Source organism: Massiliimalia timonensis, from assembly GCF_900186585.1.
Taxonomy (GTDB): Bacteria; Bacillota; Clostridia; order Oscillospirales; family Ruminococcaceae; genus Massiliimalia; species Massiliimalia timonensis.
In genome coordinates this window covers 57,672-288,357 of record NZ_FYDD01000003.1, presented here as the reverse complement: position 1 = coordinate 288,357, position 230,686 = coordinate 57,672, and the positions used below count along the sequence as shown (strand labels likewise).

Here is a 230,686-nt window from a genome sequence, read left to right as displayed (position 1 = left end):
ATATTTGGCTGATCCAGAATCAGGCCCTTGCCCTATTTTTGAGGTAGGGCAGGAATTTCTTCTGGAACGAAGCGATGCCCGCGATGATTTCTGGCATATGCTGGACGGAAAATTTTGTTCCGAGGCTTGGGATTGTATCAGCCGGTATGTATATACAGCGCTTCAGGGCGGCTCCATTATGGACGGCTGGACCAAAGATGAAAAAGTAATGATCGCATGCTGTAACGACGGGACCCGACCCGTTATCTTTAAGATCGAACGGCTGGACGGAAAAGAGCAAAATAAAAAGGAGAGGCAGAAATCCTGCCTCTCCTTTTTCGCTGATCAGTCCCGCTTCTGCCAGATGATCTCCTCCGGCTTTCTGCTTTTCAGGCTTTTAGCAATCAAAAATTTGATCCGGATCCCCTGTTCGCAGAATTTGCGTTCATGCTCTGTGTCAATATTTCCACCATAATCCGACTGATGCAGATCTCTGGTCAGGTAAGCCACTTCAAAACCAGCATCTTTTAAATAACCTAATGTGTCCTCAAACAGATCATCGTCATCTGTTTTAAAATGAAGCTCTCCGCCAAGCCGCAGGAAGGTTTGGTACTTTTCCAGCTGCCGGGTATGGGTCAGCCGCCTTTTATGATAGCTTGGCTTCGGCCATGGGTTACAAAAATTGATGTAGATCCTGTCGACAACGTCCTCTTCTTTCATGATATTAAGGATCCGCTCAATATCATAGGCTGTCAGCACTACATTCTGCGGCTTTTCTCCTTTTTGTGCAAAAACTTCTTCAATGTTTTTAACTGCGCTTGCCAGCACAAGGCTTTTCATATCGATCGCCAGATAATTGATCTCCGGGTGTTCCGCCGCCAGCCGCGCAATAAAAGTCCCTTTCCCGCAGCCCAGCTCCAAATGCAAAGGCTGTTTTTTGACAAAGCAATTCTGCCATGCGCCATTGGGACGAAATGGGTCGTCATAAAAATAAGGGCAGCGGTCCAGCACCGGCTGTGCCCAAGGTTTATTTCTCATTCTCATAAGTCGTTCTCCTCTTGCAATTCATCACCTGCTTATTATAGCAAATCCTTTTTTCCCTGTAAATAAGAAAACACTCTGCGGAAAATTCCGCAGAGTGTTTTCTCATGAAAAGAAGGGGACAATTTATTAAAAATTTCGTGGTACGCATCATTGGGTTCCAAGGGTTACTTCCCTCTCATACTAAGAGGGTGCCCCAAATCAAAACGATTTATGCACGGGCTTTGTTTTCCCCTTGGATTGATTTTATTATACCAAGCAGTTGTGAGGAAATATGGGCGAAAATGTGTTATTTTTGTAAATGTTATAAGAAAATAATAAAAATAAGAATATGGCAGTCATATGGTCTATCCAGTCATGGAACAGTATTGTGAAATCCCTGTAAATCCCTACTAAAAAGGCCATTGCCGCTAATTGACAGCCGGAAGCAAACGATTATTTTCACCGCCGTCAAAAACTCCCCGCAAAAACAACGGTTGTTTTTGCGGGGAGTTTGCAAATCCCTGATCATTGCAGCGGTGAATCTTTCCGCCTGCGGTCAAAATATTTTTTTGTTTCCGCGACCACGACCCCATTCAGGGCAAAAATCGCAATCAGGTTCGGCAGAGCCATCAGTCCGTTGAAAATATCAGCGATGGTCCACACCGCAGAAATAGTCATATACGGTCCAATGAACACGCACAAAATATAGAGCCAGCGGAAACCTAGAACCAGCTTTTTCTTCCCGCCGGACAGGTATTCCAAACAGCGTTCACTGTAGTAGTCCCAACCTAAAATCGTAGTAAAGGCAAAGAATACTAAACAAACCATCAAAATAAAGGAGGCAATTCCCGGCGCAAAGGGCAGTCCATCCTGAAACGCCTTGGTAGTGACCGAAACGCCCTCCAGCCCAGTGCTGTAAGCGCCTGTCAACACGATCGTCAAACCGGTCAACGTACAGATGATAATGGTATCAATGAAAGTACCGGTCATGGTAACCAGCCCCTGACGGACCGGTTCCTTCGTTTTTGCAGCCGCAGCGGCGATCGGTGCGGAGCCAAGGCCCGCTTCATTCGAGAAAATACCGCGTGCGATCCCCATCTGCATCGCTACCATGATAGAGCCCAAAGCGCCCCCGGCAACGGCACGTAAACCAAACGCACTCTCAAAAATCGTTTTCAGCGCGCCGGGCACGGCCTCAATATTACAAACCATCACGGTCAGGCAGAACAGCACATAAATGATCGCCATAAACGGCACAACGATTTGTGAAACACTGGCGATCCGCTTGATCCCGCCGATCACGACCAGAGCAACACACAAAGTCAGAATCAGCCCCGCGATCACAACAGTCCAGGAATATTCCATTCCAAACAGGGTAACGGTCCAAGTAGAATCCGGGTCAAAAAAGTTGCGTACTGCATCGGCAACACCGTTCACCTGGGTAAAGGTACCGATCCCAAACAGCCCAACACACATCCCAAAAAATGCAAAGATCTTAGCCAGCCATTTCCAACGCTTGCCCATACCGCGTTCAATGTAATAAAACGGTCCGCCCAAAGCATGTCCATTTTCGTCTACAACACGGTACTTTACAGCTAAAAGACCTTCTGAATATTTGGTTGCCATTCCAAACAAGGCGGCGATCCACATCCAAAATAAAGCGCCCGGCCCCCCAGTCACCAGTGCTGTAGCAACGCCGACAATGTTCCCGGTACCGATCGTTGCGGACATTGCCGTACACAACGCCCCAAAGCTGGATACCTCTCCGTCGCCGCCCTTTTCATTCTTCACCATAAATTTCAGTGCTTTTGGCAGATGGCGGATCTGCAAAAAGCCCAAACGGATGGTCAAAAATAATCCAGCCGCCAAAATCAGAACGATCAGGGGGACTCCCCATACAAAATCGTCAATTTTTTTCAATACGCTTCCGATCGCGTCCAGCACAGATCCCTGTGCTAAAAGGGTAACATTCATTTTTTCTTTCTCCTCCTGCGTGTTTTTGACAATAAAAAAAGCCGAAAACAAACTGTTTCGGCCCTCACGAAGAGTAGACATCAAGCTGTATTTCCGCCCTGTCCTTTTGCCTGAGAGATTGGAAAAAATAATTTTTTCCGTACACCTTCGGCGCCCGCCTTTTTGATCGGGACTCTCCAGAGAAACCGTCAATCCTAAAATTGACGGTTTATATTTTAACATATTATTCACTTTTTTGCAACAGTAAATTTAAAAAAGCGACAATTACCGGTATGCCTTTGCCGTGATCAATTCAATCCGGCTGCTCAAATATCCCTCTTTCCTTTCCTGCGGATGGGAATAATCAGTGGAAAGATATTTTTTGTTGTCATCCGCAAACACAGTAACGATCGTCTTATCGGCCCCCTGCATATTCTGCGCCATGACAGCCCCCAGAAAATTTGCACCGGACGAAACGCCTACGCCGATCCCCAATTTTTCAGAAAGCATCCGCGCCATAATGATCGAATCCACATCATCCACAGAAACAATTTCATCCATCTCGTCAAGGTGGACGATGCTTGGGATGAACTCGTCCGAAATTCCCTGTATCTTGTGCGCCCCAGTCTTATACCCGGTGGACAGGGTCGGTGAATTGAGCGGCTCCAACGGATGGATCTTACAAGAGGGGTTTTCTATCTTCAGCCGTTTTCCGATCCCCATCGCCGTTCCGCCAGTACCTACCCCGGCAACAATGCCGTCCGCGCACAGCCCCAGTGCGGCTAACTGGCGTACGATCTCTTCCCCAGTCATCACGATATGCGCCTGCACATTATCTTCATTAGAAAATTGTTTTGGCAGGAATACCCCGCCCTGTTCGGCCAGTTCTTCTGTCATCCGGATCGAGCCTAAAAAACCGCCCTGTTCTTTGGATACCAGACGGACCTCGGCCCCGTAGCTCTGCATCAGATTGATGCGTTCCTTGCTCATCCAGTCCGGCATGTAGATCACCACCCGGTGCCCCAAGTAGCTCCCCATGGCGGAAAAGGCGATCCCCGTATTGCCGCTAGTCGCTTCGGCGATCAAATCGCCCGGCTGGATCGTCCCATCTTCATACGCCTTTTTCAAAATATAATATGCCACCCGGTCCTTAATACTGCCGGAGAGGTTATAATATTCCGCTTTTGCAAAAATCCTCCGCACCTGCCCATCAAACCGGAACACGATCTCCAGCAGCGGAGTGTTCCCGATCATGGGGGCGATCTGTTCAAATTTCTCTTTGATCTGAGCTTCCATAGCACGCCTCTTTATCTTCATCAAATTTCCAATAAAAATTTTAGCATTTTAACAAGTAAAAAGCAAGTCAAATTTTTCACAAACGGGTTTTAGGAAACATCCGCTTTCCTTATTGTATGAAAAGGCCTCCGGAAAAGTTTCCGGAGGCCTTTGGCTTTTATTTTTTATTCCGCTGTTTTGCACGCAAAGAGTTGTCTAAGATCGCTTTCCGCAAACGGATATTTTCCGGCGTCACTTCTACCAGTTCGTCATCCGCAATAAATTCCAAAGCCTGCTCCAAGCTCATGATTTTCGGCGGGACCAGACGAAGCGCGTCATCAGAGCCAGAAGCGCGCATGTTGGTCAGCTGCTTCTTTTTACAGACGTTGACGACTAGATCCTCCGCCTTTGGGGACTGTCCTACGATCATCCCTTCGTAAACCGGCACGCCTGCGCCAATAAACAGGGTCCCGCGTTCCTGTGCGTTAAACAGCCCGTAAGCGACTGCGGTACCGCTTTCAAATGCCACCAAAGAACCGGTGTTCCGGTTCTGGATCTCCCCTTTAAACGGCTGGTAGCATTCAAAGACAGAGCTCATGATCCCTTCGCCCTTGGTATCGGTCAAAAATTCGTTTTTATAGCCAAACAGGCCACGAGCCGGAATCAAAAACTCGATCCGCATGCGGCTTCCCTGCGGCGCCATATGCTGCAATTCTGCTTTCCTAGCGCCCATTTTTTCCATCACAGCGCCCATGTACTCTTCCGGCACGTCCACCACCAGGCGTTCAATCGGCTCGCATTTCTTCCCGTCAATCTCCCGGTAAAGGACGCGCGGGGTGCTTACCTGTAATTCATAGCCCTCCCTGCGCATCGTTTCGATCAAAATAGAAAGGTGCATTTCTCCCCGCCCGGCTACGATAAAACTATCGGTCGTATCCGAATCAGTCACCCGCAGGGATACATCCTTTAAAAGCTCCCGCTGCAAACGGTCGCGCAGCTGCCGGCTGGTAACGAACTTTCCTTCTTTCCCTGCAAACGGAGAATCATTGACCGAGAACGTCATCTCAACAGTCGGCTGGGAGATCGCAGAAAATTCGATCGGTTCCACTGCTTCCGGGTCGCACAGGGTATCCCCAATGGTCAGATCCCCGATCCCGGAAATACAGACAATATCCCCCATCACAGCGGTATCGCACGGAACACGCTTTAAACCCTCGATCTGGTACAGGTTCACGACCCGTCCCTTATACTGCCGTTTTGGGTTGTGGTAATCGCAGACCATCACTTCCTGATTCTGCTTCAGGGCGCCGCGGTCGATCTTCCCGATCGCGATCCGGCCCACGTATTCATTATAATCAATGGAAGACACCAACATCTGGAACGGTTCCTCCGGCTCGCCCTCCGGTGCCGGGATATGTTCCAAAATCGCATCGAACAAAGGAACTAGGTCGGTTCCCGGCTGGGTATAGTCCACCGTAGCGGTCCCTTCCCGTCCGGAGCAGTAAATGACCGGGCTGTCCAGTTGTTCGTCGCTGGCGTTTAAGTCCATCAGCAGTTCTAAAACCTCGTCCTCGATTTCGTCAAGACGCGCGTCAGGACGGTCGATTTTATTGACGACAATAATGATCTTGTGCCCAAGCTCCAGCGCCTTTTGCAGCACGAAACGGGTCTGCGGCATGGTGCCCTCAAACGCGTCTACCAAAAGCAGAACGCCGTCCACCATTTTTAAGATACGCTCCACTTCCCCGCCGAAGTCCGCGTGCCCCGGCGTGTCGATAATGTTAATTTTTACCCCGTTGTAGTGTGCCGAGGTGTTTTTAGCCAAAATGGTAATTCCGCGTTCCCGCTCCAGGTCGTTGTTGTCCATAACACGGTCCTGGACTACCTGATTCTCCCGGAACGCTCCGCCCTGCTTGAGCATTTCATCGACCAGCGTCGTTTTCCCATGGTCAACGTGGGCGACAATCGCAATATTTCTTAAATCTTCTCTAATCAAAATCGTTCCCTCTTTTTTTATCCTATTTTACATCTTCCCCATTATAAGGCCTTTTACGCTTATTTTCTACTTTTTTGACAATATTTTTTGAAAAATCGTAACAATGTATACAAAGAACTATGAAAACACAGACCCCTTTTGTGAAGATTTTAAAATTGTCAGAAAAGGGGGAGAACACTTAAAAAATGCTATGCAGCCCTCCCTGCGGTATGATATAATAATTTGTGTAAAAATTTTAGAATGATACAGATGTTGGAGTGGTAACATGCAAAAAATGTTAGGATATATGCGAAAGGCGATCCACGAGTTTGACCTGATCCAAAACGGCGACAAAATCGCGGTCGGCGTTTCGGGCGGGAAGGATTCTGTGGTCCTTCTCAAAGGGCTGGTGCTGTTAAAACGGTTCATCGGCATCGAATACGATTTGGTCGCCATTACTCTGGATCCCTATTTCGGCGGCCAGCCTACCGATTATACCCCGGTGCGGGAGTTCTGCGAGGAAATGGGTGTGACCTATGTGTTAAAGCCTACCCGTATCGGAGAGATCGTATTCGACATCCGCAAGGAAAAGCATCCCTGCAGCCTGTGCGCAAAAATGCGGCGCGGGGCGCTTCACGACGCCGCGCTGGAATACGGCTGCAACAAGGTGGCGCTGGGTCATCATTTTGACGACGTGGTAGAAACTTTTATGATGAACTTGTTCGTGGAGGGGCGCCTCGGCTGCTTTGCGCCTAAAAGCTACCTGTCTACGAAAAAGCTGTGGATGATCCGTCCTATGGTATTTGCGCCGGAAAAGGAGGTGCGGAAAGCCGCTTTAAAAAATAATTTTCCGATCGTGAAATCCAAATGCCCGGCAGACGGGCAGACCAAACGGGAAGAAATGAAAGAGTTCCTGCGGGAGCGGGAGCGCGCTGACAATGGGTTCACCTTCCGGATGTTCGGCGCTATGCGGCGGGCTGGCTTAGACGGCTGGGGCTTCCCGGAAAAGCCGAAACAAAAAGGTTGATCAAAAAACACAGCGGAAATTATTTGTTGATTTTTCCCCAAAAAGCATTTGGCTGTAAAGTTTCTTTGGCCGTGTAAAATGAAAGTATACTGATACAAAAAGGACGCCCGGTGTTGGGCGTCCTTTTTTCACTTTTCAACTCAATGAAAATGGTCCATCTGCTGGTTAATCCGATTTTGCTCCTCAAACATCTGATGATGCATCCTTGCCTGCTCTTCCAATAAACGAACCTGCTCCTGCTGCTGGCGAAGCTGTTCCTCCTGAAATAAACGCTGCTGTTGCTGAAGCGTCTGCTGCCGACTGTTTTCAGCAGCATTCCCATGTTTCCCGCGACTGACGATACTGGCAATGATACTGATCAATACCACAATAAAAACAAGGACGATCATCACCGAAAGGACTTCAAACATGATATTCCCCCATTCCAATACTTTTTACAAATCACAAAAGCTTACCTGCCTGCGGGTATACCGCGCCAACGCGCTGAATCCCGCTTCTTTAGCCATTTGGCAGGCAATGTCAAAATCTGCTCCCAAATCTGCCGCCTTATGCGCGTCTGAACCAATTGTCAAAATTTCCCCGCCCAATTTCCGGTAAAGGGAAAGGATCTTAAATGCCGGGATCGTTTCTCCCATCCCCTGACGAACGCCGGAGGTATTGATTTCGATCCCTTTTCCCCGCTCGATCAGACGTTTTAAGATCACTTCCAATTCGTCTGGGTAGTCCAGCAGGCTCACCCGCTGTCCCTGCCGGGCCGCATAACGCTTGATCAGATCCAAATGCGCCAGACAGTCAAAATCGCCCTCGTCTGCAAGGCGATATAGGTTTTCCAAATTCATGCGGCAAAGCGCTTCGTTTTGCCCGCAGGTGTAATCCCGTTCGCTGAAATCTATATCATCGACCTTGTGCATGGATCCCAGCACAAAATCAAAATCCATTACGCGCAGCACTTCCTGTGCAAACGCCGGGTCCAGATGAGGCTGCCCCAGTTCGATCCCGCTTTTTAACGTGATCTTTTCCCCATATTCCTTTTGGCATTGTTCAAACCGTTCCCGGTACTGCTTTAAATAGGGGATCGTAAACTTGCCGAGCGGGGAATACTTCGACCCCTGAAAGCCGGGAGTGTAAATTTCAAAGTGATCGGTAAACGCAAGCTCCTCCAGCCCTTTTTCCAGCGCGGCATCACACAGCTCCTCCATGGTATTCATCCCATCGGGTGAAACGGTGGTATGCAAATGGTAATCCGCCATTCCCTGTTTCATAAGCAGCCTCCCTTCCTATACTTCTATGGCTATTATAACCAAATCGTCCCCAAACCGGCAACCGTCAAACTGTACGAATTTTTCTAACATGGTGCGAATTGTTGACTTTTTCGAAAAAGATGGATATAATAAAACTAATTTCATGAATCAAATTGGCTGTGAAAAGAAGAGTAAGCTCTGCGCGCTTTTTCAGAGAGTCCGGGTCGCTGGGAACGGACAAAGCAGACTGGGCTGAAGATGGTCTTGGAGCTGCGCACCGAAAGGATCTCCCTTTAGGCTGCGACGGTGTTGCCCGTTACCGCAATATGCTGTCGAACAAAACTGTTCCGCAGCAGATGAGTCCTGCCGCTGCAAGGCACAGGAAAATTGAGGTGGTACCGCGAAGGCTTTTGCTCTCGTCCTCGAAACGATGTTTCGGGAACGGGAGCTTTTTTATTTTCCCACAACCGCCAAAAAAGTTCATGCAACAAAAAAAGGAAAGGTGACTTTACTGTATGAAAGAGAAATTTTATTTGACCACTGCGATCGCCTACACATCCAGAAAGCCGCATATCGGCAATTCCTATGAAATTGTTCTGACTGACGCGATCGCGCGTTTTAAACGGCTGATCGGCAACGACGTCTTTTTCCTGACCGGCACAGACGAACACGGGCAAAAAATTGAAGAGATCGCCAAGGAAATGGGGATCACCCCAAAAGCTTATGTCGACCAGATCGCGGGCGAGATCCGCAAAATCTGGGACCTGATGGACTGCTCTTACGACAAATTTATCCGCACCACTGATGATTACCACGAAGCGGTCGTGAAGAAGATCTTCAAAAAGCTGTACGACCAAGGCGATATCTACAAAAGCGAATACGAAGGCTGGTACTGCACCCCGTGCGAATCCTTCTGGACAGAGACTCAACTGGCAGACGGCTGCTGCCCGGACTGCGGCCGCCCGGTAAAAAAGACAAAAGAAGAAGCTTACTTCTTTAAGATGAGCAAATACCAAGACCGCCTGATGCAGTACATCGAAGAGCATCCCACCTTTATCCAGCCGGAATCCCGCAAGCGGGAGATGGTCAACAATTTCCTCAAGCCGGGACTTCAGGATCTGTGCGTATCCCGAACCTCTTTCAGCTGGGGGATCCCTGTTGATTTCGACCCAAAGCATGTGATCTACGTTTGGATCGACGCTCTCACAAACTATATCACTGCGCTGGGCTACGACCCGGACGGCAGCAGCGAGCTGTTCCAAAAATACTGGCCGGCCGACGTGCATATCATCGGGAAAGACATTCTGCGTTTCCACACCATTTACTGGCCGATTATGCTGATGGCGCTGGACATCCCGCTCCCTAAACAGGTATTTGGGCATCCTTGGCTCCTTTCCGGAAACGACAAGATGAGCAAATCCAAAGGGAACGTGATGTACGCAGACGACCTTGCGCGCCATTTCGGGGTGGACGGCGTGCGGTATTACCTGCTGAAGGAAATGCCTTACGCGCAGGATGGGACCATCACCTACGAAAATATCATCGCACGGTATAACTCCGACCTTGCAAACACGCTGGGCAACCTGGTTAACCGCACGGTGGCAATGTCCAACAAATATTTTGACGGCGCAGTGAAAAATACCAGCGTCAGCGAACCGGTGGACGAAGAACTGGCAAACGCCTGCTTAACAGCGGTCAAGGAATACACCGACCTGATGAACCAGTTCCGGGTCGCCGACGCGCTGGAAGTGATTATGAACGTCGCGCGCAGAAGCAACAAATATATTGACGAAACCGCGCCTTGGACACTGGCGAAAGAGGAATCAAACCGTCCACGCCTGCAAACTGTATTATATAACCTGCTGGAAAGCATCCGCTTTATCGGCGTAATGATCTCCCCGTTTTTGCCAAAGACTTCAGAAAAGATTTTTGAACAGATCAAGACCGACATCACCTGCTATGATTCGCTGAACGCCTTCGGCAAATTGAAGGAGGGAACGGTGGGCACGGCTGTGCCGCTGTTCGCGCGGATCGACGAGGCGAAAAAGCTGGAGGAGCTGGAAGCGGAAATCGCAAAAGCCCAAGCTGCCGATGCCCCGAAAGAAAAGGAAAGCAAAGATCAACCGGAGGGCGTTATGATCGGGATTGAAGACTTTGCCAAGGTGGAGCTGAAAGCCGCAAAGGTCCTTTCCTGCGAACCGGTAAAAAAATCTGACAAACTGCTTTGCCTCCAGCTGGACGACGGTACCGGCACTCCCCGTCAGGTCGTTTCCGGAATCGCCGCCTGGTACCGCCCGGAAGACCTGGTCGGCAAAACCATTATAGTGGTTGCAAACTTAAAACCTGCAAAACTACGGGGCGTCCTTTCGAACGGCATGATTTTAGCCGCCGACTGCGACGACGCGGCAAAGGTGCTGTTCTTAGACGACAGTATCCCCGCCGGCGCTAAAATCCGGTAACATCTTTTTACGGAGGTTTTCAATCATGCAGCATCACGGCACACAACCTATCACAACATCACGCTTACTTCTCCGCCAATTTACCCTTTCCGATGCAAAACCCATGTTTTCCGGCTGGGCCGGCAACCCCAAGGTGACACGGTACGTTACCTGGAACTGCCATCGCTCTGTTCAGGAAACAAAGGGGCTGTTAGAACAATGGATCAAAGCTTATCAGGACCCTTCGTTTTACGAATGGGCGATTGTAGAAAACGCCTCCGGCCGGCTGATCGGCTCCATTGGGGCGGCTGTGCAAGGGGATTCTTCCGCCTGCGAGATCGGCTACTGTATAGCTCCCCGTTTTTGGAACCAGGGATTTGCAACCGAAGCGTGCCGGGCGGTGATTGCCTATCTGTTCGGCTGCGGGATGCAGTCGATCGACGCACTGCACGACATCCGCAACCCATCCTCCGGCAGGGTAATGCAAAAATGCGGGATGCTGTACCGGGGGGATCGGTCTGCATATCTTCCCGCCAAACAGGAAACGGTTTCCTGCCATTATTACGAAATTTTAAAAGAAGGTGATCCGCACCGATGAGTTATCAAAATATCTTCGATTCCCATGCCCATTATAATGACGAACGCTTTGACGGGATTTTGGAAGAAACCATCAGCAGCATTCAAAAAAATGGTGTTGCGGCAGTCCTAAACGCGGGCTGTGATCTCCCCTCTTCCTATTCCGGTGTAGAACTGACAAAACGGTATCCGTTTTTCTATTGCAGCGTGGGGATCCATCCGCACGACGCCCAGAATTGCCGGGATGGTTACTTGAAGGAATTAGAAGCCCTTGCCAAAGAGGAAAAGGTAGTGGCCATCGGGGAAATCGGCTTAGATTACCACTATGATTTTTCCCCGCGCGACCTTCAGAAAAAGGTGTTTGCCGAACAGCTCCAGTTGGCAAATTTCTTAGATCTGCCGGTCATCATCCATTCCCGGGAAGCGACCGCCGACACCATGGAGCTGCTTCAAAAATACCATCCCCACGGGGTGGTGCACTGCTTTTCCGGCTCTTCCCAAACAGCAAAGGAGATCCTTTCTTTAGGCATGTATTTGGGCTTTACCGGAGTGGTGACCTTCAACAATGCCAAAAAGGTGCTGGAAGCGGTCAAGGCGACCCCTGCTGACCGGCTGCTGTTGGAAACCGACTGTCCTTACATGGCGCCTGTACCGCACCGCGGCAAGACCTGCACCTCGGATATGATCGCCTTTACCGCCGAAAAAATTGCGCAACTGAAAGAAATGGACACACAGGCGCTGATCGACCAGGCGCATCAAAACACCCTGTCCTGCTTCGGGATCAACAAATAAAAGGAGCTTTCCCATGAACATTGCAAACCTTTTTCAAAGCAAAAAGATCGTTTATTCCCTGGAGGTTTTTCCACCGAAAAAGACGTCCTCTGTTGATACGATCTACAATACACTGTATGGCCTGCGCGGATTGCCGGCCGATTTTATCAGCGTTACTTACGGGGCAGGCGGTTCCGATACCCAGCGCAGTAAAACCTGCGAGATCGCTTCCCTGATCAAATCAGAATACCAGATCGAGCCTGTTTCCCACTTAACCTGCCTCAACTCTACCAAAGAGGATATCAGGCAGACCTTGGATTCGCTAAAGGCAAATGGGATCCAGAACATCCTTGCCCTGCGCGGCGATAAGGGACCGGCCGTGACCCCGAAAAATGATTTTACACACGCAAATGAATTGGCAGAATTTATTAAGGCCTATGACCCCTCCTTTAATGTGCTGGGCGCCTGTTATCCGGAATGCCACTGCGACAGTGAAACCATTGATCAGGATATTGAAAACCTGAAGCTGAAAATTGAAGCAGGGGCCTCCCATCTGATCACTCAGCTGTTTTTCAACAATAACCACTTCTATGAGTTTATGGACAAGGCCATCCAAAAAGGGATCACCGTCCCTATTTCCGCTGGGATCATGCCGATCATCAATAAATCACAGATCGAACGCACCGTTTCCATGTGCGGCGCAAGCCTGCCGCGGGCGTTCAGCACCATGATCAACAAATATGCCGACGACCCTCAGGCGCTCAAAGACGCCGGGATCGCCTATGCGGTCAATCAGATCATCGACTTGATCTCCAATGATGTGCGGGGCATTCATCTTTACACCATGAACAATGTAGAAACCGCTTCCCGCATCACGGAAAGCATAGAAAATATTATCAAAAGCCAAAACCGGATCACAAAGAGGTAACGGCGGTGCAGACATTGATTCAAACTCTAAACCGGGACGAGATCCTGCGTTATCTTGGCTATCAGGGACAGGATATCTCCCCTGCGCTGGAGGACACGCTTCACCGGTGCATGGGGCGCACACTGGAAATGATCTCCCCCAAATCCCTTTACCGCCGGTTTAAAATTGAACACCGGGAAAACGGGATCGCCGTTCTTGGCACGCCTGTTTTTCTGTCCGGGCAGGACATCCGCCGGCATTTGGAAAACTGCGAAGAAATTTACCTACTCTGCGTAACGGTGGGACTGGAGATCGAACGGGAGATCCGTACAGCAATGTTGCTTTCTCCAGACGAAGGAGTTATTTTGGACAGCTGCGCCACCACTGCGGTAGAGGCTTTGGCCGACCTGGCAGAACGGGAAATCGCCGCACAGTGCAAAACAGAGGGGAAAAATATCACCTGGCGTTTTTCCGCCGGCTATGGGGATCTCCCGCTGGAAACGCAAAAGGAGATCATCGCCGCTATGGACACTCACCGGAAGATCGGGCTTTCCCTGACGGACAGCCTGCTGATGACCCCTTCCAAATCGGTCACTGCAATCATCGGCGTGACCGATACCACCCGCGATCCCCGGCCGAATAAATGCGATTACTGCAACAACCGGGCACACTGCGCTTTCAGAAAGAGAGGAACACAATGTTGAAAACTGATCATGTTATTTTACTCGACGGCGCTATGGGCACCATGTTACAACAGTCCGGCGCAGAGATCGGGAAAGTGCCGGAGGCGCTGAACCTGACTGATCCGGAGGTAGTAAAAAAGATCCACCGCCAGTATATTGAAAGCGGTTCTGATATTATTTACGCCAATACGTTCAGCGCGAACCGCTACAAGCTATCGCACTGTGAATACAGTGTAGAGGAGCTTATTGGGGCCGGGGTGCGCAACGCAAAAGAAGCCGCGCAGGGCAGCCCTGTGAAGGTCGCACTGTCCGTCGGGCCGATCGGCGAACTGCTGGAGCCGAACGGAAACCTTTCCTTTGAAAGCGCATACGATATGTTCCGTGAAATGGTCGTCTGCGGGGAAAAGGCCGGGGCCGATCTTGTCGTGTTTGAAACGATCACCGACCTGCTGGAGATGAAAGCCGCCCTGCTGGCCGCAAAGGAAAACACCGACCTGCCGGTGTTCTGCACCATGACTTTTGAGCAGAACCACCGCACCTTTACCGGCGTATCGATCGAAGCCATGGCAACGACCCTCACTTCCTTAGGGGCGGACGCCATTGGGGTAAACTGTTCCCTTGGCCCGAAAGAGATCCTCCCCATTGCAAAAAAGCTCAGCGAATGGACCCCCCTGCCGCTGATCGTAAAAGCCAATGCCGGACTGCCGAACCTCAATTCCAATACCTATGATATTTCTGCTGAAGAATTTGCAGAAACCATGGAAGAATACCTTTCCTTTGGCGTTTCCATCATCGGCGGATGCTGCGGCACTACCCCGGATTATATCCGCTGCCTAAAAGAACGGCTGAAAGGAAAAATGATCGGAAACCGGGAGTATCTCCCCCGCTCCGTCCTGTGCAGCGGCAGTCAGGCCGTGGTAGTCGACGGGGTGCGCGTGATTGGCGAGCGCATCAATCCCACTGGGAAAAAGCTCTTTAAAGAAGCGCTTCTCAACCACAATACAGGTTACATTTTAACGCAGGGGCTGGAACAGGTAAAAGCCGGCGCCCAGATCTTAGATGTAAACGTAGGCTTGCCGGAAATTGACGAAAACGCCATGATGATCGAGGTAGTAAAGGGCTTGCAGAGCGTGCTGGACACTCCGCTGCAAATCGACTCCTCCCACGCTTCGGTGATTGAAAACGCCCTGCGTATCTATAATGGGAAAGCGATCGTCAACTCTGTAAACGGGGAACAGCAGGTGTTAGACCGCATCCTTCCGGTCGTCAAAAAATACGGTGCCGCGGTCGTTGGGTTAACACTGGACGAAAACGGCATCCCAAACGAAGCACAAAAGCGCTTTGCCATTGCGCAGCGGATCGTAGAAGCCGCAAAGGGCTATGGCATCCCAAAAGAGGACGTCTATATCGACTGTCTTACCCTGACCGCCTCTGTCCAGCAAAAGGAAGTGCAGGAAACGCTGAAGGCGGTTCAAATGGTAAAGGAGAAGCTGGGGGTGAAAACCGTACTGGGCGTATCCAACATTTCGTTTGGGCTTCCAAACCGGGAGCTGATCAACCACAGCTTCCTGCTGCTTGCCATGGCGCACGGCCTAGACTGCCCGATCATCAACCCGAATATCCGCTCCATGATGGATGCCGTCGACGCTTATAATGTTCTTTATAACCATGACGCCGGCGCTAAGCAATATATCGAACGGCACAATACCGCAGCTCCCGCTGTGACACCTGCCGCTAAAAAAAGCGATATGACCCTGCCGGACGCGGTCATCGGAGGCCTGAAAGAGATGGCCGGGAGGTTGACCCAGGAGCTGCTGCAAACAACCGATCCGCTGGAAATCATCAACCAGATGCTGATCCCTGCCCTGGACCGGGTTGGCGACGACTTTGAAAGCGGGAAAATCTTTTTGCCGCAACTGATTCAGTCTGCGACAGCCGCGCAGGCCGGGTTTGAACAGATCAAGCTTTCCCTTTCTAAAAAGCCGGCCGCAGAATCCGTTTCCAAAGGGAAAATCGTGCTGGCAACAGTAAAGGGCGACGTGCACGATATAGGAAAAAATATCGTCAAGGTCATATTGGAAAACTACGGATATGACGTCGTAGACCTTGGAAAAGACGTCCCTATTGAAACGGTGGTGCAGGAAACCATCCGCACCGGCGCAAAATTGGTGGGATTAAGCGCTTTAATGACCACCACCGTAGTCAGCATGCAGCAAACGATCGAGGCGCTGCACCAAAGCGGCGCGGACTGCAAAATATGGGTGGGCGGCGCTGTGCTTACCGAAGATTATGCCATGAAGATCGGCGCGGATTTTTACGCCAAAGACGCGAAGCAGTCAGCCGATATCGCCAAAAAAGTATTAGGATAACAGGAGGCTCCCTGCCATGTGGGCTTATGAAAGCAATTTTTATCAAATCTATCCGCTGGGGTTCTGCGGCGCTCCGTGGTACAACGATCGGAAAACTGTGCCGAGAATCTGCAAGGTGCTGGATTGGACTGATCATCTCAAACGACTTCACATTGACGCGGTCTATTTTTCCCCGGTGTTTTTGGCGGATCATCACGGGTATGATACCTGCGATTACCGGCAGATCGACAACCGGCTGGGAACGAACAAGGATTTTGCCGAGGTATGCCGTACCCTGCACCAAAATGGGATCAAAGTCGTGCTGGACGGTGTGTTCAACCATGTGGGCCGCGGGTTCTGGGCATTTCAAGATGTAAAAGAAAAACGATGGGATTCCCCTTATAAAGATTGGTTCTTCCTGAATTTTGACGGGGATTCCAACGATCACGACGGCTTTTGGTACGAAGGCTGGGAGGGGCATTTTGACCTCGTCAAATTAAATCTGCGAAATGAAGAGGTGGTGTCCCACCTGCTGGACTGCGTGAAACAGTGGATCGAAGAATTTGACATCGACGGGCTCCGGCTGGACGTGGCCTATTCACTGGATCATGACTTTATCCGTCGTCTGCGCAGCCTTACCGACAACTTAAAACCCGGCTTTTTCTTAGTCGGAGAAATGATCCATGGCGATTACAACCAGATCGTCAACGACCAGATGCTCCACAGCTGTACGAACTACGAATGCTATAAGGGGCTGTATTCCAGCTTTAATTCCATGAATCTGTTCGAGATCACCCATTCCCTGCTTCGGCAATTCGGCCCGGAAAGCTGGACGCTTTACCGCGGAAAGCACCTAATGAATTTCGTGGATAACCATGATGTTTCCCGCATTGCCTCCATGCTGCAAAACTCACAGCATCTTCCGCTGATCTATGCCCTGTTGTGTGGAATGCCCGGCATTCCCTGCATTTATTACGGAAGCGAATGGGGCGCCCGCGGCGACAAGGCGCAGGGGGACGAATCGCTCCGTCCCTCGTATAAAAGTCCGGAATGGAACGACCTTACTGAGTGGATCGGGAAGCTCATGGCGGCCCGCCAAAAAAGTGAAGCCCTTTGTTACGGGGATTTCAAAAGCCTGCTGCTGACAAACCATCAGGTCATTTTTGAACGGTGCAGCGAACATCAGAGAGTCCTTGTAGCTATCAACGCTTCCGCAGATCCTTTCACCGCGCATTTTCATGCCGGATGCGGCCGCGCGGTGGACCTGATCACCGGAGCACCGCACGATTTCGGCGGCGGAAGCGAACTGCCCCCTTACAGCGCATTTTTCTGGGAAACAGAGGCATAAGGGTTGACAGCCGTGAAAAGTTTGGATATACTTTAAAGTGATAAAGCAACCCGCTGGCATCTTCGGATTGCCGGCGGGTTTTGCGATCTTTGAAAAGAGGAACGAGAATGAATATTGCAGTAATCGGGTTAGGGTTGATCGGCGGTTCTTTTTGCAAGACCATCAAACGGTATACAAAGCATCTTTGCATGGGATATGACCTATACCCGGAAGTGACTGAACAGGCTTTAAAAGAGGGAGCTATTGACAGGGACATTTCCCCTCAGGAACTTCAGCAGGCTGACTTTATCATTGTCAGCCTGCATCCCACGCAAACAGTTTCCTTTTTACAGGAACATGCAAAATATATCGCCCCTGGAACGATCGTAATAGATACCTGCGGGGTGAAAGAAAGTATTCTTGACGGGGTGGAGGCGCATCTGTGCGAACACCGTATCAAATTTGTGGGCTGTCATCCCATGGCAGGCCGGGAGTTTTCCGGCTTTTCCTATGCGCTGGACAACCTTTTTGACCATGCCAGCTTCATCATCACTCCCACTGCGCAGACCGACCCTGTGGCAGTAGAACAGGTACAGGCCTTTGCGCAGGAACTCCATTTCGCAAAGGTAGTCCTCTCCACTCCAGACGAGCACGACCGGGTGATCGCCTTTACCTCACAGCTGGCTCATGTTGTTTCCAACGCCTATGTCAAAAGTCCGGTTTTGGGGTATCAAAGCGGGTTTTCCGCAGGCAGTTTTTTGGATTTGACCCGTGTTGCTAAGCTAAACGAATCTATGTGGACCGAATTATTTTTGATGAACCGGCCTTCCCTGCTGATCGAACTGGAAAACCTGATCCGTCACCTAAACGAATACCAGCAGGCACTGGAGCAAAACGACAGGGAACGCTTAAAAACCCTGCTGCGGGACGGACGGATCCTAAAAGAAGAAAGCCTGAAAAGGGATCAGTAAAGAGGTAGAAAATAGATGTGTAAGCCATTGAACGAACTTTCCCTGCATCAGCTCTGGCAGCTTTTCCCGATCCAGCTGGTACCGCACAATCCTGCTTGGAAGGAACAATACCACCAAGAAGCCGGCCGGTTAAAAGCCCTGTTTGCCAACGATATGCTGTTCCGGATCAGCCACATCGGCAGTACCGCTGTACCGGCTATTTGGGCCAAACCGATCGTGGATATTCTGGCGGAGTTTGATCCGAAAGCCTCTCTCTCTTTGCTTGTCCCTCAGCTGGAAGAAAACGGCTGGATCTGCATGTCAAAAGCCCCGAACCGTATCTCCTTGAACAAAGGGTATACCGAACAGGGATTCGCACAGCAAGTATTTCACCTCCATCTGCGCCGCGCGGGGGATTGCGACGAATTGTATTTCCGGGATTATCTCAATCATTGCCCCGAAACCGCGAAAGATTACGAAGCGCTAAAGCGCACCCTGTGGAAAAAATTTCAATATGACCGTGATGCCTACACAAGCGGTAAAGAGAAATTCATAACGGTCTGTACCCGGAAAGCCAAACAGATATTTCCCGGGAAATATGAACTCGCTTCAAAATAGGTCGGTTACCTTATCGGATGAGGGAAAATATCCCTGTTTCCCAAAACTGCGCGCTTTCATTTTCGCGGCGGTGTTACTTTCAAAAGATGGTCGTCTATTAAAACTCCTGTGTTCAACAGAACTATAAAAAGAGGCGGTGCAGCTGCACCGCCTCTTTTTGTTTCTCTTATTCTGCTTCTGCGACCGCTTCGACTTCAACCAATACGTTTTGGGGAAGTTGTTTCACAGCAACACAGCTTCTTGCCGGCTTTTCTGTCATATACTTTCCGTAGACTTCGTTAAAAGCAGCAAAATCCGCCATATCACTTAAAAAGCAGGTAGTTTTGACCACTTTTTCAAAAGAACTGCCTGCTTCTTTTAACACTGCCCCCAAATTCTTCATCACTTGTTCAGCCTGTGCCTCAATGGTCTCAGCTTCTACATTTCCACTCGCCGGATTGATCGGAATTTGACCGGAGGTAAATACCAATCCACCGCATTTGATCGCCTGTGAATACGGCCCAATCGCGTCAGGCGCCTGATTCGTGTACACTTTTTCCAACATTGTAACCTCTCCTCTTTATTTTACAATATCAAAGCCGGCCTCTATCAATGCCCGCTTGATTTCCTCTACATGGTCATGGTCTCTGGTTTCCATTACCAAATGCAGGTAACACGCATTAATATCCATATCCAAATCTGCACGGTCATGGTGTACCGCAACCACATTTCCGCCCTTTTGGGCAATAATATCAGAGATCATGCTCAGCTGCCCTGGTTTATCCATCAACGCAATGGTAATGTCCGCACTTCGTCCGGCTTTTAGTAGCCCCCTGTTGATTACACGGGACAGGATCGTTACATCGATATTCCCGCCGGACACCAAGCAGACTACCTTTTTCCCTTTTACCGGAACTTTGTTAAACATTGCCGCCGCAACAGAAACAGCCCCAGCCCCTTCTGCGATCAACTTCTGCTGTTCGATCAAGGTAAGGATCGCGCTGGAGATCTCGTCATCTGTCACTGTTACGATCTCGTCCACATACTTGCTGCAAATCTCATAAGTATGTTCTCCCGGGGTTTTTACCGCGATCCCGTCTGCAATAGTGGAAACTTCGGTCAGGGTTTGGATCTCGTGCCCATGGATAGAATTAAACATCGAGGGCGCGCCCGCCGCCTGTACCCCATATACTTTGATGTCCGGATTCAAGGATTTTACAGCATATGCCACCCCAGAAATCAATCCGCCGCCGCCAATCGGCACAATGACCGCATCCATTTTAGGAAGCTGTTCCATCAGCTCCAAGCCAATCGTCCCCTGTCCGGCAATGACCAGTTCATCATCAAATGGGTGAACAAAGGTATACCCCTTTTCATCCCTTAACTGCAATGCCCGCTGATAGGCGTCATCGTAAGTCCCTTTCACCAGACAGACGTCAGCGCCATAACGCTTTGTCGCCTCCACTTTGGAGATCGGCGCCCCATCCGGCAAACAGATCAGGGATTTGATCCCGTTTTTGGTCGCCGCCAAAGCAACACCCTGCGCGTGATTGCCCGCAGAGCAGGCGATCACGCCGTGGGATTTTTCCTCGTCACTGAGCTGGGACATTTTGTAATAAGCCCCGCGCACTTTAAAAGACCCTGTTACCTGCAAATTTTCGGTTTTCAGGTAGATCTCACTTTCCGGGTTTAAGTTCGGCGCATGGATCAGATCTGTGGGCCGTATCACCTCCTTCAGCACATAGGAGGCATGGTAGATTTTGTCCAAGGTCAACATATTATTTTCTCCTTTCGATCATAAGGATCCTTTCATCGTTTCCAGCCCAATAAAAAAGCCTTCATCTCTAAATCAGAGACGAAGGCCTAACATTCAGCTTCCGCGGTACCACTCCGGTTGCCGTTTTTACAACGGCCGCTTACAGCGTCCAACAACGCATTCCTCCAGATAACGGTGAGAAAATCCGTACCCGTCTACTCCCTGCAAAAAAGGTTTCGGGGGTCTGCTCCGAGGCGATGTTCTGTCCGCATTCCTGTTGCCTTGCAGCACCCGGCAACTCTCTGAAAGAAAGAGGCGGAAGACCTGTCCTCATCAACACATTTTCTTTGTTACTATTACTATAACGCGAACCTAGCTATTTGTCAAGCCGCTGTCAGCGTACCAGTCCCGGCAGTTTTACACGTTCCATCACCTTCAGCATGCCATACAGCAGCATTACCTCGATCGGGAACAGAATCGCTGCTTTCATGATCCGTGCTGGGAAAAACACCATGTAGCCTTTTCCATACATCATGGAAAGCCACAGCGTGCCTAGGATCAACTCCACCAGCGCCACACAAAGCCGCGCCAAAATCGTGCGCTTCAAAGACGCCGGTTTCTTATAAAGCACAAATCCATAAATGCAACCGCTTAAACATGCGTTTATGGTAAAGCCCGGGAAAAACGCGCCGCTCGGCTTGATCACCAGATTCAATAAATCCCCGGCCGCAGCCACGATCCCCCCAACCACCGGACCATACAGCGAACCTGATGCCGCGATCGGAAGATAGGAAAAACTAAGCCTCAGCGAATTTGTGATCTGAATCGAGAAAAACAAAAACAACAGGATATTCAATGCCAGCAGCATAGCTGCGATCGTCATTGATTTTACGTTTTTCAGTTCCAGAGCGGATGATTTTACTTTGCCAAAAATAGAATTCATGTCATGACCTCCTTCACAAAATTTTGCTACAATAACGGAGGCACTCCATTATGCAGCAGCGGGATGCGAACCTTGTACCGCAAGTAACCTTACCTTTCGTCTATATGACAACTCCCCGTTCATACAGCACTTAACGCACAAGATCCTACTCTGCCATCAATTCTTTTGGTACTTTTATTGTATCAAACTAAGGTATAATACGCAATGTCTGTTGTACACAAAAAGAGAGGAAGCAAACCAAAATTTTTCATGGATATTAAAGCATCGAAAAAGCTGGCAGAAATTTCTGCCAGCTTTTTATCGTTAAATCACAATCCCGCCGTTGACCTGTAATACCTGTCCTGTAATAAACCCAGCCTTTTCAGATGCCAAAAAGAAAGCCGCTTCCGCTACATCTTCTACCGAGCCGATCTTCATCAGTGGTGTTTCCTCGCGCAGGGCTTCCAGATCTTCTTTGGAAAGCCGTTGGTTCATCTGGGTCGCGATCACGCCCGGGGCAATGCAATTCACAGTAATCCCAGACGGACCCGCCTCTTTTGCCAAAGCCTTTGTAAAGCCGATGACAGCCGCCTTGGAAGCAGAATAGGCTACTTCGCAGGAGCCGCCCGTTACTCCCCACATGGAGGACAAATTAATGATACGGCCTTTCTGACGCCGTATCATTCCCGGCAAAACTGCCTGCGTACAGGAGAACATCCCGTCTACATTGATCGCAAACACATTACGCCATTCTTCCCAAGTCGTATCCTGAACCAGCTTCTGCAAGGCGATCCCCGCATTGTTGACCAAAACATCGACCGCGCCAAAGTTGTTTTCTACCTCCTGCACCATCCGTTTGACCGCTTCATGATCGGCAAGATCGGCGCGGACAGGAAGAATTGTAAAGCCCTGATGCTCCGCCTCCTGCACCAGCTTTTCCATCTCTGGTCCAGAACGGCAATAGTTCGCCGCCACTTGATACCCCTTTTTTGCAAACAATAGGGCTATTTCCCGGCCAATTCCCCGTGAAGCCCCCGTCACCAATACTGTCATTGTTTGAACCTCCGTCAGCGCAGGTAATAATTGGAGAACTTGTCCCCTACGATCAAATCATAGGTCAGGGTGTCCAGCACCTCATTGCTGTATTCACTCTGAAATTCCATGGTATAAACCGGGTCCTTTTGGAACTGCTCCAACATAATATCAATGATCTCATTTTTTGACAGCCCGATCTTGTCAATCAAAAGCCAAGGCAGATAAAAGGATGAAACGTATTCTTCGCCGTTCGTATCAAACTGGAAGTCATAGTTGCTCCACACAAAATAATGCTGCTGATACATGGTACGGCAATTCGACGCGTCGATAGAAAGCCGGTCATATACGCTGTAGTTTTCCGTAAAGCTTGGATAATGATCCCCCACATAAAGGACGATCGTTGGTTCATCAATCTGCTTTAATTCTTCCATCAGTTTTCCAAGCGCCTCATCCGTTTGCGCGACACCGTCCATATAATAATCGAATTCGCTTTTTGAACCTGTATGATAAGGCATATGGTTCTGCATCGTAGTCAAATGGATATAGCTTGGCTTCTCATCAATTAAAATCTGCTCCACAGCCTTTTCATAAGCAGACTGATCGTCAATATACCCATGGAACCGGCCTGGATTAATAAACGAATCTTCAAAATATAGCCGGTCATATCCAAAATAAGGATATAATTCTGCCCGACGGTAAAGCTTTGAGGTATACGGATGGATATAGGTCGTAGAGTACCCCTCAGAGCGATAATAGGAAGCAACCGTTGTTTGTTCTTCCTCTGTCATCAGTTTCTGAGGGGATACTGTGCCGTTCAAAGATTTGATCGGAAGCCCAAACTGAAGTTCAAATTCTGTTCGGACCGTATATCCGCCAAAAGTCGGTACGATCGCATTCCCGGAAAAACCTTCCTTACGGAACTGATCAAAATTTTTATAATAAGAGTCTTCGATCTGCAAATCCTCAAACACTCGGAAATCCGCATAGGATTCGCTCATGATCGTAATCACATTCGGCTTTACCGAGGTCTGGGGCTTGGTATCCACCGGGTTAACGCTCAATGTTTCTATTGATTCTTCCGAATAGTTATCCGGCGCCTGAATATTTGTCGTTTGGATCACGTCAGAAAGATTTTCCACTAAAAACGCAATCATACTGTTCTGTTCAAATTTTTCTTCCTGAACAAAGTTGTTGTTGATCCCACCATGCTCTATCCCAAATACATCATAAACTGTGGAAGAAAATCCCGGAAAGAGCACAAACAGGACCGCGATCATCAAACAACTGGAACAGCCTGGAATAATATGTCGTTTTGTTACTGGGATTTTTGGATTCAAAAAAAACAGGCCCGCACAATAAAGAGCCAAAACCAGCAAGGTGATAAACTGAAACGCATAGAGATGGATCTCTGCAAATTCCATCACATCTCCAAGGTTTGTTACCACGCTCAAATCATATAAGGTAAAATGGGAACCGCTGGACTGGTAACGGTAAAACTCTATGCAGGAAACCGTGTACCAAAACAGGCTGGTTACGGCAGCTGCGGGTGCGAACCGCCGGAACAGCAAGCTTAAAATCCCGTAAAGGAACACAACGACCAATACGTCAAACAGCAGTATGCCAGGGGTTTCCAGAAATAATTTTCCGATGATCCCCCAATCGCCGCTTTGGTTCACCTCGGCCATTAAAACTAAACATAAAGGAAACAAGCATGCTAAAATCATAGCTGTAATCTTAGTAGGTCTTTGTTCTCTGAATCGTGTCAATCGAGCTTGCAATCTGTTTCCCGCCTTTCTTCCAAATTTGCCCACACTGTACTAATTGTTGTAGTACAGTTAGTATATCTCTAAATAAATCAAAAGTCAATATCTGTTCTCCACAACGATCACATATGGATGAAAAACATCTTGTATACTATAACAAAGACGGCTTTCAACCCTTGTCGAAAGCCGTCTTTGTCTGCTTATTCAGCTTTTGCTTCTGAAGAAGTTTCCGAAGTTGTCGTTTCGGAAGATGTATCCTGGCTGGAATTTTCGGTTCCAGCTTCAGAATTTATACTTTCTTCGCTTGTCTCCTCTGCTGGAACAGAGGTGTTGTCCAAATCAAGATTTCCGTTCTCTACCGATTGGATCCAATAATCCCCATCCTTCGTTTTCTGGTAATGGTAGATCATGGTTTTATTGATCTCTCCGCTTTGCGCATTCTCTGTGATATCCCAAAATGGTCCCGGCAGGATATATCCTACCTCTACGACATAATCGTCCCCGCTGTGCGTTACAGACTGTACGCTTGGAGCGTATGGCAGCACCTGCGGCATTTCAGGAATATAGTACAGATGCTTGTCCTCGTCGTACATGACGGTAAAGTCCGTATCAGCAAGCTGTTGGTGGACAATTTCCACATTCGTACCAAATAATTTTCGGATATACACTTCAATATCCGTATCCGGAACTGTCATGGTACCAAAGTCATCCTGCTGGTACTTGTCCTTATTTTCCTCATTCATCATGAAATTCCAAATTCCTGCGGCAATTACGACCTTGCTGTCCAGCTTGTCCACACTTTCAAAGGTCGGCACATCAACCACCACCAACGGATAGGTGATCTTATTAAACTCTTCTTTCACACTCTTCTGAGAGAAAATGTCGCTGACAGCGCCCCAGCCAAAATATCCAACCGCGATGACCCCGACCACTGCGAGCAAAGTCATAACTACCCCTAACAGAGCAAACCGGTGTTTCTTCCCGTCTGTACGCTGGGAAGGAAGCTCAGCCGGGTCAATTTTTAACGAGGTGGCTTCCTCTTGTTTAGCACTTTCTTTTTCTGCTTCCCGCTGCGGTTCCGGCTCAGCCTTTTTGGCCTCTTCTGCCGCTGGCTCGTCAATAACCGCCGGAGCCGCCAGTGTCTCATCAGGGATCTGGATCTCAAAAGTCCCGGTTACCGGATTTTTAGGTATCTCTTCTATGCTGTGCTTCGGGATTTCGATCTCAAAGGTATTTCCCTTTTCTGCTTCATCTGGAACATCGACCAGTTTCTGAACAGCAGGAATCTCCTGCGTCAAATTTTGTGGTACAGGCTCTTCCTGTTTTTCCTCTTCCTTTTCCGGGGCAGGCGCTTTTTTCTGTTCCGGTGTTTCTACCACAGAAACAGGCTGCCTCGCCGTTTTTGGCATTTCTTCTTGCTTAGGCTCTTCTGAGGTCTCTGGCGCTGGCTGTTCCTCTGCCCTTTCCGCCGTTTCCTGTGCCTCATCATGCAAAAAGCTCAATCCGCCCCAATCAAAATCGGAAACCTCCGATTGGATCTCCCGGATCAGGGCGTCAATATCCAAATCCTCCAGATTTTCACCAGAAGTTTTTTCTTCCGGTTTTTCTGCTGTTTCAGCCGGGGAGCCGGCAGTTTCAATCGGCTCCATTTTTTCTTCTTCCCCAGCAGGTATTTCCTGTTTTTTTACATGCTCCGCTTTTGCATTTGGGATCGCGATCCCAAACACCTCGTCAATTTCTGCCTTCGGAGTTTCCTGCTTTTTCGGCTGTTCCGCCGAAGCTTCAGCCGCTTCCGCAACCGGTTGCTCGGCCACCGGAGTTTCCTCTTGCTGCTCTTTCTCAATAGCCGCACGCTGCTGGGCCTGCTTTTGAGCAAGCGCTTCTACCTCGCTGCGGTCGATCTCTACAGTAAAAGAGCGGAACCGTTCCTGATATTTTGGCCGGTTATTCGATACCGGCGGAACTTGCGGCTGTGCGGGAACCGGTTCTTGTTCCGCTGGTTCCTGTTCCAGCTGCGGCTCGGCTTCCGGTTCTTTTACACTATGCTGCAGCTCCTCCTGCTGCGCCTGCGGCTGCTCTTCCACAGGAATACGCAGCGGTTTGGGCGGTTCCTTTGTTTCCGGCTCTTCCCCGGCTCTTTTGTGGACCGCGTTCAGGATACTGTCAAGATCGTCTGCATTCAGCAAATCTTTAAAGTCTTCTGAGTCAATCAAAGAATCGACATCATTGTCGTTTAACATCCGGTCAAGTTCCGCATCGTCAAACAAACGGTCAATGTCGTCCATACTCATGCCCAGTTCCTGGTCCTTGTCTTTTCCAAAATCTGACATAAACTGCCTCCTGTAATGTTCTATCTGATCTGACCATTCCCGGTCACGATATATTTTACGGTAGTCAATTCCCGCAGTCCCATTGGGCCGCGCGCATGTAATTTCTGAGTCGAGATACCGATCTCAGCGCCAAGCCCAAACTCTCCCCCGTCTGTATAACGGGTCGAAGCGTTGACATAAACAGCGGCAGCATCCACCCGCGCAGTAAATTCCTGCACATTTTGGTAGCTGTTGGTCACAATGCACTCCGAATGATGGGTCGTATACTGGGCAATGTGTTCAATCGCCTGCTCCAGATCATCGACCACCCGAACCGAGACCTTGTAATCCAAAAATTCTTTGGCATATTCTGCCGGAGTAGCCTTTAGCACCTTCCCGCCCAGGATCTCTCTGGTACGGTCGCATCCATAGATCACGACGTCATGCGCCGCAAAAGCCGCCGCTGCCTTAGGTAAAAATGCCGCCGCAATGTCCTTGTGAACCAGCAGGCTTTCGCAGGCATTGCATACCGACGGACGGCTTGTTTTCGCATTATCTGCGATCCTGACTGCCATCTCCAAATCAGCGGAAGCATCCACATATACATGGCAGTTTCCCACCCCGGTTTCGATCACCGGAACGGTGGCGTTTTGCACAACGGTTTGGATCAGCCCTGCCCCGCCCCGCGGGATCAGGACATCCAGGTACTCGTTCATCTTCATCATTTTCACGGTTTCTTCTCTGGAAAGCTCTGTCAAAAGACAGATGCAGTCCGGATCAAGCCCGGCTTTCGCCAGTGCGGAACGCATCAATTCCACCAATATGATGTTGGTGTGGATCGCTTCCTTTCCTCCGCGCAGGATCACTGCATTCGAGGATTTCAAACACAGTGCCGCCGCGTCTACGGTCACATTCGGACGGGATTCGTAAATCATCCCGACCACGCCCATCGGGACCCGTTTGCAAAGGATGTTTAATCCGTTTGGCAAAGTACGTCCATGATCTACCACCCCAACAGGGTCTTCCAGATCTACAACATGCCGCACCGCCTGTGCGATGTCACGGATCCTAGCCTCGGACAAGCGAAGCCGGTCGATCATTACCTGAGAGATCCCGTGCTCTGCCGCCGCCTGGACATCCTTTTCGTTTTCTGCTAAAACTGCGCCGCTCCGCGCTTCCAATTCCTCTGCAATGAGAAGCAGCGCCCTGTTTTTCTGGGCTGTCCCCACAACTGCCAGCGAAGCACTGGCACATTTAGCGCGGTGCCCTAATTCATAAATCAGTTCAGAAGCCATCTTCTAAACCTCCCTTATTGGTCGGAACCTGTTCCGTTCTGTAGAGAACCAAACTGAGTCCCCACGGTTTTTCCATCAAACAAATCATATAAAGCTTCCGGTTTTTGCCCGTTTAAAATCACCATCGGGAACCCATAGCCGTTGGCAAGCTCCGCTGCATTCAGCTTGGTCACCATCCCACCGGTTCCCAAAGAAGAGCCTCTTCCCCCGGCCAGCTCCCGGATCTCCTGTGTTACAGAAGGAACATAGGGGATCATCTTGGCATCCGGATAACGGTGCGGATCCTTATCATAAAGTCCGTCAATATCAGACAGGATCACCAGCAACTGCGTATTGCACAGCTTCCCGACGATCGCGGAAAGCGTATCGTTGTCACCAAACTCGATCTCTTCGACAGATACGGTATCGTTTTCGTTTACAATCGGCACAACGCCCAATTCTAAAAGCCGTTCAAAGGTATTGGTGACATTGGTTTTCCGATAATCATCTTTGATAGTGTCCTGTGTCAAAAGCACCTGCGCCACCTTGTGGCGGTGTTCTGCAAACAGCTTATCATAAATATACATCAGTTCGCACTGCCCTACCGCGGCACACGCCTGTTTTGTCGGCGTGTCAGACGGGCGTTCGCGCAGGCCCAGTTCGCCTACGCCAACCCCAATCGCCCCAGATGATACCAGTACGATCTCTTTTCCTGAATTTTTTAGGTCTGCCAGCACTTTCACCAGCAGCTCGATCCGGCGGATGCTCAACGCTCCATTCGGATAGGTCAGGGACGAGGTCCCCACCTTAACAACGATCCGTTTTGAATCTTTTAATCCAGACACACTTTACCATCCTTCTGTCCAAGCTCTAAGATCTCCCGCCCCTGCAAGGAACTTAAAATGTACGCGGCGGGAATCAGCGCAATGATCGGAAAAACCAAAACACTTGCCAACACCAGGGGAATCAACGCGAAATAAGCAGTTAGGGCCTTGCGCCTCCTGCCCCTCATACAGCGGGCGGATAAACGCACGGCTTCACTCATTTTTAAAGAAGGTGTTTCAAACCATAAATAATAAACCAGATAATATTTTAAATTTAGATAAAACGCAAGAACAAAACCGCCAATCATAAACAGGATCCATATTACATACAGCATCCCGTACAATGTACCCAGCAACGCATTGCCCGGATAGGACAAAACCTCCAGCAAGCCCTTTACCAAAAAGCTTGGCAGTAAGCATACAATATACCAGAACAGTTTCTTCATTCCTAGTGACAAACGCAGCCACAGGGCTTTTCTATACATCCTGGGGGTATCAAACATGGAAAAAATATACCGCAAAGGCCATTCTTTCCCAACGGAAACCCCATAAAACCACCGGCGTATTCCTAACTCAAAAGGGAATACCACTGCGCAGAACAAAAGCGCGCCGACAATCAAAAAAGCCCATTCCTTGGTAAGGAGGCTTTCCTCGGTCCAGATCGCACGGTACCGAATCTCATAGTTCATGCCGATCAGCTGGGAAATAAGCGCGAAAAGGAACATCAGCGCAATCATACTCATACTGACCGCAGTCATGCGGGTAACATGATTTTTTAAAACAAAAAAGCCGTTTTGATATAAGCCTTTGTCTTGATCCATTTTCCATCGTTCCTTTTCTATCTAAGGGGGCCTTTTTTTGACAGAAAGAATCCCTTATCTTATTTATTTTAGCAAAGCTCACCCACGATGTCAACTAATCCGATCCAATTCCCGCAAAATCGAGGATTTTCCGTTATTTTTCCGGTACGTCAATGAAGTGATAAAGCTTCGGGTCAGATACCTCGCCGGTGCCGTAAGGCAGCTTATCACAGATCTCAAACACCTGCGAATCTCCCCAAAGCGACGCGTTTACCAGCACCGAATACCCTTTCCCGTTGTCCACCGCCCATTGCGCGGCCGTACGGGTAGGGATCCCGCACATGGACAGCAGCGACATCATCACCCCGCCATGCGTTACAACTGCGGCATCCGATATTTTCCGCCGCATCATCTCCAGCACGATCTCATGGAATCCCGCCTTGATCCGGGTGCCAAATTCCATCATGTTCTCCCCGCCCTCCGGCGCCTGCGCCATGTTCGTGGAAAGCCATGCAAGAAAATTAGGATCGTCTTTTAATTCTTCTACCGTTTTGTTTTCATAAATTCCGAAATTATATTCCTTCAGCTGTTCTACGACCTGCGGCTCAATGCCCGGATAAAGCAGCTCCGCCGTTTGTACACACCGGGTCAGGGGGCTTGTGTAAACAGCCCCGACATTTGGATATTCATATTGCTCCGCCATATTTTTTAGATTCTGTTTCCCCTCTTCGCACAGCGGGATGTCTGTCACTCCAACATAACGTCCCTGCACATTGGCATCGGTCAGCCCATGCCTGAGCAGATAGATTCTATAAGTCCGCATAAAGATCCCCTCAATCACATTAAGATATCGTCATTATTATAACGGAAACCATAGAAAAATTGGTGGTTTTTTTGTAAACAAGCGATTTTTTGTACTATTTGCCTAATTTTCTCTTAAAATTTTATCGACAAAAACTTTACTTTTTCCGCAAAACGTCTTTACAAAATGTATCGGTTATAATATAATTTACTATGCGTTAATCTTTTTAAAAGGAGGCGAATAACCGTGAACAGCGATTTTCCTCGCATTCTCACCCTATTGAGGAAAGAACGGGGCATCAGTCAAAAGCAAGCTGCCGCTGAACTGAATATCTCCCAGGCTTTATTATCTCATTATGAAAAAGGGATCCGGGAATGTGGGTTGGATTTTGTTGTGCGGACCGCAGATTTTTACGGCGTCTCCTGCGACTATTTGCTGGGGCGTTCTCCAGAGCGCACCGGCGCTACCCTTTCTGTGGACGACCTCCCCGAATCGGATACGGCGGCAGACAACCGTCTTTCCCGTGGAAGCATCCTCCCTGTGCTGAATAAAAAGCTGATCGTCAATTCGCTGACGATCATCTTTGACCTGCTTCAGAAACTAGACCAAAACGCCGTCACTACAGAGGTTTCCAACTACCTGATGCTCAGCGTATACCATATGTTTCGGATGCTGTACCGGATCAATCCGAAAAATGAAAGCAACCTTTTCACGATCCCACAGAATATTTCTTCTCAAATGACTACTGCACAAATGATCCAGTGCGAAGCAAGGCTTCGATCCATGATCGAAAATACAGAAAATAAAAAAGAGTATAAATTCGACCACGAAAAGCTATCCATCTCTACAGAATCACTGCAGCAGAATTATGCGCAGCTGACTTCTTCCTTATTAAATTTGATCAAAAACAGCGAAGGGCTGTTAAAATAGTACAGATATAATTTTTCTTTGAATGATAAAAACGGCACGGTCATCATGATGACCGTGCCGTTTTTATCAGGCGTTTCCCCAAAACCCATCGGTGCTCCAAACTTTCGGTTTTATCATCCCATTGCTGTATTTCTTAAAAAACCGGATAAATTCTTTTGGATCAAAGGCGCCATTTTTTATGATGATCTCCTGCTTCTGGTTTCCCAGCTCTACCAAATACCCGGTTTCAAAATAGCCGTTGCGAAGATAGAATTCCTTGCGTTTTAACCGCTGCTGAAAATTATTTGCGTTCTCGTCACAGCGTTCGATCGTGATCACAATTTTGTTTTTAGGGTAACGTTCCAGCACTTTTTCCAAAATATTCCCGCCGTAGCCTTTAGAACGGAGTGCTTCCTCCACTGCAAAAAACATGACAAAGGTAAGATTCTCTGATGTCGCCATATAAACAAAACCACACAAGGTATTCCCATCGTAAAAGGAGAGAAAATCTGTATTTTTCATCTTTGCCATGATCAGCATCAACCAGTAAGGCATACGGTCTTCCTTGGCAAAGGCCTGCATATAAATTTCCTTGACCCTGCCCTTATCACAGCTTGTCAGCGTAACAGGCATTGCTTTTAGTTCCATTTCTTCTCTCCTTTTCATTTTTATTAGTTTCATTATATCATATTCCTGCTATAATAGCGAATCTTTTACAAAAAAACACAGCCGCTTGATAAGCGGCTGTGTTTTTTACGCCTGTAGCGTGGCAAAGGTATATCCTTTTGCCCGTACTTGGTCAATGAAATCCCCTAAGATCGCTGTATTGGTGGAAGAAACAGCGTGCAGCAAATAGATCGCCCCATCGTGCACTGAGGATACAGTCTTTTCTAACGCCATGGCCTTATCCGGCTGCGCGTCAACCTCCCAATCCTGATATGCAAAGCTCCAAAAAATGGTATCATAGCCCAGTTTTTGGGTCAAAGCAAGAGTCCGTTCCGACCATTCCCCTCTCGGCGGGCGGAATAATGTCATCTGGTAATGAAAGTTTTCGCTGACATAGTCATGCAGGCCGGCGATCTCCTGTTTTGCCTGCTCCAAGGACACGCTTGGCATCGAAGGATGGTTGACTGTGTGGTTGCCAACAACATGCCCTTCGTCGATCATCCGCTGAATCAGATCCGGATTTTCCTTGACATAAGGCATTGTCACAAAGAAAACGGCCGGGCACTCTTTTTCCTTAAGTACATCAAGAATCTGAGCGGTATATCCATTTTCATACCCCTCGTCAAAGGTTAAGTAAACTTCCTTTTGTTCATCCCCGATAAACTGTGCGGCATATCTTCCATACTGTTCCTGAAAAGTAAGGCAAGATGTGGGACGATTTGCATCGTCCACATCTTTACCCTGCCCCCATCCATGGGAAGCATTATCTAACGCCTGTAGTTCAGCTTCGTTTACGCTGACATTTTCAAGGCTCCCCGCAGCGGGCAAAGCCGCTGTTTTCGAGGTAGTATCGCCGCTGTTCAGATCACTGTCAGTCTTGTCATCATCACCGTGCGTAATGTCACTGACAACGTCTTCCGTTCCGCTGATTACATCGCTGACAACATCATTAACATCGCTTAAGACATCATTTGTCCCATCGCCAATGTCACTGACAACATCTTCAACAACGCCATTGCTGTTGGTAGAAGATGTATTTTTATCGTCGTCATCGCTAGAGCTGCATGCTGTAAACAGCAGGCTTAGGGAAAGCGCCATTGCAACAAATTTCCATTTTTTCATAAATATCCTCCCATAGCGGTTCAAAAACCGCTGTTGTTTACAATATTTTTGATATTGCAATAGTATTGTGCGCACATTCATCCTTAATATTCCCAAACACTTTTTTACGGAATAATTTTATCCTTTTTGCCCATTCTAATGATAATAATGTATACAGGAGGAAATTTATCAATGAATGCTCTTTCCATCCGCTCTATTCACGGCCGCCAAATTTTTGATTCCCGGGGAATGCCAACCGTAGAAGCTGAAATCGTACTGCATAACGGGGTAAGAGCTTCTGCCTCTGTGCCGTCCGGTGCCTCCACCGGTCGTTTTGAAGCGTGCGAACTGCGGGATAACCTTGCCGAATATCACGGAAAAGGAGTTTCGTCCGCAGTAAACCACATCAATACGCCGATACAAGAAGCATTAGTCGGTGAAAGCTGTGACGACCAGTGGACTCTTGACAACAAGCTTATGGTATTGGATGGTACACAAAATAAGTCAAAAATCGGCGCAAATGCGATCTTGGCAGTTTCCTTAGCCTGCGCCAAGGCTGCAGCAAAAGCGTATGGCCTGGAGTTATTCCGCTATCTGGGCGGCTTACAGGCCAACACCCTCCCCATTCCCATGATGAATATCTTAAATGGCGGTGCTCATGCCGGAAATAATCTGGAAATCCAGGAATTTATGATCGTCCCGGTAGGTGCGCACTCCTTCACAGAAGCCATGAAGATGGGGACCGAGATCTACGCATCGCTTCGGAATTGCCTGAAAAAGAAAGGTCTTTCGACCGGCATCGGTGATGAAGGCGGCTATGCGCCCGACCTGAACGGCGATGAAGAAGCGCTCTCCCTATTGATGGAGGCGATCCAGTTGGCCGGATACCAACCCAACTATGATGTAAAAATCGCCTTAGACGCCGCGGCCAATGAATGGTACAAAAACGGGCATTATATTTTTCCCAAACTGCAGAAAAAAATTACCCAAAGCGAGCTAAAGGGATATTGGGAAGAACTTTGCCAAAAGTATCCGATCTATTCTATCGAAGACCCCTTTGCTGAGGAGGATTTTCCCGGGTTTTCCGAGCTTACTGCCAGCCTTGGCGGTTCTGTACAGATCGTTGGGGACGATTTGTTTGTTACCAACCCGGACCGTTTGCGTCAGGGGATCTCCTCGCTTAGCGGAAATGCCGTCTTGATCAAGCCGAATCAGATCGGAACCCTCACTGAAACGCTTTCCACGATCCGTCTGGCAAAGGAACACGGATACGGTGTGATCCTCTCCCACCGCAGCGGGGAAACAGAGGATACAACGATCGCCGACCTATCTGTCGCGGTCAATGCAGGGCAAATCAAAACCGGCGCACCTGCCCGTTCCGAACGGGTGTGCAAGTACAACCGGCTGCTAAAAATCGAATCCTTGATCAGCGGCAGCGAATACCCCAAAAAGTAATTTTTGGGTAAATAAAAAAGCCGGTACGGAAAATCCGTACCGGCTTTTTTATTTACTTAGCCTTTATTTTTAAACAAGTCCATGATGACGTCGAAATCCATGTCATTCTTTTTATTTTCATCCTGTGCTGGCTGTGTTTCTGCTTCCGGAGCAATAAACTGCTCCTCTTCATTTTCAAAGCCAGTGGCGATCACTGTGATTTTCATTTCATCCTGCAAGGAATCATCAAACGCGATCCCCCAGAAGATATTCGCATCCGGATGCGCCGCGTCAGAGATAATGGACGTTGCAACATCTGCTTCTTCAAATTCCACGTCGGACGGAGCAGTGATGTTGATGATGATACCTTTCGCACCGTCAATGGTGGTTTCAAGCAACGGGCTGGAGATTGCAGCCATAGCCGCATCGTGCGCCTTGTCCTTCCCCGTGCCGGCGCCAACGCCCATGTGAGCATATCCCGCATCTTTCATAACCGCGCTGACATCTGCAAAGTCAAGGTTTACAAACCCTGCAATATTGATCAGGTCAGAAATACTCTGAACACCCTGTCTTAAAATATCATCGGCAGCCGCAAATGCTTCTTTTAAGGTGCGGCAGCGATCGGTAATATTTTTTAACCGTTCGTTCGGGATCACGACTAAAGAATCTACATGCTTGCTCAGTTCAGCAAGCCCCTCTTCCGCGTTGGCCATTCTGCGCTTGCCTTCAAATGCAAACGGCTTGGTAACAATACCAACCGTTAAAATCCCCATTTCTTTGGCAATCTCTGCCACGATCGGAGCAGCGCCGGTTCCTGTTCCGCCGCCCATCCCAGCTGTGATAAAGATCATTTGGGTGCCTTTTAAAATCGCTTCGATTTCTTCCCGGCTTTCGTCCGCTGCACGGGCGCCTTTTTCAGGATCTCCGCCTGCGCCTCTGCCCTTGGTCAGTTTATCGCCGATTTGAATTTTGTATGTAGCTTTGGAGCGGTCTAAAACCATGCGGTCTGTGTTCAAGGAGATAAACTCCACGTTCTGGATCCCACATTCTACCATTCGGTTCACTGCGTTTCCGCCGCCGCCGCCAACACCAATTACCTTAATGTTTACAACATCATTATCATTTGTGTCCAGAGCAAAGGTCATATTTTTATCCTCCTATTGATGATTTCTATCTATCTCTAACTTTGAAAGAAATATACAATCAATCCATTTTCATCATATTGCTTTTATTATACAAGATAATTAGAAAAAAATCTAGTATTTTATCGCAATTTATGCTACAAAATTTTAAATTTTTTTACGCGTTTCTTAGCAAAGGTATGCAAAACAGACCTTGTTACTCTGTTTTTTCCTTTTTTTGGTCGGTGTCCTTGGAAGAAGCTGGATCCGCTGCGGTTTGTGTGCCTTTTGGCAATACTTTTTGCAGATCTTCTCCAGTCTTTGGCTGAAAATATGCTTTCCCGCTGATCGACAGATCCAAAACCCCGCTTTCCGCTTCCCCGATCTCCTCATTGAGCACCTGTTTGGCAAGCAAAAGCTTATCCTCCAAACCAATGGTATTTCCAATAACCAGTGAAATACGGTTGTTTAAATTCACTTTGATGTCCACACCATTTTTCATGGCAACTCCATTGACCGGGCCGATCTCATGTTCTGTTAAGCTTTCCAGCAGGCTTTCAAATTCCTGGTAGGCCTCATTCCCGGTCACAAAATCACCCACCTTTTGTTTTGACAGGTCGATTCCGCTTAGGATCATGATGTCCTCATATCCATCTGTAGAGGAAACGATGTTGATCAACCGCCCGCCGGAGCTCAATACATAATACTGCCCGCCGGAATATAACAGGACGGAAGGCTCGGCCGGCTTTAACCGGAACCTCAGGGTTTCCGGCAGAGCGCGCTCCACAGAAACAGAATCCAGGTCAATCGCTTTGGACAAGATCTCCTCTTCCATTTTACGCAAATTCAGTCGGAACAGGTTGTCCCCCACGGAAACGCCGCCTAATTTCGACATCTCCTCCACAGAATAAGCCTTATCCCCTGTCACTACGATCGTTTTGATATTGAAAAACACCGTAACGGAAAGAGTGATCCCTGTTACCAGCACAAAAAACAGCAGAATCATAAAATACAGGGTATGGTTGCGTTTCCGGCGCTTTTGATGGCGCCGGCTGTTCGCTTCCCGTGCCTGATCTCTCAGTTTTTTCCTGCTTTTTTCCCGTGTTTGCGGCAGCTTTTTTAGCTTCGCCTGTACTTCTGCTTCCCGGCGCTGCTGCAATCTATCCCGCGCCGCCGGATTCATTGAAATGACGCGGACCGGTTCTGCCGGATCATGTTTTTGTACTGCCGGGCGCTTAGTACGTTCCTGCGGAACAGGTGTCCTTCTTGGCTCCGGCTTTGGCGTCCGCTGTGTATGTACCGGCTGTTCCCGTGATGAACGAGCAGAGGTATTTGTCTTATTCAATTTTGTCTTTTTTAACTTCTGCTTTTTCATGGGAATTCCTGCCTTTAATTTTCTTTTTTCCGTTTCATGGACCCGCCTAATTGGGTAATATAACGTTCTGCGTCCTCATAACCGCGTTCAATGTGATGGATATTCCGCAGGGTGGTGACCCCCTGCGCCTTCAGCCCGGCGATCATCAATGCGGCCCCGCCCCGCAAATCCTCTGCGCGGACGACAGCGCCAGTCAGCCGGCTTACTCCGTTGACAACACAGACACGCCCTTCCACCTTTATGTCGGCGCCCATCCGGCATAATTCCGGAACATGCTTGTAGCGGCTTTCAAAAATATTTTCCACAAACATGCTGCTGCCATTGGCTACAGTCAGCGCCGCCATCAGCGGCGCCTGCGCGTCTGTGGGAAAGCCCGGATATGGCATGGTACGGATGTTCCGCACGCTTTTCAGCATCTTCGGCGCCTTTAGATAAATACTGTGGGGACTCGCTGAAACAGTGTTCCCCATCTGCTCGAAAATTGGGAGCATGCATTCTAAATCACTGGAATTGACCCGCTTTAACAGCACTTCACCACCAGTGACCGCACCACAGCACAGATAAGTCGCCGCCACGATACGATCCGGGATCACACTGTGTTCCGTTGCAGAAAGTGAATTTACTCCTTCGATGACAATCGTGCTTTTCCCAGCCCCGCTGACCTTTGCCCCACAGCGATTCAAAAAGTCGGCCAGATCTACGATTTCCGGTTCTTGGGCAGCGTTATGTACCGTCGTTATCCCTTCGCTTAGAACACTTGCTAAAAGGATATTTTCCGTTGCCCCCACACTGGGAAACGAAAGGGCGATCTTGGTCCCCTTTAGCCTTCCCTGCACCGAGCAATGCAAAAATCCATATTCATCCTGAATATCCGCGCCTAGCTTTTCCAGCGCCTCCAGATGAAGGTCGATCGGACGCGGGCCAAGCTCGCAGCCGCCCGGCATGGATAATTTAGCCTTCCCCATCCTTGCCAGAATCGCCCCAAGAAATACGATCGACGAACGCATTTCCTGCATCAGCTCTTCCGGAATATCCCACCGGCTCACATCGCGCGAATCAACCGTCAGGGTATTCCCCTCCCTGGTCACCTTGCAGCCCAGATAGCGCAGGATCTCAACCGCTGCATCCACATCGCTCAGCCGGGGACAGTTGTGAATAATATGTTCCCCTTTTCCCAGCAGGGTCGCGGCAAGGATCGGAAGTGAGCTATTTTTTGCTCCCTGAATGTCAATCTCTCCTGCCAGTCTGCGCCCGCCTTCAATTTCAAAAACGCTCATACCGAAACACCCTTTCAACCAGCATAAAATTCATATCGTATCCTATGCAGGAAAAAGAGAGTTGGTGAAAGCCAAAAATCAGATTAAACCGCAAATCAGACGGTAAATCCGTTCTGTACTGTCCAAAATAGCAAGTTTTGAAGCGTTTTTCCCTAATTGCGCCAACTTTTCCCGGTCTTGGTAAACAGATTCTACCATCCGCAGGAATTCTTCTTTCTTATAGTCCTTTTCTTCGATCAGCATGGCGGCCCCATGGTTCACCAACACCATTGCATTATGGAATTGATGGTTTTCCGCTACATACGGCGACGGGACCAAAATAGAGGCTTTCCCCGTGGCCTGTAGTTCGCTCAAGGTAATGGCCCCGGACCGGCAAATCACCAGATCCGCCGCCGCTAGACAGGTCGCCATGTTATTGATGTATTCCCGCACATCAATGTTCGGGTCGGCTTTCTCCGCCTGCAACGCAGACAGGTCGATCCCCCGTTCTTCCAGCATTTGCGGAAAATGTTCCACCCCCAGCCTGCCATAACCATGAATGTGATTGATCTTGTTTTTCTGATAATTCCATTCTATGAGGTCTGCCGCCGCACGGTTGATCACCTTTGCCCCAAGGCTCCCTCCAAAGGAAAGGATGCACACCTTGTTATCCATTCCCAAATCCCGGCGCGCTTCTTCTTTCGTTTTAAAGATCACGCTCTCCCGGATCGGGTTGCCGACGACCTCACAGCGCGCAGAAGGATCGAAATGCTGTTTCGCCTCTTCTACCGCCAGCAAAGCAACGTCTACTTTTTTAGCAAGCAGCTTATTGGTCACGCCCGGAAAGGCATTCTGCTCGTGGATCATCGTCTTGATCCCCATCTTCGCGCCGGCCAGCACAACAGGTCCGCTGACGTATCCGCCGGTACCGATCACGATATCCGGCCTAAAGTCCTTGATGATCCGCTTTGCCACAAAGTCAGCAGTAATGACATGGTAAACAGTCTTTAAATTAAACAGGATATTCTTGGCCGACATCTTCCGCCGGAAACCGCTTACCTGCACCGGAGCAAAATCAAACCCCGCCTGCGTCACAAGCTGCGCCTCCATCCCATTGGGCGTCCCCGCGAACAGGATCTCCGACGCAGGATCCTGCGAACGGATATACTGGGCGATCGCAATCGCCGGATTGATATGTCCGGCCGTCCCGCCGCCTGCTAACAATACTCTCATGATCATTTCCCCTGTTTTCGATTCATTTTATCTTTCTACGGCTTTTCCATCACCGAATGCCTGGAGATATTTAACACGATCCCCATTTCAATCAGCTGCAACAGTAAAGCGGAACCCCCGTAACTGAAAAACGGAAGGCTGATCCCGGTATTGGGGATCGCATTGGTCACTACGCCAATGTTTAACAGCGCCTGCAATCCGATTTGTATCGTAATTCCGATCGCGAGCATCGCCCCAAATTTATCCGGAGCCTGGTTCGCAATAGAAAACCCACGGTATACCAGCAGGACGAACAAGGTGATCACCAATACCGCCCCGATCATTCCAAGCTCCTCGCAGACGATCGCAAAAATAAAATCGTTTTGCGGTTCGGGCAGATACAGGTACTTCTGCTGGGACCCTCCAAGGCCAAGCCCCATCACTCCGCCGGACCCAATGGCGATCAGGGACTGGCAGGTCTGCCATACGTCCCCGTGGATATTGCTGTTGCTGAACGGATCCAGCCAGTTATGGATACGGTCGGCCATATAAGAAACATCCTTTAACAGGATGATCCCAACGACCCCTAACGCGCCGATCGGCAAAAGCATCAGAAAGTACCGCAGCTTCGTGCCGCCGACATACATCATGATCACGCCGATCCCGGCAATGATCAGCGACCCGGACAAGTGCGGTTCCAGCATGACCAGCCCGATCGTCGCCATTAAAATCAGTGCGAACGGGACGACCCCATACCGTATCGTGCCCATCTTCTCATAGCTTTTGGAAATCAGCACCGAGAAAATCACGATGATCGCCATTTTCATGTATTCGGAGGGCTGGAACGTCCCAAGCGGTCCCAAATAGATCCATCGTCTTGCACCGTCGTGCTCAAAGAACAAAACGATCACCAAAAGCGCATAGCCAAGCAGGGCGATCGGCACGACAAATTTTTTATAAAGCCGGTAATCAATTTTGGAAACGATCATCATCGCCACAACGCCGACGACGGCGAACATCCCCTGCTTTTTAATGTATTTTAAGCTGTCGTGGTCATAGTAGAGCGCGTTTGCATAACTTGCAGAAAATACCATGATCAGGCCAAACGCCAGCAAAATCAGCACAATAAACAAGAATGCTGTATCCATCTCTCCAATGGAACGCTTACGCGTTTTTACCTGTTTACGCACCGTTTTTTCCCGCTGAAGCAGTGGCTTTCTTACTTCTTTTCTCGCAACCGTATGGGAAGTCTGCAAAACACTCCACCCTCTTTCTTCTATAAAATTAGTATAACAGAAAATCCTTCCATTATCAGCCTGTGTTTAGATAGGAAGGGCAAAATAACCGATTACACAAACGATCAGAGTCACCAGAGAAAATACACCTACGATCTTCACTTCGCTCCAGCCGCTCATTTCAAAATGGTGGTGGATCGGGCTCATTTTAAAAATGCGTTTCCCGGTCAACTTAAAGCTGATGACCTGCAAAATAACAGAGGCAGCTTCTCCCCAGTAAATAAAGCCCACGATGAACAAAAGCAACGGCATATCAAGCCCAAAAGCAAGCGCTACCACACAGCCGCCCAAAAACATGGAGCCGGTATCGCCCATAAAGACCTTTGCTGGGTGGAAATTCCATACCAAAAAGCCCAGACAGCCAGCCGCAACCGCAACTGCAAACAGCCCTAAGTAAGGAAGGGACAGTTTCATGGTATACACCATAAAAGCAAGCGCAAAGACAAAGGTAACGGAAGATGCCAGGCCATCTATTCCATCCGTTAAATTTACCGCGTTCACGAATCCGACAATCAAAACCACCATAAACGGGTAATAAAACCACCCAAAATCAACCTGCCCCAAAAACGGGATCTCAACAATAGTGGACAACGCTCCAGCCATTTTTAAAATGAAGAGATAACCGACAGAAAGAACAAACTGCACTAACAGCTTTTCCCGTGCCCGCAGCCCTAGATTCCGTTTTTTGACCACTTTGATATAGTCATCCACATATCCCATCAGGCCAAACCCCAGCGCCATCACAACACCGGCGACCAGCTTAATACTTTGGATCTGGTCGATCTGGAAATCAAACGCGATCAGCGCTGTGATATATCCGGCTATGACCGCCACAATGATACCGATGATGAACATGATACCGCCCATGGTCGGCGTTCCGTTTTTCGCCTGATGCCAGGTTGGGCCGATCTCCTTGATCGTCTGCCCATATTTTAGCTTTTTCAGGTACGGCACCAGAAAAATCCCCAGTGAAGCTGTTAAGCCAAATGCGATCACTGCGGTCAAAATGGTTGCCACCCCGCTGCTTCCCAATGTAATTCCCATCTTTATTGTCCTCCTGCCTTTTCAAATGCCGACTCGATGACCGATTCCAAATGCATCCCGCGGCTTGCTTTTAAAATTACGGCGTCGCCGGGACGCAGTACGCGATGAAGCCAGTTCACCGCCTCTTGAAGCGAGGTACAGCTTTCTGCCAAATCAAATCCAGCTTCCAAAGCGCCCCGCGCGATCTGCTTTGCCTCTTCTCCATAGCAAAGAAGCCCGGAAAGCCCAGCCTTAGCCGCAAGCTTTCCCACCTTATAGTGCATTTCCCCGGAACATTCTCCCAATTCCAGCATATCTCCCAGCACAGCGTACCGTTTCCCTGAACAGCTGATCGTCCGTATCACCGAAAGCGCGGACTGCATCGAATCCGGGCTGGCATTATAGCAATCGGCGATCACCTTGATTCCGTCATATTCCCTCACACTTTGGCGCAGGCCGGAATTTTGATATTCCCCAACCGCCGCAACGATTTTTTCCGGGGCGATCCCCGAAAACATTCCAACCGTAAAGCCCGCCAATGCGTTATAAACATTATGGATCCCCACTGCCGGGACCATGGCGGGATACCGTTCCCCGCCGCACACGAAATCGAACCGGGTTTTATCCCCGTCTTCTTCGATATGCTCCGCAAATACAAATCCGTCCTTCTGTTCGATTCCGAACCAGACAGCCCGTTCTCCCAAGGAGTCCCGCACGCTTTGCAGCATATCGTTATCTGCATTTAAAACGATCTTGCTGTTCGGGGACATACCATCTAAGATCTCCAGTTTAGCTTTTAAAATATTTTCACGGCTCCCCAGATTTTCCAGATGGGAGACCCCAACGTTTGTGATGACTGCCAGATCGGGTTTTGCAAGCTGCGACAGATAGCTGATCTCCCCTAAAGCAGACATCCCCATCTCGATCACAGCAGCCGTATGCTGCGGTTCTAGCCCAAACAGGGTCATGGGCAGGCCGATATCGTTGTTAAAATTCCCTTGTGTTTTGTGGACGCAAAACCCCTGCGCCAGCACCGCGGCGATCATTTCCTTGGTCGAGGTCTTTCCCACACTCCCCGTCACGCCAACGGTCAGCAGGGAAAATTTTTGGCGGTAATAGGCGGCCAGCGTACCCAGCGCGAGCCTTGTGTCAGGCACTTGAATGACAGGGCAGCTGCATTCTACCGGACGGTCGCTGACAACAGCCCGTGCCCCGGCTTCTATTGCCTTGGAAATAAAATCGTGCCCGTCAAACCGTTCCCCTTTCAGCGCAAGGTAAAGGCTCCCCCCGCGGATTTTCCGCGTATCAGTGGAGATCTCGTCTACTCTGATTTCTCCGCCGAAAGTCAACGTCCCGTCAACCGCTTGTGCAATTTCCTGTAGTGTCATGCTCTGCACATGTGTTCCCCATTTCTCTGTTTAGTCAATTTTTTCCGCGATCTGCGCAACCACTTCCCGTTCGTCATAGTGGATCGTTTCGTCTTTTAATACCTGATAGGTTTCATGCCCTTTTCCTAAAAGCACAATAATGTCATCCTGCCGGGCGTGCTCCATCGCATAACGGATCGCTTCTGTCCGGTCAGTATATTTCACATATTCAGCTTTTTTGCTAAAGCCCGGCAAAATATCCGCGATGATCGCCTCCGGATCTTCGCTTCGCGGGTTATCGGAAGTCACAATGATAAAATCCGCGTATTTTTCACATGCTTTCGCCATTAACGGACGTTTGGTGCGGTCGCGGTCGCCGCCGCAGCCAAATAGGGCGACCACGCGCCCCTTCGCTACCGCTTTCAGGCTTTGCAGAATATTTTCGATCCCATCCGGCGTATGGGCGTAGTCACACACCACCATATACCGGTCGTTGGAGTAGATGATCTCACATCTGCCCCGCACGCCTTTTACCTCTGCCAGCGCTGAGATGACCGTCTGCATGGAGATCCCCAGCACCGTACAGATACTGATCGCCGTTAAGGCATTCTCCACCGAATAAAGCCCCGGGATCGCAAAGGTGACCTTGCTGGTGATCCCGTCACTGGTCATGCGGAACTGCACCGAACTTGCGGTACACTCCATATCACTGGCATAAAAATCCGCCTCTGGGTCAGACACTGAAAAGGTGACCGGCCGATCCGGCAGTTCTTCTGCCAAACGTTTCCCATAAGGGTCATGAATGTTGACGACATTGATATTTCCCATGGAAAACAGCTTTTTTTTCGCCTGAAAATAATCTTCCATGTCTTTATGGTAATCCAAATGGTCCTGCGTCAGGTTGGTAAACGCGCACACCTCGAAAGCGCAGCCGTAAATCCGGTCCTGTGCCAGCGCATGGGATGAAATTTCACTCACTACGTACTGGCATCCCGCCTCTTCCATTTCCTTTAATGTCTTTTGAAACATATAAGCGTCCGGGGTGGTGTTCGGGTTCGGCTTCACTACATCCCCGTATTCGATCTGTATCGTCCCGATCAGCCCGGTCTTTAACCCCGCGGTTTCCAGAATATGCTTGATGATCGTCGTAGTGGAGGTTTTCCCGTTGGTCCCCGTCACCCCGATCAGTTTCAGTTTCCGGGAAGGGTACCCAAAAAACGCCGCGCACAAAAGCGCATATGCTTTTTTAGTATCCTTTACCAGCAGCTGGCGCTGTACCCCCATGTCCCGGCTCACTACCACGCCGCAGGCACCCCGCTTTAGGGCGTCTGCCACAAATTGGTGGCCGTCAACGTTGGTTCCCGGGATCGCCACATACAGATCGCCCGGTTCTATGAGCTTGGAGTTATTTCGGATCTCCCGCACTTCACAATCATGATATGGGGAAAATAATTCGATCTCTTCCATCAATTCTGAAAGCTTCATACAGACTTCCTCCTGCTTTGCTTATAAAATCAGTCAACTACTTCCACTGCGTATTGGATCGACACGATCGTTCCTACCGGAACTTCTTTTCCTTCTTCTACGCTTTGGGAAATGACTTTTACATTCGAGCCAGTCGTTGACCCGCCCTCCAAGCTGACATTCAGCCCGGCATTGATCAGCTTCTGGTTCGCTTCGGAAGGCGTCAGCCCAATCACATTTGGCACTGTTGCCTTTTGGGCCACACTGTCCGTTTCCGTATATACAATGACTGTACCGCCATCCGCAATGCTGCCGCTTCTTGGCATCTGGTCCACTACCTTATCCCCGTCGCCGATCTTCTTTATGTTCAGGGATTTTTTCGCCAATGTGTTTTTGGCGTCTGTCACCGTTTGCCCAATCAGGTTTGGTACAGATTCTTCCATATTTTCAAGGTCCTCGTCAGAATACTGCGGGGAGATACCCATGTAAGACAAGGTATCTTTGATGATAGAACTCATAGCAGGACCACACACTGCACTTCCGTAGTAAGAGCCGACTGTCGGGTTATCTGCAACTACTAATACCGCGATCTTCGGATCGTCCGCAGGCGCGAATCCGACAAAGGATGAAACGTGTTCTTTACTTTGGTTCGCCTTCTGTGAGGTACCGGATTTTCCTCCAATCCGGTATCCTTTGACATATGCCACTTTATTATTTTCCACCATTGCTTCCAGGCAATCGCGCATTTTAGCAGAAGTTTCTTCCGAGATCACCTGGCGTTTTACTGTCGGTGAGGTAGTTTCCAGAACGTTTCCGTCCTGATCCAGCACTTCTTTAAGCAGATATGGCTGCATCAGGTACCCGCCGTTTACTGCTGAGGAAACAGCGGTGATCAGCTGGATCGGGGTGATCGCAGAAGTCTGGCCGAACGAAGCGCTGGCCAATTCTACCGGACCCAGTTTATCTTCTGTATAGTAGATGCTCTTCTGTGCCTCTCCGGGCAGGTCGATTCCCGTACCCTCTGTCAATCCAAATTTTTGGAAGAAATCAAAGAAATTATGCGCCCCCATCTTGGCGCCCATAGTCATAAAGGCTGGGTTGCAGGAATTAACGATAGCGCCCTTAAAATCCAGATGCCCATGCCCAGTACGCTTATTGCAATGGATATTGGTTCCCGCTACATTCAGCACCCCTGTGCAGTTATAAGTGCTGTCCAGCGTCGCAGCGCCTGTTTCCAAAGCAGCAGAAGCAGTGACCACCTTAAAGGTGGAGCCCGGTTCATACAGCCAGCCAATCGCTTTGTTGCTCCACTGTTCGGAACGAAGCTGAGATTTTACCTTGCTGATCTCATCTTCTGATTTATTTTCGCTTTCTGCTTGGGCCAATGTTTCTTTTAACTGGTCAGAAAAAATGGTACTTGGATTATTGGGATCATAATTATTGCTGTTCGCCATTGCAAGGATTGCCCCGGTATCGACATCCATAACGATCGCCAGCGCCCCGCCGCTTGGGTCGTGCAGCTTTACGATCTCATCGACCTGCTTTTCTGCAAAGCGCTGGATATTCTCATCAATCGTTAAAACAACGCTGTTTCCATCCACCGCATCGTATTTCTGCTCAAAGCTGGTGGGTATGGTATTCCCCAACCCATCGGTCGCACTCACTATTTTACCATTTGTACCCTGTAAAATACTGTCGTATTCCAGTTCTATCCCATAAAGCCCCTGATTGTCCGTGCCAGTAAAGCCCAGTACGTTGCTTGCCAATTCATTGTTCGGGTAGTACCGCTTGGTATCCTCGATCAGAGAAATGAAGGTAAAGCCATTTTCCGAGATCATCTTCCGCACTTCATCGGCAACGGTTTTTTCTACCTTCTTTTTGATAACTTCATATTGGTTATCCCGATACGCCTGCTCCAGCACCTTGTCATAATCCAGCTCCAGAATGTCGGAAAGTCCTTTTGCAACCGCCTCTTTCGCCAGCATCACGCAACTGTTCTGCTTGGAAAAGTCTTGGATTTTTTTCACCTGGGCGTCGGTCAAACTGCTTTTGATCAGCACAAATCTCTGGTCTTTGTCCAGCCGTTTCCTGATCTTCGCCTGATCTGATTCCAAAATCCCGGCTAAGCTTGCCGCCAGGGTGTCCTTCTGTCCTTCCGGGATCGAATCAATCTCCACATATACCTTATCATTTTTGACAATAGAAGGCGCCAGCACAACGGTCCAAACGGTTGCGCTCTGCGCTAAAATACTCATGTTTGTGCTGTAAATCGAACCGCGGTTTGCGTTGATAACCTGAGTAGACATCTGCTGTTTTGCCGCAAATTCCTGATAAAAATCCGCCTGCACCACAGAAGCGTCAAACAGTCTTACCCCTACATACAATAACAGCACGGCCAGACAGAGCGCTACAACACGGTTAAGACGGTATTTCATAATATTTGTCATTGGCTGGTTTGCCTGCTTTGGTTTTGCCAAATCAAGACCCCCTATCTATCACTAAATTTCGAAAAGCTCCCGTTTCAAGGATAAAAGGGTTCCACCAGCGTTTTTACAATGGTGATGAACCCTTTCAGTCTGTATATCATATTATGTTAGCCTAAAATGTATTCCTTGATTTGTTCCAGCCAACCTGCTGCCTGATCTAAAAACGACTTTTCAGAATCCGTCACTTCAACTTTATTTGGTTTTTTTACCCGAATACAGTTTACCTGGCTGGAATCCGGCTCTACCAAACCATATTCCTCCGTCGCCGTGTCCTCGATGGATTTCAAGGAGGACAAACTTTCCGATTCCAGATTCAGCTGGGCGGAAATGCTTTGTAGCTCTTCCAGATCGCTCCGCGCCTGAAGCATGGCGTTGTTTTCCTCTGTCAGCTGCACCTTTGCGAACATCAATGCGCCGCAGAGCACCACGATATATCCCAAGCAGAACAGCGATTTACCAATCTTTTTTGGTTTTGCCGCTGTCTGTGTTTTTTCCAGTTGTCTGATCCGGGGCTGTTTATCCTGTTGTTCTTCCGTATCAAAGCTGCGCAGCGCATAAGCAAGGTTATCTTTCTGCGTCATCTTTTATTCCCCCTTAATTTTATTCTTCCTCTAATTTTTCCAGTACTCTCAATTTGGCACTGCGGCTGCGGTGGTTCACCGCAAGCTCTTCCTCTGACGCCGTGATCGGTTTCCGGTTGACCAGCCTTGCCTTGGGCTTTCTGCCGCAGACGCACTGCGGAAAATCCGGCGGGCAGATACAGCCTTTGCACCACTCGGCATATTTTTGCTTTACCATCCTGTCTTCTAGGGAATGGAAAGTGATGATCACCATCCTCCCCCCCGGAACAAGCAACCGGAATGCACGTTCCAACGCTTCCTCCAAGGCGTCTAGTTCCGCGTTCACCGCGATCCTAATCGCCTGAAAGGTTTTCTTTGCCGGGTTTTTATTTCGTCTGGCACTGGCCGGCATGGAAGATTTAATAATCTCAGCCAGTTCCATAGTAGTCTCAATTTCTTTGTCTTGACGGTATTTTTCAATATGTACCGCAATGCTGTGGGCAAATTTTTCTTCTCCATACTCCCGGATGATCCGGGTCAGGTCCTCCACGCTCCAAGTGTTGACAAGGTCCTTCGCACTCGGTCCGCTTTGGCTCATCCGCATGTCCAGTGGCGCATCCTGATGATAGCTGAAGCCGCGTTCTCCGCAGTCCAGCTGGTGGGAGGATACTCCTAAATCCAGCAGTACCCCGTCGATTTTATCAACGCCGCGCTGCGCAAGCGCCTCTTCCATATTGCGGAAGTTCACATGGATCACCTCCGCGCATGGGAAACCTGCCAGCCGTGCCGAAGCGGTTTTTACTGCGTCAGGGTCTTGATCCAATGCAAATAACCTGCCGGTGGTCAGCCGTTTGGCGATTTCAGCGGAATGCCCCGCCCCGCCAGCTGTGCCATCTACATAGATCCCCTCCGGCTTGATAGCAAGTCCGGTCATGCACTCCTCCAGAAGCACTGAAACATGGTGAAAATCCATTTTCCTTTTCCCTGCTTTCCTGTTAAATCCCAAGTTCGTCCACGATCTCCGCAAGGTTTTCCGCATCGATCGTTTCCATGACGCTGCCCCAGTTTTCCTGGCTCCAGATCTCGCAGTTCTGCGAAACGCCTACAATGACGACATCCTTTTTCAGCCCGCAGTACTCCCGCAGGTTCTGAGGCACTAAGATCCGTCCCTGCTTGTCCGGAATCACTTCCACTGTGCTGGAAAAAAGATGCCGGCGGATGTTGCGCGCTTTCGCCATAGGCAGTGCGTCGATCTTTTCCACCAGTTCGTCAAACTTATCTACAGAATAAACATTCAAACAGGTATCCGTCAGGCTTTTGGCTAAGATCAGCTTTTCGCCAAGCTCTTCCCGCAGCTTTGCAGGGAAGTTGAGCCTGCCTTTGGCATCAATGGTGTAATTATATTCACCACTCAGCATCTTCCCCACCCCCTGACGACTTCTAGTAGATTTTAGGTCTGATTAACCACTTTTCTCTACTTTTACCCACTTTTATTCTTATTATAAACACTTGCGTCCTGAAATGCAACCCATTATGAGAAGTTTTCAAAATTTTTTCATTTCTATTTTCTGGAAAAGGGGGATTTCCTGAAAAAATTCCTGTTCACCCTCCTTTTATCAACCGCATAGGATATAGAAACTGACCATCAACGGAGGAGATTCGTTTTGAAACATCAAATTAAGAAACCAACCTGTGTCCTTGCGGGCGGGGATTTGCGCCAGGCGTATCTGGCAAACCTCCTGACCGAGGATATGGATGTCAGCGTTACCGCAATGGGAGAGGATCCCTCGCTATTTTCTCCCCACGTTGCAGTCAACAGCATCCCCGCTTCTCATCCTGATGTATTGGTCCTGCCAATGCCGGTATCAAATGGAAGCATGCTTAATGCGCCGCTCCAAAAGGAGCCTGTGCCGCTGGCTGAAATCTTGCCGCTGGCAGGGCCAAACACCCTTGTCTTCGGCGGAAAGGTCAGCGCAGAATTGGAGCACAGCCTATCCCCTTGCAGGGTATATGATTACTTGGAACGGGAGGAGCTTGCCGTCCTCAATGCGGCAGTGACTGCCGAAGGGACATTACAACTTCTGCTGAGCGAACTGCCAGTCACCATCTTAGGACTGAATGTTTTAATCGTAGGGAGCGGCCGTATTTCCCGTGCGCTGCGCACCCGGCTTTCTGCTTTAGGCGCAAAGGTCACAGTCAGTGCCAGAAAACACGCCGACCTTGCTTGGGTCGAAGCCGAAGGCTGCCGCCCTTTGCCAGTTGCCTCCCTTTCTGAAGAGATCGGGCAGTTTGACGCGGTGATCAATACCGTTCCTGCAAAGTTATTTGACGAACCATTATTAAGGAAGCTTTCCAAACACGCCCTGCTGATCGATTTGGCCTCCAAGCCGGGCGGCGTAGACTTTGAAGAGGCGAACCGCCTTGGGATCAAAACTATTTGGGCATTGTCCCTACCAGGGAAAACCGCCCCTATCACCTCCGGTGAAATCATCTGCCAAACGATCCGAAACATCATGAAGGAGGAACAGCATGAGTAAACCAAAACTTGGCTTCTGCCTGACCGGGTCCTTCTGTACCTTTCAGGCAGTGATCGAACAAATGAAGATTCTCAGCGAAACATATGACATCCTGCCCATCATGTCCTATCACGCCTATCAGCTTGACACCCGCTTTGGAAAAGCGGCTGAACATATCAAGACCATCGAAGCGATCTGCGGTAAAAAAATCATCCACGACCTGCCCTCCGCCGAGCCGATCGGCCCCCAAAAGATGACCGACCTGATGCTGGTGGCGCCCTGCTCTGGGAACACCCTTGCAAAGCTTGCGCTGGGGATCACCGATAGCCCGGCTTTGATGGCGGTAAAATCCCATTTAAGAAACAATAAGCCAGTAGTGATCGCCGTATCCACAAACGATGCCCTCAGCGGAAGCGGAAAGAATATCGGTGCCCTGTTAAACCTGCGAAATTATTATTTTGTTCCGTTCTGTCAGGATAACTGTACGGCAAAGCCGACTTCGATGGTCGCCGATTTTACGAAAATCCCGGAAGCTCTGGCCGCTGCCCAGGAACACAGACAGCTCCAGCCCATCGTCTTTTAAAAAGAAAAACGCGCAAAAAAAGGACACAGAATTTCTTCTGTGTCCCATTTTATGACGCAATAAAAAAGGGTTATTCTTCGGGGGCAGTTTCTTCCAATTCTTCTTGATGAAGCGCTACTTCCCGTTCATAAGCTTCCAGGATCGCGGTCTCCATGTACTCGCGTGCCTGCGCAGAAATCGGGTGCACCACATCGCGGAACGTCCCGTTTTCCTCCCGCCGGCTTGGCATTGCCACGAACAAGCGGGTCGGCCCTTCGATGACCTTGATATCATGGATCGCTAACAAGTCATCGACTGTGATTGAAACAACTGCTCTTAGTCTGCCGTCATGTAATAGTTTTCTGATTCTAATATCTGTAATATTCATTTTCCGTCGCTCCCTTTTGTTCAGTATGTGACTATCATAAACGATAAACTTTAAAAGATTACGATAGAAATGTTTACATTTTTTGAACATTTCAAAACTTTTTACAGTTTTCGACGAAATTTCTTAATTTAATTAAATTTTTGCTTCAGAAACGAAAGTTGTGAATTTCGCTTTTTTTGTGATATAATAATAAGGACTGAAAAACAGAAATGGGAAGGGTTTGGTTGTTTTGAATTTGAACGACAGTGTTTTAAAAGATAAAAAACATATTCATTTTATCGGGATCGGGGGTTCCGGCATGTACCCCCTGGCGCAGATCTTGCATGCACAAGGATATTACCTGACAGGTTCGGACAACAACCCCACCGACACCTTAGACCGCATCCAGGAAATGGGCATCCCCGTCATGCTTGGACAGCGGGCAGAAAACATCAAGGGCGCAGACCTGATCGTACATACGGCTGCGATCATGGCAGACAACGAAGAACTGATTGCCGCAAAGGCGAGCGGCGTACCTGTTTTGGAACGAAGCGACCTTTTAGGGATCCTGACCGGGCATTTTCAGAACACCATCTGTGTCAGCGGAACACACGGTAAAACCACCACCTCCAGCATGCTCACCCAGATCATGATGGATGCCAAAGCCGACCCGACTGTAGTCATTGGAGGAAAGCTCCACACGATCGGCGGCAGCGGCCGGATCGGGAAAAGTGAAAATATGATCTGCGAAGCCTGTGAATTTATGGATCATTTTCTAAAGCTGAAACCGGATATTTCCCTGATCTTAAATATCGACGAAGACCATATGGAATATTTTAAAACACTGGAAAACCTGATCGCATCGTTCCGGACATTCGCTGGGAACGCGCAAAAATTCGCGGTCGTCAACGGAGACGACCCCAACACCCGCTGCGCGGTGCGCGGACTTGAAAAACCAGTTGTGACCTTTGGGCTTTCCGATGCGAATGACTACTATCCTCAGAATATCACCATTCTGGACGGGGTCCATTCCCGTTTTGAGCTGATGCACAAGGGAAGCAGGCTGACCGAAATCGACGTTTTTGTACCGGGACAGCACAATGTCCTCAATGCGGTGGCCGCTTGTGCCTGTGCAGTCGAGTCCGGGATAAAGCCAGAGCTTCTGAATCTTGGAATGTCTAACTTCAAGGGGGCCTGCCGCCGGTTTGAAGTGCTGGATCAAATAAACGGCATCACCGTCGTAGACGATTACGGCCACCATCCGGCAGAGATCAAAGTAACGCTGGAGGCAGCCAAATCCATGAACTTCAAGCGGGTGATCGCAGTGCACCAGCCCTTTACCTATTCCCGTACCGCACGTCTTTTAGATGATTTTGCAAAGGTGCTGTCGATCGCCGACCTCACTATATTGAGTGAGATCATGGGTTCACGGGAAAAGAACACGATCGGTATTTATACAAAGGATCTGGCTGAAAAAATCCCCGGCTGTGTCTGGTTCCCAGAGTTTGAAGAGATCTCAGACTATGTCGTATCTATTGCGAGGCCGGGTGACATCATCATCACCTTAGGCTGCGGCGATGTCAACAAATGCGCGCATCTAATCACAGAAAAGCTCAAACGCAAGAATAGATAAAAGCAGTTACTACTAGGATAAGCCCTTACCTTATAAAAAGTGAGGTTCTTATGCATGCTTTCAAACAGGGGCCATCAACGGATAGTACCTCCGGGCAACAAAAAACAGCAGCCAGCGTATACGCTGGCTGCTGTTTTTATCATCTGTGTCATAAAAAGCTTGCAGGCTTTCTCTCCCGCTTCTCCATTTCGCGTTCTGTTCCCCGTCAACATCCAATGTTGCCTAAGCACTACATATCTATCAGGACCCTTTCGTTTCCAGAAACACGTTCTAACACTTCCTGCCACATTTCTTCCCCTAGCTCAAGCTGAAAAAGCTCCTGCTGTGTCTGGCTCATCCGCTGGGGATATAGGATAACTTTTTCGCCAATTTGGGCAATCAAGGTGCTTTTTTCTTCCTGCGCTGGTGAACCCTCCTGAATTTCAGAGACCGTAATGACCCCGGAAGAAAAATCCTGTTCAAGGACACCGCCGATACCGCTTAACTGTCCTGACAGATCTCTTTCCATAGTTTCCATTTCTTCCGGGGAATAGTATTAAACATCGATATCATCCATGCCGTAAGTATAACTCTGGTAAAGGTTGTATAGCAAGGGCATTATCGTCTGCTGCCCACAGATATTCCTTATCGATGATTTCTTTTATTTCAGACAACTTTTTCACATCTTTGACTGCCAAAGGCAGATGCCGAAATCCCATCACGCCTCCAAATATAAGTCCTGAAACCAAAAGCGCTGCGATAACACCAGTAAGCTCCCCTTAAAAAATCCTTTTTTCGATGCAAATCTCTCAATTCCATTTTTACTTTTACACAAGCATACTATTCAATTTATTTTTAATATCACAACATGTTAGATTTATAGCTATTTTGTATTTATCAGACACACTCTCCAGTGTTGATAGCAATTGCATATTAAACTTCGCAGGCTATATATCCCGGGAGGAGCACGCCATAAAGCAGCCTGTTTAAGATCATTGATTATAACTTTGCCCATCAGCGTGAAATAGAAATATTGGAATTTTCTTGCCCAAATTTTTGACCGTTGGATCCCAGGTGCAAACTAGACTAAAAAATATGTTTTGGCTGTCTTAGGCGATGATGATTCTGGTCGATTGCTTAACGATATAATTTAAAGCGGATACAGGGACAATTTACCCTAGTATCCGCTTTCGGTTAGGCTCTTTTGTTTTTTATTGCAAAGATGAAATGATGCCAAATGCGATCGCTCCTGCCGAAAGAAACGTCATCAGCCCATAGGCCCATCTGTTCCAGTTCAGCACCCGTCTACCGCCAAAGGATTCAAACGGGTAACAGGGAATCATGCGGTAAAACAAAAATAACGCGCTGATCTGCCCTAACGCTAATATATGCCCGCTGTCCGACCCGATCAGACCGGTCAACAGCATGATAATCAACAGTACCAGCCACTCAAGGAACGCCACAACGCCCAAATCCCGGCGGAACGCCTTCGTATTTTCATAATGCCGCGGATACCAGTTGCCGATCATGGGATAGGCTCCAAACAGATTGATCACCGCACAAATCGCTGCCCCGCCGTTATTGTGCCGGAACGTCCAGCCGCGTTTTGAAAATCGGGTGCCAAGGAATCCGGTCACGATCCCGACCACTAACAAAAGCAAAAAGGCCGCAGCAAACTCAAAAAAATAGTGTGACCGGAAAACGCCGGCCGCTCCGATCAATATCAGGTTTGAAAGCAGATATGCGAAAACCTGTTTTCCCGTTCCTTCTTTTCCAGAAGGGCAGGAACCGTCCTTTAACGCCACGTAGTATTCCATCCCGATCCCAATACAAAAGGGGGTGGCAAAGTAATGCTTCAGCATGCCGCCAAAGCCAAACTGCCGCACCAGTTCCGGCAGGCTGACCCGGCTGAATCCGTTTTTCAAAAACAAGCTCCAAGAGCTTACGTTGTCGTCCTTTACGATTGCCGTCAGGGCGTCACAGCCCTGTTTCCACAAAAAGCTGACGGCCTTTCGGTACAGGACCGTTCCAATCCCCAGCCCATGAAATTCAGGGTCTACAAAGGCATAATCCACATAACCGGTCTTGTTTCCCTGATGATCTAGGAATTTATATAGGACCGCCCCTACGATCCTTCCATCCAAAACTGCCACTAATGCCTGCTTTGGTTTAGGTACCCATAGGCTTTCAAATCCCGTAAAGGCCCTTTTCCCGATCTCTTTTACCGTTTTTTCCTCGCCGGCTGCCATTTCCCGCACCGTGATCTTATCCATTTTTTACCCCTTTCGATCAATCTGTTTTCCGCAAACGGTGAGCCACTGTTTTGTCGAACCGGAATATAAAATCACCGGCTCATCGTGCCGCCTGTCAAACATACCGCGGATAGCCTGCCATGTCTGTCATGATGAATCAGTATATCATAAAACCAGCTGTTTTACAATTTTTGATGGAAGATTTTTCTATCTTTTTACATAAGGTAAAGCCGTATAAAATAAACCGCGGTATTTTTCTTCAGCCAATTTTCAAAAGGGCAAAAAGCAGGTTTGCTTTTTGCCCTTTTTCTTATTTTTTATTTTTCCTGATCCAGCAGATCACAAACAGCACCAAGATCGTCACAACAGCCAGCCCTGCCAGCAGCAGCCAAAGGTCCACCACGACCTGCCAAACCGACTCCCACCGAGCTATTTCGAGCATTCCTTGTTCCCCCTTGCCTGTTCTACGATTCCTTCCTGCTTACAATCCCATAATATGATTTGGAAGTAATCAGATATACCACCACATAAAACAACGCGAACAACAAATACGACCCTACCGTGATCCCGATCAAAAGCCATGTGTTCGTCAGGCTGAACAATGCCAGAAGCTTATGGATCAGCGGGAACGCAAAGCCCACATGCACGCCCGCCGCGATCAGCGGCAGAAAAAAGACGGTAAGCACTTGGGAATTGACGCTTTTCTTGATCTCCTTTTTCGTCATTCCCACCTTTTGCAGGATCTCAAACCGTTTCTGATCCTCATAGCCTTCGGTAATCTGCTTATAATACATAATCAGCACCGCGCCCAGAATAAAGACGATCCCTAACAGCACGCCCAGAAAAAACAATCCTCCGTACAGGGCATAAAATCCGGTGCGTTCCTCTGCCACACCTTCCACCGTAACCTTCGGAAAGGCTTCGTCCTCCCCTAACTGCTGGATCGACTCCCGCAGCGTCCCGGTAAGCAAAAGCTGCGTTTCATCATCACAGCTTAAATCAAAACCATAGTAGTCATGTTTATAGGAGCGGTTATCTCCATAAATTTCTGCCTGCGCATCAAAGATCTGCTCCATTGCCTCAAGGTCAGGGACAAATAAATACAGCGTGGATATAATTTGCATTGCGTCTGTGCCGTTGTCCACGAAATCCGGGATGACCTTTTTCACATTCCAAGTCCCGCCGCCCTGAAGAGTAATGGTATCATACAGATATTCCGAGCCCTTTGTATTATAGATCATTACCTCATTTTCAGCCAGTGTTTCCTCTTTGCCCATCAGGCGGTTATAATCCTCCAGCGGCACAACGAACAACTGACGGATGTTCTCTGTATCTGCCAGTTCCCAACCGGACAGGCTATTCTGGTCAAAGATCACTTGGTCCTCTTGAAAATAGCCGCCCACATCCAAATACCGGTAATGCAGCAAATCCTTTTCGCTTACATGATATTGTTGCAGCGTATCAGAAATCGCCTGATGCACCGTTTCCACGCTTTGATCTTCCACAGAAAAGGTGTCTATCACAATATTTCTGGGATAACGGTTTCGCATACTGTCCTCAGTTCCCAAATACAGGCACACGGTAGAGGAGAGCATCACCAGCACCATGGTTGACAAAATACAGATGGACGCCAGCCCTGCGCCGTTTCTCTTCATCCGGTAAACCATAGATGAAACCGAAACAAAGTGGTTGGTCTTATAGTAATAGCGCTTATTTTTCTGCAAAATCCGGCACAGGGCCACCGAGCCTGCAATAAACAGCAGGTATGTGGCGATAATGACCATGATGACCGCCACAAAGAACCAGATCAGCGCGGACATCGGGTCTTTGATAGAAACCGCCAGATAATAGGCCCCCGCTAAAATGATCAGCCCCAAAAGCGCAAACACCCAGTTAACGCGCGGCGGTTTTTCTCCCACCGTTTCACTGCGCAGCAGTTCTACTGGATTTGCCAGCCGGATCTGCCGCAGAGCGTTCAAAAAGATCAGTAGAAAGATCAGACAGAATACGCTAACAGTCTGCACGATCACAGAAAAGTCGATCGAAAAGGAAAAGTTTACTTCCCCCTGCAAAATGTGAATCATCACCAGTTCAGCGATTTTGGAAAACATAATTCCGCAGAACAGCCCCGCCGCCAAAGCAATCACCGCAATGATCAGGCATTCAAAGAACAAGATCCTGGCCAGATTCCATTTTCCCATCCCTAAAATATTGTAAAGCCCAAACTCTTTTTTCCGCCGGCGCATTAAAAAGGAATTGGTGTAAAACAGGAAAACTAAAGAAAAGAACCCGATCACCCCGCAGCCCATCTGCAGGATCATCTGCATTTCGTTGCCGCCCCGCAGGTCGCGCACACTGTCATTCACAGACAGGAACGAAACAATATAGTACATCATCACCATCCCGATACAGGTGAGGATATACGGAATATAGGTTTTCCGGTTTTTGGAGATCCCGGTCATTGCCAGTTTTGGATAGAATCCGTGTTTCATTGTCTGTCACCGCCCGTCGCAAGAATGGTCAGCGTGTCAGAAATTTTCTGGTAAAGCTGTTCGTTGGTGCTGTTTCCGCGGTAGATCTGGTGGAACACCTCGCCGTCCTTGATAAACAGGACGCGCTGCGCGTGGCTGGCCGCCTTGACAGAATGGGTCACCATTAAAATCGTCTGCCCATCCTGATTGATTTCAGAAAACAGCCGCAGCAGCTCGTCCGTAGACTTGGAATCCAGCGCCCCGGTCGGTTCGTCGGCTAAGATCAGCCTTGGATCGGTGATCAGCGCCCTGGCAACCGCCGCACGCTGTTTCTGCCCGCCCGAAACCTCGTATGGATACTTGGAAAGTAGGTCAGAGATCCCAAGCTGGGAGGCAATGGGCAAAAGACGCTGACGCATTTCCTTGAATGCCTTTCCCTCCAGAACCAGCGGCAGGAAGATGTTATCCTGCAAGGAAAAGGTATCCAGCAAATTAAAATCCTGGAATACAAACCCCAGATTATCGCGGCGGAATGTTGCAACATCGGATTCCTTGATTTTGGAAAGATCCCGTCCGTCCAACAAAACCGTGCCGCCGGTCGGCTTATCCAGAGCCGCTAAAATGTTGAGCAGCGTTGTTTTCCCAGAACCGGATTCCCCCATGATCGCGACGTATTCCCCTTTTTCCACGCTGAAATTTACGTTTCTCAGCGCCTGGACCTGATTGCCGCCAAAACGGGTGGTATATATTTTTTTTAGATTACTGACTTCTAATAGTGGCATCGTGTATCCCTCCATGTTTTTCTTTCAAGCTTATTGTAACAAAAAAGAGAAATGCCCTGCCATAGATTCGGCTTACATTTCCCTTTGTTCATCTTACATTTTTGAAAGAAAGGTCATTCTACCTGCAACTGGGCGCTGTTTAGGTTGATGTGGATCACCGTTCCTTCTCCAACACTGGAAGTCGCCCAGATCCTGTGTCCCAGATTTTCACAGATGCGGCGGCACAGATAAAGCCCGATCCCGCTGGCTTTTTTATCGCTCCGGCCATTATATCCCGTATAGCCCTGTTCAAAAACGCGCGGCAAGTCTTCTGGCGCGATCCCGATCCCAGTATCCCGGATGCAAAGCGTTTTAGGGCTTTCCACCTCAATGGTGACGGAGCCTGTTTTGGTGTATTTCAACGCGTTGGAAAGCACCTGCTCAATCACAAACAGCAGCCATTTCTCATCAGTCAGTACCTTGCAGTGAAGGGGCTGGTACGCCAGTTTTAATTTTCTGCGGATAAACTGGGAGGCAAAGCGCTTCACCGCCTGCCTTACGATTCCATCCAACTCATATTCCGCCAACACATAATCGGTGGAGCTGGAATCCAGTCTCAGCACCATCAAAACCATTTCCACATACTGCTCAATACGCATCAAATCGTCCCCGATCTCACGGCTGAACGGGGTGTCCTCATTTTGCAGGTTCAACCGCATGGAGGCAATAGGGGTTTTGATCTGGTGCGCCCAAATCGTGTAATACTCCACCAGCCCGGTGTAGCGATGGTTCATCTTGTCGTTCAGATCCTTTTTTGCTTCAAACAATAGCCGCACCATCTCCTGATAATCTGTTTCTAAAAGCCCGGCGGGAACAGGAAGATGTTCACAGTTTACTAAAATTTCCTGCATCAGGTGCTTTAACGCCCGGTGTTTTTCCACAAAGTTTTTAAAATCAAACAGCATGATTCCAATGCCCAGACAGGCGCAAAGCCCAGCCGAATAGAGCACTGCAGAAAGGGGCAACTGATATAATGCAAAGGTAACGCCAAAAATAAGGACAAATAAAAGGAAAACCGCAATCACTTTTTTATGTTGTTTAAGATATTGCCAAAAGTATTCCATACCATTCCCTTCCTATTCCACCAGATAGCCCATCCCTACCTTGGTGGCGATAAAATCGCACAGCCCGGCCGCGGCCAGCTTTTTCCGCAGCCGGTTAACGTTGACGCTCAAGGTGTTTTCATCCACAAAGCTGTCGTCCTCCCACAGCTTTTCCATCAGTTTTTCCCGGCTTACAACCTTCCCCTTCTGCTCCATTAAGGCCTGCAAGATCCGGTACTCGTTTTTTGTCAGCTCCACGCGTTCCCCCTGATAAGTCAGGCTTGCGTCCGAGGTGTTGAGCATCGCGCCGCGGTGTTCCAGCACCGTCACCTGCCCGCCGTAATCATAGGTCCTACGCAGCACCGCCTGGATCTTTGCCATCAGCACGCTTTGGTCAAACGGCTTAGCCAAAAAGTCGTCCCCGCCCATATTGACAGCCATGATGATATTCATATTATCAGAAGCCGATGAAATAAAAATCACCGGCACCTTGGAAACCTTCCGTATCTCGCTGCACCAATGGTACCCGTTAAAAAACGGCAGGGAGATGTCCATTAAAATCAGGTGCGGCGCATATTCAGAAAACTCTGCAAGGACATTTCGGAAATCCTCCACACGCCTCGCTTCCAGATCCCACGACTCGATCTGTTTTTTGATAGCCATGGCAATCCCCAGATCATCCTCTACAATCAGGATTCTGTACATCGTCTTTCCTCCCTGTTCTTTGGATTTATTCTGCCAATCCCTGAACCTCCGCCAGTTCAAACGGGATCACCTTTTTCAAATCTGCCAGGCTCATTTCCACCTGGTACCCAATCTTCCCCGCGCTGAAAATAATGGTATCAAACTGCCCGGCAGACCGGTCGATCACCGTCCGAAAACGCTTTTTCATCCCAATCGGGGAACAGCCCCCGTGGATATATCCGGTCAGGGGAAGCAGTTCTTTGGACGGAATCATTTCAATGCTCTTTTCCCCCACGCTTTTCGCCGCCAGCTTCAGATCCAGTTCCCCGCATACCGGCACTACGAAAACATAATACCGTTTAGAATGTCCCCGGGTCACCAAAGTTTTAAACACCTGACGTTCATTTTGTCCCAATACGCCCGCCACTTCCTGCCCGCTTACTGCGTCTGTACCAGCATAACAATGGCTTTGATAGGGGATTTTTTTCTGTTCCAGCAAGCGCATAACATTTGTTTTTTCCTCCAAAAAGACCGCCTCTTTTCCTGTACGCTTTTCTTAGGTTAGTATACCACAAAGCCTGTCCCTTGACAATTTAGGGAATCACAAAAAGTTTTAAAAATAGGGATTGTTTTTTGACTGATTCCGCGCTATACTGATAATAACGGCAGAAGTTATAAAACGCTAACCTGCCAAAAAAGGAGTGGAAAATGATGCTGAACGAAAAAGTAGCACAACTATTAAACACACAGGTCAATAAAGAATTTTATTCCGCTTACCTGTATCTTGACTTTGCCAATTTTTATGTAGAACAGGGGCTTAACGGCTTTGCCAACTGGTATCAGGTCCAGGCGCAGGAGGAACGCGACCACGCTATGCTGTTTATCCAGTACATGCAGAACAATGACGCAAAGGTCACCTTGGAAGCGATCGACAAACCTGACATCGCGTTACATGAAAATATAGATGCTTTAAAAGCCGGTTTTACCCATGAGCAGTATGTCACCGGCCTGATCCACGCCATTTATGAAGCGGCCTATGAAGCAAAAGACTTCCGTACTATGCAGTTTTTAGATTGGTTCGTGAAAGAACAGGGCGAAGAGGAAACCAATGCCAGCGATCTCATTAAAAAAATGGAGCTGTTTGGTTCCGACCCAAAAAGCCTATATATGTTAGATCAGGAAATGGCGGCCCGTACCTATACAGCACCGTCCCTGGTTTTATAAGAGTCAAAAACAGGAAGCCTTTTAGGCTTCCTGTTTTTATTTATTCCCGCGCTGCCCGCAATCGGAATAATCCGCCTCGGCTGCCAAACACTAATACCGAGGTGAAGGACATTGAATTATCCTAATTTACATTCCCTGCTTACAGGCAGCAGCAGTTCCAGAAAATTTTTTACGAGTCTTCCGGTCCAAACACAGATACAACTCCATCATATGGACAGATCCATTCACTCAGCGGCTGAGCTTCATCGTGCGGTTCCGCTGATCGAGGTCATGCGCCGGCAAACAGAAAACCGTGGTGCCGGGCCGTTTTCCATCTTGTAAACATTGACAAGCCGCTGACTGTTGTCAGCGGCTTGCCGTCTTTTCGTCAGCTTGAATCTTTGACTGGAAAACGATATAATAGGGAAAGCAAACAGGAGGAACTTCCAATGAAGACGATCGCAGTCATAGATGATGATATTTATATTGGGAATATGCTGGAAGAGGTGCTTATCAATGAAGGCTACCGGGTTCTCCGCGCCTATTCCGGCACAGAAGCCGTGCTTCTTCTTTCCACACAGACGCCAGACCTTGTTTTATTAGACCTTATGCTTCCCGGTATGGATGGCGAACAGGTGCTTTCCCATATCCAGGGGATCCCTGTTATCATCCTCAGCGCCAAGGCAGAGGTCGACGACAAGGTGCGCCTGCTTTTGGTCGGTGCAGCCGATTACGTAACGAAGCCTTTTCAGGTCAAAGAGCTGTTAGCGCGAATCACAGTACAGCTGCGGCTCCATCCTAAAGCCAGTTCAGAGAACTCCTCTATTTCTTTCGGACAGATCGTTTTATCCCCTGACACGCACAACGTTACTGTTCAGGGAAGATCTGTCCGGCTGACGCGCACGGAATTTGCTATCCTAAAAAAGCTGATGCAAAATCCCCGGCAGGTGATCACCAAAACCCAGCTTTTAGACGAGATCAGTGAGGATACGCCCGATTGTATGGAAAGCTCGCTGAAGGTCCACATCAGCAACCTGCGCAGAAAACTGCGGGAAGCGGACGGTAAGGATCATATCGAATCGGTTTGGGGAATTGGCTTTAAAATGCGTGAGGAACCGATCTTTCCTATTTCTTAACCATTTCCTTAACCGCTTTCTTAACCATTTCGCGGTATGATGGGACACAACAAAGGAGGAAACCATATGGAATATGTATTAACTGCCTCGTCCCTTTCCAAGCGGTACCGTGATTTTAAGGCGCTGGACCAGTTGGATCTGCATGTAGAAAAAGGTGCGATCTATGGGTTTGTCGGAAAAAACGGGGCGGGAAAAACCACCTTGATTCGTCTGATCTGTGGGCTGCAAGACCCGACTGACGGAGAGTATACCCTGTACGGGATGAAAAACACAGATCCTGGCATTGTAAAGGCGCGCCGCAGAATGGGCGCCGTGGTGGAAACACCATCTATTTATCTGAATATGACTGCCAAAGAAAATCTTCAGGCGCAGTACCGCATTTTAGGGCTGCCCTCATTTGAAGGGATCGATCAGATCTTACAGTTGGTCAATTTAGCGGATACCGGAAAGAAAAAGGCAAAAAACTTTTCACTTGGGATGCGCCAAAGGCTGGGGATTGCCATTGCGTTGGCAGGGAGCCCCGATTTTTTGGTTCTTGACGAGCCGGTCAACGGCCTTGATCCTCAGGGGATCATTGAGATCCGGGAACTGATCTTAAAACTAAACCGGGAACATCAGATCACTTTTCTAATCTCCAGCCATATCCTTGATGAGCTTGCACGCCTGGCCACCCACTACGGGTTTATCGACAATGGCAGAATGCTCAAAGAAATCAGCGCCAAAGAAATGGAGGAATCCTGCCGAAAATGCCTCAGGGTAGAGGTATCCAACATGGAGGCGCTAGCACGAGTCATGCAGCAGCTTGGCGCCGAATATAAAGTGATCTCTCAAACGCAGGCCGACCTGTTTGGGGAACACAATATCAGCAAGCTTACCATTGCCCTTTCTCAAGAGGGCTGTATTGTTCACCGCATCTACGAAAAGGATGAAACGCTGGAAAGCTACTATGTAAATCTGGTAGGAGGTGGACGGCATGATTAGGTTACTGCGAGCCAATATGGGACGATTAAAAAAAGAAACCGCTTTTTGGGCGGCCATTATTTTCATGGTATTTTACGCGCTTTGCGTCTGCTTGATGGCCAAATACAGTATGGACCTCAACGACAATTCCCTGCCCCTGGATGGATTATTTTTATACGGCTATGGGCTGACCGGGCTGATCGCTGTTCCCGGGCTGGTGATGGCGGCGGTGTGCAGCCTGTTCGTCGGTACAGAATACAGTGACGGCACCATCCGCAATAAGCTGATCGTCGGGCACTCCCGCGCTGGGATCTACCTGTCCAATTTTATCACCTGCGCAGCGGTCGGCATTGCGCTAAACCTTTCTTATGCCCTTGTTGTCTGCGCTGTGGGGATCCCCCTGTGCGGATGGTTTACCGCTTCTGCCGGTACGATTTTATCCCTGATCGCCGACGGCGTCTTAATGCTGATCTCTTATGCCGCGATCTTTACCATGGCGGGGATGCTGATGCAAAATAAAACCTTGGCTTCCATCTTCTGTATTTTAGGGGTGGTTGTCAGCATGTTCCTTTCCTTTTATCTGGGCACCTGCATTGCCCAGCCGGAAATGATCGACACCCTCCAAATTATTGACGGCGAGCAGGTCATGAAAAGCATGCCCAATCCCCGTTACCTAAGCCAAACTGTCCGGAATATCTACCAATTCATCATCGACTTTTTACCCTCTGGACAGAGCGTGCAGATCTCTGGACAGACTGCCCCTCATCTGGGCTTGATGGCCATGTATTCTTTGGTTATTATCATCTGCTCCAATATCATTGGAATATTTGTATTCCGCAAAAAGGATATTCAATAAAAAGGAGGATCCGTATGGCCGCCCTGCTTTGCGCACTTTGTGCGGTGCTGATCGCTGTTGTTATCGTTTTATCAGTGAAAATCTACCTGTTGAAAAAATCAGCGGAGGAAATCCGCACCGGATTTGCGCAAAAACTGGCCGAGGACACCAATACCGTGATCTCCTTAAGCAGCTTTGACCCTGCTATGCAGAGGCTTGCCGAAGATATCAACAGTCAGTTAAAAACGCTTCGTAAAGAAAGGCTGAGATGCCGGCAAGGAGATCTGGAACTGAAAGAAGCAATCACCAATATCTCCCATGACCTGCGGACCCCTCTCACTGTCATCTGCGGCTATATGGAATTGCTGGAACGTGAAACCCTTCCGCCCAAGGCACAGCATTCCTTAAAAATCATCTCGGACAGGGTGGAAGCGTTAAAACAACTGACAGAAGAACTATTTCAGTATTCTGTTATTACTTCTGCCGCACAAACTAGCTGCGCCCAATCTGTTTCCTTAAATCAAATATTAGAAGAAAGCCTGGCCGCATATTATGAGGTATTAAATCAACGGCATATCGTTCCTGAAATCACGATCCCGGAAGCCCCGGTCCTTCGCAGGGCAGACCCCAGTTCCCTTTCCCGGATCTTTGGGAATATCTTAAGCAATGCGGCCAAATACAGTGACGGCGATCTTCAGGTAACGCTGCATCCCTCCGGGGAAATCGTATTTGCCAACACCTCTCACGCTTTAGATGGGATTTCTGTGGGACGGTTGTTCCACAGATTCTTTACAGTAGAAAACGGGAAAAACGCCACTGGTCTGGGACTTTCGATCGCCAAAACACTGACCGAACAAATGGGCGGCACGATCCGGGCGGATTATACGGCTTTCCGGCTGATGATCACCGTTCATTTCCCCAAATAAAAAGGCTGTACAACAAGTACAGCCTTTTTATTTGGGGATCAGCACTATTTTATTCCATAAGGTTTCGATCTTTCTGCTTTTTCCAGCAAAAGATTTGTCATGTCCTTTGATGAATCAAGAAAACCCGGAGCGTTTCCGGACTTTCTATGTAAATATTACGCTAATGCTTTGCCTAGCGCTTGGCATGCCTGTTGGACGTCTTCATCCGGCGCTTCATTGCAGATCACGCTATCATGCGCAAGGTTTGCACCATCGCCGCGGCAGGTGTCTTCCCATGTGCGCATCCATTCGCCATCTCCCCAGCCATAGGAACCGAACAGTGCGATCTTTTTCCCGTTCAAATCCGCTTCACAGGCGGTGAACATCGGTTCAAATTCACTCTCCTCCAACTGCTCCGCCCCCATAGACGGGCACCCAAATGCCACTGCATCAAATTCGGACATCTGCCCAGCCGAAAATTCAGCCGCGGTAAACAGCTGGACCTCTGCGCCAGCTTCTTTCGCACCCTCAACGACCTGCTGCGCCATCATTTCCGTGTTTCCGGTGCCGCTCCAATATACGACTGCAACTTTGCTCATGATCTAAGCCACCTCTCTTTAAAATTATATGTTAAACAGCTACTGTAAGCTGCAACACGCTTCTTCCCTGTTGGAACAGTTTTTTATAGACGGTCTGACACTTTTTAAATTTCCGAAACATCCGGATCGCCTCGCATTCATTGCAATACACCTTCCAGCATCCAGAGCATTTGGAATTCCTCCCGTCGTTCTCGATAAAACCCACAACATCCCCCAAAGGGTATCCTAAAAACAACCCAATCTCATGTGGAAAGCAGTCGCTGTTTTTGAATCTCTCCTGTAAATGGAGGAGCACCTGCTCCAACGAAAACCCGGCTTCATATCCGTACTGCGTCAAAAAATCAGCTGTATCCCGGCGATCGAGATCTTCCTGCAATTTGTTGGGACGGTACACATAGATCAGGGCTTTTTCTGCCCGTTCTTTCAGGATCACTACGGATACCCCTTTTTCTGCCAGTTGGCAGTTCCAAAGCTTTACCTGTTCTTTTAGTGAATCCTCTTTTTGATAAGAATAGCAAAATAGATTTGCCGTTTTTAAGGACGCAAGCGTCGGAGAACAGTGTTCAATCAAAAATTGCTCTAGCATCTTTCAACCCTCGTTTTATCTTTCATATATCCGGATAAAACATGATGGAGCGCTGTGGCACTGCTGGTATGCACCCGCAGTGTTGGGATCTGGTTCTTTTTTGCCTCCTGAAAGGCGCTGATCACCATTTTATGAGAAACTGTATTGGTAAAAAGGATCAATAAGTCAGGGCAGCCCATTTTTTTCTTAAATGCACCCTTTTCTTTGGTAAACACCTTCGCTTTACACCCATACTCCTTGCAAATATCCTGATATTGACAGCTCATTCTTTCGTTTCCGCCTACAATGACAACGCTCATTTTCTAGCCTCCTTTTCTTGTAGTTTAACCCATTTGGGGGTGGATTATAAAGAAATTACATTCCGTCAATCCGCCCGCAGCTTATATCTGCTGCGAAACAGAAAAGTAACATATCAAATAGTTAGTTTAGACTAACCACTTGATATGTTACCATGAATTTCCCATATTGTCAACTATGTTTTTCAGCAAATTTGAAAAAATGAGCACAAACAAAGTCCCCGCAGCCTTTTATGGCTGCGGGGACTTATGAAAGGATGTAATAAAACTAGAACGCTACTTCAGTGCCATAGTAAATGCAGGTGAACAATTTTTCCATTTCCTCCTGCGTTGGGATCCTTGGGTTGGAACCAGTGCAGGCGTCACCAATCGCATTTTCAGAGATCGCAGAAAGTTTTTCTTTAAATTCTGCTTCGTTGATGCCGAACTCTTTCAAAGTCTTCGGGATACCCAATCTCTGGTTGAATTCGTCGATCCTTGCGCAAAGCGCATCAATACCGTCAAGGCCAAGCGCGTTGGCAATATCCTCGTATCTCTTGGCGGCCCTCATATCTTTGGCATTATATTTGATGACATACGGCAGGTAAATAGCATTTGCACAGCCGTGCGGGATGTGCCCCGTGCTGAATGCAGCGCCGGTTTTATGCGCCATAGAGTGAACAATCCCCAGCAGCGCATTGGAAAATGCCATACCAGCCAAACATTGCGCATAGTGCATCTGTTCTTTCGCATTGCTGCAACCGTTGTAAGAAGCCGGCAGATACTGCATGACCATCTGGATCGCTTTGATGGCAAGCGGATCCGTGAACGGAGACGCGACAGTGGAAACATAGGCCTCGATAGCGTGAGTCAAGGCATCCATTCCGGTATGGGCAACCAGCTTCTGCGGCATCGTTTCAGCCAGATCCGGGTCAACGATCGCGACATCTGGAGTAATATTAAAGTCAGCCAAAGGATATTTGATCCCTTTTGCATAGTCGGTAATGACAGAAAAAGCGGTTACTTCTGTCGCAGTGCCGGAAGTGGACGGGATCGCAAGGAATTTTGCTTTCTGTCTTAAAGTTGGGAAGCTGAACGGGGTGATCAAATCTTCAAAAGTAACTTCTGGATATTCATAGAACGCCCACATTGCTTTTGCCGCGTCGATCGGGGAACCGCCGCCGATCGCAACGATCCAATCCGGTTCAAACTCGCGCATTGCCGCCGCGCCTTTCATTACAGTTTCTACAGACGGGTCCGGTTCTACCCCTTCAAATAACTGAACTTCTAAACCTGCTTCTTTCAGGTTTGCTTCTACTTTGTCTAAAAAGCCAAAGCGCTTCATAGAACCGCCGCCAACAACAACGATCGCTTTTTTCCCAGTTAAGTTTTTCAGTTCTTCCAGGGTGCCTCTTCCAAAATAGACATCTCTTGGCAATGTAAAACGAGCCATTTTCTTTTCCTCCATCCGTAAATTCAAGTTTTTTCTACTCACGGTAGCCACCTTTTCCACAAATCGTATAGGGAATCGGTCTACTTTTCGTGAATATACCGAATTTTTTGTTCGTTATTATTTTAACATTGAATAATCGTACGTGGTAATATATAATAGTTATCATAGATATATCGAAAATGAATACAGTATTTTGAGAAAAGGCAAAGGAGGGAAATTTTTGAACCTGCAGTACCTGCGTTATGCAATCGAGGTAGAAAATGCCGACTCGATTACCAAAGCTGCCCAAAACCTGTTTATGTCACAGCCGAATTTAAGCAAAGCGATCCGGGAACTGGAACAGGAGCTTGGGATCACCATTTTCCGCCGGACAACTCGCGGCGTTGTCCCTACCCGACAAGGAGAGGAATTTCTGACCTATGCCAAGACCATTGTGTCCCAGGTGGATGAGCTGGAATCCCTGTACCATACCAAACAGTCGGATATTTTTAGCTTGACTGTATCTGTTCCGCGCGCCACCTATCTTTCTGTCGCGTTTGCAGATTATTACAATTCTTTAGAAGCCCACGGGCGGGTCAATATTCATTTTAGAGAAACCGGCTCTGTCAACGCGATTCAGGACGTCAGCACTAAATTTGCCGATTTTGCGGTGATCCGGTACGAGGTCATCTATGAATCCTATTTCCTTTCCTTGCTGGCCGACAAAGGCTTGCGCCATGAACCGCTGCGGGAATTTGAATATCTTTTAATGATGTCAGACCAGCATCCGTTAAGCGGGTATTCGGAAATCCCCTACCATCTGTTAAACGGCTACACGGAGATCATCCACGGCGATATTCAGGTCCCTGCGCTGTCCGTTTCCCAAATCAAGCCCAATGCGGAACTGAAAACTCCCCCAAAACGGATCTACGTTTACGACCGCGGCAGCCAAATGGATTTTTTACAGCGAATTGACGGAACCTATATGTGGGTGTCTCCTGTGCCCCAGTCCATGCTGGACCGGTATCACCTGGTCACCCGGCCTTGTCCCAACGCGAAAAACAAAGTGCGGGATGTGCTGATCTATCAAAAAAACCATTTCTTCCATGACGCCCAGCGGGATCTAATCCAACGACTGAAATCCCATCTGGGCGAAGCATAAATTTTGGAAAATAGCTGAAAATTTCTCACAAAACTCTCACAATGTTATGGTACTCTGAACTGGAAAGCGAAAGAAAGGAGTACCGCAATGAAAAAATGGAGCTTCTTACGGAAGAAAAAAGAACAGCCCGCCAATCCTCCAGAAGAACCCGCGACCCGCAAAAGCAAAGCGGAAGAGGAGGAGGAATACCAAAAATTGATTCAGCAGTTTTTGGAACACAGCAAAACTGGAGAACAGCCTTGAACATAATCAAAGGACAGCGGAGATTCCGCTGTCCCTTTTTCGTTTACAGATATGCTTCCACAATATGATCCGCCAGTTCATCCAGCACGCCCATATCGTAAAACAGCTGCAGTGCCGCATAACGGTTTCTCAGGTCTTTCGCAAACCGTAAAATATCCCGGATCTCACCTTTGTCAAAACCATACCCTTCCGGTGAGGTCAGACCATTTAATTGCCTTAACAGTCCGGCGGTGGTATCAGTATCTTTCACGACTTGCTCCAGCATCACCCGAAGCTGATCCTGTTTTTCCTCGATCGCGTCAATTCGCTTAAGCACCTGCTCCGGTTCATTCTGCCCAACTTTTTGGTACAGTGAGATCACCTCATCCGCCGCAAGGCCAAAGGAATGCCGGATCTCCTGCTCCCATTTCTGATAATCAAACTGCTTGGCGTGTTCCCTCGCCTTGTCAAAATTCCAATCCATCTCCAAAAATTTCCGGTACATGTCGTGGATCAAGCAGGTGGCCATCCCAACATTCGTTCCGTGCAGTTCTCCATATTCTCCTTTAAAGATGGATTTCATCTCCAGAAAATGGGCGATATGATGCTCCGAGGAGGAAGCCGGGCGGGACACTCCGATATAACTCATCGCGATCCCGATCAGTACCAACGATTCCATGAGGTACTGCAAGGCCTCCGGTTCCCTGCGGATCAGTCCGGGCACGTTGTCCACACATTTTTGGACGGAATACAGCACCAGATCGGCAACCTCTCCGCAATAATATTCGCCGTAAAGCATATGCGACATTTTCCAGTCGTTGATCGCGATATATTTTCCGATAATATCCCCCAAGCCTGCGCCGATCATTTTAGTCGGGGCAGTTGCCAGCAGCGCTACGTCACCGATGATAGCGTTGGCACAGGCACAGCTATAGGTGATTTTCAGATTATTGTGGATCAGCGGAGAAACGTTGGAGGCATAACCGTCCATAGACGGCGCGGTCGCAACAATATAATAAGGGATCTGCGCATGGAACGCAACAAACCGGGTGATGTCATTCAATGACCCGGAGCCGACAGTCACGATCAAAGACAAGCCTTCAAACAACGCGGCCTTCAGTTCTTCGGCATACTGTTCCTCCGCGTGCATGCTGGGGTGTGGGAAGACAAATTCTCTGACTTGAAATCCTTCTTGCTGAAGCATTTCAAATACTTTTTTCCCGCCGGCCTGATGCGTATTCACATCGCTGACCACCAAAATCTGATCCTGCTTGGGATCAAATACCCGTCCGCCGGGCAATAGCTGGTTCTTGATAAATTCCGGCAATCTCTGAAGCGCGTTGACACCGATCGCGATATTCTCAATGTTCGCGATGTGGGTCCTCCCGCAGCTGCATGGGTATTCCCGGTTGATCAGTTCATTGATGCTCTTGTCTAAAAATCCCATAACCTCAACTCCTCTTTCTGAACAAAAAGGCGGTACAAAGCGAAAGATACCCGGCATCAGGTCCGGGGCTGTTCTCTTTCACTCTGTCCGCCCTCATTCTTTTTTTAGGATACCATATCCGCCTTCTCCATGTCAACTACTTCTTCTGGCCATAATAAGCATTTGGTCCGTGCTTGCGGAAGAAATGCTTTTCCAAAAGCTCTCTTGGCATCGGCTTGATACGATCTCCCATCAGTTGTTCGGTATAAACCGCCATCATGGCGATCTCTTCTAATACTACTGCATTATGTACCGCATTGTGCGGGTCTGTTCCCCAAGTAAACGGCCCATGGTTTTTCACCAAGACCGCAGGCACATGATCGGGTTCTTTTCCCTGAAATGTTTCTACAATCACCTTGCCGGTATTCTTTTCATATTCAGAACGGATCTCTTCCGGCGTCATATCGCGGGTACAGGGGATCGTATCAGCAAAATAATCTCCGTGAGTGGTTCCGTATGGTGCGATCCCCCGGCCGGACTGCGCCCACAAGGTCGCCCAGCGGGAATGGGTGTGCACAACCCCGCCTACATTCGGGAAATTACGGTAGATCTCCAAATGGGTTGCTGTATCGGAAGAAGGGTTCAAGTTCCCTTCAACGACCTTTCCATCTAAATCCACTACCACCATATCCCCGGCAGTCATCTCGCTGTATTCCACCCCGGAAGGCTTGATCACCACCAAGCCCTTTTCCCGGTCGATCCCAGAAACATTTCCCCAGGTAAAGGTGATCAGGTGATATTCCGGAAGAAGCATATTCGCCTGATAAACGTCTTGCTTTAACTGTTCCAACATCATCTATTTCCCCTTGATCTCAATTTTCAGAGCCTTCAGGCGTTTCATCACATCGTTTGCGCCGCGCCCAAAGTAATCGTGCAGGATGTTATATTCCGCATACAGCTTATCATAGACAGCGCTGTTTTCTGGAATTGGGTGGTATTCGATGTCTTTTAAGTTGCCCATCACCTGTTCCGCTTCCAAAATGCTGTCATAACCGCCGTTTTCCTTTCCGGCCGCCAACGCGCCGAAAATGGCAGAGCCAAGCGCCGGGCCTTGGGTAGAACCTGCGATCTTAATTGGCTTTTTGATGATGTCCGCATAGATCTGCATGGTCATCGGGTCCTTTTGAGAGATCCCGCCGGACGCATAAAACTCGTGGACCGGCACGCCGTTTTCTTCAAAGGTTTCAATGATTTTACGGGTTCCGTAAGCAGTCGCTTCGATCAAAGCGCGGTAAATCTCCTCCGGCTTGGTCGCAAGGGTCATCCCCAGCATCATACCGGTCAAATCCACATCCACCAATACAGAACGGTTCCCGTTCCACCAATCCAATGCGATCAGCCCGCTTTCGCCCGGCTTTAACGCCTCGGCTTTTTCACGTAGGTAACGGTGGATATTCATTCCCTTTGCTTTCGCGTCTTCTGTATAAGCCGCCGGCAGGCAGTTGTCAATAAACCATGCAAAATGGTCGCCCACGCAGCTTTGTCCCGCTTCATACCCATAAAACCCCGGCAAAATCCCGTCTTCTACCACGCCGCAGATTCCCGGAACCAGCTTTTCCTCGTCGCTCATGAGCATATGACAGGTAGAGGTTCCCATGATGGCAAGCATTTTGCCCGGCCCGTCGATTTTCACCGCCGGCACGGTAACATGCGCGTCCACGTTGGCTACCGCCACAGCGGTACCCGGCCTCAGGCCGGTCAGCTTGGCTGCCGCTTCGGTCATCTCGCCGGCCTTGCTCCCCAGCGGGGTGATCGGGCAGTTTAATTTTTCCTCTACAAAGTTTTCCAGGCGCGGGTCTAGCGCTTTATAAAATTCTTTTTTCGGATAGCCGGTCTGCTTGTGATAGATCGCTTTGTACCCAGCGGTGCAGGAGTTGCGAGTCTGCACGCCAGTCATCTGCCAGATCACCCAGTCGGCCGCTTCCATGAAGTAATCCATATCCCGGTACAGCGCTTCGTCTTCCTCTAAGATCTGCCACGCTTTCGGCACCATCCACTCGGAAGAGATCTTCCCGCCGTAGCGTTTTAAAAATGTTTCTCCCATTTTTTCAGCGGTTTCATTTAATTTGGTCGCGTATTTCTGCGCCGCATGATGCTTCCAAAGCTTAACGTACGCATTTGGATTGGAACGGTACTGTTCCAAGAAACACAGCGGGGTCCCATCCGCTTTCACCGGCATAACAGTACATGCGGTGAAGTCGATCCCCAAGCCGATCACGTCGTCTGCGCTGACGCCCGCTTCTTTCATGACCTGCGGGATCGTTTCATGCAGTACATCCAAGTAATCCTGCGGATGCTGCAAAGCCCAGTCTACCCCTAATTTCGTGCCATCCGGCAATTCGCTGTCCATGACCGCATGCGGATAATCCAACACAGCGGACGCCAGCTCCGCCCCGTTTTCCACATTGACGATGACCGCCCTTCCGGATAGAGAGCCAAAGTCTACCCCGATGCTATATTTCGCCATGATATGACCTCCTTTTACCTGTCTCTTTTCTCATTTATTCGGTACAAAGTTGTACATACAAATTATTTGTGAATATTATACCATGTGCCTTTTGGGTTTTCAAGATAAAATCAAGATTTTTACAATTTTTTTATCGAATTCCTAACGATCAGTTTTGGCGGAAAAGAAATGCTTTTCATCGGCCGCCCAAAATTCAACCGGTCCACCATCTGAGAGGCGGCTGTTTTGCCGATCGTTTCAAACGGAAATCCGACAGAGGTGATCGAAGCGCCTCCAAACTCCGCCAGCGGGGAATTGTCGAACCCAACGATAGAAAGATCCTGCGGGATCTGTAAGCCATTTTTTTGCAGCCATTCATACAGCTTGCGGGCGATCTCATCATTATAGCAGACCACCGCAGTGTATTCCTTTAACCGCTCCAGCAGCTCCGGCGTGTGGTTTTGTGAAAACATCTGCTCCAGATCCTCGGTAACATACCAAAGCACATCGCTGTCATCGTATAAAACGCCTGCGTCTTGCAAGGTATTGATAAAGCCGCTAAATCGGAAATGTCCCTGAATATCATCTGATTTAAAGATGCCGAACACTTTACGGTGCCCCGCCTTTAGCAACGCCTGGGCCGCTGCTTTGCCCGCGGCATAATCGTCTGCCGAAACATGGGGCAGGTCCAGCGCGGAATAATATCCATTTAAAAATACAATAGGGATCTCCATCTGTACGAGCCGGTGATACAAAAACAGGTTTGGGTTTGGCAAAGCGCTTTTTGTCGGTTCTACAATGATCCCGGCCACCGGGCTTTCCAAAAGGGAGGAAAGGACATCCGCCTCGTTTTTTACCCGGTTATAGGTAATACCCAGGCGCATATGATATCCAGAATCGGTCAGCACCTGATCGATCCCCTGAATGATCTCCGGAAAAATATAACTATTCAAATAGGTGGTGATCACCGCAATATCTCTGGTGTCCCGCCTTTGTTTCGGCTGATAGGAAATATAAGTGCCGCTTCCCTGCTTTCTGGTCAAAAAACCTTCATTCACCAAGGTGCCCACAGCCTGGCGTACGGTTTGGCGGCTCATGGAAAAACGCTGTGCCAACTCATTCTCCGAAAGCAGCTTGCTGCCATTTGCAAATTCTCCGGAGCGTATCCGTTCCCGGATCCATTCACTAAGGACCATATATTTCGGCTGTCCACTCATTTCGGCCGCCCCTTTCTGTTAGATTTTCTCTTTTATTGTATCATGGTAAAGTTGTATTTACAAGATGAAATATTCTTTTAACTGGGCGGCGGTTTCCCGATACCCGGGAAACACCTGCTCCAAAAGCCTGTAAAAAGCCGGAGAATGATCCGGGTGGAAAAAGTGCGCCAATTCATGCGCAGTCACCGCATCTATCAAAGCAGGCGGAAGCTGGCAGAGGTAGCGGTTCAGGGTGATCTTCCCCTTGTGGTAAGAACAGCTCCCCCAACGGGAGGTCATATAGCGCAGACATAGCCGGGGCCTGCAAAGGCCAAGTGGTTCAAAGTGCGGAAAAACACGGTCCAGCGCATCGGTCAAAACCCGTTCGCTCTGTGCCTGATACCAGTCCCGGTACACTTTTGCGGCAAATTCTGCACTAGGGTCCGGCATGGAAACTACAGCAAGATCCCCGTACAGTTCTACGGCTGGAGCGGCGGGATAGTTCCATGCCACCCGGTATTCGGTCCCCAGCCACAGCACCTGTGTATCCTGTTCCAGTCGTTCCGGCAGGCCGATCTGCCGGCGGGTGTCCGCAAGTTGTCTGCGCTTTTGAAGCCAGGCTGCATGTTCCCTCACAAATTCCTCCGCCCGCTTTTGGGACACCCGCCGGTTTACAGTAACTGTTACTGTGCCGTCCGGCCTGATGCGCAGGGTCATATTCTTCACCTTTTTATAGATCAGTTCATACTCTATCACCGTGGCATCCGGCAAAACGACTGTTTCCATATCCTCCCGCTCTTCTCCCTGTTTTTTCTTTTTATCATACACAATCAGGGTGAAAAAATCAACGCTGGCCTGAACCAGAAGCCTGCCGGCTTTTCAAAAAAGAAAATTTTCTGTAAAATCATCAAAAAAACCATTTCCTACTTCTAATATCATTGTGAACAGATTGACAATATTTTAAAAAAAAGCTACAATAGGAAAGTAAAAATGAATTGTATTTCAGGCAAGAAGAAAGGAGTTCTTGGAATGGGTTATACGATCGCAGAAAAAATCCTGAAAGAGCATATTGTGGACGGAGAACTGAAGAAAGGGACGGAGATCGGTATCCGGATCGACCAGACCCTGACGCAGGACGCGACCGGCACAATGGCATATTTGGAATTTGAGGCAATGGGAGTCGACCGCGTAAAGACAGAGCGCAGCGTCGCATACATAGATCACAATACCTTGCAGTCCGGTTTTGAAAACGCGGACGACCATCGTTTTATTGGTTCTGTCGCCAAGAAACACGGCATTTATTTTTCACGTCCGGGCAACGGCATCTGCCATCAGGTCCATCTGGAACGCTTCGGCGTCCCGGGGAAAACCCTCATTGGTTCTGACAGCCACACCCCAACCGGCGGCGGGATCGGCATGTTTGCCTGCGGCGCAGGCGGTCTGGATGTTGCGGTAGCTATGGGCGGCGGCGCTTATTATATCACCTGCCCGCAGACCGTCCGTGTCAACCTGACCGGCAAGCTGGCGCCCTGGGTTTCCGCTAAGGACGTAATTTTGGAAGTACTGCGCATCCTCACCGTAAAAGGCGGTGTTGGAAAGGTGATCGAATACGGCGGCGAAGGCGTAAAATCCCTGACTGTACCGGAACGTGCCACCATTACCAACATGGGGGCTGAACTGGGTGCTACCACCTCGATCTTTCCGTCTGACGAAATCACCCTGGAATTCTTAAAAGCGCAGGGCCGCGCCGACGCTTGGAAAGAACTGAAAGCGGACGACGACGCGGAATATGACAAAATCGTCAACATCGACCTTTCCGCCTTAAAACCGGCGGCGGCATGTCCGCACAGTCCGGACAACATCGAGCCGATCTCGGAGCTGGCTGGTAAAAAGATCGATCAGGTATGTATTGGTTCCTGCACCAACTCCTCTTATCTGGATATGATGAAGGTGGCTTCTATCCTAAAAGGCAAGACCTGCCATCCAGACGTCAGTTTGTCGATCGCACCGGGCTCCAAGCAGGTGTTCAACATGCTGGCTGAAAACGGCGCGCTGGCGGATTTGATCGCGGCGGGCGCCAGAATTCTGGAATGCGCCTGCGGCCCCTGCATCGGCATGGGGCAGTCCCCAAACAGCGGTGGGATCTCCCTGCGGACCTTTAACCGGAACTTCGAGGGACGCAGCGGCACCGCGGACGGACAGGTCTACTTAGTCAGCCCGGAAACAGCGGCAGTCAGCGCACTGACCGGGGTGTTTACCGATCCGACTGAATATCTTGGCGATATGCCTGAGTTCAAGCTTCCTGAAAAATTCCTGATCAACGACAATATGATCGTTGCCCCGGCCTCTCCGGAAGAAGCGGACAGCGTAGAAATCCTGCGCGGCCCGAACATCAAGCCGTTCCCGGTAACCACTCCGCTGGAGGAAAGCATTCAGGCTGCAGCCGTACTGAAAGTGGGCGACAACATCACTACCGATCATATCATGCCGGCAGGCGCCAAGATCCTGCCTTACCGTTCCAACATTCCTTACCTGTCCCAGTTCTGCTTTGGCGTATGCGATTCCACCTTCCCGCAAAGGGCGCTGGAGGCTGGAAAAAGCATCGTTGTCGGCGGTTCCAACTATGGGCAGGGCTCTTCCCGGGAGCATGCGGCGCTGGTTCCGCTGTATCTGGGCGTTAAGGCGGTCATTGTAAAAAGCTTTGCCCGGATCCACCGCTCCAACCTGATCAATGCCGGGATCCTTCCGCTTACCTTTGTTCATGAAAGCGATTATGACCTGATCGACCAGAACGACGAGCTGGAACTAGCGGACATCCGCGCCTGCATTGAAAACGACAAGCCGGTAACTGTGAAAAACCTGACGAAAAACATCATGATCCCGGTCAACGCAGACCTTTCCGGCAGAAGCAAGGATATTTTGCTGGCCGGCGGGCTGCTCAATTACACCAAACAACAGGCTGAATAAAAAAGGAGGACTTTTCCATGGCAGATAAAATTCAGATGAAAACCCCTTTGGTCGAGATGGACGGGGACGAAATGACCCGTGTGATCTGGAAAATGATCAAAGATATTTTGCTTACCCCTTATATTGATCTAAAAACCGAGTACTATGACTTGGGGTTGGAATACCGCAACCAGACAAAGGACCAGGTCACCATTGATTCCGCAGAAGCCACCAAAAAATACGGCGTTGCGGTAAAATGTGCGACTATCACTCCAAACGCACAGCGCGTTGAGGAATATAACCTTTCTGAAATGTGGAAGTCTCCCAACGGGACTATCCGTGCCTTGCTGGATGGAACGGTTTTCCGCTCTCCGATCATTGTAAAAGGGATCACCCCTTATATCCCGACTTGGACCAAGCCGATCACGATCGCTCGTCATGCCTACGGCGACGTTTACAAAAATACAGAAATGGTTGTCGGCGCTGGAGACAAGGCTGAGCTGGTAGTCACCAAGCCGGACGGCACCGAAGAACGCAGCCTGATCCACGATTTCGGCACCCCGGGTATTATCCAGGGCCTGCACAACATTGACAAGAGCATCGGTTCTTTTGCCCGCGCCTGCTTCAACTTTGCGCTGGACACCCATCAGGACCTGTGGTTCGCGACCAAGGACACCATCTCCAAAAAATACGACCACCGCTTCAAAGACATTTTCCAAGAAATCTACGATGCGGAATACAAAGAAAAATTTGAAGCCGCCGGCATCGAATACTTCTATACCCTGATCGATGATGCGGTCGCACGGGTCGTCCGTTCCGAAGGCGGGTACATCTGGGCGTGCAAAAACTATGACGGCGACGTGATGTCCGACATGGTTGCCACCGCTTACGGAAGCCTTGCAATGATGACTTCCGTATTGGTATCTCCGGACGGCGTATATGAATACGAAGCGGCGCACGGCACCGTGCAACGCCACTATTACAAATACCTCAAGGGGGAAACCACCTCCACCAACTCTGTCGCTACCCTATTCGCATGGACCGGCGCCTTAAGAAAACGCGGTGAATTAGACCAGCTTCCTCAGCTTTGCGATTTTGCCGATAAACTGGAGCAAGCGACGATCCAAACGATTGAAGACGGCGTAATGACAGGGGATCTGTATTTACTTTCCTCTTTAGAAAACAAGCAGAAGGTAGATACCGAAGCATTTTTGGTTGCGGTCAACGATCGTTTGCAGGCATTGCTGAAGTAAGTTTGATTTTATTTTAAGAAAGGCGGGTATCCATACATGGCTGTCAAACCAACCGTATCAATTTCTGTAATCCGACGTCTGCCCCGTTACTATCGGTTTTTAGGCGATCTGGCCAAAGCCGGGATCAACCGGATTTCTTCCCGGGAATTATCGGAGCGAATGGGGTTAACGGCTTCCCAGATCCGGCAGGATTTAAACTGCTTTGGTGGTTTTGGGCAGCAAGGATATGGTTATAATGTGTCTTCCTTGCGGGAAGAGATCGCTAGAATTTTAGGTTTGGACAATCAATTGAACACGATTTTAATCGGCGTCGGAAACCTGGGGCGCGCAATCGTTTCCCATTTGGATTTCGGACAGCGGGGATTTAATTTAACCGCGGTATTTGACAATAATCCAGAGCTTTGCGGCACCACGATCGCTGGGATGACCATCATGGACCCCTCCATGTTAGAGGAATATTGTTCTGCCCACCCCACACAGGTGGCGATCCTAACGATTCCAAGAACTGCGGCCGAAGCGCTAAGCGAACGGCTGATCCAATGCGGGATCCGCTGCTTCTGGAATTTCAGCCATTATGACTTTAACCTGGATTACGAAAATGTTGTGGTTGAAAATGTCCATTTAACAGATAGTCTGATGACGCTTGGATATCGGGTAAACGAATATTTGCGCACCCAGCAGACAAAAACTGAAGAGTAGACGCCTTTTATAAAAATTCTATCAAAAAGCCTATGGTGTTTTACCATAGGCTTTTTGCAGATAAGGCCGTTCAAACAATAAAAAGCAGGCTCAGTGAACGGAAAATGTCTACTCTGCATCCGGCGGTCCAAATCGTTTTTCAACAGAAGTGACCGACATAAAAGGGAGGAAACGGAACCATGGGATTTCAGACATTATTTGACGCGGCCTTCAGTGTAGCAAAACCCCGGAAGCTGTCAGAAATAGCTGAAGCCGGAAGTGTTGGCGCCGCGATCTTAACAGCCGGCCGGCATATTTACACCGGCGTCTGCATCGATACAGCCTGTTCTTTGGGTTTCTGCGCAGAGCACGCGGCGGCTGCCGCTATGATCACTGCCGGAGAACAGCAGATTTTACAGGTGATCGCAGTTAATAGCGAGGGAAATATCCTCCCGCCGTGCGGGCGCTGCCGGGAATTTTTGACCCAGCTTCACCCTGATAATCACCTTGCCAAGGTCTGGCTTTCCCCGGATACCGCTGCGACCTTACGAGAACTGCTGCCTTTTGACTGGAAAGCTGTACTGTAACGGCATTTATTATTTCCATATGAACAAAAGGGGTGCGGGAACTTTCAATTCCCGCACCCCTTTTGTTCATTCTTTGCAGATTAATAGGTCCTCCCGGATCATTCCATACAGATCGCAGTCTTCAAAGCCCTGATGGCTTCTGTATTTTTGTCTGGAATGCCCCTCCAGGCACATCCCGGCCTTTTTCATCACCCGACCGGAAGCGGGATTGTTCACAGAATGATATGCCTCCACACGGTTGAGTCCAACCTCCAGCAATGCAAAGGAAAGCACCCTTCGCAGCGCCTCTGCCGCAATCCCGCGCCCCCAAAACGCTCTTCCAAGACAATAGGAAACCTCAGCCACTGAATCATATTCATGAACCAAAAGTCCAATCGCCCCGATCACCTGATTTTCCCTTTTTTGTGTAATAGCCCAATGATAAAAATCCTCCCTTTGGTAGGACTTTTCCACTTCCCGAAGAAAAGCCCTTCCCTGTTCTACGGTTTGATATGCATCCCAGCGCATATACCGAGCGGCCTCCAAGTCAGACAGCCAATTTTCAAATGCCGCCTGCGCGTCAGCTTCTTCAAATCTGCGCAATACCAAACGGGAAGTTTCCAATGCGCATGTTCCTTTATGGTGCATGGATCTCTCCGCTCCTGACTAGATACTCATTCATTGTTGATAATCACCTTAATTGTTTCGTTTGGATGTTCCAGCGCCCAGCAAAATGCCTCTTCTGCTTCTTCCAATGTATATCGCTGTGTGATCATTTCCCTGCCGTTGATCCTGCCGTCGCCAAGCCAGATCAAGGCGGTGTCAAACGCATTCGCATACCGGTTCACACTCAGATAAACCAACTCTTTGTCTATCATATCTGCAATGTTCATTTCTACGGTATTCCCGTTCGGCCAGCCGACCTGTACAGCACACCCGCCCGGCCTCGTTACGGTAAAAAGCTGAGCTGTTGTGACCCGGTTCCCGGCTGTTTCAAAGACTACATCACCCAGATTATCCATCGGTGTTTCGGTACTGCCGGCATGGATCACCTCGTCGGCACCCATCCGTAATGCTGCCTGCAGCCGTTCTTCCACCACGTCAACGCAGATCACCCTTCCGCCGCCTGCCGCTTTGAAGGCTTGTACTGTCAGCAGTCCAATCGGTCCGGCGCCCAGCACAACGCCAGTCGCGCCCAAACGAAACTGCGCCCTCTGAACCGCGTGAATCGCTACGGCGGCCGGCTCGGCTAGGGCAGCCTCCTCCATGGAGAGGTCTTCCGGGATAGGAAATACATAATTTTCGTTGACACAGATATAATCGCAAAACGTCCCATTGATCGGCGGTGCAGAAAGAAACACCACCTCTGGGCACAAATTATACCGTCCAGCTTTGCAGAAATGGCAGTGCCCGCAAGGGATCCCCGGCTCGATCACCACACGGGTCCCTTCCGCATAACGTTTTGCCTCCGGACCATTCTGAATAATGGTTCCGCTCGCCTCATGGCCGGGCACATATGGCTCGTCGACCACAAAGTTTCCTAATCTTCCTTCATGGAAAAAGTGAATGTCAGAGCCGCAGATGCCATTGGAGGCAATCTTGATCAATACCTCATTCCCCTTTGGCGCAGGAGCCTCCTCCTTCACCAAATACAGATGATGCTCCTTGTTTAAAAAGAGCCTCCGGTTTATTTGTTTCATCTCTATTCCCCCTTCTCAAAAACACGGCCGATAATATGTCGGATGGAATGTCTAAAAGCCGTGCCATTATTTTCTGCTGTGGGCTAGCCCTCAGGCGCCCTTTGGCTGGATTGTATCATATGCGCTGGCAAATGTCTACCTAAATTTTTGATAAAATTTCAACCTTATTGTTGTTAGAACTGTCTTGATCGTTTTTTATCTTCCATGATTAAAAGGGATGGCTAAAAGAACTAATCTTTATTTCATTTTCTGCCATTGAAAATTTGCTTCAAAATATGCTATGATATATCATAGGTTTAATATAATACAAATATATTTTGGGGATACCGCATAAGAGCATGTATTCTGATTTTTATTAGTTTCATGTGGGTAAACGCTTTTGCATCCAGCATTTTTTGTAAATATTGTTCCGGCAAAAAATACGGATGCTATCAGGCGAAAGCCACATCTGGAAGGAGTTTTACTATGGGTTTGATCAAAGCCGGCGTCGGCGCATTCGGTGGTTCTCTTGCGGATCAATGGAAAGAGTTTTTCTACTGTGAAGCAATCGACAAAGAAGTATTAGTAGTGAAAGGGCAAAAACAGATCAGTGGACGTTCCTCCAATACAAAGGGGAACGATAACATCATCTCCAACGGCAGCGGTATCGCCGTGGCGGATGGACAATGCATGATCATTGTAGAACAGGGCAAAGTGGTAGAGGTCTGCGCTGAGCCGGGTGAATTTACTTATGACAGTTCTTCCGAGCCAAGTATTTTTTCTGGAAGTCTTGGCAGCAGCATTTTAGAAAGCTTTAAAACGATCGGAAAACGCTTTACCTATGGCGGAGATACCGGCAAAGACCAACGGGTCTACTACTTCAATACCAAAGAGCTGATTGACAATAAATTCGGCACGCCCAACCCGATCCCTTTCCGGGTAGTAGACGCAAAAATCGGGCTGGATATTGATGTGGCCGTACGGTGCTGGGGCGTATACTCTTACAAAATCATCGATCCCCTCCTGTTTTACGCAAATGTGTGCGGCAATGTCGAGCAGGAATACACCAGAGAGGAGATCGACAGCCAGTTAAAGCACGAATTTATTGCGGCTTTAAATCCGGCATTTGGAAAACTGTCTGAGATGGGGCTTCGTCCCAACCAGATCGTGACCCATAATACTGATTTAGAACACGCCATGAATGAGATCCTGTCATCCAAATGGGGTGAGACCCGGGGCTTAAAGGTGGTCAGCGTGGCGCTGTCGTCGGTCACCCTGCCGGACGAGGACGCCGAACTGATCAAACAGGCTCAAAGGACCGCAATCATGCGCGATCCAACCATGGCGGCGGCAACTCTGGTCGAAGCGCAGTCTGACGCTATGAAAGCGGCGGCAGCCAATGAAAGCGGCGCAATGACGGGCTTTATGGGATTTGGCATGGCACAGCAGGCAGGCGGCGTCAATGCGCAAAACCTTTTTGCGATGGGACAGCAAAAGGCGACTTCTTCTGGATCTGCTCCGGAAACATGGAAGTGCTCCTGCGGGGCGACAGCAGCCGGGAAATTTTGCCAGAACTGCGGGGCAAAACGACCGGAACCTGTACAGGCAAGTGAATGGCAGTGTTCCTGCGGAGCAACTGCCAACGGGAAATTTTGCCAGAACTGTGGGAAACCCAAACCTGTGGATACCGGTTGGATCTGTGACTGCGGAGCTGTAAATCAAGGCAAGTTCTGTCAAAACTGCGGTTCTAAAAAGCCGGCAGGGGCTCCCCTGTACCGCTGCGATAAATGCGGCTGGAAACCGGCAGACCCGACGCATCCTCCAAAATTCTTTCCAGAATGCGGAGATGCATTTGATGAAGATGATCAGGAATAAGAGTCTCGTGCTCTGCATGAACATCGATCATTAAAAAGGGCTTTTTCTTTATCAGTCAATATTAGGGGTGTTGCCCGCTGTGGCATAGCCCATAAAAGGAGGATCATCAGTGGCGGTTCTACAGCAATACAAATGCCCTTGCTGCGGTGGGGCGATCGAATTTAATATAGGTGCGCAAAAGATGAAATGCCCGTATTGCGACACCGAATTCGAGATGGAAACGCTTAAAGAATATGACGAGGAACTGAAAAACGATAAAGCGGATGAAATGCAATGGGAAACACAGCCCGGAAGTGAGTGGCGGGACGGAGAAACCGATAACCTGCGCTCCTATATTTGTCAATCCTGCGGCGGAGAGATCGTGGGCGATCAAAATATGGCAGCGTCCTCCTGCCCTTACTGTGACAATCCCATAGTGGTTATGGGACAGTTTTCCGGCGCTTTGCGTCCTGATTATGTGATCCCGTTTAAACTGGATAAAAATTCGGCAAAGGCTGTTTTTAAAAAGCATCTAATCGGAAAACGTCTTTTGCCAAAGGTTTTTAAAGATGAAAACCACATCGATGAAATCAAGGGGATCTATGTGCCTTTCTGGCTTTTTGATACCGATGCCGAAGCCAGCATCCGGTATCGTACAACAAGGGTACATACTTGGAGCGACAGCAATTACAACTACACTGAAACCAATTATTACTCGGTATACCGTGCCGGCTGTATCGGCTTTGAACGGATCCCGGTAGATGGTTCTTCAAAAATGGCAGATGACCTAATGGAATCCATTGAGCCCTATGACTTTTCTGAGGCCGTAGATTTTCAAACTGCCTACCTTTCTGGATATTTCGCAGATAAATATGACGTTGACGCGGGGCAAAGCATCGACAGGGCGAATGAAAGGGTAAAACGTTCTACCGAAGAAGCGTTTGCCAGTACCGTAATAGGATACACCACAACGGTCACTGAATCGAGCAATGTCCGTCTTTCAAACGGGCAGGAAAAATATGCTTTCTATCCAGTATGGCTGCTCAACACGACCTGGAACGGGCAAAGGTTCACCTTTGCTATCAACGGTCAAACCGGAAAATTTGTCGGCAACCTGCCGGTAGATAAAAAAGCCGCGAGGCTGTGGACATTTGGATTAACCGCTTTATCCAGTGCGTTGATTTACGGTGTGGCATGGCTTTTATGGCTTGCCGGGATCTTATAGAAAGTCAACCCGGCCCTTATTCCCCAAGAAAGGAGTGCTTTCGCTTTGCGAAAGCGATGGTCATCAGTATGAAAAAAATATTATCTTTCGCATTGTGCGCCTTCATCTGCTGCCTGTTTGCCGCTGTTCCGGCGCTGGCTGCAAACGAGGGATACAAGCGTTTGATGGATGAGGCCGATCTTTTAACATCTGCTGAGGAATCTGCCTTGCTTGCCGAATTAGATGAGATCAGCGAACGGCAGGGCATGGATGTTGTCGTTGTCACCGTGTACAGTCTGGAGGGCAAGAGCCCCATGAATTATGCAGATGATTATTTTGATTACCATGGATATGGCCAAGGAAACGATCACAGCGGGGTATTGCTGCTGCATAGCCCGGAGGAACGCGACTGGTGGATCTCCACCTGCGGCTATGGGATCGAAGCCTTTACCGATGCAGGGATTGACTATATCGGCGAGCTGATCACGCCAAATCTTGCCGACGGCGATAATGCCGCGGCATACCATACCTTTGCCGAACAGTGTGATCGTTTCATTTCACAGGCCAAGACCGGTGAGCCTTTTGATACCGACAGTCTTCCCCGTGAACCGTTATCCTGGATATGGATCGCAGTTTCTATTGCAGCCGGGTTTGTAATTGCCCTGATCATCGTTGGTTCTATGAAATCAAAGCTGAAAATGGTACGCTTTCAGGCGGGGGCCAATAGTTATCTCCGCCAAGGCAGTATGAACGTAACAGAAAGCCGCGACCTGTTCCTCTACCGGCATGTTTCCCGTACTGCGAAACCAAAGAGCAGCTCCTCCGGCAGCAGTACTCATTCCAGCTCCTCCGGCAGAAGCCACGGCGGAGGCGGCGGTAAATATTAAATGGAAATAATTTAATTGTTGCAAAAAACGCATTGGCCTAATAGGGCCAATGCGTTTTTTGTTCTGTATTCCGTAAAAAGCTTCGTTCCTTCAGCAAACCAATCAGCGGCTGCAAGAAAACTACCAAGCTGCAATCATAACTATTGAAAAAGCTGTTAATCGATTCTGACTCGTTGTCCGCGCAATTCTTTTTGCAGCGCCTTAATATCAACATTTCGCGGCAAGACATCCTGCCGGATAGATAATGCGCTGGCAGTACCTGCCGCCTGCCCTGTCACCATAGCAAAATCTACCTGCCGGGTAATCGTGGTAGCCCGCCTCATAGAGGAACAGCAACGGCCGGCGACCAGCAGGTTTTCCACTTCTACCGGAACAGTGATGCGGTAAGGCACCTGAAAATATGCCTCTGTAAAGGCTGGAAGCACTCCTTCCGCGCCGTCCATGCAGACAGGGTAAACCCCGACAGAGTCCTCAAAACGCTTTTCATCAAACACATCTTTAAACTGCATTCGGTATTCCCCAACGATCCTTCTTGTTTCACGGATGCCAATGGACATGGCAAAATTGCGGAGCTTGGCGTTTTCAAACCCCTTTTCATATTTACGAAGGATCGGGATAATTTCGACAATGCTTTTCCGTGACTCGATCTCTGCCTTAGTTAGGCTAAGGACATCTGTCCCATCAGCCGGATACCAACAATGATTGAGCGCCGTCAGTTCATTTTTTGTCTTATAATTATAAATAAAGGATTTGTTCGTATATTTTGGCATTATTTCTCCTGCCTCGCGGGCCTTTTGAATGCCATGGTACATTTTTTTGTGCATCACAGGATGCCTCTGCGAAGGATCAGAGTCCGCTTCTGCCTCCACAGCGTCAACATCAATATCTGTAACGCCGTAAACAAGGGTAGCCCCCAGCAGTTCCCCAATGCCAAGCTCCCCAGTTGGTTCCTCCGCCATGACGCAGGACACTCCCGCGCGGTAAGCAATATCTGCGTCTCCAGTGCAATCGACCACCCGCTTGGCTAAAATCGCCTGCCTGCCCGACTTTGATTCTGTCACGATCCCGATGATTTTGTTCCCATCCATCAGCGGCATAACGCCCATGCAATGTAAAATCGGGGTAACGCCATTTTCCTGTATGTATTCATCGGCTATATATTTAAACATCTCTGTATGATAGGCGATCGAAACAGCAGGCTTGAAAAAACTCTTTTGCACAGCCCCCATTGCGATCATCTTCTGGTCAAGGTCTTCAACTACGCCGCCGGGCATCGTTGTGCGTTCTTCCCGCCACCAAGACGGCGGCTCCATCGAGGAAATCGAAATCAGCCCGCCCAAACATCCGTATTGTTCCACAAGGATCGTTTTAGCGCCGGTCCTTGCCGCGCCCACAGAGGCCGCGATCCCAGCCGGCCCTCCTCCAACGACTACTACATCTGCTTTCATCAAAACCGGAATTTTGTGTTCCGGCTCTGTGATCATTTCACACATATTGCTTCCTCCTATCCCGAAGCTAAAAAACTTGGACTCCCTGCTGCTGTAAATTTTTTTGCAACAGGTCGATTGAAATATCCCGAACCGGCACTTTCTTTTGAATCGACAGCGCGCTGGCAATTCCCGCGGCCTGGCCAGTGATCATGCAAAAATCCACGCCACGCGTTGTGTGGGTCGCATCTTTTGTGGCGGAAACCGACCTGCCAGCCACCAGCAGGTTTTCGATCCCTTGAGGGAGCATAATGCGGTAAGGGATTTGAAAATGAGCACCCGTTAATGCGGCCCTGCATATTTTGGGCCCATCCATGCAAACCGGATATACCCCTACCGAATCATCAAATTGCCGCTCGCCGGTAATGTCCTCCATGGTAAGCTGATAATCCCCAACGATCCGCCTTGTTTCCCGAATCCCCACTGCGGCGGCAAAATGCCGCAGGCACGCTTCTTCAAACTCCGGCTCATATCTGCGCAGAAGCTCTAAGGTATCCAGCGCCTCTTTCCGGGAAAGAATTTCCGCCTCGGTAAGACTGAGCACATCATTTCCATCAACAGGGACCCGGACCCTGTTGATAGCCGTCACCTCGCCCTGCGTCATCCGGTTAAAAATGATCTGGTTTTGGAAGCCGTGGGGCGGGATCGGGTAATGGTTTTCCCGTGCTTTTGAAAAACCATCGCTGATAAATTCATGTCGGATACGATCGAGCATTTCTGGATGCTCCTTCAAATTCTCACGGACTTTTGGCACATTTACATTGGAAGCGCCAAAAATCAACGTCCCATACATCATATTTTCCTTTTCATCACCGCCTAGACTGCATTTTTCAAATGGCGCACCGCATTGGGCGGCAATATCAGCGTCTCCGGTGCAGTCGATCACCCGCTTTGCCAGAATCGCCTGCCTGCCCGATTTTGATTCGGTAAAAACACCTTTCATGCTGTCATCTTCCATATACGGCTCTGTGACAAGGCAGTGATAAATAGGGGTTATATGGTGTTCCTCTAACAGTTCATCTATTACGAATTTAAGCGTTTCCGTATCGTAATTATACGAGGCGGAGGGCTCAAATAAAGGCTTTTCAGCCGCTCCGCAGGCAAGCATTTTTTGTTCCAGCAATGCCTGCACCCCACCTGGCATTACGGTATCCTTCTGCCTGCACCAAGAGGAGGGCTCCATGTTGCAGATGGCCGGAATCCCGCCTAAAAAGCCATAGCGCTCTGCAATGATAACAGAAGCGCCGGCATCCGCCGCGCCAATTGCGGCCGAAATCCCTGCCGGTCCCCCGCCGACCACCAGTACATCTGCCAAAGCTAGGACTGGGGTCTGTCGGGAAGGCTCAGTGATTTTTTCAGTCGTTTTTCAGTTCCCTCACATTCGTCAAGACTAGTCTTTAATTCCCGTTGTGGCGATTCCCTTGACAAAGTATTTCTGTGCGCTGATAAACAGGATAAAGATCGGAATCAGTGATAAAACAGATCCGGCCATGATATATCCGATACTGCTTGTTTTCAGCCCTTTAAATTCCATAACTCCCAGCGGGATGGTATAAAGAGGACGGTCAGTAATAAACATCAATGGGTTTTCATAATCGTTCCAGCAAAAAACAAAGGTAAATACGGTAAATGCCGCAATTCCGGCGGAGACCAGCGGAACCGCGATCCGCCAAAACAATCGAAATTCATTGCATCCGTCAATTTTACCCGCTTCAAACAATTCGCTTGGCAAAGAAGAAAAATATTGTTTGAGCAGAAAGGTCCCAAATGTTGAAATGCTGTTTGGAAGAATGAGCGCCCAAAAAGTATTATAAATCCCCAAAAAGCGGTAAATAACCAGCCGCGGCACCAAAAGCATCGTGTTGGGGAACATCAGCGTTGCCAGATACAGAAGAAAGATGATATTTTTCCCCTTAAAATTGATCCTTGCAAAGGCATATCCGGATAACAGGCTGGTAATTACCCCGCCGATCGTCGATAAAACAGTTACATAAATGGTGTTGCCATAGTACTGATAAAACGGCAGTATCCCAGACCAGACATTTGTATAGTTGGAAAGGATCGGATCTTTCGGGATCCACTGGATCGGAAAGGTAAAAATGTCGCTTTCCGGTTTAAACGAGGCCGACAGCATCCACAGAAACGGCAAAATCATAGTTAGGCCAACCAGCAGCATTAAAATGGTCAAAAGCAGCTTAACGACCTTTTTTCCTTTTAATCCCATATGGGTTTTGGGTTGCATCGCAAAACCTCCTTCCTATTATCCTTCATGGACCCATTTGTCCGAAAACTTGAGTTGTATGAATGTGATGATGAATACGAAAAGAAACAGGATAATAGACGCACTGCACGCATAACCGATTTTATTGTATTCTACCGCCTGCTCGTAAACATAATATACGGTCACCATGGTAGAATCCCCCGGCCCGCCGGTGGTCATGACCTTTACCAGCGTAAACACATTAAACGAACCAATAATACAGTTGATCAGGACGAAAAATGTAGTGGGCGAAACCATTGGGATCGTAATTTTGAAAAAGCATTGCACCGCATTTGCTCCGTCAATTTCTGCGGCCTCGTAAAGGCTTGCCGGGATACATTGCAGGCCGGCGATAAACAGCACCATATAATACCCAACCGCCTGCCATACCCCAATGATCATCAAAGCCGGCAAGGCTGATTTGGAAGAAGTGATCCAGCCCGGAACATTTTCTATCCCAACGCTCCTCAGCAGGCTGTTGATCGGTCCATAGTTGGGAGAATATAAACTCGTCCAAACCATAGCGACCGCAACCATAGAAGAAATATACGGCATGTAGATCATTAGCCTTACCAAACTTCTGCAATGGATTTTGTCATTGATAATAACAGCAAAAATTAACGCCAGCACCACAGTAAACGGCACGACGATCACTGCATATTGGAACGTGTGCAGCAAGGAGGTCAAAAAAGTGTCATTATGAAAGAGCTCTATAAAATTATCTATTCCAGCAAATTTGATCCCCGAAAACCCAGAAACAAGATTCCACTCGGTAAATCCAAGTAAAAAAGAACAGATGATCGGTAAAAACCGGAAAATGACAAACCCGATAAAGCTTGGCAGCAGAAAACACCAGCCAATGAGCGTGCTTCTGCGCCTGCTCCTTTTGGCGACCAGCCTGTTCAAGTTGGATATTTCGTGACGGTCTAGTTTTGTTGCTATTGTCACAGTATCACCCCCTATGTGATAAAATTCCCCTGAACAAATGGGAACTAAGTCCCATTTGTTCAGGCAGATGGAAATTATTTTGCTTTTGCAATCAATTCGTCTGCATTTGCTTTCAAATCATTTATTGCTTCTTCCGGTGTTTTCTCATTAAAGAAGACCTGCTCGATCTGTTTATCCATCTCGCCTACAATTTCGGACTGGGCAGTTGCTATCGTGGTAAATTTCAGGCCAGGAACACGGGCGATCTCACTTTCCGGGCTGGTGTAAGCATGCAGCATTTCTTCGGTGCTGACTCCATCACAGGAATAAATTTTGTCAATACAGATTTTTTCAATTTCTTCTGTCGGGAAATATGAAGCGGTTGGCTGCATGTATTTTTCTGCCACGCATACGTCGGGGCGTTCAATACAATACCATTTCATAAATTCAAAGGCTGCATCCTTATTTTTGCTGTTTGCTACCATGCTTAAATCACTAAATTCATACATCGTCTGCAACGGGTCGCCTTTCTTTTCTACCGGCAAGGTAACAACGCCGACCTCAAAATCATGGGCGTTATCCGGTAAAGACCCCCAGTTTGAAACCGGATAGGTCGCAACGATATCCATAGCATATCCGCCCTGATAAAACAGCGCGATTCGGTTTGCCTGCGCGTCTAGACTAGCCTCTGCAAACTCGTTAAATGGTTTTTGGGCACCTGCCTCCTGAAGGTCGTACAGCCACTGCAAGCTTTCTAAAAACGCGGGGTCATCAAAATTGCTGGCGCTTCCGTCTTCCTTATACATCGCATTAAGGCCCAGCTTCAAACCAGCCCGGTAATACCATGCTTCTTTGGGCATAAAACAGGTGCCGTATACGCGGTTCACCCCTTCGCCAGATGAAACTTTCTTCGCGATCTCATCAAATTCATCCCAAGTCCAGCCCTCCTGCGGATAATCGACTCCTGCTTCATCAAAGATAGATTTGTTATACATAACGGCAAACATCTTGTTCGCATATGGCATAGAATAATGGTCGCCGTTCACAGTAGTGATTTCGCTGGCCGCCGCGCCGAACACCTCTTCATAGTCAAGGTCGTTTTTCTCAAAATACTGGTCCAAGCCTTCCAAAAGGTTGTTTTCTACCCTTAGCTGCAAATGATCCGTAGACCACTGTGAAGTAACATCCATCGGCTCATTTGCCATGAGCATTGTGTTCATCTTGATCATTGCGTCTGGTGAATCAGGAATCGGCTTATATGTAAGGTGTATGTCGTCGTGGGTTTCATTAAATGTTTTTTCCATCAGCTCCATTTCCGGAACAGGAGTCCAGTGGTAAAAAATCACTTCTGTCTTCCCGTCTGCAGTTTTCCCACCTCCGCTTGTGTCTGGGGCGTCAGAAAAATCACCGCATCCAGTTATCATTCCAGCCGCAATACCGCCCGCCAGAATCATCGACAACAGTTTTTTATTCATTTGTGTCTGCCTCCTTCATAACTTTAAAATTTAAGCTTGCTGCGCCTATCAAGATTACCGTAACTTCAGCTGTTCCAGAACACCCGCCTAAAATCCCCTAACCCAAAATGAACTTTGCCGGCATTTGCATTTTATATTAAGGGATTTTATATAGCGGACTTTCGTTTCCTATCATCCTTCTGGAAAATATCGCTATGGGTAACAGTAATTTTGATAATCAAAATTGGATCTTAATATTTCGCTTGCGTTTATACTGTATTATTTTACGAGGATAAAAATATTTTTGTGTATATTTTTCTGTTCATTTTAATAATAAAAAGAATATTTTGTTATATAAAATATTCTTTTTATACAAAAAATAGAACATAAAAGATAAGAATTTTGTATTCTTCCTTTGATGTTCTATTTTTATTCCTTAATTTTGAGATCGAATCAAAATATTTGACCCTAATAATTTGGACAGCTTATCGGCAGTTTGTATTAGGAAGCTAAGATTTTTTTGTATTTTTTCATCCGTCATTCTAAAAATCGGCCCTGTTACACTTAATCCCGCGATGATTTTTTGGGTATAATCCCGGATCGGGACGGCGATGCAGCGGGCTCCGATTTCACATTCTTCGTTGTCAAACGCATACTGGTTTTTTCTAACGATCTGCAGCGTTTCCATTAGCCGCCCCTTGGAAACGATCGTTTTTTCTGTAAAAGACGGAAGCCCCTTTTCGGCAATCAGCTTATTGATATACCCCTCATCATGATCCAACAAAAGCAGCTTCCCCACACCGGTGCAGTGCATGGGCGCCCGGCTTCCGATCCTCTGCATGGTGCGCAGCATCTGATCAGGGCCAGAGATAAATCCAATATACACGACTGTCATATTTTCTTCGATCGCCAGACAAACCGATTCGCCAAACCGTTCAGAAATTTGTTTCATATATGCCTGGGAAATATCAAATAGCCGGATTTCCTCGCTGACCATATTTGCAACCGAACAAATTTTAAAGGTCAAATAGTATTGTAAGGTGGCTGGATTTTGCGCAACATATCCGCAATCCATAAGGGAAACAAGAAAGCGCAGCACTGTGCTGGAATTTGAACCCAAGGCCTGCGCAATATCCTGTAGCCGCATCGGATTGCGGTTACGGGCAAGCAGTTCGATCATCCTCATTGTTTTTTCTGCCGAATAATTTTTTGCGGTCGGTTTATCAGATTGTTTCATGTTTAAATCCTCCAGTTATGATTCAAAAGCTGACTGTAATTTAAAAATAATCTTTTGAATCAGTATTACAGCACACGGTTTTAATCAGTCAAATTTCATTTTAACTATTAAAATACAAAAAAATTATTTGATACACTGTTTTTAAATGAATATTCTAATGATTTGACGAATATTCAAAATCTATTTTTAATAAATAAAACTAAGGGCTTTTCTTTCGTGACAGGTTATAAAAAGTTAAAAGAAAGGAGGAAAACATTTCTATCCATAAAATTTAAGATTAAATGGGGTGGTAAAACGCAAAAATTATAATTTTATGGCCGCACATTACAGACTTCGTGGCATTTTAAAGCGAGCCGCCAGCAATTAACAGCCAAACAATAGAAAAAACAGTTAGAACCGTATCAGTTGATACTATAATGATACGCCTGTTTCAAAGCAGGAAAGGAGCGTGGAGTGATGAATGGAAAAACAGTCCGAGACTGTGCGCATGAAATACCAGTATTGATGGAGTGCGACGTACTGGTAGTGGGCGGAGGCCCTGCCGGAATGGCGGCTGCTGTTGGTGCAGCACAGGCTGGCGCGAACACAGTTATTATGGAGCAATATGGGTGTCTGGGCGGAAATATCACGCTCAGCGCAGTGGAAACGCCTTCCTGGTACCGGCAGGAAAAAACCACTATGCCGGGCGGTGTCGGAACAGAGATCGAAAAACGAATGATCGCTCTCGACGCAGCGGTTCGGACCTCCTTTCGTCCATCTGTAGGGTATTCATACGACACAGAAGTATTCAAATATATGGCGGATCAGATGATCAAGGATTACCGTATCACACCGCTTTATCATTGCCTTGGCACGATCCCTTATATGCAGGGTCATACTGTATGCGGCGTGATTACCGAGTCTAAATCCGGAAGAACAGCGGTTTTGGCCAAACGGGTAATTGATTGTACCGGGGACGGCGACATCATGGCCCGTGCAGGTGCCCCATACGAAAAAGGAAGCCCGGAAAACGGGCAACTTAGCGCCGGAACGCTAAAATTTTTCCTAACTAATGTAGACATTCCCAAATTGGAAGCGGCAATGAATGAAGATCCTATGAGCCGGGATCCCTATGTACATAAGCTGTTTTATAAAACATTTCAAAAGGCGATCAACGCAGGAGAAAAGCCGCTGGAAAACAGCCTAAACACCATGTACTATACTCCCATGCCTCCTCACGACATCAATGTCAATCTGGCCACTTATGACCGGGAGCTCGATGGAACAGATGTGCTCAGCCTGACCAGATCGGAAATCAAGCTGCGCAAGGAGGTTATGAAAGTAATCAAACGGTTTCATCAGTATGGAAATGAAGAAGGCCTTGGAAAGGCAAAGCTACGGAACTTCGCTATGACTGTTGGTGTCCGTGAAACCCGTAGGCTTGTATCAGAGCACAGGATAACAGGACGGGAAATCTTGGAGGGAGAGCGGTTCGAGGATACAGTTGGTATTTTCCCGATTTATATGGACGGAGAAAATATCAAGAAAATCCCCTATACCGATGAATATTTTCAGATCCCATTTCGGATCATTGTTCCTCAAAAAGTAGAAAACCTGCTTTGCGCAGGGCGTTGTGTATCCTGTACAAGAGACGCTGTTCCAACAACACGACAGATGGATTTTTGTATGGTGACTGGCCAGGCCGCCGGGGTTGCAAGCGCACTTTCTATCCAACAGGAAACGAGCAGCCGGAGCGTATCCATCTGTTCGGTGCAGCAGGAGCTGGAGCGCCAGGGAGTCAGGGTATTCTAACAAGGAAAGCGAGGGGTAAGCATGAGCCGATCAATTTTTGAACCAGAAGCACAAATTCCGGTCCTTGCCGAATGCGATGTTCTTGTTGTTGGCGGAGGGCCTGCCGGGATCGCTGCCGCTGTCGGCGCAGCACGTACAGGAGTAAAAACGATCGTTGTAGAGCGCTATGGATGCTTAGGCGGTATTTTGACTACCTGTTCCATGGAAACACCGGCATGGTGGCGGGATGAAAAAGCAGTTATGCCGGGTGGAATCTTTGCAGAACTAGATGACCGTTTAGTAAAAGCAGGTCTTAGCCAACATTGCTTTTTCCGCCCCGGTACGGGAAGGGCATATGACACAGAAGCATTAAAATATGTTGCAGATGAGCTTATAGAAGAGAACGGTGCGTTCTCTATCCTGCATTGCTTAGGGGTTTCCCCCATCATGGATGGAGACCAGATCACAGGCGTTGTCACGGAATCAAAATCTGGCAGGCAGGCAGTTTTAGCCAAACGGATCGTAGACTGTACCGGAGATGCAGATATTGCTGCCAGAGCCGGGGCAGCCTTTGTCAGCGCAGAGGAGCCCACCGGATCACTTCCAGCAGGGCAGCTATATAACGGCACGATCGTCTATGGGTTGAGCAACGTTGATACCAGACGCTTTGAGGAAGACGTGGATCGCGATCCCATGTCCCGTCACCCGATTCTTCACCGGCTTTGCCATCATTATCTTGACGATGCCGAACGTGACGGGATCCCTGTTCCGGAAGGGATGCGCAAAGGGTTCGTTTATAACATGGTGGAAACGGATGCGCTCCCGGCCCTCAACCAGACACAGCTCCCGGTAAATGGAACAGACGTTATTAGCTTGACTCAAGCTGAAATCCTGGGAAGAGAAGCCGTTATGAAAACCATTCCAATCTATCGGAAATATGCCCCAGGGATGGAACATGCCCGGTTACGGTATTTTTCTATGGGCATCGGCATCCGGGAAACACGGCGGATCGTTGGGGAATATACGCTAAACCTGCATGATATCTTTGAGTCAAAGGAAAATTCGGAGTCGATCGGAGTATATCCGTTCTGCTGCGATGGCGCTGAGGGGACCATTCCCGCCTCTACTGACCGGCATTTTCAGGTGCCCTATCGTATCACAGTTCCGCAAAGGGTGGAAAACCTTTTGGTGGCCGGCCGCTGCGTATCCGCACAGCGCCGCTGCTACGGGGTTTCCAGAATGGTGAATTTTGCTATGGTGACCGGCCAGGCCGCCGGAACAGCAAGCGCGGTCGCAGTAAAAGATGGTGTGTCTTCCCGCGATGTCAATATCACTGATCTACAAAAAGAACTACAACATCAAGGGGTAAAAATAAAATAAACTGATCACAGAGGATAAAGGAGAGAGCATCATGAAAATGAAGGCATCAGAGGCAATTGTAAAAATGATGGAAATGGAAGGGATCACCGATGCATTCGGCATCCCCGGAGCAGGGATCAACGGGCTATATAAATATATGGCGCAGGCGAATATCCGCCATTACTGCCACCGCCATGAGGAGGCTTGTGTCCATGCGGCCGGAGCATATTTCAGGGCAAGCGGACGAATGGCAGCCGCGCTTTGCACTTCCGGCCCGGGGGCAACCAATTTTGTAACTGGAATCTATACCTGCAATATTGACAGTATCCCTGTTTTGGCAATCACTGGCCAGGCCGTCCGGGCACAACTGGGGAAAGATGCATTTCAGTGTGTGGACATTGCAAAAATTTGTGAGCCTGTAGCAAAGAAAACCTATTGCATAGTAGATCCAGAAGAGGTCCCAGTTGTTTTTTCTGAAGCGATACGCATTGCCAAGGAAGGAAAACCGGGCCCTGTTTTGATCGACCTGCCGCTCGACGTTCAAAATGCAGAGATCGACTTCGAGCCTTCTGCATACCAGCCGCAGTCTTTTCAGATCCCCTCCCCGAAGCCTGAGGAGATCGCCACAGTCCTTGACATGATCCAAGCAGCGAAAAGCCCGGTTATGATCATGGGCGGCGGCGTGATTTTAGCGGAAGCCGCAGAGGAATGCGTCCGTTTGGCAGAACAGCTTAATATTCCGGTCATCACAACTTATATGGCAAAAGGCGGGATCCCGGCAGGACATCCGTTAAATGCGGGGCACTGTGGAATCCAAGTGGGCCAGCCCATCGGCAATAAGGTGTTCCTGCAATCTGATTTGGTGCTTGGGATCGGCTGTCGGTTCAGCGACCGCCATACAGGAAATTTAGATACTTATGTAAAGGGAAGGAAGTTTATCCACATCAATATCGCAGAGCAGGAGATCGGAAAAATTTTGACGCCTGAGCTGGGAATCGTCGCAGATGCAAAGCTGACAATTGAAGCGATGCTAAACGAAGCAAAGACAAGAAATATTTCCATAAGCCCTCAAATCGTGCCGCAGCTTCCTGCGCTGAGAAAGGAACTGGCTAGAAAGGTGGATTATGATTGTAAACCGATCAATCCACACCGTGTATTCGGGGAACTGAACCAATTCTTTGGAGATGAGACTATTTTTACAACCGGCTGCGGGATCACGCAAATCTGGTCGGGGCAATTACAGGATATCAACCTACCGAGAAGATACTTGCCCTCCGGCGGTTCCGGCACATTAGGATATGATATCCCGGCTGCCTTTGGGGCAAGTATCGCAACCGGAAAACGCGCAGTGGCTGTGATGGGTGACTTTGGTTTCACCTTCCATGTACAGGAGCTGGCGGTTTGCGCCAAAAACCACATCCCAGTCATTGTAGTGATCGTAAACAACGCCTATCTAGGGCTGATCCGCCAAAACCAAAAAGGGGCATACGGCTATGAATATGCAGTAGAAATGTCTGAAAACCAAGGAATGGTCGACTATGTGAAGGTAGCAGAGGGGTTTGCCTGCTACGGGGAACGGGTGTTTGACCCGGCTGATATTCCAGCAGCTTTACAGCGTGCAGTCGATAGTGGGAAACCGGCGGTAATTGACATCATCTGTGACCCTCAAGTGGACTGCTCTATGGGCACCTCATTGGATAATGTAAAGGAATTTGTCTATTAAAGCGATCGTAAAATACCATGGCTGTCTTGCTGCGGCTAAATCAAAATACCCAAAAGTAACCGTTCTTTAAAAGGATAACGCTGTCGCTGTTAATCTAGCATTATATCAATAGCCCCCGGCATAAGCCGGGGGCTATTGATATAATACCTAAATTGCGTCGTAACTCTCTCAGGATCATGACAATTCTACGATCGCATAGCCATTGATCTCTGGAATTGTAACGCTTCCGTTCTCCATGGGCAGCGGAATATTTTCCGGAACAAGCCTGGCCGACGAAAACGCCTTTGGCAGTTCTAATTTTAATGTCACGTTATGCAAAACCGTTCTCTCTTCAACAATGTCAATAGTCGCGCTCTTCCTTACTGGAATGTAAGATAAAATATGAACAGCCGCGCGGCCTTTGTCCTCCTGATCTAATAGGCTAACCGTCATGGTAGACGGACCGTTATGACGAACCAAGCGCGTGGGCAGTAAGCAGTCGATCGCGTTAGAAACCAGCTTTTTGCACCAGAACGGAGCATTGCTTCGATACTGCCCAAACAGAGGATGGCTAAATAAAATTACATTTCCGTTTTTCACCGCCGCAGGATATGCCGCCCCTTTTGCAGAAGGCGTATATCTGTGCGAGCAGAAACGGTCTCCCTCCCGTTTAAAGTATGGCGCACGGGCGGTCAAGATCGTTTTACCCGCAGTTGGGTCTAAAGATACGCCCTGCTGATAGATCACATATTCATTCTCCGGCTCCAACCCAGCCGCAAGCGCTCCAGCTGTAACGATGAAATCCGGATATTGTTCAGTTTCTCCGCAGTATTCTGTGCCAAAACAGGACGGATACTTATTTTCCTCAGATAAACCGCCCTTTGCGCAGGCAATGATCCTGCCGCCTTGTTTCACGTAACCGTCTAATTTCTTTCGGACAGATTCTGTAACCACAAAATCATCCAGCAAAAACAACAAAGGGTAGGCAGAAAAATCCATCTCTGAATCGATCACATCAAACTGGATCGCCAGTTCTTCCAACATCTGTGAAGCCCCCATCAGGCTGTCAGATAGCTGCTGTTCGTAATTTGGATCTTCATTAGTCAAAACCGCCGCTTCTACAAGCGCCTTAGACGGCCTTGCCCACTCTTCCCGTTCTTCCATTTGCCCAAATACATTTCCGATCAAACGATAAGCGGCCTTTCCAAGCGTTCCGTTTGGTTCCAGCTGGTCTCCAATCGAAGCCGCAAAGCCATAGCTCAACATGCGGAAACATTCAAACTCCAATGCAGCAAGATTTTTCAAGCTATGGAAATCGCCCCATTCGGTGTGGAATTTTCCGGTCATCCCCATGCAGTCTTTCCCTAATGTCCGGGCATAGCGTGCGGTAATTGGAAAATGCAAATACCCCCACGCGCCGGACGCCAGGCTTTCCAGTTCAAAATGAGAATATGCGTCCCTGCTTTCTTTGGTGCAAGGGCCAATATGTCCTGCATTATAGAAGATCGTACAATCTTTTTTGTATTTATGCACGACTTCGCTCATTTCCCTTTTAAAACGATCCATCACGAATTTTGCAAATCTGCGGACCGCCATATCGTCAGCGGCGTCTATCTGAATATTTCACGCTATGAGGGCCATCGATACGCTTTTGAGATCCACCAGTACACATAAGTGATCCACCATTGATCAGTTCATGCAATAGATCCGCCCCGATGCCGAGAGGCCAGGTTTTTACTTCAGCTATTCTTTTGTAGAATCTTTATTGGAGAAATAGTCTCCGATTCTATGAAAGGAGGCCGAAAACATGGCCAAAAAGATTAACGTGAAGCTGATACTGGAGCTTCGCAGTGCCGGGATGGGGCGGAATGCAATCGCCGCCAGCAGGCACATTTCAAAGAACTCTGTCGGTGATGTGTTCCACATCGCTGACAGGATGGGCATATCCTATGAGGACATCGCCCAGATGGATGAGGATACGGTTTACCGCAAGTTTTATCCGGACAAGTTTGCCCTGGAAAGCTTGTATGACAAGCCGGATTACGAGTATGTCCATCAGGAACTGAAACGTACGGGCGTGACGCTGAAGCTCCTTTGGCAGGAATACCAGGACAAATGCAGGGCGTCTGGCAACATTCCCATGGGATATACGAAATACTGCCAGGGCTACAGCGAATACACGATTGTAAACAAGCTTACGAACCACCTGGAACATAAGCCCGGCGTTGCTGTGGAGGTAGATTGGTCAGGGCCTACCATGACCTATGTCGACACTTCCACAGGGGAGATCGTAACCGTATACCTGTTTGTAGGGACACTGCCCTACAGCCAGTACTCCTACGTGGAACCCTGCCGGGACATGAAGATGGACAGCTTTATCCGCGCCCACATCCACATGTATGGGTTCTTCGGCGGGGTTGCCACGCGTCTTGTCTGCGATAACCTGAAGACGGGCGTTGTATCCCATCCCAGAGAAGGGGAAGTTGTCCTGACTGCGGATTATGAAGCCCTGGGCAGCCACTACCAGACAGCCATCATGCCGGCAGGCATCTGTAAACCCAAACAGAAAGCTTCCGTGGAAGGCACAGTGGGGAAGATTGCAACAGCGATCATCGCACGGCTGAGGAACGAGACTTTTTACAGCTTTGAGGATCTGAAAGCTGCCGTTGCAAAAAAGCTCTACGGCTTCAACCACGATAGTTTCCAGAAACGTGAAGGGAGCCGCTATGACGCTTACCTGGATGAGAAGCCGTTCCTGCATCCACTGCCGTCTGTCCCTTATGAGATCGCCACGTGGGTCTATGGCAGGAAGGTAAACATCGACTACCATGTCGTCTTTGAGTATAACCGGTACTCTTGTCCTTACCAGTACGCCAGGAAGAGTGTTGACCTAAAGGTTACGGACAGCACCGTGGAGATCTACAGCGGTTCTGCTCGCATAGCCACGCATAACCGCTTCCCGGCTGGCCGGAGGAACCAGTATTCCACCCATCCGGAAGATATGCCGGATAAGTTCAAGTTTTCCCCATGGGATGATATCCGGATCAAAAACTGGGCACGATCCATCGGCGATTATACGGTACAGGCGATTGACCGTATCTTTGAGGGGGTTCCCATAAAAGAACAGGGCTATAACCCTGCGCTGGCCGTCCTGAGACTGAGCAACAAATACTCCGAAGCGCGCCTGGAAGCTGCCTGTGAGTTTGCCATCACCAGCGGGATTAAAAAGCCCCGTTACCACCATCTTAATTCGATCCTTGCATCCAATCAAGATGAGATTTACGTAGAGCGCAAAAAAGCAAATGCAAAGGACCATTCCCAGATGGGATACCTGAGGGGAAGCAGCTATTACGGAGGTGGCAGAGATGATCAATGAAGAGACCAGGCGCAAGCTGCGTGAAATTAATCTGGGCGAGGCAATCAAAGGGCTGGAGGTACAGCAGGCGGATCCTGCGACAATAGCCCTGCCCTTCGATGAAAGGATGCAGCGGCTGGTGGACTACATTTACCAGGAGAAATACAATGGGAAGATACAGCGGCTGATCAAGTCAGCAAAGCTCCGTTTTCCGCAGGCAAACCGGCAGGGAGTCATCTATGCCAGCCGCGGATTAAACAGGGAGCTCATTGAGAACCTGTTCAGTGGCCAGTACATCGGTTTGCACCAGAGCATCATCCTCCAGGGATTTACCGGTTCAGGGAAGACCTACCTGGCCTGTGCCCTGGGAAAAGAAGCCTGCCTGAACCATGTCAGGGTACGGTATGTCAGGCTGCCTGATCTGCTAATGGAGTATGGGGACTCCACCGTAGTTGCCGGGAATCAAAGGAAGCTGCTTGAACGTTACAGCCGGATACCTCTCCTGATACTGGATGAGTGGCTGGTGTCTGACATATCGGATGCGGAACTCTACTTCCTGTTTGAACTTATGGAAAGGCGCTCGGATACAACCTCTACCATCTTCTGTACACAATACCGCAAGGATGACTGGGTGAAACGTCTGGGCGAAGGAGTACGGGCAGAAGCGATTGTAGACCGTTACGCATACACAGCCTTCTGGATTGAAACTGGCAGCACCAATATGAGGGAATACTGTGCCAAGCATAAAAGGTAAAAAACACACCGGTGGATCCCAAAAGCGTATTGCTGGGTCTGAGAGAAAAATCAGTGGGTCTGAGCAAAGCTCAGACCCGGATCCCTTGGCGTGAAATAATCACTATCCCCAGCTTCTTCATTTCAGCGCGGCAGGAAGCGCACCAGCAAGGACGGATCCCAACAATATCAAAGAAAATACCATCCAGCTCATCACCCAGCAATTCACAGACTTCGGCCGTATGCGCTTTTAAAAATTCCCAATAGCTGGTATTCACACAAAGCGACTGATAAAAACCCGGCTCGGTGAATGGGCCGCCTTCATGAGAACCGTCTTTTTTACGGATCAGCCATTCCGGATGTGTGCTGGCAGAGTGATAATCCCACTGCACCGTAATATATACCGGGGCGTTGATCCCCTTTTTATGCAAAGCCCTTACCTGGTCGAGCAAAAGGTTTTTATATTCAAGATGTGGATGAACAAGTTCCGGAAATCGTTCCGACGGGTAATAAAGCCAGCCGTGATGGCAGCGTGCAAATACAGTCATAGAGTTGACATGGGCTTCTTTCACTGTGTTTGCAAAGTCTTGCGGATCAAACCGCGCCCCGATCCCCGGGATATTTTCTGAGGTGTGGAAGTCAAGGTGTACTTGACGGGAACAAAGTTGTTTCATAGCGTTTTTCCTTTCACTTCAAATTTTTATAGCCAGATCAGCCTAGGCCAAAACAACATAAAGGGGGCCGTGCCCTTTTTCTATACAGTTTGTTTCGCCGCAGATATACCCCATACTAATACCCAGTCTTTTCTTGAGCATATCTTCCTTGTTGTCCGCGCCCGCCGCTTCATTTGATTCTATTGTATCACAAATCCTGCCACAATCAACTTTGTAAAAATATTTTTGATAAATGATTTCTCTCATGTCATTCTAAAACAAAGGTATCAAAAAGAAAGCCTTTCATAAACTAAGAAAAAAAGTTTACAGAAGGTTGGTTAAGTGATGCTTGTTTTTTAACTGCACGTTTCGTATAATATTTGAAGAATAGGAGGGTATTTTGATGATTCTATATTTTTCAGGAACAGGAAACAGCGAATATGTGGCAAAGCGAATCGGCAAAGAAACAAACGATACTGTGATCAATCTTTTTGAAAAAATCCGAAACAATGATATTTCAGAAATGTATTCGGAAAGCGCTTGGGTGGTCGTTGTTCCCACCTATGCATGGAGAATCCCTCGTTTGATAGAGAAATGGCTGGAGCAGACAGCACTTAACGGAAACAAGAATATTTATTTTGTGATGACCTGCGGCGAAAATATTGGAAATGCAGGCAAATATCTGGAAAAGCTTTGTCTCAAAAAGAAAATGAGCTATCATGGGTGTATGGGGATTATCATGCCGGAAAATTACATTGCGTTATTTTCTACGCCGAATGAAGAAACCGCATTACAGATTATTGAACGGGCGGAAAGCGTAATCGATCAAGCTGCAGCTCATATTAAAAGAGGAAGCTTATTTCCTCAAGCCAATATTTCTTTCAAAGATAAAATAATCAGTGGCATAGTAAATGATTTTTTCTATCCAACAACGGTTCATGCAAAAAAATTTTACGCGACGGATGATTGTATATCCTGCGGAAAGTGCTCCAACGTATGTCCGCTTCATAATATTCGTATGAATAACGGAAGACCTATATGGGGAAATCACTGCACGCACTGTATGGCCTGTATCTGCCGTTGTCCAACAGAAGCGATCGAATATGGAAAGCACAGCCAAGGGCTGCCTCGCTATTTTTGTAAAAAAGAAGTCTAAGAAAAAAGACTGTCCCGTATTGGGACAGTCTTTTTCTCTAAAATTGATCTTCTGTTTTTTATAATGCAGCCAGCTTTTTCAAGATCGCTTCTGCCGCTGCGCATGCCGGACAATCACAATAGCAGGAGCCATTTGCCTTGATCTCTTCTGCGTGAGCTTTAATATTTTGGGCAGCATCTTGTCCAAAATACTCCTCCCCTGTTTCAGAACCCGCAAAACCGATCAACTGATCGATCGGCATAATATCCGCTTTTAGTTCGTTCATATACTTTTCTGTTTCTGCCGCTTCGTTTTCTGTTCCGACCGCTTCAAGCCAAGTCGCGGCCACTTCCTTTAATTCTGCGCAGCATGTTGGCGACTGGACTAGTTCCTGTGTTTTTTCTTTCATAAACTGCAGCAATTCCTTTTCCATAAACACAACATCTCCTTTTCCCATTCAAATATTCCCTTACGGAACTTTATCTACCACAATCATATTGTATTCCAGTGCTTTTGTCAATCACTTAGAGATACAGCAGGATAAAAACCATTTTCCTAAGACCTCGCCATGAAAGCGAGCATAGCCGGCATATTGTAAGGTCAGCCTGCTCCATAAGAATTTTCGTTTACCAGCAAACCGTTTGTTTCACTTGGCACTATGGCCGCCAAAAACCTCAAACTGCATGGTTTCCAGCTTGGAGTCGATCATCGAGATCTCCTCCGGAGCCAGAATAATATTTCCCGCCTCAAAATTTTCCCGCAGCCGTTCCGGTTTTCCGGAGCCGGGGACCGCTACAATATAAGGCTTTTTGCAGAGCATCCAGGCAAGAGAAATTTGTCCCATCGCAACATGCTTTTCTTCTGCTATATCAGTGAGCAGCGCTAAAAGATCCTTTGCTTTTTCATAGCCTTCTTCCCCATTTCTTTTCTCCTTCGTCTCGCAAAGTTATATATGTGCATTTGGTTTCAGCGGGCCGTAGAAATAGCTGGCCGTCATGCCGCCGTCGACCAGGAAATCTGCACCGATAATAAACGCACCCTTGTCACTCATAAGCAATTCTGCTACATTTGCGATTTCATCCGCCGTTCCGGGACGGCCCGCCGGGCAATTTTCAAACATATTCTTATAAAAATCTCCGCGGGGTCCATTAAATTCATCAATAGCAAGCGGCGTCACAACGATCCCAGGAGAATACGCGCCACCTTTGCACTCCATTTGACCGCCTCTGCCATAACACGCCTCTCATTACATCGCTTCGCCAGCTGATAGGCATGGAGGGTATCCCTGATATTTTCCGGCCGTAAAAGCTCTAACGCCAGCAGTTATTCACAGGGGGTACAGGCAAGCTGCTCATCCTCTTTTTCTGTCAAAGCTGGCATACGATGCCCGGACTGGCTGGAAATGATTATCTCCACACCGCCGGGAGCAATGACCTTTCCTGCCTCCTCTAGCAGCACGGCAGTCCCATAGAGATCAACCTTCAAAATCGCCTCAATGGGAACCACTCCTGCTGCATTTATCAGCATTGTGACAGCGCCATACTTCTGTCCTTCCGCATAGATCCATTTCTACCGGTGTTACACCAAAGCCTGCGCCTTTCATGACTTCAGTCGTTTTTTGGGTATTTTCCAGTTTTTTATCACCCACAATGATCTTCTTATCATATCCTATTCTACGGGCGATCGCCATTCCGATTTGGCCTGCGCCTACCCATAATAAGACTTCTTTTCTCATATTTTTGTCTACAGCCCCTCATCCCATACTTCCTTTGCCATGTAAAACGCCGCCCATGCTTTGGGCCAACCCGCATAGAAAGCGGCATGGGTCAAGACCTCCGCGATCTCGGCTTTAGTGATCCCGTTTTTCTTTGCATTTTCTAGATGGAAACGGAACGAGGAGTCCACCAGCCCCTGAGCCATCAGCGCTACAACAGTCACAAGACTGCGGTCGCGCAGGGAAAGCTCCTGCTCTCTGCTCCATACTTCCCCAAACAACACATCATCATTCAACTCAGCAAATTTCGGCGCAAATGATCCAAGGGAATCTCTGCCCGCAGTTTGTTTTACCGCCATGTTGCATTCTCCTTCCGCTACTTTAATTTCTTATATTCTACATCGGCTACCGGTTCGCACCATTCATTTCCTGTTTCCTCACCGGGGACCTCAACGGCCAGATGGGAAAACCAACTGTCCGGAGCAGCCCCGTGCCAGTGCTTTACCTCCGGGGGAATCACCACTACATCGCCTGGATGCAGTTCCCGTACTTTTTCTCCCCACGCCTGATAATATCCGCGTCCAGCAGTACAGAGCAGGATCTGCCCGCCTCCGCTTTTCGCGTGATGGATATGCCAGTTGTTCCGGCAGCCTGGTTCAAATGTCACATTTCCGATCGCTACCCCTTCTGTGGTGAGCATATTCAGATAACTCTGTCCAATAAAAAATTTTCCAAACGCCGTATTTTCTTCCCCGATCGGGAAAATCGAACCGTCGCTGAATCCTTCTTTCGTCATGATCCTTTACCTCCTGATAATAGCCTCTGTTTCTCCACGGTATCATAAGCTCTACCGTGTTCCATTTCTTTTATTCCAATACCCGCTTAAGCGATCACAGCTCCACTTATTTTTGGCTTTTCCAAATCCAGTCGCGGATCTCCTCCTCGGAATTTTGTACATTCCCTCCACGGATCTCTAACCCTTTCTTTACTATGGAATCGGGACAGAGCCGTTTTATATCTTTGATACTGCTTCCCAAACCGCTTCCCTCATGAGTGCAGAAAGGCAAAATGATTTTTCCCGCAAAGTCAAAATGCTCCAAAAAGGTGAAAACCGCCATCGGCATCGTGCTCCAATAATTGGGATACCCCAGATAAATCCTGTTGTATTGCCCGGTCTCTGCCGGATATCCTTTTAATTCAGGCCGTGCATCACGCCTCTGGTCAGCTTGTGCCTGGGCAATACATTCGTTATAATTTTTCGAGTATTCCTGCCAAGGCTCTATCTTAAACAAATCAGCACCCGTCAACCTTTGGATAATACCAGCAGCAACTTCTGTATTACCAACATTTAAATTTTGAATCGTACCGCTCACGTAATTTTCATGCCTTCTAGAAAAATAAGCAATTAAATCAGCCAAGTCCCAACGCCCCTTCCCTTGTCACTTCTATTATATCCCACACTGCCTTGACAGAGAATCTCCCATAAGTTAAACTTATATTAACTTATAGTTTATACTAAAAAAGGGGAGGCAAGGTATGTTTAATCCTCAGCTTACTGTGTTTGTCTGCGTTGTGGACTGCGGCAGCTTTACAAAGGCAGCAGAACGGCTTTTCCTTTCACCTACAGCAGTTATGAAACAAATCAACACCTTGGAAAACCATCTAGGATTAAAATTACTGCTGCGAACACCGCAGGGAGTGCGTCTTACGCCGGCTGGTGATGTGATTTATAAAGACGCCCGCTTTTTATTTGAATATTCGAAACGCTCAATAGAAAACGCGAGGAAGCTTACGCAGGTTGAAAGCTCTACGTTCTGCGTTGGAACCTCCCTATTAAATCCGGCTAAACCGTTTATGGATCTATGGTATATGGCCAACCGGGATTTTCCCAACTACAAAATCCATCTGGTGCCCTTTGAGGATAACCATGAAGGGATCCTCTCAGAAATTTCCCAGCTCGGAAAAAAATTTGATTTCTTAGTAGGAGTATGCGACTCTAAAATGTGGCTGGATAAATGCCAAATGCTGATGCTAGGGAGGTACAAAAAAATGATAGCAGTTTCTAGAGACCATCCCCTTGCAAAAAAAGAACGCCTTGAGGTTTCTGATTTATACGGGGAGACAATGATGATGGTGGCAGAGGGGGATTCCGGGGTCAATGACTTTTTGCGTAATGACCTAAAACGAAACCATCCGCAAATTCATATTGAAGACACCCCGCATTTTTATGATATTTCTGTTTTCAATCGTTGCGCAGAAACAAAAAACGTACTGCTTACGCTAGAATGCTGGAAGGACGTACACCCCGCGCTTGTGACGATTCCAGTGAATTGGAAATACAGTATACCGTATGGCTTATTGTATCCGCTGGAACCTTCCGCTGATGTTGAACAATTTGTGGATACTGTAAAAAATATTTTTAAAATACAATAAACTCTTTTTTCTGTTTGCAGAGAGCTTCAGCCATAGATACAAAAACAGCCTTCCAAAATGGAAGGCTGTTTTTATTATGACAACAGATCAGCGATAAGATTTATCAAAAATCAAAGCACAATCCTCATCGGTCATCTCGCAGGGATTGGCAAGGAAAAGGCCGCCTTGCATAGCCCGTGCGCCTTTCGCAAGCGCCATCGACTCCTCAGGCTTGAACCCATAATCACTCATACGAAGATCTGCCACGCCACAATCCTCTTGCAACTTGACAAGGGCTGTAATGAAATCCTCCGGTTTGTCAGCATCTTCTATCCCCATAGCTTTCGCCATTTTAATGAACTGCCCATCGCAGGCGTGCTTCTCAATAAAAAACTCATAAAATGCACGGGAGATCATAATAAGCCCTGCCCCGTGAGGAAGATCGTGATGATATGCGCTCATAGAGTGCTCCATAGAATGTTCGGCAGTGGTGCTGGTAAGCTGCATGGTCATTCCCGCTACCGTACTTCCGTAAGCAACACGCTCACGGGCTTCCAGATTTTTACCATCACGTACAGCAATCGGCAAATATTTTGCTATATTCTCGATGGCGGATAACGCCAGCGTTTCACTCATAATGTTTATACCGTTGCTGATCATTACTTCTGTATTATGGAACAGTGCATCAAATCCTTGATAGGCAGTGTATTTTGGCGGGACGGTCAGCATAAGTTCCGGATCGACGATAGATAAAACGGGAACAAGCCGTGGATCGCCGAAGCCAATTTTTTCATTGGTTTCCAAGTTAGAAATAACGCCCCAGCAGTTGATTTCTGAGCCGGTTCCGGAAGTTGTGGCGATAGTGACAATAGGTAAGCCCATATTGACGAGCTGTTTTCCTTTTCCTGTTCCGCCACAGACATAATCCCATAAATCTCCGGGATTTGTCGCCATAGCAGAGATAGCAACAGAAGCGTCCAATACCGCGCCTCCACCTAAAGCCACAATGAAATCACAGCCATTATCTTTGGCAAATGCCGCGCCTTCCATAATAACCTCTTTTACGGGGTTTTCCATAATCTTATCAAATACAGCGTGTTCCACTCCGGCTTTCTCAAGCTGGTCTAAGGTACGGTATAACGACCCGTTTGCTTTGGTGGAGTTTCCGTTGGAGATCAATACCATTGCCTTTTTGCCAGGCAACAGCTGATGACCCAGTTCATTTAGTTTTCCTCTGCCAAACAGCAGGTGTGTCGGATTATAAAAATCAAAATTCATCATAATTATTTTCCTCTCTTCATTTTATATCTATATCAATGCTCTGGATCCACTCGGCAACGTTTTCTTTAGAGGTATTGCCGCTGAATCTTGTACCCGAAAGCCACTCAGCCTCATCGGAAACTACTGCATGCAAATTTTCTGCACTTGAGCCAATACCACTGCTCCCGGAAGTACAAAACGGTATGATAGTTTTTCCTTCAAAGGAGTAGCTTTCTAAAAAAGTATTCATTATTTTGGGAGCCTCTCCCCACCAAATGGGATAACCGAGAAAAACTATATCATAATCCCCCATGTTTTCTACGCTGCCAGATATTACAGGGCGGGCCGATATATCGTTTTGTTCGATACTGCTGCGGCTTTTGTCATTACTGTAATTCAAATCGTCGTCTGTATAAGCAATTTCCGGGATGATTTCATATAAATCTGCTTGAAGTATCTCCGCAGTATATTCAGCTATCATTTTTGTATTTCCAGTACAGGAAAAATAAGCAACCAAAATTTTGGGGCCGTTGCCTGCCTGGCCGATCGTATCTGCTTCTTCTGAATAGCCGTCATTTTTTTCTAATGACCGTCCGCTTCCCGTTTGCACCGGGCTGTTTGTCCCACAAGCAGCAAAGAATAAGGACAAGCCCAATATGCAAATGGAGCTTAATACAGATCTCCATATTCTCATTCAAATCACCTCTTACCTCTTATCAAGTTTATATATTAAAAAGTCCAAACAATCGATCCTCTTTTGATTCTCGTGTAAGGCGTCCAGTAAGGTATCCCGATGCAAGGAAAGGAGTCGCAGCAAATCGCATTTCTTTCCGCCCTCCATTAAGGACATACACTGTATTGCCGTTTTCTGATCGCAACCGGCATCTATTAAGTTTTGATACAGAAGTCCCCAAGTATCCGATGCTTCCGCCATATGCTTTTCCTCCTACTCGCAGCGTTTTTATGAATCATCTTCCCAAAACCACCATACGCCTCAATTACGCAGAAATCTTCCTTTGCCGATCCTTTTCCCTATTAGATAGCCGCTTGTTCCGTATATTTTTATTATTTACTGCCTACTCCGAAAAGGGAGAGCTTCGGCATCAAACGCTCTTTCCCATTTCATATGCCTTCAGTAAAGCGGCATGCCCTTTGATCTCGCCAGCATCACTGACCCCTCCTCCGAAGACAGTCCCGGCAAGACGTGCTTTAGGAAAACAGGCCAGCCAACCATTTAATCCGTGAACAGCGCCGTCGATCGTGCTTTCTTCCTCCTCAGCGGCAGCAGCGAGCAGATAAACCTCCCGGAACGAATAATCGGCAGAATACAAGGGATTGCCGCGGTCAAGCATCGTTTTCATCTGTCCGCACATTTCGTAGTAATAAATCGGGGTAGCAAATACAATCGTATCAGCAACGCGCATTTTTTGTGCGATAGTGTCTGCATCGTCATGAATTACGCAACGCAAGGTTTTTTGGCAGGCAAGGCAGCCTTTGCAGAAACCGATCTCTTTGTCATAAAGGGAGATCTTTTCTACCTTATGGCCAGATTCCAAAGCGCCGCGAGCAAATTCGTTAGCCAGAAGCTCAGAGTTGCCGTTTTTACGAGGACTTGTTGAAATCACTAAAATATTTTTACACATCATCATACCTCTTTCTGGATTAAGCGCAGGGCTTGTTTTTTGTTTTTCCAGAACATGATACCTTCCCTTTTGCATTTTTGTCGTCCATAATGATCTCGCCGACCGACGGAGCATATATTGTTCCGGATAATGGGTTTTTGATGCTGACCACAGGTGTAGTAATGGTGGCGTTAACTTCAGATCTTTCAAAACACAGGTCTGCATCCACCATTTCACAGTCGATCAGCCGGAGATTTTTACAGTAGCAAAAAGGCTGTGTGCCAATAATTTTACAGTGGACCAAAGTCAGGCTGTCGGAATACCATGCAAGATATTCACCCCTGATGGTGCTGTTCTTTACCGTGACATTACTTGCATGCCAAAATGCGTCTTTGGTATCAAGCACACAATTTTCAATCGTAATATCCCTTGTATATTGAAAGGAATATTTCCCTCGGAACCGTACATCGGACAGGTAGAGATTTTCACTGCGCAGCATAAAATATTCGCTTTCGGCGGTACAACACCGCATGTTAAGATTCCGCACTGACCAACCAAATTCAGCAGAGATAATGTCGCAGTCCGCCATTGTAACATCACTGCATTCGCGCAAGGCTTTGATCCCGTGCAGCTTTGTTTTTATGATCTCCAAATGATCGGAGTACCACAGAGCTGCACGGCAAAGTGCGGTCAGCTCTGAGCGATGGATCTTTAAATGATGGTCGTGCCAAAACGGGTAGCGAAGATTGCAGAAAGTATTTTCGATTTCAATATTACTGCATTCTTTCAAAGCGCTTTCGCCGTCTGCAGGACCGTCAAAGGAACAATTTTTAAGGCAAAGGTCTTTTTCACCATAAAATGCCCGTTCTATATCAAATGTTTGATCTTCAATCAGTTTCATATTTCCTCCGAAAAAATTACTTTGATCCTCCAAAATGATGTGCTCTGCCAAGTGCTTTTCGCCAATGCGCCAACCGTCGGACCCGCTGTTACAGGTGCCAACAAGCTACAGGTCAATAGATAAAACAGTGAAACCAATACTGCCATATACCGTTTCCTAAAACCACATGTATTCATAAAACGTCCCATCAGTCAATCGCTGTAACCGTAATCGACCCGCTCAATTTTTGAATATCCTCCTCACCGGAAACCACCTCGCCCAACGTATACAGGTCGCTGTTTGCCTGAAACTGGCCGTAAAACAAAACTACATCTGCCCAAGGGGCATAGTAACACAAACTGCCTTTTTCGGCATTTGCCAGCGGTGTGTTACTGATGTCCAATTCCTTTGGGGGATAAAAAATTTTTTCGTTAGAGCCGAAATTTTGAACTTCAAGGGTCAAAGGAAGCTGGGCATACAAGTCTTTGGCAGCCTGGCTGTTGTTCAGCGTATACACAATTACCAATTCGCCGGTCCGCACCTGGATTTTTATTGGTTTCTCCTTTTCACTATCGGTATTTTCTTTTGAAAAATGGGTCTTCCTGCCTTTTTCTGCCTCAGAAAACTGATCCTGTTTTAGGCTATTTTTTCCATGACAGCCGTACATCAAGAACAATAATGGAGCGATGCATAAAAAAATAATAAATTTTTTCATTCCGTTTCCCTCGCAAAATCCTTATTATTTCTTGACTTTAGTATAATACAGAACGCAAACAATAACAAATACTTATACTAAATATATAACTATGCTTTACAGCTATATTAAATGAGTGTTATAATAAAATCAAAAAGGGGGCGCCTATATGGAATTACGGGTACTGCAATATTTTCTTGCCGTCGCGCGGGAGCAGAGCATTTCAGGGGCGGCAGAATATTTGCATCTTTCCCAGCCAACTCTTTCCCGGCAGCTCAAGGACCTGGAAGAAGAATTTGGAAAACAACTATTCATTCGCGGAAACCGGAAAATCACCCTTACTGAAGAAGGGATGATCCTGCGTAAACGGGCAGAAGAAATTATAGATCTGGTTAAAAAAACAGAACAGGAAATCACGTTGAATGATGAGGTCGTGGTTGGAGACATTTATATCGGCGCCGGTGAAACAGACGCTATCCGTCTTCTTGCAAGATCTGCACGGCAGCTACAGCAGGAGCATCCGGGTATTCGTATCCATATCTCAAGCGGTGATTCTACCGATGTTACAGAAAAGTTAGATAAAGGGCTGATCGACTTCGGTATTCTCTTTGATCCGAAGGATCTATCAAGATATAACTATCTGAAAATCCCACAAAAAGATATCTGGGGCGTTTTAATGCGGCGCGACGCGCCATTAGCAAAAAAAGAGGCTATCTGTGCGGAGGATTTATGGGATAAGCCGCTGATTCTTTCCCGGCAGCATCGAGAGGGCAGTTTTTTATCTTTATGGCTCAATCGGAATGAAATAGATCTTAATATCGTAGCGACCTATAGTTTGCTGTATAACGGTTCTATCTTAGTTGATGAAGGCATCGGATATGCTTTAACGCTTGACAAGATCATCAATACAAAAGGGAGCGATCTCTGCTTTAGACCTTTGACTCCGCTGCTTGAAGCCAGCTTATATCTTGTTTGGAAAAAATATCAGGTATTTACCAAGGCCGCAGAGTTATTTCTTGAGCATATACAAAAAAACATATCACACGATCAAGCGTAAGAAGAAAATCGTTCTAGGAAATGATTCGCAAAAAATAGAGAACCCTGTTGAGTTAGCAGTAAGATCTGCTTTCTTAACAGGGCTTTTTCAATTTATTGTCAATCGATTGTCGTTTTTTCAACTTTATCACCTATTTTTAGCTGTATGTGTGATCTGCGGCAATATTGGTATATATCATTTTCGGAAACAGTCTCCTTTTAAGGAAATCCATAATGGGAATGCTGGGATCAGTTTTATTCTAACAGCTATTATTTTTTCCTCCATTTTAACAGCAAAGCTGAATTTATAATCACAAGGACAGAGCCGGCATTGTGAGCAAGCGCACCAATAACAGGATTTAGGATCCCTGTTACCGCAAGAATAATTGCAAGGAAATTAAGCGACATGGAAAATGTCAAGTTAAGCTTGATCGTTGCCATCATCTGTTTCGAGAGTGAAATCAAATGCGGTAATTCCTTGACTTCATCATCTACAAGCGCAATATATCCAACATACGATCCTTCTATAGCTAAATAAGTTATAATGCGACCCGTCTTTTTCATGCTTGTGCAAAAACCTTTACTATCCAGAATACAAAGGAAAAAAACAAGGCGTTCACAGGTGAACCCGGGCAGAAGAAAACAATCCGTTCTCAGGGACAGCCATAAATAAAATGGCATCCATACCAGTCGAAAGAAATCGGCTATGAAAAAAGAGCCTCCGCCCCAACGGGAAGCTCTTTTTTCATATAAAATCCTTAGTACGTCTTGCAGTGCAGATCAGCCATATTTCGCCGGGCTTGTAATTGATATGCGCTCATAGGACCGGTTTATTTTCCCTATTTCCCTTTCAGCATAGACACTAGATAATGCTTCCCTATCTCCATCTGCTGAGAATAGTCCAGCCCTTGTGTCGCTATATAATATTGCTTGCAGAGTGAAATTGCCTGTAAGCTATAATTGGGGATCTGTTTCCAATATTTCTTGGCAGCGGCAATAACATCACCGGAACCATCGATCTTGTTGACCAAGCCTAACGCAAGTAATCTGTCCGCCAAAAGAGGTTTTGCCAGCATCATTTCATAACATAATTTCTTGGGAAGACTGTTTCGCACCCCCATCAGTGAAATCATGGGGGCCGTTCCATTGTACAGTTCCGGAAATTCAAAACTCGTATTTTCTGAGGCGACTGCCAAGTCACAAGCATCTATCAAGCTGACCCCGCCGCCGCCCACTTTTCCGCTGACTGCCGCAATGGTCGTTTTAGGAAACTGTACTAAAGCCTTGTGAAGGCTGGTCAAAGACCGGGCAAATTCCAGGATCTGTTCTGAATGTTGTTCATACCGGTTTCCCAAAGCCCCGCCAAAACAAAAATAATCGCAATTCCCGGCCAAAATAACTGCTTTGCAGCGATCATCCTCCGCATAACGATGAAGAATCGTTTGCAGCTGTTCCATCAATGGAATGGTAAGCAGGTTTTTGCCATCAGGTGTATTCAGCCGTATCACGGCAAACGGAAAATCTTCTTGGATTTGAATTGATCTCATGGTTCTTCCTCATCTTTGTTTACAATAAAGAGCGAATATAATCCATGATCTCAAAGGTCTTCAGCTCTTTTTGCATTTGGGCCAGTTTATCCTCGTCGATTTTATCCGCGATCGCAAAAATATAGTCCATCCAATCAAAGGTTTTTTCCATAATCATGATTGGGTCATGCCGCTGCGGGAACACATCAGCAGTGATCCAGCCGTTATATCCTACCTTTTTCAGCGCCAAGGCAAATTCAATGTAATCCCACAAATTCACTGTGCCCGGCACCATGTCCCAGTCCCAGTTGCGGAAGTTATCATTGATATGCACATAGAACAGCTTTCCCGTTTGCCCAAGGAAAGAAGCGGAATCGGCCGGCACCTCCAGCGCCTGTAACGCATGTCCAAAATCCAATGTGACTCCCACGTTTTCTTGGTTGGTCATCTGCGCCAGATAAGCCATTTTCCCCGCATTATTCAGCAGGCAGTGGATACGTGGTTCCGACTGCTTGTATTCCAAGCTGATTTTAATATCTTTCCGGTATTCCGCCGCTTCCCGAATACCTTCCAGCGTATACTGGAACGCATCCAAATAATTTAATTCAAACGGGTAATCCACCCCATCGTTTAACAACGCTGTTGTCACAGTAGAACAATCCAACGCCGCGGCATGATCCATCGCGCGTTTTAACGCTTCAACAGCTTCTCTGCGGATTTTAGGATCTGGATTGCTGAAGGAGCCATACCGCCATTTTTCTTCTCCCTTCACGTTGAGGTTCACAGTTGAAACCCCTAGCCCATAAGCGTCTAAAATATTTTTAATTTCTTTCGGGTCGGTAAAGTTCTGCGGATATACGACTTCCAGTCCAGAGCATCCCTTGACCCGGGAAGCCATCTCGATCATGTCTTTAATATCACGGGGCGGTTGGTAGTCAATAAAGCGGTCCTGTACTTTCCCCATAAAGCCAGTGATGATAGAATATTTACGTTCCATGTTTATTCCTTCTTTCTAAATATGATCATTCAAATGTGACTTTGCGTTCAACGACCTGCCCGGAATGCAGGTAAATAACTGCGGTAAAGCTCTGCGCATCTTTTGATACCCGATAGGGCCTTTGCTCCAAGGTATTGAGCGCATAAAGCATGAACGGCTCATCAAACGAGGTATACAGCAGACGGTCATTTTCGTAAAATTCAACATAGTTGATCTTTTCCGGATACAAGCTGGCCAGTTTGATATACCGGCGCCCGTCTATATGGCAGTCGGGCTCAAATCCCTGCAAATAAAATTCATTTTCCACTTCTTCCCTGCCATAGATCATCTGTTCCAGCCTGCGCGCGAAGAAATCGTCCTCTCCCGCAGTGACCGACCAGTCAGCAGGTGGTTCCTGCTTGGTCATATTGTTGTAATATCCCCACGAGGTATGGGTCACTTCGCTGACTGAAAGCTGGCCGAAGCATTGGGAATCCTCATTGCAGACAATTGGTTTATCAGGAGCATAAGCTTGGATACTGCGGATGAAATCATAGTACTCACGCCGCCTCAATCCATTCCCATGTACCAGGATCACGTCGCTGTTAGAAACAATTTCCGGCTTCCATGAACCGCCTCCACCGCTGCTGCCAACCGCGAACCGCCCTCCTGACCATTCTCTGGTCAAACGGAGCAGGGCCCCCATCCCTTCTCCGCTTGAAATAAGCGGATGCTTTTCAAAGTCACCGACATCCTGCTCATTCGCAACTTCAATGATGATATTGGAATAAGGGAGGCCTTTTAAAAAGGTACAGGCGGTCTTTACTGCTTCCCCCAGGGCAACCCCGTCCTCCAGCAAATGCGCCTGTGCCTGATAAAGGATACTTACGATCACCAGCATCCCCAATTCATCGCAGGCCTTAATAATACGGGTCAGGCGTTCACAATAACCCGGATCTATCGTTTTCCCGTCTTTGGAAAAGCAGCCGCTGTCAATAACGCTCCAATCCTCATATGTATAAATCGGGCCGCCGCCCTGAAGCCCCACGGTAATAGCACGGATCCCTTTTTTATACCATGACGGCAGGGCTTGTATCAACGCGTCCGTATGGTCGTCAGCAGAAAATATTTTTCCAAAGCGGTCATATTTCCCACGATTTTGCGGGTTTTTATCCTCGAACACACCTTGGATAAAACGGGCGTTAAATAATAAGCCATGTACTTTCGGATCACTTTTGGAAAGCTCTGTGTAGGTCTTTTGACCATTGATATAAAAATCTACGCCTTTAATAGAATAACTGGTTTTCGCCATATCATCAGCTCCTTTCTAATCAACGACCTGAGTGACCCGCCTTATGTTAGGATTGGTAAATGGGTCACAGGCGTCGACCGCCGTAGTAGACATCGAATAAAACACTGTTGGAACCTCTGCGGCCTGAAACCAGTGCTTTCGTCCCGGCTCCAGCGTCACAGTATCGCCGGGATACAGAACCTGTTCATGCCGGCAGGTATAGTATTCCCGGCTTTTTTCCGGGATCCTTCCTTCTTTCAGCGTATCCTCCCCCTCGGTATAAAGCAGAAGCTTTCCTGAGATCACACGGAAAGTTTCCTCTTTGCCCTCTATTTTCCCTACCGACTGATGCCAGTGCTCCGGCTCTGTCTGATATGGAAATAAAACGATCACCCGCGCCGCCAGCCGTTTGGTATCAAACAGGGAAAAAATCTGCGCCCCTTCTGTTGCTAAATCAGACAGTCCAAAATCGGCAACTTCGATCCGTTCTATCTCTCTTTCCTGAAATACCACGCCCGATTCCCGCATCAATTCGGCGGCCTGCTTTCTTCTGCGCTGTTGCTCTTCTCTTTTTACCATAGCGTCCTCCCTGCTTACGCGTTTACCGTATTCACGGGATTTCCCTGCTGATAGGCGGACAGGTTTTTAGCCGCGATATTCATCAATCGCAGCCTGGCTTCTTTGGTCGCCCATGCGATATGAGGGGTCAAAATGCAATTGGGAGCCTGAAGAAGCGGATTATCCTCCTGAATCGGCTCAGTGGAAACAACATCCATTGCCGCCCCGGCTATCTTCCCGGAGCGAAGCGCTGCGACCACGTCCGCCTCCACGACCAGCGGCCCGCGGGAGGTATTCAGCAAAAACACCCCCTGTTTCATCTTTGCAATCGTTTGGGCGTTGATGATCCCTTTTGTTGATTCAAACAACGGACAATGCAGGGAAATCACATCGGCAGATCGAAGCAGCTCCTCTAAGGTAACCTGTTGTGCAAACATGCAGTCCGGGGCAGGGTATTGGTCAAAATAAATGACCCGCATCCCTAAGGCGGAGGCGATTTTTCCTGTAGCTTGGCCTATTTTTCCAAAGCCGATCACCCCAAAGGTTTTTCCCGCCAGTTCAATCAATGGGTAATTCCAGTAACACCAGTCCTTACTGCCAGCCCATTCCCCTTTCCGTACCCCGTCAGAATGGGCGCCCACATGGTGGCACATTTCCAGCAGCAGCGCTATAGCAAATTGCGCAACAGCATCGGTGCCATAGGTCGGGATATTCGTTACAGTTACTCCAGCTTTTTGTGCCGCCGCAACATCTACCACATTATATCCTGTAGCAAGCACGCCGATATACTTCAAATTCGTCTTTTCAATAACCTGCTCAGTAATAGGAGTTTTGTTGGTAAAAACCACCGCAGCCTCCCCTATGCGTTCTATAACCTGCTCCGCCGGAGTCCTATCATAAACTGTAACTTCCCCAAGCGCCTCCAGCGGTTCCCAGGTCAAATCCCCTGGGTTTAGTGTGTATCCGTCTAATACAACTATTTTCATGCATCTTCCTCCTGGCCAAGCAAGCAACGGGCTGTTTCACAGATGTGTTTGGCAGTAATCCCATTCGCCGCAAGCAATGCTTCATACGGTGCAGATTCTCCAAACCGGTCCTGTACGCCGATCCTTTTCACTTTCCCCTCCCCAAGTTCAGCCGCCACCTCGCATACCGCAGAACCAAGGCCGTTTAGAATATTGTGGTCCTCTACGGTGATCACAGTCTTGCATTCCCGTAAGGCTTTTTGCACAGCTTCTCGGTCCAATGGCTTGATCGTGTGCATATCCAATAAACGCGCGTGAATCCCTTGTTCGGCCAGTTCATCGACCGCTTTCCGTGCAATGTTCACAGTATCGCCGTTCGCAATCACCGCGACGTCAGTCCCATCACGCAGTTGGTTTGCTTTTCCGATCTCAAAAGAAGCGGTTTCATCATACACTTCCTCAATCGCATCACGGGTAAAGCGCAGGTAAACCGGCCCGTCATGATCCGCTGCCGCCCGAATCAGCTTCCGTGCGGAGTGATAGTCCGCCGGCATGATGACTGTCATATTAGGCAGTGTACGCATGATACCCATATCCTCAATACACTGGTGTGAAGCCCCGTCATTCGCTGGGGTCAGTCCGCCGTGAGAGCAGGCGATTTTCACGTTCAGCTTAGGATAGCACACTTCCTGCCGGATTTGCTCACAGGCTCGCATGCTGCCAAAGGCGGCATAGGTCACAACAAACGGGGTCTTTCCCGTTGTGGCAAGCCCGGCCGCTATGCCTACGGCGTTCTGCTCCGAAATCCCGACGTTGATGTGCTGATTTGCACACTGCTGGGAAAATGGGATCGTTTTACAGGACTTGGAAACATCGCAGTCAATCACAAATATATCCGGATTCTCTAAACCAAGGGAAAGCAGTTCTTCTCCCAGCGCTTCTCTGGTCGCTTTTGCGCTCATAATAATCCTCCTTCCAATTCCCGTATCGCTTGACGGTACTGTTCGTCATCCGGGGCAATCCCATGCCACACCGCAACATTTTCCATAAAGGAAACACCTTTTCCCTTTACAGTATCACATACTATGCATTTCGGTTTCCCATTTTTCTGGGAAAGCATAAATGAAACCGCCGAAACGATCTCTTCCATATGGTGGCCATTGATGTTCACTGTCTGGAAGCCGAATGCATGGAATTTTTCTGCTATATCCGCAGAGGGCATGATGTCCTCGGTAAACCCATCATTTTGCAGGCGGTTGTGATCCACAAAGACGATCAGGTTATCCAGTTTGTATTTGTTAGCAGTTTGCGCTGCTTCCCAAATTTGCCCCTCATTGCATTCTCCGTCGCCTAACAGGGTATAGGTCATGTATTCTTTGTTGTCCCGTTTAGCTGCAAGGGCCATGCCCACAGCGCAGGAAAATCCCTGTCCCAAAGAACCGGTAGAAATATCGATCCCCGGGCACCGTTTCATATCGGGATGCCCCTGCAGCAAAGAGCCTTGTCTGCGCAGGGTTGAAACGCTGTCCTTTGGAAGAAAACCTTTCAAAATCAAAGCAGAGTAAAGCGCTGGGCATACATGGCCTTTAGATAAAACAAAACGATCCCTGTCCGGCCATTTGGGCTGTTGCGGGTCAAGTTTTAAAAAGTGAAAATATAATGCAGCCAAAATATCTGCGGCGGAAAAAGAACCGCCCGGATGTCCTGACTGGGCTTTGTAGATCATGGTCAAGGCTGTCTTGCGGATCGCTTTTGCCTGATCTTTCAAATAAGAAATATGGTCTTGTGCCATATAATCCCTTCTTTCCTAAGAATATTTAAACATAGGACGTAGTATGTATTTGAGAATTACACAGCGTACTGCTGTGTAATCCCCTATTATAGACGCTCTCTCCAAGTAATTAAAGAATCCGCGACTACCTGATGGACCCTGCGGTAATCTTTTTCACGGATACACTCTAATATCCGTTGATGGTAGACCGGCGCTTTGGAATCTAATTTTTCTAAGCATACATTCTGCCCGATCGACCGTTCAAAAATACCATACACACCTTTGGCAATACGGATAAAAAACACATTCTTACAGCTTTCGATCAAAACCATATGGAAGTTTAAATCCAATTCCTGGGCAAGACCTGTTTTTCCTTCAGCAAGGGCGACACGCATTTGCTGGATGTTTTGTTCCAGCCGCAGCATTTCTTCTTCCGTAATCTTCTCGATCGCAAGTCTTACTGTTGCATCATCTAAAATCTGGCGAAGCTCCAGCATTTCGGCGCTGGTGCTTTCCCCAGAGATCATACTGTACACCACATTGTCAAAAACGGATGGGTTTACCTGTGAGCAAACATAGGTGCCATCGCCTCGCCGGATCTCTACGATCCCCATCGCCGTTAAAATTTTAATCGCTTCCCGCAGGGAATTCCGGCTGACCTGCATTTTTTCAATCAGTTCATATTCATTGGGTAGTTTTGTCCCCGGCCGATATACCCCACTTGTAATGTCTGAAAGCAGTTGATCCATAATTAAGTCAACTACAGATCTTTTGTTGATCTTTCCGCTTTCCGGTCTGTGTGGATCCAACATCTTCAACGCCCCATTTCTTCGGTATTTCGTGGTAATATATACTTTTTCTGGCAGTGCCCTTTTCTGCTGTTTCTGTTTTGAATCAGGTGTTTTATCCAGGCTTTTGAAATGAACGAAAAAGTATACATTAAAGGGCGGCCAGGGGATTTTAATGAAACTAACAGATCATCACAAGTATTATACCGACAAAGTGGATACTGCCCATATTATATTTTTCCATTTTCGTGGAAAAATGCTCACCCCTATCTTAAACTGTCTCTATGTTCATGGATGCCTGCCGATCATCCTGCAAGATACGTCTGTTATTGATTGCATTTACCATTGCTTTGAAATTACCAGCCAACAATCTCATGACTTTGAGTATGACCTTTCCTCTTTCATTTACCAGACGGTCATTAAGATCACCAAGCCCTATTTAAGCAAAATTAACCGTTGCAGCGTCAAGGAGAATTCCTGGTTTGTAGATGCAGTTTACGTCTACGTTGACAATCACATTTACGAAAAAATCACGTTGGAACAATTAAGCGAAGAGCTGCATATGAGCAAATTTTATTTCAGTAAAGTATTTAAAAATTTCTTTAACACCTCGCCGATGCAATTTGTTCTATTCCGTAAAATCCAGCTATCTTTGAAGCTGCTGTCTGATCCCAAGCTTTCTCTCAATGATATTGCCTATACATTGGGCTTTGCTGATCTATGTCATTTTTCCAGAACCTTTAAAAATCAATTGGGCATCAGCCCAACCAGTTATAAAAAAATCCTTCGGACCGTTCCTCCTAAAGGAACTGAGGCACAGATATAGTAGATAAAACAAATGGGGAGGGCATTTTTTAACGCCTTCCCCATTTGTTTTATGACGGTACAGAGTGATATCTTGTTCAAATGTCTCTATTGTAGGCAGTATGTTGATATATATGCTCCATGTGACCAGCAACACAAATATAATCGCGCTTATCCCATTTTAATACTTCAGACGGAAAGGAATCATCATAAATTTTTATATTCACATACTCAACCGGCACCTTGTAGGGTACCCCTCAAACTTAAAGCTTACCGGCTGGTAAGTGATCATAGGGAGAAGAAGATTATTGCCGCCATGTAATTTGAGGGTTTAAAAGCTCTCCTTTGCGGAGAGATTCGTCGATCTATCTATGAAACTGCCGGAAGCTTCTGCACTTCTGGCAGCCGAAAAAAGGATAAAAACGCGAGAAAGCGGAGCCTCGGGCCTGAAAAATCAGGCCCGAGGCTCCGCTTTCTCGCTATTTGATTCGGTTTTATTTTTGGACATCCATGGTTTTTCAGATTTTGCTCCAAAAAGCCCGCAAACCCGCATGAATACTGAAAAAAATTGGGTGACATCTTTTTTGTCACCCAATCATGGTGCGAAGGATGGGACTTGAACCCACACAGGATTGCTCCCACTAGAACCTGAATCTAGCGCGTCTGCCAATTCCGCCACCCTCGCAAACAGGCTATTGCCGTGTCAACGATATATATTATACCAGAATCAAAATAAAAAAGCAAGACTTTTTTTCGATTTTTTTCATTTTTCTTTGCACCAAAAATTTTACGGCGGAGACTCCTGCAAACAAGTCCCCGCCGTTTTTGTTAATCCTCTTTTTTGTCGCTGATTTTATGGAAATGCAGTTCCTGTAAATCCAAGCCACTTTGGCCAAAATAGATCTTCAAATACTCTTTCCCCTGATCCAGTGAAATTTTAGAGGTTTTCTCAACTGTTTCGCCGCCAGTTCCCACAAAGGAGAAAGTCGCAGTGTGGTGGCGCATAGAAATGGTCACTGGAATTTGAGCAACTCCACCCGCTTCGCTAGAAGCCTTTACCGTTAATTCATAGGTCCCTTCCTTAATAGTCAGAACTGTATAGATCGTACTGGTACCGCGAGTTCCCTCGATGCCCCGAACATCTAATACCGTATCCTCGTGGATCACAAAATCCAGTTTTTCTTCAGCCGGACGATCATCTTCTTCCCCGCCATCAACATTTGTTTTCTTGCGTTCCTCGATGCAGGGTGAATTCATTAAAAACCTGCAGATATTTGCAGCACTCCGCTGCAATTCCCCGCGGGTCAGGGTGCCGTTCGCCAAAGATTCTGCCGTATTGTCATCCTGAGTGTTTTTCAGCGCGTCTACTGTCACCATAAACAGGTCGTTCTGCGCACGGACCATTGCTTTGGTATTTTTCACAGTAGCTTCTTCGTCCTCATCGTTCATCTTTGCCCACCAATCGGTCATCACGATCCCGGTAAAGTCCCATTCACCGCGCAGGATCGTCGTACACAAGTCATAGTTCCCTGCCGCCCAAATGCCATTGATTGCATTATAGGAGGTCATGATCGAACGGGCATCTCCTTCCTTGACTGCCATTTCAAAACCACGCAGGTAAATATCCCTAAGCGCACGTTCCGACATATCAGAACTGATAAAGGTACGCCGGTATTCCTGATTATTGGCACAGAAATGCTTGATCGTCCCGGTCACACCGTGTTTGTGCATTCCACGTAGCTGCGCAGCCGCCATCTTTCCAGTCAGGAACGGATCTTCCGAAAAATACTCAAAGTTCCTCCCATTTAACGGGCTGCGGTGGATATTGATTCCCGGCCCTAGCAGGGTGTCTATTCTGTTTTTATTTACTTCAGCCCCCATTTCTTCAAACAAAGCTTCATTTAATTCTTCGTTAAAGGTACAGGCCAGCAGTGTGCCGCTCGGAACACTGGTAGCACGGGTCCCGCAGTCCATACGGATGCCGGAAGGGCCATCCGCACAACAGCCTGCCGGAATCCCCAGTTCCTTTAAATGAGGCGTTAACCCGCCAAATGCGCCTGCTGTTCCCAAAGTGACTTTCGGGGAACACATCCCTTCCCCGCGCACAATACAGGCAAGATCTTCATCGGTCAGCTGGGACAAAAACTCGTCCATAGTATGTTTCCCGTCTTTGACGTCTTTCAGCTTGATCCCCAGATCGCCCTGAAAAGGAATGTCTGCCGGTCGGCGGGAGGCGATCCGTTCCATCAAGTCATAAGTACGCTGCGGTACAACCTCCATCTCCGGCATCAGCTTGCCGTCCACCATTTTAGGGTGTAGCCTTTGAAGCGGGATCTTCGGAGTCATGCACTCGGTCAAAGTTTCCACTATCTTCAGTTCGTCTACCACAAACTGGGATACTATTTGAGTATCACGGACACTGGTACCCGCATAAATCAGGTACTCTCCTGCTTCCAGTACACGGCAGGAACGATGCCCGGTCACGCCGCTGTCGTCGTATGACGCCAGTACATTTTTCGGCACAGTAACAGTCATTTCCTGTTCTTGTCCCGGTTGTAAAACATTCGTCTTGGCAAAGCCGCAAAGCACCTTGCTGGGCTGCCCCAATTTTCCCTGCGGAATCCCTGCATAAACCTGAATAACTTCTTTTCCCGGAACGCTTCCGGTATTTTCCACCGCGACTGTCACTGAAAAATCATCCACCGTTTCTTGAAAAGACACTAATTTCCAAGCAAAGGTTGTGTAAGAAAGCCCAAATCCAAATGGATACTTCACTTTTTCCGGCGCAAAAGTTTCAAACCAACGGTATCCGACATAAATATCCTCTTCATAGGCGTTTTTATCCGGATCACCGAAGTTTTTCATTGCCGGCACATCATCCAGAGAAAGCGCAATGGTATCGCTCAGTTTTCCGCTTGGGCTCACCTTTCCTGTCAATACATCAGCAACGGAATTTCCGCCTTCCTGGCCGCCCTGCCAAACATACATCACCGCGTCACAAAGGTGATCCCAGCTCATATCCTGTAAGTTGCCTACGTTCAGCAAAACTACTACCCTGTTAAAATGGGCGCGGACTGTGCGGAGCATAGCTTCTTCTCCATCAGAAAGGTAATAGCTCCCCTTTACCGCTTCGCTGTCGCGGTCTTCCCCGGCCAGCCTTCCAATGATCACCAGCGCCAGGTCAGATTTTTCGGCCGCCTGCTGCGCCAGTTCATCAGAAACTTCCATTTCTTCCTGGCAAAACGGTTCTTGCGCCCAGCCTTTCCCCTTATCAAACGGGTGGGAAATTTCCCATTCCTGATAGGTCTGGTACAGTTCTTCATTGATAGCGATCCCTTCGGCGGCACGCAGCCCATCGGGAATATCCACCACATAGTCCACGTTCACCAAACCTCCGGAACCGGTTCCGCTTTTATAGTAATTGAGCTGTATCCGCCCGAAAACAGACACGACCTCCCCTTTTTGGATCGGCAATGCCTGGTTTGCATTTTTCAGCAGCACTGCACCCTCTGTGCCTGCCGCCCGGCAAAGCTCCTGCATTCTGGTCATGATATCAGTTGCCTCCTTATGCTTTGAAATACCTATATTATACACTGTTTTTCAAGGTTGCACAACCGGCTTTTTGAAAATCTTACCATTCTGCGATAGAGCCATCCTCATGCCGCCAAACCGGATTTTTCCATTGATGCGGGGTCTTGTTTTCCCGCTCCACCAGCTCCTTGTTCACGGCAACACCGATCCCCGGCAGCTTGGGAAGCTCCACAAAGCCATCTGTAAAAGTAAAGTCCTCTGGATTGGTGATGTAATCCAGCACGCTGGCGCCGGTATTGTAATGAATCCCTATGCTCTGCTCCTGAATAAACGCATTGTAGCTGGTCGCGTCCACCTGCAGGCAGGAGGTCAGCGCGATCGGTCCCAGCGGGCAGTGCGGTGCTAAAGCCACATCATAGGCTTCAGCCATAGCGGCGATCTTTTTCACCTCGGTAATGCCTCCTGCGTGGGATAGGTCAGGCTGGATGATATCTACATAACCGCCCTGCAGCAGCCGCTTGAAATCCCAGCGCGAGAAAAGCCGCTCCCCGGTAGCGATCGGGATATTGCACGCCCTTGCTACATCACGAAAGCTTTCCATATTATCGCACAGCACCGGTTCCTCAATGAACATCAAATCAAATTCTTCCAGCTTCTTTGCCAAGATCTTTGCCATTGGCTTATGGACCCGTCCATGAAAATCCACTGCGATCCCAAAATGTTTCCCTGCCGCCTCTCGGATCGCCGCCACACGTTCCAAAACCTCGTCGATCTTTTCATAGCTGTCGACCATCTGCAGTTCCTCAGTCGCGTTCATTTTAATGGCGGAAAAGCCTTTTGCCTTCTTTTCCAAGGCATCCCGCGCAACATCGCTGGGCCGGTCCCCGCCGATCCAGGAATAGACCCGCATTTTATCCCTACAGGTGCCGCCCATCAGTTCATAGACCGGTGCCCCGTAAAACTTTCCCTTGATATCCCACAGCGCCTGATCGATCCCGGCAATAGCGCTCATCAAAACAGGTCCTCCGCGGTAAAAGCCTGCGCGGTACAGGGTGGACCACAAATCTTCGATCCGCATCGGGTCCTTTCCAAGCAGATATTCTGTCATCTCTTCCACACAGCTTTGCACTGTCTGTGCTTTTCCCTCAATCACCGGCTCACCCCAGCCAGTGAAGCCTTCGTCTGTTTGTATTTCCACAAAGCACCATCTCGGCCGCACCAAATAGGTATTTACTTTTGTGATCTTCATTTGTCATTTCCTCCTGTCCGCGGAACTTCCCGCATAAATTCCTGTACCACAACCGCCGCCTGTTCCCAGTTTCCCGCTTGCTGCAATTCGTTCGGGATCAGGTTGCTGCCAACGCCAACACCTAAAAAGCCCTGTGCAAAAAAGCTTGCCGCATTTTCCTTTTTCACCCCTCCGACCGCTACATAATCGCTTTTGTCAAAAGGGCCTTTCAAGCTCTTCAGGTAATGCGGCGGCAAATCCCCGGCAGGAAACAATTTTAATAAATCAAATCCACACCGCAGGCAAAGGCTGACATCGCTTGGCGTCATCACGCCCGGCAGCAATTTGATCCCCTGCTCCGCACAGTACTCCAGCACATCCCGGTCTGCGGAAGGGGACAGTAAAAAGTCAGCTCCTGCCTGCACCGCTTCCTTCACAAGCGTTACTGTGACCGCTGTTCCAGCGCCCACCGCCATTTTATCGCCAAACACAAGTTTCGCCGTTTCAATCTGTTTTAGCGCGTCCTTTGAATTAAGCGCGATCTCCACAGCGCCGATTCCGCCCGATAACACAGCCGACAAATATCCTTTTGTGGAATCCAGTGGTACATTGCGTAGAATGGCAACCACGGGATTTTTTTCGATCAATTTTCTCATCTCGCTCCTCCTTTTTAGCGGTATGCCGCTTTCTGCCCTGAAAGCAGCCGCGCCAACTCCTCTTTAGATAAATAGCCCTCTATATCTCCTCTTGTCTGGGTGGCCATAGCCCCGCAGACAGCACCGATCATACCACATTCTTCTAGGCTTTTCCCCTCTAGAATACCGCTTAAAAACCCAGCGTTAAAGGCATCGCCTGCGCCGATCGGGTCGATACAATGGCACGGATACGGTGGGATGGAGATCAGTTCTGTTGCAGAACACACCTCGGCCCCCTGTGACCCATTTTTTACGGCTAAATACCGAACAGTTCCCTGCCGGCACAGCATCGCCTGCAACCGCTCCGGTTCCCCCGTCCCATAGAGATATTCCGCCTCTTCCCGTCCCATCAGAAGGTAATCGGCCCGGCCGGCTAAGTCCCGGATCAGGTTGGTGTGATCCTGTCCTTTCCACAGCTTCAGCCGGATATTGGGATCAAAGCTAACGGGAACATGGTATCCTTTCGCGAGCTCGATCGCCCGGTACACGGCCTTTTTGCAGGAATCACTAAGTACCGGCGTGATCCCGGTCAAATGCAGGATCTTCGCCCCTTTGATCTGTTCGTCTGATATATCGTTTGGGGAAAGAAAGCTTGCCGCCGAGCCCTCCCGATAATAGGTGACAGTGGTTTCATTCCCCGCAAGGGTCTGCTTAAACATCACGCCTGTCCGATGTTCTCCGTCTTCTGTAACTCCGCTGATAGATACGCCCTCTGCCCGGACCGAGCGTTTCACAAACTCTCCGAACTCGTCTGCTCCCACCCGGCTGATCCAGCAGGCGGAATGCCCCAGCTTCTGCAATCCAATGGCACAGTTGCTTTCTGCACCTGCAATCTTCATCTGGAAGTCAGATTGATACCCCAGTTTTCCATCCTCCCGTGGGACAAAGCAAACCATAGTTTCCCCTAATGTGACAAGCTCCAAAACAACACCTTCTTTCATTCGTTCGGCAATCCCAAATCTGTAAACTGCAAAATCGCCTCGATCCGCTGCTTCGCTTCCTGCAGCAGCTTTTTGATCTGTTCTTCCTTTTCTGCCGTGTCCCGGAAGGTGGGGACGGCAACGCTGAGCGCCGCAACGATTTTTCCATTTTTTCTCAGCGGAACAGCGACGCAGCAAATATCTTGGTCCGATTCTTCCCTTTCACTGGAAAATCCTGTTTCCTTGCTTTGCTTTAATTGTTCCGCCAACACTTCCATATCCGTCACAGTATGCTCTGTTAAGGGCTTCAGCCCCTCCGGATACAGCTCCCGCAACATCGAAAGGGAATGGTCGGTCAAAAGCGCTTTTCCAAGACCGGTCCCATACGCCGGCATCCGCATCCCGATCCGCGAGGTCATCCGCACGGTATGTGGGGAATCGATCTTCTTTAAATACAGCACCTCACTGCGGTCTAATACCGCAAAATGGCAGGTCTCTCCACATTGATCCACTACTTTCTGCATGACCGTTTCAATTTCCTCATCTCCATCCATTTGCTTGAGATAGCTGTTTCCAAGCTGGAAAGCCATACTCCCAAGCCGGTAGCCCCGTCCGTTTGATTCTGAACACAGATATCCCCGTTCCAATAAGGTGTGCAGAATCGGAAATAAACTGCTTTTTGGCACTTTCAGCGCCTCGCTGATCTCTTTTAGGCTCAGCCCATTGGATACATGTTCCAGCAATTCCAAAATATCAAGGACCCGTGCTGTGGAACGATGTTCTGTTTCTCTCATCCCAGCCTCCTTATTCGTATATACGAATTCATTTTTAAATAGAAATGTCTTTATTTGCAGTATAGTTCTTTTCTGCATAAAAATCAAGTGGATTTTTAAAAAAATCCCGTTTGAAACAGGTCGTTCCAAACGGGAATATAGTATTTACGATGTTTTCTCTTTTTTTGGTTTTCGGCCGCTGAACAAAATAAAGCCCAGTGCGCCAATCCCCATCAAAACCGGATAGAACAAATATGGCAACAGATCCAGAGGCGTCAGTGCAAGCGCTGCCGCCCCGGAACACGCATACAAGAGTTGCGCGCCGTATGGAATGATCCCCTGCCACACCGAGGTGAAAATATCCAGTAATGCCGCTGTCCGACGGGGCGGGATAGAAAATTCCTCTGAAATATCTTTAGCGATCGGTCCAGCCATAACGATCGCAACCGTATTGTTTGCCGTGGAAACATCCACTAGGGAACTCAAAGCCGCAATCCCAAACTGCGCGCCCTTTTGGGTGTGTACATGCTTTTTGATCCCGTACAGGATAAAATCGATCCCGCCGTTGGCTTTCACCAGCCCGATCACACCCGCGACCACGATGGAAATAACGGTGATGTCATACATATTTTGGATCCCGCCGGAGCCGTCCGCACCGGAAAAAATCACCGTGAAAATATCTGTCACCGCAATGGTGCCGGTGAAAACACCGACCAAGAGCGACAGCACGATTCCCAGCACCAACACCAAAAATACGTTTACGCCAACCAAAGCCCCGACCAAAACAACGAGATACGGGACGATCTGTAGGAAATTATACTCCAAAGCTTCGTCCACCTTAAAATCCCCTCCGCTGGCCAGCACTAAAAATAGTACTAGGGTAACGATGGCCGCCGGCAGTACGATCTTAAAGTTTTCCCTGAATTTATCCCTCATGTCACAGCCCTGCGTACGGGTAGCCGCAATGGTCGTGTCTGAGATCATCGACAGATTATCCCCAAACATAGCCCCGGAAACCACCGCGCCGATACACATTGCCCCAGCGATCCCCGTTTTTTCACTGATCCCCACCGCGATCGGAGCCAATGCCGCTATGGTCCCCACCGAGGTTCCCATTGAAGTGGAGATAAAACACCCCACCACAAACAAGCCTGCAACCGCAACATTCGGCGGGAGGATAGACAGCGCAAAATTCACGGTACTGTCCGCTCCGCCGGCCGCCTGTACCGCCCCGGAAAATCCCCCGGCCAATACAAATACCAAACACATAATCATTACATTAGAATCACCCATGCTGTGCGTCACATCGTTCAGCTTGTCCTGAAAGCTGCGTTTTGGATTTTGTAAAAACGCAACGACCAGCGCGATGACAAAGCCAACCACTGCCGGCATCGCGTAAAAATCTTGAAATACGATCCCGCTGCCAATAAAGATCAGCAAAAAAACGCCGATCGGCAGCAGTGCCCAAGGATTTCCTTTATTCATGTCCACTTCCCCTTTCATTAAATTCTAGTATATCGAAAACAAACGGAATCTGCAACCATATTTCTAAAATCTTTGACTGTTTTCCATTCAAATTTTGCTGCTTTATCAAGTTGATTTGCACTTTGTCAAAAAAGGGATTGTATATTTTGGATACATTTTATACACATTTTATAAAAAGATAATTTACAATCGACATTTTTCCCGTTCTATGATATACTATCCTATGTTTGACAGAAAAATTTCATAAGGAGTGATCTCATGGAATGGATCAATGCAGTATTAGGTAATATCAGTGATTTTATGTATACCTATATTTTGATCATTATGCTGGTGTTGGTAGGGCTTTATTTTTCCTTCCGTACCAAGTTTATACAATTCCGCATGTTCCCAGAAGCGATCCGTGTCCTTTCTGAAAAGAAAAAGGATGGGAAAGATATTTCTTCGTTCCAGGCGCTGATGATCTCCACAGCAAGCCGGGTTGGGACCGGAAATATTGCCGGTGTCGCCACAGCTGTGGCCGCCTCCACAGCGATCGGCGGATACGGCGCTATCTTCTGGATGTGGCTTCTGGCTTTGATCGGCGCGGCTTCTGCTTTCATTGAAAGCACGCTGGCCCAGCTTTACAAGCAGAAACGGGGAACTGAATTTATCGGCGGACCCGCTTACTACATCCAAAAGGCGCTGAAAAGCCGCAAATGGGGCGTCGTGTTCTCGATTTTATTGATCGCATGCTTCGCTTATGGCTTTAACGCATTGCAGGCGTTCAATGCCGGCTCTTCCTTAAACTATTATATCAAAGATTATAATAGCAGTATTTGGCCTTGGATCGTCGGGGGAATTCTTGCTTTGCTGACCGCGCTGGTGATCTTTGGCGGCGTACACCGCATCAGCCGGCTGGTATCTGGGATCGTCCCGGTCATGGCTGTTATTTATATTGGCCTGGGGCTGTTTATCACCATCAAAAATATCGGTTCCGTTCCGGAAATGTTTGGAAATATCTTTTCGCAGGCATTCAATTTTGAAGCTATTTTCGGCGGGTTTGCTGGCTCCTGCGTGATGCAGGGAATCAAACGCGGCCTGTATTCCAATGAAGCGGGGATGGGCTCCGCACCCAATGCGGCCGCAGCAGCAGATGTTTCCCACCCGGTCAAGCAGGGATTGGTTCAAATGCTATCTGTGTTTATCGACACCATTTTGATCTGTTCTACCACCGCATTTATGCTGCTTCTTTCCGGTGTTCCAATTGATGAAAATGTACAGGGCATGGATTATGTTCAAAAGGCTGTCTTGAATCAGGTCGGTGAATTTGGGCCACTGTTTATTACCATTTCTATCTTCCTATTTGCATTTAGCTCTCTAGTCGGGAATTATTATTATACCGAGTCTAACTTCAAATTTATCCGTGATTCCAAAACAGGGCTTTTGATCTTCCGGATCAGCTGTGTCGCGGCGATCTTTATCGGTGCTTTAATGGATTTTACCACTGTTTGGACTATGGCGGACATTTTGATGGGACTGATGGCTATGGTAAACTTAGTCGTAATTTTCCTGCTGGGCAAAAAGGCGCTGATCGCTTTAAAAGATTATTGCGCGCAAAAAAAGGAAGGAAAAAATCCAGTGTTCCGGGAAAAGGACGTCCATGTAGGCGACCCGGAGGTATGGGATGAAAAACATGCCCAGAAATGGGAAAGTGATTAAAAACAGACGTGAAATATTCCAAGCAGTCTCCCGCCTGTTCTATTCGCCATAAAAAAGAAAGTGCGTCAATAAATTTGACGCACTTTCTTTTGATTCAATAGATGTGTTTCAATGATAGCTGTACCCTATCAGAAACCTTCACTGTATCGGCCCCAAAGATAGAGGTATACAATGTGTCATAGATCGGCTTTGAGCACTTCTCAGGAATGCAGCCGCCCCGCATTTTTCTGTTTGATTCTATATATAACAGGGTTTTTTAAAGACAACAGCAAATCAAAGGTACATTTTGTGCAACTGTCCGTTTCCATCCTTTCTTTCCTGTAAAATTTTACCTGTTTCTTTCATGACAGGAATTGCATCCTGCCAGTTCCTATGGTATGATAGAAACAGAGAACAAAATCTGGTGACATGAAGGCGATCATTACGGAACAAACATTGATTCATCTCTTTACAGAGAACCTAATGGAAAAAACCAAGCAAAACGTGATCCACTGGCGGCGGGCAAAACGCTTAGAAAGCCTGGCAGTAAAAAAACAGTTTGATCACTACCGCAACGAATATGGGCTTGACTCCCCTTCTGAAGCGTTTTTATGCGAACTAAAGGAAGGGCGTCTTTTGCTATTGCAAATTGTAAAAACCACCCTCAAACCCGGCAGTGTCATCCATGCGGAATATGATTATCGCTTATGTATCCAGCCCGGCGGCAAGGGGGATTTTTTAAGCCTGTCGGACAACGCTTCCATCAAGGTAATGGAACAGCTTTCCGAAGTGCGTTACAGCGAACGTGACAAGCGTTATTCCGACCCAGTCGGGCAGTCGCTTTTACGTTTTATCACCAGCATTTTAGAGGACCATTCCTTTTCTACCACCCACAGCTAATAAAAAAGCCTGAACTATAATTGGTTCAGGCTTTTTTATTTTCAGAGACGGATCCGCCTTTTCACCTTCAATTTGCTGAAAATGAATCCAACTACGATCGGCAGGTAAAAGGTCATGATCCTCCACAGCACAATGGTAACTGCCACCAGGCCGGCCGTTGGGAAAAACATGGAAAACAAAAGGTAAAACCCGCCCTCTGCCCCGCCGGACCCACCCGGTAAGGGAATGAAAGAAGAGATCATCAGCACGAATGCCGCCGCGCTGATAATGGTCAGGTACTGCGGGTCAGCCACGCCAAGCGCCAAACAGATGCAGTACGGCACCGTAAAGAAGATCGTAAGCTGCAGCACTGTAACAAGACAAGGCGCCAACAGCACTGTCAGGTTCTCTTTCAGCTGCCGAAAAGACGTATAAAACTCGTCCAGTTCCTTGTCGATCTTCGCCCGCATTTTGTCCCGGTCCTTCACCAAATGGAGCTTACCCAGCAAAGAAGTCAGCCCATACAGCGCTTTTTTGCTCCCCTTTGGGAAAAAACCCACTCCGATCAGCAGGAAGACCACAACGCAGTTCACTCCAAAACCCAGCAGAACAAGATATTCAAAGCTGGACACCTCAGATACAAAGAAAGAAAAGCGGAGCAAAATCAAGATCAGGGAATAGATGGTCAGAACGACCTGATATACAATAAACTTTGCCAGTAAAATGCAGGACGCCTTCCCCACCGGAATCCCGAATTGTTTTAAGCGGTATGCCTGAATGGGCTGTCCGCCGCTTGCAAACGGAGTAATGCAGTTAAAAAGCTGCCCTACCATAGAGGTTTTAATGCTTTCTGAGAAACTCAGCTTCTGGTGCATCCGATTGGCAACCAAATAAAGGGCCAAGCTTTCAAACAGCCAGTATCCGACCATGCAAAGGATCGCTCCGCCAATAAAAACCGGCTTGGCTGACCGCAGCGCGTTCCAGATATTCTGCGGCTTATCCGCTAAAAACAACGAGCCGATCAAAGCGCCGGCAAACAGAATGATGATCAGCCAGTTCCATTTTTGGTTCTTCATGTAACCACCTCTTTTTATAAAGGATCTCTCTATGCCTTGACGCGCGGAAGCTTGCTTAATTTCGGATTGATATTCGTTTCCTGCACCGCGACCGATTCATAAAAACAGCGCCACATCCTAGAAACATGGTCACGGCTGTAAAATTCGTGCCCGGCAAAGGAACGCCCAGAAGCCTCTTTGTAATATTCCGGGTCACTTTTCAGCTTTTTCAAGCACGCGATAAATCCATCGTTATCATCAGCACGGAGATAATAATCGAACAGGATATTCTCATAGATCGGCAGATCCCGCAGCAGGATCGGTGTGCCGCAATTCATGGATTCCAAGATCGTCATTGGGAACAGTTCCTCAAACGACGGCAGAAACATCACGTCAGCAAGGTTATAGAACTCATTCATGCAGCTGCGTTCGATCAAGCCCAAAAACCGGACGTTTTCTGGCGGACATTCTACAGCGCGGCGTATCTGATCATATCCTTCCGAAATTTTTCCAAACGCAAAATTTCCCGCCCATAAGAACTGAATATCCGGCATCTGTTCAGCGATCTCTAAAAATTCCAGAACCCCTTTTCTTTTTTGAAGCTGCCCTACGCAAAGCACGGTAAAGCGTTTGGGGTCTAATTGATATTTTTCCCGCAGTGCCACCTTATTTTCCATTGGAAAAAACTGTTCTTCCGATACAAAATTTGGAATATAACTGACCTTGTCCCGATCCACTCCATATGCCTCCAGCCGGTCGATAAAATACGGGTTGACCGTTACCAGATAATCCATGCTTTTATAAAAGCGCATCACATACCAATAAAAAGCTTTCTTGACCAGCGGCGGCAATTTAATGCTGTTTTCCAATGTTTCCGGCAAAAAATGCACATATCCCACGGCGGTACCCTTATGCTTCGCAAAAGGGAGCCCAAATAAAAACTGTGGGTTAATGGTATGATAATGTGTGATATCACAAAAAGAATGGCTGTTTTCCAATACAGTGAACTCATCACCCAACTGTTCTTTTACTAATTTTACCTGTTCGTCGTGCGCGGATAAAACACCCTGCCCCTGCACGGTATCTGCTTTCGACATCATGTTAATGGTGATCATGATATTTCCCCCAATCCATTTCATTTTGCATCGGCCGGCAAAGGCCGTTTCGCCTGACTGGGAACGAAAACATAAACCTTTTCGTTCTTTTCAAAAAAACTATTTGCGCCTTAAAAAAGGCGTTTTTTTTGCTCTTTTTCCCGTTCAAGCAACGAATGAAATCGTTTAGTTTATCAAAGTAATTTTATAAGGCTTCAAATTGTATTACTATCATAATACAAATGGTACAACGTTTTTCTCTACTTGTCAATAGATGTATCGAAATTGTAATCATTTGTCAATGAAGGAAAAGAACTGGTTACAAATAATGGAAGCCTCTATTCTTTGAACTATGGTTATCATATCACGCAATACTTAAGATTTTCTTAACCGGGACAGAAGAAAAAGGAAATATTTTGCGCCTCATTTCGTAAATATTTTATGGGGCTGTCCACAGGATCTCGCACCCTTGGTGGGAGGCCGCCTCCCGGTATGCTTCCCCGGGGTCAGTGTCAGTCAGTAAATAATCAATATCGTCAAACCCACAGGTACGGCATAGGTAGGAAAGGCTGAATTTACTGCTGTCACAAAGCAGCACACGCACCTTGGCATGGTGAAGCATAACCCTTTTTAGGGCGGACTGTTCGCAGGAAGCATCCATGACCCCGTTTTGCAAGGTCACCCCGCTACAAGAGATCAAGGCAAGGTCGGTATTCATCCGCTCCAGCTGCTGCACCGTATCTGCGCCGGTCACAGAATTGGACTGGCTGTTCACCATTCCGCCCATCATGTAAATCTTTGCCGGGGTCTGCTGGGAAAGCAGCATGGCGTTTTTCAGCCCGTTCGTCACCACAGAGCACGGGATCGCTTTCAGCAAAGGGATGACCGTGCCGACCGTACTGCTGGAGTCCATAAAAACCGAACAGTCCGGATGAAAAAAATCCAGCGCCAATTTTGCGATCCGTCTTTTTTTCTGGATATTCTCCTGTTCCCGCACCAGCAATGAGGTTTCGCTGTCGTTCGATTCCATCAGCACCGCACCACCATGGGAACGCTTGATCGTACCCATCTTTTCCATGACAGCCAAATCCCGCCTTACCGTTGCCGGGCTAACGAAAAGTATGGTACTCAATTCCTTTACAGTAATACTTTTTTTACGTTCCAGCAGGCTTAAGATCTGCTGATGCCGCATCTCCATTAACATACTTCGTCCTCCTAAAAGCAATTATGAGCGATTATGATTTTTTATGATCAAATTATAGCATATTTCTGCATGAACATCAATTTAAAAATCAAAGATAGACAGAAAAAAGCATGATATGGTATGATAATGACAAGAATGATTCAACGAAAGGAGGAAGGTCAATGGCAAAACGTGTTCTTGCTTTTGACTTTGGCGCTTCCAGCGGCCGGGCCATGCTGGGCACTTACCAGGACGGCATCATTTCCATGCAGGAGATCCACCGCTTTTCCAATGACCCGGTATCGGTTCGCGGAACCTTGTACTGGGATGTACTGCGGCTTTATCATGAGATCCTGACCGGGATCCAGCTGGCAGTTCAGCAGGGTGGGTTCGACGCGCTGGGAATCGACACCTGGGGAGTCGATTTCGGACTTTTAGACAACAATGGGAATCTGCTTTCCAATCCGGTCCACTACCGGGATGAACGGACAGTACATGCTCCAAAACAGGTTTTTGAAGCTGTGTCCCAATCTGAAATTTATCAGCGCACCGGGATCCAGTTCATGCGGATCAACACCCTGTATCAACTACAATACTTAAAGAAAAACGATCCGGAGCTGTTGGATTTCGCATCTCATCTGTTGATGATCCCCGATCTATTCGCTTACTTCCTAACGGGGGAAAAGCGGTCGGAGGAAACGATCGTTTCTACCAGCAATCTGCTGTCCGCCCGTGGTCACAAATGGGATACCGACCTGATGCATCGTCTAGGACTGCCTACCGATTGTCTAGCGCCTATGATCGAGCCGGGAGAGATCTACGGCACGATCTCGGAGGAGATCTGCGATAAGACCGGTTGCGGTCCGGTTCCGGTCGTTGCAGTCTGCTGCCATGATACGGCCAGCGCCGTTGTCAGCGTTCCTTCCACGGAGGAGGATTTTGCTTATATCAGCTGCGGGACATGGTCACTGTTCGGAACGGAGCTTTCGGCCCCGATCATGACGAAAGAAGCGGAACAAGCCAACTTTACCAACGAAGGCGGGTTTGACCATACCACCCGTTTTTTGAAGAATATCATGGGGCTATGGGTAATCCAGGAATCACGCCGGCAATGGCAGAGAGAGGGACAGACCTGCGGATATGACACGTTGGAAAACGAGGCGCTCGAAGCAGAGCCATTCCGCTGTTATATCGACATGGATGCTCCGGAATTTGAACTGCCGGGCAATCTCCCAAAGCGGATCCAGGAATACTGTCGGAAAACCGGGCAGTTTATTCCCCAGACCCGCGGGGAGATCATGCGCTGTATTTACCAGAGCCTCGCCATGAAATACCGCTATACCTTTGAAACCCTACAGCGCCTGACTGGAAAGGCCTTTCGTCATATCCACATGATCGGCGGCGGGATCAAAGATACCTTGCTTTGCCGCATGACGGCCGACTCCTGCAACACCACGGTCGTTTCCGGCCCAGCTGAAGCGACCGCCATGGGAAACATTGCTGTGCAGCTGATCGCTTTAGGAGAATTGTCAAGTCTTAATGAGGCAAGAAAAACTATTATCAATTCTATCTCGTCAACTACTTACCGTCCCGTACAGCCCAAAGAATGGGAAGAGGCCTATCAAGCATATCTGGCGGTAACAGAAAGGAAGGATTCATAATGTCAACACAAGCAGCTTATCAGATCGCAAAAGAACAGTACGCCAAAATCGGTGTGGATACCGACGCTGTTCTGGAACGTTTAAAGCAAATCAAAGTATCCATCCACTGCTGGCAGGGGGATGATATTGCCGGCTTCCTGTTTCAGGACAATGCGCTGACCGGCGGTATCCAGGTCACAGGGAACTATCCCGGGCGCGCTTGCACCGTTGCCCAGCTGCGGCAGGACTTTGAAAAGGCGCTTTCCTGTATCCCCGGAACACATAAATTTAACCTCCACGCTATCTATGCGGACACTAATGAAAAAGTAGACCTGAATGAACTGGAGCCGCGCCATTTCGCCAGTTGGGTAGACTGGGCAAAAGAAAAAGGGCTGGGGCTGGATTTTAATCCGACCTGTTTCTCACACCCCATGGCTGACAGCGGATTTACCATCTCCAGCGCAGATGATGCTGTTCGCCAGTTCTGGATCGAGCACTGCAAACGCAGTCGGAAGATCGGCGATTATTTTGGCCGGGAACTAGGACAAAAATGTGTGACAAATTACTGGTTCCCTGATGGATACAAGGACATCCCCGTTGACCGGGAGGCGCCCCGCCATCGTATGATGACTGCGCTGGATGAGGTATTCAGCGAGCCAATGGACCCGGCTTACAATCTGGACGCCATTGAAAGCAAGGTTTTTGGAATCGGCGCGGAAAGCTATACCGTGGGTTCCAACGAATTCTGCCTAGGATATGCCGTATCGCGCGACAAGGCCTATTGCTTGGATGCCGGGCATTTCCACCCCACGGAAGTGATCTCTGATAAGATTCCCTCTGTCTTGCTATATACCAAGGAATTACTGCTGCATGTCAGCCGTCCGGTACGGTGGGATTCCGACCATGTGGTCGCTTTTGACGACGAGTTAAACGCGATCGCGCAATCGTTGGTGCGCGGAGGGTTCTTAGACCGCACCCACATTGGCTTGGACTTCTTTGACGCGAGCATCAACCGGGTCGCGGCGTGGGTCATCGGTACCCGCAACCTATTAAAAGCCCTGCTCCGCGCCATGCTGGAGCCGACCCAGAAGCTCAAAGAAATCGAGCTATCCGGGGATTATACTTCCCGCCTTGCCTTAACTGAAGAATACAAGACCTATCCGTTTGGCATCGTATGGGACCACTACTGCGAACAAATGGGCGTTCCGGTGGGCGCCGACTGGCTGGATGAGATCCGCCGCTATGAGGAAACCATCCTTTCACAGCGTTAGCCAAAAGGGTATAACCCCCGCTTATGATACCGGGGTACTTCACTTACACCCGAAAAAACAGATAAAGAACAGAAAGGAAGCCTTTTGAACAAGGCTTGGTGATTGATATGACAAACTTTGCAGAATCGCCTTTAGTCCGCGAGATCCGGCTTTTGGCGCAAAACCTGTACCGGCTTGGCTGGGATGAAAGAAACGGTGGAAATATCAGCTGTATCATTCCGCAGGAAGAGGCGGAACAATACTTTGACCTTTCCAGGACGATTCGTACCATCTCCATGGATTTTGACGGCAGGGAGCTTGCCGGAAAACTGTTTCTGGTAACAGGGACCGGAAAGTATTTTAAAAACGTGTATGATGACCCGGAAAACAATCTTGGCCTAGTGCGTGTACGGGAGGACGGCGCAGGCATTGACCTGATCTGGGGCTACGCTGACGGCGGGCGGCCTACCAGCGAGCTTCCCGCCCACTTTATGACCCATATCGAACGGTTAAGGGTAGATCCTCTTCATAGGGTCGTATTACATACCCACCCCACCAACATCATTGCCATGACCTTTGTGCATGATCTGTCAGAACGGGAGTTTACCCGTACCCTGTGGAGAATGTGTACAGAATGTATGGTCGTTTTCCCAGACGGTGTTTCCGTTCTTCCCTGGATGCTTTGCGGGAACGACGAAATCGGCCGTGTGACCGCCGACAAAATGAAAGAATTCCGGCTTGTTGTTTGGGCCCAGCACGGGATTTTCGGCACGGGGCGCGATATTGACGAAACATTCGGGCTGATCGAAACCGTGGAAAAAGCCGCGGAAATTTATATGAAGATCGCGCATCTTCCGGTTTTGCAAACCATTACCGACGAAAACCTTTGGGAGATCGCAGACGCTTTCGGCAACACGCCGCGCGCCGGATTTTTAGATCCCAGATAACAAAACAGAAAGAGGAGCTTTAAAAAGCTCCTCTTTCTGTTTTACAGATATGCTTTTAACTGGTCGATATTGTGTTCTTCCATTTTTAAAAGCTTGTTGCCCAGCCGCTTCGCTGAATCATCTGCATTGGGAAGGTCCTTCAGTTGTTTGGTGATTTCTACGATCCCCATCGTGCTTCCCTGTGTCATCATCTCAGCCATATGAGAAGCGGAACGATCCTTGATCAAATTGAAATTGATCATCAGATCTGTTGACATCTTGGTCAACGGTCCAATTTTTTGTGCCTCCACCTTTCGCTGTTCCAATGCTTTTCTGGCTTTTTCACTGATATCACTGTATTCTGACAGTTGGTCTGTTAAAAGCGTTTCCATCTCCTTTTCTTCCGTCACTGTCAACAAATGTTTTACGGTATCTTTCCCCATAGTTGCGTTTTCATAAATAAACTGGTAAAGCTGTGTTGTTTCGTCCATATCTGCACTCCCTTTTCTTTTTTCTTAGTATCCCCGCCCGGAAAAAGGATATTCATGGAAAAAGACAGATAGAAATTCTATCTGTCTTTTTTACTGTTTATGATTCTTCCCCAAGATAAGTCACGACCTCTTCATAGGGCAAACGCGTCTTTTCCCTGTGCGTTTCATCCGCCGCATATCCAACTGCAACCAGCAAACGCGGCGGTTCCTGCGGAGAAAGCTCAAGCAGGTCACTAAGCTGTTCCGCCCCAAAGGAGCCGATCATACAGGTGGAAAGGCCTAATGCCTCTGCCTCTAGGCACAGCTGCATTACACAAAGCCCTAGGTCCAGTTCAATATCCCTGTCGCCCGGCAGGTACCGCTTTTGAACTACCACAAAGGCTGGACATGGCTCACAGAAACGATTAAATTCCCCATACTGCTGTGCGATCTTTGCCACCTGCCTGCACAGATCTTTACGGTGAACGATCACAAATTTCCACGGCTGGTGGTTTTGCCCCGACGGAGCGATCCTTGCCGCCTCCACACACTGAAACAACTCTTCTTTTCTCACAGGCCGGTCTGAAAAATCCCGGCAGCTTTGGCGTTTTCTCATCAAATCTAATAGTTCCATCACATTTACCCCTTATTTGCAATGCATAAATTGGTCTGATTCCTGCCATTTGACCGGAAGGCCCGCTCCATGGGAACAGAACACCGAATCCGCAGGATTCTCTACATCCCGTTCCGCCTCGTATCCTGCCTGAGCAATCACTTCCTGTTCATTGTGGCAGGGTTCATAGCCGTCAAAGGCCAGGCTTAAACTGCCCCGTCCGGCGGTAAAGGAGACCAGCTCCCTTTGGTAATTACGGAAAGTGGCAGCCGGCGCGCGGCCGGTTAAAAGGCTGTGATCTCCGTCCGTCTGCGGCGGTTCAAAGGTCCCGTAAAGGCGCTGTATATCAGACAGCACCCGGCCCAAATACTCGTTCGGGACGTCGATCCGAAAACGATAATATGGTTCCAGCACAACAGAGCGTCCTTTCATCAGTCCCTGCCGCACCGCACGGTAAGTGGCCTGCCGGAAATCCCCGCCTTCGGTATGCTTATTGTGCGCCCTGCCGGTCAAAAGGGTGATTTTCAGGTCCGCGACCGGAGCCCCTGTCAGCACGCCTTTGTGGACGCGTTCCAGAACGTGGGTACGGATCAGGTTTTGAAAATTGTTGTCCAAAACATCAAGAGAACACTCCGAATCAAAGGTGACTCCAGTTCCTCTGGGCGCCGGTGACAGCCGCAGGTGCACCTCTGCGTAATGCCGAAGCGGTTCAAAATGCCCCCTGCCGATCACCGGCTCTTTTAATGTTTCCAAATACAAGATCCGGCAATCCCCAAATGTTACTTCCAGCCCAAACCGATCTAAGATCACACCCTTTAAAATTTCCAGCTGGATCTCGCCCATCACCCGCAGGCTGATTTGCTGAAGCGTTTCATCCCAGGCCACTTGAAGCATTGGGTCCTCTGCCTCCAGCAGCTTCAACTGGTTCAGCACCTCGTGCGGATGCCATTTCTGGGAATCAAACAGCACCTGGGCGCTCAAAAGGGGGCGCAGTTCATAGCCCGCCTTTGAAAAATCACTGCCGATCCGGCTTCCACAGGGGACTTCCAGCCCGGTCACCATGCAGAGCATCCCGGCTTTCACCTCTGACACCGGCTGGAGCTTTTCCCCATGGCAGAGGTAAAGCTCATTGATCTTTTGCACCTCTCCCTCGACCGCACTGACCGCAATTTCCTCCTTGACCCGCAGCGTGCCGCTTTGTATCTTTAAATAGGTCCTGCGGACCCTTTTTTCATCGTACCGCACCCGGTACACATCGGCGCAAAGCGCCCCCGTATCGTCGCTCTGAGGTGCGGTCCATTTTTCCAGTCCCAGCAGCAAGGCGTCGATCCCCTCATCCTGCAAAGCGGAGCCGCAAAAGCATGGGAATATCCTCCGCTGCTGTACCATCTGCACCATTTTGTCATCCCACAGCTTTGGCTGGTATCCCTCTTCCAAATAAACTTCTAACAACTCGTCATCCCGTTCCGCGACCCGCTCCGCCAGCTCCTGAGACAAAAGCCCCGGCTTTGAATCCCCGCACCACAAAGCATCTCCGCTAAACCGGCTGTGGACCTCTTCCATCACCCGCTTTGGGTCCGCCCCAGCGCGGTCCGTTTTATTCAAAAACAGGAAAACCGGAACGCGGTGATGCTTTAACAGCCGCCAAACGGTTTCTGTATGCCCCTGGATTCCCTCCACACAGCTGATCACAAGGACCGCGCAATCCATTACCCCGACCGCGCGTTCCATCTCTGCAGAAAAATCTACATGCCCCGGGGTATCCAGCATGCAATAAGTCTTCCCGCCCAGCGTAAATACAGCCTGTCCGGAAAAAATAGTAATGCCGCGCTGTTTTTCAATTTGATGTGTATCCAGAAACGTATCCTGATGGTCTACCCGCCCCCGTTTCCGGATACTGCCGGTATGGTACAGGATCTGTTCTGCAACTGTAGTTTTTCCCGCATCCACATGCGCTAAAATTCCAACGGTCTGATTCATCGCGACACCTCTTTCTACCCTCCAGTATAGCGAAATCAAGGCTCGGAATCAAGCAAAAAAAGCGGAGCCTAAAATAAGGCTCCGCTTTTTATCAGCTTTGAACAACAAAATCAAATTGAAAAAGCCCCTTGTTCCAAAAAGCACTGGTCGGGATCATATTCTGGTTTAAATAGAGTGCCGTTTCCCCATCGGCATACAGATCATATCCTTGTTCCATCAACTGTTCTGCAATTTCCAAAGAGTTGTATTGGTTTCCTAACAACAATGCTTTTTTATTCATATCCGACACTCCTTTACTTATTGGGTTTGATTGTTTCTGTTATCTATATTATACACCAAAAGAATATTTATGCAACAAAAATTGAATTTATTTCATAAATTTCGGATAATTATACAATTATAATGAATATTATTGCATCATTATCACAAATGAAAAGCCTGCTTTGCCCAAAAAGGGCGGCGGAAATTGTTCCGCCGCCCTTTTACTCCAACCGGTTGCTGGTAATTTGATCTACCCCCCAAGAGATAAGCTGTTTTGCTGCCCCCGGATCATCACAAGTCCATACGTTTAGGGTGATCCCCTTTTCTTTTACCGCCTTTACCCGTTCTTCTGTCAAAACGCGATAGTTGATGTCCAGCCCAAAGCGATGCCTGCGCAGTTTTTCGGGCAAGGTATCCTCCCATTGTTCCGTTAAAAACTGTGCTGTGGCAGATGGCTCCTCCCGTTGCAGGCAGACAAGGTTTTCCCAAACAAAAGAGATAAACACCATATTCTCCAAAGCGTAATGCTTCTTTACGATTTGAAGGATCTCCCGAATATCTTGGACAGGATATTCATTCTTTAGTTCCAGCACGCCAACCTTTCCATACCGTCTGCAAACATCCAAATATTCATCTAGGGTTGGAATGCGCAGGTCGATCCTGCCCGTCTTGCCATTCAAGTCCTTTAGCGGCAGTTCCCTCAACTGTGCAAAAGTGGACCGTGCTACCTCCAATTCTTGATTTGCCACCCGCTTTGTGGTGTCATCATGGGTCACAACATAAAACCCATCTACGGTTTTATGCACATCTGTTTCTATCCCAAAATAACTGCGGTTCCCTGCGGCAATAAATGCCGGAAGCGTGTTTTCCGGCTCTGCTGAGCTTAATCCCCTATGGGCGATCATCTGCGCCTTTTTGTGAACATTTGAAACAGTGATCATAAAGTTTCCCCCTTACAAAGCGCCTCGCAGGCGACGAAACATATCGCGCTGGACGCTTGAAATCTGTCTGGATTCAATGATTTTTTGATAGGCTTTTTTCAATGTTTCATGGTCTAAATGCTCTGCCGAAAGCAGGGGCAGAGTCTGCTCCGGGAATTTCACATAACACTTGGACAACGCCCATGCGACCGCCATTTTCACATAATAGCCCTCATGTCTGACTGCGGCCAGCTCCTGCAATACCCGTCCGATATATTCATCGGTCAAAAAATAATCCAAAAGCATCACGACCCCGAACCGGATGGGATATTCCCCCTGGCCATGGAGATAATCCTGCAAAAAGCCCCAAACCAATTCCCGGTTGTTCTGCGTAAATTTAAGCCCGGCGCAAAAGCTGTCGCAAAGCGACCAGTTGTTGATCTTTGGCACAAATTTCCGGATCAGTTCCAGCCGCTGTTCGGCAGAAACTTTTACAGCGCCGATCAGCATCCCTTTGAGCATAACTTCCTCAAATACCGTTTCCGGTCCCTGAGCCAGCACCGCTTTCCAATCACCTTTGACATACTCTTTCGCGAGCCCGCGCAGCGTTGGCAGCCTCACTCCAAGCATAGGGAGGCCATCCAGAACCAGTTTTTGGCTGAATTCCCGGTATTCCGGCTCTGCAAGCTCTTCCAGCTTCTGCTGCAAAGAAGATCTTTCCATAGCGCGTTTCCTTTCTTAATATGTGCAGCTGACAGTCCCTTTGCTGGCGTCCATGTTGACGACGGCGCTCATTTTTAAAATTTTTGTCGCATTCTCAGCGCCTACTATGACAGGAATATCCATCGCCATCCCCGCAATCGCAGCATGGGAATTGGTCCCGTCCTCTTCTGTGATAATGCCCGACGCGTTCTTTAAAATCGGCATCAGCTTATTTGAGGTAAATGGGATCACCAAAATGTCGCCGTCCTTAAAGCGTTCCAGCGCCTCCTGCTCGGTACTGCACACGCAAAGCCGTCCACAGGTTTGATGCTGGGTAATGCCATGTCCGGAAATTAAAATATGCCCTACCACATGGACTTTCATCATGTTGGTGGTACCAGAGATCCCCAGCGGGACACCGGCCGTAATTACCACCAGATCCCCGCAGTTTAAACAGCCGGCCTTTTCCGCAGTATCAACAGCGTGGTCAAACAACTCGTCCGCACTGTTCTTTTCTTCTACCATCAGCGGGCGTACACCCCAAGAAAGGTTTAACTGGCGGTAAACCACCTCCTGCGTGGTACAGCCGATGATCGGGTATTTGGGGCGGAACTTAGAGATCATACGGGCGGTTTTACCGGATTTGGTGACCGTTACGATCGCAGAAGCGCCTAGATCATGTGCTGTGGTACAGGTAGCGTGGGAAATCGCGTTGGTAATATCCACGTTCTGTATGCCGGACATTTGGTTCAGGCGTTTGATATAGTCAATATCCTGTTCCGTCCGTTCTGCGATCTTAACCATGGTCTGCAAGGCCTCTACCGGGTACTGGCCGGCCGCGGTTTCCCCGGACAGCATAATAACGCTGGTTCCGTCGTAAATCGCATTGGCAACGTCTGTGGCTTCGGCACGAGTTGGACGGGGATTCTTCATCATAGAATCCAGCATCTGGGTTGCTGTTACAACCTGCTTACCAGCAGTGTATGCCTTTTTAATGATTTTCTTCTGTAAAACCGGGACCTCTTCCAACGGGATCTCAACGCCCATGTCCCCGCGGGCAACCATGATTCCGTCAGTGACTCTTATGATCTCGTCGATATTATTGACGCCCTCTGCGTTTTCGATCTTTGCGATAATATTCATGTGGTGGCAGTGGTGCTCGTCCAAAATCTTCCGGACCTCTAAAATATCCTCTGCGCTTCTGGTAAAGGAGGCTGCGATATAGTCAAACCCCACCTTGATTCCAAATTCAATATCTGCACGGTCACGTTCGCTGACAAACGGCATGGACAGCCGGGTCCCCGGCACATTGATCCCTTTGCTGTTCGAGATCACACCGCTGTTCAGGACATTGCAGATAATATCGGTATCTGTCACGTTCACGACCTGCAGTGCGATCAGGCCGTCATCCAGCAGTACGGTAGCGCCTGGCTGAATGTCCTTAGGAAGGTCGGCATAAGTAATGCTGACCGCGTTTTCATCTCCCGGTACTTCGCGGGTCGTCAGGGTAAAGATATTCCCCTTTTTCAGTTCCGCTTTGCCGGTTTTAAAGGTACCAATCCGAATCTCCGGCCCTTTGGTATCCAAAATCGTTGCGATCGGAAGTCCTAATTCTTCCCGAAGCTTGACTACCAAATCAAACTTTTTCTTGTGGGAAGCATGGTCGGCGTGGGAAAAGTTAAATCTTGCCGCATCCATTCCCTCCAACATCAATTTCCGCAATACCTGTTCATCGTCATTGGCAGGCCCCATCGTGCAAATGATCTTTGTTTTCCGCATAATTTCTCTCTCCTTCTCGGCACCATATTTATACGGCTTCATTATACGGGATTTTCCACAGATTTGCAACTTTACAGCAAAGGCTCAAAATTGCCGGAAATCCTTAATTTTCAAGGGGTTTTGGGGATTTTCCGTCATTTTTCTTTTTTTCCGGAAGCAATAAAATTTACCGGGGTTTTACAGGCGAAAAAATACGGCACAGTTTTTCACTGTGCCGTACAAAAACTTTTGTTTATTTCATGCCTTCTACAATGTGTTTGGTATCCCGCGCAATCAATAATTCCTCGTTGGTCGGGATGATCCAAACCTGTACTTTGGAGTCATCTTTTGAGATCTTTCCTTCATGGCGATTTAATTCCACGTTTTTGGCGTCGTCAAAGTGGATCCCCAAAACTTCCATGTTGGTGCAGACGTCATGCCGGAGCTCGTCTGAGTTTTCCCCGATCCCCCCGGTGAAAACAACAGCGTCTAAGCCGCCCATTGCCGCGGCATAGGAACCGATATATTTGCGGATCTGGTAACGGAATTTGTCAATCGTTTCCTGAGAGCGTTCGCTGCCCTCTTCAGAAGCTTTGATCAGGTCGCGGGAGTCACTGGTCACGCCGGACATCCCAAGGAACCCAGACTGTTTGTTCAAGATATTGCTCATTTCGTCCGGAGTCAGGTTTTCATGCTTCATGATATACAAAATAACCGAGGGGTCAACAGCGCCGGAACGGGTCCCCATGACAAGGCCATCCAGCGGAGTAAAGCCCATGGTAGTGTCAACACATTTCCCATTGTCGACTGCTGCGATGGAAGAACCATTTCCCAAGTGGCAGGTAACAACCTTCTTGCCTTCTACCCCGCCGATCAGTTCTGCCAAACGGGCGGTTACAAAGCGGTGAGAGGTTCCGTGGAATCCGTATTTCCGGACCTGGTATTTCTCATAATATTCATAAGGGAGCCCGTACATATAAGCCTTAGGCGGCATGGTCTGATGGAACGCGGTATCAAATACAACCACCTGCGGGGTCCCCGCCGGGAATACCTTTTGGCAGGCGCGGATCGCCTGAACATGGGCTGGGTTATGAAGCGGCGCCAAGTCAGAAATGCTTTCGATCCGGTCGATCACTTCATCAGTAGCAAGCACAGATTCCGAGAAATATTTCCCGCCCTGTACGATACGGTGGCCAACCGCCGCGATCTCAGACAGGTCTGTTACCACAGCTTTATCACCAGTAGTCAACAGTTCTACCAATTTTACAAAAGCTTCGGTATGGGTCGGAAAATCCGCCTCTTCCTGAATCGTAGTACCATCCGCCAATTTATGAGTAATCAGGCCGCCGATCCCTATTCTTTCACAGTTCCCCTTGGCAATGACATCTTCCGAAGTCATGTCGATCAGCTGATACTTTAACGAAGAACTTCCAGCATTGATTACGAGTACTTTCATAGCTTTATAACTTCCTTTCAACGATTAAAACAAGCCTGCATCTTGACAGCAAGCTTCACCATACTATATAGTAATACATGAAATAGGAAATTACAAGTATTTCCGCAAAATTTTAGCACAATTCATAGATTTACCGGACAAATTCTAAACACAATCCGTAAAGGACAGGAGGCCAAAACCATGAAAGCCGTTGGTATCATCGCAGAATACAACCCGTTTCACAACGGACATGCCTATCAGCTGCGTGAAGCACGGCACATGGGGGCAACACATTTGGCGGTCGTCATGAGCGGAAATTTCACCCAGCGCGGAGAACCGGCTATCTGCGATAAATGGACCAGGGCCCGTATGGCGCTGGAATGTGGAGCTGATCTGGTCATTGAGATCCCTGTCCCGTTTGCCTGTGCCCCTGCCCGGGATTTTGCGGCAGCAGGCGTTTTTCTGCTCTCCCAGCTTCCAATAGACACGCTTTGCTTTGGCTGTGAGTGCCAAAGCCTTTCCCATCTTTGTGCCGCTGCCCGTGCAGTAGAACAGGCAGAACGGCATCCCATGATGAAGCGTTTATTAGACGACGGGGTCTCCTATATCCACGCACGGGAGCAGGCTGTATGGGAAATAGCCGGAGAAACAGCGGCGGAGATCATCCGCCAGCCCAACAATGCCTTAGGGATAGAATATCTGCGCGCAATAGGCCGGTTGTGCCCTCAAATGGCAGCCTGGGCTATTCCGCGCTCAGGAGCCGGGCATCATGACGAGCGGCCAAACGGAGCATTTGCGAGCGCTTCTTATCTGCGCAGCCAGCTCCAGCAGGGGAACCTGCCCCAATTATCAGAATGGATGCCGAAGCAGGCCTTTGAAATTTTATCGCAGGCAGTCGCACAGGGCCGGGCCGTTACTTCTTTAGAATCATTCTCCCGTTTGCTGCTTGCCTCTTTACGGACAGCAACCCCAGAACAGCTTCGGCAGTTTCGAGATGTGAAGGAAGGTGTGGAATTCCGGATCCTGCGTGCGTCCAAAGAAGCGGCTAGTCTGGATGACCTGTTAAAGCGAACTGCTACGAAACGGTATTCTCGCGCAAGGATGAGGAGATGCCTGCTTGCCTGCCTGTTAAAAATCCCGCAGGCAGAGCTTGCTTCCCCTCCTCAATACCTGCGGATCCTCGCCTGCAACCCAAAAGGCCGAGAACTGCTCCAAAGAGCGCGCAAACGGGATACCGTTCCGGTCACACCAAAATTTGCACAGCTTTCGCACATGGGATTTTCCCAGGCAAAGCTGGAGGCGCAGGCTACCGATCTATATGCGCTGATGACAGAAAAGGCTGCTCCCGGAAATTGGGAATTTACGCAAAACCCTTGGATTCTCCTGTAATGCGCTTTCATAATCTGTCAAATTCATCCCATACTAATGATATTCCGACTAACAAAGGAGTATTTGTATGGAGTTTCTTGAAATTTTGGGACGTGCTGTATTTTCTGCGCTCGCACTATTTTTGATCACTAAGCTGATGGGATACCGGCAAATTTCACAGCTTTCTTTTTACGATTATGTGATCGGGATTTCCATTGGTTCCATTTCCGGTGTGATGGCAACTGAATTGGAAATTGATATTTGGAAGACCCTGATCCCAATGGTCGTTTACGGCGGCATCTCGATCCTGCTGTCTTGGATCACCATGAAAAGCATCCGCTGCCGCCGGTTTATTACCGGAACGCCGGTCGTCCTGTTGCAGGACGGGGAAATTTTAGAAGAGAGCCTGAAACAGGTGAAATATGACCTGAGCGATTTTTTAGGAGAATGCCGCAACGCCGGATTCTTCAACCTATCTGATTTGGAATATGCGATCATGGAGTCAACTGGAAAGATCAGTTTTCTTCCTTACGCGGACAGCCGGCCCTGTATCCCCAAGGATTTTCAGCTGATCCCACGGCGGGAAGGGCTTGCAGCCAACCTTATCATTGACGGAAAGGTAATGAAAAAACATCTGCAAGCTGTAGGCAAAGAGGAAAAGTGGCTGGAAAAACAAATTTTGGAAAGCAAGGCGAAAACCAAAGAAGATATTTTGCTTGCCACCTATGACTGCAACGGACAATTTACCGTTTACCTGCGCAATCAGGGGATCAAGGCAAAAAATGTATTGGAATAATGACTTTCCTGTGATCTTGTGATACAATAAAAGAAAAAACAGGAGGTCATTGCATGGAACCTGTCCTTTATCATGTTATCAAGATCAACGGCGATTATGCAATCATGAAAACCGAAGATGGGATCGAAAATACGGTCGCTATGGCGCTGCTCCCTATGGAGATCGCCGAAGGTGATACCGTACTGTGGGAAAATTTCACCTACTCTATCATCAAATCATAAGGAACAAAACAGGCTGCCAAAAGGCAGCCTGTTTTTAGATATTTCCCATTCTAGTTGAAATAACCCCCAGCAGTAACAGCAGGGCTGTAATGACAACACAGTAAAACAAGATCTTCTTCGGGGAAGGACCTTCTCCCTTGTCATATCCAAATAAGCCCATCCGCTTCTCCTCCGTTTATCGTTTCTGTTTTGCCATTTCCTTGACGTTCGTGTTATGCTGTTTTAGTTTTTCCTTATCTGTAACGCGGTATTTCATCAGCGCTTCATAAACCTTGTCTACATCGACATTGTTGTCTTTTTTATATCTGGGTTTTTTAAAATACTTTTTCAGCAGGTTCATCGTAATGACCGGCAATTTTCTAGGAATGTTCAGGATCGCGGTCTTTTCAGAAAAAACAACCAGACTGTCAACATCGACGCGGTAGATATTTTCTTTTTTCAGGATATGGCGCACACAGTCAATGTGCGTTTTATTCTGAAGCAGGGGATTATAAAAACGGGTCTTGTGTTCATTTACAACATTTGCCCAATCCTGATCCTTCTCTGTGCCGTAGATCTCGCCGTTCATCGCCTTGGTTTCTACCACCACGATCCCAAATTTACCGATCACAAGGTGGTCGATCTGGGTCGTTTTATCATACAGCGGCAAAAACAGGTCGTGGATGACGCGGTAACGGTTTGCAGATTTGCGGGCAATTTTTTCCAATTCCTTGGAAACCTTTTTCTCACCGTTTTTCCCAACGCGGATCTTTTTGTATTCCCTTAATTTTTTAACACCAAAATAAGCGGCCACAAACAGCACGATTACCGCAACGATCACTGTTACGACCACGATTTGATTGGTATCCATACGCATGTCCTCTCCTCAAGTTAGTAATTGTCAAAATATATTGTAACATACTTTGAATAATCTTGCAAAGAAATACCGATAATAATTCATGAAAAGTTTGCAAATCATTTGATAAACTTTGAGATTACAGGAGGTCTTTTTATGTTTGATAAAATTGCTTTGATCCTTGTTATCATCGGCGCTCTCAACTGGGGCGCCATTGGGATCTTCGGCTTTGATATCGTCGGCTGGCTGTTTGGCGGCCAGGCAGACATCATCAGCCGGATCATTTTCACCATTGTCGGCTTAGCCGGTATTTGGTGCATTTCCCTGTTGTTCCGTAAAAACGACTTGGTAGAATAGAAGAGCCCCGTCCGGAAAATGGACGGGGCTTCTCTTTTACAGGTTTTTCTGCGTAAATCCAAAAGGGATCAATTCCTTGAGCCGGTGCATTGAAAAAAGATCCTCATCCTGCACCAAAACTACCTCAAAGGTTTCGGGATTGCAAAACTCCAGCATTACCTGTAAACACACTCCGCAGGGGGAGCAAACAGCCAGCGGCAGGCTTTCGGCTTGCTTTCCACCTGCGACCGCAATGGCCTTAAATTCCCGCTCTCCCAGCTTTACCGCCTCAAAAAAAGCGGTCCGCTCCGCACAGTTAGACGGAGTATATGCTGCGTTTTCAATGTTACAGCCCCAATAGCAGTTCCCTTCCTGCGTTAAAAGAGCCGCCCCAACTGCAAACTGGGAATACGGCACATAAGCGTGTTCCCGTGCTTGCAGCGCTTTTTTGGCAAGTTCCCGGTAATCCAAAATCATTCCCTCCCGATCATTGCTGCTCCTGCATCCGGTTGACTGCGCTGAGCAGTGCGCGAATCGAAGCATCCATAATATCATTGTGAACGCCTGCGCCCCAGATTGTCTTTCCTCCGGCTTCAATCCCGACGTATGCCACTGCCCGGGAACGGGAACTGGATTCCAGCGCATGTTCAGTATATACCGCTACGGTAAAGTCCAAGCCAAGGTTTTCTTTCAACGCGTTGCTGACTGCGTCAAGGCGGCCATTTCCAGCGCCCTCTAAAACTTTTTCCTCGCCGTTGACAGAAATAGTCACCGTTGTTTTAATATCGTCAGCTTGGACAAAGTGGTTTTCGATCAAACCGTATGGTGTGGTGAGGTTGACATATTCTTTCTTGAAGATGTCATATACTTCTTCCGGCTTCAATTCTTTATGCAGATGGTCGGACACGTTTTTGACCGTATAGCCAAAGTCCTCACGCATCTTGGCCGGCAGGCTGTATCCGTAGTTCTGCTCCAGCAGATACCCGATCCCGCCCTTGCCGGACTGGCTGTTGATCCGGATCACATCGCTTTCATATTCCCTGCCGACATCATTCGGGTCGATCGGCAGGTACGGTACGGTCCAGTGCTCGCAGTTTTTCTCTTCCCGCCATTTCATACCCTTGGCGATCGCATCCTGATGCGATCCGGAGAATGCCGCAAATACCAGCTTTCCGCTGTATGGCTGGCGGTCATATACCTTCATGCCTGTCATTTTTTCATAAACGGCAACGGTTTCCGGCATATTTTCAAAGTTCAACTGCGGGTCTACCCCCTGCGAGAACATATTCATCGCCAGTGTTACAATATCCACATTCCCGGTGCGTTCCCCGTTTCCAAACAAGGTGCCTTCGATCCTCTGTGCGCCGGCCAGCAAGCCTAACTCAGAATCCGCCACAGCACAACCCCGGTCATTATGCGGATGAAGCGAGAGGATAACATTGTCGCGGTATTTCAGATTTTCGCTGATATATTCCACCTGACTTGCATAAACATGCGGCATGGAATGAGAAACAGTTGCGGGAAGATTAATGATGACCTGATTGTCAGCCGTTGGCTTCCAGATGTCCAGCACAGCGTTACAGATATCTAATGCAAATTCCATCTCGGTACCGGTAAAGCTTTCCGGAGAGTATTCAAACTTAAAATTCCCTTCGGTTTTCTGCGCATACTCGTTGAGCAGTTTTGCACCGAATACCGCAATGTCGATGATCTCCTGCTTGGACTTGCGGAACACCTGCTCCCGCTGGGCGAGAGAGGTGGAATTGTACAGGTGGACGACCGCGCTTTTCGCACCCCGTAATGATTCAAAGGTCTTTTTAATGATATGCTCCCGTGACTGGGTCAGCACCTGAACGGTTACATCGTCCGGGATCAGATCCTGTTCGATCAGGGTCCTCAAAAAATTATATTCTGTTTCAGAAGCAGCAGGGAAACCTACCTCGATTTCTTTGAACCCGATCTTGACCAGATATTTGAAAAATTCCACCTTCTCATCCAAGGACATCGGAACGATCAGGGATTGGTTTCCGTCGCGCAGGTCAACGCTGCACCAAGTAGGAGCCTGTTCCACCGTTTCTTTCTGCGCCCATTTTAAGGACGGCACCGGGGGCATAAAATACTGTTTTTGATATTTCTGATAATTTTTCATATGGTTCTTTCCTTTCCTTGCGTGTAAACTCTGACCGGGGCAGCTTTTGCCAAAAAGGCAATAAAAAAAGCTTTCACCCCTAATTCAATAGAGACGAAAGACTTGATAAAATCTCCGTGGTACCACTCTAATTCACACCAAATGGTATGCACTCATTCTCAGATACGAACGCGGCTGCGTTTTATATCCTCCCACAATAACGGTTGGGATCCGTCGCAGCCTACTAGCCAATGGCATTCAGCGCGCTACTTCAAGGCGAGTTCAAATCCTGTCAGCCATTGCCTTTCACCAGCCGGCAACTCTCTGAAAGCGTTCAGCATCCTACTATTCCTCTGCAACGTATTTTATTTTTTATTAGTATACTATATTTTTCTTTTCGATGCAACCAGCATTTTGCACAATTTCCGTTTAAAATAACAGGCAGACATTACAAAATGTCTGCCTGTTACCGGTTTCCTCTTAAATCCTTTCTTTTTTGATCCCAAATAAAACCTTTAAAATCCCGCACAAAAACTTTGGACTTTTCCATACAACGACCTTCATCACACAGACTCCCTTCCCTATGTAACGGTCAGCACGCCGGCCACGATCAAAACCGCAGACACCAATAGCAGCAGGGGATGGAACACATAAAAGAAAAGGCCTATGATACCGCATAGAATTAACGCCTTTCCCCGAACCGGCAGCCACGGCCATCGCATACGGCATACCTCCCAAACGAAAAAATCAGGCGCTTTGGTGAGCGCCTGTTACTGTATCATATGCTGCTTTTTTCATTTGGGTGAGCATCTTTTGAACGGATCACCAATAAAATGCCTTTTTTTACTGAAACGGCCGCTTTTTCCTCTGCCACCTCATTGCTTACGCCAAGCGGGAAATCGCTTGTTAAGGTGTAATCGGTCAGGGGATATGCGCCGCCCTTGATGGTGACGCCTTCACACACCTCTGTCAGAGAAAACAGGGAAAAATAACGAAAATCACTTTTAGGGATTTCAATGCTGGTATCCATCATCGCTGTCACTTCATTCTGTGCGTCTAGTAAGGTGATCTGTATCCCTTCTTTTATCATCCCTTTAAGCATCTGCACATTGGCGATCGAATGGTCAAACCGCCCGCCCAGAGCGCCGTATATCACAAACCGGGTATATCCCAGCTTCCTGCCGTGGGAAACTGCCAGATAAATATCTGTATCATCCTTTTCCGGCTTCACCCGGATCACCTGGTCAAAGTCCACTGTTTCCCGGTTAGAATCAAAATCTCCAACCAGCCAATCCGGCTTTATTCCTGCCCGCCTGGCAAGCTGGTACCCGCCGTCAGCACAAATGACAGCATCCTCTTCATCAGGGGCCACATGGATCCAGGAGACCTCCGGCGTTGGGGCGGCTCCAAAAATATAACAAGTTTTCATGTCCTTTTTCCCTTCCCTATCAAAGCTCCCATTCCTTGATCTGTTTGGCTTCTTCATACAGCGCTTTATAGCTTTCATGGCGGGAAGGCTCAATTTTCCCCTCGTCAAGCGCCTTTAAAACAGCGCAGCCCTTTTCTACCGTGTGGGAACAGCCAGTGAACCGGCAATCGGACAGATACGGCGCAAATTCCCGGAAACAATATTGTAGATCCTCTTTCAGGATCACATCATACCGCGCCAGATCCATGGTGCTGAAGCCCGGCGTATCCGCCACATAGCAGTCGAGCTCTTCCAGCCGAAACAGTTCTACATGCCTTGTGGTATGGCGTCCCCGGCCCAGCTTTTGGCTGATGTTAGCCGTCTTTAAGGCAAGCTGAGGAGCCAGACGGTTCAAAAAGCTGGATTTTCCCACGCCAGTATTCCCGGTGAAAGCGCACACCTTTCCCCGCAGCAATTCCTTTACTTCTGTAAGACCGCCATCCTCCATCGTATTTACTACAAACACCCGAAATCCGGCATGCCGATAGATTCTTCTTATCTCTTCCGGAGACTGCAGATCGCTTTTCGTAATGATCAGCATCGGTTCAATCCCCTTATGTTCACTCATCGCAAGGAATTTGTCGATCACAAAAAAATTCGGCTGAGGATCGCACACCGAAGAAACAATGCATAAAAGATCCAAATTGGCAAGCGGAGGCCGCAAAATGCTGTTTTTCCGCGGCAGGATCGTGCAGACAGTTCCTTTTCCCTGCGCATCCAGTTCGATCTCCACATGGTCCCCTACTACCGGGGAAACCTCCTTTTTGCGGAACACACCGCGCGCCCGGCATTCGTAGATAACATGACTGGAGGATTCTACATAGTAGAATCCTCCGATTGCTTTTACAAGAAATCCTTCCAGCATTGACTAATCCTCATCATCCTGCTGTGGAACTGAAGTGTCCGGTACAGAAGTATCTGGCTGGGAAGTATCCGGTTCAGATGGGCTCGGATCTGGTTCTGGTTCTGGCTCCGGCTTTTCCTTCTTTGGAATGTTCAGGTTGATGTTGACCGATCCACCCTCAGACGCCGTTATCGTTTTACTAGAGGAGTATTCTCCCGCCGATACGGATACCGTTACGTCTTTTCCTTCTTCCGCCGTAAAGTTAATAGTAAATTGGCCGGTTCCACCGGCTTTTACCGTTTTTGAATCAGATTTTCTACCCGCAGAGATGCTTACCTTCACATTTTCATCCGAAGAGTTTGTAACAGTGATGCTGGCTGTCATCTCAACAGTCGGCGCTTTTCCGGTACTGACGTTCAGGGTAATGGTGGAGCCCTCCAGCTGTACGCCGGACGGCGTCATGGAAACAACAGTCCCTTTCGGTTTGCTGTTATCCACCTTGTTCACAGTAACGCCAAAGCCCGCTAGGTCTAATGCGGCCCGCGCCTTTGATTCGGACCAGCCCACCACGTTGGGGACTTCCACCTCTTTAGAAGCGGCGCCTGTGCTGACATAGATTTTGATTACTTCATTCTTTTTGGCTTCAGAGTTTCCTTCCGGGTCAGTTTTTACGACTTTTCCGACCTCTACATTTTTATTAAACTGCGGCACGATCGCCACGGTAAAGCCGGCGTCTTCTAAAATCTGCCTTGCTTCATCCTCGGTTTTTCCGGAAACATCCGGTACAGGCGCTTTGTTCAGCCCAGAGCTAACCACCACCTTGATCTTATAACCTTCCTTAACAAGTTTCCCTTCCTCCGGAGTCTGTTCACAGATCAATCCGGCTTCATACTCATCACTGAGCTCTTCTTTTTCCTTTACGATTTCAAACTGGTCGGTATACTCCGGATCGGCGATTACTTTTTCATATTCCAGCCCAACAAGGCTTGGAACCACTACATCACCTTTCGGGTTATTTAACGCGCTGAAGAAGATGACCAGCGCAATGATCGCAATTACTACAAATGCCCCGGTCACAGCCAGCAGGATCTGCATGGTCGGGGACACCCGTTTTTTTACTACGACTTCATCGACATCTTTAAATTTAGGGTCATCTGTTTCAAAATATTTCGGGTCGTCATCGGTAAAATACTTATACTCAAAGACAATACTTGGATTGCGCTTAAACTCATCAATATCACGCAGCATTTCCGCCGCTGTCTGGTAGCGGAGATCCGGGTCCTTTTTCATGGCGCGGACCACGATTTCCTCCAGCCCTTCCGGGATCTGGTCGTTTAAACTGCGCGGAGCCGGAGCTTCGGCCTGCATCTGCTTGACAGCGATCGCCACTGGGCTGTCCCCATCAAAGGGCAGCTTTCCAGTCAGCATCTCAAACATCATGACCCCAACGGAGTAAATGTCTGTCCTTTCGTCGGTCACTTCCCCGCGCGCCTGTTCCGGGCTGATATAATGCACGGAGCCGATCGCCTTTTCAGAGATGGTGCGGCCGTTGTCTCTGGCAAAGCGCGCAATGCCAAAGTCCATGACCTTTACCGTACCATCCTGCAGCAACATCACGTTCTGCGGTTTAATGTCACGATGTACGATCCCATTATCATGCGCATGCTGCAAGGCGCGCAAAATCTGCACGGTAAAGTGGACTGTTTCTTTCCAGCCCACAACCCCCTGCTGTTCAATATATTCTTTCAGGGTGATCCCATTGACATATTCCATGACAATAAATTGTACCCGATCACCAAAGCTAACATCAAAAATCTTGACAATGTTCGGATGGCTCAGTACCGCGATCGCTTTTGACTCATTGCGGAACCGCCGCTTAAAATCCTCTTTGCTGGCGAATTCTTCTTTCAGGATCTTTACTGCGACGATCTTTTCCTCTGTGACGTCATATGCCTTATAGACATCCGCCATGCCGCCGATCCCGATCAGTTCCCGGATCTCATAACGGCCATCCAGCCTCTTTCCAATGTATTTATTCAAACCATTCACTCCTTCTCCGTTTACAGGATCACGACTGCCGTAATATTGTCAAGGCCGCCGTTTTGATTCGCTTGTTCAATTAAACGCCCGCAAATATCGCCTGGGGCTTCTGTCAGCACGATCTCCTTGATCGTATCGTCATCACAGGTGTTGGTCAGCCCGTCAGAGCATAACAGCAGCGCTGAATTGGCAATATTGCTGACCTCTATATAATCAATATCCACAAAACAACTGATCCCGATCGCACGGGTGATCATATTTTTCTGCGGATGATGATCTACTTCTTCTTCTGTTATCTTTCCTTGCTCCAACAGGGTCTGCACGACAGAATGATCTTTCGTAAGCTGGTAGATGTTCCCGTCGCGGATCAAATAGACCCGGCTGTCGCCAACATGAGCGATATATGCTTTGTCGCCGGATACCACTGCCAAAACCACAGTGGTCCCCATCCCGATATACTGTTCATTCTCCAGAGATTTATCATATACTGCGACGTTCCCCTCGCTGACAGCGGACACGATGATGTTTTTATAATCCTCGTCCGTCAGCCCCGGGCGCAGATGCTCATCTAAACTTTGGCTAATCACGGTACTTGCCACATCGCTGGCTATATTTCCTCCGTTTTCTCCGCCCATCCCATCGCATACCAGGCCGTAGCACAGTTCTTCACTAACAGAATGGAGCCTAAATTCATCCTGATTGGAAGAACGCTGCAGCCCAATATCGGTTTTTCCATATACTAACAATTTTCACTTCACCTCTGACTGATTCTCTCGTCTTAACTGACCACAGGCCGCATTGATGTCGCTTCCCAAGGTACGCCGTACCGTCGCATTAATGCCGCGTTTGATCAATTCATTCTGAAAACGGTACACATTTTCCCGTTCCGTTTTCACAAAAGAGGTTTCTTTGACCTCATTGACTGGAATCAAATTCACATGACACAGCTGACCCTTTAACTGTTCAGCCAGACGCGCCGCGTCTGCCGTGCTGTCATTTTTCCCTTTGATCAAAGCATATTCAAAGGATATGCGCCTTTTTGTTATCTTACTATAATTTTTACAGGATTGCAACAGCCTTTGGATCGGATACCTGCGGTTGACCGGCATCATCTCGCTCCTTTTTCCATCCTCCGCCGCATGCAAAGAGATGGAAAGGGTCAAGCCAAAATCATACTGTGCAAGCTCGTCGATCCGCTCCGCCAGCCCGCAGGTAGAAAGAGAGATGTTCCGCATACTAATATTAGCACCCAACGGGGAATTTATCAACTCCAAAAAACGCACCACATTTTCAAAGTTATCCAGTGGTTCCCCGATCCCCATCATCACAATGTGGGAAACCCGCAGCCCTAGATCGCGTTCTGTTTCATATACCTGATCCAAAATTTCGCTGGCGGAAAGATTGCGCACAAAACCAGCCTTCGTAGAAGCACAGAATTCACAGCCCATTTTGCAGCCCACCTGAGAAGACACGCAAAGGCTGTTGCCGTGTTTATACTTCATCAGCACTGTTTCCACACTTTCTCCGTCTTCAAGCCCATACAGGTACTTGGTCGTCCCATCCAGCTTGGAAACCAACTTCCGTTTTACAGCTACACAGGGGATACGGCATTGGGAAGAAAGCTTGTCCCGTAAAGATTTTGAAAGGTTGGTCATTTCATCAAAGCTGCGTACTTTTTTCTCATGCAGCCAGCTAAATACCTGCTTGGCGCGGAAGCCCGGTTCCCCGATCTGCTTCAAAAATTCTTCCAGCTCTGTCAGGAGCATAGATTTTAGATCAATCTTTTTCATGCTTTTCCCCCTTTCGTTCAAATAACGCGATGAAAAAGCCATCGCTGTCTATCAAGTGCGGGAAAAAGGTCAGCATGTTGCCCTTTGCCTCAGCCGCTTTTCCCCAGTCCGTTTCCAAATCAACCGGTTCAAATTCCGGATGCGCTTTTAAAAATCCTTCCGCCACCGCTTCGTTTTCCGCCCGGCTTAGTGAGCAAGTGGAATACAAAAGCCGTCCCCCCGGCTTTACATACCGGCCACCGTTTTCCAAAATCCGTCTTTGGATCTCCGGCAGGTCTTTTAAGGACTCCCTAGGCTTATATTTGATCTCCGGCTTGCGGCGGATAATCCCCAGCCCCGCGCAGGGCACATCACACAGTACCCGGTCTGCTTTAGGCAGGTCTTCCCGGTAAACGGACGCGTCGCCCACCTGCGCCTTGATACAATCTAGCCCCAGCCGTTTCGCACCATCAGAAATCAGCCTCGTTTTATGTTCGTATAGGTCAAACGCCAGAAGTTCTCCCTTGTTTTCCATCCCTTGCGCAACCGTAAACGCCTTAGAGCCAGGCGCCGAACAAAGATCCAGCACAGTCATTCCCGGCTTTGCATCTAAAATTTTGGCGCAAAACTGGGAAGAAGCATCCTGCACATAAAATAATCCTTGCTGAAATTCCGGCAGTTCGCTCAGGCTCCCGCTGTGTTCCAGCGCATAGCAGTGCTCTACCCATCTGTTTTTTTGCAGGCCCACGCCCCGCTTTTTAAGCAGGGCGCAGAGTTCCTCGTCCGATGTCTTTAAGGTGTTGACCCGCACGGTCAGCGGCGGCCGTCCCAACGACGCTTCCGCCAGTCTTTGGGCAGTATCCAAGGAATACTCCTCCGCCCACTGCTTTAACAGCCATTCCGGGCAGGAATAATGGACAGACAGCCTCCAAAACCCGTCTTCCACCGGCAGGACAACCTGTTTCCCATCCCGGATCGCCGCCCGCAAAATCGCGTTGACAAAGCCCTTTGCGCTGGTTTTCCTTGCGTATTGGCAAAGGGAAACGGTTTCATGAACGGCGGCCCGTTCCGGGATCTGTTCCAGATATAAAAGCTGGTACAGCCCCATCTTTAAAATCACTGCGACCTCAATATCCAGCTTGGCGCATTTGCGTTTGGAATATCGGTCGATTTGATACCCAAGCGTCAGATCCCGTTCGATCACTCCGTAAAACAACGCAGCCGCCAGCGTTTTTTCCTGGGGCTGTGCCCCGCATTGCTTTAAGACCCGATCCAGCACGATAGAAGAATACCCTTTATCGCGATATACCTGACAAAGCGCGTCAAAGCAAAGCTGTCTTGCGTTTTTTGCCATAAAGCTCTCCTTCTAGTCGTTTCTCCGGTTCGCCAGTAAAATCAAACGGAGCAGCTGTGCCAGCGATGTCAAAAGCGCCGCAACATATGTCAGGCCTGCCGCGGTCAGCATCTTTTTAGCTCCCCGGTATTCTTCCCCTTCTTCTAAAATATGGTCATCGGTAAGGGTGCGCAATGCGCGTGCACTGGCGTTAAATTCCACCGGCAGGGTAACCAGTTGAAACACCACTACGATGGAAAACAAAATAATCCCTGCCGATACCAGCATCGGCGCCCCCATGATCAGCCCAATAATCGCCAGAGGGAAAGCCAAGGTAGAGCCAATTTGGGTGATCGGTACGATCGCGGTCCGTATTTTGATCGGGAAATACCCGACATTGTGCTGAATCGCATGCCCGCACTCATGTGCCGCCACCCCGATCGCCGCCACAGAAGTGGAGCTATATACAGCATCCGAAAGGCGCACCACGCTTTTGCTTGGATCAAAGTGGTCAGTCAAAGAGCCTGCCACCCGTTCGATCCTGACATGGTGAAGCCCGTTGGAATCCAAGATAAACCGCGCCACCTGATAGCCTGTGTAACCTCTTGCGTTCCCGACCCGACTGTATTTTCGGAAAGCGGACGATACATTCCACTGCGCCACCGCCGCAATCAAAAGCGCCGGAACAACTAACAGCCAATAATAATGGTCAATATAAAAAAACGGCATACTTTCTTTGTTCTCCTTTTATTCGGCTCCCAAAACGGTACCCGGTTCCACCCGATGCCCGCGCAGGAAGTCTTCACTTTTCATTCGTTTAGAACCTTCAAACTGCACTTCTGTCAAATGGACTGCTCCCCCGTCGCCGCAGGCAACGACCAGCTGCTTTCCACTTAAAACAGTACCCGGTTCCGCCTGCTTGCCCGGTGCCAGTTCAGAACGGTAAACCTTCAGCCGTTTCCCGTGCAGGGTAGTCGCCGCGCACGGCCAAGAAGATAAGCCCCTAATTTGATTATGCACCATCTGCGCCGGCTTATGAAAGTCGAGCAAGGAAAGCTCTTTAGAAAGCATCGGTGCGTGGGTAGCCAGCGCATCGTCCTGTTTTTGCGGGGAAAGCTTCCCCTCTTTCAGTGCCCGCAGGGTATCCAACAGCACCGAAGCGCCGATGGCGGAAAGCCTGTCATGCAGTTCCGAAGCGGTTTCATTCTCCCCGATCGGCGTTTCCTGTTTTAACAGCATATCGCCGGTATCCAAGCCCTGCGCCATATACATGGTGGTAACGCCGGTAACTGTTTCCCCGTTGAGCACGCTCCACTGGATCGGTCCCGCGCCGCGGTATTTTGGCAGTAGGGACGCATGAACATTGATACAGCCAAACCTTGGCAGCTCCAGCACCGCTTTGGGAAGAATCTTCCCGTAAGCGACTACAACAATCAAATCCGGCGCCAGTCCGGTAAGCTGTGCTAAGGACTCCTCTGTTTTCAAGCTTACCGGCTGATAAACCGGAATCCCCTGCTTTAAAGCTAGTTCCTTTACCGGCGGCGGCAGTACCTTGTGCCCGCGTCCTTTGGGTTTATCCGGCTGAGTAAACACCCCAACCACATCATAAGAAGCCTCCAGCAACGCCTGAAGGCAGGGGACTGCAAAATCCGGGGTCCCCATAAATACGATCCTCATGGTTATTCTTCCTCTTTCACTTCCACCATTTCGGTTGCGATATCTTTAAAAATCTTTCCGGAAAGGTGGTCTATTTCATGGCAAAGCGCCCTTGCAAGCAATTCTTCCCCTTTGATGGTGAATTCCTTGCCGTTGCGGTCCTGCGCGACTACCTTCACCTTTGCAGGGCGGGTCACGCGACCATACTGCCGCGGGCAGGACAAACAGCCTTCCAGATCGGTCTGCTCTCCCTTTTCCGACACGATCTTTGGATTGACCAGTTCTATCAGGCCTTCACCAACATCGATCACGACCGCCTGACGCAGGATCCCCACCTGAACAGCTGCCAGGCCGACACCCTCCGCATGATACATAGTTTGCGCCATATCATCCAATAAATCCCATAATTTCTGATTAAATTCTGTAACTGGCTTGGAAACCTTTCTCAGTACTTCGTCATCTTCCAGATAAATCGTTCTCAGTGCCATTTCTTTCTTCCTTTCTTTTATGAATTGATGTCGCCGTTTACATCGGCATATACCGTGATCCGGCGAAAGCTTTTTTCCCTGCTCACCGCAAACAGGCAGTGCCGCAGATATTGTTTAAAGGCGCTTGTGCACCTGCATTTTATAACGATCTTTTCCCGGTATTTCCCGCCCATTTTATACATGGCGGCCTTCATGGGTCCTAAAGCCTGAAAGGATAATTTCCCTGTATATCCCTCTGCCTGCCGCCGCATGATCCGCAAAAACTGTTTGGCCGCCGCGGCGACCGCGTTGGGGTCCGTGCCGCTGAAGCTGACCGTGCAGACATCGCAAAACGGAGGATACCGTAAAATTTTACGCGCCGCGATCTCATCGCCAAAAAAGCTCTCGTAATCCTGCTGTGCGGCAAAGCTGATCACCGGATGCTCCGGCAGATAGGTTTGGATATATGCCCGGCCGCTTTTTTGGGCCCGGCCGCTCCGCCCCACCACTTGGGTGATCAGCGAAAACACCCGCTCCGCACTGCGGTAATCCGGGGCGTAAAGCCCAGCGTCTGCATTCAGCACCCCCACCAAGGTCACGTTTGGAAAGTCCAATCCCTTTGCGATCATCTGGGTGCCCAGCAAAATATCGTATTCCCGCCGCCCGAACGCTTCAAAATTTTCTCCGTAAGCATACCGGGAATAGGTCGTATCCGTATCCATCCGAAGCACCCGCGCCTGCGGGAACAGGCTTTCCAACTCCTCCTGCAATTTTTGGGTGCCTAGTCCGGTCAGCTTTAAATGCTGTCCCCCGCAGGAGGGACACTCTTTCGGCGGACGGGCAGAATGCCCACAGTAATGGCACATCATGTATCCGTTGTCCCGGTGATAGGTCAGCGCCGCATCGCAGTGGGGGCATTTCACAGCCTCCCCGCAGTCAATGCACTGCATCGCTGTCTGGTAGCCCCTACGGTTGATGAACAGGATCGTCTGCTCCCCGCGTTCTAAGTTTTTTCTAATCTCCTTTTTCAGCATCCCGCTTAAAGAAGCCACATTTGCCTGCCGTTCCTCCTCTTTCATATCTACCAAAAACACTTCCGGCAGGTCGGCGTCGGCATACCGCTCTTTTAGTTCAAAATAACGGTAGACTCCCTCCTGCGCCTTGTAACGGCTTTCCACCGAAGGGGTGGCAGAGGCAAGCAATAAAAGAGCCTGATGCTCCACACATCGGAATTTTGCAATTTCCCTTGTATGGTAGCGCGGCGCTGCTTCTGATTTGTAGGAAGGTTCCCCCTCCTCGTCCATGATAATGATCCCGATCTTTTGGAACGGTGCAAACACGGCGCTGCGCGTTCCCACAACAATGCTCGCCTTGCCGTCCCGGATCCGCTTGAACTCGTCCAAGCGTTCCCCCAACGACAGGCTGCTGTGCATCACCGCCACCTGCTCGCCGAACAGGGCTTTGAAGCGGCCCACCATCTGGGGAGTCAGCGAAATCTCCGGCACCAGCATCAGCGCCTGCTCCCCGTTTTTTATCACTTGCTCGATCAGCTTGATAAACACCTGTGTTTTTCCGCTTCCCGTTACACCATGAAGGAGCGCCACCTGTGCTTTGTGTTCCCGGAGCAGGGCGCTGATTCCGTCAAATACTTCTTGCTGTGCTGGGGAAAGGGCAATCTGTTCCAGGCTTTCAGCTTTCCCATCCCCAGCGTCAGGAATCCGGTACACCATCTTTTGTACATAGGTACAAACCTGCCGCTGAACAAGGGTGCGTAGCACGCCTTCCCCCACTCCGCAGAAATACATCACTTCCTTTTTATCAGCCGTGATGTTCTGTTCCAGAAAAGTAACTACTTCCTTCTGCTTCGGAGTCAGCTTTCCTTCCCAGTCACCATTCAAGTATTCATCACTCAACCGGAGCAACGCAATATTTTTATCCGATACCTTTTGCTTCGCAGAATCTGAAACCGCAACGATCCCTTTCGCAATCAACCCGTCAACCAGCTTATGCTTTCCCGTGCTCTTTTGCAGGGCCAGATATTCATCCAGTTCCCGGTCGGTTTTCTCTTTCCTCAAAAAAGCGATCAGGTTGCGTTCTTCAAAAGTAAATCCCGAAAGTTCATCCTCCTCAGGAATCCGGGTCAAGCGGTATTCCTGCGAGAGGTTCATGTTCAGCCCATTGGGCAGAATGGTCTTTACCGCATCATAAAAGGTACAGAACGTGTTAATAACCATAAACCGTGCCAGACGGAACATCTCTTCCGAAAAAACCGGTTCTGTATCAATTTGAAGCAGGACAGGCTTAAGTGCCTTTTCCGGAGCAGGAACCGTATCGATCCCATCCACTAAACCCTGCCGGCGGCGGTTCCCGTTTCCAAACGGGACCACCACCCGGCACCCCCTTTGCAGGGTAGCGGACAGTTGTTCCGGAACCAGATAGTCAAAGGGCTTATCAAAATGATAGGCAGCTTTTTCCACATAGACCTTTGCGATCGTTACCTGATCAGCCATTTGCCCTTTCCCTCCAGTTTATTTTCCGAATGTCAATAATTTATCCAGCACCGCATGCGCCACCATTTCCTTGCTCATCTGGGGCAGGGCAGTTTCGTCCTGCCGGGTGATCAGGGTGACGATATTCGTGTCGCCCCCAAAACCGGCGCCCTGCTGGCGCAGGCTGTTCGCCACGATCATGTCGGCGTTCTTGCGCAAAAGCTTTTCCCGGGAGTGTTCCAGCATCTGTTCCGTTTCCATGGAAAAGCCGCACAAAAGCTGGCCCTCATGCTTGTGTTCCCCAAGGTATTTTAAAATATCCGTAGTGGCCCGCAGGTTGATCTGCGCAGTTTTGCGGCCTTGCTTTTTGATTTTCTCCGCGGCCTTTTCCGCAGGGGTAAAATCAGCCACCGCCGCAGCCTTTATGATGATGTCCGAAGTATCAGCCTCAGCCTTTACCGCCTCGAACATATCCTGTGCGGAGGTAACCTGCACCGCTTTTACCCCATAGGGCGGCGGGAGGTGGCATGGGCCGGTGACCAAGGTCACTTCCGCGCCCCGCAGATATGCGGCGCGCGCGATCTCATACCCCATTTTCCCAGTAGAATGATTGGTGAGATACCGAACGGGGTCCACCGATTCCTGAGTAGGGCCGGCAGTCACCAAAACCTGTTTTCCGGCCAAATCTTTGGGATAGGCAAGCACTTGGCGGATCTCTTCATACAGCACCTCTGTTTTTGGGAGCCGCCCTTTTCCAACATCCTTACATGCCAGTACCCCAGATTCCGGTTCGATCAAACGGTAACCATAGCTACGCAGGGTCTCCATATTTCTTTGGGTCGCGGGATGTTCATACATCGCCGTATTCATGGACGGCGATACCAGTACCGGGCACTTCATGGCAAGCACGGTCGTTGTCAGCATATCGTCTGCGATCCCATTTGCCAGCTTTGCGATCACATTTGCAGTTGCCGGCGCAATCAAAGCAAGGGCGGCGCGTTTGGCGAGCGAAATATGCTTGACATCCCACTGAAAATCCCGATCAAAGGTATCAACGATACATTTATTCCCTGTCAGGGTTTCAAAGGTCAGGGGAGTAATAAATTCCGTGGCGTTTTTAGTCATGATCACATGCACGTCATACTGCTCTTTCGACAGCTTGCTGGCGAGATCCGCCAGCTTATAGGCCGCAATCCCCCCACAGACGCCCAGAACGACTGTCTTTTGGTTTTCCATTCCAGTCACCTCCGCAGGCTATTCCGCTTTTTCGCCAATACCTTCCTGCTCTACCAATTTATATTTTCCCTTGGCGAATTCTTCTACTGCCACCTGAACCGGTTTTTCCAGCAGCTCTGTGTGCTGCTCTTCTGCATCTTCTGCGATCTCACGAGCGCGTTTTGCAACAGCGATCACCAAAGAGTAATAGCTTTCCCCGTTTTTTAAGATCTCTGTACTAGCTGGTCTGTGCATCATAATATTCTTTCTCCTCTCAGTTATCTTGGATCATCTCTGCCATCCGGCAGGTCCTGTTCTGTTCCGCGCGGATGATCGCCGCAATGTCTTTTACGGCCTCCGCCACGGTATTGTTCACCACAATATAGTCATAATCCTTTGCCTGCTTCATCTCTTCCACCGCAGTGGCCAGCCGGCGCCGCACCGTTTCCTCATCTTCTGTCTGCCGGTCCACCAAACGGCGCTCCAGCTCCGCTAAGCTGGGTGGCATGATAAAGATCGAAACTGCTTCCGGCTGGGAATTTATCACCTGTTTGGCGCCCTGAACCTCAATTTCTAAAATAACGTGCTGCCCCTTTTCACAGCGCTCAAATACCGGCTTTTTGGGGGTCCCGTAATAGTTCCCGCAGTAGCAGGCATGCTCCAGCATCCCATCCCGCGCGATCTCCCCCTCAAATTCTTCCTTACTCAAAAAGAAATAGTGCGTTCCGTTCTCCTCACCGGGCCGCGGGGAACGGGTGGTAGCGGAAACGGAAAGGAAAATATTTTCTTCCGTTGCCAGCAGTTCCTTCAGTACAGTCCCTTTCCCGCATCCAGAGGGACCGGAAAGGACCAGCAGCAAGCCTTTTTTATTCATCTTCATCCTCATCCTCGTCTAAACGGTTGGCAACGGTTTCCGGCTGGATCGCCGACAGTACCACATGGTCGCTGTCCATCATGATCACAGCCCGCGTTCTTCTTCCGTAAGTTGCATCAATCAAAAGCCCCTTATCGCGCGCCTCCTGGATAATCCTCTTGATCGGCGCGGACTCCGGGCTGACGATCGCAATCAAACGATTTGCAGAAACCATGTTCCCAAACCCAATATTGATCAGCTTCATCATTGTTTCCCCCTTTTTCCACTATTCGATGTTCTGGATCTGTTCCCGGATCTTTTCAATCTCGGATTTTATTTCCACCACCATGCCGGTGATCTCAATATTTTGCGCCTTGGAACCGATCGTATTGGTTTCCCGGTTCAGTTCCTGAACCAAAAAGTCGAGCTTGCGTCCCACAGCCTGATCTGTTTCTAACAGCTCGGTAAACTGTCTTAAATGGCTCCTTAACCGTACCGTCTCTTCATCAACAGCAATTTTTTCCGAATAGATCGCCGCTTCCAGCAATAACCTTTGTTCGTCCACATTCTGATCCTGTAAAACTTCCTTCATTTTGGCAGTCAGCCGTTCCCGGTAGCTTACTACTGTTTGCGGGGAAAGCGTTTCGATCTGCCCCACCAGATCCTCAATACGGCGTAATTTTGCCAAGACATCCTCTTTCAGGCGATGCCCTTCCGCTTCCCGCATCTCAACAAATTTTTGTACCGCCTCTTGGGCAACAACCTGGACATCAGCCCAAACGACCTCTTCATCTTCCGGCGCTTTCCGGACGGAAAAAATATCGCCAAACCGGGCGATAGAGGAAAGGGAAAGGTCGTCAATCAGGTCAAATTCCTCTTTTAATTCGCGCAGGGCCTCTACATAACCCTTTGCCAGAGATTTGTTGATCTCAACCTCGGATTCTTTCCCCTCTACGGTAAAAACAGTAACATTGACGTCGATCTTCCCGCGGGACACCCGTCCTTGGACAAAGGATTTCATCTTTTCTTCCAGGTATCCGTAGATCCGGGGGACCCGGGCGGAGAACTCGAAAAAGCGGTGATTCACCGAACGGATCTCCACAGAAATATCGCGGCCGTTCAGTATCTGCTGGCTGCGGCCGTATCCTGTCATACTTCTAATCATGAATGGCTGCTCCTATCTGATTTAAAATCATTTCTTATTATAGATTGTACCATATCTTTTAGGGGGAATGCCGATTTTGTTCATAGAAAATTAACATTTTTCATTTTTTATTTACCTTCCAGCCAGCGGATCTCTTCTGGTTTCAGCTGGAAATCCTGCGCCATCATGCTGTCTTCCAATTGCGAAATCTTAGAACAGCCAATGATCGTGCCAGTAGGCAGCTTCTGCCCTGTCAAAAACGCAAGCGTAATTACCGCCGGGCTGACGCCATACTGCTTGCTCAGTTCCATTACCCGATGGAAGCGGGCAAGGTTTTCTTGGCGAAGCTCCGGGCATAGAAACCGCTTTTTGACCTTTTGCGGCAGGTCTTCTTCGCCGCACTGGGCAAGCTTGGAAAACAGCCCTTTTGCCTGTGCGTTATAGGCCATGACCGGGATCCCGTGCTCCAAATAGGCCCTTCTCGTTTCATCCGTCATACAAACCAACGTTGGATCACCAAGGCTCTGTGGCGTGCAAAGGGCCAGTGACCACTGGATCTGGCTGGCAGAGAATCCAAGCTGGCCACTCTTTTCAGCATAGCTGTTTGCTTCCAGCAACCGTTCTACAGACCAGTTAGACGCACCAAAGCAACGCACCATCCCCTGTCTGGCAAAATCGTTGAGCGTGTCGACGATCCCTTCCACCGGAACGTTTACATCATCCCGGTGCAGCCAGTATAGATCGATATAATCTGTTTTTAGCGCATTTAAGCTCTGCTCCAAATCAAAACACAGATCGTCTCTGCCAAGCCGGGACTGATCCATTTTTCCAAAAGGCGGGTGCGCGCCTTTCGTAGACAAAACAATTTCCTTGCGAAGCCCTGTACTTTGGAACCACGCACCAATTACCTCCTCACTGGGACGGCGGTCGTCCGGTTCAAAATTAGAATAGATACGCGCCGTGTCGATGCATCTACCGCCCAGTTCAAAATAGCGGTCAAGCTGCGGAAAAGCCTCTTTTTCTCCCATGTTGCCAAGATATGTGGTTCCGAAGATCACCTTACTGACCTGAAGCTCATGTTTTTCGTTCTGAATTAAAAATCGTTTCATGCTTTGATCCCCTTTCGTTGATGAAAGAAGAAGGCGGAACCACTGGTTTCCGCCTTCTTTGCTGTTTATTCGTCATCTGTATTACTTGCTGTCCGGGATGAATAATGCCCGGTACAGGTATTGGGCAGATTGCTTTCTTTATAATAACCCACCTTGCTGCTGCATCCAGGACCTGCCAACAGGCCGGTAACAGTACAGTACCGTTTCTGAACAACTCCGCTGTCATCCAACTCAAAGTCTGCACTGTCATAATCCTTCAGCAGGTCTGTCATGATGTCCTTATAAATAACCTGCGGCTTATTGACTTTATATTTAATATTCCGCTGTTCTGTTTCCGTATAAATCTTATCATTCTGGTCGTAACCGAAACGGATCGCCGTTACATAATACGGATTCAGCCCAACAAACGAAAATTCCAAGTTGTCATCAGATGTACCGGTTTTCCCAGCAATGGTGAAGCGGTTCATCCTCGCTTGACGTCCCGTGCCGTTCGGCGCTTCAATGACCTGCTGCATCATCTTGTTCATGATATAAGCAGAGCTGGAATCGATCGCATAGCTATTTTCCGGCTCGTTTTCCAACAAAACCTTCCCGTTCATATCAACCACTTTGGTGTAATATTTAGGGGTATTATAATTCCCGTTATTACCAAAGATCGCATAAGCGGCGCACAGCTCATCCAGCTTTACCCCATAGTCGGTCATACCAAGGGTCAGGTTTTCTGCCTTGTCGTTGTTGTTACCTAATGTGCTGACATGAAGGTCATTTTTTAGGAAGTTGTAGCAATAATCAACCCCGAGTCTCTGGATCAGTTCTACAGGAATGGTGTTTTTAGAAACCGTCAGGGCGTCTACCATCGTGATCCCTCTTCTGGACCAGGACTGCTCATAGTTTTTAGGCCAGTCTTTTCCGTTTTTGGTAGTTTTCGGTTCGTCTACCATCATGGTCGACCAGGTGATCAGGTCAGAGTTAACCGCCGGCGCATAGGTGGTGATAGGTTTCATTGCAGAACCGGCAGACCGAATGTCGTCGGTAGCGCGGCTGTTGACAAGGTTTCCTTCCTTTTTGTTCCGGCTGCCCACAACCGCCTGCACGTTTCCTTGATAGTCCATGATGATCGCGGCGCCTTCCGGCGGGTGTTCCTGTTCTAGATAAAAGAAATTACTGTCATCCAAGAAATAATCTTCCAGATAATTCTGCATGTCGATCTGACAGGTAGTATAGATCTGCAGGCCGCCGCCATTGATCTTATTCATGGCCTCGTTTGCACTTAGCCCATATTGATCCATCAGGTCTTTCTGCACTTTTTTAATGGTAGCGTCAACATACCAGTTATATACCTTGTTGTCCGTTTCCAAAACCTGTGCATTGTCGCCTTTTCGATCCATGACCTTGATCTCTTCCTCCAAGGAAGCCTCATATTCCTCTTGTGTGATCGAATTGAACTCCAGCATTTTTCTTAAGCTGTAGCTGCGGCGCTCCTTATTCCGTTCCGGATTGTCCAAGATATTGATGTTATTCGGGGACTTGGTCGTCGCTGCAAGGCTTGCCGCCTCCGCATAGGTCAGTTCTGATACATCTTTGTCAAAATAGTATTCTGCCGCAGCCTGTACCCCATAGTTCCCATTCCCAAGGTCAATATAATTTAAGTACGCTTCCAGGATAGAGGATTTCGCATTATGCCTCTCCAACTGCAGCGCGCCTAAGATCTCGCGGATCTTTACGTCGATCGTACGGTTGTTAAAATCCCCGTTGATATTCTTGATCAGCTGCTGGGTGATGGTGGAACCACCCTGACTGGCGTCCTGTTTCAAAGCTAATTTTAAAAAGGAAGAAAGCGTTCTTCCCCAGTCCACGCCCTCATGATCCATAAAACGCTCGTCCTCAGTATAGACAAACGCATCCTGAACATGCTGCGGGATCTCCGCCAAATCCACCCATTCTCTCCGGCCATTCAGGTGCAGGCTCTGCATTGCCTTCGCTTCGCCGTTTGAATCCACCCCATATACAACAGAGGTAGAATACACCTCCAAGGTGTTTAGGTCAATCCCTGTGTCAGAATCCACGTATTTCATCACAAAGACAGTCAATGCTGTCCCAACGATACAGCAGATGATCAGCAGGATCATGCAGATGATCAAAAAGACCTTTCCGATACTGAAAAAAATCGCCTTGGTAGCGCGCACCCCAACATGAGAGTTCTTTCGTTTGATCACAGGCTTTGTTTCCTGCATGGTGCGATACTCTGAACCACGCATAACCTGTCTTCCCGGCTTTTTCTTTTTGCCGTTTGTACTCATAAGCAGCCTATCCTCCCTTATTACTGGTTGCATGTATTTCTTTTTGACCGGCCTCTTTCCATAAGACGCCTATTTTATTATTTTTCATGTTTTTTCATTATATCATATTTTTTCCTGTCTGTTAAGACATAAATTTTAACAAAATCAAAGAACCTGTATAATTTTGCCTTTGCGGCCAAAACTAAGGATAACAAAACCCACAGAAAGAAGATCGCAATGATGAACAAGACTACGCTGAGAACCCTCATCATCGGCGGCGGAGTTGTTTTGCTTGGGATCATTTTGATCCTGTGCTTCACCCTGCTAAAGCCGGTCGTCCCAACGCCTCCAACAGTCCCAGAATCGAGCATAGCGGCGGCACAGTCAAAATATACTTTGCGGGAATATCAGGGAAAAATCGCCCTGTATGGCTCTGATCTAACCGAACCGGAAGAAGTTTTTGAAATTTACACCGATACTCTCCCGGAAATGGACATCCTGCGCCTGCAGGAAGGGATCACCGCCGACTCTTTGGAAGAGGCGCAAGCCTATTTGGATGATTTTGACAGCTGAACCCAGTGTACCCAAATTTTGTGAGAACTTTGTGAACATGTTGTAAAGGCATTGAAAAATCGACACATTTTGCATGTTTTAACTGTCAGCGGCAAAAATTTTCTGCCGCTTTTTTAATTCCCCCCAGGCCTCCTTGCTTTTTATTTTGAAAGAACTATAATAAAAAGTATCAAAATCATACTGGAGGGAGCATCATGAAAAAAGAGCTTGGAGTCAAACCATATTTATTCCCTATGCCAGTCCTAATGATCGCCACCTATGGAGAAGAACATGACGTTGACGTTATGAACATGGCTTGGGGCGGCATCTGCGCAGACAATATGGTTGCATTAAACCTGGATGAGGACCACAAAACATCCAAAAACTTAAAACAGCGGAATGCGTTTACCATCAGTGTGGCAGATATTGCCCACATAGAAGCAGCGGATTTTTTCGGGATCGCATCCGGGAACAAAATGAAAGATAAATTTGAACGGAGCGGCCTCCACGCTGTTAAAAGCCAAAAGGTAGACGCCCCCATTATCGAAGAATTTCCTCTGACGCTGGAATGCAAGGTGGTAGAATTTCAACATTCTGCCGCAGGGTTCCGGGTTCTCGGAGAAATCGTAGGTGTTCAGGCAGAAGAACGTGTGCTTGATGAAACGGGAAAAGTCGATCCGAAAAAGCTTGGCGCGTTCCTGTTTGACCCATTCCAAAACGGTTATTATGCTGTCGGCGAAAAGGTCGGCCAAGCATGGAGCAGCGGCGTTAGGATGATGAAAAAGTGATGCAAAAACGTCAGGACCGGGATTCGGTCCTGACGTTTTGCTTTAAAGGAAACGGTACTCCATAATATATTCCTCCGAATTTTCAGAAACGATCTGAAATCCTGCTTTTTGATACATCCGCAATGCATAGTTATCCTTTTGGACGGCAAGGGAAACTTTCCGGTATTCTTTATCACGGAGCAAACAAAGCATCTGCCTGAGCAGCTGGGTACCGATCCCCTGCCCACGGTATTGCGGATAAAGGGAAAGCGCAAGCTCCGGTATGCCCCGCCCGGTATTTCCATATCCGTCAATCTCCCTTGCCCAAACCGCACCGACAAGCTTCCCAGCCGCATCGGCACAAAGGCAAATATCATCTTTCCACATTCCAAAATCCTTGATATACTGTTGCAGCGCCGGCTCCTCCACAATATTCTTAGGCGCCGCCGCTTCCCCCTCCCGCTGAAAGATCGCTTCATATAAAAAGCCGCGCAGCTGCGGATACTCTTCTGCTTTCATCTCCCGAATAATATAATCCATGGAACCACACTCCCTCCTTCCGCTTACCGGCTGTATCTGGGTGCTTACTGCTGTTTCCCCTCTAGGAAATACGTTGCCTCCATGTCGGCCGTGCACAGTGCGAAACTCAGCGGAAACCGTTCAAAGGAAGCGCCCACATTGCGGATATCCTCTGTTCCCGAAAAGCCCATATGATAGCGGATCGCAAACGCCTCTTCCCGGCTCAGGCGCATAAATCCGGTAATGATATAAACCGATTTTTCCCCATGCCCATATGGAAGCTTGTCTTCATACTCAAAGGTATCGACAGAGCGCCACACTCCGTCCTCGCCTTTCACATTCCGTTTTCCCGGCCTATAACAGTTGATCTTGCAAATATCATGCAGCAGGGATACCACCGCGATCGTTTCTTCTGAATATTGAAGCTGGTAAACTTCCTTTACACGCTCCCTCGCCAGATAATCTTTCAGGCAGTGATAAACATTCACGCTGTGTTCTGCCAATCCGCCCGGATAAGCGCCGTGGAACCGGGTAGACGCCGGCGCTGTGAAAAAGTCACTCTGCGGCGACAATAAATAATCCAGCAGCTTTTCCGCCCCCTCACGGTGGATATAGGCGCGGTATAATTCTAAAAATTCCTCCCGAAAATCCATTTGATCCTCCTGTCCTTTATTCAACCGGGTCCTCCCAGTTTTTGCACACATCCACCCACCCAGCTGCTCCTGCATACTGTTCCAGCTCCGGTATCGTCAGCCAGACTGCACTGTTGCTGCTTCCGCAGGCGGGAAACACCGTTTCAAACCGCTTTAAGGAAACATCCAAAAAAACCGTGACCCCTTCATTGACAGCAAAAGGGCATACTCCGCCTACTGCGTGCCCGACTAAAGCCTCCACGTCGCCAGCCGGAATCATCTTTGCTTTCTCATGGAAGGTCGCTTTGTATTTTGCATTGTCAACTTTTGCATCCCCTGCGGCAACAACCAAAATACATCCTTGAGCTGTTAGAAACGACAGTGTTTTCGCGATCCTTTCCGGTGCGCAGCCCAATGCCTGCGCTGCCAGCTCTACCGTTGCGGACGAAACATCAAATTCCTGAATGCGCTCTGCGATCCCCAATTTTAAAAAGTATTCTCTTACCCGTTCTATTGCCATACTATCAGCTCCTTTTTTGAACACCAAGATCCTTCAGGCATCTATGCATGATCTGGTTATAATATTTAAAATATAGGAGATACTTATTTCAAAGTGTATTTATCGCTGAACGCCTTTTTCTCAATCACGCCATCTAAACCTTTGGAACTTTTGATAGAATATTTATCTCCTTTTGAAAAAGGGCCGGATATGTCTTTTAATTCAAAATTCTCACCAAATATTTTAGAGGTCTTCAATTTCCCGGTAAAGGTTTCCTCCAGTTCACCCATATCCTCTCCAAAAAGCCCGTCTTTCCGGTAAAGATGCAGTTTTCCACCTGATTTTTTAAAATAAAACTCCATACTATCGCTCCTTTTTATAGGTAGAAGTTTGCGAAGCCGCCGCCCAAAGAATCAATAATCTAATGTAACAATATCATTGATAAAGAACGATGTCAATCAATAAAAAAGGTCTGAACACAAAACAAGCATGTGTTCAGACCCTGGTTGGGCTAGTTGGATTCGAACCAACGGAATGCTGGAGTCAAAGTCCAGTGCCTTACCGCTTGGCTATAGCCCAATGAATAAAATAAAATTCTCCAACACTTTCGTATTCGAGAATTTTAGTGGGGTGGGTAGAGGGATTCGAACCCTCGGTCTCCAGGACCACAATCTGGCGCTTTAACCGACTAAGCTATACCCACCATATGTTATTTAAATTGGCACGCCCAACAGGATTCGAACCTGTGGCCTACTGCTTAGAAGGCAGTTGCTCTATCCAGCTGAGCTATGGGCGCATATCTGCCTGTCCGAAAACAGCACAAAAATTGGAGCGGGTGATGGGAATCGAACCCACGCGACCAGCTTGGAAGGCTGGGATTCTACCATTGAACTACACCCGCACAGGTCACTGCGCTTCAGCAACGTAATATATTATATCAGGAGGCTTTCATTTTGTCAACCATTTTCTACAAAAATTCAGCCCGCCTACAAAAATTGGTAAACCTGATAAAATTATGAAAATCTTTCGATTTATCCTGTTGAACCATTACAATACCTATGTTATAATAATATAAAATACTAAAAAACGACGAGGAACTATTTATGAAGATCAAAAAAGCTGTCATCCCAGCGGCGGGCTTAGGCACCCGTGTTTTACCAGCTACTAAGGCAATGCCCAAAGAGATGCTTACCATCGTGGACAAGCCTGCCATTCAATATATCGTGGAAGAAGCCGTTAAAAGCGGGATCGAGGATATCTGCATTATCTTGAGCAGAGGAAAAAATGTGGTAGAGGACCATTTTGACCGCGCTCCGGAATTGGAGCAAAAACTAGCTGACAGTGGAAAAATACAGATGCATGATGAGGTCCTGCGGATCGCGGAAATGGCAAATATCACTTATGTCCGCCAGCAGCAGCCAAAAGGGCTGGGACATGCCATTATGTGTGCACGGCCTTTCGTTGGGAACGAACCGTTTGCTGTCCTGTACGGGGACGATGTGATCATGGGCGAACATCCTGTCTGCAAACAGTTGTTAGACCAATATGAGACATATGGGCTGGGCTGTGTCGCCATGAAAGAGGTCCCGTTTGAGCAGGTGACCCGATACTCCTCTTTGAAAATCAGTCCGTTAAAGGACAATGTATACAAGGTCACGGATATGGTAGAAAAGCCGGCCACCCCAGAAACGGCATTCTCCAACTTTTCGATCCTGGGGCGCTGCGTCCTTCCGCCGGAGATCTTTGGGATCTTACGTGGCATCCCTACCGGGGCGGGCGGAGAATACCAGCTCACCGATGCGATGAAGATCCTTGCCCAGCAGGCCGGAATGATCGGGGTCGATTTTCTGGGTACCCGGTATGATATGGGGAACAAATTAGGGATCATGCAGGCCGCAGTTGAAACCGCCTGTAACCACCGGGAAATCGGGGAAGACTTTAAGCTCTATTTAAAAGAATTTGTAAAAACACTGTAGGAGAAAAACTTCCCGCTTAAAGCGGGAAGTTTTTTATGACATAACTTTTTGAAAGGCCCGGGTCCTTATGAACAAAAAAATACTGTTTCGCCGTCTCCTTTTTTCCCTGATCATCGGCCTTTGCGCCGTCGTTATGGTCATGGGCGCTTTCGAGGGCAGGGACTTTTCCTTTTATCTCAAAGCATTGCTGCCCACCGCCGCAGGGATACTAGGATTAGCCAGCACATTTTACACCTCGTTAGATAAGCAGAAAACCGATCAAATGAAGCATGATTTTCAGGAGGCCGCATCGAACCACTTCGACGGATGTCCAAAGGCTAAAAAGCTATTTTATAAAGGCTATCGGGCCTGGTACGGCGATCATTACGACGCCGCTTACCATTATTTAAAAAAGGCGGTTAAAGCTGCAGAAGCCGGCCGCGCCAAAGCCCGTGTTTTATTTTTGATCGGCCGGATCGCTGTGGAAGAAAAGAAGACTGGCCGCGCTATCGAATACCTGAAATACGCGCTGGAGGAAGATCCCTCTTACGATATGGCGTGGTCTAATCTGGCAACAATTTATTTTGATTCCGGCCAGCCGGGTGAAGCGGTTAAATGCTGTGAAAACGCTATTTTTTATAATCCGCGCAACGCTTTTGCCTACAATAAGCTGGGAGGATACTACTTCAAAACCTCTGATTACGAAAAATCAGTCCCGCTTTTTGAACGCGCACTGAAAGAACTTCCCCAGCATCCGGTGCTGCGGATGAACTATGCCCATGCGCTTTCCATGGCCGGCCGCCGGCAGGAAGCACTGAAAAATTATCAGGCCGCGCTCAATGCTGGATACCGGGATCCAAATCAGGAAATATTGGCTGTTCTGGAAGAAAACCTTGCCATAGCAGGACGACTTTCTCGGGAAAGTGATCCTGCTATGGCTGAAGAAGCATAAACATAAAAACCGCCTTTATTTTATAAGGCGGTTTTTATGTTTCGTGCAGCAGTCCGTTCCAGAACACAGATCGTCTGTCCTTATCCCAGTACCACGTCCCAAAAAGGCCGGCAACTTAAGCTGCCGGCCTTTTTTATATTCATTATTCACCGAAAACCGCTTTATGGTCTGCCTGGAATTTTGCAATCCCCTGGTCGGTCAGCGGATGTTTTGTCATCTGTTCGATCACGCTGTATGGAACCGTTGCAATATCAGCCCCTGCCAGCGCGCAATCGGTGACATGGATCGGGTTTCTAACGCTTGCCGCGATGATCTCGCTTTCAATGCCATAGATCTGGAAAATTTCTGAGATCGTGCGGATCAAGTCGATCCCCGGAGAGGAAATATCGTCCAGTCTGCCTAAGAAAGGAGAAACATAAGTAGCGCCAGCCCTTGCAGCCAGTAAAGCCTGATTCGCGCTGAAGATCAACGTTACATTCGTTTTGATACCCTCTTTAGCCAAAACCTTGGTCGCTTTCAAGCCTTCTACAGTCATTGGGATCTTGACCACCATATTGGGATGGATCTTCGCAATTTCCCGGCCTTCTTTGATCATTCCTTCTGCGTCAACGGTGGTCGCCTTTACTTCCCCGCTGATCGGTCCGTCTACAATAGAAGCGATCTCGCTGATCACTTCATTAAAATCTCTGCCTTCTTTTGCGATCAGGGATGGGTTTGTTGTAACACCACAAATAACGCCCATGTCATTTGCTTTTTTAATGTCTTCTACATTCGCTGTGTCAATAAAAAATTTCATTGTAATTCCTCCCCAGTATCATGAATTATTATTTTTAGTATAAATTATAGTCCTTTTTACTGGCTTAGTCAATAAAATTCTATCCTTCAACTAATCTGCGATTTTTCCAGTCTGCTCGATCTGTGCAATCTGGTCAATCCGCACTTGGTGGCGCCCCCCTTCATATTCTCCATTGAGCCACTGCTCCACGATCATCAGCCCTAAGTCCTTCCCCACTACCCGGGAACCCAAAGAAAGCATATTGGTGTTGTTGTGCTGGCGGGACAGCAAAGCGGAATAACAATCGGAGCATACTACGCACCGGATCCCCTTTACCTTGTTTGCCGCAATGGAAATACCGATCCCGGTACCGCAGCAAAGGATCCCTTTTTCGCACTCCCCGCTTGCTACTGCGTTCGCCGCTTTTAGGGCAAATTCCGGATAGTTGCACCGCTCTGTGCCATAGGTCCCAAAGTCACGGTATTCCAAGTTATGTTCTTCCAAATATTCAATAATATGTTTTTTCAGTTCAATTCCAACGTGGTCGCTTGCTAATGCAATCATGATCATTATTCTCCTTTTCTTTGCTCTAATATTTCACGCGCATAAATCGCCGCGCCGTAGATCCCGTTTTCCCCCTGGTTATCAGAATAAACCAGCTTCAGGTTGTCTGCCGGCAGCGGTTTACGGCTGTGCTTGTAAATGTAATGCTCCAGCTTTTCCCGCGGGAAATCCGGCATGGAAAGCACGCCGCCGCCCAAAATAATGACTGCTGGATTTAAAATATTGATCTCTGTGGTGATAGGCAGGGACAAATGCTCCAGATAACGTTCCATTTCCGGCGTGTCGCCGTACACAGTAAAGAGCTGGTTGATCTCCACATCCGGGAAACGTTTTTCCCGCAGCTCCACCAGATATTTTCCCCCTACATGGCTTTCCATACAGCCTTCATTCCCACAGTTGCAGATATCTGTTTTGTCCCATACCGGAATATGTCCCAGTTCCCCGGCAGCCCCATCATTTCCGATCAAAACTTTTCCATCCACGGAAATAACGTTGCCGATCCCTGTACCGATGTAACAGGCGATCAGCACGTCCTTATGCGGGATCTTATGCTGCATAAGGTCATAGTAAAAGAGCATCGTTACATCTTTTTCTAAAAGGACTGGAAAAGAAAAATGCGGCTGCAATACCTCTTTGACATTTCTGCCGCTGAACCCTTTGATGTTTGGCGCGTTCCATACGGTGGAGCGGTCGCGGCTCATTGCAGCCGGAATCCCCGCAGCCAGCGCGATGACCTGCTTGTCTTTGGCAAATTCCTGCAAATACCCCTTTAAGTATTCCGCAAGGCTTTGAATGGTGTCGTCACCGTACAGAATGCTCTGCTGGGATATTTTTTGATACCCGCTCAGGTTCCCCTCTTCATCGACTAGTCCCAAACGGATATTGGTCCCCCCGATATCTACTCCTAACACATAGGTATGCTCTGTCATGCTGTTTTCCTCCTAACTCTGCTTTAACCGGGCAATAATGGTTCCATAATCCTCGCCTTTTCCAAACAGAGCCGAGGTGCCCAGCACAAAGCCGCTGACTCCCATCGCAGAAAGTTCGACGATCTTTTGTGGCGAAATAGCGCCATCCACCATGATCTGGAATCCGTATTCCTCTTTCATGGCAGCCAGTGTTTCGATCTTCCGGTTTACAAATTCCAGATATTTCTGGCCGGCAAATCCCGGGTTCACTGTCATCACCAGCAGGTAATCGGTCAACGGCAGCAGCTCCCTCACCGTTTCAACAGAGGTGCCCGGATTGATGGCAAGCCCTGCCTTCTTTCCAGCAGCACGGATTTTCCCCAGCGTTCTTGTTGGATGAAGGTCTGCCTCCGAATGGACATAAATAATATCAGCGCCCAAATCAGCAAACAGATCTACATATTCTCCCGGGTTTTGGATCATCAGATGGACGTCTACCAGTTTGCTTGTCAGCTTGCGGATACAGGCAACATCCTGCAGCCCCATCCCAAAATTCGGCACGAAGCTGCCATCCATGATATCCAGATGGAAAATATCGCTTCCCGCTTGGTCCAGCGTTTCCACTTCTTCTTTCAGACAGTCAAAATTTGCACACATCATAGACGGGCAGATCAGTTTTTCCATATCAAGTCCTCCTTTTATCCATTCAGTAATAAATGGGTAATCGTTTTCCCATCTTTATTATTACAGTTTCTGCTTTAAAAGTCAATCCAAGCAGAAAAATTTGTTGTTTTCCCCAACAATTTCACCTTATTTTTAGAATATCGCCCAATTTTTAACACTTAGATTTACATTCCCAGTTCTTTCTGGTATGATAGATTGAGTAACATTACTCAAAATGAAAGGGAGAGTTTTGTGAGAAACAAAAAAAAGGTGTCGATTAAAGATATTGCACGGCTTTCCGGTGTATCTGTAGCTACCGTGTCAAGGGTGATCAACCATAACGGACGATTTTCTGAAGAGACCCGCAAACGGGTGGAAGCTGTGATCGAACAATACCACTACACCACAAATATGGCTGGAAAAAGCCTGCGGGAAAGTAAGACCAATACCATCGGGGTGATCGTTCCCGATATCACGAACGAGCTATTTTCCCAGATCGTTCTGGAACTGGAAAAATTCTTTTTTGAACAGGGCTTTTCCGTGTTGATCTGCAATACAAATGAAGAAACGGAAAAAGAGATCGCCTATTTCCGGATCCTGGAAGCCAAAATGGTGGCTGGGATCGTCTGCATTTCAGGCAGGGAAGACCTTCCGCAGTCAGCAGAGGAAATGGGGATCCCGATCGTCTGTATCGACCGCAAGCCCAAAGGGAAAACAGATGTCGTATATGTTGAATCAGACCATTATCTAGGCGGATATATCGCCACAGAAACATTGATCCAAAAAGGGTGTGAAAAGATCCTGATCCTGTCTAAGCAAAAGGCCCTTTCCGTTAACACCCAGCGGATGAACGGATACCTAGACGCCCTCAGGCATTACCGCCTACCTGTGCGGGAAGAGCTGATCGTACCATTGGACGACGACAGCTCCAATTTTCAGGAAGCTCGTGACCGGATTTTTTACATGGTAAAAAAAAGGGTGCCCTTTGACGGGGTGTTTGCTACCAATGACTGGCGCGCTTACGGAGCTTTGGTCGCCTTGCAGCAAAATGGGATCGCAGTGCCCCAACAGGTTAAAATTGTTGGTTTCGACGGGACTTCTGTTTCAGAATACTGCTATCCACCGATCACTACGATCCAGCAAAACAAAAAGGAACTTGCTTTGCAGGCTGCCCAAATCCTTTTGCGGATGATCCAAGGGGAACCTATCCTGCAAAAGCATTTTGTCCTGCCTGTGGCCCTGATCGAACGGCACACCACGTAACTAAATTTTGTAAACAAATTTCCTATCTATTTAGATGTTTTTTCCCTTTGTATGACATAATGTTATCATTCTGGTTACAATCTTTTTTGAGCATTGTTGAGGATAAAAATCTGTGGTACAATAGAAAATAAGAAAGAGAATATGGAAAGGAATATGTGGCTATGAAATCTAATGTAAAGCTTATCGCTGTTGCCAGCGGGATCATAGTGGTCATGCTCGTTGCTATTATTGTAATTATCGTCATGGGAAACAAGGCAAACCGGATCTCAGAAAAAGCGCTGGAAACCGGATCGGAAAAATTACAGACTGCTGAACAAGTATCGGTCAAGGATTCTGAAGAATCCATTGACGCCCTGCTGGAAAAAGAGAAAAAAGAAGCGGAAGAAAAGGCCGCCTCTTCCCAAAAAGAACAGGAGCAGGAGAAACCTGTCAAAAAAGAAAAATTAAGCAACAAAGAGATCAAAACGATCTTTAAGGATTCTGTTTTTGTTGGGGATTCCCTAACAGAGGGGATCGAAGTTTATCAATTTCTTTCCAAAAGTAATGTAGTCTATCATCGCGGGATGAGCGTTCCCCAGATGGGAGACCTGTCGGATACGATCGTAGGCCTGAACCCTAAACAGGTTTTTCTGTGGTTTGGGATGAATGACCTCATTTATTTTAGCGGTGACGCGGACAAGTTTGCCGAAGCTTATGCGGAACAGATCAAAGCTTTGCAGAAGAAGCTTCCGGATGCAACGATCTATGTCAACAGCATTCTGCCTATCCGGGAAAATGCAATCAAAAAGAAAAGTGTGTTCAAATATTATGAAGATTATAATGGAGCATTAGAGGATATGTGCCAGAAGATGGGCATTACCTTTATCGACGCCACCGCACTGGCAGAAGCGCATTCTGACCAGTTTGAACCAGATGGTATCCACATCAGTTCCACTTTCTATCCTTATTGGTTTAAAAATGTTGCGGAAAAGGCTGGACTGTTATGATGAAATGGATACCGTGGGTAAAATATGGCCTGCTCGCCTTGTTAGCATTATTTCTAGTCGCACTGTGCTGGACCGATAATTATCCGGACAAGCCGATCTCAGAAATTGAAGAAGCTTTGTTAAAGGAGCAAAGCGTTGCGTCGCTCCATAAGGGGAATGCCAATGATTTGCGCCGTTATTACGGCTTGGATGAAACCATGTTTGATGGCGTTATCTTGTATCTTTCAGAAGCTACTATGGAAGTGGATGAGCTTCTGGTCGTGAAAATGAAATCTACCGACCAGACAGAAACGGTGGAAAGCGCGGTCGAAAAACGCGTAGAACAGCAAAAGGAAAGTTTTGAGGGATACGGTGCGGAACAGACGGCACTGCTTTCCAACCATGTTTTAGAAATAAAAGGGCAATACGTTTTCTTCGGCGTTTCTAAAAATGCCCAGCTTTGGGAATCTGAATTTATCCAAGCGATCAAAAAATAATTGTTAGAAAGGATTCCACAGTATGGTTTTCAGTAGCATCTTCTTTTTATTTCTGTTTCTGCCGCTCGTCCTGCTGGCGAACTTTCTGGCGCCTAAATTTATTAGGAACGCGATCCTTTGGATATTCAGTTTAGTCTTCTATGCGTGGGGAGAACCAGTTTATGTTATTTTGATGCTCTTCTCCACAGTATTTAACTATGTCATGGGGCTGGACATTGAAAGCCGCCAGTTAGACCGCAAGGCTGCGCGGAACAGTTTGATTTTAGCAGTCGCCGTGAACCTTTTCATCTTGGGATTTTTTAAATATTCCGGCTTTTTAATCGACACGGTAAACCAGATCTTCTCTGTCGATATTCCGTATAAAAAGCTGTCGCTGCCGATCGGCATCTCATTTTACACTTTCCAGACTTTGTCCTACATTTTAGATATTTACTGGAAAAAGATACGGGCACAGAAAAACTTTATCAATTTCGGGCTCTATGTTGCCATGTTCCCGCAGCTGATCGCGGGGCCGATCGTCCGTTATATCGACATTGAGCCGCAGCTGACCGAACGGCGGGTCACCTTGGCTTCGTTTGGCTTGGGTACAGAATATTTTATCAAAGGCCTTGCCAAAAAGGTCCTGCTGGCCAACAGCTTGGGAATGGTCTACACCTCGGTGCAGGAAATGCAGGTCGGTACTTTTTCTGTACTGACCGCATGGGTAGGGATCTTGGCCTATACGTTCCAGATCTATTTTGATTTCAGCGGATACTCTGATATGGCGATCGGATTGGGAAAAATGTTTGGGTTCCAATTCATGAAAAACTTCGACTATCCGTATATCTCCACCAGTGTTACAGAATTCTGGCGCAGGTGGCATATCTCTTTGGGAAGCTGGTTTCGGGAATATGTCTATATCCCATTAGGCGGAAACCGGGTATCGGTGCCCAAACATATCCGAAATATCCTGATCGTCTGGGCGCTGACCGGGCTGTGGCACGGAGCCAGTTGGAACTTTGTGCTGTGGGGGCTGTATTACGGCCTTCTGCTGCTGGTGGAAAAATATTTCCTGACGCCTTTGCTCCAGCGCTGCCCGTCCTGGGTCAAACACCTTTATACCATGCTCTTTGTGATCATTGGCTGGGTGCTTTTCAGCAACACTTCTATTACAGATGCATTTGGCTATTTGGGAAACCTATTTGGAGTAACCAACGGCGGGATCATAGACCCTACAGGGCTGTATCTGTTAAAGACGAACCTGATCCTCATGGTTTTGGCTGTTTTGGTATGTACCCCTTGGGCTTACAACCAGTTTAAACGCCTGATCCAAAAATTCCCGGCAGGAGCCATTGTCATAAATCTGATTCTATGGTTAGTCAGTGTGGCTTATCTGGTTTATGAAACCTATAATCCATTCCTGTACTTCCGCTTTTAGAAAGGAGCTTTACGGTGAAGCGCAAAATGGGAAAACAGCTTGCATTGTTCGCAAGAATTATGGCTGCTGCGTTTTTATTGATCCTTGCCATTTTAGTTGTCTGCAATACGGTTACGAAAGATCGGGACTTTTCTGAAAAAGAGAACCGGGTGCTTTCCGGAAAGCCGGACTTTACTTGGAGCAGGCTCACAGATGGACGTTATATGACGCAATTTGAAACTTATGTCAATGATCAGTTCGTTTTTCGGGACGGCTGGATCCAGCTAAAGACCTTGTCGGATACGCTGCTTGGAAAAAAGAAAGAAAACGGCGTGTACCTTGGGAAAAACGACCGTCTGCTGGAACAGTTCACCGCACCGGAGGATACTGCTGTTACAGAGCTTACTAATGCGGTCAACAGCTTTGCCAAACGCCATGAAAAGTTAAAGCAGTATTTTCTGCTTGCACCTACTGCGGTAAATATCTATTCGGAAGATCTGCCTTTATGGGCGCCTGCCGAAGATCAAAATAAAGTCATGGATTCCTTTTTTGGGAAGCTCGACACCTCGCTGATTCAAAAAATCGATGTTCGGTCTGCTTTTGAGGCGGAAAAGGAAGCGGACCTGTATTACCATACAGACCATCATTGGACGACGAATGGCGCTTATCTGGCATTCCAAACGGCCGCAGGCGTTATGGATTTAGATCTAAAAGCTGTTTCTTACGAACACTATCCGGTAACTGATTCCTTCCAAGGTACCCTGTCTGCCAAAAGTGGGTTCTTAAATGGGAAAAAGGAATCTATTGAAGCGTATTTTCCCCAGCAAACGACCCCTTACATCGTCAGTTATGTGGAAGAACAGAAAAAGGAAGCTTCTGTATTCCAAAGCGAAAGCTTAAAGACACGGGACAAATACAGCCTCTTTTTTGGAGGAAATCACTCCTTGATCGAGATCCAAACAGCCTCCTCCCGCAATAAACGGTTGCTGGTCCTGAAAGATTCTTACGCCAACTGTTTTATCCCCTTCTTGATTCCTTATTACCGGGATATCGTGATCGTAGACCCGCGTTATTATTATGACAGCATCGACCAGCTGATCGAGGATTATGATATTCAAGAAGTCCTGTATCTGTATAATGCAAATACTTTCTTCTCCGATACTTCTCTTCAGCCGGCATTGCAGGCAGTTGACGAAGCTACCACGGAAGAACAATCTACAAAAGAGTAAAAAAAGGCAGCTGTTTCCAGATCAAGGAGACGGTTGCCTTTTTTGTTTTAAAGAAGTCACTGTTTTTCTTTTCTGTTCTTTTCACGGGTCCCTAAAAGGCTGGAATCTAAATCTCTTAATATCATAAACAAGAAAAGGGCTGGTGAAACATATATTTCACCAGCCCTTTTCCAAGGATAAAAATACAGTAATAAACCGAGAGGAACTATTTCTTATGGCAGAGGGAGGAACTTGGACAATCCTTACAACCACAGCCGCAACTACAAGCACTGCCATTCTTCCTGTCCTTCACCAATTTCCGAATAACCAGTATGATCACCACAAGCAAAACCAGCCCAATGACGATCGTTCCAATGTTATCGGCCAAAAATTCTAGCATCCAGCCCACCCCCATAAATTCTTTTTTCTTTTATTATACACGATTATACGCGAACTTTCACGGTCAATTTATTTTTTTCATGATACGGACGGAACAGCAGGTACAGGATCAGCGCAACGATCAGGAACGCCACTACAGTTCCAATTCCAAATGCCCCCGTCGTGAACAGCATGCCAAGCTGGTAAATGCACATAGAAACCGCATAAGCGAAAATGCACTGATAACCGATTGCAAACCATGTCCATTTCGCACTGTTCATCTCTCTGCGAATTGCACCGATCGCCGCAAAGCAAGGCGCGCACAGCAGATTGAACACCAGGAAAGAATATGCAGACAGCATCGTGAATTCCATTCTCATCGCGTCCCAGATCTGCCAGCCGTTTTCCGCTACTTCATCCAGTCCGCCGTACAGTACGCCAAAGGTACCTACTACGTTTTCTTTTGCGATCAAACCGGTCACTGCGGCAACAGCTGCTTTCCAGTCGCCCCAGCCTAATGGTGCAAAGAGCGGGGCGATCACTCCGCCGATTGCCGCCAAAATAGAATTGTTCAGGTCGGTGACTCTGCCAAAGCTTCCATTTTCCACGCCATACCCCTGCAAGAACCACAGCAGGATCGTAGACAAAAGGATAATGGTACCAGCCTTTTTAATAAAGGACCAGCCGCGTTCCCACATGCTGCGCAGTACATTCCCAACAGTCGGCAGATGGTAAGCCGGCAGTTCCATTACAAATGGAGCCGGATCGCCTGCAAACATCTTGGTCTTTTTCAGCATAATACCAGATAAAACAATCGCGGCTACCCCTACGAAATAAGCACTGGGCGCCACCCACCATGCGCCTTGGAACAATGCGCCTGCGATCAATGCAATGATCGGCAGTTTTGCGCCGCATGGGATAAAAGTGGTCGTCATGATCGTCATTTTGCGGTCACGGTCATTTTCAATGGTACGGGAAGCCATAACCCCCGGGACACCACAGCCTGTACCGATCAGCATCGGAATAAAGGATTTTCCGGACAACCCAAATTTGCGGAAGATACGGTCCATAATAAATGCAATTCTTGCCATATAACCGCAGCTTTCCAAAAATGCCAAGAAGAGGAACAATACCAGCATCTGCGGAACAAAGCCCAATACAGCGCCAACACCGCCAACGATACCGCTCAAAATCAGGTCTTGGAGCCAGTCAACGCAGTTGATCGCAGTTAAACCGTCTTCGATCAATACCGGGATACTTGGCACCCAGACCCCATAATCTGCCGGGTCTGGTTCACGAACGGCCACTGCTGATTCAAAATCCTGCAAAGCTACGGGGATCGTTTCAGCCACTTCCCCGGTTTCATCGTCCATGACCTCTGCTTCCCCGGTCAGCCCAGCAGCCTGTGCCTCAGTTTCAAAGGCAGCCAATGCGGTTTCATCCAACTCTCCGTCTTCCCAAGAAGCACGCAGGGCTTCTACATCGATCCCAGCAGCCTCCGCAGCGTCGAAGTAGGCTTCTGTTTTCAGGCTCGCATCGCTGAACTCGTCTGATTTTTCTGTATATTCCGAACTTCCGATTCCAAACAAGTGCCAGCCGTCGCCGAACACCCCATCATTTACCCAGTCTGTCGCCATCGTTCCAACCGTTGTGACAGAAACATAATAAACGATCACCATAACGATCGCAAAAATTGGAAGCGCCAGCCAACGGTTAGTAACGATCCGGTCTATCTTGTCCGAAACGGTTAATTTCCGTTTGCTTTTGGTAACGTAACAATGCTCAATGATAGATGACAGATAGGTATAACGTTCATTTGTAATGATACTTTCGCTGTCATCATCCATTTTTTCTTCTGTTTCTTTCACGATGTCCTCTACTTCGGGGACGCAGTCCAATAACTCTTTGATCTTTTCATCGCGTTCAAATAGTTTGATCGCAAAGAAGCGTTTTTCCTCTTCTTTTACGCCCGTGATTTTTTCTTCGATCTGCGTAAGGACATTTTCTACTTCCTCCGCAAACTTATGTACCGGGGCAGTAGGCAATCCTTCCTGAGCCAAAAAAACGACCTTTTTCGCCGCTTCCTGAATACCTATGCCTTTTAATGCAGAGATCTCAACCACAGGGCAACCCAGTTCTTGTCCCAAACGGGCAACGTCGATCACGTCATGATTCTTTTTCACGACATCCATCATGTTGATCGCGATCACTGTCGGAATCCCCAATTCCAGCAGTTGGGTGGTCAGATACAGGTTTCTTTCCAAGTTCGTCCCATCTATGATATTTAAGATCGCATCCGGATGTTCATGGATCAGATAATTCCTTGCAACTACTTCTTCCAAAGTATAGGGAGAAAGAGAATAAATACCGGGCAGGTCGGTAATCACAACATCCTTGTGCCCCTTTAATTTTCCTTCCTTTTTTTCTACTGTAACGCCGGGCCAGTTCCCCACAAACTGGTTAGAACCTGTCAGCGCATTAAATAAAGTCGTTTTCCCACTGTTCGGGTTACCGGCCAGTGCAATTTTTATTGGCATTGTGATCGTCCTCCTTACAAATAACCAAACTGGTTCAATTACCATAAGGTTAGCGTTCGCTAACCTTATGGCTTAAAAAAATCAGAAGCACATTGTACTTCTGTATTTTTAATCCGTTACTTCGATCATCTGCGCGTCAGCTTTTCTCAGCGAAAGCTCGTAACCACGGATATTGACCTCCACCGGGTCTCCCAACGGCGCTACTTTACGGATAAAAACCTGAACGCCCTTTGTAATGCCCATATCCATGATCCGGCGTTTTACAGCGCCTTCTCCATGCAGCTTGACAACCGTTACCGTACTGCCCAGCTTTGCATCCTTCAATGTTTTCATTGTGACCTTCTCCTCTCTATCAAAAACAGAGAAAACCGAACCAAAACGGCTGTCCGCCCTTACTCTGCGCAGACAACCTTTCTTGACCGGAAAACTCTCCGTCTTATACCATGATCTTATTCGCCATCTCCTGGCTGATCGCAATTCTGGAATCCTTGATGTTTACGATGACGTTTCCATGGTTTTCTGCCACAACCGAAACCCGGCTGCCAACAACAAACCCAAGCGTTTCCAGGAACTTTCTCACTTCTTCTTTCCCACCGATCCGCTTAATCTCATTCACTTCACCGGCACGGGTCATTGTTAACGGCATCATAATTCCTCCTCTTATTGTTAGTAAGAGCTAACCTTTTAAGTAATTTATAGTTAGTTCAAATTAACTAACTATAAATTACCACATTATTCTTCTTTTGTCAATACATTTTTAAAATTTTTCCTCCCGCCATTTTAGCTTTCTGCCTTCTTTCTCTTGACAATCAAGACGCATCATGTTATTATGAAGTAAACTTCATGTGAAGTTTACTTCATAATAACACAAGGTGAACTATGAAAACAAAGGTAAAAGAATTAAGAACCGCGGCCGGCCTCACGCAGCAACAACTCGCCAAAGCCGTTTACGTTTCAGCTCGAACAATTATCTCTATTGAAAAGGAACAGTACAGCCCTTCGCTGATGCTAGCCTACCGCATTGCCAAACTGTTTGGCACTACGGTGGAAGACTTGTGCTGTTTAGAAGAAAATAAAAGATTGGAGGACCAGAAGTATGAAGAGCTTTCCTAGATCGACTTACTCGGAAAAAATCCGGCGGCGGATCCGCCTGTCCTGGACCATCATCGTTGTTATGCTGATATATATGGTCGTGGTCGTAGAGCTTGGCGGAGGAGATTCCAGGATCATGAGTGATTTTGCCACAGCAGCCAGCCGAATCATTTTTTTCGGCGGCCTGATCTATCTGGTTTCCCGGATCTGCTACCACAAGAAACTGCTGAAAAACCGCCAGCTCTTAAAAGATCATCTGCGTGCTGAACAAGATGAGCGGAATCAATACCTGCACGATAAAAGCGGAGGTACTGTACTGGATGTTTTGCTTATCTGCCTGCTTTTTATGACATTCACCGCCGCGCTCTTTGATATGGCGGCCTTTTACACTGCTGTATCGGTCTTAGCGCTTGCTGTTCTGTTAAAGCTCGTGTTCTATTATATCGCTAGCCACACTTAAGCGCTACACATGATTTAAAACGGCAGCAAAAGGGCAGTCCTTTATGGACTGCCCTTTTGCTGTATTCATAATCAAAGGAAAGATAGTAAGTGATCAACAGATTTTAGACTTTACGACCCACATAGCCGCCTTTTGATAAGAAACTGTATAAACTGTTTCCGTGACCCAGCTATTCGTTCCTGGTTCACAGAAAAGGGTCTCATCATGATTGAGCAGCTTCTCGCAAAGGACTACAAAATCTTCCAGCACTTCAAAACACAACGGATTATAGTATTCTCCGTGTTTCTGTTCGCCAAATTCCTGGCACCGGTGCCCTCCATACCAAATATAATCCTTTAAGGCTTCTTGATAGGTCAAAAAGTGTTTCACAGACTCCAGCAGGTCGGACACATTCATCGTTCCCGGAATCGCCATCAAAACGCCGGTCCCGGAACCGAATGCATCTCCCGAAAACAAACAGCGGTGCGCATGGTCGACAAATACGACTGAACCCGGCGTATGGCCGTATGCGGCGAGCACTTCGACTTTCACCCCGCCAAGATCGATCACATCGCCCTCTTCCACAGGGATATACTTTGTAAAATCAATGGAAACACCAGGCATCATGGCATGCAAAAACTCCATGGGCAGTTGCCCCTCTCTCGGGGAGCAGTAAACCTTGTCAAATTCATCTACGTGAAGCATATGGTCTCCGTGCGCATGGGTCAGGGCAAGCTCTACCGGAAGCTTTGTCAAAGAACGCACCAGCGGTAAAACCGGGCCTTGGTTCATCCCAGTGTCAACCAAAAGCGCTTTTTCTTCCCCTTCGATCAGGTAGAAAGATTCGATCGCCCCAGCTTCGATGCTCCACAGCCCTGGTTTTAACCAATGCACTTCATACTGCGTTTCCTTGGTCTGGCTAAAAAGCCAAGTCAAAGCGTCACTGCTCAAAAATTCTTCTTCTACAAAATCCGCCCATTCGCTGCCAATTGTACGCAGGGAGCGGATCAACTGCTGTGCGGAAAAACGCTCCTGTTTCTCTCCCGCATAAGCTCTTATCGGCAAAAACTTCGCATCACGGACCGGCACCAGATGTTCCGCCCCGCCGTCGATGCAGCAGCCGGCCAGAACACGGGAATAAGCGCCCGCCACGGTCCAAGCAAGTTCAGATAGGCTGTTCCCACCAATTAAGTAAAGCCGGGTAAAATCTGCTGCCTGCTCCCCAAACACGGTTAGTACCTCTTCCATCATGGAAGGGACATCCCTCCATTTTTCCGGGTCGGAAACCACTGCCGCCGCACTTCCCTGTTCGGTCAGCTTTGGCAGGATCTTAGCGGCCTCTGCTTCACTGGCAAGCACAAGCGTCGCCGAAGACACAGCTTTTTCCCGCGGCAGAATTACTGTCAAATTCTTTTCAGACATCAAAGCTTCCCCCTTACTTGATGGCGCCCGAGGTCAGTCCGCTGGTGATATAGCGCTGGGCCAAAATGTAGATCACAACGATCGGCAGCATGGACAAGGTAAGACCCGCAATAAACAGGTTCCATTGCGCGCTGGTAGAGCTTTTGAACATATACAGGTTTACGGTAATGGTGCGAAGGCTTTCATCGCCGTTTAAGATACTCGGCAGCAAAAAGTCGTTCCAGGACCACAGGAAGAACAGCACGCCTACTGTTACAGTGGTAGGTACCAGAAGCGGGAATACCACCTGCATCATGGTTCTCCAAATCCCGCAGCCGTCCAAGGTTGCCGCTTCTTCCAATTCCCTTGGGATCCCCTTTAAAAATCCAACAAAGGTCATTACACCGAATGCAGTAAAGAAGCCGCTGTTAAAGATAACAAGCCCGATGAGGGTATTGTTCAGGTGCGCATTTGTCGCCAAAACAGAGATCGCGATCATGACTGTGTGGAACGGGATGATCTGTCCCAGCACGAACAGCATATAAAAGAAGGTAGAGATCTTTCCTTTCAGATGCGAGATCCCATATGCACAGAAGAAGGAGAACAAGGTTGCGATCACAACGGTGCTGACTGTTACAAGCACCGTATTCCGGAATACCGTCCAGAAATTCATGATCTCCATAGCTTCAGTAAAATTATCCAGATAAAGGCTGGTAGGAAGCGCTATGAAATTGGTTAAAATATCTTTATTGGGTTTAAATGCATTGCTGATGATCAGGAAAACCGGAAGCATGAAAATGATCCCCAGCAATAAAACGACTGCCCCAAGCACGCCGTATTTTGTTTTCTCTTTTGAGGCTTTCATTATGCTTCAACCTCCCGTTTTCTAGTGATGCTCAGTTGAATGATCGTAACGATCGCGATGATCAAAAATAAAATGACTGATTTTGCGGAACCGTATCCGGTTTTAAAGGAGCCAAACGCATCGTTGTAAATATTCAGCGCAACGGTCTGGGTGCTCTTGGATGGGCCGCCGGCAGTCAAGGCGAATGGGATATCAAACGCTTTGAACGCCCCCGCGATCGAAACAAACAGGTTGATCGTAACGGTAGACATCAACAGCGGCAGTTGGATCTTGATGATCTTTTTCAGCCCAGTGCAGCCGTCAAGGGTGCTTGCTTCTAAAACATCCTGCGGGATCGTCTGCAAGCCCGCCAAGTAAAGCATCATCAAAAAACCGGTTCCCTGCCATACGCTGACGATGATCACGCTCACCGTTGCCATGGTCGGCGTGCCAAACCAGCTGACGTTTGCAAGGGATTCCAATCCAATGGATTCCGCGACTGACGGAATCGCGCCGGTGAAAATAAAGATCCATACAAACGCGACCATAACGCCGCTGATAATATTAGGGATAAAAAACATAGCGCGGGAAACAGTTTTTCCAAAAATTTTCTCATTTAACAGGAACGCTACAAAGAAAGCTAGGATATTGGTTCCGATAATGGTGAACACAGCTAAAATCATGGTAAACAGCAGGGAATGTAAAAACGTGGTATCGCTAAACAACTTTACATAATTTCCAAAGCCGATCCAGTCTTTATTTCCTTCGATCAGGTTCCAATCATAAAAGGAAGATGGGATCGTCCCGGCCAGCAGCGGGCCCACCAGCCCAAAACAATACAGCGCCAAAGCAGGAAGGATCAAAAGGATATAAAATTTTCGATTCTTTTTGTATAGCAAATCTGACATTTATCTCACCTCATTAAAAAGGAACGAGGAAAGAGGGTGTCCTCTTCCTCGCTCCCTCTATTATCTAATGTTTCATTAGCTAATCAAATCTGCGTACTGCTGATCTAATTCTTTCAGAACAGTGGCCTGGTCTTTAGAACCTGCGAAGTAACCCTGCACGGTATCGCCAACGATCGTCTGGGTACCTGCTGCTAACTGCTGGTAAACCCATGGACGGGTGTTTTCTTCACTTACATATTTCTGGTAATCAGTCAGATAATCGGCGGTATATGCGCCTTCATAGTCCATGCAGACCGGTGCGGCGCCCAAGGAATCAGCGGTGTTTGCGATCCAGCCCTCTTTATCAGTGTTATCGCTCATGTAATCCAACACTTCCAAGGTCTGATCAACGTGTTTGCCGTCTTTGTTCACAGCGACACAGATCCCAACGTCAACATCAAGTTTTGCGTCAGCCGCATTGTCAGTCATCGGAACAGCGAACAATCCAACCGGCAGGTCTGGGTTGATGCTGGCCATATTCAGCAGAGAGAATTCGCCGGAGAACAGCATCGCGGCTTCTCCGTTAGCCAGTGCATTAAAGCCTGCGGTGGAGTCAGCGTCCATATAGTTGTCGCCGGAATTTTCTTTCATGATGTCCAGGAAGCGGAACATCGCATCTGCATTTTCCACATCAAAGGAACCGGTGCCGGCATTCATAGATTCGATCCAGTTGTTCATGTCATCCTGCAATGCAGCGCCCAGCAGACAACTGAAGGTATGGTTTTCCGTCCAGGAATCCTTATAGGTAGCAGCCAGAGGGGTATAACCCTTTGCTTTCAGTTTTTCACATGCATCTTCAAATTCAGAAATAGTAGTTGGAACGGTTTCGATTCCGGCATCTTTAAACATATCCTTGTTGTAGAAGATCCCCAGCATTTCCTGAACCATAGGATAAGCATAAAGCTTTCCGTCATATTCGCAGCTTGCTTTCGCGGAATCATAGATCCTTTCCGCAAACGGCTGGTCGCTTAGGTCTAAGGTCTTGCCATTTTTCGCAAACTGTGCAACCTGTGCGTATGGGCTTAGGAAAAACATATCCGGCAGGTCGTTTGCAGCGGTTTTAGCGCCTAGGAACTGGTTGTAGTCACCGGACTGCATTTCCACAGAAAATTTGATCTTGTCCTGACGGGAGTTGAATACATCTGCACCTTTATTGAAGTTATCCGCAGCGCCGGAACCCCAAACGGCCATTTTTACTTCTACAGTTTCTCCGCTGTTGGAAGCAGCTTTGCTGCCGTCGTTTCCTTTGTCATCAGAAGAGCCGCAGCTCGCCAAACCCGCGGTCATCAGCATTGCCAATGCGATGCTCATAATTTTGGATGTTTTTTTCATGTTGATATCCTCCTTCATATTTGGGCAGGCTGTCCCGCCCACAAAGACATATCTGACAGGTTTTTTGTTCTGTCTTTCGTTATCTTTATCATAACACAGTATTTTGCACAAATTAAGTGCACAGTTTATGACATTCCGTACACAGTTTTTTACTTTTCATTCGCAAATTGATGCTTTTGTTGTAAAAATAAGTTATAATATTAGTGAATTTGTCAACTCAAGGAGTTCTTTCTATGAAACATCTAATCACCCGTTTTTTAAACAGGTTTAAAATAAAATATAAATTCATCATTGTGGTGCTCCCTTTTTTGCTGATCAGCTATTTTATTATCGGCGCGGGCGCCTATTTGTGGATGTACTGCCAAACCAAAGACCTCATCACATCGCAGGCAGAACAGAACATCATGGAAAAGGTTTCACTGTTTGACAGCTATATGGACGATCTCCTGTTATCAACGGATAAGCTGCTGTATGCTCCCACTATGCAGCGGGCATTACAGATAGAGCAGGCCGCCCTTTCTCAGGAGGAATATCTTGCCCTGAAAGATACCATGCAGTCTGAGATATACGATTATTTTACCAAAGGGGATAATTCCCTTTATGACGTCAATATCCGGAATGTCTACCTGATGAATGACTATCATGAATTTATTGTAACAGATGCGTTGTACAGCTATACGCTTGGAAATGTACGGATGCTGATCCAAGAGTATGAGCCCCATGCGCGCAGACTGCACGGAAAGGTGTATCTGGCAAACGAGAAGCCAAACCATTTGTATTTTGTCCGTACCATCTATCAGGGAGACATCGACCACTCTGACGATCAAATCGGTATGATCATCTTAGACTTGAACCTGTGCTTCTTTTCGGAAGAGATCATTGCCAACAATGTCAATGACAACATTTCTTTTGCCTTATTGGATAACCAAAATCAGGTGGTATCTAACCCTTCTGGATTGAGCGATGAAAACTGCTCCTCCCTGGTATCTAATTCCTCCCAGCGCTTTGACGGAAATACTTATAAAGGGATCACACATGAATCTGCATACAGCGGCTACAAAATTATCGGCATCATCAACGAAAGCGGCTTGTACCATGATTTTACGATCACTTTTATCTTGGTCATGCTGGCGCTGGTGCTTTCGATCGTTATCATCTTTTGTGCGATCGTATTTGCCTCTAACACGATATCCCAGCAATTCCAGCAATTTATCAAAAGGCTGAATGACACCGATTCCTTCGGGGAGCAGGCGCTGATCCGGGCGAACTCTCACGATGAGTTCCGGGACCTGACAGAAGTTTATAACCAGATGCTGCAAAGGGTGCATACCCTGACCTATACTGTTTATGAAAAGGAGCTTTCCATCAAAAATGCAGAGATCAAGGCCTTTCAGGCTCAGATCAACCCCCACTTCCTTTACAATACATTAGACTGCATCAATAGTTTGGTAGGAATGGGGAAAACTGAGGAAACGCAAAAAACAGTTACCGCCCTTGGAAATATTATGCGGATGACCATTAAAGGGCCGGATATGGTCACGATCCAGCAGGATGTTGATTTTATCAACCAGTACCTGTTTATCCAAAAAATGCGCCATCAGGATAAGATCTTGTTTTTAGTGGATATCCCTCCAGAGCTTTATTCCTATCGGATCCCTAAATTGATTTTACAGCCACTAGTGGAAAATGCAGTGATACACGGTGTTTCCGACCTGCTCGGCCAAGGAATGATTGCTATCATCGGCCGCGAAAAGGAGGATGGGATCCGTTTTTATATCCGTGATAACGGGAAAGGCATGGACCAAGGGCTTGCAGATGAGATCAACTGCTATACCGCGGGCGAAGATCCACATAAGCTCAGCAAAAAATCCAGTATTGGGCTGTTAAACATCCAGCATCGGCTGAAGCTACTATACGGTGCAGAATATGGGCTTGCAATCCACCGGCTTTCCAATGGAGGAACCGAGATCACCGTTAACTTCCCAAAACAAAACTAGCCTGTTTTCCTTAACCTTTTCTATCACCTCAAAATTTTATAAAAACCAGAAAAACCCCCTCTTTTCAAGGTGTTTTGGCAACAATATCTATTGAACGAAAAGCCTACTTTTTTCATTCACCCGAATGATCGAACTGTCTAAAGGAGTGATTCTTTGAATATTATGATCGTCGATGACGAGGCGTTGATCCTGCAAAAATTAGTTGATATGGTCGCCGGCTCTACCCTTGGGTTCCAGCAGATATTCCGGGCCTCCAATGTCGATGAAGCATTGGATATCTTTGAAAAGGAAAAACCAGAAATTATTTTGACCGATATCCGGATGCCTCAAAAAAGCGGGTTGGATCTGGCAAAGTATATCCATGATTATTTTCCGGATCATATCATTATTTTGATCACCGGCTATGCAGAATTTAATTACGCCAAATCCGGTATTGAGTACAATGTTTTTGACTATATCCTCAAGCCGATCGAACAGCAGGCTACCCTTGCCTGTATTGAACGGGCGCAGAAATCATTCCGGCAAAACAAAAAACAGCAAAACCTGTACAAGATCTTCCACAATTATTTTTCGGATAATTATCAGCTGTTAAAACGTCAGTTTTTGGAAATGCTGCTCTTCCATCCGGTAGAACCTAACTCCTCTTTGGTCAAACAGCAGGAAGAGCTGTTTCAATTTTCTTTTCAGGAATACCGGCTGGCAGCGTTCCAATGCCTGTCATCTATGGCGCAGCCTCAGCCGGAAGAGGAATATTATAATACTTATCTGGTAGAAAAATACTTGAAAGAACATTTTTCAGAACCGATCTGCTATTCCTTCAGCAATATCCTGTTCTTTTTGTTCCCTTATACCAGCGGATCGCCCGCGCAGGATAAGCGTGATTTAGTGCGTCTGCTTTCCCAAACCAAGGCCGCGATCGAAAGCTCCTGTTCTGTTTCCCTGCAAATTGGGATCAGCAATGCCTCCCGTTCGATCCAGCAGTTAAAGATGCTGAAAAAACAAACGAGCCTATGTCTGGATTATCAGAAAAATATCCCAGACCATGATATGATCTTTTATGAGGACATTGCGCAGGGAGAGTCTGCCGCATATGATGTAGATGACCAAATCAGCTTTTTGAACACGCATATTAAATCCGGCAACAAATCCCAGGCGCTCAGTACCCTGAAAGACCTCTTTGAAGCAATGCGCGGCGCCCCTGATAACCTGGTCTGGGGGACCTGCAATCTAATTATTTCCAACCTTTCCTTTATCCTGCACGAATTTCATCTGGAACAGGAACAGGTAAACTATTTTATCAGCCAGATGAACCAGCTTTTGACCGCGCAGCAGGACCCGGATCTTTTGATGCAGTATTTTTTAGGCTGGGTTGGGCAAATCTGCGATGCGATCAACGAGTCTTATAAAAACAAGGGAAACCTGATCATCAGCAAGGTGCAGGAATATATCAATCAAAACTTCGCCAGCCAAATCGGGCTGACCGACGCCGCCGACGCTGTAGGCCGAAACGCTTCCTATGTTAGCCGGCTAATCAAACAATATCTGGGGAAAAGCTTTACCCAAATCCTCACCGAAAAACGGATTGCCGAAGCAAAACGTTTATTGCAATCCACCAGCTTAAAAATCGGGGAGATCGCAGAACAGACCGGTTACCCAAATCTGCGTTACTTTAACCGGATCTTTAGCTCGCATGTCGGTATGACCGCGAACGATTACCGCAAGGTGGTCACTACCCTTTTGATCGATGAATGATCCTCTTGATCCGCCTCAAACTTTTGGAATAGTTCACAACAAGTAATACGTAAGACTCATAAAGGAGGAAAAAAGCGAATGAATACCCCGGCACTGGAAACAGATCGCCTGATTTTAAGGAAATTCACCGAAAAGGATCTGGCAGCATTGCTTGATATCTATCGCGATAAAGAGGTAAATATCTATTTGCCATGGTTCCCGCTGGAATCAATGGCAGATGCCAAAGCCTTTTTTGAGGAACGGTATGAAGCGGTTTATACGCAGCCCTGCGGCTACCGATATGCTATCTGCTTAAAACAGGATGATATTCCGATCGGCTACATCAATGTCAGCACTGACGACAGCCATGACCTTGGCTATGGGCTGCGAAAGGAATTTTGGCATCAGGGCATTGTGAGTGAGGCGGCAAAAGCAGTCGTCGAGCAGGTAAAAAAAGACGGTATGACCTACATCACAGCCACACATGACATCAATAATCCCCGCAGCGGAAATGTAATGAAAGCTTTGGGGATGAAATACCAGTATTCCTACGAGGAGCTATGGCAGCCAAAAAACTTTCTTGTGACGTTCAGGATGTATCAGCTGAATTTTGACGGAAACGACGAAAGGGTATACCGGGAATATTGGGACCGTTACGAAAATCATTTTGTGGAAGCTTTATAATTAGGCGCTTTGGCTTGTGTGCTAGCTTATGCTTAAACAAAAGAAGAGGGATCGGCAATAAGCCGATCCCTCTTCTTTGTTGTTACCACCGGGAGGGAATTCCCGGACAGGATTGTATTTTTTTTGCCGCGCGGACTTCTACAAAGCAGCCGCACACCCTGCACATCCCATTGATCAGATTATCGCAGGACTGGCAGGCCGCAAGCCGTTTTTGATATAAGTCCTCCGGCGTACGGGTCTCCTCATCTAGCGAGGCAATATACTCGAACACATTTTTAAAGTATTCTTCTTGATCTATTTCTTTCAGCAGACACCGCCTGCAAACCCTTTGCGCCATTACCGGATCGCGAACTGCACGACGCTACACGCAGGGATGGTAAAGTCGATCCCTTTTTCAGTCACTTTGAAATCAGTAAACGGTTTTGCACAAACATGATCTGGGTCTTCAAAGGTGTTATGCGCAGCCGTTTCCTGCGTTAAGATCATCGCAGACACATCAGAAACCTTGGTTTCCACCAGAATTGACTGCACTTCATATGCTTCAGACGCAGACAGATTGCTGACAGAAAGATTGATCGTCCCATCTTCCGCGATGGAAGCAGATTCGTGCAGGTTCGGTACCTTTGCGGCATCTGTACCGATCTCTTCTGTTTCCATGAAGCTGTCAATCAAGGTGCAGTCCTGGTGCGCGCTGTACATTTTAAAGACATGGTAAGTCGGGGTAAGGATCATCTTTTCCCCTTCGGTCAAAATCATCGCCTGCAATACATTTACCATCTGGGCGATATTTGCCATTTTTACCCGGTCAGAATGCTTGTGGAAAATGTCCAAACTGGTGCTTGCCACCAACGCGTCGCGCATGGTGTTCTGCTGGTACAAAAATCCCGGATTAGTGCCTGGCTCTACATCATACCAGGTGCCCCATTCGTCAACGATCAGGCCGATCTCCTTGTTCGGGTCATACTGGTTCATGATGTCACTGTGGCGGCGGATCAGTTCTTCTATTTTCAGCCCGCGGGACAGCACAGTATAGTACTGATCCGGGGTAAACTCAGTGGCAGAGCCCTTGTCGCCAAAGCCATTCGTCGTAGTATAATAATGGAGCGACAGCCCATTGAGGCGTTTTTCATTTGCCGGTACATTTTCCGTGCAGATCTTCATCACCGTCTGGGTCCAGTTATAATCATCTTCGTTCGGGCCGCAGGCGATTTTATAGAGCTGTTTGTCCTGATGGTAGTTCCGGCAGTAGGTTTCATATCTGCGGTACTCATTGGCATAATGCTCCGGAGTCATATGTCCGCCGCATCCCCAGTTCTCATTTCCTACACCAAAGTAGGCAACCTCCCATGGTTCTTCCCTTCCGTTTTCCTTGCGCAGCTCTGTCATCGGGGAAAGGCCGTCAAAGGTCAGGTATTCCACCCATTCGCTCATTTCCTGCACACTGCCGCTGCCAAGGTTTCCGTTGATGTACGCTTTGCAGCCTAATTGACGGCACAGCTCCATAAATTCGTGGGTGCCAAAGCTGTTGTCTTCCACAACGCCGCCCCAGTGGGTGTTGATCATCTTTTTGCGGTTTTCTTTCGGCCCGATCCCATCTTTCCAGTGGTATTCATCCGCAAAGCATCCACCCGGCCAGCGCAGGACAGGGATCTTGATCGCTTTCAAGGCTTCTACTACGTCGGTACGCATTCCGTTTACATTAGGGATCGGAGAATCCTCTCCCACATAAAGCCCCTCATAGATACATCTGCCAAGGTGCTCGGAAAACTGACCGTAGATTTCCCTGTTGATCTTTGATTTTCGATTGAGCGGGTTGATGACTAATTTACTCATAGTACGCACTCCTTTTTTATAGCAAAAAAGGAGAGAAATTCTCTCCTTTTCCTTAATTCAATTTATCTGTGCTGCAGAACCATTATAGCATATCAATACCGGGAAATCAATTCTGAAATCTGCTGGATCATATCGTCATATTTATGACAATTTTCACAGGCAAAAGATTTTGGATATTGCTTCATCTCTTCCCACGGGATCGCTTTTAAGTTGGTCTTCAAAGTCTGTTCTACGGCAACGGCATGCAGGATAGAACGGATCCGGAATTCTGTCCGATACCAGAAATCAGGGTCAAAGGGCTCATAGTATTCCTTTTCGATCCAGTTCATAATTTCAGCCGAACGTTCCATTTCGCCATGATGCGACCAGGTTTTTGCAACATTGCGGACTAATTTCATCCAATCTGATTCATCTGTTGGGAACATGATCCCCATTACCTGCGCATCTTTATAAGTCCATAAAGACCATGAAATATTGTTTGTCTCGCACAGGTCGATCGTTTTTTCGATCATCCGTTTATACAACCCAGACTGCGCGCGGTTAAATTCCAAGCCGGTCTCCCCGCACCAAATTGGACGGTGGAACCGCTCTTTTGCCCGAAGCTGGCGATAGAACACCGTTTCAAATACCTTCATCCGCTGTTCGTCGTCTACGTTTTCGTCCAAAACGTCCATGTCAATGACGAACGGATAATAGTGGACGGCATAGGCGATTTGCGGGTCCTGCGGCTCGTGGAACAGCTCAAAGCTTCTTCCAAAGTCATCGCCTTCCAACAGCAGAACGTGGTCCGGGTCAACTTCGCGGATCGCCGCGATCGCTTCGTCATAAAATCCGTTAAACTGCTCGGCAGTCAGGCCTGAAAACGGTTCGTTGAGCACATCGTACCCAGCGATCCAGCGGTTATCCGCATAGCGGGCCGCGATCCGTTTCCAAAGCTGTACGGCCTGTTTTCTAAAGCACGCAAAATCCCAAAACTGGGATACCCCAGTTTTATTGTCCGCATGCCAATCCGGGTTTTGTCCGCCGGGAACGGCATGCAGATCTAAAATTGCATAAATTTCATATTTTTCACAAAGCTTCAGCACACGGTCTAAATAGTAAAAACCAGCTTCAAGCGGTTGATCCGGATTTTGATCGTCTATAAAGTAGTGATAATTAAAAGGCAGGCGAATGGAATTCACGCCCATTTTCTTGAGCAGCTGAAAATCCTCTTCCTTCAAAAATTCTTTGACATAAGAGTCAAAAAATTCATCCGCCTCTTTTTTTCCATATACGTCTGCAAACGCTTTGCGGATCATGGAATCAGTCCCGGGCAACCCAACCATGAAATGTTCCAAGTTCATCCAGCTGCCGATCGAAAAACCGCGCAGCATGATCTTTTCGCCATTGACTACAAAGTTCTCGCCCGATACTTGTACGAAATCCCGCCTCATTTTCATCACACTCTTTTCTTGTTAGTTCATAGTAAGCTTTGTCTTTGCAAAATAAAATGATAAATTAACCCTTAATACCAGAAGCTGCTACCCCTTCTACAAAGTGTTTCTGCAGCAACAGGAACACAATCAAAATCGGGACAGACAAAATAACGACACCGCATAAAATCAAATTCATTCTGACATACATCAGGTCCCTGACCGTTTTTACACCGACAGCCAATGTGAAGTTTTCACGGGTCACCATAAAGGTAGACGGCGCCAGATAAGAGTTCCAGTTACCGGTAAAGCAAAGGATCGCAATCGAGGTCAAAAGCGGGCCCGCATTCGGCAGAATGATGCGGAAGAAAATCCCCGCATAGCCAAGGCCGTCAACTCTTGCCGCTTCATCCAGATCTTTCGGGATCGAGATGAAGAACTGGCGCGCCATGAAGATATACAAACAGCTGAATAAAAATGGTACGATCAATGCGATCAGATGGTCATTCCATTTCAGGTCCGCCAACCGGATATATACCGGGGTCAGGATGAATTGGAACGGGATCATCATAGAACCCAAAACAACCAAAAAGATCCCATTTCTGCCCGGGAATTCAAACCGGGACAAAGCATATCCTGCCATGCAGTTGACAACTACGTTGCCGACCACGCAGCATACTGTTACGATGATCGTGTTTAAAAACCACTGTCCAACCGGGTAATTGAGGAAAATTGTCTCAAAGTTGTCCAGGGTGAAGTATTTCGGCGATACAAGGCTTCCTACATACTGATCCGGCAGCAGAGAATTGTATACCGTATAGAACAGCGGGAACAAGAAGGCGACAGCAAAAATCACCAAAACGATCCCAACGATAATTTTACCAAATGTTCTCATATTCACACTCCCAATTCATCTTAGACGTCTTTATCCAAGAACTTCTTCTGGAGTAAAGTAGCCAAGAAGATCAAGATAAAGAGGATTACTGCCGCCGCACTTCCGTAACCAATTTCACCGTACTTGAAGGCGTTGAGGTAGAAATATGTTACCAATGTGGACAATGCGTTGCCCGGAGCGCCAAGGATCCCCTGACCCGCGATCGCAGAGATCTGGTCGAAGACCTGGAACGAAGTGATCACACCATATGTAATAACAAGGAACGTGGTCGGGCGCAGTACCGGGAAAGTAACATGCCAGAAAGTCTGGATCTTGTTTGCCCCGTCTATCTCTGCCGCTTCCATGATCTCTGGCGAGATGGTTTGCAGGCCGGACAGGAACATGATCATATAGAACCCGCACTGCTGCCAAATGTACATCATGATGACCAATGGCAGCGCATACCGTACGCTGACCGCCCAAGAGGTGTTTTCTAAACCGAACAGGGTAAAGAATTTTACGATCGGTTGATCCTCTGTAAACAGGTACATAAATACTGTTGCAACTGCGATCGGAGAAATTACATAAGGAGAATAGAAAATGGTACGGAAAACTCCGCGTCCGCGGAATTTCATATTGATTAACAGCGCCATCATCAAAGACAAAAATGTCTGAATCGGTACAGCGAATACGACAATAGTAATAGAATGCACAAATGCGTTTAAAAATTCTTTATCTTTAAAGATGTTAACATAGTTTTCAAAACCTACAAAGTGGTTGTCATTCGACATAACATAGTTGTATTTAAAAAAGCTCAGCCCAAAAGACTGAAGCACTGGCATACAAAACCAGATCAGCCATAAAACAAAGGCTGGAAGAAGAAACAGATAAGCAGTCGCCCATTGGGAATACTTATTTTTACTAAAAGCGTTTAATTTTTTCACAAGGACTCACCCTTTTTCTATTTATGAAAGGAAACTGAATGAGAGAGAACCCCTCCCCGGCACAAGTGCGGGGAGGGATAATTCTTATTCTACCGGGCCATAGGTTTCAGCTACTGCTGCAAGAATTTCTTCTGCAGTACCATTGTTTGAGGAATCGTAGAGGACCTTAGTCGCTTCGTTTACGAATGCAGTCTGGAACTGAGAGGTTTTAGCCGGATAGCCGAACGGAATCGAGTAGGATTCTGTACCTTTCAGAGAAGCAAACTGCGGGTTGTCTTCATAGTATTTTTCATACAATTCCGGAATGGAAGGAATGTTACCAGTACCTTCTGCACGGATCTGCTGGCAGTCTTCACGAGCCAGATATTCAGCAGCCTTAGAAGCGGCAGCAACGTTTTCACAGCTCTTGAAGATCACGATCGCGTCAGAGTGCAATGCGGACGCCGGATTTGCAGGATCTTTCTGCGGGATCGGCAGTGCGATGTAGTTGGTGTCAGGCGCAGCAGTCTGCATCTGTCCACGGAACCAGGTGCCGCCCATAGTCATAGCAACGTGGTTCTGTGCAAAGGAAGTACCTTCCCAGTCGTCGCCGATCTGTTTGGAGCTGACAGCCAGACCATCCTTGAACATGTCGATGACCCACTGTAAGCCTTCTGCGTTTTCAGCGCTGTCGATGGTTTTACCTTCACCCCAGCCGCCGCCGAAGCTCTGTACGACCTGAGTAATGTGGAAAGTGGATTCCATGTTGATACAGATACCGGTTACATCATCGGTAGTCAGTTTTTCAGCAGCTGCTCTTACATCATCCCAAGTTTTCGGATAATCAGCTTCTGTTAAACCAGCAGCTTCCCACATATCAAGGTTGATCAGGAAGCAGGTGGGCTGAGCGTCGATCGGGAAACCATAGAGCTTGTCGTCTACAGTCCAGATACGGATCGCGTTTTCATCAATTTTGCTAACGTCGATCGCGTCGGTGTCCAACGGGATGAACAACCCGCCGTTGATAAATTCATAAGCATTTTCATTGGTAGGCAGAGCCATATCAGGCGCAGTACCAGCAGCTACCTGAGAAGGAAGTCCGCTCCAGAAATCATCAGTGCTTGCATAGTGCATAACTTCGATGTTTTTCACTTCCGGAACAACTTCGTTTACACCGTCTGCCATTTTGTTAAATGTTTCAATATCCTGAGAGCTTCCCCATACACCCCATTTAATGGTTACAGGGCTTTCAGCGCTTGCATTCCCGCCGCCAGATGTATTATCATCTTTAGAATCACCACAACCAGTTACAGTTAAGGTGAGTGCGCACAAAGACGCTGTCAATAATGCCACAATTGATTTTTTGTTCATATGTGCTACCTCCTTTAAGATGAACTTATTATAACAAATCCTTCTATTCAAAAAGAATACACAATTCTGTTATTTATTGAAAATTTATGAAATTTATGTTTCAAAAAAGCAGGCTGCACAAAAAACTTCAAAATTCCTGTCCTATCTTCAAAAAAAATTACGATTCTTGCAGAAATAATTTTACAAAAACAGTTTTTTTGATATAATTAGGATAAGATAATTTATTTTCTGCGTTTTTCCAGATGGTGAATCAAAGCCAAAAACCTTTGTTCCTGCTGGAATTTTCTCTTTTACAGAACAAAAATGCATTCCTTTCCGTTCGCCTGAAATCCGGCTCGTTTTACCGTGATTTCAGGCTTTTTTATGCCGATTACCTTAGAACGATAAGGTATAGGAAAGCCGAACGGAGGCCGATATGAAGTCAAAAAGCAAGTCGCTTCGCAACAAATTGGTCAAAAGTTTTTTGACCTTTATTTTGATTCCCAACATCCTGTTATCTGTTTTGATGCTGGTTTTGAGCATGTATTTTATTCATCAAAATACGGTCCAAGTGATCGATAGCGGGAACCGCACCATGCTGGACAGCCTGGAAAATACCATCGAATCCATTTCTTCCCTTTCCAGCTATCCCGCGTTAGATCAGGACATCATGGATGTTTTAAGAAAGGACTACAATGATTATGGCTCCGGAGCCTTATGGGAAAAAATCAATGATACGCAAGAGATGCAGAAAGCACTTTCTATGCAGATCTTCCACATGAATTCTGCGATCTATTCCGTATATCTTCTGCCGGAAAATTCCGAATATATCTATTATATAACGCCCGGCAATTCCTATAACCCCGATTACAATATCAGAGAAGCGGAATGGTACCGGCAGATCCTTGCTGACAATGGAAAAATTTCTGTCATCGGGTACCATAGCCTGGTAGGGCTTGGAAGCAATACCCAATGCTTTACTGTAGGCCGTTGTTTAATTGATTCTATGAATCAAGACAAGCTTTTGGGCGTTTTATTTATCAACATTTCCATTGACCAGATCACAAAAAACTGGGAAAATAATCAATTTTCCCCAGAAAGCTTTACCGTCCTGATCGATGAGAACGACCGCGTGATCTCAGACAAAGAGACTGATCTTCCAAATTCTGAGCAGTTAAAGCTTTCTGGGGAGTATGTCAAACATGAAGGGGATAACTTTATCTATTATTCCCCCACAAAAAAACAGTATTACCTTTCGATCAATTCCGAGGAAAATTCGTTTGGCTGGCGCGTCGCCACCCTGATCCCGATCGGACAGCTTTTTTCTCCAGGGGCCATTCTGTTTATTGTACTGATCACCATGGTGACCTTGGTATTAACTACCTTAATCTTCTTGTCCAACCGTACTGCCTCCCGGATCACCAAACCGATCGATGATCTAAAGGCCACGATCGGCAAAGTAGAGCATGGCGATCTGGCCGCACAGGCAATTGAATCGGATGATGAGATCGGGTCACTCGCCAAAAGCTTTAACCACATGACCCGACGTCTGCATGGACTAATCCAGAAGATCAAGCTAGAACAAAAGGAAAAACACAATGCCGAGCTATTGGCGCTACAATCGCAAATCAATCCCCACTTCCTTTATAATACCTTAAATTCTATTAAATTTATGGCGCAGATCCAAGGAGCCGCCAGCGTTTCCCGCACTTTAGATTCCTTGATCAATTTTCTCCGTTTCTGTTCAAAAAACAAAGAAGAAGTGATCTCTTTAAAGGAAGAATTACAGATCACAGAAAAGTATGTGGAGATCATGAATGTTCGGTATATGGACTGCATCCATTACCGTGTAATGGTCCCGGAGGAGCTGTTGGAAAACGCCACGATCCGCTTTATGCTACAGCCTGTGATTGAGAATATAATTTTACACGGCTTTGATTCTGATCTGGAGGAACGGTTTATTCTGGTCCGTGCAACGGTACGGGACAATACCCTTTCTATTCAGGTGGCAGACAACGGGAAAGGGATCCCTGAAGAATCCATCCGTCAAATGCTCCAAAAAAATTTTGAGAAAAAACAAAGGACTTCTACCAGCATTGGTCTTTCTAATATCAACCAACGGATCAAATTCAGTTTTGGCCAGGAATACGGCCTGTCTATCCGAAGCAAGGAAAAGTTCTACACAGTCGTTGAAATACATCTCCCCATATTAACAAAGGAAGAGTGGAGGAACCATGATACAGAAAATCCTAATCGCTGAAGACGAACTGTTGACAAGAATCGGGATCCGCAATCTGATCCCTTGGCAGGAATATGAATTTCAGCTTGCCGGTGAAGCCGAGGACGGCGAACAGGCAATCAAAATGCTTGAAAAATATTCTCCGGATATTCTGCTATTGGACATTAACATGCCTATGGTCGACGGAATTAGTGTCCTGCAAACGATCAAGGAAAAGGGCTGGCATACTCACACGATCATCCTCAGCTGTCATGATGAATTTGAAATGGTAAAGCAGGCGCTTGTTTGGGGCGCCGACGACTACATCCTAAAAAACACCCTGAATCAAAAAGAGCTTTTGGAAGCACTCACAAAGGTGCGAAAAAAAGTCATGCAGGAAAAACGAGAACAGAATTATAAGGAAGTGATCAATCATCTGGATACAGAAGAAGGACAAGCCTTGCATCAGGGGCTTCTTTCCAACCTGCTGACCAAACCGAACGCCCTGCCAAATACGGAAAAGTTCATCCAAGTCCGTGAAAGCAATTTGACCTGTATCACGTTGGACATCTACAATTTTAAGTCAGTACAGCAGCGGTACGAACACAAAGATACCAGCCTGCTATTTGAATCCTTGCTGAGCGTATTAGAAAATGCACTGAAAAAATACCCGGAACATGAGATTTTACATGTCCGTGAAGACCGGTTAGTAATTATGATCAGCTTTTCTAAAATGTCTAACCTTGATCAAATCCATCATGCCCTAAAAAAGCTTTGTGACCATGTAGTGCAGCTATGTACCACATATTTGAATATTTCAATTGTGATCGGTGTGGGAGGAATCTACCATGACTATCAAAAGATCCCGCAAAGCTATCAAGAATCCATTTTAGCCTCCAGCTATCATTTTCTACACAAGGATACCCACGTCTTTGATTTTTATCAGATCACCCCTTCGATCTTGGACCAGAAGTTTTCTTCGCTTCAAGATTTGGAAAACCAAATCCGGAAAATATGTATCGACCGGCAATATAGCACCCTGTCAGCTGCAATTTTGGACTATTTCAGTCTGATTCGCAATCAGGGCGTTATCAATCCGGCCCGGATCAAAGATTTTATTGCGGAAATCGTCAATATTATTTTAGTGGATTTAGGAATTTCTGATTTTGGGATCTTAACACAGATCCAAAGCGCGGAATTTTTAGATGACATCCAGCATCTTTTCTGCGATATTTTGGTGCAGAACCATATCTTTTCCTCCAAGCCACAATATGATGCTATTACAAACCGTGTTATTCAGTATATCCAGAACAACTATCAATCCGCCATTTCTTTAGCGGAGATAGCAGAGCATCTTCAAATCAGTGAAAACCATATCAGCCGTGTATTTAAGAAAAATACGGGTAAAGGGATCCCGGAATTTATCAACCATTACAGGATCGAACAGTCCAAAGAACTGCTGCGCACGACAGAACTGAAAATTTACCAGATCGCAGAGCAGACAGGCTTTCAATCCGTTTCCTATTTTAATACGACTTTCAAAAAAATCGTTGGGCAGACGCCGTATGAATTCAGAAACTCACCGGGAATATAGCTGCCCAGTATGACAAAACAGCATGTCATATAAAAATTTTATCTGGATTGTTCGCTGTTGAAACACAGGGCAGTTCCGTACCAGGCAAAGAACGTAAAAAAGAAGCAGAGAAAAATCTCTGCTTCTTTTTTAGTTTGTGTAAACCCAAGGATCATTCTCGGTTCCTTCGAATATTCTAAAGGTTTCCTGTTTGAAACTCTTATCCAGCAATTCCAACAGCCGCATTCTCTGCCGATCGAGCTAACGAGAGATATGACGGGATCGTCAAGCTATTTCTCTTTTATCCGGTTTCCTGTTTTGGAGTAGGAAAGACGATATTTTTTCTTCATTGATGCCGATTCCGCAGGGGATATTGCTCAAGAAGCCTTTGCCAAAATGATCGGCATTTTTGAAGATCAAAAGAATTGATGATACCCATCGTCTTTCTCTAAGAGTAAGCGGAGCTTTTCCATCGCTTTCGCCGTATTCTCATTGGTCGAAAAAGCAGTTAGGCGAAAAAACTTTTCCCCGTTTTTTCCGAAGCCTGCTCCCGGTGTTCCGACTACACCAATCTCAGATAACAGCATATCAAAGAAGGTCCATGAATCCATGCCATTCGGGCAACGAAGCCAAATGTACGGGGAATTTTTACCGCCCGTGTACCAGATACCAAGCTTGTCTAAGGCTGATGTAATAATCTTGGCATTTTTTCGATAATAGGCGATATTTTCTTTTATTTGCTCTCTTCCGTCTTTTGTAAACACCGCTTCTGCGCCCTTTTGCACAATGTAGGAAACGCCATTAAATTTTGTTGTCTGCCGGCGAAGCCACATATGGTTAAGCTGTATTCCATCAAATTCAAGTGTTTGAGGAACTACAGTATAACCGCAGCGAGTACCCGTAAATCCCGCGGTTTTTGACAGCGAGCAAAATTCGATCGCACACTTCTTTGCGCCGTCTATCTCAAAGATACTGCGGGGAAGATCTTTATCCACAATAAAAGATTCATAAGCTGCATCGAATAAAATAACGGCATGATTGCGAAGAGCATATTCCACCCAAAGCTTTAATTGCTCTCGGTTGTAAACCGCTCCTGTAGGGTTGTTAGGAGAGCAGATATAAATAATATCTGCCAAAACCGAATCATCAGGCAGCGGCAGAAATCCGTTGTTTTCATTTGCATCTGCAAAAATGATTTTTCTGCCATCCATTAAATTGGTATCCACATATACGGGATATACAGGATCGGGGATCAAAACAGTGTTCTCTTTGTCAAACAGATCAAGTATATTGCCAAGATCGCTTTTGGCCCCATCGGAAACGAATATTTCCGAAAGTTCCAGTGCAACATCATTTTCGGCATAATAGGCTTGGATCCTTTCTCTAAGAAAATCATATCCCTGTTCCGGACCATAACCATGAAAAGAATCTGCCTTCCCCATATCTTCTGCGGCTTGTTTCATGGCTTCTACCACCGAGCTGCAAAGCGGCAGGGTGACATCCCCAATCCCCATGCGGATGATTTCTGTTTCAGGATGAATTTTGCTGAAGTTGCTTACACGTCTAGCGATTTCTGAAAACAGATAGCTTTCTTTTAGGTGATTGTAGTTTATATTTGCTCTCACTGCTCTTCAACCTCACATTCGCATATGGTTTCTGCCGGTCCAGTCATCATTACCGTGCCATCCGATAGTACCTTGATTTTTAATTGTCCGCCATCAAGGCAAACTGCTATTTCCTCCTCTTTATCACATAAATCTGCCCGGACCGCAGCAGCGGCCGAGGCGCAGGCTCCGGTACCACAAGCCATGGTAATACCGCTTCCACGCTCCCAGACACGCATTTTTATTGTATTTCGGTCAATCACCTGCACAAATTCTGCATTGACGCCATCTTTAAAATACGGATGATGCTCCAATTCCTTCCCCATTGTATCCACAGGAGCATCTGTGATACTCTCAACAAAAGCGACGGCGTGGGGGTTTCCAACCGATACCGGTGTGACCATGACCTTTCCATAGGATGTATCGAGCAGAACCGGCTTATTGACAATGCATTTTCCCATATTGACGGTTACTTCGTTTACCCTATTGCCGATGGTTCCGAGTGTAAGCTCCCTATTACCTGACAGCGTTTCAATGGTCAGCTTTTTTTGGTCGGTATAACCTTTATCAAAAACATATTTGCCCACGCAGCGGATACCGTTTCCACACATCATAGCTTCGCTGCCGTCAGCATTAAAAATTCGCATTTTAAAATCTGCGGCCGTTGACGGCGAAATTGTAATGATTCCGTCAGAACCAATTCCAAAATGCCTGTCTGACAGCCTTTTTGATATGCTAGACGGATTTTTTAATTCTCCATAATAATACAAATAGTCATTTCCCAGACCGTGCATTTTTGTAAAGTGCATTATTTACCTCCTATGAATCGATCGTTGAGATCCCTATTGTTGTTTCTTCTAACACATCCAGCAGAACCTTAACGGTATCAAGGGATGTGAGCATTGTAATATTGTTTTCAGTTGCACAGCGGCGGATCGCAACGCCATCTTCGTAATGTATTCCCGAAAGGATGGCACGAGTGCAGATCACATAGCTTACATATCCTGCTCTGATGGATTCCAGTATTTCTTCGCTGCCTTCGCTGAGCTTGCGGCGTATTCTTGTGCGAATACCGTGGGCCTTTAAAAAGTCTGCCGTACCGATGGTTGCCTCAATATTAAAGCCGAGATCATAAAATCTTTTCACAAGCGGCAATGCTTCTTCCTTGTCCTCATCAGCAAGCGTCACAAAGACTGTACCGTAATTCTGCAGGTGGATCCCGGAGGCCGCCATTGCTTTAAACATTGCACGGTGTATTTTTTTGTCATATCCAATAGCTTCTCCTGTGGATTTCATTTCGGGCGACAAATAGGCATCCATACCGTGGAGCTTTGAGAAAGAAAATGCCGGAACTTTGACATAAAAGCGTTCTCTTTCTTTGGGATAGATTTCGGTAAATCCTTGTTCTTTCAAGCTTTTTCCAAGAATCACAAGGGTCGCAATATCCGCAAGGCTGTATCCCGTAGCCTTTGAGAGAAACGGAACTGTTCTGGAGGAACGAGGGTTAAGCTCTATGATATACACATTTTCTTCTTCATCGACAATGAACTGAATATTGTAAAGCCCTACAATGCCGATCCCAAGCCCAAGTTTTTTCGTGTAGTCAATGATTTTACCCTTTACCTTATCCGAAATACTAAAGGACGGGTAAACGCTGATAGAATCGCCTGAATGAACCCCAGTGCGCTCTACAAGCTCCATAATCCCGGGAATAAATACATTTTCCCCATCACATATGGCATCTATCTCAACCTCTTTGCCGCGCAGATATTTGTCCACCAAAACGGGTTTGTCCTCGTCGATCTCTACCGCAGTTTTCAGATAGTGGCATAGCTGCTCCGGCTTTGCTACAATTTGCATTGCTCTGCCTCCAAGCACAAAGCTGGGGCGAACCAAAACAGGATAACCGATTTCCTCGGCCGCGCGAAGACCTTCCTCGATATTCGTAACAGCCTTGCCTTTTGGCTGAGGAATGGAAAGAGAGGCGAGAATCTTTTCAAAAGCCTCCCGGTTTTCGGCTTTATCAATGGCGTGCTTATCCGTTCCAATAATAGGTACGCCACGCTTTGCCAGAGGCTCCGCGAGGTTAATTGCCGTTTGACCGCCAAGGGTAGCAATGACCCCAAACGGTTTCTCCAGCTCGATGATATTCATAACATCCTCGACACAAAGCGGTTCAAAATACAGCTTGTCCGAACAGGTGTAATCGGTTGACACCGTTTCGGGATTGTTGTTGATAATAATGGCTTCAAAGCCCGACGCTTTGATCGTTTGAACAGCATGGACCGTTGAATAGTCAAACTCCACGCCCTGGCCAATACGGATAGGCCCCGAGCCAAGCACAATGACCTTTTTCTTATCGGACACCACCGATTCATTCTCATCGGCATAGGTGGAGTAGAAATACGGGATATAGCTTTTAAATTCTGAAGCACAGGTATCGATCATTTTATATACAGGAATAATGGCGGCATTTTTTCGTTCTTCAAAGACCGCCTGCTCATTTGTGTTCCAAAGCCTTGCGATTTCTTCATCAGAAAAGCCCATTTTCTTGGCTTTTAAAAGCGCTTTCGCACTGTGGGGATATTTCACAAGGCTGGTTTCCATATTTACAATGTTCCGAAGCTTTTCAAGAAAAAACAAATCAATGGCAGTCACCTCGTTGATTTGTTGCGTGCTACAGCCTTTTCTAAAAAGCTCTGCAATAGCATAAATGCGATCATCTGTGCCAATTTTGATATAGCCAAGCAATTCATCTGCGCCTATATCATCAAACTTGCGGTGGTGCAGATGGCATAATCCGATTTCAAGAGAACGAATCGCCTTGAGTATACTCTCTTCCACTGTTCTGCCGACGCTCATGACCTCACCGGTCGCTTTCATTTGGGTACTGAGCGCGTTGCTTGCATCCGTAAATTTATCAAAAGGGAACCGGGGCATTTTTGTTACCACATAATCCAAAGCCGGTTCAAAGGAGGCCGGCGTGTTGGCAATACGGATTTCATCCAAGGTCATACCCACGCCAATTTTTGCGGATACTCTTGCAATGGGGTATCCGCTGGCTTTGGAAGCAAGGGCGGAGGAACGGGAAACTCTCGGATTGACCTCGATGAGATAATACTGAAACGACTTCGGATCAAGGGCAAACTGCACATTACACCCGCCTTCGATCTTTAGGGCACGAATGACTTTGAGGGCGCTGTTCCGAAGCATCTGATATTCTTTATTGGTCAGCGTTTGAGAGGGGCAAACAACAATGGAATCTCCCGTATGGATACCGACAGGATCAAGGTTTTCCATGTTGCAAACAGTGATCGCCGTATCATTGGCGTCCCGAATCACCTCGTACTCAATTTCCTTATATCCTTTTATGCTCTTTTCAATCAGAACCTGATGTACAGGAGAGAGCGCGAGGGCATTTTTCATCAGCGGCAACAATTCTTCTTCATTATCGGCAAAGCCGCCGCCTGTACCGCCAAGGGTAAAGGCAGGACGAAGCACTACAGGAAAACCGATAGCCTTTGCAGCCTTTAATCCTTCTTCTGCGGAGGTGGCAATATCAGATGGTAAAACGGGTTCTCCCAATTCCTCGCAAAGTTCCTTAAACAGTTCGCGGTCCTCGGCACGCTCGATGCTGCTGCTTTTCGTGCCGAGAAGCTTTACCCGGCATTCGGCAAGCACACCCTTCTTTTCAAGCTGCATGGCAAGGTTAAGCCCGGTTTGGCCCCCAATCCCTGGCAAAATAGCGTCGGGGCGCTCATGGCGAACGATCTTTGAGATGTATTCTAAGGTCAGAGGTTCCATATACACCTTATCCGCAATGCTGGTATCGGTCATGATGGTAGCAGGATTGGAGTTGCAGAGGACGACCTCATATCCTTCTTCTTTAAGCGCAAGGCAAGCCTGTGTGCCCGCATAGTCAAATTCTGCCGCCTGACCGATAACAATAGGACCGGAACCGATGACAAGGACTTTTTTAATATCTGTTCTTTTAGGCATTTTCCTTTACCTCCTGCATCATTTCAATAAATCGGTCAAACAAATAACCGCTGTCCTCCGGGCCGGGGGCACTTTCAGGATGATACTGTACTGAAAACACCTTGTCCTTTTCGCAGGCAACACCCTCTACGGTGTTATCCAACAGGTTGATATGTGTTACCTCAAGCGGCGTATGCTTCAGGCTATCGCTGTCCACCGCATAGGAGTGGTTTTGTGATGTGATTTCTATCTTTCCCGTCTGCATATTTTTGACAGGATGGTTACCGCCGCGGTGTCCGAATTTCAGCTTATAGCACTCTGCGCCGTAGGAAAGGCAAATAATCTGATGGCCAAGACAAATTCCAAAAGTTGGATATTCTCCGTGCAGTTCACGAATCGTCTTAATTACCTCCGGCACATCCTTGGGGTCGCCGGGACCATTGGAAATAAATACGCCGTCGGGGCCCAATTTTCTAATATATTCAGCGGTAGTATTATATGGAACAACCGTTACCGCACATTTTCTCTGATTCAATGAGCGAACTATATTCTGCTTCATGCCGCAGTCAATGGCGGCTATATGAAATTTTGGATTCCGGGTATTTGCATGATAGCTTTCTTTAGGTGAAACTTTTGACACCGCATCTGTAGGAATGTCGAACTTTTCGAGAATTTTCATTCCATCTTCTTTTGAAGTTGAAATATCTGTAATCAGCACCTTTCGGCTGCCAAAATCTCGGATATACCGAGTAAGCTTTCTTGTATCGACCCCATAGATCCCCGGGATGCAATACTGTTCCATAATTTTTCCAAGGGTCGCCGTACTCCTGAAGTTTGATGGGGTATCATTATACTCGCCTACAATGAAGGCGCCAAGAGTAGGATGCTTTGTTTCGTAATCTTCCTCTGTCATACCGTAATTGCCGATAAGCGGATAGGTCATCACGACCGCTTGGTAGGTATAGGAGGGGTCGGACAAAATTTCCTGATATCCAACCATAGAAGTATTGAACACGATTTCGCAAACCTTATCGCAGGTGTCCCCGAAGGAATACCCGAGATATTCGTTACCATCTTCAAAAACTAGTTTTCTATTAAATTCTTTCAGCATACTCTATACCTCGCATATCTTTATTTCCTTTTGTTTTTCGAAGACAGTTTTTGCTCAAAACGGTCTTTGCGTGTATCGCTTGGGACAGGCGTTGGATAACATCCATCAAAACAAGCGCTGCAATAGCCGCCGTTTCCTATCATGGCCTTTAGTTCTTCTGTTGGCAGATATCCAAGAGCGTTTGCCCCAATGATATCCGCTATTTCTGATACAGAATGCCTACAAGCGATCAAATGCTCTTCGGAGTCAATGTCTGTGCCGTAATAGCAAGGGTGTAAAAATGGCGGAGAAGATATTCTCAAATAGATCTCCTCAGCTCCCGCATCACGAAGCAGTTTCACAATTCTTCCGCTTGTTGTTCCTCTGACAATAGAATCATCTACGAGAACAACTCGTTTGCCTCTGACATTTTCCTCGATCGCAGATAGCTTGATTTTCACCTGATCAAGCCGGCTGGACTGTCCGGGAGAGATAAAGGTCCTGCCAATATACTTATTCTTGATAAGGCCAATAGCGTATGGAATTCCGGATGCTTTACTGTAACCAAGCGCGGCGTCAAGCCCCGAATCAGGAACGCCGATCACAACATCAGCTTCTATCGGGTGATGCTTTGCCAGGATCTCTCCTGCTCTAAATCTTGCAGCGTGGACCGGAATACCGTCTATCACCGAATCAGGCCGTGCAAAATAGATATATTCAAATGAGCAAAGCTTTTTACTCTTTTTCCCGCAATGCTCGGTACGTGATACCACGCCGTTTCGGTCAAAAACAAGAATTTCACCGGGCAGGACATCTCGTATTACCTCGGCGCCTACTGCCTTTAACGCCGTACTTTCCGATGCAGCTACATACATACCATCAGCTGTTTTTCCATAGCAGAGAGGTCTGAAACCGTAGGGGTCCCTTGCACAGATCAGCTTTTGCGGTGACATCAGAACAATAGAATATGCGCCGTCTAAAACGTCCATAGCTCTGCTGACGGCTTCTTCAATAGAACCACAGGTAAGACGCTCTTTTGTAACAATATAGGCAATGGTTTCGGTATCGCTTGTGGTGTGAAAGATGGCTCCTGACATTTCTAATTCGTTTCTAAGCTTTACCGCATTACTTAAATTCCCGTTATGGGCAATCGCCATTTTGCCCTTTTGATGATTAACCTCGATGGGCTGGCAGTTATTTCGGTTTGTTCCTCCCGTTGTACCATAGCGCACATGACCTACCGCCATTTGACCGCTTGGCAACGATGTAAGAATATTTCTCGAAAAAACTTCTCCAACAAGTCCCAGATCCTTATGTGAGGTAAACACCCCATCATCGTTTACAACGATCCCACAGCTTTCCTGTCCTCTATGCTGCAAAGCATATAAGCCGTAATATACAACGCTTGATATGTCAAGAGTATAAGGAGAAAACACCCCAAACACACCGCATTCTTCGTGAATACTCATATACGCGTTCCTTTCAAATGTCCAATAGCAGCACCGATGAACCCTTGAAACAGCGGATGCGGTTTATTGGGCCGGCTTTTGAATTCGGGATGATACTGAACGCCGATATAAAAATCTCTATCGGTGAGTTCAACCGTTTCTACCAATCTTCCATCGGGTGATGTGCCTGCCAGCGTAAGCCCTGCCTTTTCAAACCTATCACGATAATCGTTATTAAATTCATATCTGTGCCGGTGCCTCTCACTGATTTCAGATAAGCCATAGCATTTTTCCAGCGCAGTACCGCTTTTGACTTTACAAGGATATGCGCCGAGGCGGAGCGTACCTCCTTTATCCACCTCATCACTCTGTCCCGGCATAAAGTCAATGACCTTATTTGCACAGGCCTCGTCAAATTCACCGGAGTTGGCATCGTGAATTCCTAAAACATTTCTCGCATACTCAATGACCGCAATTTGCATACCAAGGCAAATGCCGAAATAGGGAACCCTATGTTCTCTTGCATATTTTGCGGCAAGAATCATACCTTGGATCCCTCTGTCTCCAAAGCCGCCCGGAACAATGATGCCATCAACATCAGCGAGCTTTTCATCTGCATTTTCTATGGTGATTTGTTCTGAATCTATCCAATGGATCTTAATATGTGTATTGTGGTAATATCCGGCATGATGGAGCGCTTCCGCCACCGATAAATATGCGTCGTGAAGTTCTGTATATTTACCAACCAAACCGATTTTCACGCACTCCGTGCGCGCCTTGATCCGCTCTACCATTGCGATCCAGCTCTTCAGGTCGGGCTCATCTGTCCCAAGCCCCAATTCTCTGCATACGACCTTGGAAAAGTTCGCCTTTTCCAGCATCAGCGGCGCTTCGTAGAGAACAGGCAATGTAATGTTTTCTATTACGCAGTCCGGTTTTACATTACAGAACATAGATATTTTTTTGAAGATAGCTTCTTCAAGCGGCTTGTCACAGCGAAGAACAATAATGTCCGGATCGATGCCCATCCCCCTAAGCTCTTTTACTGAGTGCTGCGTGGGTTTCGATTTATGTTCATCCGAACCACTTAAAAAAGGAACAAGGGTCACGTGAATAAACAGACTATTTTCATGCCCTACCTCAAGAGAGATTTGCCTGACTGCCTCCAAAAAAGGCTGGGATTCAATATCGCCGATCGTGCCACCGATTTCAGTAATGACCACATCCGCATCAGTCTGCTTTCCAACACGGTAAACAAAGGCCTTGATTTCATCGGTGATATGCGGGATCACCTGAACAGTTGAACCAAGATATTCGCCTCGGCGCTCTTTATTCAGAACATTCCAATATACCTTACCGGTTGTAAGATTAGAAAACTGATTCAAGTTTTCATCAATAAACCGTTCGTAATGTCCCAGATCCAGGTCGGTTTCGGCGCCGTCTTCTGTCACATATACCTCACCGTGCTGATAGGGGCTCATTGTGCCCGGGTCAACATTGATATATGGATCAAGCTTTTGCGCCGCTACTTTCAATCCTCTTGCCTTTAATAATCTGCCGAGCGACGCGGCTGTAATGCCTTTTCCAAGACCGGACACAACGCCGCCCGTCACAAAAATATATTTCGTCATAGTATTATCCCTCACTCTTCTTCCACTGTTATCGGAGGCTTTGATACGACATCGTAGACACCCTTACCTTATGCCATTTGTTTCATTTTATAAGCCTTTTTCGCCTTGCCTTATACATCAGTTTTTGTTTTTGATAATCATGAACTTCTTTCTTTTATTTTCCACTGTCACCATAGTTGGAAAGAACACGGGCAGAGGGATCGTTAACATTGCAGCCGTCCCATTCCTTATTGGGCATCCAAAAATCAACGATCATCTGTGCCTGATGGGGGTAGTATTTTTCAAACAATTCTCTATACAGCAAGGATTCTTTTGTAAACGGCTTTGCATGCCTGTATTTTTCACAGCCTGCCTTAAACGTTTCATCAGCATAGGTACTTTCGGCAAGCTCTTTCAGATAATCCACCATAGAATGGCCGACGGCATCGGAAAAGGCCGCTTTTTCGCGCCACAGAATTTCATCAGGCAGATAGCCGCCGTCTTCAAAGGCGTGACGGAGCAGGTATTTGCCCTTTCCATATTTGTTCAGCTTCATTTCGGGATCAATCGCCATTACATATTTCACAAAATCCAAATCTCCAAATGGAACACGGGCTTCCAAAGAGTTTACCGAAATGCATCTGTCTGCACGAAGCACATCATACATATGCAGCTCACGAATTCGCTTTTGTGATTCTTCTTGAAACGCTTTCGCATTCGGTGCAAAATCCGTGTATTTATAGCCAAACAGTTCATCGGAGATTTCTCCTGTCAGAAGCACGCGAATATCCGTTGTTTCATGGATAGCCCTGCAGATCAAATACATGCCAATACTGGCCCTAATGGTAGTAATATCAAAGGTGCCAAGAATATAAACGACCTGCTCCAAGGCGGAAAGCACATCGTCTTTGGTGATGATAATCTCTCTGTGGTCGCTGCCGATATAATCGGCAGCCTGTTTTGCATATTTTAGGTCAATTGCATCCTCGCTCATTCCAATAGCAAAGGTCTTGATCGGTTCATGACTTTTCTTGGCGGCAATGGCGCACACAAGAGAGGAATCCAACCCCCCAGAAAGAAGAAACCCTACCTTTGCATCCGCAACAAGCCGTTTTTCAACGCCGCGGACAAGTTTCTCCCTGATATTTTTACATACGGTATCCAAATCATCGCGAACAACCGTCTCTGCCTTGGCAATATCACAATAACAAACGAATTCTCCGTCTTTATAGTAATGGCCGGGAGGGAACGGCATGATCTTATCTGCAAGTCCTACAAGGTTTTTGGCTTCACTGGCGAAAAGGATCGTACCAGCTTTATCGTAGCCGTAATACAAAGGACGGATACCAATTGGGTCACGGGCCGCAATGTATTCCTCTTTTTCCCCATCATAAAGAACGAGGGCAAATTCCGCATCCAACATAGAGAACATTTCTATGCCGTATTCTTGATACAGCGGAAGCAATATTTCGCAGTCCGACTCGCTTTTAAAGGTGTACTTTTCGGACAGTTTCTTTTTAAACCGTTCAAACCCATAGATCTCCCCGTTGCACACCAAATAACTCTTTTCAAGGCAAAAAGGCTGCATTCCTTCCGGATGTAGCCCCATGATTGCTAAACGGTGAAAGCCGAGGAGACCTTTTCCCGTATCAATTATTTTGCTGTCGTCAGGTCCTCTGGAAATAGTTTTCTCAAAGCCTCTCCTAAATGCTTTTAATGTTGCGGATGTACCGCAATAGCCCATAATAGAACACATATGTATATCCTCCAATAAAACAATATTCAGCCTCCTATAGGGCGAGCGCTGTTCTCGCGGTACCACCTATATTTGTTCTCTGAAAGCTTCTTGACAAAGCTCTGCCTACTAACGCAAGGTTATGCGGCGCACCTACTAAATCTCCATTTTTCAGATTGCAGCTCGACCGGTGTTATTCGCACAGGATCTACTATATGGCTCTCACTATCCCATACTCGCTGTAAGCGATCCCCTGTGTTACTTCTCCTGTCTCAAACGCTTTTGATTATGGGGGCCTAGTCCCAAGAGGTCGTGTTCAAGCAATACTCGTTGGATACGCCTGTGTCATTTTCCAAAAACGCCTTTTTGTACAGTTCGGAAATTTCAGGCTGTCCGATTTGAATTTTTTGTGTTTGCTCGGTAAAAAGAATATAGCCAGTGTCTTTCATTGTTTCATTTTTCATCATAAATCCATCCTTTCAGTTTACTCTACATCCTGCAGAGCGTCATAACCTTCTTCACCGGTACGCACCTTAACGATGTTTTCCACGTCATAGACAAAGATTTTTCCGTCGCCGATGTGACCGGTATACAGTACTCTTTTTGCAGTTTCAATTACACTGCGGACAGGAACCTTGCTTACAACAATATCCACCTGAATTTTTGGAAGCAAATTGGCATCTACCGGAACGCCACGGTAGTATTCAGGTTTTCCTTTCTGTACGCCGCAGCCGAGAACATGGGATACAGTCATACCGGTAATCCCAATATCCATCATAGCTGCTTTCAAAGCCTCAAAGCGGGATTCCTTGCAGACGATTTCCACTTTCGTGAATTTCTGAGCGTCTTCTTCAAACGCAGGAACCTTTTTAACCGGTACTGCTTCCGCCACAGGAACGGCCCCTTTAACCGCCACCGCCGATTCGTATCCATAAGAAAGGCTCTCTACAGCCGGGACAAAGTCAGCATATGCGCTTGGAAGCCCATGCTCCGTGCTGTCAAGGCCTTTTATCTCTTCTTCAGCAGAAACTCGGAGGCCTACTGTCTTTTTGATAATAAAGAATGCAACTGTCATAAGAACGGCAGTCCACGCAAGGACAGAAATGATACCGACAAGCTGAACACCGAGGAGTTTGGCACTTCCAGTGTAGAAAAGCCCGTTTAGGCCGGCAGGTGCTGCGGGACTGGCAAGCAGTCCAACTGCAATTGTGCCCCAAACGCCATTTGCAAGATGGACTCCGACTGCACCAACCGGATCATCAATATGAAGCTTCAGATCGAGAACCTCTACTACAACAACCACAAGAATACCGGAGACAATACCTACGATAACTGATCCAAAAGCATCCAACGCGTCACAGCCTGCGGTTATACCGACCAGTCCCGCAAGGGAGGCATTCAGGCACATAGAAACATCAGGCTTGCCATTTTTAATCCATGTAAAAATCATTGTTGTACAGGTAGCAACAGCAGGTGCGATAGTTGTTGTCAAAAAGATGGAAGCAAGGGAGGTTCCGTCCCATGCAGCTGCACCGTTAAATCCGTACCAGCCAAACCAGAGGATAAAGCAGCCTAACGCACCAAGCGTGATGGAATGGCCAGGAATTGCATTTACTTTTTTCACCTTACCCGACTTGTCTTTGATATATTTACCAAGACGAGGGCCAACCATAATCGCACCAATCAACGCTGTAATACCTCCAACCGAGTGAATTGCAGCAGAACCTGCGAAATCGTGGAACCCAAGCTGTACAAGCCAACCCTGGGAGTTCCAAATCCAGCCTGCCTCGACGGGATAGACGAAAAGTGAAATAACCGCGGAGTAAATACAGTAGGAAACAAATTTCGTCCTTTCCGCCATTGAGCCGGAAACAATAGTTGCGGCAGTCGCACAGAACACCAGATTAAAAACAAAGCTGGAGGCGTTTTCTTTGATAAAGCCGCCAAAATCAGTAAAGATATTCAGATTTGGAATGCCGATTAACCCAAAAATATAATCCTCAGCCATCATCAGGCTAAATCCGATAAAAACAAATGCAACCGTTCCGATGCAAAAGTCCATCAAGTTTTTCATGATGATGTTGCCGGCATTTTTGGCTCTGGTGAAACCTGTTTCTACCATTGCAAAGCCAGCCTGCATAAAGAATACAAGGGCGGCTCCTATCAAGAACCATACGCCGAATACCTCGGAAGTAACGGCCTCCTTTACAAACCCCATAATGCTTGTAGCATCCACAAAAACCATCTCCTTAAAGATTATTTATCTGACTCCAAACAGCAGATCCCCATAAGTCGGGAACGGCCAGTACTTTTTAGACGTCAATACTTCTGCCTCATCGCAAGCAGCACGCAATTCCTCCATCCTATTGATAAGAATATCTCGGATCGCAGCGGATTCCGTCACGACATTGTCGCACAGCCCTATCTGATCGATCCCGCTTTCGAGTTCGTCTGTCGCAGTAGAAATACGCTCTGTCAGTGCAGAAAGATTTTTGAGCAAATTGCTCTCATAAGAACAGGAAATATCATCCGATACGGACTTCTTGAGCGCTGCCGTTTTTGCGATCTCCTTTACATAAATTTCCACAGCCGGAGCAATTTCCCTTCTTGCCATGCTTACCATAGTATTTGCCTCAATAAGAACCGTCTTACAGTAGTTTTCAAGGGTAATCTCCATACGGGACTTGAGTTCCGCTTCTGTGAAGACCTTATGGGAGGTCAGCATATCTACATTCTTCTTGTCGAGAAGATGAGGAATACAATCTGCTGTGGTACGATAATTACACAGACCCCTCTTTTCAGTAGCTTCTTTGATCCAGATGTCGTCATACCCGTTACCGTTGAAGATGATCCTCTTATGATCCTTAATAGTTTTACGAATCATTTCGTGAAGAGCCGTTTCAAAGTTCTCGGCGTTTTCCAAACGGTCTGCGTAGACCTTAAGGGATTCAGCGACCGCCGCATTCAGCATAATGTTCGCACAAGCAATACTGTTAGAGGAGCCAAGCATACGGAACTCAAACTTGTTTCCGGTGAAAGCAAAGGGTGAGGTACGGTTACGGTCTGTGGTATCTTTCGTAAATTGTGGAAGCACATTTACACCAAGCTTCATAACTTGTTTGCCAGCAGCGTTATATGGGGTGTTGGCTTCGATCGCTTCCAAAATGGCATTCAGTTCATCACCAAGGAACATGGAAACCACTGCTGGAGGCGCTTCGTTTGCTCCTAACCGGTGGTCATTGCCAGCTGTAGCAACAGAGATGCGGAGCAGGTCCTGATAATCATCCACTGCTTTTATAACAGCACAGAGGAACAGCAGAAACTGTGCGTTTTCATAAGGAGTTTTACCGGGCGCAAGCAGATTTACACCAGTATCGGTAGTGATAGACCAGTTATTATGCTTTCCGCTTCCGTTGACGCCCGCAAAAGGTTTTTCGTGGAGAAGGCAGACAAGGCCGTGTTTTGCAGCAACCTTCTGCATAATTTCCATAGTCAGCTGGTTGTGGTCTGTCGCCACATTGGTTGTCGTATAAATTGGCGCAAGCTCATGCTGCGCAGGAGCAACTTCATTGTGTTCTGTCTTTGCAAGAATACCTAACTTCCATAATTCATGATTCAAATCATCCATAAAGGCCGCCACACGGGGCTTGATAACGCCAAAATAATGGTCGTCCATTTCCTGCCCCTTGGGAGACTTTGCGCCAAACAGAGTTCTTCCGGTGAAAATCAAATCCTGTCGCTTATTATACATTTCTCTATCTACAAGGAAATATTCCTGCTCAGGGCCTACCGAGGTTTTCACGCACTTAACGGTGTTATCGCCAAACAGGCGAATAATGCGCATAGCCTGCTTGTTCAGGGCCTCCATAGAACGAAGCAGCGGAGTCTTCTTGTCCAAAGCTTCACCGCCATAAGAACAGAACGCCGTGGGAATACAAAGCGTCTTGCCTTTGATGAAAGCATAAGAGGTTGGGTCCCAAGCGGTATAACCTCTTGCTTCAAAGGTTGCGCGAAGACCGCCTGACGGAAAAGAAGAAGCGTCCGGCTCGCCTTTGATCAGTTCTTTCCCCGAAAACTCCATAATCACACCGCCATCGGGTGAGGGAGAAATAAAGCTATCATGTTTTTCAGCCGTAATTCCGGTAAGGGGCTGAAACCAGTGCGTATAATGGGTCGCACCGTTCTCTACCGCCCAATCTTTCATCGCCGCAGCCACAGCATTTGCCACACTGATATCCAAATCCTCTCCCTCGTCGATCGTTTTCTTAAGGGAGTTATATACCTTTGCTGACAGGGTTGCTTTCATTACCCTATCGTCAAAAACCTTGCTTCCGAAAATTTCTGTTACTGCGCTCATTGTAGAGTCCCCCTTCAAAATATAAAGGCAAAGACACCTGTATCCATACAAGATTTGTCAGACGTCTTTGCCTTTCCCTTTACATATTCAGATTAAACGATACCTTGTGCAGTCATAGCGTCAACGACCTTCTCAAAACCAGCAATATTGGCGCCCGCAACATAGTTATGATCCATACCATATTTTTTGGCCGCAGCGTCCAGATTATGGAACAGGTCGATCATGATCTGTTTGAGTCTTGCATCTACCTTTTCAAAAGACCAGTGAAGTCTTTCGCTGTTTTGGGACATTTCCAAAGCAGAAGTCGCCACGCCTCCAGCATTTGCAGCTTTCCCGGGAAGGAACAAAACGCCGTTTGCTTGCAGATATTCGGTTGCTTCCAGCGTAGTCGGCATGTTTGCACCTTCGCAAACTGCAATAACACCATTTTTAACAAGCAGTTTTGCATTCTCCAAATCAAGCTCATTTTGTGTGGCACAAGGAAGCGCAATGTCAGATTTTACCGCCCACACGCCTTTTCCTTTGTGATATTCGGAATTCGGACGGTATTTTTTATATTCCGTTAACCGCTGACGTTTCACTTCTTTGATCTCCTTCAGTGCTGCGACATCAATTCCGTCCGAATCATATACCCAACCATCAGAATCGGAACAGGTCACAACCTTTGCTCCCATTTGTTCTGCTTTTTCAATCGCATAAATTGCCACATTGCCGGAGCCGGAAACGGTGACGGTTTTACCCTCGACATTGTGACCGTTGCATTTGAGCATTTCTTCGGTAATATAAAGGAGCCCATAGCCGGTCGCTTCTGTTCTTGCGAGAGAACCACCGTAGGACAATCCCTTTCCGGTCAACACACCCTCAAAGAGTCCCCGGATCCTTTTGTATTGTCCGAACATATATCCAATTTCACGAGCACCGGTGCCAATATCTCCAGCAGGGACATCTGTATCCGCACCGACATATTTATACAACTCCAGCATAAAGCTTTGGCAGAACGCCATGATCTCACGATCGGATTTCCCTTTAGGATCAAAGTTGGAACCGCCCTTGCCCCCGCCGATCGGAAGACCGGTCAATGAATTTTTGAAGATCTGTTCAAATCCCAGAAATTTAATGATTCCAAGATTAACAGACGGATGCAAACGTAAGCCGCCTTTATAGGGACCGATCGCACTATTGAACTGAACACGATATCCAGTATTGACATGGACCTGTCCGTTATCGTCAATCCACGGAACACGGAACTTGATTTGACGTTCCGGATTCACAAGCCGTTCCAAAAGCGCATCTCTTCTGAATGCTTTCTCATTGGCATCCACTACTACTCGCAGGGAATCCAGAACCTCCTTAACTGCTTGGTGGAACTCCGGTTCCGCTGGGTTTTCTTTGATCACTTGTTCGATGATTTCATCAACATATGACATCTTGCATCCTCCTCTTGAAAACAAAAAAGCGCCTTTAAGGGTATCAAACCACTTAAAGACGCCTTTGCCTTTTCCTTATTATTGAATTCGATAAAAAAGAGAGCGACCCCGAGAAATGAATCCCGAAGACGCCCTTGCCTTCAACATTGACTATTTTATCACGATAAAATGCTCTTGTCAACCCCTTTTTGCAAGACTTTTTTAAAAACTTGCAAAATATTTTCCTTGTCTATTGACAAACCGACGATAAAAGTATATGATAAAAGACAAGATGAGCAAAGGCGTTCATTTTAGAACAGGACGAGTTCCCTGTACTAAAATGAGCGCCTTTGCTTTTTTAGCAAGAAAGGAAGGCAAGCGTTATGAATCATATTGAAGGTCAAGTACGCATCCCCTCCGGTTGCGCGATTGCCGCAGTGATTTCCAAGGACGGAAACAAAATGACCGGAGAAAAGATCATTGAATCGATGAAACCGATGCACGACCGTTCCAATGGACTTGGCGGGGGTTTTGCCGCATACGGTATTTATCCGGAATATAGGGAATTTTATGCTTTGCATATGTTCTTTAATGATAGAGCTTCCCGCAAGAATTGCGAGGGGGTTTTAAAAGAGTATTTTGAAATTGTAAAATCTGAGATCATTCCCACAAGGAAAATTCCATCCATTACCGATGAACCCATTATATGGCGATACTTTGTGGCCCCGCTTCGTTCTATGCTTGTAAATCTTCAGCTTGATGAAAAAGAATATGTGACACGCTCGGTAATGAAGATCAACACCGAAATGCCCGGCGCTTATGTGTTTTCAAGCGGAAAGAATATGGGAACATTTAAAGCAGTCGGATTTCCCGAAGATGTTGGCGTATTCTATAAATTAGAGGAATATGAAGCATATTCCTGGACAGCTCACGGCAGATATCCCACAAACACACCTGGTTGGTGGGGCGGTGCGCATCCTTTCACTTTGCTTGATTATTCTATTGTACATAACGGTGAAATATCTTCCTACGATGCCAACCGCCGATTTATCGAGATGTTTGGCTATAAATGTACCCTTCAAACCGATACCGAGGTCATCACCTACATCATGGACTATCTGCTCCGAGTACAAAAGCTTTCTTTAGATGAAGCAGCAAGTGTTATTGCCGCACCCTTTTGGAGCACCATTGCGGCAAAGACGGATATTTCAGAAAAAGAAAAATTAAAATATCTCCGTACTGTTTTTCCAAGTCTTCTGATTACCGGACCCTTTTCCATCGTGCTTGGCTTTAACGGTGGGCTTATGGCGCTCAATGACCGTTTGAAGCTTCGTTCTATGGTAGTTGGCGAAAAGGATGACAAGGTGTTTATTGCAAGTGAAGAAGCTGCTATCCGTATGATGGAACCAGATGCGGAGAATATCGTCTCTCCGGCAGGCGGAGAAGCAGTCATTGTTAAGGTAAAGGACGGTGCGTACTAATGGGCATAGAATTTATTTATCCTGAATTCGAAGTAATAAGGAACGACAAGCGCTGTATTGCTTGTCGTGTATGCGAACGGCAATGCGCAAACGAGGTTCATTCCTATGATGAAGATAACAAGATTATGTTGTCCGACGAGACTAAATGTGTAAACTGTCAGCGCTGTGTTGCACTCTGCCCAACGCGAGCATTGAAAATTATAAAAAGCGATTGCCAGCTCCGCGAAAATGCCAACTGGCAGGATGATACGATCAAAGAAATCTATAAGCAAGCGAACAGCGGCGGCGTATTGCTTTCCTCTATGGGAAATCCGAAGCCCATGCCGGTGTATTGGGATAAAATCCTTATAAACGCGTCGCAGGTGACAAACCCTTCGATCGACCCTCTTAGAGAGCCCATGGAAACCAAAGTTTTTCTCGGTAAAAAGCCATCGCAGGTGGAGAAAGATGAAAACGGACAGATCATCTGCCAATTAGAACCACAGCTTGAACTTTCTATGCCGGTTATGTTCTCTGCAATGAGCTACGGGTCAATCAGCTATAACGCCCATAAATCATTGGCAACCGCTGCGAGGCATCTCGGAGTTCTCTATAACACCGGTGAAGGCGGTCTGCACGAAGATTTTTATTGTTATGGTGAAAACACGATCGTACAGGTTGCATCCGGCCGTTTTGGTGTTCACAAGGATTATCTGGAAGCCGGTGCCGCTATTGAGATCAAGATGGGACAAGGTGCAAAGCCCGGTATAGGAGGACATCTTCCCGGCACGAAAATTGTTGGGGATGTTTCCCGTACTCGTATGATTCCCGAAGGTTCGGATGCTATCTCCCCGGCGCCGCATCATGATATTTACTCGATTGAGGATTTGAGGCAGCTTGTCTACTCTTTGAAGGAAGCTACCGGATATAAAAAACCAATTATTGTCAAGGTTGCCGCTGTGCATAACATTGCCGCCATTGCAAGCGGAATTGCCCGAAGTGGTGCAGATATTATCGCTATTGACGGCTTTCGCGGCGGTACAGGAGCAGCGCCTACCAGAATTCGTGATAACGTGGGGATCCCGATCGAGCTAGCTTTGGCCTCGGTAGATAAACGCCTTCGTGACGAGGGGATCCGGAACAACGTTTCTATTGTTGTTGGCGGTAGTATTCGCAATGCTGCAGATATAGTAAAGGCTATTGCCCTTGGCGCAGATGCTTGTTATATCGCTACGGCTGCTCTTCTGGCACTTGGCTGCCACCTTTGCCGTACCTGTCAAAGCGGCAGGTGTAACTGGGGCATTGCCACACAACGCCCCGAGCTTGTAAAACGTCTTAATCCTGAAATAGGCTGTGAACGCCTCGTCAACTTAATGAATGCCTGGCGTCATGAAATCAAGGAACTAATGGGCGGCATGGGGATCAATTCCATTGAAGCATTAAGGGGAAACCGTTTGATGCTTC

The 230,686-nt window shown here is 47.7% G+C and carries 214 protein-coding genes, 5 tRNA genes, 4 pseudogenes, 2 riboswitches and 3 other annotated features (2 of these 228 only partly in view); of the genes and pseudogenes, 67 read left to right on the top strand and 156 right to left on the bottom strand.

Annotated elements, in window-relative coordinates; translation table 11 throughout:
• Positions 1-256: pseudogene (locus CIB36_RS13475) on the top strand (TIGR04076 family protein); its annotated part reaches 65 nt to the left of the window's first position; the annotation flags it as partial.
• 68 nt (positions 257-324) lie between these two features.
• Here CIB36_RS13475 and trmB read toward each other — a convergent pair.
• From trmB to typA, 4 genes are all read right to left on the bottom strand, one after another.
• Positions 325-1,023: a tRNA (guanosine(46)-N7)-methyltransferase TrmB gene (trmB, locus tag CIB36_RS03350; RefSeq protein WP_093988189.1), complete on the bottom strand. Its 699-nt coding sequence runs from the start codon at positions 1,021-1,023 to the stop codon at positions 325-327.
• Positions 1,024-1,527: 504 nt separating this feature from the next.
• Positions 1,528-2,976: an alanine/glycine:cation symporter family protein gene (locus CIB36_RS03345; RefSeq protein ID WP_093988966.1), complete on the bottom strand. Its 1,449-nt coding sequence runs from the start codon at positions 2,974-2,976 to the stop codon at positions 1,528-1,530.
• An 88-nt stretch (positions 2,977-3,064) separates the two neighbouring features.
• A riboswitch (glycine riboswitch) is annotated at positions 3,065-3,166 on the bottom strand.
• A gap of 74 nt (positions 3,167-3,240) precedes the next feature.
• Entirely contained in the window at positions 3,241-4,251 is a 1,011-nt protein-coding gene (locus CIB36_RS03340) for a PLP-dependent cysteine synthase family protein (protein WP_093988188.1), read from the bottom strand.
• A 157-nt stretch (positions 4,252-4,408) separates the two neighbouring features.
• Entirely contained in the window at positions 4,409-6,226 is a 1,818-nt protein-coding gene (gene typA / locus CIB36_RS03335; protein ID WP_093988187.1) for a translational GTPase TypA, read from the bottom strand.
• Positions 6,227-6,491: 265 nt separating this feature from the next.
• Here typA and CIB36_RS03330 point away from each other — a divergent pair, with 265 nt between their 5' ends.
• Positions 6,492-7,232, top strand: a complete 741-nt coding sequence (locus tag CIB36_RS03330; protein WP_093988186.1) for a tRNA 2-thiocytidine biosynthesis TtcA family protein — start codon at positions 6,492-6,494, stop codon at positions 7,230-7,232.
• A 140-nt stretch (positions 7,233-7,372) separates the two neighbouring features.
• Here the strand turns inward: CIB36_RS03330 and CIB36_RS03325 are convergent, their stop codons facing one another.
• Complete coding sequence (locus CIB36_RS03325; RefSeq protein ID WP_093988185.1) at positions 7,373-7,642, bottom strand: hypothetical protein; 270 nt, start codon at positions 7,640-7,642, stop codon at positions 7,373-7,375.
• Positions 7,643-7,666: 24 nt separating this feature from the next.
• A complete protein-coding gene (locus tag CIB36_RS03320; protein ID WP_093988184.1) occupies positions 7,667-8,494 on the bottom strand; it encodes a histidinol-phosphatase HisJ family protein in 828 nt (275 codons plus the stop codon).
• Between the two features lie 149 nt (positions 8,495-8,643).
• Positions 8,644-8,900, top strand: a binding site (T-box leader).
• 88 nt (positions 8,901-8,988) lie between these two features.
• Here CIB36_RS03320 and metG point away from each other — a divergent pair.
• The 9 genes from metG to CIB36_RS03270 all read left to right on the top strand — a co-directional run bounded on the left by metG (position 8,989) and on the right by CIB36_RS03270 (position 19,091).
• Positions 8,989-10,932 (top strand): methionine--tRNA ligase, encoded by a 1,944-nt coding sequence (gene metG, locus CIB36_RS03310; protein ID WP_093988182.1) that lies wholly within the window; start codon positions 8,989-8,991, stop codon positions 10,930-10,932.
• A gap of 25 nt (positions 10,933-10,957) precedes the next feature.
• The gene (locus CIB36_RS03305) at positions 10,958-11,509 is read left to right on the top strand and encodes a GNAT family N-acetyltransferase (RefSeq protein ID WP_093988181.1); all 552 of its coding nucleotides are present in this window, start codon (positions 10,958-10,960) and stop codon (positions 11,507-11,509) included.
• A complete protein-coding gene (locus CIB36_RS03300; RefSeq protein ID WP_093988180.1) occupies positions 11,506-12,279 on the top strand; it encodes a TatD family hydrolase in 774 nt (257 codons plus the stop codon). The genes CIB36_RS03305 and CIB36_RS03300 overlap by 4 nt, the downstream gene beginning before the upstream one ends.
• A gap of 13 nt (positions 12,280-12,292) precedes the next feature.
• Complete coding sequence (gene metF / locus CIB36_RS03295) at positions 12,293-13,186, top strand: methylenetetrahydrofolate reductase [NAD(P)H] (protein WP_093988179.1); 894 nt, start codon at positions 12,293-12,295, stop codon at positions 13,184-13,186.
• A 5-nt stretch (positions 13,187-13,191) separates the two neighbouring features.
• A complete protein-coding gene (locus CIB36_RS03290) occupies positions 13,192-13,869 on the top strand; it encodes a vitamin B12 dependent-methionine synthase activation domain-containing protein (RefSeq protein WP_093988178.1) in 678 nt (225 codons plus the stop codon).
• Positions 13,863-16,217, top strand: coding sequence for a homocysteine S-methyltransferase family protein (locus CIB36_RS03285; RefSeq protein WP_203226424.1), 2,355 nt, complete (start codon positions 13,863-13,865; stop codon positions 16,215-16,217). Before CIB36_RS03290 ends, CIB36_RS03285 begins: the two co-directional genes overlap by 7 nt.
• A 16-nt stretch (positions 16,218-16,233) precedes the next feature.
• Positions 16,234-17,544 (top strand): alpha-amylase family glycosyl hydrolase, encoded by a 1,311-nt coding sequence (locus CIB36_RS03280; RefSeq protein ID WP_093988176.1) that lies wholly within the window; start codon positions 16,234-16,236, stop codon positions 17,542-17,544.
• 107 nt (positions 17,545-17,651) lie between these two features.
• A complete protein-coding gene (locus tag CIB36_RS03275; RefSeq protein ID WP_093988175.1) occupies positions 17,652-18,494 on the top strand; it encodes a prephenate dehydrogenase in 843 nt (280 codons plus the stop codon).
• Positions 18,495-18,509: 15 nt separating this feature from the next.
• Positions 18,510-19,091: a GrpB family protein gene (locus CIB36_RS03270; RefSeq protein ID WP_093988174.1), complete on the top strand. Its 582-nt coding sequence runs from the start codon at positions 18,510-18,512 to the stop codon at positions 19,089-19,091.
• A 166-nt stretch (positions 19,092-19,257) separates the two neighbouring features.
• Here the strand turns inward: CIB36_RS03270 and CIB36_RS03265 are convergent, their stop codons facing one another.
• The 10 genes from CIB36_RS03265 to CIB36_RS03220 all read right to left on the bottom strand — a co-directional run bounded on the left by CIB36_RS03265 (position 19,258) and on the right by CIB36_RS03220 (position 30,576).
• Positions 19,258-19,635, bottom strand: a complete 378-nt coding sequence (locus CIB36_RS03265) for a RidA family protein (RefSeq protein ID WP_093988173.1) — start codon at positions 19,633-19,635, stop codon at positions 19,258-19,260.
• Positions 19,636-19,650: 15 nt separating this feature from the next.
• Positions 19,651-20,847 carry a threonine ammonia-lyase gene (gene ilvA, locus CIB36_RS03260; protein ID WP_093988172.1) on the bottom strand — a complete coding sequence of 399 codons (1,197 nt, stop codon included), beginning with the start codon at positions 20,845-20,847 and terminating at the stop codon, positions 19,651-19,653.
• A 71-nt stretch (positions 20,848-20,918) separates the two neighbouring features.
• Positions 20,919-21,172, bottom strand: a binding site (T-box leader).
• 48 nt (positions 21,173-21,220) lie between these two features.
• Complete coding sequence (locus CIB36_RS03255) at positions 21,221-21,769, bottom strand: folate family ECF transporter S component (RefSeq protein WP_093988171.1); 549 nt, start codon at positions 21,767-21,769, stop codon at positions 21,221-21,223.
• Between the two features lie 54 nt (positions 21,770-21,823).
• Positions 21,824-21,924: riboswitch (THF riboswitch) on the bottom strand.
• Between the two features lie 148 nt (positions 21,925-22,072).
• Positions 22,073-22,801 (bottom strand): elongation factor P 5-aminopentanone reductase, encoded by a 729-nt coding sequence (ymfI, locus tag CIB36_RS03250; RefSeq protein WP_093988170.1) that lies wholly within the window; start codon positions 22,799-22,801, stop codon positions 22,073-22,075.
• 14 nt (positions 22,802-22,815) lie between these two features.
• Entirely contained in the window at positions 22,816-24,507 is a 1,692-nt protein-coding gene (locus tag CIB36_RS03245; RefSeq protein WP_093988169.1) for an LTA synthase family protein, read from the bottom strand.
• Between the two features lie 239 nt (positions 24,508-24,746).
• Complete coding sequence (locus CIB36_RS03240; RefSeq protein ID WP_093988168.1) at positions 24,747-26,876, bottom strand: hypothetical protein; 2,130 nt, start codon at positions 26,874-26,876, stop codon at positions 24,747-24,749.
• Positions 26,877-26,896: 20 nt separating this feature from the next.
• On the bottom strand, positions 26,897-28,150 hold the full coding sequence (locus tag CIB36_RS03235) for a glutamate-5-semialdehyde dehydrogenase (RefSeq protein WP_093988167.1): 1,254 nt from the start codon (positions 28,148-28,150) through the stop codon (positions 26,897-26,899).
• A gap of 14 nt (positions 28,151-28,164) precedes the next feature.
• The gene (proB, locus tag CIB36_RS03230) at positions 28,165-28,974 is read right to left on the bottom strand and encodes a glutamate 5-kinase (protein ID WP_093988166.1); all 810 of its coding nucleotides are present in this window, start codon (positions 28,972-28,974) and stop codon (positions 28,165-28,167) included.
• Complete coding sequence (locus tag CIB36_RS03225) at positions 28,962-29,774, bottom strand: hypothetical protein (RefSeq protein ID WP_093988165.1); 813 nt, start codon at positions 29,772-29,774, stop codon at positions 28,962-28,964. The genes proB and CIB36_RS03225 overlap by 13 nt, the downstream gene beginning before the upstream one ends.
• A gap of 133 nt (positions 29,775-29,907) precedes the next feature.
• A complete protein-coding gene (locus tag CIB36_RS03220) occupies positions 29,908-30,576 on the bottom strand; it encodes a histidine phosphatase family protein (protein ID WP_093988164.1) in 669 nt (222 codons plus the stop codon).
• A gap of 225 nt (positions 30,577-30,801) precedes the next feature.
• Here CIB36_RS03220 and CIB36_RS03215 point away from each other — a divergent pair, with 225 nt between their 5' ends.
• A complete protein-coding gene (locus tag CIB36_RS03215) occupies positions 30,802-31,485 on the top strand; it encodes a helix-turn-helix domain-containing protein (protein WP_093988163.1) in 684 nt (227 codons plus the stop codon).
• A 66-nt stretch (positions 31,486-31,551) separates the two neighbouring features.
• On the opposite strand, the gene CIB36_RS03210 is transcribed toward CIB36_RS03215, so the two are convergent.
• On the bottom strand, positions 31,552-32,112 hold the full coding sequence (locus CIB36_RS03210) for a GNAT family N-acetyltransferase (protein ID WP_158662565.1): 561 nt from the start codon (positions 32,110-32,112) through the stop codon (positions 31,552-31,554).
• A gap of 105 nt (positions 32,113-32,217) precedes the next feature.
• A complete protein-coding gene (locus CIB36_RS03205) occupies positions 32,218-33,252 on the bottom strand; it encodes a delta-lactam-biosynthetic de-N-acetylase (protein ID WP_229408174.1) in 1,035 nt (344 codons plus the stop codon).
• Positions 33,253-33,423: 171 nt separating this feature from the next.
• On the opposite strand from CIB36_RS03205, the gene eno reads away from it, so the two are divergent.
• Positions 33,424-34,686, top strand: a complete 1,263-nt coding sequence (eno, locus tag CIB36_RS03200; RefSeq protein ID WP_093988161.1) for a phosphopyruvate hydratase — start codon at positions 33,424-33,426, stop codon at positions 34,684-34,686.
• A 56-nt stretch (positions 34,687-34,742) separates the two neighbouring features.
• Here eno and ftsZ read toward each other — a convergent pair whose 3' ends face one another.
• From ftsZ to mraZ, 12 genes are all read right to left on the bottom strand, one after another.
• A complete protein-coding gene (gene ftsZ, locus CIB36_RS03195; protein WP_093988160.1) occupies positions 34,743-35,810 on the bottom strand; it encodes a cell division protein FtsZ in 1,068 nt (355 codons plus the stop codon).
• 193 nt (positions 35,811-36,003) lie between these two features.
• Positions 36,004-37,161 carry a cell division protein FtsQ/DivIB gene (locus tag CIB36_RS03190; RefSeq protein ID WP_093988159.1) on the bottom strand — a complete coding sequence of 386 codons (1,158 nt, stop codon included), beginning with the start codon at positions 37,159-37,161 and terminating at the stop codon, positions 36,004-36,006.
• A gap of 14 nt (positions 37,162-37,175) precedes the next feature.
• A complete protein-coding gene (gene murA / locus CIB36_RS03185) occupies positions 37,176-38,438 on the bottom strand; it encodes a UDP-N-acetylglucosamine 1-carboxyvinyltransferase (protein WP_093988158.1) in 1,263 nt (420 codons plus the stop codon).
• A 78-nt stretch (positions 38,439-38,516) separates the two neighbouring features.
• The gene (gene murG / locus CIB36_RS03180; RefSeq protein WP_093988157.1) at positions 38,517-39,650 is read right to left on the bottom strand and encodes an undecaprenyldiphospho-muramoylpentapeptide beta-N-acetylglucosaminyltransferase; all 1,134 of its coding nucleotides are present in this window, start codon (positions 39,648-39,650) and stop codon (positions 38,517-38,519) included.
• Positions 39,651-39,685: 35 nt separating this feature from the next.
• Positions 39,686-40,885: a putative lipid II flippase FtsW gene (gene ftsW, locus CIB36_RS03175; protein WP_229408173.1), complete on the bottom strand. Its 1,200-nt coding sequence runs from the start codon at positions 40,883-40,885 to the stop codon at positions 39,686-39,688.
• Positions 40,886-40,951: 66 nt separating this feature from the next.
• Positions 40,952-41,968: a phospho-N-acetylmuramoyl-pentapeptide-transferase gene (mraY, locus tag CIB36_RS03170; protein WP_093988156.1), complete on the bottom strand. Its 1,017-nt coding sequence runs from the start codon at positions 41,966-41,968 to the stop codon at positions 40,952-40,954.
• Positions 41,969-41,970: 2 nt separating this feature from the next.
• Positions 41,971-43,335: a UDP-N-acetylmuramoyl-tripeptide--D-alanyl-D-alanine ligase gene (locus tag CIB36_RS03165; RefSeq protein ID WP_154824700.1), complete on the bottom strand. Its 1,365-nt coding sequence runs from the start codon at positions 43,333-43,335 to the stop codon at positions 41,971-41,973.
• 30 nt (positions 43,336-43,365) lie between these two features.
• Positions 43,366-44,799, bottom strand: a complete 1,434-nt coding sequence (locus tag CIB36_RS03160; protein WP_093988154.1) for a UDP-N-acetylmuramoyl-L-alanyl-D-glutamate--2,6-diaminopimelate ligase — start codon at positions 44,797-44,799, stop codon at positions 43,366-43,368.
• 29 nt (positions 44,800-44,828) lie between these two features.
• Positions 44,829-47,255, bottom strand: coding sequence for a penicillin-binding transpeptidase domain-containing protein (locus CIB36_RS03155; protein ID WP_154824701.1), 2,427 nt, complete (start codon positions 47,253-47,255; stop codon positions 44,829-44,831).
• A gap of 116 nt (positions 47,256-47,371) precedes the next feature.
• Entirely contained in the window at positions 47,372-47,845 is a 474-nt protein-coding gene (locus CIB36_RS03150; RefSeq protein WP_093988152.1) for a hypothetical protein, read from the bottom strand.
• A gap of 19 nt (positions 47,846-47,864) precedes the next feature.
• Complete coding sequence (rsmH, locus tag CIB36_RS03145) at positions 47,865-48,797, bottom strand: 16S rRNA (cytosine(1402)-N(4))-methyltransferase RsmH (protein ID WP_093988151.1); 933 nt, start codon at positions 48,795-48,797, stop codon at positions 47,865-47,867.
• Between the two features lie 22 nt (positions 48,798-48,819).
• Positions 48,820-49,242, bottom strand: a complete 423-nt coding sequence (gene mraZ, locus CIB36_RS03140; RefSeq protein ID WP_093988150.1) for a division/cell wall cluster transcriptional repressor MraZ — start codon at positions 49,240-49,242, stop codon at positions 48,820-48,822.
• Between the two features lie 246 nt (positions 49,243-49,488).
• Here mraZ and CIB36_RS03135 point away from each other — a divergent pair, with 246 nt between their 5' ends.
• Both CIB36_RS03135 and CIB36_RS03130 read left to right on the top strand, forming a co-directional pair.
• A complete protein-coding gene (locus tag CIB36_RS03135) occupies positions 49,489-50,361 on the top strand; it encodes a dipicolinate synthase subunit DpsA (RefSeq protein WP_093988149.1) in 873 nt (290 codons plus the stop codon).
• Positions 50,354-50,923 (top strand): dipicolinate synthase subunit B, encoded by a 570-nt coding sequence (locus tag CIB36_RS03130; protein ID WP_093988148.1) that lies wholly within the window; start codon positions 50,354-50,356, stop codon positions 50,921-50,923. The genes CIB36_RS03135 and CIB36_RS03130 overlap by 8 nt, the downstream gene beginning before the upstream one ends.
• 70 nt (positions 50,924-50,993) lie before the next feature.
• Here CIB36_RS03130 and spoVG read toward each other — a convergent pair whose 3' ends face one another.
• On the bottom strand, positions 50,994-51,290 hold the full coding sequence (gene spoVG, locus CIB36_RS03125; RefSeq protein WP_093988147.1) for a septation regulator SpoVG: 297 nt from the start codon (positions 51,288-51,290) through the stop codon (positions 50,994-50,996).
• 235 nt (positions 51,291-51,525) lie between these two features.
• Here spoVG and murC point away from each other — a divergent pair, with 235 nt between their 5' ends.
• Complete coding sequence (gene murC, locus CIB36_RS03120) at positions 51,526-52,902, top strand: UDP-N-acetylmuramate--L-alanine ligase (protein WP_093988963.1); 1,377 nt, start codon at positions 51,526-51,528, stop codon at positions 52,900-52,902.
• 229 nt (positions 52,903-53,131) lie between these two features.
• Here murC and CIB36_RS03115 read toward each other — a convergent pair whose 3' ends face one another.
• From CIB36_RS03115 to ybaK, 8 genes are all read right to left on the bottom strand, one after another.
• Positions 53,132-53,410, bottom strand: a complete 279-nt coding sequence (locus tag CIB36_RS03115) for a hypothetical protein (RefSeq protein ID WP_093988146.1) — start codon at positions 53,408-53,410, stop codon at positions 53,132-53,134.
• A 682-nt stretch (positions 53,411-54,092) separates the two neighbouring features.
• On the bottom strand, positions 54,093-55,154 hold the full coding sequence (locus tag CIB36_RS03110; protein ID WP_093988145.1) for a GNAT family N-acetyltransferase: 1,062 nt from the start codon (positions 55,152-55,154) through the stop codon (positions 54,093-54,095).
• A gap of 289 nt (positions 55,155-55,443) precedes the next feature.
• Positions 55,444-55,575 carry a hypothetical protein gene (locus tag CIB36_RS13600; RefSeq protein WP_267872646.1) on the bottom strand — a complete coding sequence of 44 codons (132 nt, stop codon included), beginning with the start codon at positions 55,573-55,575 and terminating at the stop codon, positions 55,444-55,446.
• A 22-nt stretch (positions 55,576-55,597) separates the two neighbouring features.
• On the bottom strand, positions 55,598-57,625 hold the full coding sequence (locus CIB36_RS03105) for an ABC transporter permease (RefSeq protein ID WP_093988144.1): 2,028 nt from the start codon (positions 57,623-57,625) through the stop codon (positions 55,598-55,600).
• A complete protein-coding gene (locus CIB36_RS03100; protein ID WP_093988143.1) occupies positions 57,622-58,386 on the bottom strand; it encodes an ABC transporter ATP-binding protein in 765 nt (254 codons plus the stop codon). Before CIB36_RS03100 ends, CIB36_RS03105 begins: the two co-directional genes overlap by 4 nt.
• A 113-nt stretch (positions 58,387-58,499) precedes the next feature.
• Positions 58,500-59,489 (bottom strand): sensor histidine kinase, encoded by a 990-nt coding sequence (locus CIB36_RS03095; protein ID WP_093988142.1) that lies wholly within the window; start codon positions 59,487-59,489, stop codon positions 58,500-58,502.
• Between the two features lie 12 nt (positions 59,490-59,501).
• Positions 59,502-60,173: a response regulator transcription factor gene (locus CIB36_RS03090; RefSeq protein ID WP_093988141.1), complete on the bottom strand. Its 672-nt coding sequence runs from the start codon at positions 60,171-60,173 to the stop codon at positions 59,502-59,504.
• Positions 60,174-60,198: 25 nt separating this feature from the next.
• Positions 60,199-60,678 (bottom strand): Cys-tRNA(Pro) deacylase, encoded by a 480-nt coding sequence (ybaK, locus tag CIB36_RS03085; RefSeq protein ID WP_178085685.1) that lies wholly within the window; start codon positions 60,676-60,678, stop codon positions 60,199-60,201.
• A 185-nt stretch (positions 60,679-60,863) separates the two neighbouring features.
• Between ybaK and CIB36_RS03080 the strand changes: the two genes are divergently transcribed.
• The 5 genes from CIB36_RS03080 to CIB36_RS03060 all read left to right on the top strand — a co-directional run bounded on the left by CIB36_RS03080 (position 60,864) and on the right by CIB36_RS03060 (position 65,212).
• Positions 60,864-61,376: a ferritin gene (locus CIB36_RS03080; RefSeq protein ID WP_093988961.1), complete on the top strand. Its 513-nt coding sequence runs from the start codon at positions 60,864-60,866 to the stop codon at positions 61,374-61,376.
• A gap of 428 nt (positions 61,377-61,804) precedes the next feature.
• Entirely contained in the window at positions 61,805-62,491 is a 687-nt protein-coding gene (locus CIB36_RS03075) for a response regulator transcription factor (RefSeq protein ID WP_093988140.1), read from the top strand.
• Between the two features lie 66 nt (positions 62,492-62,557).
• Positions 62,558-63,472, top strand: coding sequence for an ATP-binding cassette domain-containing protein (locus CIB36_RS03070; RefSeq protein WP_093988139.1), 915 nt, complete (start codon positions 62,558-62,560; stop codon positions 63,470-63,472).
• Positions 63,465-64,307 (top strand): ABC transporter permease subunit, encoded by an 843-nt coding sequence (locus CIB36_RS03065; protein WP_093988138.1) that lies wholly within the window; start codon positions 63,465-63,467, stop codon positions 64,305-64,307. The genes CIB36_RS03070 and CIB36_RS03065 overlap by 8 nt, the downstream gene beginning before the upstream one ends.
• Before the next feature lie 14 nt (positions 64,308-64,321).
• Complete coding sequence (locus CIB36_RS03060; RefSeq protein WP_093988137.1) at positions 64,322-65,212, top strand: sensor histidine kinase; 891 nt, start codon at positions 64,322-64,324, stop codon at positions 65,210-65,212.
• 155 nt (positions 65,213-65,367) lie between these two features.
• On the opposite strand, the gene CIB36_RS03055 is transcribed toward CIB36_RS03060, so the two are convergent.
• The 4 genes from CIB36_RS03055 to CIB36_RS03040 all read right to left on the bottom strand — a co-directional run bounded on the left by CIB36_RS03055 (position 65,368) and on the right by CIB36_RS03040 (position 68,104).
• Entirely contained in the window at positions 65,368-65,790 is a 423-nt protein-coding gene (locus CIB36_RS03055; RefSeq protein WP_093988136.1) for a flavodoxin, read from the bottom strand.
• Between the two features lie 31 nt (positions 65,791-65,821).
• Complete coding sequence (locus CIB36_RS03050; protein WP_093988135.1) at positions 65,822-66,376, bottom strand: DUF3793 family protein; 555 nt, start codon at positions 66,374-66,376, stop codon at positions 65,822-65,824.
• Positions 66,370-66,675 (bottom strand): DUF2325 domain-containing protein, encoded by a 306-nt coding sequence (locus CIB36_RS03045; RefSeq protein WP_093988134.1) that lies wholly within the window; start codon positions 66,673-66,675, stop codon positions 66,370-66,372. Before CIB36_RS03045 ends, CIB36_RS03050 begins: the two co-directional genes overlap by 7 nt.
• A gap of 265 nt (positions 66,676-66,940) precedes the next feature.
• Positions 66,941-68,104 (bottom strand): iron-containing alcohol dehydrogenase, encoded by a 1,164-nt coding sequence (locus CIB36_RS03040; RefSeq protein ID WP_093988960.1) that lies wholly within the window; start codon positions 68,102-68,104, stop codon positions 66,941-66,943.
• A 220-nt stretch (positions 68,105-68,324) separates the two neighbouring features.
• Between CIB36_RS03040 and CIB36_RS03035 the strand changes: the two genes are divergently transcribed.
• Both CIB36_RS03035 and CIB36_RS13225 read left to right on the top strand, forming a co-directional pair.
• On the top strand, positions 68,325-69,245 hold the full coding sequence (locus tag CIB36_RS03035; RefSeq protein ID WP_158662564.1) for a LysR family transcriptional regulator: 921 nt from the start codon (positions 68,325-68,327) through the stop codon (positions 69,243-69,245).
• An 87-nt stretch (positions 69,246-69,332) separates the two neighbouring features.
• The gene (locus CIB36_RS13225; RefSeq protein ID WP_158662563.1) at positions 69,333-69,488 is read left to right on the top strand and encodes a hypothetical protein; all 156 of its coding nucleotides are present in this window, start codon (positions 69,333-69,335) and stop codon (positions 69,486-69,488) included.
• Between the two features lie 43 nt (positions 69,489-69,531).
• Here the strand turns inward: CIB36_RS13225 and CIB36_RS03030 are convergent, their stop codons facing one another.
• The 5 genes from CIB36_RS03030 to CIB36_RS03010 form a co-directional block, all read right to left on the bottom strand.
• Entirely contained in the window at positions 69,532-70,914 is a 1,383-nt protein-coding gene (locus CIB36_RS03030; RefSeq protein ID WP_093988132.1) for a sn-glycerol-1-phosphate dehydrogenase, read from the bottom strand.
• A gap of 136 nt (positions 70,915-71,050) precedes the next feature.
• A complete protein-coding gene (gene araD / locus CIB36_RS03025; protein WP_093988959.1) occupies positions 71,051-71,746 on the bottom strand; it encodes an L-ribulose-5-phosphate 4-epimerase in 696 nt (231 codons plus the stop codon).
• Positions 71,747-71,749: 3 nt separating this feature from the next.
• Positions 71,750-73,420: a ribulokinase gene (locus tag CIB36_RS03020; protein WP_093988131.1), complete on the bottom strand. Its 1,671-nt coding sequence runs from the start codon at positions 73,418-73,420 to the stop codon at positions 71,750-71,752.
• 119 nt (positions 73,421-73,539) lie between these two features.
• Entirely contained in the window at positions 73,540-74,616 is a 1,077-nt protein-coding gene (locus tag CIB36_RS03015) for a GntR family transcriptional regulator (protein WP_093988130.1), read from the bottom strand.
• 57 nt (positions 74,617-74,673) lie between these two features.
• A complete protein-coding gene (locus CIB36_RS03010; protein WP_158662562.1) occupies positions 74,674-75,381 on the bottom strand; it encodes a M48 family metallopeptidase in 708 nt (235 codons plus the stop codon).
• A 243-nt stretch (positions 75,382-75,624) separates the two neighbouring features.
• Here CIB36_RS03010 and CIB36_RS03005 point away from each other — a divergent pair, with 243 nt between their 5' ends.
• The 4 genes from CIB36_RS03005 (at position 75,625) to CIB36_RS02990 (ending at position 80,059) form a co-directional block, all read left to right on the top strand.
• A complete protein-coding gene (locus tag CIB36_RS03005; RefSeq protein ID WP_093988128.1) occupies positions 75,625-77,562 on the top strand; it encodes an aconitate hydratase in 1,938 nt (645 codons plus the stop codon).
• A 17-nt stretch (positions 77,563-77,579) separates the two neighbouring features.
• Positions 77,580-78,794, top strand: a complete 1,215-nt coding sequence (locus CIB36_RS03000; protein WP_093988127.1) for an NADP-dependent isocitrate dehydrogenase — start codon at positions 77,580-77,582, stop codon at positions 78,792-78,794.
• A 36-nt stretch (positions 78,795-78,830) separates the two neighbouring features.
• Positions 78,831-79,493, top strand: a complete 663-nt coding sequence (locus tag CIB36_RS02995) for a redox-sensing transcriptional repressor Rex (protein ID WP_093988126.1) — start codon at positions 78,831-78,833, stop codon at positions 79,491-79,493.
• Between the two features lie 179 nt (positions 79,494-79,672).
• Positions 79,673-80,059 carry a cytidine deaminase family protein gene (locus tag CIB36_RS02990; RefSeq protein WP_093988125.1) on the top strand — a complete coding sequence of 129 codons (387 nt, stop codon included), beginning with the start codon at positions 79,673-79,675 and terminating at the stop codon, positions 80,057-80,059.
• A gap of 66 nt (positions 80,060-80,125) precedes the next feature.
• On the opposite strand, the gene CIB36_RS02985 is transcribed toward CIB36_RS02990, so the two are convergent.
• Positions 80,126-80,686 carry a GNAT family N-acetyltransferase gene (locus CIB36_RS02985; protein WP_093988124.1) on the bottom strand — a complete coding sequence of 187 codons (561 nt, stop codon included), beginning with the start codon at positions 80,684-80,686 and terminating at the stop codon, positions 80,126-80,128.
• Between the two features lie 26 nt (positions 80,687-80,712).
• Complete coding sequence (locus CIB36_RS02980) at positions 80,713-81,738, bottom strand: alcohol dehydrogenase catalytic domain-containing protein (protein ID WP_093988123.1); 1,026 nt, start codon at positions 81,736-81,738, stop codon at positions 80,713-80,715.
• Positions 81,739-82,203: 465 nt separating this feature from the next.
• On the opposite strand from CIB36_RS02980, the gene CIB36_RS02975 reads away from it, so the two are divergent.
• The 3 genes from CIB36_RS02975 (at position 82,204) to CIB36_RS02965 (ending at position 85,662) form a co-directional block, all read left to right on the top strand.
• Entirely contained in the window at positions 82,204-83,592 is a 1,389-nt protein-coding gene (locus tag CIB36_RS02975; protein WP_093988122.1) for an SPFH domain-containing protein, read from the top strand.
• Positions 83,593-83,701: 109 nt separating this feature from the next.
• Positions 83,702-84,796 (top strand): hypothetical protein, encoded by a 1,095-nt coding sequence (locus tag CIB36_RS02970; protein ID WP_093988121.1) that lies wholly within the window; start codon positions 83,702-83,704, stop codon positions 84,794-84,796.
• A 68-nt stretch (positions 84,797-84,864) separates the two neighbouring features.
• A complete protein-coding gene (locus CIB36_RS02965) occupies positions 84,865-85,662 on the top strand; it encodes a TPM domain-containing protein (RefSeq protein ID WP_093988958.1) in 798 nt (265 codons plus the stop codon).
• Between the two features lie 155 nt (positions 85,663-85,817).
• On the opposite strand, the gene CIB36_RS02960 is transcribed toward CIB36_RS02965, so the two are convergent.
• The 6 genes from CIB36_RS02960 to CIB36_RS02935 form a co-directional block, all read right to left on the bottom strand.
• On the bottom strand, positions 85,818-87,155 hold the full coding sequence (locus CIB36_RS02960; protein ID WP_093988120.1) for an FAD-dependent oxidoreductase: 1,338 nt from the start codon (positions 87,153-87,155) through the stop codon (positions 85,818-85,820).
• Positions 87,156-87,177: 22 nt separating this feature from the next.
• Positions 87,178-88,464, bottom strand: a complete 1,287-nt coding sequence (locus tag CIB36_RS02955; protein ID WP_203226423.1) for an FAD-dependent oxidoreductase — start codon at positions 88,462-88,464, stop codon at positions 87,178-87,180.
• Between the two features lie 75 nt (positions 88,465-88,539).
• A complete protein-coding gene (locus tag CIB36_RS02950) occupies positions 88,540-89,391 on the bottom strand; it encodes a carbohydrate ABC transporter permease (RefSeq protein WP_229408171.1) in 852 nt (283 codons plus the stop codon).
• Positions 89,392-89,409: 18 nt separating this feature from the next.
• The gene (locus CIB36_RS02945) at positions 89,410-90,357 is read right to left on the bottom strand and encodes a carbohydrate ABC transporter permease (protein ID WP_158662561.1); all 948 of its coding nucleotides are present in this window, start codon (positions 90,355-90,357) and stop codon (positions 89,410-89,412) included.
• Between the two features lie 74 nt (positions 90,358-90,431).
• On the bottom strand, positions 90,432-91,811 hold the full coding sequence (locus CIB36_RS02940; protein ID WP_093988117.1) for an ABC transporter substrate-binding protein: 1,380 nt from the start codon (positions 91,809-91,811) through the stop codon (positions 90,432-90,434).
• Positions 91,812-92,226: 415 nt separating this feature from the next.
• Positions 92,227-93,027, bottom strand: a complete 801-nt coding sequence (locus CIB36_RS02935) for an IclR family transcriptional regulator (RefSeq protein WP_093988116.1) — start codon at positions 93,025-93,027, stop codon at positions 92,227-92,229.
• Positions 93,028-93,483: 456 nt separating this feature from the next.
• Here CIB36_RS02935 and CIB36_RS02930 point away from each other — a divergent pair, with 456 nt between their 5' ends.
• Genes CIB36_RS02930 through CIB36_RS02920 form a run of 3 tightly spaced genes read left to right on the top strand, consistent with a single transcriptional unit; the run spans position 93,484 to position 97,879 of the window.
• Entirely contained in the window at positions 93,484-94,818 is a 1,335-nt protein-coding gene (locus CIB36_RS02930; protein WP_093988115.1) for an FAD-dependent oxidoreductase, read from the top strand.
• Between the two features lie 21 nt (positions 94,819-94,839).
• Positions 94,840-96,177, top strand: a complete 1,338-nt coding sequence (locus tag CIB36_RS02925; RefSeq protein ID WP_093988114.1) for an FAD-dependent oxidoreductase — start codon at positions 94,840-94,842, stop codon at positions 96,175-96,177.
• Positions 96,178-96,208: 31 nt separating this feature from the next.
• Positions 96,209-97,879, top strand: a complete 1,671-nt coding sequence (locus CIB36_RS02920; protein WP_229408170.1) for a thiamine pyrophosphate-dependent enzyme — start codon at positions 96,209-96,211, stop codon at positions 97,877-97,879.
• Positions 97,880-98,053: 174 nt separating this feature from the next.
• Here the strand turns inward: CIB36_RS02920 and CIB36_RS02915 are convergent, their stop codons facing one another.
• Positions 98,054-99,424: a beta-galactosidase trimerization domain-containing protein gene (locus CIB36_RS02915; RefSeq protein WP_158662560.1), complete on the bottom strand. Its 1,371-nt coding sequence runs from the start codon at positions 99,422-99,424 to the stop codon at positions 98,054-98,056.
• 241 nt (positions 99,425-99,665) lie between these two features.
• Here CIB36_RS02915 and istA point away from each other — a divergent pair, with 241 nt between their 5' ends.
• Both istA and CIB36_RS02905 read left to right on the top strand, forming a co-directional pair.
• A complete protein-coding gene (gene istA / locus CIB36_RS02910) occupies positions 99,666-101,234 on the top strand; it encodes an IS21 family transposase (protein WP_093987658.1) in 1,569 nt (522 codons plus the stop codon).
• On the top strand, positions 101,224-101,967 hold the full coding sequence (locus CIB36_RS02905; protein ID WP_093987802.1) for an ATP-binding protein: 744 nt from the start codon (positions 101,224-101,226) through the stop codon (positions 101,965-101,967). Before istA ends, CIB36_RS02905 begins: the two co-directional genes overlap by 11 nt.
• A 70-nt stretch (positions 101,968-102,037) precedes the next feature.
• On the opposite strand, the gene CIB36_RS02900 is transcribed toward CIB36_RS02905, so the two are convergent.
• Entirely contained in the window at positions 102,038-102,619 is a 582-nt protein-coding gene (locus tag CIB36_RS02900) for an alpha-amylase family protein (RefSeq protein ID WP_093988112.1), read from the bottom strand.
• A gap of 382 nt (positions 102,620-103,001) precedes the next feature.
• On the opposite strand from CIB36_RS02900, the gene CIB36_RS02890 reads away from it, so the two are divergent.
• Positions 103,002-103,754, top strand: a complete 753-nt coding sequence (locus tag CIB36_RS02890; RefSeq protein ID WP_093988110.1) for an EFR1 family ferrodoxin — start codon at positions 103,002-103,004, stop codon at positions 103,752-103,754.
• 58 nt (positions 103,755-103,812) lie between these two features.
• On the opposite strand, the gene CIB36_RS02885 is transcribed toward CIB36_RS02890, so the two are convergent.
• The 6 genes and pseudogenes from CIB36_RS02885 to CIB36_RS02860 form a co-directional block, all read right to left on the bottom strand.
• On the bottom strand, positions 103,813-104,166 hold the full coding sequence (locus tag CIB36_RS02885) for a molecular chaperone Hsp90 (RefSeq protein WP_093988955.1): 354 nt from the start codon (positions 104,164-104,166) through the stop codon (positions 103,813-103,815).
• A gap of 213 nt (positions 104,167-104,379) precedes the next feature.
• Positions 104,380-104,649, bottom strand: a pseudogene (locus tag CIB36_RS02880) (aldo/keto reductase); the annotation flags it as partial.
• A 30-nt stretch (positions 104,650-104,679) separates the two neighbouring features.
• Positions 104,680-105,468: pseudogene (locus CIB36_RS02875) on the bottom strand (SDR family oxidoreductase).
• An 8-nt stretch (positions 105,469-105,476) separates the two neighbouring features.
• Positions 105,477-105,806, bottom strand: coding sequence for a carboxymuconolactone decarboxylase family protein (locus CIB36_RS02870; protein WP_093988108.1), 330 nt, complete (start codon positions 105,804-105,806; stop codon positions 105,477-105,479).
• Positions 105,807-105,823: 17 nt separating this feature from the next.
• Entirely contained in the window at positions 105,824-106,243 is a 420-nt protein-coding gene (locus CIB36_RS02865) for a cupin domain-containing protein (protein ID WP_093988107.1), read from the bottom strand.
• A gap of 106 nt (positions 106,244-106,349) precedes the next feature.
• A complete protein-coding gene (locus tag CIB36_RS02860; protein ID WP_093988106.1) occupies positions 106,350-106,865 on the bottom strand; it encodes a flavodoxin in 516 nt (171 codons plus the stop codon).
• 118 nt (positions 106,866-106,983) lie between these two features.
• On the opposite strand from CIB36_RS02860, the gene CIB36_RS02855 reads away from it, so the two are divergent.
• The gene (locus CIB36_RS02855; protein ID WP_093988105.1) at positions 106,984-107,880 is read left to right on the top strand and encodes a LysR family transcriptional regulator; all 897 of its coding nucleotides are present in this window, start codon (positions 106,984-106,986) and stop codon (positions 107,878-107,880) included.
• Between the two features lie 87 nt (positions 107,881-107,967).
• Here the strand turns inward: CIB36_RS02855 and CIB36_RS02850 are convergent, their stop codons facing one another.
• The 5 genes from CIB36_RS02850 to CIB36_RS02825 all read right to left on the bottom strand — a co-directional run bounded on the left by CIB36_RS02850 (position 107,968) and on the right by CIB36_RS02825 (position 112,336).
• Complete coding sequence (locus CIB36_RS02850) at positions 107,968-109,137, bottom strand: iron-containing alcohol dehydrogenase (protein WP_203226439.1); 1,170 nt, start codon at positions 109,135-109,137, stop codon at positions 107,968-107,970.
• A 19-nt stretch (positions 109,138-109,156) separates the two neighbouring features.
• On the bottom strand, positions 109,157-109,813 hold the full coding sequence (locus CIB36_RS02845) for a flavodoxin (RefSeq protein ID WP_093988103.1): 657 nt from the start codon (positions 109,811-109,813) through the stop codon (positions 109,157-109,159).
• Positions 109,814-110,222: 409 nt separating this feature from the next.
• Entirely contained in the window at positions 110,223-110,762 is a 540-nt protein-coding gene (locus tag CIB36_RS02835; RefSeq protein WP_093988101.1) for a flavodoxin family protein, read from the bottom strand.
• 19 nt (positions 110,763-110,781) lie between these two features.
• Positions 110,782-111,642 (bottom strand): DUF3737 family protein, encoded by an 861-nt coding sequence (locus CIB36_RS02830; protein ID WP_093988100.1) that lies wholly within the window; start codon positions 111,640-111,642, stop codon positions 110,782-110,784.
• A gap of 187 nt (positions 111,643-111,829) precedes the next feature.
• Entirely contained in the window at positions 111,830-112,336 is a 507-nt protein-coding gene (locus CIB36_RS02825; protein WP_229408169.1) for a cyclophilin-like fold protein, read from the bottom strand.
• Positions 112,337-112,484: 148 nt separating this feature from the next.
• Between CIB36_RS02825 and CIB36_RS02820 the strand changes: the two genes are divergently transcribed.
• On the top strand, positions 112,485-113,372 hold the full coding sequence (locus CIB36_RS02820; RefSeq protein WP_093988099.1) for a LysR family transcriptional regulator: 888 nt from the start codon (positions 112,485-112,487) through the stop codon (positions 113,370-113,372).
• 248 nt (positions 113,373-113,620) lie between these two features.
• Here CIB36_RS02820 and CIB36_RS02815 read toward each other — a convergent pair.
• From CIB36_RS02815 to CIB36_RS02775, 9 genes and pseudogenes are all read right to left on the bottom strand, one after another.
• Positions 113,621-113,854 (bottom strand): annotated as a pseudogene (locus tag CIB36_RS02815) (heavy metal translocating P-type ATPase); the annotation flags it as partial.
• 335 nt (positions 113,855-114,189) lie between these two features.
• A complete protein-coding gene (locus CIB36_RS02810; RefSeq protein WP_093988098.1) occupies positions 114,190-114,897 on the bottom strand; it encodes an enoyl-CoA hydratase/isomerase family protein in 708 nt (235 codons plus the stop codon).
• A gap of 19 nt (positions 114,898-114,916) precedes the next feature.
• Positions 114,917-115,873: a sugar phosphate isomerase/epimerase family protein gene (locus CIB36_RS02805; RefSeq protein ID WP_093988097.1), complete on the bottom strand. Its 957-nt coding sequence runs from the start codon at positions 115,871-115,873 to the stop codon at positions 114,917-114,919.
• A 25-nt stretch (positions 115,874-115,898) separates the two neighbouring features.
• A complete protein-coding gene (locus tag CIB36_RS02800) occupies positions 115,899-117,164 on the bottom strand; it encodes a hypothetical protein (RefSeq protein ID WP_093988096.1) in 1,266 nt (421 codons plus the stop codon).
• 15 nt (positions 117,165-117,179) lie between these two features.
• Entirely contained in the window at positions 117,180-117,722 is a 543-nt protein-coding gene (locus CIB36_RS02795; protein ID WP_093988095.1) for a cupin domain-containing protein, read from the bottom strand.
• Positions 117,723-117,736: 14 nt separating this feature from the next.
• Entirely contained in the window at positions 117,737-118,687 is a 951-nt protein-coding gene (locus tag CIB36_RS02790) for a D-2-hydroxyacid dehydrogenase (protein WP_093988094.1), read from the bottom strand.
• Entirely contained in the window at positions 118,684-119,628 is a 945-nt protein-coding gene (locus tag CIB36_RS02785) for a transketolase family protein (RefSeq protein WP_093988093.1), read from the bottom strand. The genes CIB36_RS02790 and CIB36_RS02785 overlap by 4 nt, the downstream gene beginning before the upstream one ends.
• Positions 119,625-120,458 carry a transketolase gene (locus CIB36_RS02780; RefSeq protein WP_093988092.1) on the bottom strand — a complete coding sequence of 278 codons (834 nt, stop codon included), beginning with the start codon at positions 120,456-120,458 and terminating at the stop codon, positions 119,625-119,627. The genes CIB36_RS02785 and CIB36_RS02780 overlap by 4 nt, the downstream gene beginning before the upstream one ends.
• A gap of 86 nt (positions 120,459-120,544) precedes the next feature.
• Entirely contained in the window at positions 120,545-121,249 is a 705-nt protein-coding gene (locus CIB36_RS02775) for a FadR/GntR family transcriptional regulator (protein WP_093988091.1), read from the bottom strand.
• Positions 121,250-121,400: 151 nt separating this feature from the next.
• Between CIB36_RS02775 and CIB36_RS02770 the strand changes: the two genes are divergently transcribed.
• Both CIB36_RS02770 and CIB36_RS02760 read left to right on the top strand, forming a co-directional pair.
• Positions 121,401-122,051, top strand: coding sequence for an AraC family transcriptional regulator (locus CIB36_RS02770; protein WP_093988090.1), 651 nt, complete (start codon positions 121,401-121,403; stop codon positions 122,049-122,051).
• 349 nt (positions 122,052-122,400) lie between these two features.
• Complete coding sequence (locus CIB36_RS02760; RefSeq protein ID WP_093988088.1) at positions 122,401-122,649, top strand: hypothetical protein; 249 nt, start codon at positions 122,401-122,403, stop codon at positions 122,647-122,649.
• Here CIB36_RS02760 and CIB36_RS02755 read toward each other — a convergent pair.
• The 7 genes from CIB36_RS02755 to CIB36_RS02725 form a co-directional block, all read right to left on the bottom strand.
• Positions 122,628-122,714 (bottom strand) — tRNA-Leu (locus tag CIB36_RS02755). The two genes, CIB36_RS02760 and CIB36_RS02755, sit on opposite strands and share 22 nt — an antisense overlap.
• Positions 122,715-122,857: 143 nt before the next feature.
• Positions 122,858-125,578: a glycoside hydrolase family 3 protein gene (locus tag CIB36_RS02750; protein ID WP_093988087.1), complete on the bottom strand. Its 2,721-nt coding sequence runs from the start codon at positions 125,576-125,578 to the stop codon at positions 122,858-122,860.
• An 82-nt stretch (positions 125,579-125,660) separates the two neighbouring features.
• Positions 125,661-126,809, bottom strand: coding sequence for a galactonate dehydratase (dgoD, locus tag CIB36_RS02745; protein ID WP_093988086.1), 1,149 nt, complete (start codon positions 126,807-126,809; stop codon positions 125,661-125,663).
• A complete protein-coding gene (locus CIB36_RS02740) occupies positions 126,806-127,444 on the bottom strand; it encodes a bifunctional 4-hydroxy-2-oxoglutarate aldolase/2-dehydro-3-deoxy-phosphogluconate aldolase (protein ID WP_093988085.1) in 639 nt (212 codons plus the stop codon). The genes dgoD and CIB36_RS02740 overlap by 4 nt, the downstream gene beginning before the upstream one ends.
• A 14-nt stretch (positions 127,445-127,458) precedes the next feature.
• Positions 127,459-128,424 carry a sugar kinase gene (locus tag CIB36_RS02735; protein ID WP_093988084.1) on the bottom strand — a complete coding sequence of 322 codons (966 nt, stop codon included), beginning with the start codon at positions 128,422-128,424 and terminating at the stop codon, positions 127,459-127,461.
• A complete protein-coding gene (locus CIB36_RS02730; RefSeq protein WP_158662559.1) occupies positions 128,421-129,197 on the bottom strand; it encodes an IclR family transcriptional regulator in 777 nt (258 codons plus the stop codon). The genes CIB36_RS02735 and CIB36_RS02730 overlap by 4 nt, the downstream gene beginning before the upstream one ends.
• A gap of 144 nt (positions 129,198-129,341) precedes the next feature.
• The gene (locus CIB36_RS02725; RefSeq protein WP_158662558.1) at positions 129,342-130,661 is read right to left on the bottom strand and encodes a Na+/H+ antiporter NhaC family protein; all 1,320 of its coding nucleotides are present in this window, start codon (positions 130,659-130,661) and stop codon (positions 129,342-129,344) included.
• A 258-nt stretch (positions 130,662-130,919) separates the two neighbouring features.
• Between CIB36_RS02725 and CIB36_RS02720 the strand changes: the two genes are divergently transcribed.
• Together CIB36_RS02720 and CIB36_RS02715 are read left to right on the top strand one after the other, a co-directional pair.
• Positions 130,920-132,359, top strand: coding sequence for an alanine/glycine:cation symporter family protein (locus tag CIB36_RS02720; protein ID WP_093988081.1), 1,440 nt, complete (start codon positions 130,920-130,922; stop codon positions 132,357-132,359).
• Positions 132,360-132,821: 462 nt separating this feature from the next.
• Positions 132,822-133,238 (top strand): hypothetical protein, encoded by a 417-nt coding sequence (locus CIB36_RS02715; RefSeq protein ID WP_158662557.1) that lies wholly within the window; start codon positions 132,822-132,824, stop codon positions 133,236-133,238.
• A 41-nt stretch (positions 133,239-133,279) separates the two neighbouring features.
• On the opposite strand, the gene CIB36_RS02710 is transcribed toward CIB36_RS02715, so the two are convergent.
• The 3 genes from CIB36_RS02710 to CIB36_RS02700 all read right to left on the bottom strand — a co-directional run bounded on the left by CIB36_RS02710 (position 133,280) and on the right by CIB36_RS02700 (position 136,570).
• A complete protein-coding gene (locus CIB36_RS02710; RefSeq protein ID WP_093988079.1) occupies positions 133,280-134,293 on the bottom strand; it encodes a lysylphosphatidylglycerol synthase transmembrane domain-containing protein in 1,014 nt (337 codons plus the stop codon).
• Between the two features lie 29 nt (positions 134,294-134,322).
• Positions 134,323-135,387: a glycosyltransferase family 4 protein gene (locus tag CIB36_RS02705; RefSeq protein ID WP_093988953.1), complete on the bottom strand. Its 1,065-nt coding sequence runs from the start codon at positions 135,385-135,387 to the stop codon at positions 134,323-134,325.
• A 418-nt stretch (positions 135,388-135,805) separates the two neighbouring features.
• The gene (locus tag CIB36_RS02700) at positions 135,806-136,570 is read right to left on the bottom strand and encodes a DeoR/GlpR family DNA-binding transcription regulator (RefSeq protein ID WP_093988078.1); all 765 of its coding nucleotides are present in this window, start codon (positions 136,568-136,570) and stop codon (positions 135,806-135,808) included.
• Positions 136,571-136,731: 161 nt separating this feature from the next.
• Here CIB36_RS02700 and CIB36_RS02695 point away from each other — a divergent pair, with 161 nt between their 5' ends.
• The 3 genes from CIB36_RS02695 to rhaD all read left to right on the top strand — a co-directional run bounded on the left by CIB36_RS02695 (position 136,732) and on the right by rhaD (position 140,386).
• Complete coding sequence (locus CIB36_RS02695; RefSeq protein WP_093988077.1) at positions 136,732-138,210, top strand: rhamnulokinase; 1,479 nt, start codon at positions 136,732-136,734, stop codon at positions 138,208-138,210.
• The gene (rhaA, locus tag CIB36_RS02690) at positions 138,210-139,460 is read left to right on the top strand and encodes an L-rhamnose isomerase (protein WP_093988076.1); all 1,251 of its coding nucleotides are present in this window, start codon (positions 138,210-138,212) and stop codon (positions 139,458-139,460) included. The genes CIB36_RS02695 and rhaA overlap by 1 nt, the downstream gene beginning before the upstream one ends.
• 107 nt (positions 139,461-139,567) lie before the next feature.
• The gene (gene rhaD, locus CIB36_RS02685; RefSeq protein ID WP_093988075.1) at positions 139,568-140,386 is read left to right on the top strand and encodes a rhamnulose-1-phosphate aldolase; all 819 of its coding nucleotides are present in this window, start codon (positions 139,568-139,570) and stop codon (positions 140,384-140,386) included.
• A 41-nt stretch (positions 140,387-140,427) separates the two neighbouring features.
• Here the strand turns inward: rhaD and CIB36_RS02680 are convergent, their stop codons facing one another.
• The 8 genes from CIB36_RS02680 to CIB36_RS02645 form a co-directional block, all read right to left on the bottom strand.
• A complete protein-coding gene (locus CIB36_RS02680; RefSeq protein ID WP_093988074.1) occupies positions 140,428-140,856 on the bottom strand; it encodes a hypothetical protein in 429 nt (142 codons plus the stop codon).
• 97 nt (positions 140,857-140,953) lie between these two features.
• Positions 140,954-141,469 (bottom strand): nitroreductase family protein, encoded by a 516-nt coding sequence (locus CIB36_RS02675; protein WP_093988073.1) that lies wholly within the window; start codon positions 141,467-141,469, stop codon positions 140,954-140,956.
• A 12-nt stretch (positions 141,470-141,481) separates the two neighbouring features.
• Complete coding sequence (locus tag CIB36_RS02670; RefSeq protein WP_093988072.1) at positions 141,482-143,428, bottom strand: GTP-binding protein; 1,947 nt, start codon at positions 143,426-143,428, stop codon at positions 141,482-141,484.
• Between the two features lie 91 nt (positions 143,429-143,519).
• A complete protein-coding gene (locus CIB36_RS02665; protein WP_093988071.1) occupies positions 143,520-143,708 on the bottom strand; it encodes a hypothetical protein in 189 nt (62 codons plus the stop codon).
• A 202-nt stretch (positions 143,709-143,910) separates the two neighbouring features.
• The gene (locus tag CIB36_RS02660; protein ID WP_093988070.1) at positions 143,911-144,630 is read right to left on the bottom strand and encodes a glycerophosphodiester phosphodiesterase family protein; all 720 of its coding nucleotides are present in this window, start codon (positions 144,628-144,630) and stop codon (positions 143,911-143,913) included.
• Positions 144,631-144,642: 12 nt separating this feature from the next.
• A complete protein-coding gene (locus CIB36_RS02655) occupies positions 144,643-145,332 on the bottom strand; it encodes a DNA alkylation repair protein (RefSeq protein WP_093988069.1) in 690 nt (229 codons plus the stop codon).
• 15 nt (positions 145,333-145,347) lie between these two features.
• The gene (gene pyk / locus CIB36_RS02650; RefSeq protein WP_093988068.1) at positions 145,348-147,090 is read right to left on the bottom strand and encodes a pyruvate kinase; all 1,743 of its coding nucleotides are present in this window, start codon (positions 147,088-147,090) and stop codon (positions 145,348-145,350) included.
• Positions 147,091-147,322: 232 nt separating this feature from the next.
• Entirely contained in the window at positions 147,323-148,525 is a 1,203-nt protein-coding gene (locus CIB36_RS02645) for an acetate/propionate family kinase (RefSeq protein ID WP_093988067.1), read from the bottom strand.
• 180 nt (positions 148,526-148,705) lie between these two features.
• Between CIB36_RS02645 and CIB36_RS02640 the strand changes: the two genes are divergently transcribed.
• From CIB36_RS02640 to CIB36_RS13400, 3 genes are all read left to right on the top strand, one after another.
• Positions 148,706-149,893, top strand: a complete 1,188-nt coding sequence (locus CIB36_RS02640) for a nucleotidyltransferase (RefSeq protein ID WP_093988066.1) — start codon at positions 148,706-148,708, stop codon at positions 149,891-149,893.
• A gap of 67 nt (positions 149,894-149,960) precedes the next feature.
• On the top strand, positions 149,961-150,668 hold the full coding sequence (locus CIB36_RS02635) for a DUF421 domain-containing protein (RefSeq protein WP_093988065.1): 708 nt from the start codon (positions 149,961-149,963) through the stop codon (positions 150,666-150,668).
• Between the two features lie 53 nt (positions 150,669-150,721).
• The gene (locus tag CIB36_RS13400) at positions 150,722-150,889 is read left to right on the top strand and encodes a hypothetical protein (protein WP_178085695.1); all 168 of its coding nucleotides are present in this window, start codon (positions 150,722-150,724) and stop codon (positions 150,887-150,889) included.
• A gap of 34 nt (positions 150,890-150,923) precedes the next feature.
• Here the strand turns inward: CIB36_RS13400 and CIB36_RS13595 are convergent, their stop codons facing one another.
• Together CIB36_RS13595 and CIB36_RS02630 are read right to left on the bottom strand one after the other, a co-directional pair.
• Positions 150,924-151,049 (bottom strand): hypothetical protein, encoded by a 126-nt coding sequence (locus tag CIB36_RS13595; RefSeq protein WP_267872645.1) that lies wholly within the window; start codon positions 151,047-151,049, stop codon positions 150,924-150,926.
• Positions 151,050-151,064: 15 nt separating this feature from the next.
• Positions 151,065-151,739, bottom strand: a complete 675-nt coding sequence (locus CIB36_RS02630; protein ID WP_158662556.1) for a nuclease-related domain-containing protein — start codon at positions 151,737-151,739, stop codon at positions 151,065-151,067.
• Positions 151,740-151,880: 141 nt separating this feature from the next.
• Between CIB36_RS02630 and CIB36_RS02625 the strand changes: the two genes are divergently transcribed.
• The gene (locus tag CIB36_RS02625; RefSeq protein ID WP_093988063.1) at positions 151,881-152,081 is read left to right on the top strand and encodes a DUF378 domain-containing protein; all 201 of its coding nucleotides are present in this window, start codon (positions 151,881-151,883) and stop codon (positions 152,079-152,081) included.
• A gap of 36 nt (positions 152,082-152,117) precedes the next feature.
• Here the strand turns inward: CIB36_RS02625 and cdd are convergent, their stop codons facing one another.
• The 21 genes from cdd to CIB36_RS02530 all read right to left on the bottom strand — a co-directional run bounded on the left by cdd (position 152,118) and on the right by CIB36_RS02530 (position 172,875).
• Entirely contained in the window at positions 152,118-152,531 is a 414-nt protein-coding gene (gene cdd / locus CIB36_RS02620; protein WP_407657444.1) for a cytidine deaminase, read from the bottom strand.
• Between the two features lie 16 nt (positions 152,532-152,547).
• The gene (locus CIB36_RS02615) at positions 152,548-154,209 is read right to left on the bottom strand and encodes a 2-isopropylmalate synthase (RefSeq protein WP_093988061.1); all 1,662 of its coding nucleotides are present in this window, start codon (positions 154,207-154,209) and stop codon (positions 152,548-152,550) included.
• A gap of 86 nt (positions 154,210-154,295) precedes the next feature.
• Positions 154,296-154,556: a binding site (T-box leader), on the bottom strand.
• Between the two features lie 112 nt (positions 154,557-154,668).
• Complete coding sequence (gene spoVM / locus CIB36_RS13710; RefSeq protein ID WP_106408083.1) at positions 154,669-154,752, bottom strand: stage V sporulation protein SpoVM; 84 nt, start codon at positions 154,750-154,752, stop codon at positions 154,669-154,671.
• Positions 154,753-154,769: 17 nt separating this feature from the next.
• Positions 154,770-154,910, bottom strand: a complete 141-nt coding sequence (locus tag CIB36_RS13470; protein WP_229408168.1) for a hypothetical protein — start codon at positions 154,908-154,910, stop codon at positions 154,770-154,772.
• Between the two features lie 56 nt (positions 154,911-154,966).
• Complete coding sequence (locus tag CIB36_RS02610; RefSeq protein ID WP_158662555.1) at positions 154,967-155,617, bottom strand: thiamine diphosphokinase; 651 nt, start codon at positions 155,615-155,617, stop codon at positions 154,967-154,969.
• 19 nt (positions 155,618-155,636) lie between these two features.
• Positions 155,637-156,521 carry a ribosome small subunit-dependent GTPase A gene (gene rsgA / locus CIB36_RS02605; protein WP_178085697.1) on the bottom strand — a complete coding sequence of 295 codons (885 nt, stop codon included), beginning with the start codon at positions 156,519-156,521 and terminating at the stop codon, positions 155,637-155,639.
• A gap of 3 nt (positions 156,522-156,524) precedes the next feature.
• Positions 156,525-158,540, bottom strand: coding sequence for a Stk1 family PASTA domain-containing Ser/Thr kinase (gene pknB / locus CIB36_RS02600; RefSeq protein ID WP_093988059.1), 2,016 nt, complete (start codon positions 158,538-158,540; stop codon positions 156,525-156,527).
• A gap of 20 nt (positions 158,541-158,560) precedes the next feature.
• On the bottom strand, positions 158,561-159,286 hold the full coding sequence (locus CIB36_RS02595; protein ID WP_093988058.1) for a Stp1/IreP family PP2C-type Ser/Thr phosphatase: 726 nt from the start codon (positions 159,284-159,286) through the stop codon (positions 158,561-158,563).
• 3 nt (positions 159,287-159,289) lie between these two features.
• Positions 159,290-160,330, bottom strand: a complete 1,041-nt coding sequence (rlmN, locus tag CIB36_RS02590) for a 23S rRNA (adenine(2503)-C(2))-methyltransferase RlmN (RefSeq protein WP_093988057.1) — start codon at positions 160,328-160,330, stop codon at positions 159,290-159,292.
• A complete protein-coding gene (gene rsmB / locus CIB36_RS02585; protein ID WP_093988056.1) occupies positions 160,317-161,663 on the bottom strand; it encodes a 16S rRNA (cytosine(967)-C(5))-methyltransferase RsmB in 1,347 nt (448 codons plus the stop codon). Before rsmB ends, rlmN begins: the two co-directional genes overlap by 14 nt.
• A 12-nt stretch (positions 161,664-161,675) precedes the next feature.
• Positions 161,676-162,371, bottom strand: coding sequence for a zinc metallopeptidase (locus tag CIB36_RS02580; protein ID WP_093988055.1), 696 nt, complete (start codon positions 162,369-162,371; stop codon positions 161,676-161,678).
• Positions 162,372-162,389: 18 nt separating this feature from the next.
• Positions 162,390-163,319 (bottom strand): methionyl-tRNA formyltransferase, encoded by a 930-nt coding sequence (gene fmt, locus CIB36_RS02575; protein WP_093988054.1) that lies wholly within the window; start codon positions 163,317-163,319, stop codon positions 162,390-162,392.
• A gap of 2 nt (positions 163,320-163,321) precedes the next feature.
• The gene (gene def, locus CIB36_RS02570; RefSeq protein WP_093988053.1) at positions 163,322-163,786 is read right to left on the bottom strand and encodes a peptide deformylase; all 465 of its coding nucleotides are present in this window, start codon (positions 163,784-163,786) and stop codon (positions 163,322-163,324) included.
• 17 nt (positions 163,787-163,803) lie between these two features.
• Positions 163,804-166,275, bottom strand: coding sequence for a replication restart helicase PriA (priA, locus tag CIB36_RS02565; RefSeq protein ID WP_093988052.1), 2,472 nt, complete (start codon positions 166,273-166,275; stop codon positions 163,804-163,806).
• A gap of 18 nt (positions 166,276-166,293) precedes the next feature.
• Positions 166,294-167,490: a bifunctional phosphopantothenoylcysteine decarboxylase/phosphopantothenate--cysteine ligase CoaBC gene (gene coaBC, locus CIB36_RS02560; protein WP_093988051.1), complete on the bottom strand. Its 1,197-nt coding sequence runs from the start codon at positions 167,488-167,490 to the stop codon at positions 166,294-166,296.
• Positions 167,491-167,508: 18 nt separating this feature from the next.
• Positions 167,509-167,727: a DNA-directed RNA polymerase subunit omega gene (gene rpoZ / locus CIB36_RS02555; protein ID WP_324612333.1), complete on the bottom strand. Its 219-nt coding sequence runs from the start codon at positions 167,725-167,727 to the stop codon at positions 167,509-167,511.
• Between the two features lie 16 nt (positions 167,728-167,743).
• Positions 167,744-168,343 (bottom strand): guanylate kinase, encoded by a 600-nt coding sequence (gene gmk / locus CIB36_RS02550; protein WP_093988050.1) that lies wholly within the window; start codon positions 168,341-168,343, stop codon positions 167,744-167,746.
• Positions 168,336-168,587, bottom strand: coding sequence for an extracellular matrix/biofilm regulator RemA (remA, locus tag CIB36_RS02545; RefSeq protein ID WP_093988950.1), 252 nt, complete (start codon positions 168,585-168,587; stop codon positions 168,336-168,338). The genes gmk and remA overlap by 8 nt, the downstream gene beginning before the upstream one ends.
• Before the next feature lie 21 nt (positions 168,588-168,608).
• Entirely contained in the window at positions 168,609-169,487 is an 879-nt protein-coding gene (locus CIB36_RS02540) for a YicC/YloC family endoribonuclease (protein ID WP_093988049.1), read from the bottom strand.
• Between the two features lie 107 nt (positions 169,488-169,594).
• Complete coding sequence (locus tag CIB36_RS02535) at positions 169,595-170,575, bottom strand: aldo/keto reductase (RefSeq protein WP_093988048.1); 981 nt, start codon at positions 170,573-170,575, stop codon at positions 169,595-169,597.
• A gap of 65 nt (positions 170,576-170,640) precedes the next feature.
• Positions 170,641-172,875: a transglycosylase domain-containing protein gene (locus CIB36_RS02530; protein ID WP_158662554.1), complete on the bottom strand. Its 2,235-nt coding sequence runs from the start codon at positions 172,873-172,875 to the stop codon at positions 170,641-170,643.
• A gap of 216 nt (positions 172,876-173,091) precedes the next feature.
• Between CIB36_RS02530 and CIB36_RS02525 the strand changes: the two genes are divergently transcribed.
• The gene (locus tag CIB36_RS02525) at positions 173,092-173,427 is read left to right on the top strand and encodes a hypothetical protein (RefSeq protein ID WP_154824789.1); all 336 of its coding nucleotides are present in this window, start codon (positions 173,092-173,094) and stop codon (positions 173,425-173,427) included.
• 194 nt (positions 173,428-173,621) lie between these two features.
• Positions 173,622-174,194: a flavin reductase family protein gene (locus CIB36_RS02520; RefSeq protein ID WP_093988045.1), complete on the top strand. Its 573-nt coding sequence runs from the start codon at positions 173,622-173,624 to the stop codon at positions 174,192-174,194.
• A 42-nt stretch (positions 174,195-174,236) separates the two neighbouring features.
• Here the strand turns inward: CIB36_RS02520 and CIB36_RS02515 are convergent, their stop codons facing one another.
• From CIB36_RS02515 to CIB36_RS02480, 8 genes are all read right to left on the bottom strand, one after another.
• Positions 174,237-174,713 (bottom strand): GNAT family N-acetyltransferase, encoded by a 477-nt coding sequence (locus CIB36_RS02515; RefSeq protein ID WP_093988044.1) that lies wholly within the window; start codon positions 174,711-174,713, stop codon positions 174,237-174,239.
• 44 nt (positions 174,714-174,757) lie between these two features.
• Positions 174,758-175,345 carry a hydrolase gene (locus CIB36_RS02510; RefSeq protein ID WP_093988949.1) on the bottom strand — a complete coding sequence of 196 codons (588 nt, stop codon included), beginning with the start codon at positions 175,343-175,345 and terminating at the stop codon, positions 174,758-174,760.
• Between the two features lie 16 nt (positions 175,346-175,361).
• The gene (locus CIB36_RS02505; RefSeq protein WP_093988043.1) at positions 175,362-175,844 is read right to left on the bottom strand and encodes a YbaK/EbsC family protein; all 483 of its coding nucleotides are present in this window, start codon (positions 175,842-175,844) and stop codon (positions 175,362-175,364) included.
• A gap of 83 nt (positions 175,845-175,927) precedes the next feature.
• Positions 175,928-176,185, bottom strand: coding sequence for a hypothetical protein (locus CIB36_RS02500; RefSeq protein ID WP_093988042.1), 258 nt, complete (start codon positions 176,183-176,185; stop codon positions 175,928-175,930).
• 141 nt (positions 176,186-176,326) lie between these two features.
• Positions 176,327-176,402 (bottom strand) — tRNA-Gln (locus CIB36_RS02495).
• Between the two features lie 47 nt (positions 176,403-176,449).
• Positions 176,450-176,526, bottom strand: a tRNA-His gene (locus CIB36_RS02490).
• A 16-nt stretch (positions 176,527-176,542) separates the two neighbouring features.
• A tRNA-Arg gene (locus tag CIB36_RS02485) sits at positions 176,543-176,619 on the bottom strand.
• A 31-nt stretch (positions 176,620-176,650) separates the two neighbouring features.
• Positions 176,651-176,724, bottom strand: a tRNA-Gly gene (locus CIB36_RS02480).
• Positions 176,725-176,926: 202 nt separating this feature from the next.
• Here CIB36_RS02480 and galU point away from each other — a divergent pair.
• Complete coding sequence (gene galU, locus CIB36_RS02475; RefSeq protein ID WP_093988041.1) at positions 176,927-177,799, top strand: UTP--glucose-1-phosphate uridylyltransferase GalU; 873 nt, start codon at positions 176,927-176,929, stop codon at positions 177,797-177,799.
• Between the two features lie 67 nt (positions 177,800-177,866).
• Entirely contained in the window at positions 177,867-178,730 is an 864-nt protein-coding gene (locus CIB36_RS02470; RefSeq protein WP_093988040.1) for a tetratricopeptide repeat protein, read from the top strand.
• A 142-nt stretch (positions 178,731-178,872) separates the two neighbouring features.
• Here the strand turns inward: CIB36_RS02470 and fsa are convergent, their stop codons facing one another.
• The 4 genes from fsa to rpe form a co-directional block, all read right to left on the bottom strand.
• Positions 178,873-179,526, bottom strand: coding sequence for a fructose-6-phosphate aldolase (gene fsa, locus CIB36_RS02465; RefSeq protein WP_093988039.1), 654 nt, complete (start codon positions 179,524-179,526; stop codon positions 178,873-178,875).
• A 90-nt stretch (positions 179,527-179,616) separates the two neighbouring features.
• Positions 179,617-180,072 carry a ribose 5-phosphate isomerase B gene (rpiB, locus tag CIB36_RS02460; protein ID WP_407657462.1) on the bottom strand — a complete coding sequence of 152 codons (456 nt, stop codon included), beginning with the start codon at positions 180,070-180,072 and terminating at the stop codon, positions 179,617-179,619.
• Positions 180,073-180,074: 2 nt separating this feature from the next.
• Positions 180,075-180,998, bottom strand: a complete 924-nt coding sequence (gene alsK / locus CIB36_RS02455) for an allose kinase (protein WP_093988038.1) — start codon at positions 180,996-180,998, stop codon at positions 180,075-180,077.
• A 12-nt stretch (positions 180,999-181,010) separates the two neighbouring features.
• The gene (gene rpe / locus CIB36_RS02450; RefSeq protein ID WP_093988037.1) at positions 181,011-181,661 is read right to left on the bottom strand and encodes a ribulose-phosphate 3-epimerase; all 651 of its coding nucleotides are present in this window, start codon (positions 181,659-181,661) and stop codon (positions 181,011-181,013) included.
• Positions 181,662-181,892: 231 nt separating this feature from the next.
• Here rpe and CIB36_RS02445 point away from each other — a divergent pair, with 231 nt between their 5' ends.
• The 5 genes from CIB36_RS02445 (at position 181,893) to CIB36_RS02425 (ending at position 186,990) form a co-directional block, all read left to right on the top strand.
• Positions 181,893-182,903, top strand: a complete 1,011-nt coding sequence (locus tag CIB36_RS02445; RefSeq protein WP_093988036.1) for a LacI family DNA-binding transcriptional regulator — start codon at positions 181,893-181,895, stop codon at positions 182,901-182,903.
• 161 nt (positions 182,904-183,064) lie between these two features.
• A complete protein-coding gene (locus CIB36_RS02440) occupies positions 183,065-183,889 on the top strand; it encodes a GDSL-type esterase/lipase family protein (RefSeq protein WP_093988035.1) in 825 nt (274 codons plus the stop codon).
• Positions 183,886-184,365 (top strand): DUF4358 domain-containing protein, encoded by a 480-nt coding sequence (locus CIB36_RS02435; RefSeq protein WP_093988034.1) that lies wholly within the window; start codon positions 183,886-183,888, stop codon positions 184,363-184,365. The genes CIB36_RS02440 and CIB36_RS02435 overlap by 4 nt, the downstream gene beginning before the upstream one ends.
• A 22-nt stretch (positions 184,366-184,387) precedes the next feature.
• Positions 184,388-185,782: an MBOAT family O-acyltransferase gene (locus CIB36_RS02430; protein ID WP_093988033.1), complete on the top strand. Its 1,395-nt coding sequence runs from the start codon at positions 184,388-184,390 to the stop codon at positions 185,780-185,782.
• Positions 185,783-185,796: 14 nt separating this feature from the next.
• Positions 185,797-186,990: a DHHW family protein gene (locus CIB36_RS02425; RefSeq protein ID WP_229408167.1), complete on the top strand. Its 1,194-nt coding sequence runs from the start codon at positions 185,797-185,799 to the stop codon at positions 186,988-186,990.
• A 205-nt stretch (positions 186,991-187,195) separates the two neighbouring features.
• On the opposite strand, the gene CIB36_RS02420 is transcribed toward CIB36_RS02425, so the two are convergent.
• The 4 genes from CIB36_RS02420 to CIB36_RS02405 all read right to left on the bottom strand — a co-directional run bounded on the left by CIB36_RS02420 (position 187,196) and on the right by CIB36_RS02405 (position 190,533).
• The gene (locus CIB36_RS02420; RefSeq protein ID WP_093988946.1) at positions 187,196-187,369 is read right to left on the bottom strand and encodes a FeoB-associated Cys-rich membrane protein; all 174 of its coding nucleotides are present in this window, start codon (positions 187,367-187,369) and stop codon (positions 187,196-187,198) included.
• Between the two features lie 43 nt (positions 187,370-187,412).
• On the bottom strand, positions 187,413-189,884 hold the full coding sequence (feoB, locus tag CIB36_RS02415) for a ferrous iron transport protein B (RefSeq protein ID WP_093988032.1): 2,472 nt from the start codon (positions 189,882-189,884) through the stop codon (positions 187,413-187,415).
• 108 nt (positions 189,885-189,992) lie between these two features.
• A complete protein-coding gene (locus CIB36_RS02410; protein WP_093988031.1) occupies positions 189,993-190,217 on the bottom strand; it encodes a FeoA family protein in 225 nt (74 codons plus the stop codon).
• A gap of 103 nt (positions 190,218-190,320) precedes the next feature.
• The gene (locus tag CIB36_RS02405; RefSeq protein WP_093988030.1) at positions 190,321-190,533 is read right to left on the bottom strand and encodes a FeoA family protein; all 213 of its coding nucleotides are present in this window, start codon (positions 190,531-190,533) and stop codon (positions 190,321-190,323) included.
• Between the two features lie 230 nt (positions 190,534-190,763).
• Between CIB36_RS02405 and CIB36_RS02400 the strand changes: the two genes are divergently transcribed.
• Positions 190,764-190,997 carry a helix-turn-helix transcriptional regulator gene (locus CIB36_RS02400; RefSeq protein WP_093988029.1) on the top strand — a complete coding sequence of 78 codons (234 nt, stop codon included), beginning with the start codon at positions 190,764-190,766 and terminating at the stop codon, positions 190,995-190,997.
• The gene (locus CIB36_RS02395; protein ID WP_093988028.1) at positions 190,981-191,436 is read left to right on the top strand and encodes a hypothetical protein; all 456 of its coding nucleotides are present in this window, start codon (positions 190,981-190,983) and stop codon (positions 191,434-191,436) included. Before CIB36_RS02400 ends, CIB36_RS02395 begins: the two co-directional genes overlap by 17 nt.
• A 93-nt stretch (positions 191,437-191,529) precedes the next feature.
• Here CIB36_RS02395 and CIB36_RS02390 read toward each other — a convergent pair whose 3' ends face one another.
• The 4 genes from CIB36_RS02390 to CIB36_RS02375 all read right to left on the bottom strand — a co-directional run bounded on the left by CIB36_RS02390 (position 191,530) and on the right by CIB36_RS02375 (position 195,939).
• A complete protein-coding gene (locus CIB36_RS02390; RefSeq protein WP_093988027.1) occupies positions 191,530-192,837 on the bottom strand; it encodes an MBL fold metallo-hydrolase in 1,308 nt (435 codons plus the stop codon).
• Positions 192,838-192,850: 13 nt separating this feature from the next.
• Positions 192,851-193,681, bottom strand: a complete 831-nt coding sequence (locus CIB36_RS02385) for a carbohydrate ABC transporter permease (protein WP_093988026.1) — start codon at positions 193,679-193,681, stop codon at positions 192,851-192,853.
• Entirely contained in the window at positions 193,681-194,568 is an 888-nt protein-coding gene (locus CIB36_RS02380; RefSeq protein ID WP_093988025.1) for a carbohydrate ABC transporter permease, read from the bottom strand. The genes CIB36_RS02385 and CIB36_RS02380 overlap by 1 nt, the downstream gene beginning before the upstream one ends.
• Positions 194,569-194,643: 75 nt before the next feature.
• Entirely contained in the window at positions 194,644-195,939 is a 1,296-nt protein-coding gene (locus CIB36_RS02375; protein ID WP_093988024.1) for an ABC transporter substrate-binding protein, read from the bottom strand.
• A 233-nt stretch (positions 195,940-196,172) separates the two neighbouring features.
• Between CIB36_RS02375 and CIB36_RS02370 the strand changes: the two genes are divergently transcribed.
• From CIB36_RS02370 to CIB36_RS02360, 3 genes are all read left to right on the top strand, one after another.
• On the top strand, positions 196,173-197,936 hold the full coding sequence (locus tag CIB36_RS02370; RefSeq protein ID WP_093988023.1) for a sensor histidine kinase: 1,764 nt from the start codon (positions 196,173-196,175) through the stop codon (positions 197,934-197,936).
• A gap of 162 nt (positions 197,937-198,098) precedes the next feature.
• Positions 198,099-199,688 (top strand): response regulator transcription factor, encoded by a 1,590-nt coding sequence (locus tag CIB36_RS02365; RefSeq protein WP_229408213.1) that lies wholly within the window; start codon positions 198,099-198,101, stop codon positions 199,686-199,688.
• Between the two features lie 78 nt (positions 199,689-199,766).
• Positions 199,767-200,351, top strand: a complete 585-nt coding sequence (locus CIB36_RS02360) for a GNAT family N-acetyltransferase (RefSeq protein ID WP_093988021.1) — start codon at positions 199,767-199,769, stop codon at positions 200,349-200,351.
• 82 nt (positions 200,352-200,433) lie between these two features.
• Here CIB36_RS02360 and CIB36_RS02355 read toward each other — a convergent pair whose 3' ends face one another.
• The 6 genes from CIB36_RS02355 to CIB36_RS02330 all read right to left on the bottom strand — a co-directional run bounded on the left by CIB36_RS02355 (position 200,434) and on the right by CIB36_RS02330 (position 206,764).
• On the bottom strand, positions 200,434-200,688 hold the full coding sequence (locus CIB36_RS02355; protein ID WP_093988020.1) for a DUF6171 family protein: 255 nt from the start codon (positions 200,686-200,688) through the stop codon (positions 200,434-200,436).
• Complete coding sequence (locus CIB36_RS02350) at positions 200,688-202,184, bottom strand: alpha-N-arabinofuranosidase (RefSeq protein ID WP_093988019.1); 1,497 nt, start codon at positions 202,182-202,184, stop codon at positions 200,688-200,690. The genes CIB36_RS02355 and CIB36_RS02350 overlap by 1 nt, the downstream gene beginning before the upstream one ends.
• A gap of 92 nt (positions 202,185-202,276) precedes the next feature.
• A complete protein-coding gene (locus tag CIB36_RS02345) occupies positions 202,277-203,617 on the bottom strand; it encodes a glycoside hydrolase family 5 protein (protein WP_158662552.1) in 1,341 nt (446 codons plus the stop codon).
• A 64-nt stretch (positions 203,618-203,681) separates the two neighbouring features.
• Positions 203,682-204,491 (bottom strand): carbohydrate ABC transporter permease, encoded by an 810-nt coding sequence (locus tag CIB36_RS02340; RefSeq protein WP_093988017.1) that lies wholly within the window; start codon positions 204,489-204,491, stop codon positions 203,682-203,684.
• 20 nt (positions 204,492-204,511) lie between these two features.
• Positions 204,512-205,414 carry a carbohydrate ABC transporter permease gene (locus CIB36_RS02335; RefSeq protein WP_093988016.1) on the bottom strand — a complete coding sequence of 301 codons (903 nt, stop codon included), beginning with the start codon at positions 205,412-205,414 and terminating at the stop codon, positions 204,512-204,514.
• Between the two features lie 84 nt (positions 205,415-205,498).
• The gene (locus CIB36_RS02330) at positions 205,499-206,764 is read right to left on the bottom strand and encodes an ABC transporter substrate-binding protein (protein ID WP_093988015.1); all 1,266 of its coding nucleotides are present in this window, start codon (positions 206,762-206,764) and stop codon (positions 205,499-205,501) included.
• Positions 206,765-207,179: 415 nt separating this feature from the next.
• Between CIB36_RS02330 and CIB36_RS02325 the strand changes: the two genes are divergently transcribed.
• Both CIB36_RS02325 and CIB36_RS02320 read left to right on the top strand, forming a co-directional pair.
• Positions 207,180-209,003, top strand: a complete 1,824-nt coding sequence (locus CIB36_RS02325) for a cache domain-containing sensor histidine kinase (RefSeq protein ID WP_093988014.1) — start codon at positions 207,180-207,182, stop codon at positions 209,001-209,003.
• The gene (locus CIB36_RS02320; protein ID WP_093988013.1) at positions 208,978-210,555 is read left to right on the top strand and encodes a response regulator; all 1,578 of its coding nucleotides are present in this window, start codon (positions 208,978-208,980) and stop codon (positions 210,553-210,555) included. Before CIB36_RS02325 ends, CIB36_RS02320 begins: the two co-directional genes overlap by 26 nt.
• A gap of 395 nt (positions 210,556-210,950) precedes the next feature.
• Here the strand turns inward: CIB36_RS02320 and CIB36_RS02315 are convergent, their stop codons facing one another.
• The 11 genes from CIB36_RS02315 to gdhA form a co-directional block, all read right to left on the bottom strand.
• Positions 210,951-212,159: an LL-diaminopimelate aminotransferase gene (locus tag CIB36_RS02315; RefSeq protein ID WP_093988012.1), complete on the bottom strand. Its 1,209-nt coding sequence runs from the start codon at positions 212,157-212,159 to the stop codon at positions 210,951-210,953.
• A complete protein-coding gene (gene dapF, locus CIB36_RS02310) occupies positions 212,156-212,947 on the bottom strand; it encodes a diaminopimelate epimerase (RefSeq protein ID WP_093988011.1) in 792 nt (263 codons plus the stop codon). The genes CIB36_RS02315 and dapF overlap by 4 nt, the downstream gene beginning before the upstream one ends.
• Positions 212,948-212,957: 10 nt before the next feature.
• Positions 212,958-216,137, bottom strand: a complete 3,180-nt coding sequence (gene carB / locus CIB36_RS02305) for a carbamoyl-phosphate synthase large subunit (protein WP_093988010.1) — start codon at positions 216,135-216,137, stop codon at positions 212,958-212,960.
• Positions 216,130-217,227 carry a glutamine-hydrolyzing carbamoyl-phosphate synthase small subunit gene (gene carA / locus CIB36_RS02300; RefSeq protein ID WP_203226422.1) on the bottom strand — a complete coding sequence of 366 codons (1,098 nt, stop codon included), beginning with the start codon at positions 217,225-217,227 and terminating at the stop codon, positions 216,130-216,132. Before carA ends, carB begins: the two co-directional genes overlap by 8 nt.
• A gap of 20 nt (positions 217,228-217,247) precedes the next feature.
• The gene (purF, locus tag CIB36_RS02295; protein WP_093988009.1) at positions 217,248-218,675 is read right to left on the bottom strand and encodes an amidophosphoribosyltransferase; all 1,428 of its coding nucleotides are present in this window, start codon (positions 218,673-218,675) and stop codon (positions 217,248-217,250) included.
• Positions 218,672-220,285 carry a CTP synthase gene (locus CIB36_RS02290; RefSeq protein ID WP_093988008.1) on the bottom strand — a complete coding sequence of 538 codons (1,614 nt, stop codon included), beginning with the start codon at positions 220,283-220,285 and terminating at the stop codon, positions 218,672-218,674. Before CIB36_RS02290 ends, purF begins: the two co-directional genes overlap by 4 nt.
• Positions 220,286-220,439: 154 nt before the next feature.
• Positions 220,440-222,020 (bottom strand): asparagine synthase B, encoded by a 1,581-nt coding sequence (gene asnB / locus CIB36_RS02285; protein WP_093988007.1) that lies wholly within the window; start codon positions 222,018-222,020, stop codon positions 220,440-220,442.
• Positions 222,021-222,295: 275 nt separating this feature from the next.
• Positions 222,296-222,463, bottom strand: a complete 168-nt coding sequence (locus CIB36_RS13215) for a hypothetical protein (RefSeq protein WP_158662551.1) — start codon at positions 222,461-222,463, stop codon at positions 222,296-222,298.
• 20 nt (positions 222,464-222,483) lie between these two features.
• Positions 222,484-224,217, bottom strand: coding sequence for an ammonium transporter (locus tag CIB36_RS02280; RefSeq protein WP_093988944.1), 1,734 nt, complete (start codon positions 224,215-224,217; stop codon positions 222,484-222,486).
• Between the two features lie 42 nt (positions 224,218-224,259).
• Positions 224,260-226,356 carry a glutamine synthetase III family protein gene (locus tag CIB36_RS02275; RefSeq protein WP_093988006.1) on the bottom strand — a complete coding sequence of 699 codons (2,097 nt, stop codon included), beginning with the start codon at positions 226,354-226,356 and terminating at the stop codon, positions 224,260-224,262.
• A gap of 92 nt (positions 226,357-226,448) precedes the next feature.
• Positions 226,449-227,783, bottom strand: coding sequence for an NADP-specific glutamate dehydrogenase (gene gdhA, locus CIB36_RS02270; RefSeq protein ID WP_093988005.1), 1,335 nt, complete (start codon positions 227,781-227,783; stop codon positions 226,449-226,451).
• A 362-nt stretch (positions 227,784-228,145) separates the two neighbouring features.
• Here gdhA and CIB36_RS02265 point away from each other — a divergent pair, with 362 nt between their 5' ends.
• Positions 228,146-229,243, top strand: a complete 1,098-nt coding sequence (locus CIB36_RS02265; RefSeq protein WP_093988004.1) for a class II glutamine amidotransferase — start codon at positions 228,146-228,148, stop codon at positions 229,241-229,243.
• On the top strand, positions 229,243-230,686 hold the 5' portion of the coding sequence (locus tag CIB36_RS02260) for a glutamate synthase-related protein (RefSeq protein WP_093988003.1). The gene runs 62 nt beyond the window's last position; the window shows 1,444 of its 1,506 coding nt (coding positions 1-1,444); the start codon lies at positions 229,243-229,245; its stop codon lies off the right edge, out of view. Before CIB36_RS02265 ends, CIB36_RS02260 begins: the two co-directional genes overlap by 1 nt.

Bases quoted from the DNA above. Each gene is read 5' to 3' on its own strand.
- CIB36_RS03345 (WP_093988966.1), bottom strand. From the start codon at position 2,976: ATGAATGTTACCCTTTTAGCACAGGGATCTGTGCTGGACGCGATCGGA.
- CIB36_RS02665 (WP_093988071.1), bottom strand. From the start codon at position 143,708: ATGAATAAAAAAGCATTGTTGTTAGGAAACCAATACAACTCTTTGGAA.
- CIB36_RS02925 (WP_093988114.1), top strand. From the start codon at position 94,840: ATGAGCCGATCAATTTTTGAACCAGAAGCACAAATTCCGGTCCTTGCC.
- CIB36_RS02830 (WP_093988100.1), bottom strand. From the start codon at position 111,642: ATGAAACTGATTGAAGATCAAACATTTGATATAGAACGGGCATTTTAT.
- CIB36_RS02430 (WP_093988033.1), top strand. From the start codon at position 184,388: ATGGTTTTCAGTAGCATCTTCTTTTTATTTCTGTTTCTGCCGCTCGTC.
- CIB36_RS03275 (WP_093988175.1), top strand. From the start codon at position 17,652: ATGAATATTGCAGTAATCGGGTTAGGGTTGATCGGCGGTTCTTTTTGC.
- feoB (WP_093988032.1), bottom strand. From the start codon at position 189,884: ATGCCAATAAAAATTGCACTGGCCGGTAACCCGAACAGTGGGAAAACG.
- CIB36_RS02325 (WP_093988014.1), top strand. From the start codon at position 207,180: ATGAAGTCAAAAAGCAAGTCGCTTCGCAACAAATTGGTCAAAAGTTTT.
- rsgA (WP_178085697.1), bottom strand. From the start codon at position 156,521: ATGCTGGAAGGATTTCTTGTAAAAGCAATCGGAGGATTCTACTATGTA.
- CIB36_RS02410 (WP_093988031.1), bottom strand. From the start codon at position 190,217: ATGAAAACATTGAAGGATGCAAAGCTGGGCAGTACGGTAACGGTTGTC.
- CIB36_RS02625 (WP_093988063.1), top strand. From the start codon at position 151,881: ATGTTTGATAAAATTGCTTTGATCCTTGTTATCATCGGCGCTCTCAAC.
- CIB36_RS03235 (WP_093988167.1), bottom strand. From the start codon at position 28,150: ATGGCTTCTGAACTGATTTATGAATTAGGGCACCGCGCTAAATGTGCC.
- CIB36_RS03165 (WP_154824700.1), bottom strand. From the start codon at position 43,335: ATGACACTACAGGAAATTGCACAAGCGGTTGACGGGACGTTGACTTTC.
- CIB36_RS13400 (WP_178085695.1), top strand. From the start codon at position 150,722: ATGGAACCTGTCCTTTATCATGTTATCAAGATCAACGGCGATTATGCA.
- CIB36_RS02540 (WP_093988049.1), bottom strand. From the start codon at position 169,487: ATGATTAGAAGTATGACAGGATACGGCCGCAGCCAGCAGATACTGAAC.
- CIB36_RS02385 (WP_093988026.1), bottom strand. From the start codon at position 193,681: ATGAAAGCCTCAAAAGAGAAAACAAAATACGGCGTGCTTGGGGCAGTC.
- CIB36_RS02725 (WP_158662558.1), bottom strand. From the start codon at position 130,661: ATGAATAAAGGAAATCCTTGGGCACTGCTGCCGATCGGCGTTTTTTTG.
- araD (WP_093988959.1), bottom strand. From the start codon at position 71,746: ATGTTGGAACAGTTAAAGCAAGACGTTTATCAGGCGAATATGCTTCTT.
- CIB36_RS03265 (WP_093988173.1), bottom strand. From the start codon at position 19,635: ATGTTGGAAAAAGTGTACACGAATCAGGCGCCTGACGCGATTGGGCCG.
- CIB36_RS02940 (WP_093988117.1), bottom strand. From the start codon at position 91,811: ATGAATAAAAAACTGTTGTCGATGATTCTGGCGGGCGGTATTGCGGCT.
- CIB36_RS13595 (WP_267872645.1), bottom strand. From the start codon at position 151,049: ATGGGCTTATTTGGATATGACAAGGGAGAAGGTCCTTCCCCGAAGAAG.
- CIB36_RS02440 (WP_093988035.1), top strand. From the start codon at position 183,065: ATGAAATCTAATGTAAAGCTTATCGCTGTTGCCAGCGGGATCATAGTG.
- purF (WP_093988009.1), bottom strand. From the start codon at position 218,675: ATGAGTATTCACGAAGAATGCGGTGTGTTTGGGGTGTTTTCTCCTTAT.
- CIB36_RS03190 (WP_093988159.1), bottom strand. From the start codon at position 37,161: ATGAAAAAGCAGAAGTTAAAAAAGACAAAATTGAATAAGACAAATACC.
- CIB36_RS03060 (WP_093988137.1), top strand. From the start codon at position 64,322: ATGGCCGCCCTGCTTTGCGCACTTTGTGCGGTGCTGATCGCTGTTGTT.
- CIB36_RS02750 (WP_093988087.1), bottom strand. From the start codon at position 125,578: ATGACCAGAATGCAGGAGCTTTGCCGGGCGGCAGGCACAGAGGGTGCA.
- gmk (WP_093988050.1), bottom strand. From the start codon at position 168,343: ATGAATAAAAAAGGCTTGCTGCTGGTCCTTTCCGGTCCCTCTGGATGC.
- CIB36_RS02680 (WP_093988074.1), bottom strand. From the start codon at position 140,856: ATGGACGAAACAACACAGCTTTACCAGTTTATTTATGAAAACGCAACT.
- CIB36_RS03050 (WP_093988135.1), bottom strand. From the start codon at position 66,376: ATGCTAGAGCAATTTTTGATTGAACACTGTTCTCCGACGCTTGCGTCC.
- CIB36_RS03285 (WP_203226424.1), top strand. From the start codon at position 13,863: ATGTTGAAAACTGATCATGTTATTTTACTCGACGGCGCTATGGGCACC.
- CIB36_RS02380 (WP_093988025.1), bottom strand. From the start codon at position 194,568: ATGTCAGATTTGCTATACAAAAAGAATCGAAAATTTTATATCCTTTTG.
- CIB36_RS02990 (WP_093988125.1), top strand. From the start codon at position 79,673: ATGGGATTTCAGACATTATTTGACGCGGCCTTCAGTGTAGCAAAACCC.
- CIB36_RS02330 (WP_093988015.1), bottom strand. From the start codon at position 206,764: ATGAACAAAAAATCAATTGTGGCATTATTGACAGCGTCTTTGTGCGCA.
- rpoZ (WP_324612333.1), bottom strand. From the start codon at position 167,727: ATGATGCACAGACCAGCTAGTACAGAGATCTTAAAAAACGGGGAAAGC.
- CIB36_RS02280 (WP_093988944.1), bottom strand. From the start codon at position 224,217: ATGGGGTTTGTAAAGGAGGCCGTTACTTCCGAGGTATTCGGCGTATGG.
- CIB36_RS02870 (WP_093988108.1), bottom strand. From the start codon at position 105,806: ATGGCGGTAAAACAAACTGCGGGCAGAGATTCCCTTGGATCATTTGCG.
- rlmN (WP_093988057.1), bottom strand. From the start codon at position 160,330: ATGAAAAAGATTGATCTAAAATCTATGCTCCTGACAGAGCTGGAAGAA.
- CIB36_RS03045 (WP_093988134.1), bottom strand. From the start codon at position 66,675: ATGAGCGTTGTCATTGTAGGCGGAAACGAAAGAATGAGCTGTCAATAT.
- CIB36_RS02535 (WP_093988048.1), bottom strand. From the start codon at position 170,575: ATGAAACGATTTTTAATTCAGAACGAAAAACATGAGCTTCAGGTCAGT.
- trmB (WP_093988189.1), bottom strand. From the start codon at position 1,023: ATGAGAATGAGAAATAAACCTTGGGCACAGCCGGTGCTGGACCGCTGC.
- CIB36_RS02320 (WP_093988013.1), top strand. From the start codon at position 208,978: ATGATACAGAAAATCCTAATCGCTGAAGACGAACTGTTGACAAGAATC.
- CIB36_RS02660 (WP_093988070.1), bottom strand. From the start codon at position 144,630: ATGATCACTGTTTCAAATGTTCACAAAAAGGCGCAGATGATCGCCCAT.
- CIB36_RS02675 (WP_093988073.1), bottom strand. From the start codon at position 141,469: ATGGAACTATTAGATTTGATGAGAAAACGCCAAAGCTGCCGGGATTTT.
- CIB36_RS03000 (WP_093988127.1), top strand. From the start codon at position 77,580: ATGGCAGATAAAATTCAGATGAAAACCCCTTTGGTCGAGATGGACGGG.
- ymfI (WP_093988170.1), bottom strand. From the start codon at position 22,801: ATGACAGTATTGGTGACGGGGGCTTCACGGGGAATTGGCCGGGAAATA.
- CIB36_RS02775 (WP_093988091.1), bottom strand. From the start codon at position 121,249: ATGTTGGATCCACACAGACCGGAAAGCGGAAAGATCAACAAAAGATCT.
- alsK (WP_093988038.1), bottom strand. From the start codon at position 180,998: ATGACAGAGCATACCTATGTGTTAGGAGTAGATATCGGGGGGACCAAT.
- ilvA (WP_093988172.1), bottom strand. From the start codon at position 20,847: ATGTTGACCTTGGACAAAATCTACCATGCCTCCTATGTGCTGAAGGAG.
- CIB36_RS03160 (WP_093988154.1), bottom strand. From the start codon at position 44,799: ATGAAGCTTTCAGAATTGATGGAAGAGATCGAATTATTTTCCCCATAT.
- rsmB (WP_093988056.1), bottom strand. From the start codon at position 161,663: ATGGCAAAAAACGCAAGACAGCTTTGCTTTGACGCGCTTTGTCAGGTA.
- CIB36_RS03305 (WP_093988181.1), top strand. From the start codon at position 10,958: ATGCAGCATCACGGCACACAACCTATCACAACATCACGCTTACTTCTC.
- CIB36_RS02740 (WP_093988085.1), bottom strand. From the start codon at position 127,444: ATGAGAAAATTGATCGAAAAAAATCCCGTGGTTGCCATTCTACGCAAT.
- CIB36_RS02825 (WP_229408169.1), bottom strand. From the start codon at position 112,336: ATGAAAAAATTTATTATTTTTTTATGCATCGCTCCATTATTGTTCTTG.
- CIB36_RS02720 (WP_093988081.1), top strand. From the start codon at position 130,920: ATGGAATGGATCAATGCAGTATTAGGTAATATCAGTGATTTTATGTAT.
- CIB36_RS02900 (WP_093988112.1), bottom strand. From the start codon at position 102,619: ATGAAACAACTTTGTTCCCGTCAAGTACACCTTGACTTCCACACCTCA.
- CIB36_RS03245 (WP_093988169.1), bottom strand. From the start codon at position 24,507: ATGATTTTAGCATGCTTGTTTCCTTTATGTTTAGTTTTAATGGCCGAG.
- CIB36_RS02375 (WP_093988024.1), bottom strand. From the start codon at position 195,939: ATGAAAAAAACATCCAAAATTATGAGCATCGCATTGGCAATGCTGATG.
- CIB36_RS02770 (WP_093988090.1), top strand. From the start codon at position 121,401: ATGAAACTAACAGATCATCACAAGTATTATACCGACAAAGTGGATACT.
- murG (WP_093988157.1), bottom strand. From the start codon at position 39,650: ATGAGAGTATTGTTAGCAGGCGGCGGGACGGCCGGACATATCAATCCG.
- gdhA (WP_093988005.1), bottom strand. From the start codon at position 227,783: ATGTCATATGTTGATGAAATCATCGAACAAGTGATCAAAGAAAACCCA.
- CIB36_RS02800 (WP_093988096.1), bottom strand. From the start codon at position 117,164: ATGGCGAAAACCAGTTATTCTATTAAAGGCGTAGATTTTTATATCAAT.
- CIB36_RS02265 (WP_093988004.1), top strand. From the start codon at position 228,146: ATGAATCATATTGAAGGTCAAGTACGCATCCCCTCCGGTTGCGCGATT.
- CIB36_RS02965 (WP_093988958.1), top strand. From the start codon at position 84,865: ATGAAAAAAATATTATCTTTCGCATTGTGCGCCTTCATCTGCTGCCTG.
- CIB36_RS02350 (WP_093988019.1), bottom strand. From the start codon at position 202,184: ATGAGTAAATTAGTCATCAACCCGCTCAATCGAAAATCAAAGATCAAC.
- CIB36_RS02355 (WP_093988020.1), bottom strand. From the start codon at position 200,688: ATGGCGCAAAGGGTTTGCAGGCGGTGTCTGCTGAAAGAAATAGATCAA.
- CIB36_RS02655 (WP_093988069.1), bottom strand. From the start codon at position 145,332: ATGGAAAGATCTTCTTTGCAGCAGAAGCTGGAAGAGCTTGCAGAGCCG.
- CIB36_RS02670 (WP_093988072.1), bottom strand. From the start codon at position 143,428: ATGAATCAGACCGTTGGAATTTTAGCGCATGTGGATGCGGGAAAAACT.
- dgoD (WP_093988086.1), bottom strand. From the start codon at position 126,809: ATGAAGATCACAAAAGTAAATACCTATTTGGTGCGGCCGAGATGGTGC.
- CIB36_RS03240 (WP_093988168.1), bottom strand. From the start codon at position 26,876: ATGTCAGATTTTGGAAAAGACAAGGACCAGGAACTGGGCATGAGTATG.
- CIB36_RS03020 (WP_093988131.1), bottom strand. From the start codon at position 73,420: ATGGCGAAATATAGCATCGGGGTAGACTTTGGCTCTCTATCCGGAAGG.
- CIB36_RS02820 (WP_093988099.1), top strand. From the start codon at position 112,485: ATGGAATTACGGGTACTGCAATATTTTCTTGCCGTCGCGCGGGAGCAG.
- CIB36_RS02640 (WP_093988066.1), top strand. From the start codon at position 148,706: ATGAAAGCCGTTGGTATCATCGCAGAATACAACCCGTTTCACAACGGA.
- CIB36_RS03030 (WP_093988132.1), bottom strand. From the start codon at position 70,914: ATGGGATTTTTAGACAAGAGCATCAATGAACTGATCAACCGGGAATAC.
- CIB36_RS02715 (WP_158662557.1), top strand. From the start codon at position 132,822: ATGGAAAAAACCAAGCAAAACGTGATCCACTGGCGGCGGGCAAAACGC.
- spoVM (WP_106408083.1), bottom strand. From the start codon at position 154,752: ATGAAGGTCGTTGTATGGAAAAGTCCAAAGTTTTTGTGCGGGATTTTA.
- asnB (WP_093988007.1), bottom strand. From the start codon at position 222,020: ATGTGTTCTATTATGGGCTATTGCGGTACATCCGCAACATTAAAAGCA.
- CIB36_RS02345 (WP_158662552.1), bottom strand. From the start codon at position 203,617: ATGAGGCGGGATTTCGTACAAGTATCGGGCGAGAACTTTGTAGTCAAT.
- CIB36_RS03150 (WP_093988152.1), bottom strand. From the start codon at position 47,845: ATGACGCAGAAAGATAACCTTGCTTATGCGCTGCGCAGCTTTGATACG.
- CIB36_RS02785 (WP_093988093.1), bottom strand. From the start codon at position 119,628: ATGAGCGCAAAAGCGACCAGAGAAGCGCTGGGAGAAGAACTGCTTTCC.
- CIB36_RS03325 (WP_093988185.1), bottom strand. From the start codon at position 7,642: ATGTTTGAAGTCCTTTCGGTGATGATCGTCCTTGTTTTTATTGTGGTA.
- CIB36_RS02845 (WP_093988103.1), bottom strand. From the start codon at position 109,813: ATGAGAATATGGAGATCTGTATTAAGCTCCATTTGCATATTGGGCTTG.
- galU (WP_093988041.1), top strand. From the start codon at position 176,927: ATGAAGATCAAAAAAGCTGTCATCCCAGCGGCGGGCTTAGGCACCCGT.
- CIB36_RS02835 (WP_093988101.1), bottom strand. From the start codon at position 110,762: ATGTGTAAAAATATTTTAGTGATTTCAACAAGTCCTCGTAAAAACGGC.
- CIB36_RS02520 (WP_093988045.1), top strand. From the start codon at position 173,622: ATGAAAAAAGAGCTTGGAGTCAAACCATATTTATTCCCTATGCCAGTC.
- ftsZ (WP_093988160.1), bottom strand. From the start codon at position 35,810: ATGACCTTTGCTCTGGACACAAATGATAATGATGTTGTAAACATTAAG.
- CIB36_RS02275 (WP_093988006.1), bottom strand. From the start codon at position 226,356: ATGAGCGCAGTAACAGAAATTTTCGGAAGCAAGGTTTTTGACGATAGG.
- CIB36_RS02905 (WP_093987802.1), top strand. From the start codon at position 101,224: ATGATCAATGAAGAGACCAGGCGCAAGCTGCGTGAAATTAATCTGGGC.
- CIB36_RS02805 (WP_093988097.1), bottom strand. From the start codon at position 115,873: ATGGAACGTAAATATTCTATCATCACTGGCTTTATGGGGAAAGTACAG.
- CIB36_RS02580 (WP_093988055.1), bottom strand. From the start codon at position 162,371: ATGCCGTTTTTTTATATTGACCATTATTATTGGCTGTTAGTTGTTCCG.
- CIB36_RS03270 (WP_093988174.1), top strand. From the start codon at position 18,510: ATGTGTAAGCCATTGAACGAACTTTCCCTGCATCAGCTCTGGCAGCTT.
- CIB36_RS03225 (WP_093988165.1), bottom strand. From the start codon at position 29,774: ATGGATCAAGACAAAGGCTTATATCAAAACGGCTTTTTTGTTTTAAAA.
- CIB36_RS02995 (WP_093988126.1), top strand. From the start codon at position 78,831: ATGGCTGTCAAACCAACCGTATCAATTTCTGTAATCCGACGTCTGCCC.
- CIB36_RS03220 (WP_093988164.1), bottom strand. From the start codon at position 30,576: ATGCGGACTTATAGAATCTATCTGCTCAGGCATGGGCTGACCGATGCC.
- eno (WP_093988161.1), top strand. From the start codon at position 33,424: ATGAATGCTCTTTCCATCCGCTCTATTCACGGCCGCCAAATTTTTGAT.
- CIB36_RS03255 (WP_093988171.1), bottom strand. From the start codon at position 21,769: ATGAATTCTATTTTTGGCAAAGTAAAATCATCCGCTCTGGAACTGAAA.
- fsa (WP_093988039.1), bottom strand. From the start codon at position 179,526: ATGAAATTTTTTATTGACACAGCGAATGTAGAAGACATTAAAAAAGCA.
- mraZ (WP_093988150.1), bottom strand. From the start codon at position 49,242: ATGCTGAGTGGTGAATATAATTACACCATTGATGCCAAAGGCAGGCTC.
- CIB36_RS02810 (WP_093988098.1), bottom strand. From the start codon at position 114,897: ATGAGATCAATTCAAATCCAAGAAGATTTTCCGTTTGCCGTGATACGG.
- CIB36_RS02855 (WP_093988105.1), top strand. From the start codon at position 106,984: ATGTTTAATCCTCAGCTTACTGTGTTTGTCTGCGTTGTGGACTGCGGC.
- CIB36_RS02390 (WP_093988027.1), bottom strand. From the start codon at position 192,837: ATGTCTGAAAAGAATTTGACAGTAATTCTGCCGCGGGAAAAAGCTGTG.
- CIB36_RS02730 (WP_158662559.1), bottom strand. From the start codon at position 129,197: ATGAGAGAAACAGAACATCGTTCCACAGCACGGGTCCTTGATATTTTG.
- coaBC (WP_093988051.1), bottom strand. From the start codon at position 167,490: ATGGAAAACCAAAAGACAGTCGTTCTGGGCGTCTGTGGGGGGATTGCG.
- CIB36_RS13470 (WP_229408168.1), bottom strand. From the start codon at position 154,910: ATGCGATGGCCGTGGCTGCCGGTTCGGGGAAAGGCGTTAATTCTATGC.
- CIB36_RS02340 (WP_093988017.1), bottom strand. From the start codon at position 204,491: ATGAGAACATTTGGTAAAATTATCGTTGGGATCGTTTTGGTGATTTTT.
- pyk (WP_093988068.1), bottom strand. From the start codon at position 147,090: ATGCGGAAAACAAAGATCATTTGCACGATGGGGCCTGCCAATGACGAT.
- CIB36_RS02930 (WP_093988115.1), top strand. From the start codon at position 93,484: ATGAATGGAAAAACAGTCCGAGACTGTGCGCATGAAATACCAGTATTG.
- CIB36_RS02980 (WP_093988123.1), bottom strand. From the start codon at position 81,738: ATGAAACAAATAAACCGGAGGCTCTTTTTAAACAAGGAGCATCATCTG.
- CIB36_RS02885 (WP_093988955.1), bottom strand. From the start codon at position 104,166: ATGGAAAAGGAATTGCTGCAGTTTATGAAAGAAAAAACACAGGAACTA.
- CIB36_RS03090 (WP_093988141.1), bottom strand. From the start codon at position 60,173: ATGTACAGAATCCTGATTGTAGAGGATGATCTGGGGATTGCCATGGCT.
- CIB36_RS02850 (WP_203226439.1), bottom strand. From the start codon at position 109,137: ATGAATTTTGATTTTTATAATCCGACACACCTGCTGTTTGGCAGAGGA.
- CIB36_RS03105 (WP_093988144.1), bottom strand. From the start codon at position 57,625: ATGAAACACGGATTCTATCCAAAACTGGCAATGACCGGGATCTCCAAA.
- CIB36_RS02400 (WP_093988029.1), top strand. From the start codon at position 190,764: ATGAAAACAAAGGTAAAAGAATTAAGAACCGCGGCCGGCCTCACGCAG.
- dapF (WP_093988011.1), bottom strand. From the start codon at position 212,947: ATGCACTTTACAAAAATGCACGGTCTGGGAAATGACTATTTGTATTAT.
- CIB36_RS03040 (WP_093988960.1), bottom strand. From the start codon at position 68,104: ATGGCTCGTTTTACATTGCCAAGAGATGTCTATTTTGGAAGAGGCACC.
- CIB36_RS02420 (WP_093988946.1), bottom strand. From the start codon at position 187,369: ATGCTAGAATTTTTGGCCGATAACATTGGAACGATCGTCATTGGGCTG.
- rpe (WP_093988037.1), bottom strand. From the start codon at position 181,661: ATGGAAAAACTGATCTGCCCGTCTATGATGTGTGCAAATTTTGACTGT.
- CIB36_RS02975 (WP_093988122.1), top strand. From the start codon at position 82,204: ATGGGTTTGATCAAAGCCGGCGTCGGCGCATTCGGTGGTTCTCTTGCG.
- CIB36_RS13600 (WP_267872646.1), bottom strand. From the start codon at position 55,575: ATGCTCGAAATAGCTCGGTGGGAGTCGGTTTGGCAGGTCGTGGTGGAC.
- CIB36_RS02630 (WP_158662556.1), bottom strand. From the start codon at position 151,739: ATGGATACCAATCAAATCGTGGTCGTAACAGTGATCGTTGCGGTAATC.
- CIB36_RS02510 (WP_093988949.1), bottom strand. From the start codon at position 175,345: ATGGATTTTCGGGAGGAATTTTTAGAATTATACCGCGCCTATATCCAC.
- CIB36_RS02920 (WP_229408170.1), top strand. From the start codon at position 96,209: ATGAAAATGAAGGCATCAGAGGCAATTGTAAAAATGATGGAAATGGAA.
- CIB36_RS02760 (WP_093988088.1), top strand. From the start codon at position 122,401: ATGAAACTGCCGGAAGCTTCTGCACTTCTGGCAGCCGAAAAAAGGATA.
- CIB36_RS03100 (WP_093988143.1), bottom strand. From the start codon at position 58,386: ATGCCACTATTAGAAGTCAGTAATCTAAAAAAAATATATACCACCCGT.
- CIB36_RS03080 (WP_093988961.1), top strand. From the start codon at position 60,864: ATGCTGAACGAAAAAGTAGCACAACTATTAAACACACAGGTCAATAAA.
- rsmH (WP_093988151.1), bottom strand. From the start codon at position 48,797: ATGGATTTTCACCATGTTTCAGTGCTTCTGGAGGAGTGCATGACCGGA.
- CIB36_RS03095 (WP_093988142.1), bottom strand. From the start codon at position 59,489: ATGGAATACTTTTGGCAATATCTTAAACAACATAAAAAAGTGATTGCG.
- CIB36_RS02505 (WP_093988043.1), bottom strand. From the start codon at position 175,844: ATGGCAATAGAACGGGTAAGAGAATACTTTTTAAAATTGGGGATCGCA.
- CIB36_RS02790 (WP_093988094.1), bottom strand. From the start codon at position 118,687: ATGAAAATAGTTGTATTAGACGGATACACACTAAACCCAGGGGATTTG.
- CIB36_RS03340 (WP_093988188.1), bottom strand. From the start codon at position 4,251: ATGGAAGCTCAGATCAAAGAGAAATTTGAACAGATCGCCCCCATGATC.
- CIB36_RS02705 (WP_093988953.1), bottom strand. From the start codon at position 135,387: ATGATCACCATTAACATGATGTCGAAAGCAGATACCGTGCAGGGGCAG.
- CIB36_RS02370 (WP_093988023.1), top strand. From the start codon at position 196,173: ATGAAACATCTAATCACCCGTTTTTTAAACAGGTTTAAAATAAAATAT.
- fmt (WP_093988054.1), bottom strand. From the start codon at position 163,319: ATGAGGATCGTATTTATGGGGACCCCGGATTTTGCAGTCCCCTGCCTT.
- CIB36_RS02290 (WP_093988008.1), bottom strand. From the start codon at position 220,285: ATGACGAAATATATTTTTGTGACGGGCGGCGTTGTGTCCGGTCTTGGA.
- CIB36_RS02780 (WP_093988092.1), bottom strand. From the start codon at position 120,458: ATGGCACAAGACCATATTTCTTATTTGAAAGATCAGGCAAAAGCGATC.
- CIB36_RS03115 (WP_093988146.1), bottom strand. From the start codon at position 53,410: ATGGAAAGAGATCTGTCAGGACAGTTAAGCGGTATCGGCGGTGTCCTT.
- CIB36_RS03330 (WP_093988186.1), top strand. From the start codon at position 6,492: ATGCAAAAAATGTTAGGATATATGCGAAAGGCGATCCACGAGTTTGAC.
- CIB36_RS02635 (WP_093988065.1), top strand. From the start codon at position 149,961: ATGGAGTTTCTTGAAATTTTGGGACGTGCTGTATTTTCTGCGCTCGCA.
- CIB36_RS02700 (WP_093988078.1), bottom strand. From the start codon at position 136,570: ATGTTAATGGAGATGCGGCATCAGCAGATCTTAAGCCTGCTGGAACGT.
- rhaD (WP_093988075.1), top strand. From the start codon at position 139,568: ATGACAAACTTTGCAGAATCGCCTTTAGTCCGCGAGATCCGGCTTTTG.
- CIB36_RS03280 (WP_093988176.1), top strand. From the start codon at position 16,234: ATGTGGGCTTATGAAAGCAATTTTTATCAAATCTATCCGCTGGGGTTC.
- CIB36_RS02890 (WP_093988110.1), top strand. From the start codon at position 103,002: ATGATTCTATATTTTTCAGGAACAGGAAACAGCGAATATGTGGCAAAG.
- CIB36_RS02525 (WP_154824789.1), top strand. From the start codon at position 173,092: ATGATGAACAAGACTACGCTGAGAACCCTCATCATCGGCGGCGGAGTT.
- CIB36_RS02960 (WP_093988120.1), bottom strand. From the start codon at position 87,155: ATGTGTGAAATGATCACAGAGCCGGAACACAAAATTCCGGTTTTGATG.
- metG (WP_093988182.1), top strand. From the start codon at position 8,989: ATGAAAGAGAAATTTTATTTGACCACTGCGATCGCCTACACATCCAGA.
- CIB36_RS03015 (WP_093988130.1), bottom strand. From the start codon at position 74,616: ATGAGTGGACAGCCGAAATATATGGTCCTTAGTGAATGGATCCGGGAA.
- spoVG (WP_093988147.1), bottom strand. From the start codon at position 51,290: ATGAATATTACAGATATTAGAATCAGAAAACTATTACATGACGGCAGA.
- CIB36_RS02615 (WP_093988061.1), bottom strand. From the start codon at position 154,209: ATGAAAAATTATCAGAAATATCAAAAACAGTATTTTATGCCCCCGGTG.
- CIB36_RS02470 (WP_093988040.1), top strand. From the start codon at position 177,867: ATGAACAAAAAAATACTGTTTCGCCGTCTCCTTTTTTCCCTGATCATC.
- CIB36_RS02360 (WP_093988021.1), top strand. From the start codon at position 199,767: ATGAATACCCCGGCACTGGAAACAGATCGCCTGATTTTAAGGAAATTC.
- CIB36_RS02365 (WP_229408213.1), top strand. From the start codon at position 198,099: ATGATCGTCGATGACGAGGCGTTGATCCTGCAAAAATTAGTTGATATG.
- CIB36_RS13225 (WP_158662563.1), top strand. From the start codon at position 69,333: ATGAAAAAATGGAGCTTCTTACGGAAGAAAAAAGAACAGCCCGCCAAT.
- CIB36_RS02645 (WP_093988067.1), bottom strand. From the start codon at position 148,525: ATGAAAGTACTCGTAATCAATGCTGGAAGTTCTTCGTTAAAGTATCAG.
- CIB36_RS02735 (WP_093988084.1), bottom strand. From the start codon at position 128,424: ATGAAAGAAGGTGTTGTTTTGGAGCTTGTCACATTAGGGGAAACTATG.
- carA (WP_203226422.1), bottom strand. From the start codon at position 217,227: ATGCTGAAAGAATTTAATAGAAAACTAGTTTTTGAAGATGGTAACGAA.
- CIB36_RS02405 (WP_093988030.1), bottom strand. From the start codon at position 190,533: ATGATGCCGTTAACAATGACCCGTGCCGGTGAAGTGAATGAGATTAAG.
- CIB36_RS02500 (WP_093988042.1), bottom strand. From the start codon at position 176,185: ATGGAGTTTTATTTTAAAAAATCAGGTGGAAAACTGCATCTTTACCGG.
- CIB36_RS02710 (WP_093988079.1), bottom strand. From the start codon at position 134,293: ATGAAGAACCAAAAATGGAACTGGCTGATCATCATTCTGTTTGCCGGC.
- CIB36_RS03070 (WP_093988139.1), top strand. From the start codon at position 62,558: ATGGAATATGTATTAACTGCCTCGTCCCTTTCCAAGCGGTACCGTGAT.
- CIB36_RS02530 (WP_158662554.1), bottom strand. From the start codon at position 172,875: ATGAGTACAAACGGCAAAAAGAAAAAGCCGGGAAGACAGGTTATGCGT.
- metF (WP_093988179.1), top strand. From the start codon at position 12,293: ATGAACATTGCAAACCTTTTTCAAAGCAAAAAGATCGTTTATTCCCTG.
- CIB36_RS02695 (WP_093988077.1), top strand. From the start codon at position 136,732: ATGGCAAAACGTGTTCTTGCTTTTGACTTTGGCGCTTCCAGCGGCCGG.
- CIB36_RS03130 (WP_093988148.1), top strand. From the start codon at position 50,354: ATGAGTAAACCAAAACTTGGCTTCTGCCTGACCGGGTCCTTCTGTACC.
- CIB36_RS13215 (WP_158662551.1), bottom strand. From the start codon at position 222,463: ATGAAAAATGAAACAATGAAAGACACTGGCTATATTCTTTTTACCGAG.
- CIB36_RS02915 (WP_158662560.1), bottom strand. From the start codon at position 99,424: ATGGATCGTTTTAAAAGGGAAATGAGCGAAGTCGTGCATAAATACAAA.
- istA (WP_093987658.1), top strand. From the start codon at position 99,666: ATGGCCAAAAAGATTAACGTGAAGCTGATACTGGAGCTTCGCAGTGCC.
- rhaA (WP_093988076.1), top strand. From the start codon at position 138,210: ATGTCAACACAAGCAGCTTATCAGATCGCAAAAGAACAGTACGCCAAA.
- CIB36_RS03210 (WP_158662565.1), bottom strand. From the start codon at position 32,112: ATGGAACTAAAAGCAATGCCTGTTACGCTGACAAGCTGTGATAAGGGC.
- mraY (WP_093988156.1), bottom strand. From the start codon at position 41,968: ATGGGAATTACATTGGGAAGCAGCGGGGTGGCAACCATTTTGACCGCA.
- CIB36_RS02795 (WP_093988095.1), bottom strand. From the start codon at position 117,722: ATGGTAAAAAGAGAAGAGCAACAGCGCAGAAGAAAGCAGGCCGCCGAA.
- def (WP_093988053.1), bottom strand. From the start codon at position 163,786: ATGGCACTGAGAACGATTTATCTGGAAGATGACGAAGTACTGAGAAAG.
- CIB36_RS03110 (WP_093988145.1), bottom strand. From the start codon at position 55,154: ATGGATAAGATCACGGTGCGGGAAATGGCAGCCGGCGAGGAAAAAACG.
- CIB36_RS03320 (WP_093988184.1), bottom strand. From the start codon at position 8,494: ATGAAACAGGGAATGGCGGATTACCATTTGCATACCACCGTTTCACCC.
- CIB36_RS03055 (WP_093988136.1), bottom strand. From the start codon at position 65,790: ATGAGCAAAGTTGCAGTCGTATATTGGAGCGGCACCGGAAACACGGAA.
- CIB36_RS03075 (WP_093988140.1), top strand. From the start codon at position 61,805: ATGAAGACGATCGCAGTCATAGATGATGATATTTATATTGGGAATATG.
- murA (WP_093988158.1), bottom strand. From the start codon at position 38,438: ATGAGCGTTTTTGAAATTGAAGGCGGGCGCAGACTGGCAGGAGAGATT.
- CIB36_RS03005 (WP_093988128.1), top strand. From the start codon at position 75,625: ATGGGTTATACGATCGCAGAAAAAATCCTGAAAGAGCATATTGTGGAC.
- remA (WP_093988950.1), bottom strand. From the start codon at position 168,587: ATGAAGCTGATCAATATTGGGTTTGGGAACATGGTTTCTGCAAATCGT.
- CIB36_RS02610 (WP_158662555.1), bottom strand. From the start codon at position 155,617: ATGAAAACTTGTTATATTTTTGGAGCCGCCCCAACGCCGGAGGTCTCC.
- CIB36_RS03010 (WP_158662562.1), bottom strand. From the start codon at position 75,381: ATGGAAACAGTCGTTTTGCCGGATGCCACGGTGATAGAGTATGAACTG.
- CIB36_RS03300 (WP_093988180.1), top strand. From the start codon at position 11,506: ATGAGTTATCAAAATATCTTCGATTCCCATGCCCATTATAATGACGAA.
- CIB36_RS02395 (WP_093988028.1), top strand. From the start codon at position 190,981: ATGAAGAGCTTTCCTAGATCGACTTACTCGGAAAAAATCCGGCGGCGG.
- CIB36_RS02515 (WP_093988044.1), bottom strand. From the start codon at position 174,713: ATGGATTATATTATTCGGGAGATGAAAGCAGAAGAGTATCCGCAGCTG.
- CIB36_RS02865 (WP_093988107.1), bottom strand. From the start codon at position 106,243: ATGACGAAAGAAGGATTCAGCGACGGTTCGATTTTCCCGATCGGGGAA.
- carB (WP_093988010.1), bottom strand. From the start codon at position 216,137: ATGCCTAAAAGAACAGATATTAAAAAAGTCCTTGTCATCGGTTCCGGT.
- priA (WP_093988052.1), bottom strand. From the start codon at position 166,275: ATGGCTGATCAGGTAACGATCGCAAAGGTCTATGTGGAAAAAGCTGCC.
- CIB36_RS03205 (WP_229408174.1), bottom strand. From the start codon at position 33,252: ATGAAAAAATGGAAATTTGTTGCAATGGCGCTTTCCCTAAGCCTGCTG.
- CIB36_RS03065 (WP_093988138.1), top strand. From the start codon at position 63,465: ATGATTAGGTTACTGCGAGCCAATATGGGACGATTAAAAAAAGAAACC.
- CIB36_RS02985 (WP_093988124.1), bottom strand. From the start codon at position 80,686: ATGCACCATAAAGGAACATGCGCATTGGAAACTTCCCGTTTGGTATTG.
- CIB36_RS02950 (WP_229408171.1), bottom strand. From the start codon at position 89,391: ATGCAACCCAAAACCCATATGGGATTAAAAGGAAAAAAGGTCGTTAAG.
- CIB36_RS02935 (WP_093988116.1), bottom strand. From the start codon at position 93,027: ATGAAACAATCTGATAAACCGACCGCAAAAAATTATTCGGCAGAAAAA.
- CIB36_RS02435 (WP_093988034.1), top strand. From the start codon at position 183,886: ATGATGAAATGGATACCGTGGGTAAAATATGGCCTGCTCGCCTTGTTA.